We start from the raw sequence: 214,442 nt of genomic DNA on the forward strand, positions 1-214,442 counted from the left end.
CCTTTCCATTTCGTTTAAGCAAACCAAACACAATCACTTTTCCAGCAGCACCTCTTCCCCGTTTTCCCTTGCGTGTGCCACCGAAATAACTTTCATCCAGTTCAATTTCACCATCAAACACTTCGAGGGCTTCCAGCCCTAAATGATAGGCGATTATCTTACGAGTTTTGGTATAAAAGAGAGCAGCAGAATTAGGGTGAATCCCTAGTAAATCTGCTGCTGATCTGGCTGTCACTTCAAGCACAAAAAACTCGAGTAGTTTAAGTTGTATTTTCTTGCTGAATTTACAATTGGTTAGCTTCATTTTCATAGATTAAAACAACGCTAATCTAGTACAGCCCCTTATTTTTTAATAATTTAGTTCATTTCTCATATCATAAAAAAACCCTGCTAATGCAGGGTTTTTTTAAACCATTCGACTTAGTGAGCGAATTGGTTCATGGTGTTTTTGCTAGCATCACCCGCTTTAAGCGCTTGTTCGCCAGCAAAGATTTCTTTATGGTCATCACCGATGTCAGAACCAGCCATTGCTTGGTGTTTAACACATGCGATACCACCGCGGATTTCTTTACGTTGTACGCCAGCAACATAAGCCAACATACCTTCTTCACCGAAGTAACCTTTCGCAAGCTCATGTGTAGAAAGAGCAGCAGTGTGGTAAGTCGGTAGAGTGATCAAGTGATGGAACACACCCGCTTCACGTGCAGCATCAGCTTGGAAAGTACGGATTTTTTCGTCAGCATCAGCAGCTAATTCAGAGTTATCGTACTCAGCGCTCATCAACTTCGCACGGTCATAACCAGAAACATCTTTACCTTCAGCAACCCAACGATCATAAGATTGTTGACGGAAGTTTAACGTCCAGTTGAATGACGGAGAGTTGTTATAAACAAGTTTTGCATTTGGAACTTGTTTTTTGATGTCATTTACGAAACCAGCAATACCAGCAACGTCTGGAGTTGGTGTTTCGATCCAGATCATGTCTGCACCGTTTTGTAAGCTCGTTACACAGTCAAGTACAACGCGGTCATGTTGAGTGCCTTCACGGAACTGATACAAGCCAGAAGCTAAACGAGTTGGGCGGTGTAATTTACCATCACGTTTGATCAGGATTTCGTCTTCTTGAGCATCAGCGATATCAATTTCTTGAGTGTCTAAGTAGCTGATGTATTGAGAAGCCAAGTCACCTTTCTCTTTAGATACAGGGATCTTTTGAGTCAAGTCTGCGCCTTCAGAGTCAGTACGTGCAACGATTACACCTTCGTCAACACCAAGCTCAAGGAATGCATAACGTACAGCATTGATTTTCGCAAGGAAGTCTTCATGTGGAACAGTGACTTTACCAGCTTGGTGACCACATTGTTTCGCATCAGAAACTTGGTTTTCGATTTGGATTGCACAAGCACCCGCTTCGATCATTTGTTTAGTCAACAAATAAGTTGCTTCTTCGTTACCAAAACCAGCATCGATGTCGGCAATGATTGGCACAACGTGAGTTTCGAAGTTGTCGATAGACGCTTCGATTTCTTTCACTTTTGCAGAATCACCAGCCGCTTCAGCTTTTTGTAAAGCACGGAACAAATCGTTGAGTTCTTTTGCATCCGCTTGACGCAAGAATGTATAGATTTCTGCGATCAACTTAGGCACAGCAGTTTTTTCGTGCATAGATTGGTCAGGAAGTGGACCAAATTCAGAACGAAGTGCAGCAACCATCCAACCAGAAAGGTAGATATAACGTTTGTTGGTTGTACCGAAATATTTTTTGTTCGCAATCATTTTTTGTTGCGCGATGAAACCATGCCAGCAACCCAAAGATTGAGTATAGCTGCTGTTGTCAGCATCATATTCAGCCATATCTTTACGCATGATAGCAGCTGTATATTTAGCGATGTCCAAACCAGTATGGAAACGGTTTTGAACGATCATGCGAGCAGCGTCTTCAGGACGAATCGCATCCCAAGTGCCACCTAATTTATTTTTTACGGCACGTACGTGCTCAAGAGCTGATTGATATGTCATGATATATTCCTTTTTAGGATTTCATCGAAAAGATGTCATGCTGAACAGTCATGTTTATTTGACTCGACTATAATTCAGTCACTTCATCAATATGCTCACAGCTTAGTCTGAGCTAAAAAATTAATCCAATATCCTCCATTAATCTTCAGTATTTTTTAAAAAAATATATAGATTAAAGTCGTATTATAATTATATTTAAAAATATTAAGATTTTGATTTTATTAGAATAAATAAAAATCAAAGATTCATAAAACTGTTTAAACTAAATAATTTAAGCGTTTTTTAATGTCTTCGTCTGAGATCTTGCTACTCATTGAAGCATCGATAAATGTAAAAAATAGTAAAAATTTGCCAATGTGAAGGTCAATCAGGCTTGTTACAGTCGAAAGCTAAAGAATGAAAATCAGATATTCATTCAGATTTTCTAATTTGAATGAAAAGCCCATGCAATGTTTTTCATCTCTTGCTTGAATTTTTTAAAGCCTCACTATTGTTTAGGCTGAGCGAGATGAGGTGCTGTTTTTTGCAGCGTTTTTTTACACAAATAGTTTCATCTATGGCATAATCATTCGCAATTTCATAATTTTATTTTCGGTATTTTTTTTATGAATCTGGAGCGGGTAGATCTTAATCTATTAATTTATCTTGACGTGCTTCTTCGCGAAAAAAATGTCACTCGTGCAGCCGAACAATTGGGCGTTACCCAACCCGCGATGAGTAATATTTTGCGTAGACTTCGCAATTTATTTAATGATCCCCTCTTGATCCGCTCCTCAGAAGGCATGACTCCAACCGAACGTGCGCTTGAACTACAACCACGTATTCGCGATGCGCTTTCTGATCTCTCTATGATTTTGGAGCCTCGTACCGAATTTCGTCCTTATACTAGTAATCGTGTGTTTCGGATTATGACTTCCGATTATGCCGAGGCAACACTGGTTCCTCGTCTGGTCAAAGCCCTGCGTTCAGAAGCACCCAATGTTGTTTTGGATTTTCTAACCCCAAGCGATGTGTCTTATCGCGATATGGAACAGGGTAAAGTTGATCTTGCGATTAATCGATTTAATGAAATTCCGCAAAGTTTCCATCAGGTCTTAGTTTGGCGAGATAGCTTCAGCTGTTTACTCAATGATAAACATCCAGCAGCACAGCACCTCAACCTCAAAAATTATTTGGATGCACAACATATCTGGGTTTCTAAAACAGGCATGGGCGTTGGCTTTGGGATTAATCCTGATAAACAGGCAGGTCTAGGCTGGATTGATCAGGCGTTAGAACGAATTGGACAAAAACGCAAAATTTCAGTGTTTACCCGACATTATCAAATGCCAGCTTTATTGGCTCAAAATGTAGATTTAGTTGCTACCTTACCTACTCGTATGGCGCGCCTACAAGCCAATAATCCAAAATTACTCATCAAAGACCCTCCATTTTATATTCCTGAGTTTGAACTTAAGATGGCATGGTGCCCTCTATTGCATCATCATCCTGCGCATCGCTGGTTGCGCCAATTGATTTTATTTGTGGCGCGTCAGATGATTGAAGAAGAAAATCGTGAGTTTTTAACAAATAATTCGCAGTTTTCGCATTATTAAAATAAATTTTTGTTAATTTCTTCTATTTTCAAGCTTATACTTAATTTCGTACGGAGGTAGTTTCGACTACCTCGCTTTTTCTTGTTGTGTTAAAACTTTCTCATAATAACGAATGACTACAGGTGAACTGTGAGCCTCTTTCAAAACGTCGTTATCATTGCCATACTGATTATCGCGGCGGGTTTTTTATCTTTAACTGAAATCGCGCTGGCGGGGGCTCGTAAAGTAAAATTAAAAATTCTTGCGGAATCGGGCGATGAACGCGCGCAAAAAGTCCTTGATCTTCAGCATCAATCGGCTGATTTCTTTGCAGCTTCTCAAATCGGTCTCAACGCCGTCGCTATTCTTGGCGGTATTTTGGGAGAAGCTGCTTTTCGTCCATTTTTCGTCCATCTGGTCGATCGTTTCTATGATGGGCCGTGGACAGAAACGATTGGATTTGTACTTTCCTTTACCTTTGTCACTTCCCTATTTATTTTATTTGCCGATCTGATGCCAAAACGTCTGGCGATGATTGCACCCGAAAAAATTGCAGTCTCAGTCATCAATCCGATTCAGGTATTTATCAAAATTTGTAAACCTTTAGCATGGTTTATCAATGCGATTGCCAATTTGCTATTTCGTTTATTTAAAGTGAATACCACGCGTGATGATAATATTACCTTTGATGATATTTCTGCGGTGATGGAAGCAGGTGCTCAAGCGGGTGTCTTGCAAAAACAAGAGCATCATTTTATCGAAAATGTATTTGAACTTGAAGAGCGCACCGTTCCTTCAAGTATGACGACACGTGAAAATATCGTGTATTTTGCGCTTGATGAGTCCGATGAAAGTATTCGTCAAAAACTGGCAGAATATCCTTATTCCAAGTTTTTGGTGTGTAATGATAATATTGATCAGGTGATTGGGTATGTCGATGCTAAAGATATTTTGGTGCGTATTCTCAATAGCCAGTCCTTGATTCAGCTCAAAGAAAATACCATCCGTACTGTATTGACTATTCCAGATACGCTAACGCTTTCTGAGGTTTTAGACAGATTTCGTTCGACCAAAGAAAAATTTGCAGTGGTCATTAATGAATATGCCTTAGTCGTCGGGGTGATTACTTTAAGCGATATTATGATTACGGTGATGGGCGATTGGGTTACCCCGATTGAAGCAGATCAGCAGATCATTAAACGTGATAATAATTCATGGCTGATTGATGGCAGTACACCAATTGAAGACCTGAAACATGCACTCGAAATTGATGAAATGCCAGATGAAGAAAACTATGAAACGCTGGCAGGTTTTATGATGTATCAACTGCGTAAAATTCCGCGCCCTGCCGATAGTGTCGAGTTTAGTGGTTTCAAATTTGAAGTTGTCGATGTCGATCATTACAAAATTGACCAATTACTGGTCACCCGAATTTTGGAAAAACTGGAAGATCAAAGTTTAATTGAAAATTGATGATCTCGAAGCAAATGGGCGTTTTGAACTGAATCACTTTTTCGCTTTAACAAAGTGCATCGTATATTCTTTGCGCTAAAATTTAGCAGGATCTCATCGCCCTGCTTATTTTTTGAATGGCTTAATCAGATAAAACAACTTGATATATCAGCTATATTTTCAATTAATCACTTAAAAACAAATACATAAACATCACACCCTCTCAATTAGATTCTTATTTCAAGATTTGGCATTTATATTGCTTAAACATAAGTATTACTTTTTTTGTTTTTTGTAATACTAAGGCAAAATGATATGAATGCACCACTTTCCAAAAGAAAAAAATTATTCTTGGGTTTGAGCTCATTTATTCTCCCCATCCTGATCTGGTGCTGTGTCAACTATTTGCCTTTTATCTGGCATCCCCAAGTCCAAATCACTGACTCAGGAAGTGTTCCCTATTTACAAGTCGGGAGTCTGGTAGATAAACAGTTTTTTTATCAGGAGGCTCAAAATGCCGTTAATCAGCATCAACAACCGCCTCAAGGTAAACTGGTCAATCCCATCTATCTGCCTGCACCACATGAAGTTGCCAAAGCCTTAGTGACCTCTTTTACCACGCCCCCTACCCAGCCTGATAGTCCATGGTTGCATCAAAGTTTGTGGCACAGTATTAAAATCGTGTTTACCGCTTTTTTTATCTCCTCGTTGATTGGTATTCCGCTTGGTATTTTGTGCGGTTTCTCACCGTCTATTTCCAGACTGACTGAACCTTTTGTGGAGTTTTTTCGGTATTTGCCTGCGCCTGCATTTGGTGCATTGGTCGTTGCTATTTTAGGTATAAATGACGCACCCAAAATCGCGATTATCGTGATTGGTACTTTATTTCAACAAATTCTGATTATTGCCAATACCACTCGCATGGTCGATCGTGGTTTGATCGAAGCGGGCTATACCTTAGGCACTAACAAATTTAAAAGCCTGATGCATGTGGTGATTCCAGCTGCTTTGCCCGATATTTATCGTGATTTAAGAGTGTTACTGGGTTGGGCATGGACCTATTTGATTGTCTCAGAATTAATCGGTACAACCTCTGGCATTACATGGTTTATTACTCAACAAGCGCGCTATCAAAACTTTGACAATGTGTATGCAGCAATTTTGATCATTGGGGTGATTGGTTTATTAACCGATGTCATTTTAATGAAAATGGGCCAACATTTATTTAAATGGAAAACAGGAGCAAGAGCATGATGACAACTGAAAGCTTCGATGCGGATCGTTATTTTCAAGACTTGTATCAACGTCCTGTGATTCTGGAGACTCAAGATCTTTGTCAAAACTTCCAACATGGAAAAATGACAAGAACGGTGCTTGATCATATTAATTTAAAGATTCATAAACGTGAATTTGTCTGTGTGATTGGACCTTCTGGCTGTGGTAAATCAACCTTGAGCCGTATTGTTGCAGGACTAGATGATTATAGTAGTGGTGAGGTATTGGTCGATGGTGAGCGTGTCGATGGTCCTTGCCCTGAACGTGGGATGGTATTTCAGGGATATACCTTATTTCCATGGAAAACCGTAAAAGAAAATGTCATGTTCGGACCTTTGATGCGTGGTGCAAGTCAGGCTGCGGCAGAATCTGTAGCACGGGAGTGGATCAATATTATTGGTCTGGAAAAATATGAAAATCAATGTCCACATCAACTTTCTGGTGGAATGAAACAACGTGTTGCGATTGCTCGTGCCTTAGTCAATGAACCTAAAATACTGTTAATGGATGAACCTTTTGGAGCACTTGACCCATATACACGCCAGAAAATGCAACGTCATTTAATGGATTTATGGCAAAACATTGATATTACGATTTTATTTGTCACCCATGATATGGATGAAGCGATTTTATTGGCAGATCGAATTGTGGTATTGAAAGCCAACCCAGGTGAAGTCAAAGAAATCATCGAGGTGCGTTTACCCCGTCCGCGCACACCCGAGCTCATGAACACATCAGAGTTTAGGCAATTACGTGCCCATGTAGATGAATTGGTCCATGCACAGGAAGAGGAACAAGTTGATCCTGCCCTGCAACATTTACCTGAGATTCCTCGTATGACTCAAGTCAGTCAACACAAATAATTTTTACACTCTTTGGGACGACCCAAGGTGGAATAATACGTGCTGGACGACCAGCCAATGGTGATGATCATGAACGAAAGTTACGTTTTACCTATGGTTGATATTTCAAAATTAACAAGTCACAAAGCTCCAGACCGTTTGGAAGTAGCCAAAGCGCTCGATCAAGCCTGTAAAGACGTCGGTTTTTTATACATTCATGGAACGCAACTTAAACCAGAATTATTTCAACAACTGGTAAATACCGCACAAGCTTATTTTGCACAAGATGAAAATATAAAGATGCAAAATTACATTGGAAATTCCCAGAATCATAGTGGCTATGTACCCATTGGCGAAGAACAATTCAAAGCTAATACCTATGACCTTAAAGAAGCCTATGACGTCAATTATGATTATTCAGGCTTCACCGAACTGAGACCACTGGTTGGCCCAAATCAATGGCCCAACGACCTACAGTTTAAAACCCATGTTCAGAACTACTATCAACATATCAAGGATATTGGACATCAACTTTTCCATGCATTTGCTTTGGCACTCAATCTTGAAGAAGATTATTTTGATGCCCATTTAAAACACGCGCCGAGTCAATTACGTCTCATTCATTATCCTTATAATCCTGATGCATCAGATAGTGCTGGAATTGGCGCCCATACTGATTATGAATGTTTTACTTTACTTTTTCCGACCGCAGAGGGCTTACAGGTACTCAATAAAGACGCCGAATGGATGGATATTCCATTAATTGAAAATACTTTAATTATGAATATTGGCGACATGATGGAGATACTCTCCAATGGTCGTTACTTCGCAACCAAACATCGGGTTAAAAAAGTGAAAGAAGAACGCTATTCTTTTCCTTTATTTTTTTCATGTGATTACGATTACGTGATTCAGCCCGTGGTCGAAACCGATCAACCTAAATATGCGCCCTTAAAAGGAGGAGAACATTTATTTAATCAAACTGCGCAAACATTCCAATACTTAAAAAACCGCATTGAACAAGGTGATTTGGTATTGAGCAATGCCCGTCCGCTTTATTCTTTTGGCATGAATGAAACGGAGACTGATGCATGAATCTGTATGAACTGTTAAAAAAATGTCCTGTCACTCCTATTGAAAATATGCCACTTCCCCGTTATTTGATGGGTAGTTTTAGGCGTAAAAATATTAGTTTTTATAATGGTCTAAGTGATGAAAAAACCATTGTTTATTGGTTTCAATCCAAATCTTTTAGTATCGATCTACGCTTGAGTGACCCGACTCAAACGCCTGTAAGTGAACGGCAAGGCTGGGTTGGAGACACCATCTGGGATGATAAAAATGAATTACTGTCATGGAACATTCACGAAAGCTATCAACCACGTATTCAATGGCCTGAACCCGCTAAGCTATTTCCAATAGGGAATTGTATTTTAGAATTTGCACCTTCAGGCGCCTATGTTGAAGATTGGCGACAACAATCCAGCTCGGGTCTATTCTGTGGTTTAAGACTATTACAGGCAGAACATATTGCAACACAGCAGAAATTTGCAATGGACGGCGGTCTTATTATTGCAGGTGAACATTTGGCTTATGCACAATCACGTTTACCACTAATACAAAAACAGCTTGAAAATATCTCAGATTTAAATGACGCAATTGAAAATAAAAAAACAAGGGCTTCATTTGTTGAGAGCTACCGAGTGTCTATTGCACTGAATGGACCAACCATCCAGTTTTCTACTCAAAGTCATTTGGTGAATAAAGTGTTGCAACTCGATAATTTCGAGATCGATTCTGTTGGTAATATTACGCAAATAACAGAGATTGAGGGTGAAAACTATCGATTGTATTTTTCCCTCGACATCTATCACCCTGATTTTCAGTTTGATCGACAGACTACAACCACCGCATGTGCGCAACAATGGTTGCAACAAGAAAGCACTCATTTGCTAAAAAATGCCACGATCATCAAATAATAGGAGACGCTTTTGCCGTATTTATATTTATGTATTGCGATTGTGGCTGAGGTCATTGCGACCTCTGCATTAAAATCATCTCAAGGATTTACTTTTCCTTTGCCTGCATTGGTGACCGTTGTAGGCTATTGCATTGCATTATATTTTTTATCTTCAACCTTAAAATTTATTCCAGTCGGGATTGCTTATGCCATCTGGTCTGGTGCAGGAATCGTTTTAATTTCAACGATTGGCTGGGTGATATTCAAACAACATCTGGATTTGGCTGCTTTTATCGGTTTGAGTATGGTCATTGGCGGTATTATCATTATTAATGTCTTTTCTAAAAGTACCGAACTATAGGCTTCTTTCATCATTGGTTTATACCCTCTTTATTTTTCTCCCATTAGGGAGAAATAAATCGGACTGATGAAAGAAGTCTTATAAAACAAACGATTTAAAAATTTAAAAGGCGCCTCAATATCCGAAGCGTCTTTTATATTATTTCAGACTTTGTAATAGATCAGGATAAATCAACCCATCGGCATCCATTTCAGTTTTATACACGCCATTAGTCACGTTAAATTTATTGACATGGTAGGTTGAACCATAATGGAATCGAAGCCCTGTCCTTTGATAAATACTTTTTTATTGGCTTCAATATCCAGTAAATGTGTTCCCCCGACAAATTGCTCATATTGTGCTGGATCGACGCCAACACGATTTGCCATGATTTTCACTGCATCGGCATGTGTGGCTGGATCATTGATGTATTTCACGGTTTTGTCCCAGACCTGAATCATTTTTTTCCATTGTTCTTTATGCGTAGACAAATGGGTCATATTGACCGAAAGCGTATCGTAAATCAGACCAGGCTTATCTTTGGAAGTATAAATCACTTTAGAGCCCGCGACTGATTTCAAGGCCTGATTGGCAACAGGTTGCCAGACGGCAATTGCAGAAATATCAGGGCTGGCAAAGACTTGTGGCAATTCATTGGTCACAGAATTGACCAATTTAATATCGGTGAGTGGGACTTTTGCATCAGTTAAGGCCGTCGATAATAACAGGTGATCCACCAGACCTTTTTCAGTGGCAACTGATTTACCTTTTAAATCCTGAATGCTGTTGATGCCAGATTTAGCAATAATCACATCATTACCCGCAGAATAATCTGTTGCCATAATCATGATGCCTTTGGTACCGCCTGAAGCGGTCACCAAGTTATCGCCATTGGTGACGAGCACCGCATCTAACTGATTGGCCGCAAATGCGGAAAGAGAGGCAGAATAATCAAACCACTTAAATTCAACATTAAGGCCTGCTTCTTTCAGCCAGCCTTTTTCAATGGCAACTTGCCATGCCACAAACCCAGGCCAGTCACTATAGCCAATCGTTAAAGTAGGCGCTGTTGAAGTAGTCGTAGTTTTGTCATTTTCGCTTTGTGCCTGTGGTACTTTTGCCGTGTTGTCACAGCCTGTTAAAGCCAAAGCCAGCATGACAGAAAAAGAAAGAGAGCTTAGTATACGAATCATGATCTATCCCCTTTGAAAATAAGCTTAACACGTTGATGTAGAATGATTTTGAAGTGATTGAATATAAGCTCGCCATCCACCTAAGTGACTAATGTCTTTTGCAGAAGCAAGCGCATAGCCCTCACAGATAAAGCCTTTGACCCAAGTTCCATCAGCCAGTTGTACATTGCCAATTCCAAGCGGTGCAGGAACTTCTGCCACAATTTTTCCAAATAAGGCCATGGGGACTTCCCAGACTTCAACCTCAATGGACTGTCCTTGTTCGCAATATTGCAACCCTGGCTTTGGAGGCGTGGTATGACTGAGTGCAAACAGTTTGTAATGATGTGCCGTTTGAGTTTTTGTGAGTAATACAGCGTCACGTGTCGTAAGCTGAAAATTGAGTGGCATCCCTGTTAAATGCGCACCGACCACAGCCAATTTCACCGAATTTGAGGATTCAATTTGTGAGTCAGCTTGATAGCAACGATCTGTAGTACCCAACTTTAGATGGTTCTGTTGCTGCCAGATTTGCCCAAAACGCGCTAAAGCCTGATCATGCCAAGCGCTTGCAATCAAGGTGATTCCTGAAGGCAAGCCATCCGTACGAATGACATTGGGCAATGCCAACGCACTCAGATCAGCAAAATTAACAAAATTGGTATACGCCCCCATGTGACTATTTTTCAAGATCGGATCGGCTTCAACATCCGAGATGGTATAAATCGTAGGGGCTGTCGGCACCATGAGTGCATCAAAATTGGCTAAAGTTTGCTGAATATATCGTGCCATCTCAGCTCGATCATATTCATCCTGCATGACGTCTGTTGCAGAGAACTGATCTGCCTGTGCAATGATCTTTTGGATCACTGGATGTGCTTGATCGCGTTTTATTTTCTGTTCTACTGCCACGGTGCGTTCTGCCACCCATGAACGGTGATACAAGGCAGTTGCCAATTGATTGAAAACAGTAAAATCAATGCTTTCAACTTGATAACCCAAAGCCTTGATGCGTTCAATCGCGATGTCAAAAGCCTCACGGCTTAGTTCATCACCATAAAACTCAAGCTGTGCAGGAATTGCAATTTTCCCCAGTGAAAATGCAACGGGTACATTTTCAGGATGGCACCGTGTATAAGCATCGGCTTCATCAAAGCCCTGCATGGTCTGGGCAATTGTCCATGCATCATCTACCGTGAGTGCAAAAATTGAAATGACATCCAGTGTACGACAAGCAGGAATCAAACCTGTAGTTGAAAACCAGCCTTTGGTGGGTTTAAGCCCAACAATATTGTTATGTCCAGCAGGGACTCGACCAGAACCTGCGGTGTCTGTTCCTAAAGAAAATGGAACAATCCCTTTGGCAACTACTACCGATGATCCAGAACTTGAACCACCACTGATATACTCAGGATTAAAACTATTTTTAACCGCGCCATAAGGTGAACGTATACCGACCAGACCCGTCGCAAACTGATCAAGATTGGTCTTTCCAATCACAATCGCGCCTGCTGCTTTCAACTTAGCCACGACTGTTGCATCTGAATGGGCCAGATAAGCGGCTTCTTTACAGGCTGCCGTGGTATGAAAGCCCTCAACATCAATATTATCCTTTACAGCAAAAGGGATACCGTACAAAGGGAATTGCGCTGGATCTTGATTGAGGAGTAATTCGATTTGTACTTCAAGTTGCTGTTGTGAGGCGATTTCGATCCATGCGTAATCATCATTGCTGATCGACCCGACATAATCATATAAATCATCAAGTTTAAATTGCCCTTGTGCATAAGCACTTTGCCAATCTTGTAGGGTCGATAGTTGTGGCACGTTTTATCTCCTATTCGTTCTGCTGTAAAGGCGGCATGACCGCATCCATCAGTTCCAGATGCCCCTTGATCACCCCTTTTAAGGCAATAAACTGCTGACTGATCTGTTTCAGGGCGTTGCTCTTTCCCTGTAACAAAATCACTTCCAGAATTTTCTGATCATCTAATTGAATATGTAGTGAACTAATCACTTGCTCTAAAAATTGTTGTTGTAAATCACTGAGCTGGACCCGAATATTGCCTGCATCGCGACGATATAGCAGGGTTAAAGTACCGACCATCACCGAGTTTTCAGTGGTATATTGATGAATCAGGTGCCGATTAATCATATCGACGATCGCTTGTGAGCGACTTTCATAGTGCTCTTCTACGATCTTTTGATCCAATGCTTCGACTGTATTTTCAGGAACGGTAATACTGATTCGGGTTAATTTTGGTTTAGTCAAGATGGCCTCTTTTGTTCGAATGAACTTCTGGTTTCTGAGTAATGTAAAAACCCGCTCGAACGCTTAATAGCTCAACTAAAAAGATTTTCCATGCAGGTCGTACTTTTACAACTGAATGTTTTACTGACATGATATGACTCCTTTTAGTATTACCAAATTAGTATTTTGTATTACTAAAATAATGCATGAACTATGCCAATTTAAAACTTAACTGAGGATTGTTTTTATCAACAAAATTAAATATAAAATTCAAATAGTTAATAAATTTATCTTTGATCCTAAAGAAGGTGCTTTTCAGCAAAATTTAGGCCACCGATTTACTGTGTTATAAAAGTCATATCATGGTGCAAAGCAAAGGCTGTAAAATAAAAATGCTTGAAAATTGGGCAAAAAAAAGCCCTGATTTCGAATCAAGGCAAAAGTAAAACAATGAATTTAGACTACAGGTGCTAAAGTAAATAAAGCCTGACCTGTTTTTACCGTTTGACCCTTTTCAATAATAATTGACTCCACTTTCATGCGTTCTGGTGCCAAAATGGGAATCTCAATTTTCATGGCTTCAATGACTGCAAGTGTTGCCCCCTCCTCAACCACCTCTCCCATTTCACATTCAATTTTCCAGATCGAACCTGGCATATGTGATTCCACCACACAGCCGCCTTCAGGAATAGTAACAGCATCGCCATCATCAACACTTTCCAGACTTTCAGACACATATTCTGCCAGTCCTGCTTCATGCCAACGACGACGTTCCGCTTCAAAGTTCGCTTGTTGGACTGATTTAAATTCCTGAATACTACTTGCATGTTCTGTCAAAAATGCATTGTATTCCTTTAAATTCAGTACACCCTCTTCAATGCGCAATTGCAAACGACCTGCTTTAAAGTCTTCACGCATTTGCATCAATTCAGTTTCGGAAACTTCGTAAAAGCGAATCTGATCAAAAAAACGCAGCAGCCACGGCTTTCCTTGTTCAAAATTGGCATTTTGACGATAGCGACTCCACATTTGCGTGGTACGTCCGACAAACTGATAGCCTCCTGGCCCTTCCATGCCATAGACACACATATAAGCTCCACCGATCCCGACTGCATTTTCAGGCGTCCATGTCCGTGCGGGGTTATATTTGGTAGTCACCAGACGTTGTCTCGGATCAAGCGGCGTCGCGACAGGCGCCCCCAGATAGACATCCCCCAGTCCCATCACCAGATAGTGGGCGTCATACACCACATCTTTAACCGCTTGCTTGGACTCCAGACCATTAATGCGTCGAATAAACTCGATATTATCTGGACACCACGGCGCATCAGGACGGACCAATTGGGTATACTTTTCAGTAGCTAATTGAGTTTGTGAATCCTCCCATGCCAAAGGTAAATACACGGTACGTGACGGCACTTGCATATTTTCAATGTCAGGAAGTTGTGTTTCTGCTTGCTGTAATTGGTGTAACAATACCAGTTGATCTAAAACCGCAGAATCAAAATGTATTTGCAAAGAACGAATCCCTGGAGTGAGATCAATGATGCCTTGAATATTTTGATCTTTGACCCATTGCATTAAGGCATGAATACGGAAACGCAAATTTAAATCAAGGACTAAATCGCCATATTCAACCAATAAATAATGATTGCCTGCTGGTCGATAAGTGACTGCTGGTCGTGTTTCATCTCCTGCCAAACACGCCAACACCGCATCCTTCAGTGTTTCGACTTCTGCTGAAAAATCAGCCTGATAATTGATTTTTGTGATATCTGTTGCTTTAAGCATCGATTCATAAGTTTGATTCAGTCTTTGCGCCTGCGCATAACTCACAGGGACAAACTTGACTTTATCTCCTGCTCTGAGTTGGCCTAATTTCCATAGTTCAGAATGGATCACGACGGCTGGACAAACAAAACCACCCAGACTTGGACCATCCGGACCCAAAATAATTGGCATGTCACCAGTAAAGTCGATCGCTCCAATGGCATAGGCGTTGTCGTGAATATTGGATGGATGCAAACCTGCCTCACCACCATCTTCACGTGCCCATTCTGGCTGAGGGCCAATCAGACGAATCCCTGTCCGACTTGAGTTATAGTGAATTTCAAACTCATGCTGAAAAAAAGTATCAATATCTTTGCAGGTAAAGAAATCTGGTGCGCCATGTGGCCCATACATCACTGCAATTTCCCAACTGGATTGAAACGCTGGAATCTGCTCAATGGTCAATGCAGATGATTGATCTGAGCTAAACGCATGGATGGGTAACATATCACCAATCAATAAGTTACGTCCTGCATGACCACCAAACTGACCAAGCGTAAAAGTTGCCTGACTGCCCAGATATTCTGGTACAGTAAAACCACCTTTAACGCCGATGTAACTCCGACAACCTGTATTAATTTTGCCACATTTGAGAATCTGACCCTTTTTTACCAGAACAGTTTGCCACATCGCAATCGGTTGACCATCCAGAGTGACCGCCATGTCACCACCTGTAATAGCAATCTGACTATCACAATGAAATTTGAGCGTAGGCCCTTGCAAGGTACATTCCAAACCTGCGGTATTGAATGGATTATTCAATAATTGATTGGCTACATTTAAACTTAAAGGATCAATCGCACCTGATGGCGGTACACCTACATCCCAATAGCCCAAACGTCCAGTCACATCCTGTATGGCAGTTTGAATACCAGCTTGTAAAACTTCTATTTTTTGCGTGTTCCAGCTAAACGTATTTAAAAAGCGTGTGGTTTGCGTACCTGCTTTAAATACCTCACTGGCAATAATATTTTGTAAATACTCTAAATTGGTTTCAATGCCAGCTACTTCAGTATGCACCAGACTGCTTTGCATCGCCGTAATGGCCTGCTCACGATCCGCTGCGATCACAATAATTTTGGCAATCATCGGGTCATAAAACGACGATACATTTGAACCTGTTTCAACCCAAGTTTCTACTCGGGAAGTAGGATCAAATCCGACTGAGGTGAGTAAACCCGCACTTGGTTGAAAGTTTTTGATTGGATCTTCTGCATATAAACGAACTTGTATCGAATGACCTGTCGATTGCAAAGCGTGTTGAGGTGCAGTCCAGTCCCCACCGGCCAGCATCACCATCCATTCAACCAGATCGACGCCATAGACCTGTTCAGTCACGCCATGTTCAACCTGTAACCGAGTATTGACTTCCAAAAAATAAAATTCTTGGGTGTCAGTATCCATGACAAACTCAACTGTTCCAGCCGAACGATATTGAATCGATTGCATGAGTTGAATGGCAACGCTCTGAATGTATTGACGCTGTTCGTCACTTAAATGCGGTGCAGGCGTTTCCTCAATGACTTTTTGATTGCGGCGCTGAACTGAGCAATCACGCTCTCCCAATGCCAAAACTTGCCCTTTTCCATCTCCAAAAATTTGAACCTCAATATGCCGTGCATTTTCTACAAATTTTTCCAGATACAATCCTGCATCTTTGAAGTTGGCCTGTGCCAGATAAGACACAGTCGTGTAAGCATCTTTAAGTTCTGCCTCGTTCCACACCAGACGCATGCCGATGCCGCCTCCCCCTGCGGTACTTTTCAGCATCACGGGATAACTGATGCGCGCAGCTTCACTCAATGCTTCAGCTTCATCAGCCAAAAGCTGACTACCCGGCAATAGAGGTACATTGCTCTGTATGGCCAGTTCACGCGCGGTATGTTTCAGACCAAATTCACGCATTTGCTGTGAGGTTGGCCCAATAAAAGCGATGCCCTTTTGCTCACACAAATCACAAAATTGGGCATTTTCCGATAAAAACCCATAACCCGGATGGATCGCTTGTGCGCCTGTCGCCTGCGCGACTTCCAGTATTTTTTCGATATTTAAATAGCTTTGACTGGCTGGTGCAGGGCCAATACAGACCGCTTCATCCGCCAAAGTCACATGTAAGGAGTCTCGATCCGCTTCGGAATAGACTGCAACAGATTGAATACCCAATTTTTTTAAGCTACGAATCACGCGACAGGCAATTGCACCACGATTGGCAATCAGGACTTTATTAAACATATCAGACCTCTCCCGCTTCTTCGCGTACAAGCAACTGAATTTGAGTCGGGTTATAGGCATTGCATGGATTATTTAATTGCGGACAATTTGAAATCAGAACAATCAAATCCATCTCTGCTTTAATTTCCACATATTTACCTGGCGCCGAAATTCCATCGTCAAACATCAAATGGCCTTCTGGGGTCACTGGTACATTCATAAAGAAATTAATATTGGGTCCAATATGACGCACATTGAGCGCGTGTTTCAGGGCAATCGGATGCTTGGCCAGTGCATACATGAAATTATTACGGCAGCTATGCATTGGATATTTATCATGTGCATAACGCACGGTATTACTTTCACAAGAACATGCGCCGCCTAAAGTATCGTGACGACCACAGTTATCATCATGAATGGTGGCGATTGGACGTCCATGATTGGTATATAGAATCGAGCCTTTTTCCAGATAAATCTGCTTATTTTTGGCAAGCGTATCCGTGGCACTATAACGCTCATCAGGATTTTCTGCGCTAATGAACAGCGTATCCACCGCTTGATTGCCTTCCAAGTCCACAATACGAAAATACTGCCCTTTTTTAACTTCACCCATCCATGCTTCACCCGCTGGGCAAATCTCACTTAACACGGTATTTTCTAATTTTGCCAAAGCTGTCATGTCAAATTCTCCCTTATACTGAAGCTGCAAAATAGCGTGCATTGTTTTGAAATCCGCGCTGATTTTGCGGGCAGGAATCGCGGCAAATGTCTTGTTCAGCCAGAGGTCGCGCTTTAAACAATTTGAGTTCAAGATCGGCAGTTTGATAAATGTGTGACGCATCCAGACCATGCGGTGTATTTGAAAGAAAAACCAGACAATCCATCTCAAAACGTAATTCAATGACCAGTTGATGATTGTCAGTTTTTACATAGGACAATTCTCCAGCCTGATTTGGAATCACTTTGGAAAATAAATTCAAGGTGGCGGTTAAATCTTGTTGAGCCAGACCGAACTTGGTCATTTCAACCAATAAACTGTCCAGACCATTTTGATACATCTGATTACGTGCATCCTGAAAAGTCTGAATACCATAATGCTGCTCAATCTGTTCAGCTGTACTTGGACCACAAAGCACATCATTCCAGCCATGATCATCACGAACAATCGAAGCCATGACTCGCCCTAAGTCGGAATACAAGACATGTCCCTGACTCAAAAATGCGCTGTGCTGTGCTTTCAAACTGTCTGGCATATTAAAGCGTTCTAGTTTTTCTAATGCATTTACCAGGTATAACGATAAATTTGCATTGTTCCCTAATGAAGTGACTTGTAAAACCGAGCCCTTTTGTAAACGTCCTGACCAATGATGATTCGCTGGTAATCGCTCATCCCAGAGCATTTGATTATCATGATAATGTACAGTGTTCATAACAACTCCTGATCGGATTAATTCAACCAATCTCCCGGGCTTTTGTCCCTCCGTGTAGTTCTTACGAACCGTCATCTCTCGGACCAGTCATGTTGAATTGTTCAATCTTCAACATCGGAACCCTAGATCACTTTTGTATGTTGATAAACAAGAAGCAAAGCACATGCCAAATGAGTAATACTTTTTTATTATTTTGTAATACCAATATTTAAAAATGACTATTCCTTTTATAAAACAATTGATTAAATTAAAATTTTTCTACAAAGATATAGCTCTAGACCATGATTCAGATTTAAACAGCAACGAACTCACGGTGGCATGGAGAATAAAACAGATAGAAAAAATGCCTCATGAAGAGGCATCATTATGATCAAATGAACAAACTTTTAGATTACAGTATGATCTGAATTATTTGAGTAACGCATCAAGCAAAGCTTGATAATGCAACTGAATATCTTCTGACAAAATTTTGTAAGCACTATCAAATTGCACCATCGGCCAGCCTTCTTTCCAGAACGGGAAAATATTATGCAAGTCTTTGGTGACAATCGCATCTTCACGAGTAATGGCTTTTGCGATTTGTGCTAAAACCTGTGCTGTTTCGGCACCATCAATCGCCATATAATCTATACCACGTGCTTTCAAAATACGAATACGGTCTTTCTTATAACGAATTTTCTTTGCTTGTGCAGGGTTCAATCCCAATGCCAGCGTCACAGCCTCTACAAATTTTTCTTCAAAACTATGGTTTAAAGCTACAAGTGCTTGTTTATGTGCTTCTTGTCGACCCGCTTTGCCCCCATTACGGATAATCTCTTTCGCTTCAACATCAAGCTCATCTTTTTTCATTGACTGTAAAATATCTAAAATTTCGATATCCGTTAAAGATTCAGGAGATTGGTCGGTCATGGAAGTCTCTGCAAAAATGAAAGAACTATTGTCGCATAAAAGCGATGTCAAAGCAGAATTAAAACTCAATGAAAATTATCCCATTAATGCACGCTTTTTTATATCGTATTTGCATACGTTAAATGCTGATGTTCATCATTCAGAACCAAAAAGTGTGACGTTATAAAAACCGAAATGCCCTACAAAAGTGCAGAAATAGCTTTAAAAAATATAGTTTTAAAAAATAGAAAATTATTTCTTAACTTTAATCTTAACGATAGATTAATTAATTGCATTTTTTAGAAAAATCAATAAATATATCCTGTGTTCAAAGTATATGAACACTTTCATAAATAATAATTTCTTGGGCTAAGGATTGCGTACATGCTTACTTTTTTAGGTATTAGCATGATCATGTGTTTTATGTATTTGATCATGACTAAACGTCTCAGTGCTTTGGTAGCACTTATTCTCATTCCTGTTATTTTTGCTCTGATCGGTTGGGGACTTGGTTTTCATATTGAGAGCTTAAGTCATATCGAAGTGACAATGTTAGGCGAGAATATGCTGGAAGGCATCAAAAAACTCGCACCAACAGGCGTCATGCTACTTTTTGCCATTATGTATTTTGCCTTAATGATCGATTCGGGTTTATTTGACCCATCCATCAAGTGGATTTTGAAAATGGTCAAAGGCGACCCGCTTAAAATTACATTAGGTACTGTTTTTTTAACGTTAACTGTTTCTTTAGATGGTGACGGTTCCACCACTTATATGATCTGTGTCGCAGCGATGATGCCACTTTATAAGCGTATTGGCATGAATCCACTGGTGATGACCTGTCTAATGCTTCTATCGAGCGGTGTGATGAATCTTACCCCTTGGGGCGGCCCCACTGCACGTGCAGCGAGCGCTTTGCAAGTTGATGCCAGCCATGTGTTTATCCCCATGATTCCTTCGATGCTTGTAGCAATTATTTGGTTATTTTTCCTTGCTTATCTATATGGAAAGTACGAACGCAAACGCTTAGGTGTGATTAGCATTGATGATATTAGTCATGCAGACAACTTGACCATTTCAAAGGATCCTGATGCACAGCGTCCGCATTTGCGTTGGTTTAACGGCATTTTGACACTGGTACTCATGGCTGCCTTAGTCAAAGGAATTTTACCAATGCCAATTCTGTTTATGCTCGGCTTTTGTATTGCACTGGTAGTCAACTACCCATGCCTACAAATGCAGAAAAAGCGAATTGCAACTCATGCAGATAGTGTACTTGCAGTGGTCGGTGTTATTTTTGCGGCTGGGGTTTTCACAGGAATTTTAACTGGAACAGGTATGGTCGAATCCATGTCAAAACAGTTTGTGGCACTTATTCCTGCAAGTATGGGGCCATATATGGCACCCATTACAGGCGCTCTCAGCATGCCTTTAACCTTTTTTATGTCGAATGATGCTTTTTATTTTGGAGTTTTACCTATTTTGGCTGAAGCAGCGACCCAATATGGCATTGAGCCTGTGGAAATCGCACGTGCGTCGATTATTGGTCAACCGATTCATTTACTTTCTCCATTGGTGCCATCCACCTATTTACTTTGCGGTTTAGCAGCTGTTGAGTTTGCAGACCATCAAAAATTCACATTGAAATGGGCATTTATGACCTGTTGTGTTCTGATGGGAAGTGCCTTAGTTTTTGGTGTTTTTCCATTGGTCAGTATGATTTAAGTAAAAGCTTAGGCCATAAAAAAACCTCCTAAATTTAGGAGGTTTTTTTTATCAGGTCGATTACAAACGAACCAATTCCACTACCTGATTGACTACTTCTTCTACAGTCTCAGCCGTAACATCTGCATCTGACGCTTCTGTAACGGTTGTAATCACCACAATACCCGTTTCACGAAGTAAGTTGATTTGATCAGCAGTCAAATCTGATTTGGAAATCGCCACAACGCCTTGCTGAATCAGCAAGCTTTCAAGTGCTTGTGCTTTTTCAAGGATTTTCGCTGAAACACCAATCACCGCAGGTTTTTGACCCAAACGCGCTGCACGGTCTTCGGCAGTCACAGGATTGTTGCTCGCAGTCCATTCCACCGCAGCTTCAACCATACCAGCACCAACCGTTACATTGCTTAAACGGTCAATAAAGATGAAAGAACCTGTATAGCGGGAATCTTGATAACGATCAAAGACCACTGGTGCATCAAACTCGACTGTTACATCTGCAATTGCATTCAGCTCAAGCTCTTCCACTTGAGTATGCTCAAGGGTATTCACATTGACACGATAATGAATTTCAGTCACTTTGGCAGGAACAGTCTGTGTACCAATTTTGACATTGTACAGCTTACCTTTGACTAAAGGATGCTCAGTCATCCACACCACAGAGGCACGTACACTACGTGAAATCAGCGGTTGTTCACCAGCACGGACTAAAATGTTCCCACGAGAAATATCAATTTCGTCATTTAACGTCAAGGTAACGGCTTGACCTGCAATCGCCTGTTCAAGATTGCCATCAAAAGTCACAATCTCTTTGACCGTCGATTTTTTACCCGATGGCAATGCAACAATTTCATCGCCTACATTGATTTCACCGAGTGCAATTGTTCCTGCAAAACCACGGAAATCCAGATTTGGACGATTTACATATTGAACAGGGAAACGGAATTCGTGTTTATTCGATTCGCGTTTAATTTCCACAGATTCCAAAATGTTCATCAAGGTTTGACCCTTGTACCACGGCGTACTTTCCGATGGGTTAACGACATTATCGCCATTCAAAGCTGAAATTGGGACAAATAAAATATTCTCTGGACGGCGATCACCCAACTGGCTGACAAAAGCATCGTATTCAACCTGAATTTCGTTGAAACGCGTTTCAGAAAACTCAACCAAGTCCATTTTATTAATGGCAACGACGATATTTTTAATACCCAATAAGCTGGCAATAAAAGTATGACGACGGGTTTGAGTTTGAACACCATAACGGGCATCGATCAGGATAATCGCGAGGTCTGCTGTTGATGCACCAGTGGCCATGTTACGCGTATATTGCTCATGTCCCGGGGTATCAGCAATAATGAACTTACGCTTTTCTGTAGAGAAATAACGATACGCGACATCAATCGTAATGCCCTGCTCACGTTCAGCTTGTAAACCATCGACAAGTAACGCCAAATCAGGTGCTTCGCCTGTCGTACCGACTTTCTTACTGTCGCGGGTCACCGCCTGCAATTGATCTTCATAAATCAATTTTGAATCGTAAAGCAAACGCCCAATAAGGGTACTTTTACCATCATCGACATTACCACAAGTCAAAAAGCGCAATAAGTCTTTTTGCTCATGTTGTTTTAAGTACGCCAGAATGTCCTGACTAATAAGATCTGACTGATGAGACATGCTCTAACTCCACAAATTCTGAAATCTTTTCCTAAGCTCCCCTCTTTTTAAGAGGGGTTGGGGGAGATTTATTAGAAATAACCTTCCTGCTTTTTCTTTTCCATTGAGCCCGCTTCATCATGGTCAATCATACGACCCTGACGTTCAGAACTTGTGGCCAAAAGCATTTCCTGAATAATCTCAGGCAAGGTATCTGCCTCAGATTCCACCGCACCCGTTAATGGGTAACAGCCGAGCGTACGGAAACGTACTGATTTCATTTGTGGAACTTCACCTTCTTTTAAACGCATACGATCGTCATCGACCATGATCAGCGTACCACTACGCTCAACCACAGGACGAACCGCAGAGAAATAAAGAGGAACGATTTGAATATTTTCTAAATAGATATACTGCCAGATATCCAGTTCAGTCCAGTTTGACAATGGGAATACGCGGATACTTTCGCCCTTGTTTACTTTACCATTGTAAAGATTCCAAAGCTCTGGACGCTGATTTTTAGGATCCCAACGATGCTTACTATCACGGAATGAATAAACACGTTCTTTAGCACGTGATTTTTCTTCATCACGACGCGCACCACCAAAAGCCGCATCAAACTGATACTTGTCCAACGCTTGCTTTAAGCCTTGAGTTTTCATAATGTCGGTATATTTCGAGCTACCATGATCGAATGGATTAATGCCCGCGTCACGACCTTCTTTGTTCTGATGCACGATCAAATCAAAGCCATGGGTTTTAGCCATATTGTCACGAAAGGCAATCATGTCCTTAAATTTCCAGCCTGTATCCACATGTAATAAAGGAAATGGAAGTTTTGCAGGATAGAAGGCTTTCAGTGCTAGATGCAGCATCACCGCAGAATCTTTACCAATCGAGTAAAGCATCACTGGGTTTTCAAATTCGGCTGCAACTTCACGAATAATATGAATACTTTCAGCTTCAAGCTGCTTGAGATGGGTTAATCTATCTTCAGTCATGTGCATCTCCTTTCCAGTCCGTTTTAATCATTAAGCCGCCAAGTAGTTTTTCGTCACAACTTGCGCCACCATATGGAGGAACGAGTGCCATAACAACTCCAAATTGAAAATTCGACATAACTCTCCAGATTGGCCTTATGCTAGATCTGGAAATAGATATTCATTATAGTGATTTAAACAATACTTACTTTGCATGTTTTTTCATATGTATATCTGATTTAATCATATACAAAACATACAGTGTAGCCTGCATTTGACCACTACGTTGATCGTAAAAATAACGTATTATGCCGTAGCTACCCCTTTCTGCCTACCCGATTTTATTGATAAGCATATCAGCATGAGACATATTTCAATTTTTGGAACTTCTAGCGATGCTGGAAAATCCACCATGACCTTTGTGATTGCCAAAATCTTACAAGATACAGGTTTACGGGTTGCGCCCTTTAAAGCACAAAATGTCTCAAATAATGCACGGGTTTGTGATGATGGCAGTGAAATTGCGATTGCCCAGTCGTTTCAGGCTGAAGTTCTGGGTATTGCAACTTCGTATCACCTTAATCCTGTATTACTCAAATCTGGCTCAAATGGTCGTGCTTCGGTCATCGTGGAAGGCAAAGTTATTTCACAGCAGCATGTACTCGACTATTACCGCGATCTGGATCAACTCAAACCTGCGGTACAACGCTGTTTTGATTATCTGGCTGACCGTTATGATTGCGTGGTGGCAGAAGGTGCAGGCAGTCCAGTCGAACTTAACTTAATGGACAAAGATCTTTCTAATATTTTTATTGCTGAAACCTATCAAACCAAAATTATTTTAATCGCTGACATCGAAAAAGGTGGCGTATTTGCTTCAATCTGGGGAACGTATAACTTACTTCCCGCTCACCTACGTAACAACGTCATTGGTGTGATCGTCAATAAATTTTGTGGTGATTTGTCTTTATTTGATGCGGGCATCGATATTATTCAGGAACAATTTAAAATTCCAGTTTTGGGCGTTTTGCCCTATATGCCGTTTAATCTTGGGTTTGAAGACAATGCCAGTCTGCAAAATTTCGTACAGCAATCTGGTCAGCATAAAATCTCGATTGGCGTCATTGCCTATCCTTATATGAGTAATTATAACGACTTTGAACCCTTGATTGCCGATGATGAGGTTTTACTGGAATTTATTCATAGCCCGATTTCTTTAGAACGTTTTGATGTGGTGATACTTCCGGGCTCAAAATTAGTGATTCAGGATTTAAACTGGTTAAAACAAAATGGCTTATTTGAACAACTACAACAACGCACAAAAGCGATTTTTGCCATTTGCGGCGGTTATGAAATGTTATTTCAACAACTACATGATCCTCATCAGATTGAAAACCCACAACCAACCGTCGCGACAGGTCTAGGCTTGATAAATGATGATATTCACTTCGCTCAAGATAAAATTCTAAGCAAACAGTCCTATCCAATTTTTGGTATGCAGATTGAAGGATTTGAAATGCATCATGGGATAAGCTCAAAATACCCGCTGTATTTTCAAGATCAACATATTCAGGGCACGTTTATTCATCAAATCTTTGATCACAATGCGTTTCGGACGCAATACTTAGCTTCAATTTGTACTGATTATCAGGGTTTTGATTTCCAACAATATAAAACTGAGAAAATTGAAAATTTTGTCGGACAATGCCGTGATCGTTTAAACGTCAATTTAATTTTGGATGCGATTCAAGAGTAATTCGATTTTTACGTTCCAGTTCTTCTATTTATCTTTTTTTATTTTGATTCATTTTAATTTTATCTACACCACAATTTTTTGACCGTTTTTGCTTAAACTAATCTACAAAAACGGCCAAGCATTGATTCTATCAAAACATCACAAGATGATATTTTCAGTTAAATTCCTTTCAATACACGAGCTGCAAAAGTTTGAATATCTTTGTCCTGAATTGTGGTTTTGCCATGACTGATATTTTGGAATTGCTGATTAAAAATCTCGTTATATTGTTTACGTGCCTGAGCCAAATGCTCATCATAACGTTGAGTAAATTCACCCACATATTCATCCTCAGATAGGCTGAGATCTTTATTGCTATCTGTTAAGAAAAATTGTTGGTCACGATGGGTTAAATAGTCGCCTAAGGTCACATAGTTTTTATTGTTATTGGCATACATTTGAATAAACTCATGCACATTCGCTGCCATTGGCATCGACAACGGAGATTTTACTTTAAAGCCATCGTGTGTCCCTGTTGCGGTGGCTTCGTTCTTGGCATCTTCGGCAGTAATAATACCATCCTGATTTTTATCAAATTGATTAAAGGTTTTAAGGCCAATTTCCTGATATTCCTTTAAGGTAATTTTGTCGTCTTTATTGGTATTTAATACACCAAAACGAACATGTGCCTGTTTCAACGACATCTCACGGCGCTGCTTTAATACAGGCTCCAGTCTGGCTTGTTCATACTGCACATATTGTTGTTGATTCACTTGTTTTTGGGTTTTAAATAAATCTGCATAGTCAGCTGCGTAGTTTTTAACAAAGGTTGCGTTGTTTGGGTTTTTATCCTGTGGATGGTACAACGCATAAAGGCCATAAGCCTGTGCTTCGATCTGGTGATCTGGCGCGGCCATTACAAATGAGCTAAAAAGGCTGCAAGCCAAGAGCGTAAATTTAATGTGTTTCATGATGATAATGTCCTATACAATCTCTGATAATAATTAATATTTAAATTCAACACTTGCGACCACATTACGGCCTGCCTCGGCAGAACGATCACGCAACGCATTAATGCTTCCACTGGTACTAGTCGCGGTATTTAATGTGCCTACACTTGAATAATTCCAATAGGTTTTGTCAAAAATATTATTTAAAGAGACATTGAATTTCATATTTTTATTGACGTTCCAATAAGCGGACAAATCAAATACGGTATAGCCTTTCACAGGAATATAGTTTGAGTTGGTTGAATAGGTACTCACATCCTGCGATGCGGTTTTACTATCCACAGCAGTCGTTGTAAACCCAAGACCGTAGACATGCTCAGGATCATCATAAGCAAGTGTTAGACTGGCTTTTGCAGGAGTAACAGAGTTTACCCCACTCTTTTTGCCATCGTTATCTTTGGCGCGGCCTCTGGTTTTACCTGCAACCAAAGCTACACTAAAACCATCTGCATCATGAATAAAATGTTCAAGATCTACACGTGTAGAAAGCTCCCCGCCCCAAATTGCAGCTTGTGCCAGATTTTCTGCTTCATAACATAAAAACACGCCTGAAACGGTACATTCAGATGCTGGTAAAGATTTATAATCAATGAAATTATCATATTTGGTATAAAACCCAGTTAAATCCAGTTTTATCCCTTCAATCGAATCATTTCTTAGCCCTATCTCAAATGCATCACTGGTTTCTTTGTCTAAATTTGAGTTACCCGCCAAATAATATGAATTGGTAGACGTGGTCTGGAAATAACTGCCTAACTCTGTTGCACTTGGAACACGTGTACCACGAGTGTATTTGGCATAAGTATAATTGTAAGGCGTTAACTGATAACTCAGTGACAATCCTGGCGATAAATAATTAAAATCTTTAGCAGAAAAACCTGAATAATTTGAATTCTCTGGTTTAATTTCTTGGCGTTCTGCACGTAAAGACGGGGTCAATCTTAAAGCACGATCGAACACATCAAAGGTCATGCTATCTGACACATAGGCAGCGTAACGATTGACTTTAGAATCAGACAAATAACTTCCCTGATATAAAGTTGATGCGGTTGGAGCGCCATTACGCAATTCTTTACGATCACTTGAATATTTCTTTTGATCTACTAACAGACCATATTCAAAATGATGCACACCAAGATATTTTTCGGCATCGAGTTTGATGCCCGTATTTTCTTCTTTAAAGGTATTATTAACATCACGATAATAAGTCGCAGCTTTATAGCCCGTACGGGTATCATTATGTGATTCCTGATACCAAGCTTTGGCTTTCAACTGATCGAATAAACTAAAGTTACTTGGCTTAAATCGATAATCCAGACTGTATTGTTCGCGTTCAATATTCTGGTTTTGTGTACCATCTCCATAGGTGATCCCCGTATAGGTAGAACCATCCATCTTACTAATATCATTTTTCTTTTTATAATAATCCGCGGTAAAACCCAATTGATGCTGTTGATTAATGTCCCAGATGATACGACCTAAAATAGCATCAGATTTCCAGTCAGCAGGAAATTGTTTGGTATCAGAATTACCTTGAATTTCTTTACCATCACGATGCGCATAAGCAATCAATGCTTTAAGCGTATCATTTCCAACAGCACCTGTAACCGAACTTAACCACGCTTCATCTGCCGAGCTATAACCCGCTTTCGCAGTAGCAGCTACATTTTTCCCATCTATCAGATAATCTTCAGGTGATTTAGTCTTGAATGAAACACGTCCACCAATCCCGTCTGTTGAAGCACCCGTTGTACCTGATTGGATATTCACTGTTTGAAACATTTCAGGATCAATATAGTCACGTCCCGCAGCACTATTTCGCATACTTGCACCTGTCCAAGTCGCAACAGTTGAATCTGCGATATCAATACCATCAACATCTAGCCCTACCCGATTACCATCAATCCCACGAATGTTATAACTACTGGTACCTGAGCCTGCATAAAAAGCACTCGCCCCATTGGCTGCAAATGGCGCACTCACCAAAGGCAAATATTTCACAATACTGGCCATATCTGTTGCACCTGTTCGATCTAAATTATCTCGACTAATGCTCGTCACAGAAGATGGAACGTTATCTTCCTTTTCGGCATACACCGTAATAACAGAAAGCTTAGTATAGTGATTTGAATCAGCCGTTTTACTTTCTTCTGCCGCCAAGAGACTCGTGGAGACTGGCACCATCAACATGCCAAGACATACCGCTAAATAGTGCGGTTTCAATCGAATTTGCGGATTGACCTTATTTATGGACGTGAACTGATTCTGAGGACGAGACATAACCCACCAATAAATGATAAAACTAAAGATAATGATTACTATTCAATAAATTAATTTATGCAGTTTTAGTCCTGATAAATTGCAGGAGAAATAAAGAATGAATAGACTTAAATGAGAATGATAATCAAAAGTAATAATATTTGCTACAAAAAAATTACAGAAAATTGACATCCTGATTAATTTACAAGCATTTATAGATTCAATGACTTAAAAGATCGCCATAAATATTATTTGAATAATTTTCACATAAACCAAGAAAATTGACATAAAAAAAGACCATGCAGGAGCATGGTCTGTTAAATGGTGGCTATGACGGGACTTGAACCTGTGACCCCAGCATTATGAGTGCTGTGCTCTAACCAACTGAGCTACATAGCCGAAAACTGTGCGCGCATTATCCAAAGTTATCTGAGATACGTCAAGCAAATTTTTCATAAAATTAGTGAAGTGGACCTGTAAGCCGGGTTCTGTCGAGGACGATCATTCCTCTAGGCGTACAATCACTCATACGCTCAAGCGACCTACCCGAATCCAGTACGGGCCGTACCTCAGGATTCCTATTTGGTCTTGCTTCTGGTGGGGTTTACCATGCCGTGAACTGTTACCAGACACGCGGTGCGCTCTTACCGCACCCTTTCACCCTTACCTCACGAATGAGGCGGTCTACTCTCTGCTGCACTTTCCGTCGACTTTCGCCGCCCAGGCGTTACCTGGCACCCTGCCCTATGAAGCCCGGACTTTCCTCCCCTGCTTCAGTCACGAAGACCTCCACAGCAGCGACCGTCCAGTCCACTTCAGGAGCGCATAGTAGCAAAGATTTGGATTAATTGCTTGTGCTTTTTTGATCAATTAGTTTTTGATACTTTTGCAAAAGCTCCCCATGTGTTTCAACATGGTCAGGATCTTTAGGAATGCAATCAACAGGGCAAAATAACTGACATTGCGGTTCATCAAAATGTCCCACACATTCAGTACACAGATCTGGATGAATCTCGTAAATCACGTCGCCCATAAAAATTGCCTCGTTGGGGCATACGGGTTCACAGACATCGCAATTGATGCATTCATCAGTAATAATGAGTGACACTCTACCAACCTTGTTGATGTTTGCGTTCGAAGGCTTCCACCACAGCTTGCGGGACAAACTTGGCGACATCTCCTCTTAAACGCGCAATTTCACGAACTAAAGTCGATGAAATAAAGGAATATTGTTCAGACGGGGTTAAAAACACGGCTTCAAAATGTGAATCTAATTGACGGTTCATATTCGCCAATTGAAATTCGTATTCAAAATCAGATACAGCGCGTAAACCTCGTAATACTGCTGTTGCATTTTGTTCGCGAAAAAAATTGACCAGTAAGCCATCAAATCCAACAAACTCAACATTGGGTAAATGGCTTAAAGAGGCTTTGGCCAACGCCACACGCTCTTCTAAACTAAAGACAGGGTTCTTATGATGTCCAATCGCAATGGCGACCACAACTTCATCAAACATTCGTGAGGCGCGAGTGACCAAATCAATATGTCCATTGGTGATTGGGTCAAATGTACCTGGATAGATAACACGTGCTTTAGTCATCCATTTTTACTCTAGTTTATTTTCTGAGAGTTGTATTCTAGCAAATCTTGATTTCTTAGCGAAGACATCGTATCAATAAGCCACCTGATTAAAATGAAAAAACTTCACCTCTGTCACTGTTTCAGGCACAATAGCTTAACTTTGGAATTTTTAAGATTATGGCGAAAGCAGTAGTAGTGAAGAAAAATAACGGCGGCACCATTGCGCAGAATAAACGCGCGCGCCACGATTATTTTATTGAAGAAAAATTTGAAGCAGGTATTGCGCTGCTAGGTTGGGAAGTAAAATCTTTACGTGCAGGTCGCATGAGCCTGACCGAAAGTTATATTATTTTTAAAAATAGTGAAGCCTATTTGTTTGGTGCACAGATTCAACCTTTACTTTCTGCATCCACACATATCGTTCCTGAAGCAACGCGTACCCGTAAATTGTTATTGTCTCGTAGACAAATTGAACAATTGATGGGTGCAGTCAATCAAAAAGGTTATTCGTGTGTACCTTTAGCATGTTACTGGAAAGGTCATCTGGTCAAACTGGAAATTGCGTTGGTGAAAGGTAAGCAGCAACACGATAAACGTGCGACTGAAAAAGACCGTGATTGGCAGCGTGATAAAGCAAGGTTAATGCATAAATAATTTGATGTATAAACAATTAAATGAATACAAAAGCCTCTGAATTTACTTTTTGGAGGCTTTTTCTTTCTCTGCACAATTTAAACGATAGAGCACACCCGCAATATACTCCCCAAACCATATGGCAGTATCAAGATCACCTTTAGGCGGGGTAATCTCAACAGGAGCATTATCGGATTGAGTCATCAAGCCTAAACAACTTGAAAGTCGATTTAAATCTGTTTCTGTAGAACCCGTTGCCATTAATGGCAATCCAGACCAAAGCATACCGTGCTGCATCGCAAAAATATTGAGTTGTTGAAGGACTGCGAGTTTATCACCACTTAAACCACCCGAGTTAGCAAATCCAGCGGCAAGTTTGCCTTGCCAGAGTCGATTTTTCCAACGCTTAGATGTACTATCCATAAAGTTTTTAAAATCAGCCGAAACGCTTCCCATATAAGTGGGAGACCCGAAAATAATCCCGTGTGCCGCATCCAGAGCATCCCAGTCAATATGTTCAATCGACATTAAATGCACATCAATAGCTAAGGTTTTTGCACCTTGTGCAATATACGACGCAACTTTGGCAGTATGTCCATAAGGGCTATGATAAACAATACAAAGTGATTTTTTGAGCAGTGACATAAATCAATCAAACTGATAGTACTTTGAAAGTTTACCACTTTTATCGGATAAAAACGAATGTCGCCATGCGTCCTGTTTTGGCATTACGCCGATAAGAATAGTATTCATCTTGTTGACGGTAAGAGCATTGATCGCCGCCGAGTATTAACTCTATTCCATGCTGCTCCAGGATATAACGTGCAATGGCATAAAGATCCGCATAAAACTTATCATCCTGTTTGCCTTGTTCAAAAGCCATATCCAATTCTGGGTATTTTTCACAGAACGTTTTCTTGACCTCAATCCCCACCTCAAAACAGGGCTGACTAATCGCAGCACCCAGCCAAGCCCATGTCGCGCCACTTTGCATGGCTTCGATGGTATTTTCAATTATTCCACCCGCAAGACCACGCCAACCTGCATGTAAATTCGCAACTTCTGTACCATCCCGATTGCCCAAAACCACAGGCAGACAATCAGCCGTCATCATCATCAGCGCATGGCCTTTGGTCTGAGTGACTAACCCATCTCCAACCAGTGCATCAAATGTCATTTGTTCATTAACAGTGTGGCAAATGGTGCTATGGGTTTGGGTCATCCATGTGATTTTATTAACCCCATATTCGGCAAACTCATTCAGCAATATCATACGATGCTGCTGAACGCGCTCAGGATCGTCATTGACATGTAAAGCCAGATTAAATCCAGCCAAACCAGCATGAATACTTGGCAGCGCCCCAGCATGTTGAATGGTGGTCTGTCCCACATAAACACCTTGTGGTAAACCCTGCACAAAATTCATGAACTGATTCCTTTAATCTTGAATGGAGTTTTTCATAAGCCCCTTTTATTTCCTCCTTAGGAAAAAAAGAGGGCTTAAATAGTTATGAAAAAAACTTAATAAGCCGCATTGTCCTGACGCAAGACTTCAACCAAATAACTAAAATCTTCTGGCCACGGTGCTTCAAACATCATATTTTCGCGAGTACGCGGATGAACCAGACCCAGTTTGGAAGCATGTAAAGCCTGACGCTTGAAAGCACGTAAGGTAATATTTAAACGTTCACTTGCTCCCGCAGGAACACGAACTCGATTCATATAGACAGAATCGCCCACCAAACCATGGCCGATATAACTAAAATGCACCCGAATCTGATGCGTCCGCCCCGTTTCAAGTTGTGCCTGTACACGCGTAAAGTTTTGGAAACGCTCTTTGACATTATAATGCGTTACCGCATCACGCCCGCCCGGAAGGATAGCCATTTTAATACGGTCAACTGGATGACGTTTAATCGGCTCATCAATAGTCCCGCCAGCCACAATATTGCCATAAACAATTAAATCGTAAATGCGGTAAACCGATTTATCTGCAAGTTGTTTACTTAAAGAAAACTGTGCTTCGAGATTTTTGGCCACTACCAATAAACCGCTCGTATCTTTATCAATACGATGAACTAATCCTGCTCGGGCTAATTCAGCCGATTTTGGATAGTGATATAGCAAGGCATTAACCAATGTCCCTGAACTATTGCCTGCGCCGGGATGCACCACCATGCCCACAGGTTTATTAATCACTAAAATATCATCGTCTTCATAGACAATGTCCAGTGCAATATTTTCAGGCTGATTAGTGGTCTGAGCCTCAAGCTCGACATTTAAGGTCAATAACTCATTACCTTCACAGCGATATTTGGGCTTTACGATGTTACCATTTACCAACAAATGGCCATCTTTCATCCACTGTTTGAGGCGTTCTCTGGAAAAGTCGCTCCACACGCTGGCTGCGACCTGATCAATGCGTTGTCCCAGATAAATTTCATCAAGCTCCTGTTGCAACGATAAACGTGTTGCAGTTGTGTCAGAATTATGATTATCTGCATCCTCAGAATCTTCAAGTAAGAAGTCTGTTTCTGAGAGATTTGAATGAGAAGATTGTGCTGAAGTCATTTGCTCAAATTGATAAAAGTGGTTTAATAGCGCAATTGTAGCTCATTGCCCGTATATAACAGAGGAGTTTTTATGTCGCTACCAAATTATAAGATTACCATGCTTGCCCTTTCTCTTGGTGTAGCGACTGCAATGGTGGGTTGTAGCAGTAATCCAAAAAAAGAAGTAGTCGATACTGGGCCTAAGTCAAGTGAACTGGTTTATTTTGAAAAAGCGGAAAAATCACTGAGTCGCAAACAATATTCAGACGCAGCAAAGTCCTTAGAAGCAATCGATACCTATTATCCTACGGGTCAATACGCTCAACAAGCGCAACTTGATCTGCTGTACGTCAAATTTCAACAAAAAGATTATGAAGGTGCAATTGCACTTGCAGAACGTTTTATTCGCTTGAATCCACAACATCCTAATGTTGATTATGCCTACTATGTACGTGGCGTGTCCAACATGGAGCTCAATTACGATAGCTTGTTGCGCTATACCTCATTACAACAGTCACATCGCGATGTGAGCTATTTAAAACTGGCTTATCAAAATTTTGTTGACTTTATTCGTCGTTTCCCAAGTAGTGAATATGCGGTCGATGCAGCACAGCGCATGAAATATATTCAGCAAGAACTTGCTGAAAATGAAATTAATGTGGCACGTTTTAATTTAAAACGTCAGGCTTGGCTTGCGGCGGCTGAACGCGCACAATGGGTTGTTGAACATTATCCACAAACACCGCAAACCCCTGAAGCACTCGCAACTTTAGCATATGCCTATGACAAATTAGGTGATCAAGAGCTTAGTCAACAATACACCAATGTATTAAAACTAAACTACCCAGATTTAGTGAAATCTAATGGTAAAGTTGATTTGCGCGCAGCGCGTCATGAGGGAAGCTGGTGGAATCGTGCAACACTGGGTATTTTAGGTCGTGGATCGAAAACCTCAGGCGTTGAAGAAGCAACATCGGATCATCCAACTGAAAAACGCAGCCTGACCAATCGTTTGAGTTTTGGTTTACTGGATAAACCTGAACAGCATGAAGTTGCGCCTATTTCCGCACCACCGGTACAACAAACTGTTCCGAGTATCAGTGTTGTACCAGATACGGTCGCACCACAAACCAATGATGATGATGCTGCCAACTAAACTGGTTTCGTTGTACAGCAAGGCAAGTTCATCTGACTTGCCTTTTTTCATTTTGAGCGCATTGAAATCATCACCATTAGACTGCATCATGTAAAGTGGTCTCAATGACAGCAATATTTTTCGTCCAGACACGGTAATTTTATTATGGCGATTCCACAACATACGATTGATCAAATTCTGGATCGTACAGATCTGGTCGAACTGATTGGTCAGCGGGTAAAGCTTAAGAAAACTGGACGAAGCTATTCGGGCTGTTGCCCATTTCATCAGGAAAAAACCCCTTCTTTCCACGTCTATCGTGACAAAGGCTATTACCATTGCTTTGGCTGTCAGGCCAATGGCAATGCGATTCGCTTTTTAATGGATATTGATAGCCGTAATTTTATCGATGTTATGCAGGAGCTTTCTAGCAAAGCAGGAATCGAATTACCTAAAGATAATTTTGATAATAAAAAACTGTCTTATAAACGCACACCACAAAAACTTGAGCCCAAAGCGATTGCTGCACCAGAAGTCACATCACCAGCAATTACACAGCAAGACCAAGATCCCAATCAGGCTTTTGCCGACGCAGCAAATCTGGAAATGCCTGCTTATTTAGATGATCCTTTTGCACAGTTTGATAGCACCTTTTCTCCTTTTGAGGATATCCCGCAAGAAGGAAATTTATACGACTTACTTGAAAATGTAGCGCAGTTTTATGAGCGACAACTTCCTCACAGTAAAAAAGCACAGAGCTATTTTAAACAACGTGGATTAACAACTGAAACCATTCAGTTCTGGCGGTTAGGTTATGCACCTGAAGATTGGCAACATCTGGAAAAAGCCTTTCCGCAGGACATTGACGGTCTAAAAAAAGTCGGCTTAATTCGTTCCAGTGATAACGGACGGGATTTTGATTTATTGCGTGAACGGGTGATTTTCCCGATTCGTGATCAAAAGGGTCGTGTAGTGGGTTTTGGCGGCCGTGCGCTGAATGATGAAATCAAACCCAAATATATCAATTCACCAGACTCCGATATTTTCCATAAAAATCAATTACTTTATGGACTCTATGAGGGACGAAAACTCAAAGCCCATGACTGGTTGATGGTTGAAGGTTATATGGATGTCATCGCCTTACAACAATATGGCGTTTATGGTGCTGTTGCGACACTTGGCACTGCCAGTAATGCAGATCATCTCACGACCTTATTTAAGCAAAATCCGCGGATTACCATTGCTTTCGATGGAGATGCCGCAGGTCAAAAAGCGGCTCGACGCACGCTGGAAATAGCACTTCCTTTATTAAATGATGGACGTGAACTTAAATTTTTTGTGTTGCCCCATGAACACGATCCAGACTCATTGATTCGTCGTGAAGGCTTAGAAAGTTTTAATCGTCTACTGGATCAGGCTCCGTTATTGTCTGATTTCGTCTTTGCGCATTTAACAGGACAGCACGATATTTCCAGTCCAGAAGGTAAAAGTCTGGTGATGGGCGAACTGAAAGCACTTACTGAGTTATTACCCAAACATGGCTCGTTTCGCTATTTGCTTACCCAATCTTTTAGAGAAAAGTTAGGTTTAGGGCGCAAATGGACGCCACAAATCAGCCATGATGCGTCTTTGTCTTTTAATATTCAGACCAAAGATGAAGATTTTGCACTGGCGATTTTAATGCATCATCCTTATTTGTATATTCACTTTGAAGCCCTACGCGCAGTCATCGATTCCAATGAGTTGCTTGGCAAAACTTTGGCTATTTTCGATCGTATTTTTGATGAATTGCCTGATGATCAGGAATTAGCAACTTATTATGTGCTGGGCGCATGCAGTGCCTATTGCCATGAAATTGCAGACATCATGCAAAGAACCAATATCGAAAGCCTGACACAAGCTCCCGAAATTGCGGATAAACTTGCCAAAGAATATTCTTTAGGATTACAAGAGAAATATTTGAGGCAAAAATTAAAAGCACCGATTTCTCTATTGGAATCACGCAACTTGCGTCAACAGCTCAATGAACTCACCAAGCAGATTGGTCTAAGATTATTATCTTAGCTATAAATTATTTTTTAGGCTTTCGTTCTTTGGCAAACACGTCAGCCAATTCATTCTGCACCCACTCAAAATAATCAGGACTTTCATTTTGCGCCGCTTCACGCAATAAAATTGAAGTCGGATGCAGCATTTTTTGAGTTAAACGATGTGCAAAGTTTGTTAATACCTCTTCTGGATTTTGCCCTGTTTTTAAGGCTTCAAGCGCAAGTGCAAGTTCTGACTGACGTTGTGTCTCGCCATGCTCACGATACGCTTGTATGATGCTCCCTGCCTGCTGAATTTTTTGCTGTGTGACCAGTTGAGTCGCCAACTGATTGACCATCACTTCAGCTTCAACTGCTGCCTGACGACGCTGTGCCAGATTTTCATCAATCACACTTTGCAGATCATCGACACCATACAGATAAACGCCATCCAGACTTTCAACTTTCGGATCGATATCACGTGGTACAGCCAAGTCCACCATGAGCATCTGTTTGTAACGACGTTTTTTCAGCGCAGCACGGACATCTTTATAATGAATGACTTGATGCAAACTACCCGTACAACTCGACACGACATCTGCGCGATGCAAGTGATCTGCTAACTGATTAAATTCTATAATCTCGACATCAACCTGCTGAGCAATTTCCTGTGATAGATTTTCAGCACGTTCACGACTCCGATTACAAATAATAATTTTCGCAACTCCCATTTCTGCCAAATGCTTAGCCACCAGACTATTCATTTCACCAGCAGCAACCACCATCACGGTCAACTGTTCAGGATGGCTAAACACCTGCAAAGCCAGTTGCGCAACAGCATAGCCCATCGACACCGCATGACTACCCACAGCGGTCTCTGTACGAACCCGCTTGGCAGCATAAAACGCATATTCAAAAATTCGATTTAGACTAGGTGAAATGGTGTGCGCTTCTTTAGACAAATTCAGCGCACTTTTGACTTGTCCTAAGATTTGTGGCTCACCGAGCATGAGTGAATCCAGACCACTGGCCACCCGCATCAGATGTGTAACCGCTTGCGCATTTTCGTAACGATAAACATGATGAAGTAATTGTTTTACTTCAATATCATTTGATTGGGCAAGCCAGTCTAGTGCCATGTCCGCATTATCTGCGATGGCGTACACTTCTGTACGATTACAGGTCGAGACCACCACCATATCATTTAAATGGTGATGATCTCGCTGTTCGGCAAGCAAAGCACTCAATCGCTCTGCATTAAAAGCGATTTGTTCTCTCAACTCTACGGAAGCTGTTTGATGATTGACACCCAATGCAAAGAAGGACATATCAGATCATCATTTCGCTAAATTTATGCTATTGTGCAATAACGGTGTCATAAAAAGCATACTTAGATTACGGAAAAATGGATTACTAAAATTGCGTCAAATGAATTGCCGAATTAATGGTACGTCGATTAGACAATATTCTACCACATTCTTACTGTTAGGAAGCATGGCATCATCAGCGCATGTACGTGCTGTGACTGATTTTTATCCAATTCAACCCAATACAGAAGCACTTAAGCAAAGTATGATTGCTGAGTTTGCACTGGCTTATGACGACATTCCAACCGCAATCCATAACTACACCGTTTTAGCCATTAAGAGCAATTCACCCGCCATTAAACAACGGGCTTTGGATATTGCACTCGAATATAATGACATGAAAGCGGCACTGGATATTGCCACGCATTGGGTGGTACAAGAGCCAGAAGATGTTCCCGCACTGTTTTATCTGGCCCATATTGCCCTAAAAGCGCATGAATACAAGCTTGCAGCAGATACACTGGATAAAATTTTAAATATTGATCCTAATGCGGATTTGGAACAAATTGTCGCAGGCATTTCACCTGAGTCTGCTGCGGATCGTGCTGACTTACTCAATATTCTGAATTTTAGTAAAGAGAAAAATAACCCTTCGGTGTTGGCCTTAATCGCAGGATTACAAGCACAAAATGGCGAACTCGATCAGGCGCTTACGACCATTAATCGAGCATTGCGAAAACGCCCCAAAGTCACAGGTTTTATTTTAATGAAAGCCAATTTATTGATTGGCTTAAATGATCTGGAAGGCGCTCAACAGTGGTATGCAAAATCAAGCAGACGTCATAAGGATAATCTGGAGGTTCGTTTGGCTGAAGCACGTTTTTTAGTCAAAAACAATGAACCAGAACTGGCACTGGAAAAACTACAAAGCATTATTAAAGACTGGCCAGATGCAGAAGAAGCCAAATTTATTGCAGGCTTAACCAGCATCGATTTAAAACAATACGCAAAAGCCGAGCAATATCTGGTCGATTTACGCTATTCAGCCAAATATCAAAATGAAGCCTATTATTATCTGGCCGTAAATGCTGAACGCAAACAGCATTTTGAAACAGCAAAAGCCTATTATCGACTGGTCGACGGTAGCCTCTATGTCGTTTCACGTCGCAATATGATTGCCATTTTTGAAAAACAAAATAACCTAAATGATGGTTTACGCTTTCTCACCCAAGAGCGCGTCAATTACCCACAACATGCCAGTTTTTTATATCAGGCTCAGGCTGAAATTCTCAAAAAAATGGGCAATAAAAAAGCAGCCATTCGCCTATTAGATGAAGCGATCAAAAGCATTACAGATGATCCTGAACTGATCTACGCCGAAGTGCTGATGCTCGATCCGAATATGGATCGGGATAAACTTGATCGGGCATTAAAGCAATTATTACAGATTGAACCCAATAGCCCGACCTATTTAAATGCCTATGCCTATACCCTTGCCTTGCAAAATCGCCGACTGAACGAAGCCAGAGAATACGCTGAACTTGCACTGGAATATGCACCTGAACAAGCTTCAATATTGGATACGCTAGGCTATATTGCCTTTTTACAAAATGATTTTCCTGCCGCGGCTGATTCATTGGGGAAAGCATATAACTTAAGTCAGAACGTCAATATCGGAGTTCGATTTGCCAAAGCCTTGTACATGCAAGGTGATCTGGACAAATACACTCAAGTTTTACAACAGCTGAAACAAAAGCATGCAAATGATCCACAATTACAACAGCTTGATGGATTAATCTTACCGTTAAGTACCAAAAAGAGTTAATTTATGAATACGCTTTCTCAAACCTGTATTGCACTTTGTTGTTCCAGCGCGTTGTTTTTAACAGGTTGTCAGCATTTTACTCAACCCCAACTGCCAAAGAGCACTCAAGAAAGCGAAAATCAATTTAACCTGCAAGGTAAAATTGGCGTACGCACACCGCAACAATCAGGAAGTGCTTTTTTTACGTGGGCACAACAACAGCAAAACTTTGATATCGAATTAACTGGCATTTTGGGAATGGGTAAAACTCAAATTCAGGGAAAAAATGGCAAGGTTACCCTGAATAGTGCAAAAACAGGACTTATTACAGCATCCTCTCCAGAAGAATTACTCGAACGTGCAACAGGATGGCAAGCTCCGATTACCCACATTATTAGTTGGGTACAAGCCAGACCTGCAACCACGCAGGCTCAAACCACTCAAGATAGCAATGCTCGAATAAACCATATCCAAGAAGATGGCTGGAATGTTGATCTCAGCTATGATGCAGAACAAAAATTACCGAATAAACTTATTTTAAAGCAGACACTTGAAGATAATAAAGAAAACCGTATTACAATGGTCATTCAAAATCGTTAAGTCAAGTGAAGATAATGATTCGGGTTCCCTCTCCTGCGAAACTTAATTTGTTTTTGCATATCACAGGTCGTCGCGCAGATGGCTATCATGAATTGCAAAGCATTTTTGAGTTGATTGATTTATATGACTGGATGAACTTTTATCCAAATGATGATTCAGCCATAGAAATCGCAGGGCTTGAACAAGTCGATCTGAAAAATAATTTAATTTATCGTGCCGCAGAAATATTAAAACCTTATGCCCAAAAATTATGCGGCCTAAAGATTGAAATCGAGAAAAATATCCCGATGGGTGCAGGCTTAGGCGGAGGTTCATCCAACGCTGCCACTACCCTTATTGTGCTCAATCAACTCTGGCAATGTGGTCTCAATATTCAGCAACTGGCAGAGCTTGGATTACAGTTGGGCTCTGACGTTCCTGTGTTTGTGCATGGTCAAAATGCATGGGCAGAAGGTGTCGGTGAACATTTATCATTCATAGACTTAGCTCAAAAACAATACATCATTTTAAAACCTGACTGTTTTATCAGCACTCAATTACTTTTTTCGCAAAAAACATTGACAAGAGATTCCAAGCCTACTACATTTTGCGCCTATCAGTTAAAGCCATCCAGCTTTGGAAATAACTTTGAGCCTATTGCTAGAAGTCTATATCCACAGGTTGATGAAGCGATGCATTATTTAGATCAATTTGGTCAGGCAAAGCTTACAGGAACAGGTGCTTGTGTTTTTACTGAGATCAATGCTGAAATGAATATTGTTGAAATTGTTGAAAATGCGCCATGTAAAGCTTATGTGGTGAATAGTTTAAAACAATCTCCACTCTATGATTTTCAACTTTGAAGATAGGGGCGTCGCCAAGTGGTAAGGCACCGGGTTTTGATCTCGGCATCCGTTGGTTCGAATCCAGCCGCCCCTGCCAATCACATCTGAGATTTCTGTATTAGGGGCGTCGCCAAGTGGTAAGGCACCGGGTTTTGATCTCGGCATCCGTTGGTTCGAATCCAGCCGCCCCTGCCATTACAGATTTCACATTAGGGGCGTCGCCAAGTGGTAAGGCACCGGGTTTTGATCTCGGCATCCGTTGGTTCGAATCCAGCCGCCCCTGCCATTTACATCATGAAAGTCAGACTGGTTTTTACTTTGTTTTTTGTTGAATTTTCTTGACATAAACAGGTAAAAATATTAAAGTTCTGCCGCATTAGGGGCGTCGCCAAGTGGTAAGGCACCGGGTTTTGATCTCGGCATCCGTTGGTTCGAATCCAGCCGCCCCTGCCATATAACAGATTGTTCCTTAAACTACCCGTTAGAAAAATGAAATATTTTTCTTTTGCGCTCGGGCAAAGCATTGCTTTACCCCTTTGGAAAATCATGCTTTTTTCCCTTGCGCTCGGGTGAAGCGTTGCTTCACGTAATCCTCGCTCAGGTGCTTCATGCCCAATCTTGTCGTTTTTAGTGGAACTGCTCATCCACAATTTGCTCAAAAAGTCGTTAGTCATTTGCACATCCCTCTGGGAGCCGCTGCTGTAGGTAAATTTTCTGATGGTGAAATCACTGTCGAAATTACTGAGAATGTGCGTGGCAAAGACGTTTTCATTGTTCAGCCTACCTGTGCACCCACCAACGATAACCTGATGGAAATTCTGGTGATGGCTGATGCCTTGCGTCGTGCCAGTGCGGGACGTATTACGGCTGTGATTCCATATTTTGGTTATGCCCGTCAAGACCGTCGTCCACGTTCAACGCGTGTACCTATTACTGCAAAAGTCGTTGCAGATATGCTGACTACAGTTGGTATTGACCGTGTGGTGATGATTGACTTACATGCTGACCAAATTCAGGGCTTCTTTGATATTCCTGTCGATAACATTTATGGTACTCCTGCATTGCTTGCTGACTTACGTCAACAACAGCATCACAACTTAATGGTCGTTTCGCCAGATGTTGGTGGTGTTGTTCGTGCTCGTGCAGTGGCCAAGCAAATGGGCGATATTGATTTAGCGATTATCGATAAACGTCGTCAAAAAGCCAATGAATCGCAAGTGATGCATTTGATTGGTGATGTAAAAGACCGTGATTGCGTCATTGTTGATGACATGGTCGATACAGCAGGTACATTGTGTAAAGCAGCCGATGCACTTAAACAATTTGGTGCGCGCCGTGTGATTGCCTATGCAACTCACCCTGTTCTTTCAGGTAAAGCGATTGAAAACCTGACTAATTCTGTGATTGATGAACTGGTTGTGACAGATACCATTCCTCTTTCTGTAGAAGCGCAGAACTTAGGCAAGATTCGTCAAGTCTCAGTTGCGGGCATGGTCGCTGAAACAATTCGTCGTATTAATAACGAAGAATCTATTAGCGCAATGTTCGATAGTTATCTATAATAGCGCAGCTTTTTTTCTAAACCCTAGCCTTGGCTGGGGTTTTCTATCACTAAACTGGTCGCAAGTTTAGTTTATTTAAACCTTAATGAGGATTTACTCATGGCAAATTTCGTATTAAACGCTCAAGCGCGTGCTGACGACAAACAAGGGAAAGGTGCGAGCCGCCGCCTTCGTCGTGAAGCATTAATTCCTGCTATCATCTATGGCGGTAATGCAGAGCCTGTAACAGTCACTTTAGAACTTCGTGAACTTGTTAAAGCGTTAGAAAACAATTCATTCTTTGAAGAAGTTGTTGAAATCAAAATTGGTGACAAAGTTGAAAACGTTAAAATCCAAGCGTTGCAACGTCATCCTGCTAAAAACACACCAATGCACGCAGACTTTAAACGCGCTTAAGTTGTGTTGAGCGTAAATTAGTGTCAAATATTTCGCTAATTGTTGGTTTGGGCAATCCCGGTGCGGAATATGCTCAAACCCGCCATAATGCAGGTTTCTGGTTTGTTGAACAACTTGCAGATCAATATGGTATTACCCTCAAAAAAGATCCAAAATTTAACGGTTATACTGGGCGTGGTACAATACAAGGACATGATGTTCGTCTATTGATTCCAACCACATTCATGAACCGCTCTGGTCAAAGTGTTGTTCCCTTTGCCAAATTCTATCAAATTGCCCCCGAATCCATTTTAATTGCTCATGACGAATTGGATATGAATCCTGGTGTCATTCGCCTAAAAAGTGGTGGTGGTCATGGTGGTCACAATGGTCTGCGTGACATTGTTCCGCATATTGGTTCAAATTTCCATCGCTTACGCATTGGTATTGGTCATCCTGGTTCGAAAGAACGTGTTTCAGGACATGTACTGGGTAAAGCCCCTAAAGATGAACAACAGTTGATGGATGATGCAATTCATCATGCATTAAGCAAAGTGAAATTGATGGTCGATGGACAAATTTCACAGGCAATGAATCAAATCAACGCCTATAAACCCAATTAATATGATTTGTCGAATATTGCTGCTTGCCATACGCATCTTTTAAGAGCAAAATGCGCATGCAAATGCCGACTCAAAAAGTCAGATTACGTTTCAACCATAAGATCATACGCTTAGGTCAACTCAGGAGACGCTAGCCATGCTATCTCGTTTATTAAAATGCAAAATTCACCGTGCAGTGGTTACGCATGCCGAACTTCACTACGAAGGTTCTTGTGCAATTGACGGCGTATTAATGGATTTAGCAGGAATTCGCGAATACGAAGAAATTCATGTCTGGAACGTCACCAACGGTAAACGTTTTGCGACTTATGCGATTCGTGGTGAAGACAATTCGGGTATTATTTCAGTCAATGGTGGCGCAGCACATCAGGCTGATGTGGGTGATCTTGTGATTATTGCAACATTTGGTGACTTTACTGAAGCCGAAGCAAATGCCCATAAACCACGTTTAGTTTATGCGAATCCAGATAACACTGTAAATCACACTGCAAACTGTATCCCAGTGCAAGTGGCTTAAAAATTAGAAATGAATAAAAAGCTCGCATTTGCGGGCTTTTTTATGCCTATTTGAAATAAGCTTTGAACCTATTGTTCTAAAAAAGTACTCGTTTTTTAGTTGAAAAAGACTATAATTATTGAACATCGCTTCAGGGCGGGGCGTAATTCCCCACCGGCGGTAAACTCAACATGAGTAAGCCCGCGAGCGCTTGGCTGTATCTGGTCAATCGCAGATTTGGTGCAAATCCAAAGCCGACGGTATAGTCCGGATGAAAGAAGACGACGTTCCACAGTAGAACATTTCTGTTCTATTGTCACGACCCTATTTCTGCATCAGTCCTGAAATGTTTAACCGTAACTTTACGAGAGCATTTCACATGTCTAGTTTAATTCAACCTGAAATTTTCTTTTCAGCTCTATCCCCTGCCGAACAACGAATTCAACAAGCCTTAGAAGATATACGTCAAGGTAAACCTGTTTTGGTGATGGACGATTTTGACCGCGAAAATGAAGCGGATCTGATCATTGCCGCAGAAACATTAAATGTAGACACCATGGCACGCATGATCCGTGATGGTTCTGGAATTGTCTGTTTTTGCTTAACGGAACAGCTTGCCGACCATTTAGACTTACCGCCAATGGTACAAAATAACTCAAGTCAGTTTCATACTGCATTTACTGTGACGATCGAAGCAGCTCAAGGCGTAACTACGGGTGTATCTGCACAGGATCGCGTCACTACAATTCATACCGCGATTAAAGATGGTGCTGTTGCTGGTGACCTCAATCGCCCTGGCCATGTATTTCCTTTACGTGCGCGTAATGGTGGCGTTTTAACACGTCGGGGGCATACTGAAGCAACTATTGATCTAGCTCGAATAGCAGGTTTAAAACCAGCAGGTGTGTTGTGTGAACTTACGAATCCAGACGGGACAATGGCAGCAGGTATTCAGGTTTTAGCTTATGCTCAAACCCATCACCTCACCGTGATTACCATTGAAGAGTTAGTTCAATATCGAATGGAACATCATCTCTAAAAATGATGAAGAGGACTGATCCCGAATCTTAAACCTTCGGGATTTCTTATTTACTGTTCCAAAAACCCAAACCATATATCGGCCATTTCTGGCTCGCTTTAATATTATTCACTAACCATGCAATCGCCACCAATGCCAGTGCACCCGTCAATACTGGAAAAATTAAGAAACTCCATGAGTAATGGACAGTTTGAGCCGTGAGTAAAATCACCAAAGGATTTGCACCCGCGGGTGGATGTACACAACGTAGTAATTGCATTAAAGCAATTGCACAGCCTACCGCCAATGCAATGCTAAGGAAATGAATCCCCAAAACTTTTAAAAAAACTAAACCAACCAATGCTGAAATGAAATGCCCAAAAATAATATTTCTTGGTTGTGCCAAAGGCGACTGTGAAACTGCATAAAGTAATACACAGGTTGCACCAAACGGCGCCATAATCCACAAATGGCCTGACCATTGTCCGAGGCATAACAACAAAGCAATACTGAGCGTTCCACCGATTAAACCTCGTAAAATATCAGCATATGCTGGTCTAGGTGCCAATTTTTCTTTGCCCATAAGAATTGAAAACATGAATGATCTCTTCGTTGATTTTGTCACGGCAACACGTTACAATCCAAATAGTACAGATCTGTACTATTTTAATCAAGAGAAAGTTGAATGTCTAAATCTGCCAATAAAATTCTAGCAACCGCGGAAGAATTGTTTAATCGCGATAGCTTTAATGCTGTTGGAGTCGATTTAATTCGGGACGAATCAGGCTGTTCTAAAACTACGATGTATACGTATTTCAAAAATAAACAACAGTTGGTCATGAACGTTTTAACAGAACGAGATCAAAGATTTAGAGAAAGCCTACAAAATTTTGTAGGTGAAGCACAGGACATTGAAGCACTTGATAAAATTTATGATTGGCATATTCAGTGGTTTCAACAAGATCATTTTAAAGGCTGTCTATTCATTCGCGCAGTGGCTGAGTCAACCAGCAAAGAAAATGAAATACATGAGATTTCTAAAGCTCATAAGCAATGGATTTATTTATTTATTTCAGCAAAAGTGCAAAATTTAAAACACGCTGATGCGATTACTGAATTATGTTATAACTTTATTGAAAGTTTAATAAGCCGTTTTTTGGTAGAAGGCTTTAATCAAGACATAGCGGATCAGAATAAGTCTCTATTGAAATTACTTATAGGTAAATTACAGTAATCATGCTCAGTCTAAGATTCTTCGACTATCGGTAGCAAATGAGTACGCATCCCATCTGCGCGTAACCACGCAAAATCATAACTGGCCTGTGCTAAAGACAGAATTCGTCTTTCAAACTCCACCCATAACGGTTTAACCTGATCAACTGTAATTGCTAGTCCACTTTCATCAGCCAGATGCTTATTTTTTTCACATAATTTCAGTGCATGATAAAGCTTACGTCCAGTTGTAGCATGTTCAAGTACACGAACACGCTTTAACTCTAGAAATTGCATCACCACGATTAAATTGGCATTGGGTAACATCGGAATCAAAATTTGATCCAATTGCAAATCCAAGCGTTTCCATATCGTCAACTGCTGTTCGGAAGTGAAGGTATTCCAACGAATAATTTCATGATTAAAACGTCGACAGCCACGACATACGTTGTCCCCGAACGTGGTCGAACAACGTCCTGCACATGGGGTTATCGTTGGAATGCGGCGATCATTACTCAAAATTTGTCTCTCTGCGTAAAGCCCCAATCAAATGGAGCTTCGTTTATTCCAGTTCATCTGCTTATACTATATCTTGTATGCAATGAAATTTTAACCACAATACTTGGTATTTTGAATAGAAATACGACAGTTATTTGATGTATATCTTCACACCGCGGATATCTCACTGTAATCAGAAAGATTTTATTATGAGCTAAATACTTTTTTTAGATTTTGAAATAATCCCTATGAAATGTATTACTTTCTCGCCTAATTCTATATTTCGCGCTAAAATACGCGCCAGAATTTTTCTCTCATCTTTTGGAGTTTTCCATGAACGCTACTGTAGAACAGCTTGCACCTGTAGAACAGCAAGCGACCACTGATTGGGTTGTTGCCGCGCTATATCAATTCAAAGAAGTCAATGATGCTGCCGATTTACAGCAACGTCTTCTGGATCTAGTCAAAACCATCAATCTGTGTGGAACTCTGATCGTTGCAAGTGAGGGAATTAACGGTACGGTTGCGGGTGATCGTCAGGCCATCGATACGATTCGTCAGTTTTTATTGAATGAAGGTTTTCAGGCGATGGAATACAAAGAGTCACTAAGCTCTGAAAAACCGTTTCGTAAAATGAAGATCAAACTTAAACAAGAAATTGTGACCTTAGGTGTTGAGGTCAAACCACGTGATTTAGTCGGCCATTATCTTGATCCCAAAGAATGGAACGAACTGATTAGCCGTGACGATGTGATATTGGTCGATACCCGCAATGACTATGAATATAAAGCGGGAACATTTAAAGGCGCGATTGATCCAAAAACTGAAACTTTTCGTGAGTTTCCAGAATACGTTAAACAAAATCTGGAACAGCACAAAGACAAAAAAATTGCCATGTTTTGTACAGGCGGGATTCGCTGTGAAAAATCAACTTCTTTACTTTTGCAAGAAGGTTTTAACGAGGTTTATCATCTCAAAGGCGGTATTTTAAAATATCTAGAAGAAACGCCTGCCGAAGAAAGCTTATGGGAAGGCGAATGTTTTGTATTCGATGGTCGAACTGCGGTGACGCATGGCGTGGAAGAAGGTCAGAATATCAAATGTCATGCCTGTGGCTGGCCTTTAACTCCTGAAGAATCAGCTTTACCAAGTTATGAACATGGCGTGTCATGCGTGTACTGTATCGACAAAACTTCTGAGAAACAAAAAGAAGGTTTCCGTATGCGTCAGTCACAAATTGCCGCCGCAAAACGTAAGCGTCTTTAAGATTTCTATGCATTCATGAATAGATTTAAGCCGAAATTCGTATTTCGGCTTTTTTATGGTTTTTACGCCATTTGCCCTAAGATAAAAAATTGTCCCGAGGCCAAAACCACTTTATCTAAAACTTGCATGCCCAAAGCATCATGGATTTTGAGGGAAATAGGATTATCCGCATCGATAAAAGCCACAATGGCATCGAATCCTTCAGCTTTTAGTTCTTTTAAGGCTTGATCATGTAAGGTTTTGGCAACGCCTTTGCCACGAAACTGATCATCGACCAAAATCGGACCATAAGCTGCATAGCGTAAATCTGCCAAAGGGGTTTCCTGCAAAATTAAAATATTGGCATGCTCTTGAATATACGCCAAAATTTCTGGTCCTTTGGATTCAATTTCACGTTGTATCACTAAGAACCCAGAGGACTGTCCATCTAGTTCAGCCACATCAATAGCTGATACATCAATCCAGTGCTGAAGCAGTTGATCAAAATGCGGATTATCTTGAACAAAGCCTGAATCCAGATCTTTTCCAACTTGGCTCAATTGTTGTTTTGAGTTGTTTTGATATAACTTAAGCATCCAGTCTTTGTCCTGTTGAATCGCTTTTCTGATTTTGATCTGTGTCATATCCCTACCTCACTTTTAATGATGGTTACAGCCAACAATTGAACTAATTCATTGTTTTTATTAAATTAAGTACAATTTATATGGCTCAATTTCACTGGTTACAAGATTAAAATTCAAGCCACATAATATGATCATGCCTTGTTACATAATTTTATCCTGTTATTGTCATGTTTCATCCTAATCGATCATTGTTTAAGTTACATGCGTGATTATGTAGGGAAATGTATAAAAAAATTTAGTCCGCTTATTTACATAAGAAAGATTTAAAAACAGCGACTTAATCTTTAATATCAATTTATTTACCAATACATATTTATGGACAATTGGATCATCCAGATCATTGAGAGTCTGGGCTATTTTGGCATCGCTTTTTTGATGTTTCTGGATAATGTTTTTCCTCCCATTCCCTCAGAAGTCATTATGCCGAGCGCGGGCTATACCGCCTCTCGTGGGCAGCTTCAGATTGTAGGGGTGATTATTGCAGGCAGTATAGGGTCGATATTGGCTGCTGCCGTTTTGTATGCCATTGGTCGTAAAATCCCAAAAACGGCACTGTTTAGATGGGTCGATCGTTACGGGCGATACTTATTTATTCAATCAAAAGATTTAGAGAAAGCGCTGAATTGGTTTGAACGGTATGGACATCGTATCGTGTTTTGGGGGCGAATGATTCCTGCGGTTCGCTCTTTAATTAGTATTCCTGCCGGCATGAGTCAAATGCCTTTTAGCAAGTTCATGCTGTATAGCAGTTTAGGTACCATTATCTGGACCACATTTTTAGCCTGCATCGGTTTTTATTTTGGTGAAAATCAAGAACTGATGTTTACGATTATGCATCGGGTAGGATATATCATTTTAGCCATTACCTTATGCTTTTGTGCATGGTGGCTCTATCGTAAATTTTATAAAATTAAACCGAGGTAACTATGCAACACGAATTTTGGCACCAGCGCTGGCAGGAAAATCGAATCGGATTTCACCAATTTATGCCAAGTCCGCTCATGGTTTCATATTTTAATGAATTAAATTTAAAGCCTAATTCACGTGTTTTTGTGCCTTTAAGTGGTAAAACACTCGATATTCGCTGGTTGCTCCAACAAGGCTATCGTGTGATTGCAGTTGAACTCAGCCAAATTGCAGTGGTTGCTTTAATTGAACAACTCAACACAGATTTTGGATTTGATTTTGAAATGTCAGAACAAAATAATTTGATTCATTATTCACATCCACAAATCGATATTTTCGTCGGTGACTTTTTTGATCTGACTCACAAACAATTGGGACAAGTCGATGCGATTTATGATCGTGCTGCGCTGATTGCCTTGCCTTATGAAATGAGACAACAATATGCACAACACCTGATTCAGATCAGTCAGGCGGCACCTCAATTTCTGATTAGTTATGAATATGATCAGGGCAGCTTTGAGGGGCCTCCATTTTCCGTTGAATCTGACGAGATTCAACAGCTTTATCATCATGTTTATGACATCAAATGTTTAACAGAACAATATGTGGATGCGCAAAAAAACAAAGGAGATCATCCTCGCAGTAAAGTCTGGTTACTTCGCACGAAAATATAAGCATAAAAAACACCTCAGTTTGAGGTGTTTTTATTATTGCTTTGCTTCACTTCGTGAAGTGAACATTTAATTAGGCGTGTGATACATCAGATACAATTCATTTAAATTATCTGGGATTTCTTCTGCCAATTCATCCATCAACTGACCATTACGACGGAAAGATTCCATTTGTGGGTCTTCTTCATCAATGCCACTAAACACCATGATTGGCAAAGTCAAATCAACTAATTGTTCTTCATATTCTGGTGCAAACCATGCTTCTTCATTTAGGAACATTGCATCGACAAAACCGACGCTCCAGTCGCCTAAACTTGAATCTACGTCTGCTTCTTCAATTTCAAAAGGAAACTCAATCCCTTCTTCATTGGCCAAGTTTTGACGAATCGAATCTAGCCAAAGTTTAATTTGTTCAATAATCGCAGTAGGAACTTTTTTCTGATTGCTTTCAAATAACTCATCTAACCAGCGATCGAACTGCGGACCAACTGCAATCGCACACAGAAAACCATGAGTGGCCGCAAAATCCAGACCATGTTCATTTTGGTCACCATCAAGATAATCACTTAATTGATCTAAATCCAAGGTACTCATTGTTTATCCAGTGTTATCAATAAATAGCGTATAGCATAACATTTTCAGTTCGCTATGCGGTGTCTGATTGTATTAGTCTTCGTCATCCAGATCATCGTCATCAAAGTCATAATCAAAGTCTTTTAACTCACGCTCTAAACGGCGTTGTGCCAAAAGATCATCAATTAAACGTCGCTTTTCCAATGACTCTTTTGCACTGATTTTGCCTGATGCTTCATCAAAACTAACATCATCATCATCACCGTAGCTATCATCTAATTCAAAATCTGTAGAAGACACTAAAACTACCTCGTAGTGAAAAAATGTGAATAGGTCTAGGCGCTATTTATCTTGCCTAATCGGGCATGTCAAGTTTTTTTTATTTTTTTCGACTTTAGCGGATTATTTGTATCTTTTTTCATCAAAAAATTTGTATATTGATAAAACTCTTGTTAACGTCTATCGATAATTCTTGATGAAAAATTTAGGATGACATAACTTGAAAAAAACAAGTCCAACCCAATATTCAAAAAATAGCTGTGAAATCAAATATATTTTTTAATTCAGATGTAAGCGATCAAATCGAAAACATTTAGAGCGAATTGTGCTATCATGCACGGTTTTTTACTGCCACAGATTCAACGAAGAGTAAGCAAAGATGAGCGATATGCATTCCCCTACTTCCCAAGTAGCGGCTCTGATTAGCCGAGGCAAAGAACAAGGTTATTTAACCTACGCTGAGGTCAACGATCATCTCCCAGACTCAATTACCGAAAGCGAACAGATTGAAGATATCATTCAGATGCTTCAGGACGTTGGTATTCCTGTGCATGAACGTGCGCCAGAATCTGATGATGCAATGTTTGGCGAATCCACTGAAGCTGCCGATGAAGTTGCAGAAGAAGAAGCGGCTGCGGTATTGGCATCGGTTGAAAGTGAGCCTGGGCGTACGACTGACCCAGTGCGTATGTACATGCGTGAGATGGGAACAGTTGAGCTCCTGACTCGTGAAGGTGAAATCAGCATTGCAAAACGTATCGAGGAAGGTATCCGCGATGTCTTGCACTCAATCGCTTACTGGCCAAATGCTGTTGAAGTTGTATTACAAGAATATAATGACTTTTTAACTGGTGAACGTCGTCTTGCCGACATTCTTTCAGGTTATCTCGATCCTGAAACCGATGAAGACATTCCAGAAGTGCTTGAAGAAGAAGCTGAACTGGAAGAAGACGAAGAATCTTCATCTAAGACCACTAAAGAGGTGAAACTGGATGATGATGACGAAGAAGAAGAATCTGAAGGTGATGATGATTCTGAAGGTGAATCTGGTCCAGACCCAGAAGTCGCGAAAGTTCGTTTTGAAGAATTAGAAGCTGCGTGGAATAATACCAAAGCGGTGATTGAACAACATGGCCGTAGCAGTGAACAAGCCAATGAAGCTTTAGAATCACTTGCATCTGTGTTTATGATGTTCAAATTTACGCCACGTCTATTTGATATTATTTCAGAAATGATCCGTGGTACACACGAACAAATCCGTGCCAACGAACGTGAAATCATGCGTTATGCGGTGCGTCGTGGTCGTATGGATCGTAATCAGTTCCGTACCAGCTTTCCTGGTCAGGAATCTAATCCTGCATGGTTCGATGAACAGATTGCAAAAGCCCCTGCTGAAATGCGTTCGTACTTAGAAAAAGTTCGTCCTGATGTCTTGGCATTCCAGCAAAAAATTGCCGATATCGAAAAAGATCTCGATCTTCATGTTCGCGAAATCAAAGATATTTCTAAACGCATGGCAGTTGGTGAAGCGAAAGCTCGTCGTGCCAAAAAAGAAATGGTGGAAGCCAACTTGCGTCTGGTGATTTCGATTGCCAAGAAATATACCAACCGTGGTTTACAATTCCTTGATTTGATTCAGGAAGGTAACATCGGCTTGATGAAAGCAGTGGATAAGTTTGAATACCGTCGTGGTTATAAGTTCTCGACTTATGCAACATGGTGGATTCGTCAGGCGATTACCCGTTCGATTGCGGATCAGGCGCGTACCATTCGTATTCCTGTCCACATGATTGAAACCATTAACAAAATCAATCGTGTATCACGTCAGTTATTACAAGAAATGGGCCGTGAACCGACACCAGAAGAATTAGGCGAACGTCTGGAAATGGACGAAGTCAAAGTTCGTAAAGTGTTGAAAATTGCCAAAGAGCCAATTTCGATGGAAACACCAATTGGTGATGATGAAGATTCGCATTTGGGTGATTTCATTGAAGACTCAAACATCACTTCACCAGTGGATGCAGCGACTTCAGAAGGCTTGAAAGAAGCCACTCGTGAAGTGCTGGAAAATCTGACTGAACGTGAAGCCAAAGTCTTAAAAATGCGTTTTGGTATTGATATGCCAACCGATCATACTTTGGAAGAAGTGGGTAAACAATTTGACGTTACCCGTGAGCGTATTCGTCAGATTGAGGCAAAAGCGCTGCGCAAATTACGTCATCCTTCACGTTCTGAGCACTTGCGTTCGTTCCTTGAAAATGACTAATTTGAATCAATGAGCAGTCACTTGAAATTTGAGTGACTGTCCCCATTTAATATTCAAATACATACAACAATGCCTGCATTTTCGCAGGCATTTCATATGGAGAATGTTATGTTAGACCGTACTCCTTCTCGCGAATTACAAGAACATCTTTGGGTTTTTCCAATGGATTATCCAATCAAATTGATTGGTAATGCGGGAGATGAGCTTCGTACTGCTGTGATTGATATCTTGCAAAAACATTTTCCAGAATTTGATGGCGATTCACTCAAAGTGCAACCATCTCGCACTGGAAAATATCACTCGATTACTGCGCAATTGCGTTTTGATGAGCTTGAGCAAGTACATGCCTTATATGCTGACTTGGCTGCATGTGAACACATTCGTACTGCACTCTAAAAACAACGCGAGAAATAAAAAAACACGCCTGTAGGCGTGTTTTTTTATGGCTGAACAGAATCTAAAATCAATGATCGGGTCTTTAATCAAATAAAAGTTGCTTCTTCAACCATCTCAACCAATTTATGAATGATTTTATAGCGCTTTTTATTCATGATTTACACACATCACATATAAATCAGTGTGATCCATGATTTTATTCATAACTAACTTCTTTATAATGAACAAGTATTTTGATTGAACATAGGGCTGACATTTGTGAATAACGTCATAATCAAACCAACTTTGACTATACGTCAATATCAAAACTTGACCCCTTATGCTGATCGTTTTCAAGAAATGAAAAACCTGACTGAACAACGGGATGAAAATACACCCGATCAACTCTGGATTTTGCAACATCCAGATGTGCTCACGCAGGGACAAGCAGGCAAGCCTGAACATATTTTAATTCCAACTGATATCCCTATAGTACAGTCCGATCGCGGTGGGCAAGTCACTTGGCATGGACCGGGTCAAATGGTAATTTATTTCATGTTTGATTTAAATCGTCTAAAATGGAATGTCCGCACACTGGTCTCCTTCGCAGAACAGTTGATGATTGACCTATTAAATAAATATAGAATCAAGGCCTATGCTAAACCTGATGCACCGGGCGTTTATGTGGATGAACGTAAAATAGGATCACTCGGATTTAAAATCCGACGTGGACGCAGCTATCATGGGTTAGCGTTAAATATTGATTGTGATTTAACTGGCTTTCAAACCATTAATCCTTGTGGTTATGCGGGGCTGGAGATGGTTCGCTTATCTGACCTTGTTCAAGATTATCCAACGCTTGAACAGCTTGCTTCAGATGTAGTTGAATATTTTAACAACACCGATTACTTTAGTGACGTAGAAGTCACCTCTGCATAATTTACTTTATTTTTTCCAAAAAACTATTTAGAGTAATTACTCTAAAACTCAAAATTAGAATGTTAAAAGGGATAAACGTGTGATTTCAAGTAAAACCGTAAAACCCGCATTGCAAATGGGCTACGTCAAACTCATGATGGATGTGATTGGACGTGGTCTCGTGATGGCAAGTCAGGTCGATCAAGAAATACAAAATGAAGTGGCGAAATTTCCAGTAGGCTTTGTTTTATCCATGAATGTATTCCCTAATGGGCCTGCATTTGTCGCGAAAGTGACTGAAGATAAAAAATTGCAACTGATTTCGCTTGAACAGGGAAAACCTGATTTGACCATTACGTTCAAGCATTTAACCCATGCTTTTATGGTATTTTCATTTCAGGAAAGTACGGCACAGGCATTTGCAAATGACCGTATGATTGCTGATGGCGATGTCTCCAGTGCAATTCGACTGGTACGCTGCCTCAATAAAATGGAATCTCTAATTTTACCAAAAGTGGTGGCATCGCTCGCCGTAAAACAATATCCAACCGAGCTTAGTTTGAAAGATAAACTCAGTGAAGCAGCCAATATTTATCTGAAAGTCGCACAGTCATACTTAAAACGGAGTGTATAAAATGGCTAAACCGTATTATGAATTTTTTTGTCCAGTTAAAGTCATTGCAGGCAGTGCTGCTTTAGAACACATTCCATTTGAACTTGCGACTTTAGGTTCAAAACGTCCGATGATCATTACTGATAAAGGCGTAAGAGCAAATAAATTACTTGAGCCGATTGAAACGGCTTTTGCATCTACTGATGCTGAAATTGGCTATATTTTTGATGATGTACCACCAGATTCAAGTCTGGAAACCGTCCGTAATGCTGCCCAGTTTTATCGTGACAACAACTGCGATGCAATTATTGCAGTCGGTGGTGGTTCAGTGATTGATACCTCAAAGGCAACTAATATTTTAGTGTCTGAGGGTGGTAACGATCTACTCAAATACTCAGGTGCGCATAACTTACCTAAACCACTCAAACCATTTTTTGTGATTCCAACCACATCAGGGACAGGTTCAGAAGTCACCATGGTTGCGGTGGTTTCAGATACGCAAAAGAATGTAAAGCTGGCATTTGCATCTTATTATCTCATGCCGCATGCCGCGATTCTTGATCCACGTATGACGCAAACTTTACCTGCACATTTAACTGCCATGACAGGTATGGATGCACTGACACATTGTGTGGAAGCTTATACTTGTTTAGCCGCCAATCCGTTAAGCGATGCCTATGCGAGTGCAGGTATTAAAAAAATTAGTGAAAACTTGTTTAATGTCATCGAAAACCCATCAGATGCACAAGGTCGTTTAGAGTTGGCACAAGCCTCAACCATGGGCGGAATTGCATTCTCTAACTCTATGGTCGGTTTAGTACATTCGCTTGGGCATGCATTAGGTGCAGTTGCACACTTACCACATGGTCTTTGCATGAACTTGTTCTTACCGTATGTGCTTGAGTACAATAAGGAAGTAAATGGCAACAAAATCGGTGAATTGTTACTGCCATTGGCGGGCGCAGATATTTATGCACAAACCCCGGCTCATCTTCGTGCTGAAAAAGCCATTGCGACTATTTTAGCCATGCGTGACCGTTTATTCATGATGACCAAATTGCCGCGTAACTTACGTGAAACAGGTAAAGTTACAGAAGCGCAACTCGATGAGATTGCAGAAAAAGCGCTCAATGATGGTTCAATTATCTATAATCCAAAAGAAGCGAGCTTTGACGATTTAAAAGCCATTTTACAAAAAGCATGGTAATTTAAAACGCATTCGCTGTTGTTACTCTAAGTAAGAGTCTGAATTCTCAAGTCATTCAGACTCTTTTCTTTTTTTATGATTTTCATTCATCATAATTTTTAGCAAATTGGCAAAAAATTTGCTAAAAAATCCACAAAGTTACTGACAAAAGGCATCGATTTAGGATAGATTGGCGCACTTTACTTTTTCATATAGGGGGGATCGTTCGTCTCAAACGATCCTTAACAGACATGACTGATCCTTGATCAACGATTATGAGGATACGCCGTTGACAACTCACACTGGGACTCAACCTGCGGCTAAACTGCAAAAAAATCTTGTGCTATGGCACATCATTATCATCGGTTTGGCATACATTCAGCCCATGACTGTATTTGATACGTTTGGTCTCGTATCACAAGATAGCCATGGACATGTACCAACGTCATATATTTTTGCTTTAATTGCAATCCTACTTACGTCCATCAGCTATGGACATATGATTAGGCGTTATCCTTCTGCTGGCTCAGCATATACCTATGCACAAAAATCCATTCATCCCAATGTCGGGTTTATGGTGGGCTGGTCATCATGGCTCGATTATTTACTCTCTCCGTTGGTCAATATTATTTTGGCCGATATTTATCTGCGTGCGCTGTTTCCAGATGTCAATAACTGGATTTGGGTCATTGGCTTAACCATCATTATGACTGTGGTCAATTTGTTTGGTGCTCGTTTTGTGGCTCGTTTTAACAGTACGATTGTTTTTATCCAGATTGGTGTCATTTTCTACTTTACGTATAAAGTCTATTTGCTGCTCACTCAGGGCATGAATGCCGATGGTAGTCTGGATCAATCACAATACCAACTCTGGAGCATCGCACCTTTCTGGAATGAGATGACATCTATTGGTGCGCTGATCACAGGTGCAACCATTCTGTGTTTCTCATTTACGGGCTTTGATGCATTGTCATCTTTGGCAGAAGAAACCAAAGACACTGAAAAAGTATTGCCTAAAGCCATTTTCCTGACTGCATTAATTGCAGGGGTGATCTTTATTATTAGCACCTATTTTATGCAGATTTACTTTCCGAGTGACCCTGCAAATTACTTCAAGAAAATTGATGAAACCCAGCCTGAAATTTTATTGGCAATTGGCGGGATCACTTTCCAAACGGTGATTCTTTATTTTGCCATTGTCACGGTGATGGCATCAGGGATTTCAGCCCATGCTGGTGTTTCACGTTTAATGTATGTGATGGGTCGTGATGGGGTCATTAACAAGAAAATCTTTGGACATATTAGTCCTAAGCTTTATACACCTACCTATAACATCATCATTGTAGGGGTGGTGGCGCTTGCGGCAGGTTTCCTTGATTTTGAACACATTGCCAATCTGATTAGCTTTGGTGCGTTAACTGCGTTTAGTTTTGTGAACTTCTCAGTGATTTCACGCTATGCATTGCGTGATGGACGTACCAAAAATATCAAAGATATTTTTAATTATATCGTCATTCCTGTACTTGGTTTTGCCAGTGTATTTATGATGTGGCTTGAAATTGATCAACTTGCACTGAAAATTGGTTTGATTTGGGCTGCGATTGGAGTCGGCTATTTAGCTTACAAAACTCGCGGATTCCGTTATCCACCTCCGCAGCACAATGAACATGAATAAATCTTAAAAATAAAGGGCTTAGATAAGCCCTTTATTTTTTATTAGAGATTGGATTCAAAAGTATTACACTGGTTTAAATCACCCGTTTTAAGTCCGACCTGAAACCAATGCATGCGTTGCTGACTTGTACCATGGGTAAAGCTGTCTGGTACCACCTGACCTGTTGCCTGTTTTTGCAAATAATCATCACCAATTTTTTGCGCGGCATCCATCGCCTCTTCAATATCACCTTGCTCTAAAAATTGGGTTCTCTGCTCATTATGATTTGCCCATATTCCGGAAAAACAATCAGCTTGTAATTCTAATCTAACCGAAAGCTGATTGCCTTGGGTACGACTACCTTGCGATTGTGCTTGTTGTACCTGAGAAGAGATTCCAAGCAGATTTTGCACATGATGACCAACTTCATGTGCTATCACATAAGCCTGTGCAAAATCGCCTGCTTGATCTTGACGGGAAAGTTCAGTTTGATTTTGCTCACCCGAGATTCCCATTTGCTGACGCATCTCTTTAAAGAAAGCGGTATCAATATAGACTTTTTGATCTGCGGGACAATAAAACGGCCCCATTGCAGCTTGAGCTGTACCACAGCCCGAACGAATCGCGCCAGAAAACATGACCAATTTGGGTGGAGTATAAGTTCCGCCTAACTGTTTAAAAATGGGCGACCATGTATCTTCGGTATCTGCCAGTACAGTTCCCACAAATTCAGAAGCTTCCTCCTGTTCAGGTGTCAGTTGTTGAGGAGCCTGATCACTGACCTGCTGTTGTTGAGTAACGCTTTTAGTCGCCTGATAAGCCATTTGTGGATCGACACCAAAAAACTTCCATGCCACGAAAGCAACGATTAAACCCAAAATACTAATACCGCCTGCTTTGGCAGCGCCGCCACCACGACGATCCTCCACATTGGTACTGATACGACGACCTTTCCAGCGCATAATTCACCTCTTATCTTTTATTATAATGATGACTTCATTCAACTCTATGAAGTTACTTTTTTAGGCCACAGCTTTTGAATTAAGCTTACAACCAATAATACGATGACACCAGCAATCATCCCCACTGCAAAATTGATCAACGTCGGGGTGATTGCACCAATAATATTACCAACGTTTGGAATCAGCTCCAGATGGTCTGTGGTATCTTCAGTAAAGTGATGTAACAATGGAATGGTATGCGCAATAATACCGCCTCCAACAAGAAACATTGCGATCGTCCCTACAATCGTTAAAGTTTTCATTAACTTCGGCGCAAATGCCAATAAACCGCGTCCAATACTTTGTTTTACATTTGATGTTTGTTGCGTCAAATAAAGTCCTAAATCATCAATTTTGACAATCATGGCAACGAAACCATATACACCCACTGTCATAATAATGGCGATGATACTCAATACCGTCACTTTAGAGATAAAAGATGCGGCTGCCACAGTCCCCAGAGAAATCACCACAATTTCAGCTGATAAGATAAAGTCAGTACGAATAGCACCTTTGATTTTTTCTTTTTCATAGGTGACTAAATCAGTTTCATCTTTCACCAATTTTTCTGCGGCTTCTTCCGCTGTCGCTGCTTTTTTATGATGTAAAGAATGCAAGACTTTTTCAACGCCTTCATAACATAAGAATAAACCACCAATCATCAGCAATGGATTAATCAACCATGGCGCAATCACACTAATGAGCAATGCCAGAGGCACCAAAATCAGTTTATTAATAAAAGAGCCTTTGGCGACGCCCCAAACCACAGGAAGCTCACTATCAGCGCGTACGCCACTGACCTGTTGAGCATTTAAAGCCAAATCATCGCCCAGTACGCCTGCTGTTTTTTTTGCTGCCATTTTACTCATGACGGCAACGTCATCCAGCACAGTGGCAATATCATCTAATAATAAAAGTAAGCTACTCGCCATTTAATTTTCCTTAAGTTTTTAGGCTTCTTTTTTATTGTGACTGACATTAAAAAAAATTATGCCGTACAATGTCGCCTATTCAATCGTTTAATGATATGTAGATTCATACTACTTTGGAATAGAGAATGAGTAATCTTGATCATCGTCCAATTATTTTGACTGGCGACCGTCCCACTGGACAGCTTCATTTAGGCCATTTTGTAGGTTCACTACGCTCACGTGTAGGTTTACAGGACAGCCATCATCAACATTTATTATTGGCAGATGCTCAAGCCTTAACAGATAATGCAGATAATCCAGATAAAGTGCGCCGTAATATCCTAGAAGTTGCACTGGACTACTTAGCAGTAGGCATCGATCCTACTAAAACCACAATTTGCGTTCAGTCCTGCTTACCGGCACTGAATGAATTGACCATGCTTTATCTGAACTTTGTGACCGTCGCACGTCTGGAGCGCAATCCAACGATCAAATCTGAAATTCAGATGCGTGGCTTTGAGCGTGATATTCCCGCTGGTTTCTTATGCTATCCAGTGGCACAAGCGGCTGATATTACCGCATTTAAAGCGACTGTAGTGCCTGTGGGTGAAGACCAGATCCCGATGATTGAACAGACCAATGAAATTGTTCGTCGCGTCAATCGTCAAATCGGTCAAGACTTATTGCCTGAATGTAAAGCCCTGCTTTCGAACATGGCACGTTTACCAGGTTTTGATGGTAAAGCCAAAATGTCTAAATCATTGGGCAATACCATTGTCTTAAATGCCTCTGATAAAGACATTAAAAAAGCCGTCAATGCCATGTATACAGACCCGAATCATCTGCGGATTGAAGATCCAGGTCAGGTTGAAGGCAATATTGTATTTACTTACCTAGATGCTTTTGATCCAAATTCAGAAGAAGTCGAAGAATTAAAAGCACATTATCGTCGCGGTGGTTTAGGTGATGGTACGGTGAAAAAGCGCCTTGAAGGAATTTTGAAAGATTTAATTAGCCCAATTCGTGAACGTCGTGAAGAATTAGCTAAAGATCCAGATTACATTATGGATGTATTACGCGATGGTACTGAAAAATGCCGGATCATTACTCAAAATACATTAGATGAAGTCAAAGATGGTTTAGGTTTATTTAAATTCTAAATTAAATCATTGTTTTATTTAAAGGCTCTTATCATTAAGAGCCTTTTTTATGAATGATTTTCTCTAAAGAAATAGCAATACATTATTTAAATGATATACAGCTCACAAAATAATCGCTTTATTAACGTGATTTAACACTACTTAACGTGAATACCAATGAATTTGGTCAGTTATAAAATTACTATAAGTCATGAAAGTTATGAATTTCCCCAATTTCATGACATTTCTCCTTAACCGAAGCTGTTTATAACAGATTCGTTGTTCTGCGTAATGATCACCCCAATCATTGCGCTTTTTTTTGTTTAAAATTTACTCTAGTAGTAAATCATATATTTCACGCATTGTCTGCTACTTATTAAAAAAAAATTAGAATTATTTATTTGAAGGCTTTTGTTATTTAAATTACCTTTAAAAAATAAATTGAATAAAATTGATAGACTTAGAATAGACTTTATAAATGATAAATGTTATCGTTTTTAAATTACTTGTGAAAAGACAGTAATAACAATAATTTAATTTCAATAAGATAAAGAGCCGCTTTATGTTGTGGGACTTGTTTACTCATCCTTCAAATTATATTTTCAGCATTAGTTTAGTTTTATGTTTTGCCATTGGAATACTTGAACTTATCTTGCTTATGATTGGAGGTTCATCTCAAGTTTTAGATCAATTTCTTCCAGAGCAGTTAAGTGATTACCAACCTGATGCCGATTTAGATGCCGATCAAGGCATCTTCTGGCAATTTTTTGACTGGCTATATCTGGGCAGAATCCCTTTATTAATCTGGTTAATTGTTTTTCTTACCACTTATTCCCTGACCGGTTTTATCATACAGGGAACATTTTATATCTTTACTGAACATTATTTTTCAGTATGGCTGATTGCCCCTGCGGTACTTTTTTTGTCAATGCCTTTTGTACGTTGGGCTTCTGCTTTAGTCAGCAAAATCATACCAAAAGATGAAACCACAGCAATTTATAGTGAAGATTTGATTGGGCAACCAGCAAAAATTATTTTAGGGATTGCCCGAGCCAATTCGCCCGCTCAAGCTAAAGTAAAAGATCAATTCGGACAAACACATTTGCTATTACGGTTGCAGCAGAGGCTGAAGTGGAAAAATTGCGCTTGAAAGCAAAGGGGGAATCTGATGCCAAAATGCTACTCGCACAGGATCAAGAAAAACAATATCAAGTAGATGCCGAAGGTACTCCGTGCAGTCAATGAAGCATCCAATGTTCTATGGACTGAACAGGTCGAAATGCAAATTCGCCTTACTTAAAGTCCAATACACATAAACAATAATAAAACGTGCAGAGATCAATCTCGATGAAAATGCGATTTAGCTTCGCATTTTCATCAAGTTAAATTGATATCAAAAACGATAACTATAACCGATAGTGTAAACCACAGGATTGACATCCAGTCGCCCAATCTTTTGCCCATCAAGTTTGACATCGCTTTCTACTTGCGCATAACGTACATCAGCAAAGACACCCCAGTTTTTAGCATCTGCTGGTTGAAAATTAAATCCGATCTGGCCTGCATAACCATAAGTGGCATCTGCTTTGAGCTTGGCATCACTTCCAATTAATTTTTCATCCCACGGAATCGCGACGGTAAGCCCTGCCCCAATATAAGGCGTAAAACGTGTGGAGTTTCTAAAATGATATTTTGCAGTCAGGGTTGGCGGTAAATGTTTAAATTTGGCGGCATCCACTCCATTTAACTGAATATCATGCTGAAATGGTGCTAAGGCAAGTAATAATTCTGCGGAAAACGGAGAATTACCAAAAAAATATTCAACTGATGGCGTCGCATTAAATTCATTACTGACATCAGCTCTGGCACCAGCCAAGACACCATTATCATGTGCAGGCGCGAGAAAACTTCCTCCTAGTTTGACTTGCCAGTTTTCGGCATGAGTCAGGGGCATTGTGCCTAGAACAATCATCGTCATAAGTAACCCTTTATATCGTTTTAAATCTATAAGCATGCTTAGCTTACCTCTATCTTTTTAAATGCTGATTTATAAGTCTTGCCAAATACATATCAGTCTAAAAATAAATGATCTCTAAGATTTATTGTTCTTTGATTCAATCATTCTAAGTGACATATTCTATTATTTGGTCTAAACACTTTAATCAGATTAGATTTTTGATAGAAATAATTAATCACAATTTATTTATCTTAAATTTTCAATTAATGAAAACATGCTAACTTTAACTGAATTACATCTATATATTTAAAAGATTCAGCTCTTGATTTAATTATTAGACTTCTTTCATCATTGTTTGAACCCTCCTTATTTTCCTATCATAGGAAGAAATAAAAAAGGTCTTATGAAAGAAGTTTATTCTATTGAATTTAAATCGTTAACTATGAAAAAATAAGTTTTAAAAGGCATTCAAGCGATCAGAATACCTTTTTATAATTAGAAATATTTAAGTATTTTATAAATCTGTGTCATATTTAATCAGATTTCCGTGTTCATCAAAATGTAGAGTCATATTCTTGGAACTTTTCATCGCATGAATATCACGTACATTTAAATTGAAACTTTGCGCAATCTGAGCTTCTGTTGCGGGTTCTGGTACACTACGTCTTTGAACATTATAAAAACGTATCCAGTTATAAGATGCCCAGATAAATAAAATTAGAATTAAAATCACAATACAGATTGCGAGCATATACAAGCTATATCGACCATTGTTGTTTAATGATAAAAACAACTGTTTGTAAATATTTTGCCCTTCAAACCACCAAAGAAAAACAGTAAAAATTGGCATAATCAGCCACATCCACAAACTCCACCCTAAAATTTGCAGTGAAAATCCAGCCCATTTATTTTTCACATATTCAGGTCGATCAATATATTGTGGAATATCCAGTGGGTTCTGATCGACATGACTATGCGAATGAATTTGATCATTTTTCATATTCTTTCTCTGCTCCAAAACCACGATCTGGACTCACCCAACGTGCTCGCTTCTGAGTTTTAAAAATCGTTTTAGGTAATGCAACGACAGTCGATAGCATGGCCAGTATCCAGAAAAAAAGTGGATACCAGATCACCCAAAAATAATTACGAAAATGTCGTCGATCATACTGACGATCAATCAACAAACTTACTAAAAACTGGATTAAACAGGTCAATCCTAAAATTACGCCATACCATTGTGGCCAAAGAGACTGAATCGCCCATTCTCCGGGTAAGCTAAAAAATAAACCGTAGAAATACAATACAAAAATACTAAACATCACATATGCCCAGACGACGCTGATTAGTGCCTCAAACGCAATCGGCCACATACGGCGTAGTCGCCATTTGAATATTTTAGGCACATAAGCAAAAATAACTTCAATCCCCCCTTGTGCCCAGCGTAGGCGTTGCTTCCATAGTCCCTTAAAAGTTTCAGGCATATAGATATAACAGAGTGCCTGCGGGACATAATGTAAGTCCCAATGATCGAACTGTAAGCGCCAAGAAACATCAATATCTTCAGTGATCATGTCGTCGCGCCAATAACCGATGCGATCCAGAGCCACTTTACGAAATCCCACAATGGCACCCGACACCGTGAATAAACGCCCGTAAGTTCGCTGCGCCCGTTTGATCAGTCCAATAATAGAAGAAAACTCACCGACTTGTATTTTAGCTAAAACACTAGAACGATTAATAATTCGTGGATTGCCTGTCACGGCACCGACCCGTGGATAAGTCGTTAAATGATGCATCATCCAAAGTACGGTATAAGGATGTAGCAAAGCATCTCCATCGATACACACCAAATATTCATACTGACTCACCATCGCGCCTGCTCTTAAAGCATGCGCCTTACCCTGATTTTCTGCCAGATGCACAACACGTAATTGCGGATGCTGTTTTTCCAGTTCATTTAATATTTCACCCGTGCGATCAGAACTACCGTCATTAATCGCAATCACTTCGAAAGTTGGATACTGACTTTGTAGGGCGTATCGAATGGTTTGTCGAACTTGCTTTTCCTCATTAAAACAAGGAATAAGAATACTACAGCCTTCCTGACTTGGGCTCGGATGATCTGGCTGATTAAATTCACGTTTAAAATAAAACCATAGCCCCCCTGCAATCCACGCCCAAGCCATAAATAACGGATATAAAAAGGCAAAACCAAACACAACATCACTGATACGGAGCTGACTCAATTCAAACATTATTTGTGCTCCGCTTTAGAATCAAGAATATAAGGATCTTTATAATTCAATGCAGAATCATTCAAGCTTAAATCAACATATAAATTTTTCTGAATTGCCTGCCCCTGATTCAATTGATAATCTTCAACACCCAGTTTTTGTATCCCTAAGCTCTTAAGCTGTTGATAGGCTTTTTTATAAACCATCCAATCTTTTTTCTGTTGTGGCGAAATATCAAAGCCCACCATTAAGCGTTGCTTTTCTAGGCTGCTTAATGGTTGACTGGCTTTCACAAAAGCCTTAAATGTATTCGGGGCATGCAATGGATCAAGCTCAACATAAATCAAATCGCTATACATTAGACCTTGTTCAAGCAATGGTTTTAATCCATTAAATTGTGAAATCTCAGGTTTTACTTTAAGCACGGTACGAAAATTGGTGCTGATATTGATCAGACCATTGGCTTTGGCTTTCACTTGCTCTTTAATTTTGAAAATCTGTTGAATATTTTGCTGGCATTGTTGATTCCAAGATTGAGTTTGCAACGCACAATCCAGATGGTTTTGTACATTGAGAATCAGACCGTCCAATGAACTATTGTTCTTGAATAAGTCCTCAGTCAAATTCGCAAGCGGAATCTGTTGTTTTGTTTCTAAATCAAGCGGTAATTCTACAAAAGCCTGTTGCCCAATCCTTGTCCTCGCTTGCCAGATCATTCGGTTAAGTACATCCTGATGATGGGGCAATAACCGCGTTGGAAAAAATGCACCGTCTATTTTTCCATCCTGATCCTGATCAACAACGACTTTAAAGATGATCGCGTTGGTCTTTAAACTTGCCAACTGTTCTAGCATTTGACCTAATTTTTTATCATCTAAAGTTCCATCAGCATTCACAAAATCAGCTGGATCGATGGCAATGAGACTTCTTCTATTTTTAGAAGGTCGTCGAATATCTTCAAGAAATCTAAGCATTTGTGCATGTAACTCTTCAGGTACTGGATTTCCCATCGCAATTGCACGTTGATACGTCTGTATCGAGCTTTCATGAACCGAAATATCTCCTAAACTAAAGGAAAGCGGTAAGCCTGCTTGTTTGGCCAACTGTTCGGTTTCTCTAGTCACTGCGCCATACGGCCAAAAGATTGCTTTGGTATTAATGCCTAGTTTTTGATCTAAAATAGTCTTTGATTTTTTTAAATCATTTAATATTCTCTGGTGATACACTTCATCCGTTTCATAACTTTGTTGTGCAGGTAAATATTGGCGGGTGATTGCAGCGGGTTCCATATTCTGTTGTGGATTTGCCAAAATCCCTTTATGTAAGTTGTCTGAATGTGAAACAAACTCGACTAAATGTGAGTTTTCCATCTCACGCATCTGTTGCCAATTCATCAAATTACCTTGACCATAAGCCTCATATGCATCGTAATTATTGCCATTGATCCAGCTTGTCACGATCGCAAAAACAGCGGGGATCTGATACTGTTTAAGTAGAGGATAAACACGGCTATAGCTACTCAATGCACCATCATCAAATGTCAACAGCACGGCTTTGTCAGGTAAGGCGACGTTGTGTTCACGTGCCTGCCAGACATCTTCAAGTCGAATTACAGTCCAGTCGGATTGTTTCAGCCATGCCAAAAATTGAGCTAAATTTTTACTACTAATTGCATAACTATCTCGATCGCCATTCACAGCAACATCATCACGCACATCATGAAAGGTCAAGGTGACAAACTGACCTTGCGTATGCAGTTCAGCATCCTCTTTGATCTCTTGTGCATATAGACCCACCGAAGGACTCAGTAATAGCAAAACCATCATTATTTTTAATTTTTTGAACATCAGAATCGTCCTTCAAAACCGAATTGGGCATATGTTTTATGTTCATTTTCTTCATCGTAAGGATGATTTGACCAACCGATGCCATAATTCATTGACCATGTTCTGGATAACTGCCAATCATGTCGATACAAAACATTAAATAAAGCTTTGGTTGAATAATCCGCTTGTGAAAATGCGCCAGTACCCACTTCAAAATGCTGGCTAAAATGACGTTCATAATTGCGCCAAGTCATCCAGTCATGAGTTAAAATCACTTCTGCACTATTGCTATAACGTGGATTAAAATAATTCACCTGAACATCTGAATTTTTATCGTACTCATTTCTCAACGTCATTCGGGTGATATGATGCGGTGCTTGATAAATTTGCTGACTAAAATAGCCCACAATTTCATGCCGATGATTGCCATCGTCAATATCGGTAAATTGATAAGCCAGACCCGCCTTTCTAGATTCATTGGCTTGCCAGAGCAACTGAGCTTTATAAGCTTTACCATCATCGCCCTGTTTAAGCGCCTGTAGCGGAATATCTGCTTGACTGTCAAAACCCAAAACATATTGCCAATGATCATTCAACCATTGTGACCAATCGAGTTGAATCCCGACATCATTGGAATGTGAACGCTGGCTTAATTGTAGATTTGCCCAGCGTCGATTATTTACCCACTCCAACCCCACACCATAGCGTTCATCTGTTAAGTCTTCGCCTTTAAATTCTGCTTTACGCTGTACGAGATCAACATAGGCACGATAATCATCGGCAAACCACGGCGAATTGATCCGTGTTTGATGTTCTCTCTCAGACGAACCCGTTAAATTTTGTAAAACTTCGGGTTGATCAGCACGGCTTCTGGAAAATGTACTTTGATGTTGTATTGAAGCATGATTACGATCTTCGAGTTCCTTTTTACTTTGTTGTACGCCAGTATCGTCTGGCGCAGTCAGAGTTAATAATTGATTTTGTTCACGCCAGTCAGCTATACGGCTGAGTGCCTGACTATTTTGCATTTGATTGACCAAAGTGCTGATGGAAACAGGCTCTATCCCATTAAATTGAGACAAGGTCGCAGATGAGGTCAGTGGTTTTTCACGCCAACGCTGTACCGTTGCTAAATTGTTTTGATAACCGATATTATTGGGTGCCTTTGCGACTAAATCTTGAAAATAGCGCTCTGCTTTGGCTTGTTCATTTCGATAGGCATAATTTAAACCTTTTAGAGCTAAATACTCAGCACGATCTTCATGGGTAGTTTTATCCACCCCTTTTGCTGCACTATAACGAAATGTAGGCAAAAGATGATCCATCTCCTGTATTAGCTTATTGGCTTCATCAAATTTTTCCTGCTCAATCAGAGCATAATACAAACCCGAATAGACACTATAATCAGGATAATTTTTTTCTTTTAATAAACTTTTATATAGATACTCTGCCTGCGCAGGCTGCCTGACTTTTAAAAATGAATCGGCAGCCGCCTGACGCACATAAGGTGGCATCTGCTCATAGGGTTGATCCAGCTTGATGAGGGTTTGAATAGCTTCGTGGTAGCGATCACGAAAATTAAGCGCATAAATATAATCGTAATAAAATAAACGCCGCAATGTCGGATCATTAGGTAACTCAGATTCATAAGCTTGCATTTGAGCAAGTACCTGATCCAATATAAGATATGACTCAGTGACCTCGCCCTGATAATTCTTCACCTTATAATATTGAATCGCGTTTTTAATTTTCTGCGAAAACTCTTGTGTTTTGACCGTATAACGAATATTAGGAATTTTTTGTTCAAGCTGATGTTGCTGGATATATTGTTCAGCACTACGAAAATCACTATTTAGTATTAAGGCGTATATATACTGTTCTTGAATATTACGACTAGGTTGAGGAGCTGCAATTGCTAAATTTGCCGCCTGTAACGCCTCTACAGGCATATTCAATAAACGATACGCATAAGCTAACTGAGCAAGCTGTTCTGCACTCAGAGACTTCGAATCAATCGACTTTAAACTAGCCTGTGCTTGCGCATTTTTTTTCGATTCAGCTTGGATAATTCCCAATAACAGCTGTATGTCATTAGAAAAATGCCGTTGATTAAATTGTTGTGCATAATATTGTGCAAGATCAAGTTGCTTTAAATCACGTAAAGCTTTGATCAAGACTAACTGACCATACTCAGGATAAGTTTGTAAATTCAAATTTTTAACTAAGCTGATCTGTTCTAACCCAAAAGCATTATTTTGATAAAGGACAATGATGTCATCTGCCAGAATCCTTTGATCATTAGGATAACGTGCTCTTAAGCTTTCTAACTTTGCAATACCCGTCTCAAGTTTGCCTTGTTTAATTTCGGCAATAATCGCTTCGCGTTGTTGATCCTGAGGCGTTATGGCAAAACTGATCGTGGTGATTGAATATAAACTTATGATCCCGATATAACGGAAACTTATTTTTTTTCTCATGAGAACAGCTTTTAAACCTACTAAACAAAAAATATGTGAAATTCGTCACATAATATGTTTTTTTAGGAGTTATTGTGGTTTTTTACCTCGTTATTTATGTTCTTTTATGTTAACCACCCCGATAATCTTATTTTAACTTTAGATTAACTTAATAATAAAAAAACCTCCTGATGACTCAGGAGGTTTTTGGGTATTTAAAATTTAAGCTAAGCTTAAGCTAAACCTTTCTCTTTCAACACTTGTAACATAGTCGAACCAAGTTCAGCAGGACTACGAGTATACGCCATGCCTGCTTTTTCAAATGCTGCAAATTTCTCTTCAGCAGTACCTTTACCACCAGAAATAATTGCACCAGCATGCCCCATACGCTTACCTTTAGGCGCAGTTACACCTGCAATATAGCCAACAACAGGCTTGGTTACATTAGACTGGATATATTCAGCAGCTTCTTCTTCTGCTGTACCACCAATTTCACCAATCATGATGATTGCATCAGTATCTGGATCGTCTTGGAATAATTTAAGTGCATCAATCTGGTTCATCCCTGGAATTGGATCTCCCCCAATACCGATACAAGTCGACTGACCTAAGCCAAGCTTCGTGGTTTGAGCAACGGCTTCATAGGTCAAGGTACCAGAACGCGAGATGATGCCGATACGACCTGGCTGATGAATATGACCAGGCATAATCCCGATTTTACATTCGCCCGGTGTAATCACACCTGGACAGTTAGGACCAACCAAACGAGTACCATTACCATTCGTTTCAAGGTAACGTTTTGCTTTCAACATATCTAGAGTTGGAACACCTTCAGTGATCACTACAATCAGACCAACACCTGAATCAACTGCTTCAACGATGGAATCTAAAACGAAAGGTGCTGGCACATAGATAACAGAAGCATCTGCGCCTGTTTCACGTACTGCATCTTTCATGGTGTTGAAAACAGGTAGATCAAGATGAGTTGTGCCACCTTTACCCGGAGTTACACCACCGACCACTTTTGTGCCGTACTCAAGCGCCTGAGCCGAATGGAAAGTACCGTTTTTACCTGTAAAACCTTGTACCAATACTTTAGTGTCTTTATTAATTAATACGCTCATGATTGATACTCCCTTAACCTTTTACCGCAGCAACAATTTTTTCTGCCGCATCAGATAAACCGTTAGCAGAAGTTAATTTCAAACCAGATTCATCAAGGATTTTTGCACCGAGTTCAGCATTGTTCCCTTCTAAACGAACAACCACTGGAACTGTTACATTGACCTCTTGAACGGCTGCAATAATTGCTTCAGCAATCATGTCACAACGTACAATACCACCGAAGATGTTAATTAAAACACCTTGCACAGAAGTATCCGCAAGAATCAATTTAAATGCTTCGATTACGCGTTCTTTGGTTGCACCACCACCTACATCTAGGAAGTTTGCAGGTTGACCACCATATAATTTGATGATGTCCATAGTTGCCATCGCAAGACCGGCACCATTGACCATACAACCAATGTTACCTTCAAGCGCAACATAGTTGAGCTCAAACTCAGAAGCTTTGAGTTCACGCTCATTTTCTTGTGACTTATCACGAGATGCCGCGATTTCAGGCAGACGGTATAATGCGTTTGAATCAATGCCAATTTTGGCATCAACCGCCAAAATATCACCATTTTCACGCACAGAAAGTGGATTGATTTCAAATAATGCAAAATCATTTTCAACAAATGCTTGATAAGCACCTGTCATTAATTTTACAAATTGATTAACTTGTTTATCTTTCAGACCTAAGGCAAACGCAACTTCACGCGCTTGAAATGGTTGTAATCCGACAAGAGGATCAACCGTTGTTTTAATGATTTTTTCTGGCGTTTCTTCAGCAACTTTCTCGATTTCTACACCGCCTTCAGTTGAAGACATGAACGTTACACGTCGAGTAGAACGGTCTACAACCGCACCCAAGTATAACTCGCGTTCAACAGGGTAGACATCTTCACAAACCAATACGCTATTTACTGGTTGGCCATTTGCATCTGTCTGATAAGTGACCAGATTTTTGCCAATCAATTCATTTGCGACTTCAGCAGCTTCTTCTTTTGACTTAACGACTTTTACGCCGCCTGCTTTACCACGACCACCAGCATGCACTTGCGCTTTAATCACGGCAAATTTACCGCCAAGCTGTTCAAATGCAGCGACTGCTTCCGCAGCGTTTGTTGCAAGAATCCCTTCCTGGACTGGTACTCCGTATTTTTTCAATAACGCTTTTGCTTGATACTCATGTAAGTTCATTTATTTACCTATTTTACTTCTGCCCTTATTAATAACAACCAATAATTAAACATCCTTCACAGTAATATTGATTGTTATGTTCTTTTTCTTATTCACAGCGATCATGACTGTGAATAATGCGAAAAGAGCGGACTAACCGCTCTTTTAAAAATTACTTACGTTTACGTTGAATCGCGTGAATGGCACGCCCATCGACTGCGAGTGCAGCTTCATGCACCACTTCAGAATATGTTGGATGACCAAAAGTCATTAACTGAAGATCTTCAACAGAAGATACAAACTCAAGTGCAATCATCCCTTGGTGAACAATATCAGAAGCACTTGGGCCAATAACATGCATACCCAGTAAACGATCTGTTTTTGCATCAGCAACAAACTTGACAAAACCAGAAGCTTCGCCAGCTGCTAAAGCACGACCATTGACTGCAAATGGGAACTGACCTGTTTTAACTTCATGGCCTTTTTCTTTAGCGGCTTCTTCAGTTAAACCAACCCAAGCAGCTTCTGGATGCGTGTAGATTACGCTAATAATCGTGTCATAGTTCACTTGTGCTGCATGACCATGAATACGCTCCACAGCCATGACGCCCTCTTCCATTGCTTTATGCGCAAGCATTGGACCGCGAACCAAGTCACCAATCGCATAAACACCTTCAACAGATGTTAAGCATTGATCATTCACTTCAACAAAACCACGATCAGTCAGTTTAATGCCAGAATCTTCTGCCAATAAACCTTCAGCATATGGCTTACGACCCACACAAACGATTAATTTATCAAACGCTTGTTGTTTGTCTTCGCCACCTTGTGAGTATTTAACAGTCACTTCACGACCATTCACTTCAGTACCAGACACTTTGGCACCAATGCGAATGTCCAGACCTTGTTTAGTCAGGATTTTTTGGAATTCTTTAGACAGCGCTTTGTCGGCCATTGGCAAGAAACTATCCAGTGCTTCAAACACGACAACTTCTGAACCTAAACGACGCCACACTGAACCTAGCTCAAGACCAATAACACCTGCACCAATCACACCCAGACGTTTAGGAACTTCTGCAAATTCAAGCGCGCCCGTTGAGTCAACAATCAAGTCTTCATCAACAGGTGCCACTGGAATATTCACAGGCACAGAACCAGATGCAAGAATGACATATTTTGGTTCTAAAATTTGAGCTTCACCTTCAAATGGTGTGAACTCAACTTTTTTACCTGCAAGTAACTTACCAGAACCTTGTAACCACTCGATGCCATTACCTTTGAGTAATTGAGCAACACCACCAGTCAAGTTATCAACAACTTTGTCTTTACGAGTTAGCATTTTCGCGATGTCGATATTCACTTCACCTGTGGTGATCCCGTGATCACCCAAATGATGCAATGTATCTTCATAATGATGAGAAGAATCAAGTAATGCTTTAGACGGAATACAACCCACGTTTAAGCAAGTACCGCCCAAAGAAGGCTTACCTTTATGAATACGTTTTTCAATACAAGCAACTTTAAAACCAAGTTGCGCAGCACGAATTGCTGCTTCATAGCCACCCGGGCCACCACCAATTACAACAAGATCAAACTGTTGAGACATTGTTATCTCCAAGTCCCAGATAGAGGATCGCTCTATCTGAGTTTTATGATTCGCAAGAAATTAAAGGTCAAGAATAAGTTTTGCTGGTTCTTCCAACAATTCTTTGATCGTTACCAAGAAACCAACTGCTTCTTTACCATCGATTAAACGGTGGTCATAAGACAAAGCAAGATACATCATTGGCAGGATTTGAACTTGACCATTGACTGCCATTGGACGTTCTTGGATCTTGTGCATACCCAAAATTGCAGTTTGTGGCGGGTTGATAATTGGCGTAGACAGTAATGAACCGAAAGTACCACCATTGGTAATGGTGAACGTACCACCTGTCATATCTTCAATCGATAGTTTGCCATCACGTGCTTTTGCAGCAAAAGCACCAATGCCATTTTCAACTTCTGCATAGTTCATACGGTCAGTATCACGTAACACTGGCACCACAAGACCACGATCAGAAGAAACGGCAACACCGATATCGTAGTAACCGTGATAAATAATATCATCGCCATCAATTGATGCATTGACTGCTGGATAACGTTTAAGCGCTTCAGTTGCTGCTTTTACGAAGAATGACATAAAGCCAAGACGCGCACCATGACGTTTTTCAAATGCGTCTTTATATTGCTTACGCATGTCCATCACTGGTTTCATGTTGACTTCGTTAAACGTCGTTAACATTGCTGTTTCTTGAGTTGCAGACAATAGACGTTCAGCAACACGCTTACGAAGACGCGTCATTGGAACACGTTTTTCAATACGCTCACCAACCGCAACGCTTAATGGTTGTGCAGCAGGTTTAGTTTGATGATTCGCTACATCTTCTTTGGTGATACGACCGCCACGACCTGTACCTTGTACATCAGCAGGATTTACACCTGATTCAGTCAACGCCTTACGAACTGCTGGAGCTTGATCTGCAACAGGTTGTGAACGTTCAACTACAGGCGCCGCGCCCGCTTCAGTTTTAGCCGCAGCTTGTTCTACTTTCTCTTCGCTTTGAACCGCTTGAGTCGAAGATGCACCTGAAACTGCACCTTCTTCAAACTGTGCAATCACTTCATCAGAAAGAACTGTGTCGCCTTCATTTTTAACAATCGAAGTAATTTGACCATCGGCAGGAGCAACAACTTCTAAGACAACTTTGTCAGTTTCAATATCACAGATCACTTCGTCACGTGATACCGCTTCCCCTACTTTTTTATGCCATGTCGCAATTGTCCCGTCCGCAACTGACTCTGGGAATACCGGTGCTTTGATTTCGGTTGCCATTATTTAGTCTCTCCTGATTGGTCAGCCTGAATTGCAAGTGCATCATTGATGAGCTGAGCCTGTTGTTTTGCATGCAAGTAAGCTGAACCACAAGCCGGTGCAGCAGAAGCTTCACGACCTGCGTAGCTAATACGGATTTGTTTACCAGATTTTAATACATCATCATATAAACGAGGTGCGATGAATAACCATGCGCCTTGGTTCTTCGGCTCTTCTTGACACCAAACCAACTCTTTCACGTTTGGATATGCTGCCAGAATTTCCGCCAAACGTTGTTCTGGGTATGGATACAATTGTTCAATACGTACAATTGCAACATTATTCAATTCTGCTTCACGACGTTTTTCAAGCAAGTCGTAATAAACTTTACCACCACATAACACGATGCGGGTAACGTCAGATTTATTCACTTGATCGACTTCATCAATCACGGTCTGGAATGTACCAGTAGCGAGCTCATCTAAAGTTGAAGTTGCCAATTTATGACGAAGTAATGATTTTGGTGACATGACGATCATTGGCTTACGAATTGGACGAACAGCCTGACGACGTAATGCATGGAAAATTTGTGCTGGTGTTGTAGGGGTTAATACCTGCATATTTTCTTCAGCACATAACTGCAAGAAACGCTCTAAACGTGCAGAAGAATGTTCAGGACCCTGACCTTCATAACCATGTGGAAGTAGCATGGTTAAACCACACACACGCTCCCATTTGGTTTCACCAGATGCGATAAACTGGTCAATCACGACCTGCGCACAGTTAGCAAAGTCACCAAATTGCGCTTCCCAGATGATCAAACCATGTGGAATGGTGGTTGCATAACCATATTCAAATGCAAGAACCGCTTCTTCTGAAAGAAGTGAATCATAAATGGCAAAACGTGGCTGATTTTCTTTGACATGACATAATGGAATATATGTCGAACCATCTGCCTGATTATGTAATTTGGCATGACGATGCGAGAACGTACCACGGCCAACGTCTTCACCTGTAATACGAACCAGATAACCTTCATCTAGCAGCGTTGCATAAGCTAAAGTTTCAGCTGCACCCCAGTTCAGTGGCATCTCACCTGTTTGCATTTTCAAACGGTCATCAATCACTTTAGACACTTGACGTTGCATCACAAAGCCTTCAGGCAATTTACGCATGCCTTCGCCTAATTCTTTCAAGCGATTGATATCGAATGTGGTATCCCAAACATCGGTATAGTCATGACCTAAGTAAGGTTTCCAGTCCACAAACATTTTAGTGTTCGGCTCGAGTACCAATGCATTGGCAACATGATTACCTGCTTCAAGATCTGAACGATAATCTTCAACCATTTTATCTGCTTCAGCACGATCAAGAATTTTTTCCTGAACTAACTGATCCGCATACAAAGTACGTGTTGTTGCTTTCTTATTAATGACTTGATACATCAATGGCTGAGTTGCAGATGGCTCATCTGCTTCGTTGTGACCACGACGACGATAACAGAATAGATCAATCACAACATCTTTACGGAAAGTATGACGGAAGTCATGTGCCAACTGTGCAATAAATGCAACTGCTTCAGGATCATCACCATTGACATGGAAAATTGGAGATTGAACCATTTTCGCCACATCAGTACAGTATTCAGTAGAACGTGCATCACGTGGATCAGAAGTGGTGAAACCGACTTGGTTATTGATGATGATATGAACTGTACCACCCACTGTATAACCACGGGTTTGTGACATCTGGAAAGTTTCCTGATTCACACCCTGACCTGCAAACGCAGCATCACCATGAACAATGATCGGAAGTACATCATCACCACCGATGTCACGGCGACGAACTTGACGTGCGCGAACTGAACCTTCAACCACAGGTCCAACAATTTCCAAATGAGACGGGTTAAATGCCAAAGCCAAATGCACTTCACCACCCGGTGTCATGACATTTGATGAAAAACCTTGGTGATACTTCACGTCACCTGAGCCTTTTTTATGCAGCGCTTTACCTTCAAACTCACCGAAAAGTTCAGCTGGGTTTTTACCCAAAATATTCACCAGTAGATTGAGACGACCACGGTGTGGCATACCAATCACAACTTCTTTACAACTGACTGAACCTGCACGTTGGATAATTTCGTTCATCATCGGAATGAAAGATTCACCACCTTCCAAACCAAAACGTTTTGCACCCACGTATTTATTGCCGAGATATTTTTCCAGACCTTCCGCAGCAGTTAAGCGTTCTAAAAAGCCTTTTTTCTGGTCTTTGTTAAAATTAAACTGACCACGCGCCCCTTCAAGGCGTTGTTGAATCCAGCGCTTTTCTTTGGTATCCACAATGTGCATATATTCTGCACCAATGGAACCACAGTAAGCAGCTTCCATGGCATTAACCATTTCGCCCAGTGTGGCTTCTGTCTTACCAATCGCCAAGTTACCCGTATTAAACACGGTATCAAGATCAGACTTGGTTAAACCATGGGCAGCTAAGTCAAGGTCTGGCACGTCTTCGCGTTTTGCAAGACCAAGTGGATCTAGTTTAGCTTTTTGGTGACCACGGTTACGATACGCAGCAATCAGTTGTAACACACCAATTTGACGACGTTCATGTTCAGTACTTACTGTACTTTGAACCACTGGTTGAACGCGACTAGAATTACGACCAAGTAAAAGGAACTGCTCACGCACTGAACCATGAGGTTGATCACCTTTAGGGAATTTATCGAAATACTGGCGCCAATCCTCATCGACGGAGGTTGGGGAGGATAGGTACTGCTCGTAAAGCTCTTCAATATACGCTGCACTATCAGCGGAAAGTTCAGTGTCAAGACGCAATGCGTCAGCAACTTCTTGCATTTGTGGACCCATTTCCTATTGCAAAAACATTACGGGTTGCCTTTTAAGCACACCCATGATTGATAACACCAAAATTGTAAAATGGCATTAAACACCCAATTGGCACTTTGTCCAGTCGGTACGTTATTACTACATTAGATTTAACCCAATGTAATCAATGAATCATAACGCCCTTTTTGGCATCATCACTCAAGTTTATACTCGACAAAGCCGAGCAATTTTTGCAAATCATCTTGGAAAAAATAAATCATGATTTAGCTTTTCTAAAATGACTTTTTTACATAAAAATTAAGCACAATACTCAGATCCTGCCTGCAAGAGCACTGCTATTATTATGCTCTTTTTTCATATAAAGATTTGTGTCAAATCGTATCATGTTCTCAACATTCAATTGATTTTTTTGACACATACCATCTATAAATCAGCGAAATACACAGACCAATTTCTCAACTAATATATGGTGCCTTCTATTCAAAAATACAACCCTTTAGACTAAAGTCGATTCATTTTTTATAAAATAAATCGTGGCTGTTAATATTTTAACCAATCCCCATCGATGAACTAAAAACAACCTACTTTACCTCAGCATTTATGGCCTTAATCACCCCTGTTTATATAGGCACGGTACGGACTATTTTCAAGAAAAAATAAGCAGCAGCAAATGTCGATTAAGATTCAAAACCTACAACAGCAATCAAAACTTTCTAAATAAAAAAAAGCGCACATGATGCATGTACGCTTTTTTGCCCCATCAAACGAATTAACCCGCTTGATCAAGCAACATATTACGGATGTGACCAATCGCCTTGGTTGGGTTCAACCCTTTAGGACAAACAGATACACAGTTCATAATCCCTTTACAACGGAACAAACTGAACGGATCGTCAAGACGAGCCAAACGATCTTGAGTTGCTGTGTCACGCGAGTCGATAATGAAACGGTAAGCATTTAGCAATGCAGATGGCCCCAAGAATTTATCTGGGTTCCACCAGAACGATGGACATGATGTTGAACAGCATGCACAAAGAATACATTCATACAAACCATCCAAATGTTCACGCTCTTCAGGAGACTGTAAACGCTCTTTGGGTGGCGCAGGCTGATTATTAATCAAGAACGGCTGAATTTTGTCATATTGATCATAGAATTGGTTCATATCAACCACCAAATCTTTAATCACTGGCAAACCCGGTAATGGACGAATCACGATTTTTTCTGGTAAATCGTTCAAGTTCCACAAACACGCCAAACCATTTTTACCGTTGATATTGACACCATCAGAACCACAAATCCCTTCACGACAAGAACGACGGAAAGTCAATGTTTCATCCTGCACTTTGAGTGCAAGCAAAGCATCAAGCAACATACGATGCTTATCAGTCAGCTCAAGCTTATAAGTTTGCATGTACGGCGCTTTATCCTTATCAGGATCATAGCGGTAGATTTCGAATGTACGAGTACCTCTACTCATCTTTTATTCTCCTGATTAGAATGTACGTGGTGCAGGTGGAATCGAGTCAACAGTCAGCGGGCTATAACGCACTGGCTTATACTCAAGACGGTTATCTGCCGAATACCAAAGTGTATGCTTCATCCACTCATCATCACGACGACCATATGGGTAGTTTGGATGATCAGGTGGTAACTCATAGTCTACAACTGTATGCGCACCACGACACTCTTTACGTGCAGCAGCCGAAATCAAGGTTGCTTTCGCAACTTCATACAAGTTTTCAACTTCCAAAGCTTCAACACGAGCGGTGTTAAATACTTTAGATTTGTCTTTGAGATGAATATTACGAACACGTGGAGCAATCGCAAGAATTTGTTTTACACCTTCATCCAGTAACTCTTGAGTACGGAATACCGCTGCATGGTTTTGAACAATTTCACGAATCTCATCGGCAACTTCTTGTGCGTTTTCACCAGAAGTTGAGTCATCTAAATGACGGATACGTTTCAGCGTATTTTCCAGCACATTGGTAGGAAGTGGTGAGTAATCATCACCGTGATGTTTAGTCACATAATCAATGATATGTTCACCCGCAGCTTTACCAAATACCACAAGGTCAAGCAATGAGTTGGTACCTAAACGGTTTGCACCATGTACCGATACACAAGAACATTCACCAATAGCATAAAAGCCTTTTACAGGTTTTACGAAATCTGGACAGTTCGTCTCAAAAGTATATTCTTTAGTGTCGTTATTATAGTTGGTTTCCAAATGCAGATTTTCTGTTGCAACAGGAACCACAACCTGACCATGAATATTGGTCGGAATACCGCCCATTTGATAATGGATCGTTGGTACAACTGGAATCGGCTCTTTGGTGATATCCACGTTTGCGAATTTTTTACCAATCTCAAATACAGATGGTAAACGCTTCATGATGGTATCCACACCCAAATGCGTCATATCGAGTAAGATATAATCCGCTTTAGGGCCACAACCACGACCTTCTTTGATCTCTTGGTCCATAGAGCGTGAAACGAAGTCACGTGGAGCCAAATCTTTCAAGGTCGGCGCATAGCGTTCCATGAACGGTTCGCCGTCTTTATTACGAAGGATAGCACCTTCACCACGACAACCTTCAGTTAATAGTACGCCCGCACCTGCTACACCAGTAGGGTGGAATTGCCAGAATTCCATATCTTGTAATGGAATACCCGCACGTGCCGCCATACCCAAGCCATCACCTGTGTTGATGTAAGCATTGGTTGAAGCACGATAAACACGACCTGCACCGCCAGTCGCAAACAATGTCGCTTTGGCTTGGAATACTGCAACATTACCAGTTTCCTGATCATAAGCAGTCACACCCAGTACATCACCTTCTTCGTTACGAATCAGATCAAGAGCGATCCATTCTACGAAGAATTGAGTTCCCATTTTGACATTGCTTTGATAAAGCGTATGTAATAGTGCATGACCCGTACGGTCAGCAGCAGCACAAGCACGTGGAACTGGCTTGTCACCATAGTTTGCAGAGTGACCACCAAACGGACGCTGGTAAATTGTACCATCGGCGTTACGGTCAAATGGCATACCCAAGTGTTCCAATTCATAGACCACTTTTGGTGCTTCACGCGTCATAAATTCAATCGCGTCTTGGTCACCCAACCAGTCAGAACCTTTTACTGTGTCGTAAAAATGGAAATGCCAGTTATCTTCCTGCATATTACCTAACGATGCACCAATACCACCCTGAGCAGCAACGGTGTGAGAACGTGTTGGGAATACTTTAGTCAGTACGGCAACTTTTAAACCAGCTTGAGCAAGCTGATAAGCAGCACGCATACCTGAACCACCACCACCAACGATAACAGCATCGAAAGTGAGGTTTTGGATATTTGAATAATCTTCTTTAGGGGTAATCGCGCCCATGATGTCTTCCTATCAATTCGCCCAGAAAATCTGGATTCCCCAGATCACAAATACAAACACTGCAATAATCACAGCCGATGTAAGTACCAGACGTAAACCTGAAGCTGAAGGACCCATTTGACGAGTAGTTACATAGTCAGTAAATACTTGCCACATTCCAATCCACGCGTGTGCAGCCAATGATAAAATTGAAAGTAAAGACAAAATTTTCATTGGTAGGGTCATCATAAAGCCAGACCATTGTTCATAGTTAAAACCACCATGAAGCAAAATCCAGCCCAAAATCACCACGGTATAAACCGCTAACACGACTGCGCTAACACGCTGGATAAACCAATCGCGAGAACCTGAACCTGTTAAACCTGTAGCACTTTTCATTAGAACATAATCCATACGAATGCTGCGAGAATACCAATCACAGACAAGATCAATGAAATTGTAGCTGCAGTGCGACCACTTTGTAGTTCTTCAGCAAAACCAAGGTCAGCAAGTAAGTGTTTGATCCCATTAATAAAGTGGAAAATCAAACCTGCTACAAATACCCATACGATGAAACGTACGAAAAAGTTTCCGAAAACGACATTTTTAACGTATTCAAATCCTTCTGGTGAAGATAAAGATTTATCTAGGATCCATAAAAGAACGGGAATTAATAAGAATACGATCACACCAGAAAGACGGTGTAAGATTGATGCAATAGCCACGGGTGAGCGTAAGTTTACCGCTAACACCTGACCCATGGACAAATTGACAGGTCTGTTGCTTTTCACAGCGGGCATCCTGTAGGTAAAAACTCCAGCCGGAGTTTGTTGGAATTAATTCGAAGGAAAGCTGGCATTGTCAGGCAAGCAAATGCCTAAACTTAATAAACGACACCGAATTATAAATCGTCATATATCAAAATACAAACGATCACATTTGGCTTTTTTCTAAAAAAATCATTAAATAAGAATCATTCACAGATATGGCGTGAGATTTAGCAACATCAACTTATCACCTCTTTCAGCTATGTCCTTATTTTTTATAAATTAACCATAATATTTTAATTTTGGAGCTACTTTTCAGTGGTCTATAAGCGAATTAGACTAAAGATGAAATTTATTTTTTAATCAAAATCTCACTATATGATTTTTTATTCATTTTCCAATATTCAACACACTTTTTGCTTAACCTCGCCATATTTTCTTTAAAAATACAAAACTTCTTTTTCATACTTTTGACACCACAATCGTATGAGAAAGAGCGACTTATTCTGTGTATAACTTAGAAAACAAACTGTCACTGAATACAATCGAATCAGTAAAACATCTCAGTAAAACTGCTTGTCATCTCGTATTAGGACGCATTTCTTGGCAAAAGTGGCCACTCAACAAGCTATTTTTTAATCAATTAAACTTCTATTTTTTAATATCCACTTTTTTTTAGTGGTGGAATTTACACTGGTAAAAGTCCACTCAATGCAAAGCTAAGTTATCGGATTTCATTCATTTTAAGTAAAAATTGGCATTTTGTTTCAGATTAAAAAACTGCCTAGCACATAATAAATTTGCTTACAATTTACTCCTGAGGACTGATTTTTTTCTGCACCTCGTCATAAATTTGACTTATTATAGCCCGTCGAGACTGTGATTTTATTCAGTTTTTTCTGAGTAATGCACATGGAATATCTCCCTATGGATCAAGTGTTTTTCATCCATAAGTATGATTGACAAAATCACAGTAGCCTCTAATCTTATAGCAATTTTTGACCCCGTCTGATTCGCGAATGAAAAGATTAGTACTTCGAGTCAGATTAACATTCACCAGGACAGGAGATCTATTGAATGTCTGAAGCAACTGGCAAAAAAGCCGTATTACAGCTTGATGGCAAAGAAATTGAATTACCAATTTACAGCGGCACATTGGGCCCAGATGTAATCGACGTTAAAGATGTATTGGCCTCAGGTCACTTTACTTTTGATCCTGGTTTTATGGCGACTGCCTCTTGTGAATCAAAGATCACATTCATTGATGGTAACAAAGGTATTTTGTTACACCGTGGTTATCCAATTGATCAACTTGCAACGCAAACAGATTATTTGGAAACTTGCTACCTTCTTCTCAATGGTGAGCTTCCAAACCAAGAGCAAAAAGAAGATTTTGACAAAAAAGTTCGTGCCCATACGATGGTTCACGATCAAGTTAGTCGCTTCTACAATGGTTTCCGCCGTGATGCACACCCAATGGCAATCATGGTTGGTGTCGTAGGTGCTTTATCTGCGTTCTATCATAACCAGCTTGATATCGAAGATGTTAATCATCGCGAAATTACAGCAGTTCGCTTAATTGCTAAAATTCCTACTCTTGCAGCATGGAGCTACAAGTACACTGTAGGTCAACCATTTATGTATCCACGTAACGATTTAAGTTACGCTGAAAACTTCCTATACATGATGTTTGCTACTCCTGCTGATAAAGATTACAAAGTTAATCCAGTGCTTGCTAAAGCTATGGATCGTATCTTTACTTTGCATGCTGACCACGAACAAAATGCGTCTACATCTACTGTACGTTTAGCGGGTTCAACTGGTGCAAATCCATACGCATGTATCTCTGCTGGTATCTCTGCACTTTGGGGTCCTGCGCATGGTGGTGCGAACGAAGCAGTACTGAAAATGCTTGATGAAATTGGTAGCGTAGAAAACGTTGCTGAATTCATGGAAAAAGTAAAACGTAAAGAAGTGAAACTCATGGGCTTCGGTCATCGTGTTTATAAAAACTTCGATCCACGTGCTAAAGTCATGAAACAAACTTGTGACGAAGTGCTTGCTGCATTGGGTATTAACGATCCACAACTTGCACTTGCCATGGAACTTGAACGTATTGCGCTTTCTGATCCGTACTTCATCGAGCGTAACTTGTATCCAAACGTAGACTTCTATTCAGGTATCATTCTTAAAGCGATTGGTATCCCAACGACCATGTTTACGGTAATTTTTGCTCTTGCTCGTACTGTAGGTTGGATCAGCCACTGGTTAGAAATGCACAGCGCAGCTTACAAAATCGGTCGCCCTCGTCAGCTTTATACTGGCGAAACTCAGCGCGACATCAAACGTTAATTTTCAAGCGAAAAATCAACGTCAAAAAAAGACCGCTTTTGCGGTCTTTTTTATTGTTCAAAACTTAGTTATTAAATTTTAACTGATTAGAAACAATCAGGTATTACGATACATACTGCAAGAAGGCTGAGTGTTTTGCTGCAAACGGTGAATCTTTCTTTGCTCTGCTGCTTCAAAACGACAGCGCTTCAAATCATTATCCAGTTTTAAGCAAGGGACTTGTTGAGGTTTACCGTTTTCGTCAACGGCTACCATAGTAAAGTAGCAACTGTTGGTATGACGAATCGTTCTTTTTCGAATGTCTTGTGCTTCAACACGAATCCCTATTTCCATTGAGGTTCGACCCACATGATTCACACACGCCATGAAAGTGACCAACTCGCCCACATAAATTGGCTCTTTGAACGTAACTTTATCTACTGATAGAGTCACCACGTAGCTGCCTGAATAACGACTTGCACATGCATAAGCGACTTGGTCAAGCAGTTTTAAAATTGTTCCACCATGAACATTCCCTGAAAAATTTGCCATATCAGGAGTCATTAGCACTGACATTGCCAACTCGGCTTGCTCATCCGAAGCCTGAGTAATTTGATCTAATGGAGACATTTAACGGACTCTATGAAACAATAACATAAGCGTCTTATTATGATCCCTTTTTGCTAAGAAAAAAATGTTTAGAGCGGCAAATCAACGGATTATTTAATATAACTGAAAATGAGTATTATTTATAACCGACTTCTTTTCATACGTTTCTTTTATTTCTTCCCACAGTCCCAAAATAAAGAGGGTTTAAATCATTATGAAACAAGTCTAATCATTAAAGTGACTTTAAAATCTTATAATCGATTGATCCATGATCAAAACTTTTTAATTCTAAACAAAGCCTAAATAGTGCTATCAATACCAACGCTGTTTTAAAATAAAACTCAGGTCAGTATGAAAATATAACAACCTGAGTTTTACATTTTAACCCGTAACAGGAATATCTCTGATCACTCCAACAATGCCTGTAATAATCATATCAATTGCAATGGTTCCAATGAGTAAGGCAGACAACCGCCCGACAATATCTACATAACGATCGATATATTTAGCATGTTTATAGCGTAAATGATCGTGCGCAAATTTCATCAGAATTAATAGACTACAGGTAATGGCAAGAGTGAATGCGATAATCAGTGCTGCTCCACCAATCGGTAAACCGATACCAGTCACAACAGCCGCACTAATAGTCCCTGGCCCGATCATAAATGGCATAGCAATGGTACCTGCCAAATGTTCAGGCGCGCCGCGCATCTCGCCGATGGTATCCGCACCCTGAAACACATAACGATAGCCAATCACCAAAAAGATGAGTCCGCCAAAAATCTGGAAAGCCTCAAAACGTACATTGAGATATTTACTAAAGATGGTTTCGCCTCCCCATGCAAATAGCATAAATACCACGAAAGCGATCACGCACCCTTGAATCAGTGCCCTATTAAATACTTTGGCTTCCGAATTTCGGATCATGCCCACCATATAAATGCTCATCAAAAAGGGATTGAGCAAAGAAAAAAACAAGGCAAAGGAATGAATATACGGCGTTAACATTCAAGTGCTCTCCTAAGCTTTAGGATCTGGAAAAAGCGGACGATTACCGGGACTAATCCGATTAATGTGTAAGAAAGTCATGTGTCGTTCATAACGATCCAGAATGTCATTAATGACCTGTTCTTTGGTATAACCTACAAGGTCATTGCCCTGTGAACCTTCATATAAATAAGTTTCCAGACGATAATAAAACTGTTTTCCACGCTTGCCACGCTCACTAAAGTTTGGCGCGATATAGCGTACAGGCCAGATCTGATAGATAAAGTTCTGCTCTTCTTCCAGATGAATAGTGATATCCAGATGATACAACTCTGCATCTTCTTCAAGTGGAACTTCGGTAACATCGACTTGAACAGCGCGTTTCTGCAACTCTTCAGTCACCGCCAAAACCGCTGGACGACAGATTTCATTCAGCATTTTTTTGGTTTCAAATGTCCCTGGATGGTGCATAACTCGGGACAAACGTTTTTTCCAATTTAAAATATCTACGTTTCCGACGACAGGGGCAGCGTTTAAACTGGCACTGGCTTGCCGATAATCTTCAAGTCTTAAAGATTTATAAAGACCTGCCATCACCAGAAACATCACAAAACTAAACGGCAGTCCCATAATAATGGTGGCGTTTTGTAGCGCGGTAATGCCGTTGGTCATGAGCATCGCTAAAGTCAACAAACCAATCGCAACAGCCCAAAACACACTGAGCCAGCGCGGCGCATCATGATCAATATTGGTAAATTGCGTGGTAAAGTTACCTAGTACTAGCGCACCCGAATCCGCGGATGTCACATAAAATAGTAAGCCTGTAATGGTTGCAACACCTGCAATAAACGGAAACCACGGATACTGAGCCAATAAGTCATAAAAACCATGTGCTGGATTAGATAGTACCGTTTCAGCCAGTGCAATATTGCCATCGAAAATGACGTTGTGTAATGCACTATTCCCAAAAATAGATAACCAAGTGAGAGTAAATAAAAGTGGAATAATTAAGGTTCCAGACACAAACTCACGAATGGTACGACCGCGTGAAATACGTGCTAGGAATAGCCCCACAAATGGCGACCACGCCACCCACCATGCCCAGAAAAACAGTGTCCAGCTATTCATCCATTCTTTAGGTTGATTAAAAGCAAAACTTTCCAGCGCCAGACTTGGGAAACGGCTGAGATAATCCCCTACATTTTGAACAAGCGCATTGAGTAAAAATTCAGTATTGCCTAAAAACAAAATAAACAGCATCAGCCCAACCGAGACATAAATATTGATCTCAGATAAAATTCTTAAGCCTTTATTCACACCAGACGTGACCGAAATAATCGTGATAATGACCGCCACTAAAATGAGTGCCGTTTGAATCCATAAATTTTCAGGTAAATCGAATAATACGTGTAAGCCATAATTCAGCTGAACCACACCAATACCACAAGTCGTTGCGATACCAAATATCGTTCCAATCACCGCAGCGGTATCCACACTATGACCAATCGGCCCATTAATTTTTTTACCAAAAATTGGATATAAGGCAGAACGAATGGTGAGTGGTAAGTTATAGCGATAACTGAAATAGCCCAGTGCCATCCCAATGAGGGCATACATACACCAGCCTGTTAAGCCATAATGAAAGAGTGTCCAGACCATGCCCTGACGTGCAGCTTCATAGGTTTGCCCCTCTCCCACTGGCGGATGCATATAGTGCGATAATGGTTCAGCCACTGAGAAAAACATCAAATCGATACCAATGCCCGCAGAAAACAGCATGGCAGACCAACTGAGTAGACTAAACTCAGGCTTGGAATGTTTTGGACCCAATTTAATATTGCCATAACGTGAGCAGGCGATAAAAATCACAAACACCATATATAAGGTGGCAGCCAGCAGATAGTACCAGCTAAAGGTTGAACTGACCCAACCTAAAACTGCGTTTAATGCATGATTGGCAAAGTCATTAAATAAAATCGTGGTCAGTGAAAATATTAAAATAATAAGGGCAGAAACATAAAAGACCACACGATTTAAACGATCTTTTGGATGAGTCTCTTGATCATCGACTGCTCTTGGATTATCTGTTGCCATACAATCCTCAAGTAAATTTTAGAAAATTAAAAAAAGTTAAATACTCAATATCAGCGAATAGACTTAATCCATTCAAGCTTAGACCACAACAGGATGTAGGCTTGTAATAGATTCTTCAATTACGATATCGCCACCGATTGACTACATGATTGGATATCTGCATTTACAAATCCAGATATTCTATGTATAGAAAATGCAAAGGATTTTTTCGAGATGCGCAATCGAACATCGCGTTAAAGCAACATCATCGACTGCCACATATGTAAAAATAACTCTTTGCCTACTCCACATCCTGTTGCAACAATTTTACGATACAATCATAACCCTTATTGATTGAATGTTCAATCAATAAGGGTTATGATAAAAAAATGCTATCATGTTCTGTAAATGATTGATTGAAGCAAAACCTTATATTTTTAAGGACATACATGAACAAACGCCAAGTTAAACCTGAGCATGTGCGCCGTGAAGAAATTATCAACGCCGCCTATGACGTGATTTATGAAGTGGGATTATCCAACACCACCATTGCTCAAATTGCAAAAAAAGCCCAACTTTCAGTGGGGATCGTGAGTCATTATTTTGGTGATAAACAGGGTTTAATTAATGCCTGTATGTTGGAAATGCTGAATGTATTACGAGGTAAAACCGCTCAATACAAAGCAGAACTCAGCGACTCTGACCCTCAGAACATGATTAAAGCGATTATTGATTCAAACTTTGACATTAGTCAGGTCAATCAAAGAGCGATGCGCATCTGGCTAGATTTTTGGTCGGCCAGTATGCATATGCCAGAATTGGGACGATTGCAACGCATTAATGATCAACGCTTGTATTCCAATCTGAAATTTCATTTTCTGAAATTACTTCCCGAAGATCAGGCCAGTATCGCGGCTCGTGGTCTTGCCGCTTTGATTGATGGTTTATGGTTACGTGGAAGTTTAAATGGCGATACTGAATTTGATGCAACAATGGCACGTTCGATTGCTTATGACTATGTCGATACACAGCTCAAGCTGATGAAACACACAAGGCAGGAGAGACAAAATGAGTGATGTAAAACTTCATCGTTTATATATCCATGGACAATATACAGATGCAAGCAGTGGCAAAACATTTGATAGCATCAACCCTGCAACAGGTGAAGTCATTGCCACTATTCAACAAGCTTCTCAAGCAGACATTGAAGCTGCGGTTAAAAGTGCGACTCAAGGTCAAAAAATCTGGGCAGCCAAAACAGCGGTTGAACGTTCACGCATTCTGCGCCGTGCAGTCGATATTTTACGTGAACGTAATGATGAACTGGCTCATTTAGAAACACTGGATACTGGCAAAGCTTTGAGCGAAACCTCTACAGTGGATATTGTCACTGGTGCAGATGTACTTGAGTATTATGCAGGACTGGCGACTGCAATTCAGGGCGAACAGGTTCCACTACGTGAAAGCAGTTTTTTTTATACTCGCCGCGAACCTTTAGGTGTGGTTGCAGGTATTGGCGCATGGAATTACCCCATCCAAATTGCTCTTTGGAAATCCGCCCCTGCCCTTGCTGCGGGTAACGCCATGATTTTTAAACCAAGTGAAGTGACCCCGCTCACAGCCTTAAAGCTCGCAGAGATTTATACAGAAGCTGGACTGCCTGATGGTGTGTTTAATGTGGTGCAAGGTGCAGGCCGCGACATCGGACAATGGCTGACTGAGCATCCTGTCATTGAAAAAATTTCGTTTACAGGTGGTGTGGAAACAGGCAAAAAAGTCATGGCCAGTGCTGCGGGTTCCACGCTAAAAGAAGTCACCATGGAACTGGGTGGAAAGTCTCCACTGATTATTTGCGAAGATGCGAATCTTGATCGTGCTGCTGATATTGCTGTGATGGCAAATTTCTTTAGTTCAGGTCAAGTCTGTACCAATGGTACACGCGTTTTTATTCCACACAGTTTGAAGTCTGCATTTGAACAGGCAATTGTTGAACGTGTTCAACGGATTCGTATCGGTGATCCACTAAATGCAGACACCAATTTTGGCCCGTTGACCAGCTTCCCGCATATGGAAAAAGTCTTGTCTTATATTGAATCAGGCAAACAACAAGGGGCGAAATTGCTCATCGGTGGTGAACGTGCTACAGACAGTTCACTCGCCAACGGCGCTTATGTTTTACCCACTGTATTTACGGACTGTACCGATGACATGAAGATTGTACAGGAAGAAATCTTTGGTCCCGTCATGAGCATTTTGGCTTATGACACGATTGAAGAAACCATTCAACGGGCTAACAACACCAACTTTGGTTTGGCTGCGGGTGTCGTGACTCAAGATATTTCTCAGGCGCATCGCCTGATTCATCAGCTTGAAGCAGGCATTTGCTGGATCAACACATGGGGCGAATCCCCTGCTGAAATGCCTGTTGGTGGTTATAAACAATCAGGCGTCGGTCGTGAAAACGGGATTTCAACGCTCAATCATTATACCCGCACCAAGTCGATTCAAGTTGAACTGGGTGATTATCAAAGCGTGTTTTAACCCATTTTATACTCTCTGTATTTTTCTTTTATTTTCCTCAAAACATCTGCTGTCAATGCTGCTTAGGCAGCTTGACGCCTACAATATTAAGGAATAGTAATGACAACTCAATCTTACGATTACATTATTATTGGAGCTGGTTCAGCAGGCAATGTACTGGCTGCACGTTTAACTGAAGATGCCCATGTTTCGGTCTTGCTTTTAGAGGCAGGCGGACCAGATTATCGGCTAGACTTTCGTACTCAGATGCCCGCAGCATTGGCTTATCCATTACAAGGTCGCCGATACAACTGGGCGTATTTGACCGATCCTGAACCGTACATGAATAACCGTCGTATGGAATGTGGTCGTGGTAAAGGTTTGGGCGGGTCATCGCTGATCAACGGTATGTGCTATATCCGTGGTAATGCCATGGATCTTGAAGGTTGGTCAAAACTCAAAGGTTTAGAAAATTGGAGCTATGCTGACTGCCTGCCGTATTACAAAAAAGCGGAAACCCGCGATATTGGTGGCAATGACTATCATGGTGAAAATGGCCCAGTCAGTGTTGCAACACCAAAACAGGACAATAACATCTTATTTCATGCCATGGTCGAAGCAGGCGTGCAGGCGGGTTATCCTCGAACCGATGATTTAAATGGTTATCAGCAAGAAGGTTTTGGCCCGATGGATAGAACTGTGACCCCAAATGGTCGCCGCTCCAGTACCGCGCGTGGCTATCTGGATATGGCAAAAGATCGTCCAAATTTAACAATTGTGACCCATGCGACGACCAACAAAATTCTCTTTAAAGACAAACAGGCGATCGGCGTTGAGTATATTCATGGCATAAATAAAAATGACCTCAAAAAAGTCCATGCCAATAAAGAAGTGTTGTTGTGTGCAGGCGCAATTGCGTCACCACAAATCTTACAACGTTCTGGTGTCGGTCAAAGTACATTTTTAAAATCGATGGACATTCAGGTCGTCCATGATTTGCCGGGTGTTGGTGAAAACCTACAAGACCATCTGGAAATGTATTTGCAATATAAATGTAAGCAACCTGTGTCCCTTTATCCCGCCCTTAAATGGTATAACCAACCTGCCATTGGTGCGCAATGGTTATTTTTAGGAAAAGGCATAGGTGCAAGCAATCAATTTGAAGCAGGTGGTTTTATTCGCTCTTCGGATGAATTTGAATGGCCAAATATTCAATATCATTTTTTGCCTGTCGCGATCAACTACAATGGAAGTAACGCAGTTAAGGAACATGGTTTTCAAGCACATGTGGGTTCCATGCGTTCTCCATCACGTGGTCGTATCAAACTGAAATCCAAAGATCCATTTGACCATCCAAGTATTTTGTTTAACTACATGTCTACTGAACAGGACTGGCAAGAATTTCGTGCCGCTATTCGCATTACCCGTGAAATTATGCATCAGCCCGCGCTTGATCCTTATCGCGGTGAAGAAATCAGTCCAGGCAAACAATTGTCGAGTGATGCTGAGCTGGATGACTTTGTACGCAATCATGCCGAAACAGCTTACCATCCATCATGTAGCTGCAAAATGGGTGAAGATGATATGGCAGTGGTTGACCATCAAGGTCGTGTACATGGTATGCAAGGCTTACGTGTTGTTGACGCCTCGATCATGCCGCTGATCATTACAGGTAATCTAAATGCCACCACGATTATGATTGCAGAAAAAATTGCAGATCAAATTCGTGAAAGGACAGCATTGCCCCGCTCAAAAGCACCATTCTATCGTGCCACATAAATCTTGATGAGATGATCGAACATACATGTATTGCATGTATGTTCGATGCATAAAAAAACAATCTGTTTATCGAACATTTATTAGAATATGCATAAATTTTCACTTGTTTTTTTTAAGCACAGCACATTTTTTAGACGTAAACGGCAATATAATAAACACCCACAAAAAATACCAGTTTCACAACATTATGAATAAAATAAGTATTTTTATAGTATAATTTGTATTTATTGTAAAAATTTAACCATTTCAAATTAAAATTCGATTATTCATAGCTATCTCTTCTAGAATATGTATCCATTGGAATGTAGCGATCATCTACAAAATTAATGTATTTAGAATAAATAGATTAGTTACCCTCCCTCTAAACGTTAGATGCCGCTACATTCCATTTCTTTTATTTTTAAGCCTACATCCTTTTTAGTTCTCAGCATTTTAGAAGTATTAAACCCTCCGCCCTGCCTCGTTTTATTGCTCATTTTAAAAAATAAGAATACTTAAAAAGCTTTTTCTTAAAAAAATGCTGAGCTTGTATAAGCTTGGAATAGCATTTATGTCTAAAAATCAAACATCCTTTATACACAATTTACATGCATAAAATAGAACCCACATTCTGAAAAGAATATGCTTAGCACAGATATTTGCAGATCGAGGAATAAAATGAATATGACGAGAATAAACAGCATTTCGCATAAGTTTTATTCTGTAATATACCTTTTGATTATCGCCATGATTGGGATATTTTGTGCCCTAAACGCAACCTACGATGTCATGATTGGAGGTACGCCGTTTTATTTTTTTGCGGTTCTGGTGCTTGCTTTACAAAGCATATTTGCCCTTCGTGAATCTGAACGCAGCCGCAATCTTGCAGGCTTGGGTTTAATCGTTCTGGTGATGGGTCTCGTCTATAGTTATGGCTTTATGTTTTTGACTCATTTGAAAGCCATTGTACTTCTTCCATCCATTTGTTTGACTTTGTTCGGACTTCCTTCTATTTCTCAGCATCCCCAGAAGGCATATCTACTCAAAACGGTCTTATTGATCTCTCTCATTGCTTTGGCAGCCATACAGTATTATGAACTCAGCATGCTCAAAGGTTATTATGACTCGCTTCCCAATAACGGAAGCTGGCAAAAATATGGCGGTCTATGACAGGGTCATATCACCAAACTGCCATAGCCTCCTTTGATTTCAGTGGGCGCTAAAAATATTTTAACCACTTGATTTGTTTATTCGCATGTTTATAAGTTGAAAATGCGTTCACCACTGGATAAAGCAATAGCGTCAACAAAAATGTGATCAACCACAATTGACCAACGCTTGATACTGAGAAATAACCAGAAGCTGTTGTGCTACCCCACAACATGACACATACAACATATAAGAGCTTTAAAACATATAAGTGCAGCAGATAAAAGAACATAGGCACTGAACCAAATACCACCAGTATGTTAATAAAGCGTGTCTGAACTAATCTTTCAAATACAATCAGAAGAATGAGCCCGACTCCCACATTGCATAAGATAAAAAGCAATGACGGCGGATATTTGGTTAAGTTAAAAAAGCTCATTAGACTCAATGTCAATGAATCATAACTTTGCCAAGCTTCATCCCCATAGACATTTAGCAAACGAAGCAATACAAACAATACAATGCTCAACATCGCAATCAAGATCAAATAACGATCACGTTGCTGCGCATTAAATTGGGGCTGAAAAAACTGCCCTAAACAGTACCCAATTAAAATCACACCCACCCACGGTAATATGGGGTATGACGTTCTGACTCGTAACCCTTCAAATTCAATCCAGCTCCGCTCGTGCAGAATCAACCAGAGAGGTTCAAATATTGTAATATCTTTAAAACTTATTTGATCTAGCAAATTATGACCAAAAATGATCAACAACCCGACACTGAGTAAAATCTTTTTAGGTTGCCCGATACACATTGACAAGATCACCATACTCAGACCAATTGCCCAGATCACTTGTAAATAAATCACTTTTGGAGGAAAAGTGGCTGTCCATGCAAAATTAACCAAAGTTAATTCAAATAAAATTAATAACAAACCACGTTTCAATAAAAAATGACGAGTTTGTTCAATGCTCTGGGTTTTAAGCTGAAATAAAAAAGCAGACATTCCAGTGAGCATAACAAATACAGGTGCACACAAATGTGCCAAAACCCTACTCCAAAAAAGTGCAGGTTCAGTTTCGGTGACATTCATTGGATCACTGACCTGTTTATGTAAGTAAAATGTTTCACGAACATGATCTAGTAACATGATCATAATCACCAAACCGCGTAATGCATCGATAGATTGGAGACGTGGAATAATTTTTGCTTTCGACATACACGCTATATCTTCAATTTATGAAATGTTATATTATTTCACAAATTGTTTTTTGTCTTGTTTATCGAGGGGTTTATGCAGCATAAATATCGTTTGCTGTCGTCATTTATTGGCTTTTCTTTTATTTCTGGTCTTAGTTGGGCCGATTCTCCAAATAATGTTCTTTCTACCATCACCCTACAGGCCGATCAAAATCAGGAAGATGAAAAAACCACCTCTGCTGCAAGCAAATTTGCACATGATGTTTTAGATATCCCTTTTAGCCGTAGCTATCTTTCACAGGACATTTTAAAACAACAAGATAGTCAACGTATTGAAGATGCAATTCATCTGGTCAGTGGTGTATTTGCACAAAATAATTATGGCAGTGGCTTTTGGGATAATTACTCTTTTCGTGGTTTTGCAACAGATCCTAATCTTGGCGCAGCCAGTATCCGTAATGGTTTAAGTCTTAATCGAGGGTTAAGTGCACCGCGAGATATGGTCAATATTGAATCTCTGGACTTCTTAAAAGGCCCTGCCGCCGCGCTATACGGTCGTGGTGAAATGGGTGGTTTGCTTAATATCACCACAAAAAAGCCACAATGGCAGCCGCAAGGGCAACTCAACTTACGTGCCAATACCGAACAACAATATCGTGGTAGTTTTGAATATACTGCGCCACTGAATGATCAACTTGCTTATCGTTTGGCCATTGCCCATGAAGATAATCAAAGCTTTCGTGATGAGGTGAATAGTGAACGCTGGTTTTTTTCACCACAGTTAAGTTGGAAAATCTCTGATCAGACTCAACTTGATTTTGACAGTGAAATCACTCAGCAAAAAGGCACTTTTGATCGTGGTATCAGCGCCTATAAAGGCCAGATTCTGATGAGTCCAAAAACTTTTACAGGCGAACCAGACGATGGCGACATGAAATTGAATGATCAGTTTTATCAACTTCGTCTAACACACGAATTAAGTGATGAATGGAAACTCAATAGTGCATTCAGTTATAAGCAAGGATTGATGAAAGGCTTTTCAACTGAACCTAAGTCCTTTGAATCAGATGGCGAAACCTTAAATCGTCAACGTCGTTATCGTGATTATTTCACCAAAGATCTACTCGCACAGGCTGAACTTTTAGGTAAGTTGAATACAGACTGGGCGCGTCATGAGATCCTGATCAGTACTGAAGCAGGTCAATTGACTTCTGACCAATATCAGCTACGTTGTGATTATAAATATTCAGGCGCAAGATACTGTGTCAATCAGATCAATGTCTATCATCCTCAATATGGCGCGTATTTACCCAATATGGGGCTGCAAACCAATACCCGTGAACAACAGGACTATTTTGCTTTAAATCTTCAGGATCAAATGTTCTTCGATGATCAATGGAGTCTTTTAGTTGGTACACGTTTCGACCAAGTCAAACAGTCTTTAGATAATTACAAAGCCAATACTTCTACCGATAAAACCTTTCATCAAGCTTCACCTCGCGCAGGTATTAACTATAAATGGAATGAGCAGTTGTCGTTCTATACGAATTATGGACGCTCTTTCGCCATGAACAGTGGTACAGATGCCAACGGACAAGTATTTGCACCTGAAAAAGGTGAAAGTTATGAAATCGGAAGTAAATATCAGATTAATGACACATCCCTATTGAGTCTGGCATTATTTCACATGAAAAAACGCAATGTGCTCACCACCAATCCAAGCGATGCAAATTATCAGTATGCCGCAGGTGAAGCATTAAGTCGGGGCATTGAGGTAGATCTGCAAAGTCAACTCACAGATCAACTGCATTTGATGGCAAACTATACTTATACCGATGCACAGATTCATAAAGATACAACCATTGCCAAAGGAACTCCGCTCAATAATATTCCTCGCCATAGTGGTAATCTGGCATTAGATTATGTGCTTTTACAACAGGCTATAAAAAAAGCAGGTGTTGGAGCAAATGTACAGTATGTTGGGAAACGTAATGGGACGCAAAGCACAGGCTTTGAATTACCCGATTATACATTGGTCAATTTAAATGCATATTATGAACCGAATAGCCAGTTACGTTATCAATTCAATATTAACAACGTGTTTGATAAAACCTACTATGTTGAAAGTTATAGTGATCTGTGGATCCAGCCAGGTGATCCGTTAAATGCGTCACTCTCGGTACAATGGACGTTCTGATTTGATTTTGTCACCTTTTTCATTCCCAAAAGTTGTCATGTTCAGCATTTGTGTACTTTTGGGAATCACATTGACAGCCTGTAAACCCCGAGACATTACAGAGCAAAAACCACAATTAGAGACTCAATCAGTTCAAACCACACCATCACATTCTCGTCTTAGTGTTGTTGATTCTTCGGGTTATCGTGTCACGTTGAAGCATCCTGCCCAACGTGTGGTGTGTTTATTTGAGTCGAGTTGTGATGGTTTATATATGCTCAATCAGGGCAATAAAATTGTAGGAATTCCTGCGGAAATTTATCAACAGCCGATGTTATATCACGCATATTCTGTTTTAGACCCACGCATTCAGGCCAAACAGATTCAAAGCCCCTCTCAAGGCAATAATGCGACCAATATCGAAAGTCTATTAATGCTACAACCTGATTTAGTCATTATGGGTGGAGGAGAAAAACAGACCATCGCCCTTCTGCGCAAATTAGGCATAGCAGTTTATATTATGGAATCTTCGACTTATGCTCAGGTCAAAGAAGAATTATCGAACATTGCAGTTTTAACCGATGCAACGGTACGCGCAAAAACCATACTGCAATATTCAGATCAAAAAATAACAGAGATTCAGCGTAATACTGCAAAACAACCCCATCAGCAAACTATTTATTATGCATGGTCGGGCGGTCGTATTTTTTCTACATCAGGAACTCAATCGATTACCAATGATTTTATCGAATTGGCTGGCGCGAAAAATATTGTGTCGACGAAAACCAATCAACCCAACGTCAACCCAGAAACCTTGATTGAATGGAATCCTGATAATATCGTGCTTTGGAATACCGATCCGCAGCTGATTTATCAACGTCCTGAATTACAAACGCTGAAGTCTGTTCAACAGCGTAGAGTTTTTAATTTAAGTCCTGCTTTTATCTATAATCCTCATACTATCAAAATCGTGCTTACTGCACTTTATTTACATCACCATATTTATACTGAAGTGCAATCATCTGACAACATGAAAGAAACCCAATATCAAGTGCTGAGTATGTTGTATGGTTCAAAAGCAGCACAAGCCCTGAATGCCCCATGAAATTGATCACTCCCATGAAGATGATGCGTCTTGAATCCATCATCCAATTAAATCCTGTCATTCGATATACTGGCTTTATTGTTTTACCTGTGCTTTGTCTGTTTTGTTCCTTATTAATTGGGCCTAGTCATATTTTAGGTTATCAGGATTATCTGCTTTGGTTCTGGCAAAGTCTGTTTGGTGGAAGCTATCTTGCTCCTGAACAATATGCTCTGATGCAGAATATTCTTTGGAATGTACGCCTGCCCAGAATTTTACTTACCTTTATGGTTGGTGCGGCACTGGCGACCGCAGGAAATGGTTTACAAGCTTTATTTCGGAATCCACTGGTGGATTCTTATGTACTTGGTATTTCTTCTGGAGCAGCATTTGGTGCGGCACTGGCTTTGTCTTTTAACTTAAATTCACCTAATTTATTGGCGTTTATTTTTGGTATTGCTGCGGTACTTCTGACTTATTTATTTGCCTATCAAAAACAGGAACAACAAACCTCTTTGGTCATGATTATTTTGGCAGGCATGATTGTTTCAGGGCTGTTTTTGGCAGGATTAACCATCATTCAATATATTAGTGATCCGTTTAAATTACAGGCCATTGTGCAATGGACGATGGGTAATTTGCATCAGGCCAATTGGAATAAAGTACAATATGCAGTATTGCCTATTTGTATCGGACTTCTGGGCTTATTTTTAATGCGTTGGCGACTCAACTTGCTCGCTCTTGGTACAGAAGAAGCCCAAGCGGTCGGCATCAATCCAAAATGGGAACAAATCTTGCTGATTGGATTAGTCACCTTATGTACCTCTGCTTCTGTGGCTGCCGCAGGGATTATTAGTTTATATGGTTTATTTATGCCCCACATTGTGAGAATACTAGTTGGGCCTGATCATCGTGCAACCATTCCCTGTAATATGATATTGGGCGGCTGTTTTTTATTATTGATTGATAATTTCTCACGTGTTTTATTGAGCTTTGAAATCCCAATTGGAATTTTTACCATGCTGCTTGGCGCACCTTTCTTTTTGCTACTCATGAAAAGCCAGCGGATGAACTGGTCATGATCCATATTCATCAGCTTAACTTTGCTTATGGGCAAAAACAGGTGCTTAAAAATATCGATCTCACATTTGCTGAACATCGGTTTTCAGTGATCTTGGGACGAAATGGTTGTGGTAAATCGACCTTGTTTAGACTCATGGCAGGTCTGGAACCTTTACAATGTGGCAGTATTTTATATAAAAGCAAATGTTTAGATCAGTATAAAGGCAAACGTCGTGCCGAACTTTTAGGCTTTTTACCACAATTTCACAAAACCGTTTTTCCCTTTAAAGTCAAAGATGTGGTTTTGACAGGCCGTGCTGCGTTTAGTCATTTTCACCCCACCAAACAGGATGAATATCTGGTCGATCAGGCATTGGAAGAGCTAGATATCGGCCATTTAAAACATCGACCATACACCGAACTTTCTGGCGGTGAACGACAATTGGTGATGATCGCTCGCATATTAGTACAAGCACCCAAAGTGATTTTACTGGATGAGCCAACGAATCATCTGGATGTCTATTATCAGTCTTATTTGATGAAAAAATTACGTCAACTTTCTCGACAAAACTATACCGTGATTGCCATCATGCATGATCCTAATCTGGCATTTTTATTTGCAGATGAACTGTTTTTTATGCGTCAACATGAAATTATTCGACCTGAATCTCGGCAACGCCTGACGGATCCTGTCTTTTTAAAAAGTGTTTATGATGTTGAATTTCATGAGGCCATGATTCAGGACAAAACCATTGTAGTGCCAGACTATTCATGGCTTTAGGCATCGAACTTTTACAGCAAAATGACTTACATCAAGCAATTCAATTTGCGATTTATACACGCCAACTTCTTTTTCCAGAAGTCTATCAATCTGAACTGCCTCATGATCTGACTCATTTCAGCCAAACTTATCTTGAACACCCGCAAGGCGCTTGCTTCGTGGTCAAAGATAAGCACACAATTATTGGCATGGTGGCTTATCGAGCTTATAACCATCGTTTTAATTTGGACTTACCGTTGGAAGTTGTCGAGGTGGTTAAACTATTTGTACAGCCCGAATATCGCCGACAAGGTTTAGCATCGCAACTTTGCCATGCTTTATTTGAATATGCTCAACGACAAAATATTCGATATTTTTATCTGCATACTCATCCCTTTTTACCTGCGGCTGAATATTTCTGGCAAAAACAGGGATTTCAGGTCATTCATCGTGAATGGTTGGCGCATTACAATACGATTCATATGTTAAAAACCAGTAAATCAACTTAATGTTGTATGATTAATTTGAGATCATCCAGAATTTAAAAAGCCATAAAACCGCTCTTGGATTTTATGGCGACAAACGAAATAAAAGAATTAAAAACTAAAGCCAAAGTTTAAATTGACCCGATACAGCCATTTATCACTATTCAAGGAAGTTGCTGTGGTATAGCCCGTACTATTGGTCGAACCTCCAATAATGTTGGCATTTTTTCCCCAAGTATAATCTGCCCAGACCATAAACGGAGATGCAATAAACATCATGCCTGTGGTATTCATCTGTGACGCTGACCAATCTGTATGTGTTTTATCCAGATAACTAAAGTCATTATAGAATTTAATCGCTTTAAGTTTCCACATATCCTTGATTGGCAAGGTATAAGAGACATTGAGACTCGAAACAGTCCCTTCAGAAGCAATCAAATAAGAAGGTGTTAAACCATTGGTCCCCATTAAAGTCATACGATCGTCAACACCTTCTGGATTTTTGGCATCGTATTGATAGTGAATGATGGAACCCTGAATGTTCCAGCGATTAAGATTGCTATTGGCATGAAGACCTAAAGCATAATATTTTCCATCATCATCTGTGATTTTATTATGCAGTTGTGAAATAGCCCCTGATAACCCAACTTCTTGCTTGCCTAGTGTCGTATCAAACTTTTTAACCACACGGGCATTGACCTGATTTTGTTTTTCATTTTGATAGCCTTTCTGATTTGGAAAAGTATTTTTCAGATCATCATAAGAGCCGCTTTCTGGAGAATAACGCATATTGGTTTCAAGCATGTTTGGATAATAACCCAGTTTAATATCCCAATTTTTGTCATCATAATTCCAGTTCAAGCCAGGGGCAATGTTGTTGCCATAGCCTAAAAAGAACGGCAAATGATAGGTCCAGCCATTTTGCGGATAAGGATAAATGGTAAATGGTTTGTAGACGAAACCTGCCTCCAAACTATTGTGAGGATTGAGTTTATATCCTACATAGGCTTTTTCTATAGAGGTAAACTCTTGATCCTGCAATAAAAAACTTGAATTTAAATAAAAATCATCATACGTTCCCTTAAGATCAAGTCGTAGGACATCAAAATCCAACTTGCCCATTCCTCGATTGGAACTTTGTGGCCAGCTTTCATAGCGATCCTGAACGCGAATCACCCCACCCACTTTAAATGAAGCTGTACCATCTTGATTTTTCCACTCCAGTGGTGATGTCTCTGCCCAAGAGCCAGTCGAAACACCTAAACAGAAAATTGAAACACTTATTGTTGAAACTACACTTTTTTTCATCATCGCTTCCCAATATTTAGCCACGAGCTGATAGTGAAAAATAACAACTCATGTTTTATATATAAAACTTTGTTTATTTTGATTTTTACCTAAAAAAATTTGGTGATCCTATTTGAAGCGAGAGCAATCCTTAGCTCATGGCATATTATTCATCACCATTTTTAGTTGTTTACTTAGATGCCTTAGCACCTAAGTAACGCCAGATCACAATAATGCTGCTATAAGGTTTTGAAATTCAATATCCCTTAAACTTAATAGAGTTTTTTCTGTGGTGGCCCCGCAAAGTTTAACGGACCAATAGAATGCATATCGAGTTCGATGACCGCAGGGCCGTTAAAATCGATGGCTTCTTGGATCGCAGCTTTAAACTCATCTGCACTACCCACTTTCCAGCTTTTAACGCCCATCGACTCCCCCAGTTTTTGATAATCTGGGGTATGTAACTCATTAAAATACTGGCGACCACCAAAGTAGTTATTTTGAATACCGCGCATTACACCATAACCACCGTCGTTCATGATCATGAGTACCATATCGGTGTTTTCCTGCGCCATCGTTGCGATTTCACCGATACCTAGCATCAAACCACCATCACCGACCAGACCCACTACTTTTTTGTCTGGATTAGCAATACTTGAACCAATCGCATGAGCCAAACCTAAACCGATTGCCCCTGCCAATGAGTGAATATTTCGATTTGGTGCTTGTACAGGAAATAAGCGGCTGCCCCATGTACTTCCCGACATGGTAATATCGCGGACAAAAATACCATCTTCGGGTAAAGCCGCACGTAAGTGATCACAAATCAATGCGTATTGATCAAGCTGTTTACGTAGTGCATCGACCGCAGCATTTTTAGCATCAACAATAGCTTGATCATAGTCAGCATCAACTTTCGAAACACCATTAAGTTGAATCAAACTACGCGACAAAATATCTTTAGCATCCGAACAAATGAAATGACGAATTTTGTAATTACGTTGTTGTGCGACAGGATTGGCATCAATCTGAACGATATTTTCGGGGAACTGAACCGAATAAGTTTTGGTTTCGTTACTGCGTAAACGAGAACCCACCACGACCAATAAGTCAGCATTTTTTAATAGTTCTTCGACTTTAGCCGAGTTATGAAATGCGCCTAAGCTACGTGGGTGTGCATCGGGTAAAATACCGCGACCATGTGTGGAGGACACCACAGGAATACCCAAATCTGCAATCGCCTTGATTTCATCCACACTATTTAATGCACCGCCACCAATCCAAAATACTGGACGTTTAGCTTGCTTGATTTGATCAACCAATAACTGAACCTGAGTCTCATCTACCGCAGGCAGTTGCATCGCTTTCACTGGACTTAAATCCAACGGTAAATCAATTTCTGCTGCTTGCACATCGATTGGTAATTCAACACTGACAGGTCCCATTGGAACAGTTGTAGCGACACGAATCGCTTCACGAATCACGCCAATCGCGTTATCTGGACTGGTAATGCGAAATGCAGCTTTGCTCGAAGCACGTAAGAAAGTGAGTTGATCTTTGGTTTCATGAATAAAACTGGCATCACGATCCAAATATTCACGCTCCACTTGACCTGTTAAATGCAACACAGGACTGGCCGCATTCATGGCTTCGATGAGTGAACCCACAGCATTGCCTGCCCCTGCACCCGTACTGGTTAAAGCAACGCCCAAACCTTTAAATCGTGCATGTGCATCAGCCATAGTGACTGCACCCGCTTCACCTCGCGCCGCCACAAAGCGGATTTTTTCACGGCGACCCACAGCATCAGCAATCGGCAAGTTATGAATGGAGATCACGCCATAAATGCTATTTACATCATGTTCTTCTAATAAGCGAGCAATTGCTTCACCCACATTGACACGTTCAGTCATGAAAATCTTCCTCTAAATTCTGTTTAATATCCATTGAAATGGTTAAATCGTTTAAAACATCTTGGGCTTTAATGATCAGTCACACCATGCATTTGGCTGGTCGCTTAATCCCATATAAATGCTTTTTTGCTGCATATAAGACAAAATTCCCAAACGTCCTTTTTCACGACCAATACCACTGTCTTTAAAACCACCGAATGGCGCTGAAATTGAAAATTTCTTGTAGGTATTAATCCATACTGTACCCACTTCAAGCGCACGAGAAATCCGCCACGCCTTACGATAGCTTTCAGTCCAAATACCCGCCGCTAAACCAAAACAACTGTCATTGGCTTGCTGAATTAAATCTTGCTCATTGTCATATTTCATGACCACTAATACAGGGCCAAAAATTTCTTCTTGGCATACTTTTGCCTGATTTTTCAATCCAGTAATAATGGTCGGCAAATAAAAACTACCTTTGGCAAATTCACCTGTTGTCAATGCTTCGCCACCTGTCAAAACTTCCCCACCTTCTTGCTTGGCGAGTTGTACATAACGATCGACAGACTGTAAATGCGCCTGATTGATCAGAGACCCCATATGAACATCTTTTTGTTCAGGATGCCCAACCCGTAAGCCTTTGGTAACTTCCACCAGACGTGTGAGGAACTGATCGTAAATACTGCTATGAATAAACAAACGAGAACCTGCAATACACGCTTGTCCCGCAGAACTAAAAATGCCGTATGCAATCCCTTTTGCAGCAAGCTCTATATCCGCATCTGGGAGTACAATCGTTGGCGACTTACCACCTAACTCTAAAGATGTGGTAATCAGTTTATCTGCTGCAATGTGTGCCAAATGGCGTCCTGTTGTGGTTCCACCTGTAAAAGAGATCTTCCGAACTAATGGATGCTTCACAATGGCATCACCGACGACCGAACCTTTCCCCACTAAGACGCTCAATAGGCTTTTAGGTAAACCCGCTTCTTCAAAAATCTTTGCTAATTCCAGTGCAATCAGTGAAGTGGCTTCAGCAGGTTTTAAAATCACCGCATTTCCACCTGCCAAAGCAGGAGCCAGTTTTTGTACTTCACTGGCAATGGGTGAATTCCATGGAGTAATCGCAGCCACGACACCGACAGGTTCATGCACACTGAAGGTCATAAAATCTGGCGCACGTTGAGTGGTCAATTCATCATTGAGTGTTTCACAGGCAGCCGCCACATAACGGGCTGTCGCAGCCGCGCTTAAGACTAAACCACGAGTTTCTGCCAAAGGCTTACCATTATCACGGGTTTGTAATTGAGATAACGCATCCACTCGTGCTTCAATAATATCCGCGACTTTATATAAAATTTTGGCGCGTTCATGTGGCATACGATTACGCCATTCAGGTGCGCGCCAAGCCTGATCTGCTTTAACAATCGCTTCTTCAATATCTTCAGGACTTGCTGTAGAAATTTCGGCATTTACTGAATTGTCTGCTGGAAATGTACTTTGAATCACATGACCGCGACCCAAACGCCATTCACCCGCAATATAAAGTTCCTTAACCATGATAATAATCCTTGTTAAATCTGAATGGCTTCAACACTATTGCGACAAGCACGAATCACGCTAAGTGCCGCCAATGTTGATGTTTTAGGGTTAGATGCAAGCGGAACACCGACCATTTCAATCGTCATTTGCCCAAAACGACCTTCGGCAACAATGGTATGTTTGTTCTGGGTCGTTTCAGGATCCACGGTCAGCTCTACGATGGTGTGATCCATGCCTACACCCGCCAGCGCGATAGTGGCGGCTACATTGGCATTGGCAGGAAAATTCAACGCGGCTTCGCGTGCTGTCCCGCGGTAAAACACGGTGGCTTTTTGTACTTGATCCAAATCAATCAATTGCTCGGCATAACTACCACGCCAACTGTTGGGACTTTTACAACCTTTATAAGTGACTTTTTCAAGTCCACCTTCTTTTGCAGCGGCAATACCATCTATGCCTGCAATTGCCCCTGCCAATAGGTGTAAGTGCGCGCCATTTTGTTCCGCCGTTTGCTGAAGTTCGGTAAAAAATTCGCTATCTGCCAAAGTACCCACAGAGATCAAACCAATGGTCCAACCATTTTCCAGTACTTTTTTGGCATGTTCTTTTACTGCAGCCTGACCCGCAACTTCAATCACATAATCTGGTGTGCCATTGCATTGATTGACATCGGAAATAACCTGAATGTTGGTATCGACTTTTTGCTTGACGTTTTCAACACTACGTTCAGGCACAACAATCCATTTCAATTCAAGATCATGTGGCAAATGTGCATATACTTCCGAGGCCATTGCGCCAAAACCAATCATCATCAATTGTTTCATTGCATTCACCTTATAAATGTTTGTTAAAACCACCAGACACATCAATGGTCGAGCCTGTGGTATAAGAAGCAAGCGGTGAGGCTAAAAACACCAATGCACGAGCTGGTTCTTCGGGTTTACCTAAACGCGCCATTGGAATTCCACGTTTTTTTGCGATATTCGCAGTCCAGTCTTGCCATGATTGATTTGGATCTGAACGTGTTTCATAGCGGCGTTTCCACTGTGCCGATTCGACCATGCCTAATAAAATTGAATTAACACGAACGTTGTATTGAATAAATTCATGTGCCAGTGAATGAGTCAGATTCAGCAAAGCTGCACGTGCTGATGAAGTCGCGATCATGTGCGGTTCAGGTTGCAAAGCCAGTAATGAGTTCACATTGGTCACTGAACCAATATTCGAGCTTTTTAAATCATCTAAAAAGGCACGAATGGGATGTAAGACACTAAAATATTTCAGTTCAATTTCTTTCATCCAATCTTCATCTTGCGTATTTTCAAAAGTAGAAACTCGTCCTTGACCTGCGTTGTTAATCAACATATCGACATTGCCCAAATGCTGTTTCACGGTTTGAGCAAAGTTTTTGACATCTTCTTTATCCAGTACATTGCAAACCTGTGTAAAAACATGGGCATGTGGATATTTTTCTAAAATATAAAGCTTTGATTCTACAAGACGCTGTTCATCTCTCCCGCACCACGCTACTTTCGCGCCTTCTGCGACTAAAATCTCAACCGCAGCTAATCCGATGCCAGAAGAGCCACCTGTGACAACCGCTACTTTTCCTTCTACTTGGAAGCTCATATATTCTCTCTCGTTTCAATGCTGCTGTGCAGACACAATAATGTCGTTAAAAATTGTAGGTTGATCGACATAGCTCAAATGTCCTGCTTCACCAATTTCAATATAGTTTTGGCACTGGATTTCCTTTGCCAAAGCTGCAATGGCTTGCGGCGGTGTAATACTGTCGTTCAGTCCTGAAACCATCACGCATGGCACCGCCAAATCTGTTAAATAATTACGAATTTCATCGTGAGCCAACAAATAAGAAGCTTGAGTAAAACCTCCCAAATTCAGGTTTTGCATGACCTGTCCAATCAGTTCAAGCGTTTGAGGTTTCTTCAAATAAGTTAAATGTGGTCCACGACTTTGCGCTAAACCCTGATTTCCAAGTTCTGCCAGCATTTTTGGTCTTTTGTTATAAACTTCGGCTTGTTGTTCAACGGGATAACGCTGATAACCCTGTGCAACATTAGCAATAACCAATGTTTCAACATAATCTGGATAACGTCGCGCAAAGGCACATGCTTGTAATGCACCCAGTGAATGCCCAACAACAATTGCTTTTTTAATGTGTAAACATTCAAATAAATCTGCCAAACGCTGTGCATAATCTTCAGCATTAGGCTGCAAAGTGGTTAAGGCATCGGACGAACCATAACCTGGTGCGTCCCATGCAATGATATGAAAATGATGATTTAAATCTTGCAGTTGGTTGACCCACGAACCCGCGCCAGAACTAATGCCATGCAGTAGCACCAGATAATGCTCTCCAGTGCCTGCTTCACGATAACTTTGTTTGTGTCCATCGATCTCGACAGATTTCACTGGAAATTGTTGTAGAGTTTCAACAAGTGTCATCATCATTTTCCTTTAAGGCCACAATCAGAGTTCAAACCTCTTTTTGCAACTCAGATTCAATCCATTTAGTTACGTTTAATTTGAGAAAGTGGATGCTCAGGTGGATAGTTTGGAATGGTTGGTTTACCTGTTCCTAACATCACACACATCAAGGCATCTTCTTGACCAGGATTAAATAATCCACGATAGATTCCAGGTGGAATTGAAATCAGATCACGTTCTTTTAAACGAGTACTGAACTTTTCACCGTTATGCTCAATGAACAAATCAATTTCACCACGCAACATAAAGAACACTTCTTCAACATCATGGTGAATATGCAAAGGCCCTTCACACTGTGGCGGTAAAACCATCGTAGAAAACGTAAAGTTTTCAGCAGGAACAGTGTTGTTATCATTGGAAACACCTGTTGCACCTGTGCCCATGTAGCGCATTTGGGCACGGCGATATTTCGGATCATAATCTGCCTGAAATTTCAGTGCGTTAAAGTCATATTTGCGAGTTTCAAAACGTGCAATACGGGTGTTTAACCATTCTTCTAAGCTCGCACCTTCGGGTTGCGTCCATGATTCAAATTGTTGAGTGCTCATGTCTTACTCCTGATTAAAATGAAAACTGTAATTAGTAACGTTTGAGTAATGGTGTAAGGAAAAAGGAACCCACGATAGCCACCACTGCCAAGAACGTGATTCCCAAATTAAAGCTGCCCGTTTGCATCACAATCATGCCAATCAATACTGGCGCAATCGCACTGGCAAAGTTTGCTAAACCATTAAAAATACCGCCTGCTGTCGCCCCGACATCTGCTGTAGTGACACGCGCCAACAAAGCAAATACCGCAGCCACACCGAAACCCCATGCCATTGAGCTGATCGACATGGCCAAAATAATAAGAAGCGGATTGGTCATTAACACCATGACGTACAATGAGATACCTGCGACCAGTAAGCCACCAAACACCTGTACTGCGCGTTTACCAAGCTTGTCGGAGAATACAGCCCCAACCACCTCACCCACGAGCATGGCAATAAACGGTAAGCTTGAATAAAAACCGAACTCTTTTAAGTTAAAGCCTTTGTCCTGAATCAGATAAGATGGCACCCAACTGTTTAGGCCCCAGAGATAAGTCATTAAAGCGATATTGAAAATACAGACCAGCCAGAACGCGCTGTTTTGTAATAACAATTTAGTATTACGAAGATGACCCTTAAAATTGATACGTTTGCTTGAATCTTCGATCTCAATAGTTTTGCGTAGTTCTAAGTTACGCAGTCCAACCACCACAAAGACCAAGACCAATAAAGTCATTGCAGCCATCACAAAGAAAGTGGTATGCCAGTCGTGTTTAGCCAAGACAGCCGCAGTGATCGGAAATCCTAAAAAGGCACCAATCGGTGTACCCAATAAAAACATGGTAGAGGCACGTGCTTGCTGACGATCTGTGTAGGTTTGTTTCACAATCGCATACGCCAATGCAAATAATGGCCCTTCAGCTATGCCCAATAAAACACGTAGGAACAGCATACTGCCATAATGGGTAGTAAAGCCCATGATCAACATCAGAACGCCCCATGAGGCCACGCTCCAGAACAACATTTTCTTGGGATTGAAAATATCCCCTAGAAAACTCAGGAATATAGATGAAAAACCATATGCCAGTAGAAAACTGGTCATTAACCAGCCCAACTTGGCTTTATCCTGTGCAATTCCCATCGCATCCTGAAAATGTGGATCTGAGAACAAAACTGCAATACTAATCTTGTCAAAAAATGCCAGTACGACACAGGCCATTAGGACAAATGCGGGTATCCAGTGTTTGAATCCTTTTTTTCATCTACATCATTTAACATGCAAGCGTTCCTTCGATCTGGCTAAAGATCTAAAATGATTGTTCTGGCTAGAGGTCTGAAAGCGTTATTAGGGTTTTAGCTTCATGACATTAAATTCAGGATCGGTTAATTGTTCTGGGTTCAACACTGTACCGCTTTGAATCCAGCGTTTGGCCAGTTTGACGAGCTTGGAATCGTTGACCGCGATCATATTGATCAGACGGCTTTGTTCATCCAAATATAAATAGCTAACTTGTGTAGGACTGCTTTGACGGATGACCAATTTCGGGTTTAACTGGGGTTGATAAGTCCCTAAAATCTGGATATTAAAGTGATACTGATCAGACCATAACCACGGAATATCGACATATTCAGTAGCGACACCCAACATGGATTTTGCCGCAGCAATCGCTTGATTTTGTGCATTTGCCCAAGATTGGATGCAGTAACCTAAAACAGGGTGAATGGCAACATCACCTGCTGCATAGATGTCAGCATCAGAAGTTTGACCATAACAATTGACCACGATGCCATCTTTCACATCAAGACCTGCATCTACACCCAATTCTTTGGCAATCTCGGCACCTGCACCCACCACTACACAATCAAAAACCTGTGCAGTCTGCGGATGATTCAGTACTTGAATGGTTTGATCTGAACTTTCAATCAGGTGCAAATTTTTACTGTCCAGATGAATTTGCGTCCCTTGTTGTTCATGGATCTCTTTTAAGAAAGCTGAAACTTCAGGACTCACACTACGACCACATAAGCGATCAGCATATTCAAAAACATGTACTGCCTTGCCTTGCTTACGTGCTGTTGCAGCAATTTCAAGCCCGATCCAACCGCCACCAATAATTGCAATAGAATTTGCATGTTCAAGTAAATCTGCCAAACGTTCGCAATCTTGAACGTCACGCAAAGTTACGACATTTGAAATTTCTTTCCACGTATTCACAGGTACACGTGCCCGACTACCTGTTGCAATTAATAATTTGTCATAAGGTAAAATCTTGCCGCTTTCCAAAATGACCTGTTTGTGATTGCGATCAATTTGTGTGGCTAGATCAGGCTTGTGCCATTGCACTGAAAAAGCATCGATTTGTTCAGGAGAAAACAGATTTAAGCTGTCATAACTGGCTTCTTTGGAAAGCACTTGTTTAGAAAGCGGTGGACGTTCATAGAAAATCTGATGTTCATTGGACACCACATGAATTTCACCACGATACCCTTCCTGACGCAAAGTACTGACCGCCCAACCTGCTGCCTGACCTGCTCCAACCACGACGATTTTTTCCATGAGCCTATCTCCTTCTACCTAAACCTTGACCTTGAATGGGTTTAACCTGACGACGAGTATCATGATCTAGACCACCCTCAATCGCCCATTCGGTAAACAGTTCCAAACGATGCTCTTCAACACGCGGCTGCCACTCTTCAGTCAAATAGTCATCATTGGTGTAATATTCAAATGCACCACCTAGAGGTGAGTTGACATACCAGAAATAAGCAGAGGAAATAGGATGACGACCTGGCCCAATAAAAGTTGACCAGTCGGAACGATTCATATTCAAACCACCGCCAATCACTTCGTGAATATCACGCACCACAAAAGCGACATGATTCAGACCTGCTGGTTTATTCGGGATAGAAAGCAAGAATAAATCATGATGGAAACCCTCTGCGCGGCAACGCAGGAAAGCACCACGATTTAAATAGGCATCTGATAAATGAAAGCCTAATTTTTCTTTATAAAAATTTTCTGTTGCAGCTAAATCTGGCGTAAAGAACACAACATGACCAATTGCTATTGGTTCACCTTTTTCATAAACAGGACTAGCTGCATTGACACGTTGGATATTGCCGTACTGATTAATACCTTCTGTTTTTTGTTCAGGTACATCTTTGGTAATCGAATGTTGAAAAACAATGGTCATGCCATTTGGATCTCGACACTGCACCTGTGTTGCACTTTGTACAAAGCCTTCTACATCTTTTAAATTTTCAGCAAATTGGATTAAATCCTGATCATTGTCTACACCCCACGTCACTTCACGAAGGGTTGAACCACTTTCAATCGCAGCAGGTAACCGTGAATCTGCGATATCAAATAAATAAATCTTGCTGCCATTTTGGGTTTGAAACAGTTCAGTATCTTCAATATCTGTTGTTTGTTTTGACAAACCAAAATCAGATAAAAACTTGATTGCTTCAGCTTTGTCTTCAACCCCAAACTTTAAAACTTCGATTCCTGTAATCATGTTATTTGCTCCTAATTAAAGACAAAACCACCGTTGACTGGGATATTCTGCCCTGTGACAAAAGATGCCAAATCAGAAAGTAGATACAAAGCTGTGCCATTTAAATCTTGTGGATGTTGCTGACGCTGAATCGCTCGACCTGTAACATAAAGGTCATGACGTTCTTGTGGGACATACTCTGTTGCTTCAACTAAGGTCAATCCTGGAGAAATAGTATTGACACAAATGTTAAACTCACCCAGTTCACGCGCCATAGAACGCGTCATTGAAATAATCGCCCCTTTACTGGCCACATAAGCCATGAGTTTAGGTGCTCCCCAAAGCGCAGTATCAGAAGCGACATTGATAATTTTGGCCGCACCTGACTGTTTCAAATACGGAACACAGGCCTGAACCATCAACCACGTGCCTTTGACATTGACTGTCATCACTCGATCCCACAGATCAGGATCGTATTGCATTAAATCCTTGCCGCCCACACCAGTTGCGAGTGCTGCGCAATTCACCAGACCATCCAGACCATTCAGTTTATCTGCTGCAAATTGAACAGCTGACCGAATCGATTCAGGTTGAGACAAATCCAGCCCAACAGCGTGAACACCCAAGCCCTGTTGTTGTAACTGCTTTGCCTCTTGCTCAACCAGTTCGGTCAGAATGTCCGCCATGACAACGGTTGCACCCGCTTTGGCAATCGCCTGAGCAAAGCCCAGACCTAAGCCACGCGCTGCTCCTGTTACCATGATTTTTTTACCTTGCAGTAATATGTGAATGGTCATAGCCACAATCCTTATGGTGTTTCAGTCAAAGATGAAGTATCTAGCACTGCAATTTTTTTCAATTGCTTCTCTGCTTCTTTTTTCATTAAACGACGCAGACGAGATAGACCAACATCATGTTGATAAAGAAACTCTTTAGAACGTGCATTTGGTGCCAAATTTTCCAGAATAATTCGATCCTGCTCCAACACATCCCAGTGCAATTTTTCTAAATGATTGCGGTATAAGAAGCGCCAAACATTGCGTTGCCAACCACTGACTTTACGGCAACACCAGAAGAATACGCGGGTATTGTTAACGTCAATTGGTGTCGCAAAACCGACAATCCAAAACACACCACCTGGACCAAATTCTTTACGATACGGAATAGAAAGACGTAACCAACTTGCCCCAGTATTGCCATATTCTACCCAGTCAAAATTGACACCCGTTTGACCTTCTTTTTCAAAAATAAATCCATTTTCAGTACTACGGTGTTTCATTTCCGCAGTGCGCTCACCCTCTGCCATGGAGTGCGAAGTACAGTGTAAATAGGTGCCATGCATCGGATCCATCACATTATCGATGGCGTATTGATGATTCACTTTCCAGTCGGCCTGACATAAAAATGAACTCCATTCTGTACTGGCTAACTGCTCAGGAAATTCAAGTTCAGCAGGCGGTTCATTTGCATCAATACCAAACCAAATAAAAATGGCATCATGCTTTTCAATGATTGGGTAGCTTTTTACACACTCACTGCCTTTCATTGGACAGTCATGTACAGCAGGTACATCGACCACCACACCATCACCACCAACTTCAACACCGTGATACCAGCATGCCACGCGATTGCCCAAGTTCCAGCCTAATGATAAACGTGCGCCACGATGTGGACAGCGGTCTTCAAGCGCATGCAGTTGACCATCCTGATCACGCCAAACCACAATATTTTCGCCTAAACGTGTGATTCCGACTGGATTGGCATTGACTTCCCAACTGGCGAGAACTGGATACCATTGATCACGTAAACCTAAATCGAGATATTCTTCAGTACTTGGAGCTTGTTGATAAATTGCATTCATTATTGTCTTCCCTGAACTTAGTAACCCAAACGCTGCATTTCTTCTGTAAAGCTCTGCATGGTCCAGACTTCACCTGACTCACGACGAAAACCCTGTTGGTTTAATGCGTTGACCAAATCATTCAATTCAGTAATACCTGCTCCAAAAGCTCGTATTAAATGCTGAACAAAGTCCTGTTCGTAGATGGTCGGCACTTTGTAGCGAGTCTGCCAGACCAAATGTTCAACTTGCCCAGGAATCTGAATATTATTAATGCCAGCATCCCTAGAAGGTGTCGCATTGATCCAGTTTTCCAGTTTTTCATTAAATTGTTTCATGGTGAATTCCTTCTATCCATTACAGTTGAATCTGTATGTCTTGACCTTCCACACGTACTGGATAAGTACATAGGTCACGACATCCTGGACCACTCATGAGCGAACCCGTCTGGATATCAAAAATAGCTTCATGCAATGGACATTCAACGGTCTGATCCTCGATAAATCCTTCTGTCAATAATGCAAAAGCATGTGGACAGACATTTTCGATCGCAAAATAATTTTCATCGATGACAAATACACCTATTTTTTTGTCATTGACTTCTACTGCCTTTGGTTCGTCTTCCGAGACATCATCAATGCCACAAACTGAAATCCAACTCAACGTTTGAGCCCTCGATACTGTTTTATATATAAAACTTTATTTGATTTTCAAAACATTTACAAAAAATAATCCTCATTTGCTTTTTGTGTCAATAAATTAAAATCAATATATTTCAAATATTTAATAAATTATTAATATTTTATTACGTTTTATTAGAAAAATTTAGTTTTATATATAAACATTGTTTTATACATCCGATATCATTACAATAGTTCTAAAATAAAGCAGTGTGCACCAAATATTACCCTTTTCTTTTTTAGGAATTTTTATCGAATGAGCTTAGTCATTGAAGAAGATGTACAAGAAGCTGAAATCACAAAAAACGATGACCGTTATTTGGTTCCAGGCCTTGTCAGAGGTTTAGCAATCTTACAGGCGTTTAATCAGGAAGCTCAGGAAATGACCATTTCTGAAATTGCTGAAATTCTGGATGTGAACCGTTCTAGTGCATTTCGTCTGATTTATACCCTAGAATCCTGCGGATATTTACGTAAAGCTTCACAGAAAACTTATGCTTTAGATTCAAAAGTCATGGAGCTTGGTTTTAACAGTTTATCTAAACTTTCTTTACTGGATTTATCAACGCCACTAATGAAAGAACTACGTGATCAAACCAAAATCGCAGTTCATCTTTCAATCTTGGAAGGGACTCATATTGTATTTGTAAATAACATTCAATCGAGTGGACCTTTTACCAGTACGATTAATTTGGGTACGCGCTGGCCCGCGCATGCGACTGTGATTGGTCAGCTCCTCTTATCCAATTTACCTGAGACTGAAATTCGTCAGCGTTACCGTAAATTTAACGAATGGGATACTTTCTCCGATCTTACTCCCAAAAATCTAAAAGAATTGCTACTACGTTTAAACTATGTCAAAACACAATCATCCATGGTGAGTTGGGGACATTACAATAACGATATGGCAGCCTGTGCAGCACCTATTTATCGTCAATCTTCCAAAGATATGGTCGCTGTACTATCGGTCAGTTGTCCGATCACCACCTATGATGAACAGACCTTTAAACACATCATTGCAAATCAAGTTATTGATACTGCAAATAAAATCTCTAAATTTATTTATTAAAATAATAGGCAAAGGATTGCCATTTATAAAAATATTCTGTTATTGCTTAAAAATATTTTAAAACACTGCCTAAGCCCTTCCATTGTAAGAGTTTTTATAAAGTTGACTTTCATCCAAATCAGCATCATTATAAATTTCGCTTCATATAAGAAACTGTACTTTAAATATAAATACTTATTTCAATATAAGTATTTCATCGGACAAAGTAGTGCGTTCAGGTATAGCGATTGAAGATGCAGTGCTTATTAATCCAATTTGCTAGATGCAAAGAACAAACAACTTTAAAAATTTTTGAAAAACAACCTCAACAATGAACCACACAAATTTAACTGGTTTCGCATGGTAAACAATGGATGAAACAATAGAGAAATACCGACTAGATCTATAACTACGTTGCATGGAATCCCTCCATTGCAAACCGTGTATGATACATCCTTAAAAAAACAAGCTCACTGTTAGATGAGCTTGTTTTTTTTCATTCAATTAAAAAACCAATGTAAATCAATTAAAATTTAAATGTATAATCCACATTCAAACGAGTTTCATTGGTTGAATGAAATACCATATTCGTAGGCATATCATTACGATAATGAGAAAAACGAGCTCGTAGCCCAAGTCCTTTTAACTTTCCTTCTGGAATGCGATAGCCTAAATCGAATTCGAGTGAGTCCTCCTTAAAACGCTGATCCCCATAACTCAGTAAATCAATATTCTCGCCTTTGGCATAACGCGTCATAAAGCGCAGACCATTTAAAGAAACATCTCCCATCCGTGCATCTTTAAAATCATATTCATAACGAATCGAATAGACTTTTTCATCTTTATTGGAATAATCTGAACTCATAAAATCCAGAACGACTGGACTTTCTGTACCTGATAAAAATGGTAGTCCTGTTGAACCAAAAGCCTGCATATAACCCAAAGAAACAGTGTGATTTTGATAGTTCAAACCAAACAAAGCGCTCAAATGTTGATTGTCAACATTACCAACTTTACGTGACTCCGTATCTTCACTGTTAAAAAAACGCACATCACTTAGAAAATTTAATTGATCATTCAGTGCTTGTTTGCCATTAAATCCGAAAAACTGCTGCTGATAAATATTTTGAAGTTCTGCCTGATAAGCACGTATCCGATAGTTCTTAAACTGATAGGCTCCGCCGATGCTATAGAAATGATCCGTTGTTGCAGCCTTGTCAAAACGATGATTAATATTATCAATACCCACATCGGTATAACGTGTTGAATCACGCTGGCGTACCTCATCAACATAAAAGCCTTCCAACTGTAAATTTGGAATTTCAGTCGATAGTAAACGAACACCACGATACGTTTGTGGAAAAAGCCTTGCAGGGGACGAAAAAATAGTGGGCAGTAAAGGAACCAGATCCCCCACAAACAATTCATTTTGGCGATATTTTGCTTTTGCAGTAACCCCTATTTTTCCATAATAATCATCACGTGTATTATCGGAATTTACCTGCAATAAACCACTTCGTGCGTAATCATCAGCATGGTGACCAAGCAGGTTAAAACCTGCCATTGCCAGTACATCAACCCCCAAGCCAACGGTGCCTTCGGTATAGCCCGATTGCCCTTTAAAAATCAGGCCTTGTGCCCAATCACGTGCAGCAGTATAGGGATACGGGTCTTTTTTATAATCCCGATCGAAATAAAAGTTTCGAAGTGTGATCTCAGCTTTGCTATCTGCAATGAATTCGGCATGAGTACATGGGGCAAATAATGGGCACAAGCAAATCCCCACCCATAATGATGTCTTTGTCATTTTCAATCTCTACAATTTAATTTTTATGAGGTTAAGCTAATGTTTTTATGGAATAAGATTGAGCCTTTTGCTGGCGATAAAATGCCTTACCCAAACTTAGAATCAGAAAGATTGCAAGAATAAAAACAATGCCGTAATACGCATATAAAGTTGCAGGAGCTACGCCCTGATCCAGAAAAATTCCCGCAATGGTTGGAGATAAAATGGCACCCATACGACCAAAACCAATCGCATAACCCACTCCGCGACTACGAATACCTGCGTCATAAATGGTTGGAGAAATTGAATATAAACCAGCGACACAACCATTAATCAGTGTCCCAAGTAATAGGCCCACAATAAGTGCAATACTGACTTGAGAATAGACTGCGACAAATAAGAAAATACAGACAGCAGTCAATCCTAAAAATAAGCTTAAGGCATAGAAAATTTTCATACGAGATGCGAGCAAACCAATAATCGCTGCACCAAAAATTCCACCAATACTAATTAGAATACCCGTACTCACACTTTGATCTGGCGACATCCCCATTGAAATTAGGATTTTAGGTGTCCAGCTCATCACAAAATAAAAACCAAACATCACCATAAAAAAAGCGCCCCATAAACAAAAAGTTTGAAACCCAAGTTGACCCTGAAATAGCTTGGTAATTTCTCCGCCTTTATTTTTATGACTTTTTTCATAGTGTGGTAAAACTAACAACGTCGATAAACCCATCCGCTGCATGACCGCATTTACCTTTTCTAATGCCTGTTTTGGTTTTTTTGCAAATAAATAATCAATTGATTCAGGTAATAGCCATAGGCTCACCAACAGCATAAAAATCGTGGTCAAACCCCCTGCCATAAAAATTGAACGCCAACCCAAATGCTCAATTAAAACAAGTGATAAAATTCCTCCTAATGTTGCGCCTATTCCATAGCCCGTTGACATCAAACTGACGGCTAGACTTCTCCAACGAGTATTCGCATATTCACTGGCCAATACATTACTGCTTGCCAGAATCCCCCCTACGCCAATACCTGTAATGAAACGAAGCGCTGCCAGCAAGCTATGACTATGTACAAATGCACACGCGATCATGCTTAATCCCGCAATCACCAAACAGATTAAAATCAATAATCGACGGCCAATTCTATCGGCAAGTGGAGCTAAAAAGATGGAGCCTGCTGCCATACCAAACAAGCCAGAGCTCAACAACAATCCAATTTGCGCACCTGAAAGTGACCACTCAGCGGCAACTGATGGCGCAGTAAATGCCATAACCATGACATCAAAGCCATCGATAATATTAAGACAAAGACAAATCGTAATGACAAACCACTGATAGCGGCTCATTTGATTTTGATTAATTTCACCTAGAACATCTCTTTCCATTTGCATATCTCTCGATATGGACAAGATATACACGCGACATTCTGTAATGAGATGCTGGGTGATTATGCATATCCGTATCCATAATTGCCTAGAAGGAATAATTTGATTACAAAAATAGAATTCATCTATTTTTGGAGCATCCTGCTCAATATGCATACAGATACATTACTGGATCCATAAAATCAATTTTTTAAGATATTTTTTGTGCGATCATCGTAACAATCCAATCCCCCACAAGCGATAAATAAACATAAAATATTATTAAATATATAAAAATAAAGTTTAAAAATTTTATTTCATTTAAATTCTAAAAAAAGCACAAAGTGGAGAAAAACAGTTTTAAAATTATTTTCATAAAAAATAAATTTTATTTAATTACAATAATATAAATAATAAAAATTGAATAAGTCTATATTTCACCACTTGACGGCAATTTTCAAACCCAATAAATTGGATCCAATAAGTGATAAGGAGTCGTCACACATGTTTATAAAAAATGCTTGGTATGTTGCCTGCCGTCCTGAGGATATTCAGGATAAGCCTCTTGGTCGTACCATTTGTGGAGAAAAAATTGTTTTCTATCGAGGCAAAGAAAATAAAGTCGCTGCGGTTGAGGATTTCTGTCCACATCGGGGTGCGCCCTTATCTTTAGGTTATGTCGAAGATGGCAATCTGGTTTGCGGCTATCATGGTCTGGTCATGGGCTGCGAAGGTAAAACCATCTCTATGCCAGCACAACGCGTAGCAGGTTTCCCTTGTAATAAATCTTACGCTGTCGTAGAAAAATTTGGATTTATCTGGGTTTGGCCAGGTGAAAAAACTTTAGCCAATGAAGCTGATTTGCCTGTATTAGAATGGGCAGATCATCCAGAGTGGAGCTATGGCGGTGGCTTATTTCATATTCAATGTGACTATCGCCTCATGATTGATAATCTCATGGATCTTACCCATGAAACCTATGTACATTCGAGCAGTATTGGTCAAAAGGAAATTGACGAAGCGTTGCCCGTTACTAAAGTCGATGGTGATCATGTCATTACCGAACGTTATATGGAGAATGTATCTGCCCCTCCATTTTGGCAAATGGCACTGCGTGGCAACCAGTTAGCAGATGATGTAGCAGTAGACCGTTGGCAGCGCTGTCATTTTTTTGCGCCAAGTAATGTTCATATCGAAGTAGGCGTCGCACATGCAGGTCACGGTGGCTATCATGCAGCCAAAGACAAAAAAGTATCATCGATTGTGGTGGATTTTATTACGCCTGAAACCGAAACATCGCATTGGTATTTCTGGGGAATGGCTCGTAACTTCCAACCAGAGAATGTCGAGCTGACCGAGCAGATCCGCGAAGGACAAGGTAAGATTTTTACTGAAGATTTGGAAATGCTGGAACAACAGCAACAAAATATTTTACGCAATCCTCAACGTCAGTTGCTGATGCTGAATATAGATGCAGGCGGGGTACAGTCACGTAAAATTATTGATCGCTTGCTTGCCAAAGAAAATCCACCATCTCATGAAAGCCAAAACCGAAAATTTCCCAATATTCGCGTGATTTAAGGAGTACAGCACATGGATGTGATCATCAATAAAATCCACCAACTCACCTCAAACATTCGTGCATTTGAGTTAATTTCAGCTAATCATACCGCTTTGCCTGTATTTGAAGCGGGTGCGCATATCGATGTTCATCTTAAAAATGGACTGATACGGCAGTATTCTCTCTCCAATTGTTGCAGTGAAAATCATCGTTATGTGATTGGCGTTTTACATGATGAACATTCACGTGGTGGGTCACGTTGCATCCATACCGAATATCGAGAAGGTGATCGACTGAGCATTGGTGAACCGCGCAATTTATTTAAAATCCACCCTGAAACTCAGCAAGCTGTTTTATTTGCAGGTGGCATTGGTATTACGCCTATTATTTCGATGGCCTATCGTCTGAGACAACAACACATTCCTTTTGAATTACATTATTTTGTACGTTGCCATGAAATGATCGCCTTTTATGGCAACTTGACTGAGCATTTCCCAAATCAAATCCATTTTCATATTCAGGATCAGCCAGAAACTCAATGTAATATGCAAGATGTTCTAAAAGAGGTTTCAACACAACGACATTTATATGTCTGTGGTCCAACGGGTTTTATGCAATTTGTGATGGATTCAGCCGAGCAGGCAGGTTGGTCAAGTGAGCAATTGCATCAGGAACATTTTGTCGCACAGCAGTTAGATCAAAGTGAAAATGAGGCATTTACTATTGAAGTGCTTGGCTCAGATCGTAAAATCAAAGTTCATCCACATCAAACTGCCACTCAGGCTTTACTGGAAAATGGTTTTGAAGTGCCAATATCATGCGAACAGGGTGTTTGTGGAACCTGTATCACCCGTGTAGTGGCAGGGACACCTGATCATCGCGATGTATTTATGACCGATGATGAGCATTCTCTCAATAACCAATTTACCCCCTGCTGTTCACGCGCCAAATCAAAAACACTGGTGATTGATCTGGCTTAAAACTTTGCTGTTTTTATCCTATACATTTCATCAAGCCTATGTGTAGGAGTTTTTTCAAAGTCATGTTGATAAGATATGTTTGACTGTTTCGCCTAACATCACGACAGCACTATGTTCTCGCATCAAACTTTCAGCACGTCCTGCCTGACGTTGAACTAAAGCATCATAGATAGAACAATGCTGTAAATGAGCATAATGTAGACGGCGATATTCCGATAGCGCACGAGATTGGTCATAGGTCAATGCTTGTGCAGAGGCCATCGGCAATTGATTATTTTTCGCCAAAGCCTGTGTTAAAGCGATATTCCCTGCCCCCTGAATAACCGTATCGTGAAAAATAACATTCCAGTGATGATAGCTTTCCAATTCTTCGTCACCAAATTCAGTTTTGCCCTCAAATAACTTTTCAGTTTGTTCAATACAGTGACTTAAGGTTTTTTTCTGTTCCTCGGTTATTCCCTTTTCTGCCAATGTTTTTGCAGCCAAGCCTTCAAGCACCCCACGGACTTGTAAGGCATCCCGTATAAGGTCATCCGAAATTTCACGCACGATATAACCACGGGTTGGATTTTTAATGAGGAGTCCTTCCTGCTCAAGCAAGCGAAAAGCCATTCTCACAGGCTGCCGAGAGACCCCAAGCATTTCAGCCGTTGGAATTTCCGCAATACGGCTGCCACCTTCGAGTTCACCTGCAATAATCATTTTTCTGAGTTTAATTAAAACTTGTTGCCCCGAAGACATAACAGACACTTGCAATGGAAAATCTCAATCGATGCTAACAAGATCGATATGTTGATGACAATGCTTTTCTTATTGTTTAGCCTCAAAAAACAAATGAAAAAAGCAGCTTAATGGGCTACTTTTTTTCATTCGCTACGATCAATCAATATTTGCCAGAGAAATTGGCACTGATCCGCTGCGCCAGATAATCCTTTGCAGTAATGTCAGGATATTTGCCTTGAGGACTTTGAATCAATACATCCTCATTAGCTTGACAGAAAAAAGCCAAACTATAACGTGCACCTTGATATTCATGATCCGCTGGATTTTTTACACGATGGAAATTGGATGGTAAAACGTCATCACTCCAACGCATCAACATATCACCAATATTACACGTGATTAAATCTTCACGTGGCTCGATCGAAGTCCATGCACGATTTTCCATTTCCTTGCCTGGGCAAACCTGTAATCCCCCTTGTCCTTTTTGTTGGAATAATAAAGTTAGGCAGTCAAAATCGGTATGTGCACCTGCACGCCACAAACCGAGTTCATCTTTAAGCGCAGGATCGACAGCAAAATAATGCAACATGCGTAAGGTGCTTTGATAGGTTTCTTTAGATGGATCATGCGCCAAAGTAAAGAAATCTTCAGAAAAGCCCATTTTATAGGCAAAACAAGACAGAATTTTCATGCCTACCGACCAACATTGGCTTTCAAAATTCAATACTTGCGCTTTAAAATCTGGCAATTCTTGTTGGGTCGGCCATAAGTTGCTCATGCGGGGACGCGTGATTTGATAAGATTCTTTTTGATCTGGCGTTTTAGTAGATGGACGAATTTGTGCCTTGCTTTCCCAACCTGCATTACGGTTTAGGGGAAATTGTGCTTTAACTTCGCGTGGCAAAGCAAAAAATTGTTCTGCCAAACCAAATGCCTGCTGAATCTCTTTTTGCGGAATGCCGTGATTGGCAACTTGAAAAAAACCAATCTCAACCGCTGCATTCCAGAGTTGATCGGCAATTTCATATTTGCGATTTTCAAAATCACTGAGGTCGATAATCCGTACTTCACGTTGGGTTTCAGTTCCCATCACGCCCATCACGGATTCTTTTTTTAATTCTTCTAGAGAAAATTCGGTATTGGTATTTAAACTGTTCATGCTTGTCACTCACATTAAAAAAGGAACTTTAATGATGTGACTCAATGTCATGAAAATGGGTCGAACATTCAATTGAGCCACGCTAAACAACATCATTATTTCGCAAGGAAAATACATGTCGCTTAGAGCAATGACCCACATAATGAATAAATCAATATGTTGACAGCTTATACTCTAATCAAAATTAAGCAATGATTATGCCAGATTAAAAATTATTTTTAAATTTTCTATTTTTCCAAATCCTTAGAATATTTGATACTCCGTTATTGAGCACTTTCTTAAAAAGAGAGCACATAAAAATGCTCCGTTTTAGCGCAATTAATGCACCATTATGGATAATTTAGCTGATAAAATCTTAACTTTTAGTTTCTTAAAATCAATGTAAATCATGACAAATACATTTTAGATATATACACAACTCATTGTTGTTGTTTTAAATTTCCCGCAAATTATGCCTTATACTGCGCAAAAATTAGGATCACATAGAATAAGAATAGATTTTTTCTAAAAACTTTAGTCATTATTAGGATGCTATCTTCAGCTTAAGAAATATTCTAGGCATAGACTATAAGCAATATTTACGTAATCCAGCTGATGGCAGCTTGTATCAAGCCAGAATCAATAGATTGATTCACAATGTTATCTTAAAGATTAAGCAAAAGTTTTTATGTTAGACAGTAAGCTCTTTTTAAAGTTGCATTTAAGCCCTCTTCCATCGAGAGAAGGACATCGTTGAATATTTCGTCATATTTCAAAATGAAAATCAGGCATTAAGGACTGGATTTAGTGTCTGAAACAACAGCAGTATAGAGCTTTCCATTATGCTTTAATAATCCAAAAACAATCATTTTATCAGCAGCAGCTCTTGCAGTTACACCAAGCATGAAAAACTTTAGCAATTTTAATTGGCTATTTGCAATTCAAGGTTGAGAGTTGTTAATTTGATTTTTTACTTATATGCTTATTTTTTCATGCCATGATTGTAGGTATTATATAGATAATATACTCCACAAGCCTTTGAAAATGAAACTTGCAGATGTGCCATTTTATATTGATATGATTTGCCAAGACCTTAGTTATGATGACTTTATGGAATACCATCAAGGGTTATTTGAAGGCATCTGTAATGATGAAGAAATATCTAAAAAATTTTCCACAATTACAAACTCACACCAAAAATTCATTGAAGTATTAAAAAACAATGAAGATTTTTGGGAATTTTTTGATGTCGGTTGCGCGAAGTGGGCTAGTAGTTTGGTTGTTATGGCTCATAGTCAATGTGATGATGTGCGAATGAGAGCGGCTAAAAATAACAAGTTAATTGCACATGATTTAATGAATGATAAAAGTCCTGATGTTCGGGCTTCCTGTATATATGCTTCAACAAAGATTTCAGATGTACTTTTAAACGATACACATCACTATGTTCGTGCTGTAGTTGCTGTGAAAAGTGAAGAATATGGTTTGAAATTAATGAATGATTCTTCTGACTTTGTACGAGAGTGGTGTGCAAAATGGGAGGTGTGTGCTAGACAGTATGTAAATGACAAAAGTTTAAAAGTTAGATGGAATGCGCTGTATCAGCATAAAAATCTAGCTGAACTCTTTATCAACGATGAATCGGCTGATATTAAATTATTGTGTTTTCATATAGACAAATCTTTTGCATCAAAACTAAAAACTGACCTAGACTCTAAAATTCGCAAAAACGTGTTGGTTGAACTACCTGAAATGGCTGAATACTTCTTAAATGATGAAAGCGAAGATATTAGAAACTTAGCACTTAACAAGTTAAATTCAACCAAGTAATGCAAATAGCCTTTTAATTGAATTTTCTTATTTAATTTACAATTGGTTAGCTTCATTTTCCTAGATTAGCACATCGCGAATCTAGTACAGCCCTTAAAAAATTAATATTCTACGCTCAGCATTACATGACAAAGGTTTTTTAAATCCTTATATATGCTGTTCTTGCTGAGATTCTTCTGATCGTTGAATAGTTTCACGAATATTTACTAATGCAATTTCAATATCACGAATAGACTTGGCATTGCCACCACTCAGGGCTTGTCGCCATTTACGTGCACCTGGAAGATTTTGAAATAAACCTAAAATATGTCGAGTAATAATCGAAAGAGGCGCGCCTTCGGCTAAACGTTTTTCGATATAAGGCATCATCTGTTGCATGATGTTAAATCGATCTGGCATGTCTAAGTTCCAGAATTGTCCAAACTCCGCAAGTAAATAAGGATTATGATAGGCTTCACGACCAATCATGACGCCATCTACATGTTGCAGGTGTTGTTGTGTTTCCTCAAAGGTCTTGATGCCACCGTTAATTTCAATGGTCAAATTTGGACGTTCACGTTTTAAACGATAGACATCTTCATAGCGTAACGGAGGAACTTCACGATTTTCCTTCGGTGATAAACCCTGCAAAATCGCGATGCGAGCATGTACCACAAAATGAGTACAACCAGTTGCAGCAACAGTATCTACAAAATGCAGCATTTCTTCATAGGACTGCATATCATCTATCCCAATTCGATGTTTGACTGTTACAGGGATAGAAACAGCTTTTTGCATTTGGTCAATACATTCAGCAACAAGGTTGGGTTCAGCCATTAGACATGCGCCAATTTTATTGTTTTGGACACGATCGCTTGGACAGCCAACATTTAGATTGACTTCGTTATAGCCCCAATCTTCGGCCATTTTTGTGCAGGTTGCTAAATCTTGAGGGTTTGAACCACCGAGTTGTAAGACCAATGGATGCTCTTGTGAATTAAAATCTAAGTGGCGTTTAGCATCGCCATGAATAATCGCACCTGTCGTTACCATTTCGGTATACAGCACAATATTGGGATTAAATAGTCGTGCAAAAAAACGATAGTCTCGGGTTGTCCAATCCATCATCGGGGCAATGCTGATTCTTAAATCTTTAGTATTTTCAATTTTTTCTGATTTAATCATTAAAAATCATCCATATAAGTTGATGTTGATACTAAATTATTTGCAACCATCGAGGCCTAATTTGCACCGTTTCGATTAAAATCTATACCATCTTTGAGCCACAAAGGCGCAAATTTTATGGTGTAAATTTTGCGGGTACTATACCACAATGAAAACTTAAGGATGGAACAATGCGTTATCGTGTGGAGATCAGAATTAATAAAAAGGATTTCCTGTATTTAAAGAAAGTCAGACATTTTTTACCAAGCGTTTGACTGGCTTTTAAATCGATAAGCATGAAGCAGAAATTGATAAAATCCAGAAATTTTATTTGAGTCAACCAAATTCGATGGGGATAAGATGGATAAATTAACCCATTTTTAACCCACAGAAAGCAAAAATGTAGTCAAACTATGTCGAATTGCATCGGACAAACAACCAAATAAAAAAGCCTTTAAGTATTGAACTTAAAGACTTTTTTATATTTCATCGGATTGCTCCGAATCGAATTTTGGTGGAGGTGGCGGGAGTTGAACCCGCGTCCGCCAGCACTACACTCGAGAATACTACATGCTTAGATATCGTCTATTGTTTTAACACCAAGTGACCCGACGAACAGGGTACAAGTTGCGATCCTCTAAGTTTGGTATAAAGTCCCGAGGCTTGACTCTATACGGACTTGTGTGCGTGCGCTACAGTCGGGTTCCTAAACCACAAGTATTCTAGGAAGCGGACAAGCTGCCCTTAGGCAGCTAGAGCGTAAGTTTCGTCGTTTGCGACTATTAAAATGCAAATTTTATTTACGAGAGAAAATGCGCTCTCGGCATGCATCTATGAGCTTCATCACCAGCGTCGAAGCCAATAACACCCCCAGATGAGTTCATACATCATAACACAGGCGGCAAAAATTGCTATGCAATTTATAACCAACTAGATTCTACTGATGTATTTAACATGATAATTGAGATAATATTTTATTTTTCAAGTCTATCTATAACAAATATGAGCTATTTACTTGCACTCGATCAGGGAACGACTTCTAGCCGCGCGATTATTTTTGATGAACAGGGACATGTTCATGCAACCGCTCAACGCGAAACAAAAATAAGAACCCCGCATTCAGGTTGGGTCGAACAAGATGCCGATGAAATCTGGTCAAGTCAGATAGCAGTGGTACAGCAGGCTTTAGCCTCTGCACATGTCTTGGCAAAGGATATTAAAGCGCTAGGACTGACCAATCAGCGTGAAACGACGGTGGTATGGGATAAATGTACTGGCAAAGCACTAGCACCTGCAATTATTTGGCAGGATCGTCGTGCGGCAGACTGGTGCAGTGGCCTAATCCAGCAAAAATTGCAGGATAAAGTCCATCATAAAACAGGACTGAGAATCGACCCCTACTTTAGCGCAGGCAAATTGGTCTGGCTGCTTGAAAATGTAGACGGACTAAGAACACTCGCGGAGCAAGGGCGTGTTGCTTTTGGAACGATCGATAGTTGGTTGATCTGGAATCTAACTCAAGGTGCAGAACATGTCATTGAAGTCAGTAATGCTTCAAGAACCATGCTCATGAATCTTCAGACTCAAAGCTGGGATGAAGAGTTGCTCGAATTGTTTCATATCCCGGCTTCGGTTCTTCCAACCATTATTTCATCTGATGCTTATATAGCTGATACAGCACCGGGGTTACTGGGTAGCACCATTCCGATCGCGGGTGTTTTAGGTGATCAGCAAGCCGCCCTATTTGGACAGTCATGCTTTGAAATAGGTACAGCAAAAAATACCTATGGAACAGGATGCTTCATGCTGTTTAATACTGGCGAGGAATTACAATTTAGTCAAAATCAACTGCTGACCACACTGGCATGGCAATGTCAGAATCAAACCCGCTATGCGCTTGAAGGGAGTGTATTTATGGCTGGCGCAATTGTACAGTGGTTACGTGATGGTTTGGGCATTATTCAGAGCAGTGTTCAGGTTGAACAATTGGCCAATCAGGTCAAAAGCAGTGAGGGTGTAGTATTAGTTCCCGCTTTCACGGGCTTGGGTGCACCACACTGGGACAGTGAAGCACGTGCGTTATTGTGCGGGATGTCACGGGGAACCAATAAAGCACATATCGCGCGGGCGGCGCTTGAATCGATTGCTTTTCAAGTGTCGGATGTGCTTTGTGCCATGCAGTCAGATTTATCCCAACCTTTAAAAGAATTACGAGTCGATGGTGGAGCAAGTCAGAATGATATGCTGATGCAATTTCAGGCAGATATTCTCAACGTCCCTGTATTACGGCCTAAAATGCTTGAATCAACGGCTTGGGGGGCGGCCGCGATGGCAGGTCTAAAATCTGGCATTTTTTCAAATCTCAACGAAATCGCTGAGTCTTGGCAACTTGATCGTGCCTTTGAACCGCAAATGAACGAAGATGAACGTTCTCACCATCTTAAACGATGGCATCATGCGTTAAAACGTGCCAAATCAGATTTATATTGATCGTAAATTTTTATCGATTATTTCTATTTATCAAATTAGTGTCGCTTTCAATATATTTATGTGTGAGCTTTCATTATTACTTTTTAATTCAGAACTAAATCCAGTAAAAATTGATTTATTTAAATTCTTTTTTACCAAATTTTAGCCAAATGACACTAAAGTAATACCATGATAAATTTATATTTTTTTATAAATGTTTCAGACTTGTGAAATATTATTACATTCCTTAAAACAGTTTTTAAGGTTCAGGCGATAGCATCATTCCGCCAAGCAAATACATTGTTATTGATATGTGTAAATAATGTAAGAACGAGTTTGAACGATGATTTATGACGGACAAGTAGCAGATAGTTATCAAACACAGAATGCACCGCAAGTGACTGTGACTGAAAACAGGGAAAGATCAGCACCGTTTTCTTTTGGGTCGGATGGTTCACGTAGCCAGATCGATATCCACAAATTCGTTGCTAAATTAAAAAGTATCAGTGGTAACTACAGCACAGCAAAATGTGCCAAAAGTGTTCGTATCGCTTTGCAATCTGCGGGTGCTAAGATCGTCAGCCACCCTATTGCTGCTTCTGACTGGGGCGATACTTTAACCAAAATTGGTTATCGACAAATTCAACCTGAGTTTGATCATCCTCAAAAGGGTGACATTTATATTATTAAACGCACCCCAAATCATGTGTATGGACATATTGCGGGTTACAGCGGTAGTCAGTGGATTTCTGATTTTAAACAGCAAAGCTACGATGTATATAAAGATAATAATGTCACATATACCTATTATCGCCCGTTGTAAGCTTTAAATAGTATATTGATGATGAACGAAGCTTATTTAGGCTTCGTTTTTTTCATGTCTAATTTTTTCAAAACTTCAGCCGCTGCAATCATGCCAAAGCTGGAAGTCACCATTACCGATGAACCATAGCCGCCACAGCGTAAACCCGCACTCGCGCATAGATTGTTTTGTAAGGTAGGTTGTTCGAGCGAATAAATACAGGTCATCCCGAATTTTTCTTTTGGCTTTTTACAAATTCCTTTAGCACGTAATTGACTGCGTAATTTTGCCAACATCGGATCTTGCTCAGTTTTGGACAGATCAGCCACTCGAATTTTAAGCGGATCAATTTTTCCACCTGCCCCGCCTGAAACCACGAGCGCAATTTTATTAAAACGACAGTAAAGCATCAAAGCCAGTTTAGCTTTGACGTCATCAATACAATCTAAAACCACATCAGGTTTTGAGGAAAGTATTTCAGCAACATTGTCAGTTGAAAGAAAATCATCGATCACATTGACCTTGATCCGCGGGTTAATCTGACGACAGCGTTCCGCCATCACTTCGGCTTTTTCCTGCCCCAAAGTTGAAGATAGCGCAGGCAACTGACGATTAATATTGGATGCAGCTAGTACATCCATATCTACCAGTGTCAATTCGCCAATCCCTGTACGTGCAAGTGCTTCCACAGCCCAACTTCCAACACCGCCAATTCCAATCACCATAACATGACTTTTTTCATAATGAGTAAACGCATCATCACCATATATCTTGGCAACGCCTGCAAAACGGCGGTCATATTCATCGGCTTGGAGTTCAGTCATTACATCTTCTTTCAGGAATTTTTCAGCATGCTATTTTACTGGGTTTAATTTGAGAATGTTAGTGCCTGAATTTGACAACCGCCGTCTTGCCGTGAAGAAGGCGGTTAAAGGAACTGAGTTATTTTTATGCTGCAATCAAATTGCGCAATACATAATGCAAAATACCGCCTGCCTTAAAGTATTCGACTTCATTTAGAGTATCAATACGGCATAACACTTTAAACTGATCGGTTGAGCCATCTTCACGTTTCACCGTGATACCCAGTGTTTGATGGGGTTGAATATCATCCGAAAGTCCAGAAATCGACAACTGTTCTTTACCTGTAAGATTCAATGCTTGTCGATTTTGTCCATCGACAAACTGAAGTGGCAGCACGCCCATACCCACCAGATTTGAACGGTGAATACGCTCAAAACTTTCTGCAATGACTGCTTTTACACCCAAAAGATTGGTGCCTTTTGCCGCCCAGTCACGTGATGAGCCTGTACCATACTCTTTACCTGCAACAATGACCAATGGCGTTTGATCTTCTTTATATCGCATGGCTGCATCATAAATCGCCAATTTTTCACCTGTTGGAATATAAATGGTATTACCACCCTCTTCACCACCAAGCATTTCATTTTTAATACGGATATTGGCAAATGTACCCCGCATCATCACTTCATGATTACCACGACGCGAACCATAAGAGTTAAAGTCTTTAGGCTCAATTCCATGTTCCTGTAAGTAACGTCCCGCTGGGCTGTCCTTTTTGATATTTCCCGCAGGAGAAATATGATCGGTGGTAACTGAATCGCCCAATACGGCTAAAATTCGTGCTGAATCAATATTGGTGATGGATTCTGGCGGCTGATCGATACCCTCAAAGAACGGTGGATGACGAATATACGTCGAATCATCTTCCCACTCATAGGTTTTACTTTGTGGAATTTGGATCGATTTCCAACTCTCGTCGCCCTCAAATACAGCCGCGTATTCCTTATGGAACATATCCGTATTCACTTTCTGCAAAACTTCTGCAATTTCAGCACTGCTCGGCCAGATATCTTTTAAATAAATATCCTCGCCATTTTTGCCCTGCCCAATCGGTTCAGAAGTTAAATCTTTACGAATGGTTCCCGCCAATCCATAAGCCACAACTAAGGGAGGAGAAGCTAACCAATTGGTTTTCACCAAAGGATGTACACGACCTTCAAAGTTACGGTTGCCAGACAAGACAGATGCGACATTTAAGTCATATTTCTGAATCGCGGCCTCAATCGGATCTGGTAATGGACCAGAGTTACCAATACACGTAGTACACCCATAACCCACAAGGTTATAACCTAATTCATCCAGATATGGGGTCACACCCGCAGCAGCCAAATAATCAGTGACGACCTTAGAACCCGGAGCCAGAGAGCTTTTTACCCACGGTTTACGTTGTAAACCTTTTTCAATGGCTTTTTTGGCGAGTAAACCTGCGGCCAACATCACACTTGGATTCGATGTATTGGTACACGATGTAATCGCTGAAATCACCACATCACCATGATGCAGCTCATAACGTTCGCCATCAATCACACAATGGGCTGTTTCAGGTTCAAAATTGGCTTGCTGCGCATCAACCGCTGTTCCACCACCGCCTTCATTTTCTAAACGCTCTTTTTCAGGCTTTGTTGGCTTTAAAGTCAAATCCATGACAGCTTGAAACGTTTCAGGTACTTTGGCCAATATCACACGATCCTGTGGACGTTTTGGCCCTGCCAAACTGGCCTCAACCGTTGCCATATCTAGTGTTAAAGTATCAGTAAAGACAGGTTCATCATCTGCATTACGCCACAAACCCTGTTCTTTGCTATAGGCTTCGACCAACCCAATACGATCAGCTTTACGTCCTGTTAAACGCATATAGTCCAGTGTAATATCATCTATCGGGAAAAAACCACATGTCGCACCATATTCAGGTGCCATATTGGCAATCGTTGCCCGATCTGCTAATGGTAAGTCCGCTAGACCATCGCCATAAAACTCCACAAATTTACCCACGACGCCTTTTTGACGAAGCATTTGGGTAATTGTCAGCACTAAATCTGTCGCGGTAATCCCTTCTTTTAATTTTCCTGTCAGTTTAAATCCGATTACTTCTGGAATCAGCATCGAAATCGGTTGACCTAACATCGCAGCTTCAGCCTCGATCCCACCGACGCCCCAGCCCAATACGCCCAAGCCATTGATCATGGTGGTATGTGAATCCGTTCCGACCAAAGTGTCGGGAAAAGCAAAGGTTTGCCCCTGTTCTTCACCCGTCCAAACCGCTTGAGCCAGATATTCCAGATTGACCTGATGGCAAATCCCTGTTCCGGGTGGCACTACACTAAAGTTATTAAATGCAGACTGTCCCCAACGTAAGAACTGATAACGCTCACCATTACGCTGCATTTCAATTTCGACATTTTCTTCAAAGGCATGATCATTGGCAAAATGATCAACCATCACCGAATGGTCAATCACCAGATCAACAGGAGAAAGTGGATTAATTTTTTCAGGATCTCCACCCGCTTTGGCCATAGCAGCACGCATTGCAGCCAAATCGACCACCGCAGGCACGCCTGTAAAATCCTGCATTAGCACACGTGCAGGACGATATTGAATTTCCTGATCCGATGTTTTGGTTTTTTGCCAATCGACTAAGGCATGGATATGCGCAGCGCTTACCGTCTGATCATCTTCAAAGCGTAACAAATTTTCTAATAATACTTTTAAGGATTTGGGAAGCTTGTGAATATCACCGAGCTTCGGGGCTGCTTGTTGCAAGCTAAAAATCTGATATTGAGCTGAACCGACATTGAGTGTTTTTAAAGCATTAAAACTATTGATTTTGCTATAGCTGGCCATGCGGCTATCCTCCGGTTTGGCTATGTTCTTTTAAAGTTTCATTGGCTTCTTTTAATGTATGCCACTTTTAAAATTAGAATGTTTTCTTTTGGTTATACTTTTGAATGTACTTGTTTTTTATTGCGTTAGTTGAAGTGCGTTCAATGAATTTTCCCATACTTTTTGGGCAACAGTTGCTTCATCGATGGCTAAACTTGCCGCTAAACCCTGTAATACATAAGGCAAATTCACAGGCGTATTTCGGGTTCGATGTTCGGTCGATTGTTGGCAACACAATGGCGTCATATCGGGACAATCGGTTTCCAGAACCAAATGTTCAAGTCCAACTTCTGCAACGACACGATGCAGTTTTTTCGCATTTGGATTGGTAATTTGCCCAGTAATACCCAACTTAAAGCCAAGCTGAATAAAAGCTTTGGCTTCTTCGATGCCACCACTAAAAGCATGTGCGATACCGCCCAACTTAAAGTGTTGCTGTTTTAAAATCTGTAACACATCTGCATGTGCTTTACGAATATGCAATAACACAGGTTTGTTAAACTGCGTTGCTAAATTCAGTTGATCCGCGAAATATTGTTTTTGTTTCAGATAAAGTTCTGGCTGTTTATGCTGTGGCAAAAAAGTATCAAGTCCGATTTCCCCGACAGCAATACAAGACTCTTGTTTTAAAATTTGTTCCAATCGCTCCAAATGATCTGGTGCATGCTGCTCAATATAAAAAGGATGCAGCCCTGGAGCCAAATAGCTGATAGGGGCATGCTGTAACTGATTTAATTCATGTTGAATACGAATCAAATCTGCAAATCTGGACTCGCTAAAGCCAATTAAAATCAGTCTTTCAACACCAACAGCTTTGGCTTGTTGTGCCAGTTCCTTCCGATCAGGATCAAAATCTGACACATCAAAATGCGTATGCGTATCAAATAGTGAAAAATGCATCCCTTAACTCTGTGGCTTATGATGCTGTGCATTCACCACAGGCTCAGAAGCTGCCTGAGTATGTGGTAAATATTCAGCTTTTAAAATACCGTTGAGTTGATCATAAGGAATCACCAAACGTGGTAAGCCTGCTGAATAAGGCCCAATTTCATATTCACCATATTGTAAAATTAAACCTTGCTCGCCTAATAAGAAATTATCTGAAAGCTTAAACTTCCAAGCTTGTTCATAGTCATTAACATTATCCGCAAGTTTAGAGTCCATCACCCATGCTTTAAAAGCATCATGTGCTTTAGCTTCCAGTGCCTTTCTCTGATTGGGCAAGAGCAAATCATTCAGTTGAATTTGCTTTTGTTGCTTCAAATCAAAGTTGTAATACTGCTGTGCCGAAGAACCATGCGCACCACCTAAATAGCTACTGGTGTTTAAAACCACAGTCGCGATCGGTTCTTGAGATTTTAAAATCGAGGGTTTAATCATGATATTAATCTGATGATTGGCACTCAACGCTTTTAATTCTTTATCCATCTCGACAAAAGATTGAACATAGGGCTCAACTTGTTTCTGCATTTTTTGCTGGTCAGATACAGGTTCTGAACTCGCAGCAACATCATCTGATTTCGATGGATTCGTTGCAGGTGTTGAAGCCGCCTGCTCTTTTTGATTAATCTCTGAAATATCCAAAATTTGTTTTAAGTTCTTTAAAATTTCCCGATCCATGATTTGATCAATAAAAGGGAAATTACTCTGTAAACGTTCAACCACAAACTGAGGACAGTTCTTGCCTGAACAATCTGGCAAATTCACAGCTAATCGTACAGATGACCCTTCAAGTGCCAACACTTGTGGTTGCACTTCAGAAGCTGCATTTTGCTTCTGGTCAGTATCTTCAGGTTTAGACTTGGGCTGACAAGCAGTGAGCAATAAAGCACAGACCGCAACTGTCAAACTAAGTTTTGCAGTAGATTGTTTTCTTTGTGGAGCTGGAAACAGCGAATATTTAGATTGCAACATTTGTCATTGCCTAACAAAAAATAATTTTCAATTCATGCTAATGTAACTTGATCATGCTTGACCAGTATTGTGTAAATTTCAATACAGATTAAAACATTTTGTGATAAATCTCAGGCTGTAACAATGTTTTAGTTTGCGCTGTTGATAAATAAATATCAAATTGACCCGCTCGTTTGCTAATTTGATTGGCACGATAGTGCAGTCCAATTCCTTCGCTATCAAAAAACCAGTCCGCCTGTCCCCAATATAATTTTTTCGGCGCTTCGGCCTGTACTTCAGCCGATTGTTGCTTCAACCATTTTTGATAATGATCCTGAACAATTTGATTCATGTTACTTTGTTGATTCTTCTGTAAAATATCTAAAATATTGACTTCTTTTTGCAGTTTGCGATTGGCCACAAAGAAATAATAACGATCCTTGACGATGACCTCTTCCTGTTTTGAGTTTAAAGCCACTTGCAAGAGTACATATTCATTGCGCTGCGAAGCGACTCGCGTGGTGATATGGAGCTCATAAGCCTGATTTTTAGAATACTGATCCTGCCAATTATCGGATTTAGCAACATAGGCATTAATGGCTTTTTGCAAATTAATTTTCTGATTTTGACCGATTTGCGCCTGTACCACATACGCCAGCTTTTGCTCAACCCAGCTATTGAGCCAACTGTCTTTGGTTTGAATACTTTGTATATCAATATCAATACAGTTTTTCTTTTCACAAAAAGGCAACGCATATTTGGCTTTGCTTTCCTGAATATCCAAATAAGGTAAAATCTCTGCTTTATCATGTGAATTAGCCGACTTTTCCTGCTCAGCTTTCTGATCATGATCGCTTTTTGTGCAAGCAGCCAGCATGGACAATATCCCGATTAAACCCACCATCAAGAACTGTTTTGTCATCTGCATGATGCTTTCCCACATTGATCAAAGCGTCTACTTTAAAATAAAAAACAGCTTCCCGAAAGAAGCTGCTGCATGCAATTTAGTGTTCGCGTGTACTGCGGAACTCAATATCAGGCCAGCGTTCCTGCATAATTTGCAAATTAACACGACTCGGTGCCAGATAAGTCAGATGACCACCACCATCTAGCGACAATTGATCATGGGCTTTTTTCTTGAAGTCATTCATTTTTTTATCATCATCACAGTAGATCCAGCGCACGGTATTAATGTTGACTGGCTCATAAATACAATCGACTTTGTATTCTTCTTTTAAGCGATACGCGACGACATCAAACTGAAGTACCCCCACCGCACCGACGATCAAATCATTGCTATTTTGTGGCATAAACACTTGGGTTGCCCCTTCTTCCGACAACTCTTTTAAACCTTTCTGTAGTTGTTTGGATTTGAGAGGATCACGCAAACGGACACGACGGAACATTTCGGGGGCGAAATGTGGAATTCCAGTAAAATGTAGCTTTTCACCACTGGTAAAGGTATCCCCAATCTGAATCGTGCCGTGATTGTGTAAACCGATAATATCACCTGGCCAAGCTTCTTCCAGATGCTCACGCTCACCTGCAAGGAAGGTCAATGCATCTGAAATACGCACATCTTTTCCAATACGCACGTGATTCATCTTTAAACCTTTTTCATATTTACCTGAACAAATACGCATAAAGGCAATACGGTCACGATGTTTCGGATCCATATTGGCCTGAATTTTAAAAACAAAACCACTAAAGCCTTCTTCCGTCGCTTCAACGGTACGTTCCTGCGTGGGATGTGCTTTCGGCTCTGGCGCCCATTGAATAAAAGCATCAAGTACATGATCAACGGCAAAGTTACCCAAAGCTGTACCAAAAAGTACAGGCGTTTGTTTACCTTGCAGGAACAAATCACGATCTAAAGGTTCATTGGCCATTTGCACCAGTTCTAACGACTCTTCAAATGAAGCCCAAGCCAATTCACCGACTTTTTCACGAATATCAGCATGATCATAACCATCACGCACTTCGATATCGGTAATGGTTGAACCAAAACCTGCCTTATAGACATATAATTTATCTTCAAGAATATTATAAACACCCGCAAAGTCGCGTCCCATGCCTAAAGGCCATGTAATAGGAACACAGCGAATATTCAAAACATTTTCGATTTCATCCAGAAGTTCTAAAGGCTCTCGAATTTCTCGGTCCATTTTGTTGACGAAAGAAATGATCGGTGTATCACGCATACGACACACTTCCATCAATTTAATGGTTCGTTCCTCGACCCCTTTTGCACCATCAATCACCATCAATGCCGAGTCTACTGCGGTTAGAGTACGGTAGGTATCTTCGGAAAAGTCTTCATGTCCCGGCGTATCGAGTAGGTTAATGGTATGTTGTTTATAGGGGAACTGCATCACTGACGTGGTAATCGAAATCCCGCGTTCTTTTTCCATTTCCATCCAGTCAGATGTCGCTGCACGGTCAGATTTACGGCTTTTTACCATACCTGCAACCTGAATGGCTTTACCCCATAACAGTAATTTTTCTGTCATGGTCGTTTTACCCGCATCGGGATGCGAAATGATGGCAAAGGTTCTACGCGCACTCACTTCTTGCGCTAACTGATCTTTAAACATGTATAAATCTTCATATTGAACATCGTTGCGGTAAACACGATTTGTTACCTAGATGTAAGAAAACTAAAATTGGCGCAATTGTAGCAGAAATAGCAAAAGGATAAATCGCCACATCCGTTTCTGTGGATGAAATCTGTTTTATCCACAAGCTATCTTCGGCAGTCAGCGCCTAAATACCAAAACTGTTTATTGTTTATTGCTTTCTTACATCGGATGTATCCAATACAAATTTCAATGATGATATCTGGTATTTAGCAAAGTTGAAAATCTGTTCTCGACCTTGCTTACTTTTTTTGAAGAAAAAATGAATTATTTCGTCTATTTTCGAATCAATGATTCCGCTAAGATTTAGCACGAATAATCATGTTGGTCGCTGTAGCATGCGCATATAATTTACCGTTTTCGCCACGTAAATAGCCTTCTGAAATCACCAGATTTTTGCCCATATTAATCACCTTGCCTTCAGCGATCAGCTTTTGATTAAATGGCATCGGACGACACATTTTAATAGCTAGATCTGTCGTGCCATACGCCTCTCCTGCCGCCAAAACAGTATGTGTAGCACAACCTGTCACTGAGTCAAGTACTGTGGCAGCAAACCCACCATGCACACCACCTAAAGGATTGGTATGTCGTTCATCCGCAATCGCTTCAAATACAATTCGCCCATGTTCAACTTCAACTGGTTGCATCGGCATGGTTTTCGCAATACCAGGTGCGGGAAATAAGCCTTGAGCAAAGGCCTGCATTATTTCCAATCCTGTCATTTTTTTTAAATCCATGATTCATTCTCTCCTGTGCTACCTTTTTTAAATACTTAGATAATTAAAATCGTATAAATCCTGCTGTATTAAAATGAGCATTCGTCCTTAACATCAGCAGATATCAATACTATACACAATCAAGTTCCAAAAAAGAACTTAATATATAAAAAAATTACTGAACTATCCAAATTATTAAAAAAATTAAATATCAATAATTTATAAAAAAAATTTAAGCAAATTGGTGATTTTCTTTATATATAGCAAGACGATCTACTGAAACAGGCGTACCCAATAGATAACCTTGTAGCTGATGGCAACCTAAACGACTTAAAATTTCGGCTTGTTGAGGAGTTTCCACGCCTTCGGCTGTGACACATAATCCTAATTTTGTTGCTAGCTGAATAATACTTTCCAGAATAATTTTTTCTTTCGAACCTGATTCAAGGTTCACAATAAAACCACGATCAATCTTAAGCTCATCTACAGGTAAATCTTTTAAATAAAGAAAACTAGAATGACCTGTACCAAAGTCATCAATGGCGATACGAATACCCAAATCACGTAAACGTTCAAAAGTGCGAATACTCATATCAATATGACGCATCGCAGTTGATTCAGTAATTTCGATAATTAAATGATTAGGTTGAATATTATATTTTTCTATTAAACTTTCAAGAGTTGAAAATAATTTTTTGTTTTCAAATTGAATTGCAGAAAGATTAACGGCAATCGGATAAAAAGGAATATTATTATGAACCCATTCCTGAATCTGCTTACAGGCCTCTTCAAGCGCCCAATAGCCCATTGGAACAATCAAACCCGTTTTTTCCGCCCCATCAATAAACATATGGGGAGTGAGTAATCCCAATGTTGGATGTTGCCAGCGAATTAAAGCTTCAACCCCACAAATTTTTTGATGAATGGTAAACTTCGGCTGGTAAAATAATACAAATTGTTGCTCATCTACAGCCTTATACAAATCATTGATTAATTTAGACTGACTTTTTGCCTCATCCTGTACGCTGGAATAACTAAACAATGTACTGGTATTACGTCCTTGCTCTTTAGAAATCAACATGGCCGCATCAGCATTAATTAATAAATCTTGTAAATTTGCGCCATGTTCAGGATACATTGCGATCCCCACACTGGCCGATACATTAATTTCTTTGCCAATAATGAGATAGGTTTCCTGAACCTGCTGCAAAATATCTTCAGCTTTTTCCATAGCTTCTGCAATAGTCGAGTTTTCAATGATCAGTAAAAACTCATCCCCCCCTATTCTCAAAAACTTACTTCGTTCATTTAAATGGCGGTAAACACGATTCGCCATCTGAATCAATAACTGGTCTCCTACATGATGACCAAAAGCATCATTGACTGACTTAAAGCGATCCAAATCTAAATATAAAAAAGCAATATTCTGCTCACGTAAACGGTGTTCTGCAAAAATGACTTGCGCATAATCAACTAAAAATAAACGATTGGGTAATTTGGTTAGATTATCTTTGGTTGCTAGACCTGCAAGTTCTTTATTTAATTGTGAAAGTGCATGATTACGCTCCTCCAGCCTGAGTTCTAGAACAGCAACACAAAAACCAGCAACCAAAATCAGGCTAGTCACAAACAGGATAGTAAATAAGAGCAGTCCCTGACCTGCTTCATAAACCATCATGACATGATTATTATGAGTCGAAATGAATGTAGTCGCAGCCATACCCGTATAATGCATCCCCACAATACTGAGCGCCATTGTCACCGCTATTGCTAGTTTTAACCCAGATTTTCGTCCAATTGCACTTTTATATTTGAAAATGAGAAAAAAAGCCAAACCTGAACCACTAATCGCAATGAGTACTGAAAATACAACAATCAAAGGATCATAGACCAGATGATGATTTTCGATCACCAAGCCCATCATACCCGTATAATGCATCCCTGAAATTCCCAAACCCATGAGAACAGAGCCAATCACAAGACGAGGCAAAGGTAAAGTTGGACGTGACGTTAACCAAAGTGCGAACAGTGAAGCTACTGCTGCAATCAGGTAGGACAATATGGTTAAGCCTAGATCGAAAGAATAGCCTTCAGGTAAATGACAGGCAAACATCCCAACAAAATGCATCGACCAAATAGCAAAGCCTAAAATAAGACTACTGGAAATTAGAATCCATTTTTCAAAATGCTTGTAGGTGTCTTTAAAAATTAATTGTTCTGTAGAAATGGCTACATAGCACACGATGACAGCGACTAGAACTGAACCGAGTACAAAGGTATAGTCATAATCAACATGTACCATACAAAATTTCCATGGTTATTAGATACTTGTTTTTATTTTGAAAGCTAAATAAACAGCCCTCTCCCTGCTCACCTTTACCTTCTTAACATCAAGTTTTTGATGTCATTAAACAATACCACTATCACTGTGAAGGTCAAGTTTTTTTTACCTTAAAAATCAACAGAATAAAAACACAAATTTGATGGGTTTTATGAATTAAATCACGGGTTTCCAACAACCCTGTGATAAAGAAAAACCCTGCAATTTGCAGGGTTTTTCAGAAACTCAACTCAAATTAGTTCTTTTCTTTGTCTACGATTTTATTCGCTTGAATCCAAGGTACGAAAAAAGATGGAAGCACTGCTTTCATCTTTTTGAGGCACGTAACAATAAACATAAAAGACCCACTCAAATAAAGTGGGTCTTGGCATTCAAATTAATTGATTCGAGAAATTAGTTCTTCTCTTTATCAACAATTTTGTTTGCTTGGATCCAAGGCATCATCGCACGAAGTTTATTACCCGTTACTTCGATACCATGAGCAGCATTTTGACGACGACGTGCAGTCATAGAAGGATAGTTCAACGCACCTTCCTGAATGAACATTTTCGCGTATTCACCAGACTGGATACGTTTCAAAGCATTACGCATTGCTTCACGTGATTGATCATTGATGACTTCAACACCCGTTACATACTCACCATATTCAGCGTTGTTAGACACCGAGTAGTTCATGTCTGCGATACCACCTTCGAACATCAAATCCACGATCAATTTAAGTTCGTGTAAGCATTCGAAGTAAGCCATTTCTGGAGAATAACCCGCTTCTACCAAAGTTTCGAAGCCCATTTTCACCAATTCAACCGCACCACCACAAAGAACCGCTTGCTCACCGAACAAGTCAGTTTCAGTTTCTTCACGGAAAGAAGTTTCGATGATACCCGTACGACCACCACCTACGCCTGAAGCGTAAGAAAGCGCCACATTACGTGCATTACCAGAAGCATCTTGATGGATTGCAATTAGATCTGGCACACCAGAACCACGTTGGAATTCTGAACGTACAGTGTGACCTGGTGCTTTAGGCGCAACCATGATGACATCCAAGTCTTTACGTGGAACAACTTGGTTATAAAGAACAGAGAAACCATGAGCAAATGCTAAAGTCGCACCCTCTTTGATATTCGGCTCAATTACATCACGATAAAGTTGTGACTGGAATTCATCTGGGGTCAAGATCATGACTAAGTCAGCTTGAGCAACTGCTGCTGGAACTTCAGAAACTTTCAAGCCTGCATTTTCAGCTTTTTTCCAAGAAGTAGAACCCGCACGTAAACCCACGGTGACATCAACGCCAGAATCTTTAAGGTTAAGCGCGTGTGCATGACCTTGTGAACCATAGCCAATAATGGCTACTTTTTTGCCTTGGATGATAGATAAATCACAGTCTTTATCGTAAAAAATTTGCATCTGTTGTCTCCATGAAAACTTTAAAATATGTTGAGTATTTCCCCCTCACCCTAACCCTCTCAAGGAGAGGGCACTTCTTCTCCCTCTGGGAGAAGGTTGGGATGAGGGTTTTTAAAAACTTAAATTGTTAAAACCTTTTCGCCACGTGCGATACCAGATACACCTGAACGAACCACTTCCAAGATCGTATTTTCTGCAAGTGCATCGATAAAGCCATCAAGCTTATCGGTAGTCCCTGCAATCTGAATGGTATAAGTCGTTGGCGTTACATCGACGATTTGTGCACGAAAAATGTCCGCAGTGCGTTTAATCTCAGCACGAGCTGCACCTAAGGCTTTCACCTTGATCAACATCAATTCACGCTCAATATGAGCACCTTCTGAAAGATCAACGACTTTCACCACTTCAACCAGTTTATTCAGTTGTTTGGTAATTTGCTCAATCTTGTGATCATCACCATACGTGGTCAAGGTCAAACGAGATAAAGTTTCATCTTCAGTTGGCGCAACATTCAATGTTTCAATGTTATAGCCGCGTTGACTAAACAAACCAACTAGACGAGAAAGCGCACCAGCTTCGTTTTCAACGAGTACAGAAATAATATGTCTCATTAGGTACGCTCCCCTTTTCCTAACCACATGTCTTGCATAGACTGACCTGCGATTAACATTGGATAAACATGCTCAGTACGATCAACCATGACATTAATGAACACACATTTATCATTAATGGCCATCGCTTCAGCCAACTTGGACTCAAGTTCATCTGCATGCTCAATGGTAATGCCAACATGACCATACGCTTCCATCAACTTGGCAAAATCAGGTAATGATTCAACATAAGAACTTGAATGACGACCTTCGTAATTCATGTCCTGCCATTGTTTAACCATCCCTAGGGCGCGGTTATTCAGGCATAAAATTTTGACATTTAATCCATATTGCTTACAGGTTGATAATTCCTGAATACACATTTGAATCGATGCTTCACCCGTGATACACACTACTTGCTGATCTGGGAAGGCAAGTTTTGCAGCCATTGCGTAAGGTAAACCAACACCCATGGTGCCCAAACCGCCTGAGTTGATCCATTGACGTGGACGCTTGTATTTATAATACAACGCACCAAACATCTGATGCTGACCAACGTCAGAAGTAATAATCGCTTCACTATTGGTAACACGATCCAATGCTTCAACCACTTGTTGTGGTTTCATCACACCATTTTGACCCGCTTCATAGCGTAAGCCATGAACTTTACGCCACTCATTAATCTGAGACCACCAAGCAGCAATATCTTCTGAATTTGGCTTCGACACATTCATTTGCTTAAGCTGCGCTAACATTTCCTGAAGCACAGGTTCAACAGCACCAACGATAGGAATATGCGCCATAATCGTCTTGGAAATGGTTGCTGGGTCAATATCAATATGAATGACTTTGGCATTTTGACAGAATTTGGCAGGATTATTGGTGACACGGTCATCAAAACGCGCACCAATCGCCAAAATCACATCGGCATTATGCATCGCCATGTTGGCTTCATAAGTCCCGTGCATCCCTAACATGCCCACAAATTGTGGATCATCGCCTGGAAACGCCCCCAAACCCATTAGGGTATTGGTCACTGGATAACCGAGCAAATGCGCAAGCTCAGTCAATAATGCAGATGCATTGCCCTGAACCACACCACCACCCGTATAAATCATAGGGCGCTTTGCAGAAAGCAACTCATCAATGGCTTTACGAATTTGTCCTGAATGTCCACGTGAAGGTGGTTGATACGAACGCATCTTCACTTTTTCAGGATATTCATAGGCAAATTTTTCAGCAGGATTAGTGGCATCCTTTGGAATATCGACCACAACTGGCCCCGGACGACCACTTGAAGCAATATAAAATGCTTTTTTAATAATGGCAGGAATTTCACTGGCATGACGCACTTGGAAACTGTGCTTTACGATTGGACGAGAAATACCGACCATATCTGTTTCCTGAAATGCATCTTCTCCAATTAAATGGCTGGCAACCTGACCAGACAAAATCACCATCGGGATTGAGTCCATGTAAGCTGTAGCAATTGGAGTGACAGTATTGGTTGCGCCTGGACCTGAAGTGACCAGCACCACACCCGTCTTACCAGTTACGCGAGAGTAAGCATCGGCCATATGACCTGCGGCTTGTTCATGGCGTACAAGGTAATGATTAATTTTGTCTTGTTGAAAAAGCGCGTCATAAATATGTAAAACTGCGCCGCCTGGATATCCAAAAACGTGTTCAACGCCCTCATCCGCAAGTGCGCGAACGAGCATTTCACCACCAGATAAAAGTTCCAACGTGATTCACCCTAGTCTTTTGCACCATTTATGGGAGACATAAATAGTGTGTCATTCATTTACTTTCTGCACTGTTATAGCACACATACTTCCAAGTTTTTGCTGTAATAGGAAAAATTTCTAAACTGATCACCGTATAAGTTGTCTCAGCTTCATTAAAGAACTGTTGGGATAAACAGGTCTTGAGCAAAATCACCCTCTCGGCTAGAGAGAATGTCCATTACATACCATGACATTATTCGAAGGGTGATCGAATAAAGGCATATAAAACTAAAGCGAACATTTTTTATGTTTCAACTATTAAAGTCAAGGCGAAATGCTCGCTTTTTGCCGTTTATTTTTTGTGTGTATATTTTTTAAACCAGATTACTTGAAGCTTAATCGATTTATTTACACCATTTATCGCAATTCCTCTTTTCATTTTTGTTCATTTACCGCAATTTAAAGCGTATGATTTACAATCAGCATTACTCAACTTTATTGACGTTTTTTTCGTTATAAAATCAGATTGTTATTAATGGACATTTAGGCTATGAGCAAATATATAGTGTATCGTTCTAAGGTATTTTTTTTAGCACAAAGCGCGCTAATGGCTAGTCTGATGCTATTTGCCACTCAGAATCATGCTGAACAATATTACAAATGGGTGGATAGCAAAGGTTCGACGCACTACACCACCACGCCGCCACCCAAAGGTTCAAAAAAACAAGGACAAGTTAAAACTTATGGGCATACTTCACGCCCTACACAAAATAATCCAGCTCATCCAGAGCAAACTCAGCCAAATACAGAAAATGGCAATAAAAATCAGTCATCAACACCTGCGCCTAACACACCTCAGGTAATGCCAAAATCTGAACAAACCGCACCAAGCGCTGCTCCAGCGACAAATCGTGCAGTTTAAATACCCTCACTCAAATCAAAAATAAATCTCAGGTCTGGATAGATTCCAGATCTGTTTTTTATATTGTGTATAAAATCCCTTGTACAACATGCGCTTTTTTTTTGATTTTGCGCTATGCTGTGCAGCAATATTTTTTAACTTTACATTGTTGTCCTTAATACGTTTATGACTACTCACATTGACCCCGAATATCAAGCAAGTGCTATCGAAGCTCAAGTTCAACAAGACTGGGAAGCTCGCAAGGCATTTAAAGTTGCAGACACTGTTGAAGGTAAACATCGCTACATCCTGTCGATGTTCCCCTACCCAAGTGGCAAACTGCATATGGGGCATGTGCGTAATTATACCATTGGTGATGTGATCAGCCGTTTTCATCGTTTAAAAGGTGAAACAGTATTACAACCGATGGGTTGGGATGCTTTTGGCTTACCTGCTGAAAATGCAGCCATTGCGCATCAGGTTGCCCCTGCCAAATGGACCTTTGAAAACATCGCCTATATGCGTGACCAATTAAAAAAATTGGGCTTGTCTGTGGATTGGGATCGTGAATTTGCAACCTGTACCCCTGAATATTATCACTGGGAACAATGGTTATTTGTTCAGCTTTATAAGAAAGGCTTGATTTATCGTAAGCTTTCAACCGTAAACTGGGATCCCGTTGACCAGACTGTACTTGCCAATGAGCAAGTTGAAAATGGTCGTGGCTGGCGCTCAGGAGCACTGGTCGAAAAGCGTGATATTCCAATGTATTACTTCCGCATCACTGACTATGCGCAAGAGTTATTAGACGATTTAGATACATTAAAAGATGGTTGGCCTCAACAAGTCTTGACCATGCAGCGCAACTGGATTGGTCGTTCTACTGGGATGGACATTACTTTTCCATCGGCGAACACCGAAGTCTACGCCGATGGCATAACCGTTTACACCACCCGTGCAGATACTTTGATGGGTGTGACTTATGTTGCGGTTGCAGCAGAACATCCAATGGCACTAAAAGCAGCAGCGCTCCAATCAGAAGCAGGCGATTCTACACTTGCTGCATTTATTGAAGAATGTCGTATGGGTTCAGTCGCAGAAGCGGATTTAGCCACGGCTGAAAAGAAAGGTATGGCAACAGGTTTATCTGTTAAGCACCCAGTGACAGGCGAAGACCTTCCTGTCTGGATTGCCAACTATGTGTTGATGTCTTATGGCTCAGGCGCGGTCATGGCAGTTCCTGCACATGACGAACGTGATTTCGAATTTGCCAATAAATTTAACTTGCCTATCACCCAAGTGATTGATGCCAAAGGTGCTGACGATGCAGAATATTCTGTAACTGAATGGCAAGAATGGTACGGCTCTAAAGATGGCAAACTGGTGAATTCAGGTGAGTTTGATGGTTTAGATTTTCAAGCGGCATTTGATGCTTTCCTTGCAAAATTAGAGCCACAAGGACTTGCCAATGCCAAAGTTCAATTCCGTTTACGTGACTGGGGTGTTTCTCGTCAGCGTTATTGGGGTTGCCCAATTCCAATGATCAACTGCGAAAAATGCGGTCAAGTACCTGTTCCAGAAGATCAATTGCCCGTGGTATTGCCAACCGATGTGGTTCCAGATGGCTCGGGTAATCCACTCAATAAAATGCCTGAGTTTTATCAAACCACTTGCCCAAGCTGTGGTGGCGAAGCTCGTCGTGAAACAGACACTTTAGATACTTTTGTTGAGTCATCTTGGTATTACGCACGTTATGCATCTCCAGACTTCACTGGTGGTATGGTCAAACCGGAAGCTGCGCAAAGCTGGCTACCTGTCAATCAATATATCGGTGGTGTGGAACACGCGATTTTGCATTTGCTTTATGCACGTTTCTTCCATAAATTGATGCGTGATGAAGGTGTAGTACAAGGTAACGAACCATTTACCAACTTGCTGACTCAAGGCATGGTGTTAGCAGATACCTTCTATCGTGAAGCAGAAAACGGCAAGAAAACTTGGTTTAACCCTGCCGATATCCTTTTAGAAAAAGATGAAAAAGGTCGTATCCTGTCTGCGAAATATTCAGGTGATGGTCAGGATGTCGTGATCGGTGGACAAGAAAAAATGTCCAAATCGAAAAACAACGGCATTGACCCACAAGCGATCATTGATCAATACGGCGCAGATACCGCGCGCGTGTTTATGATGTTTGCCGCGCCACCTGATCAATCTCTAGAATGGTCAGATGCAGGTGTGGAAGGCGCAAACCGTTTCTTGAAACGTGTATGGCGTTTGGCTGCTGGCTTCCTAGAACAAGGCAACCCAGCAACGACGATTGATACTGCTAATCTATCTCAATATGCTCAGGATTTACGTCGTAAAACCCATGAAACCATTCAAAAAGTAGGTGATGACATTGAACGTCGTCATGCCTTCAATACCGCTATTGCCGCATTGATGGAATTACTTAATGCCAGCAATAAGTTTGAAGCAAAAGATGACAATGATATCGCTGTATTACTTGAAGCGATCACGACACTCCTAACCTTGCTTGCTCCATTTGCACCGCATTTAAGTCAGACTTTATTGAGCCAGTTTGGTGTTGATTTAGTTCAGGTCACATTCCCTGTGGTTGATGAGTCTGCATTGACCCGCAATACTCAAACTATTGTGGTACAGGTCAATGGTAAGCTTCGTGGCAAGTTAGAAGTCTCTATTGATGCATCGAAAGATGAATTATTGGCATTGGCTAAAGCATTGCCTGAGGTTCAACAATTCTTAACGGGTCCAACCAAGAAAGAAATTGTTGTACCGAATAAATTGGTCAATTTAGTGGTTTAATTTCCTGCTTAAATCCCCTTTGCTTTTAAGAGAGGGTTAGGGAGAGGTCATTCCCCCTCATCTTAACCTTCTCTCTAAGGGAGAAGGAACTTGAGTAGAATAAACAAAACCCAAACAAAGCCCGTTGTCATTCAATGGGCTTTGAATCTAAAATGTTGTGAATTTTAAAAAATTAATGATTCCAAGTATTTTGGAATCCCATGAGGACAAAGCATGCATTTAGTTCAACGTGTTGCAGCAGTTGTATTAACTTTAGGTCTAAGTGCAGGCTTGGCGGGCTGTGGTGGTTTTCATTTAAAAGGAACTAATCCAACTGCCGCACCATTGGCTTATCAAAGGCTCAATCTTGCTTTGCCTAAAAATACCGACGAATTGGAAAAACAGCTGAGTGTTTATTTGGCTGCCAGTGGTGTTCAACTGAGTAATGCCAACGATGCCTATACGCTGCGTGTGCTTGATTATACACCGCGTCGTCAACTCCTTAATGGAAAACTCACCGAAGTTTTATTACGCTTAACTGTCACTTTTCAGATCGAAGATCACCAAGGCAATCCGATTACTGCGCCACGCACTTTAACCGCAGCGCGTAGTTATCAATATGATTTAGCGACGGTTAACACGGAAAATCAGGAAGAGACTTATCTGGATCGTATTGTGATTGATGATATTGCTCAGCAGATTGCGCGTCAGATTTCTGCCAACCGTTTACCGAAAGTCACGCCACAGAGTACATCTAACTAAATGTATCTTTGTGTTGATCGATCATGAAACTGGACTATTTACAAGCCTTAAAACGCGCAGCAGAAGCGCGTGGCGCATGGATTTTGCACGGACAAGAACCTTTGCTTGAGCAAAATTTATTGGATCATTTTCGTAAAAGCTGGCAGCAACAAAACATTGAACGCCAGCGTTATGACATCAGCAGTGTCAATGACTGGAAAAACGTTTTTAATGCATTAAATAGTCTTTCTTTATTTTCACAGCAACTTGCCATTGAAGTACATGGCAACATCAAACCTGATGCCAATGGACTCAAACAGCTCAAAAGTTATTTACAACATAATGAGTCCAATCTCTTACTGATTGTTTTACCGAAACAAGATAGTTCAAGCTTAAAGTCGGCATTTTTTCAAACGGTTGAAGCCAATGGTGTGGTGGTTGCTTTAACAGCTACCTACCCTCAAGATCGTCAGCGTATTTTAACAATTGAAGCTGAGAAATTAGGAATTCAACTGGATTCAGATGCCTGGGCATGGCTCATGCAGCATCATGAGCATAATTTATTAGCCGCAAAAAATAGTTTAATGCGGGTAAATGATACATTTCCTGAGCATTCTCTGATCCAAATTGAACAGCTTTATGCCTGTTTACAAGATCAATCTCGCTATACTACTTATGATTTAAGTGATGCTTTACTTGAAGGCAATCTGGCACAATCCATTAAAATTTTTCAGTATCTAGTTGCTTCTGGCGAACCACATAGTTTGATCTTGTGGACACTCAGTAAAGAAATGCGGCTCTTAATGCAGTTATTTGAACAACCGCAAAATGCCTTACAATTGGGAATTTGGAAAACCAAAGTTTCTCTCTATCAACAAGCATTACGCCGTTTACATCCACAACAATTTTTAAACTGGCCTAGCTTGTTATTAAAAGTCGATGCGTCTATCAAAGGTATGTCTAAAGAAAATCCAGAACATTTGATTCAGCAAGGGATTGCGGAACTCTGTGGAAAAACCTTGTTTCTCGTTTAAGACTATTCTGCACTATTGCATTAAATCAATAAAAATATTCACGTTTTATCCTTAATTCACTTTTATACTAGTGCCAAATTACGTCGAACTCCAGATATTGCTATGCCAAAAATAAAAGCCTCTAAAATGATCATTGCGGTGGTGTGCGTCGCGATTATTGCTGCACTCGCATGGACTTTTTTCAAACCAAAACAGCAACAGCCGCAGTATATTACTGAAACAGTTTCACGCGGTGATCTGGAAAATACTGTACTGGCGACAGGTACACTCGATGCCACGCGCCTAATTAGTGTCGGTGCGCAGGTGTCTGGTCAGGTCAAAAAAATGTATGTGCAATTGGGAGATGAAGTCAAACAAGGGCAACTTATTGCACAAATTGATTCGACTACTCAGGAAAATAGTTTAAAAACTGCCGATGCCAATATCAAAAATTTAGAAGCACAGCGCTTACAGCAACAAGCGAACCTGAATGAAAAGCAACTGGAATATCGTCGACAACAACAAATGTATGCACAGGATGCCACCTCAAAAGCCGAGTTAGAATCAGCTGAAGCTGCTTATAAAACAGCGCAGGCACAAATTAAAGCACTCGATGCCCAGATTGAATCGGCTAAAGTGACTCGTTCCACAGCTCAGACCAATATTGGTTATACCCGAATTGTTGCACCAACAGATGGTACAGTGGTTGCGATCGTGACCGAAGAAGGTCAAACCGTAAACGCCAATCAGTCTGCACCAACCATTGTTAAAATTGCCAAACTGCAAAATATGACCATCAAGGCACAAGTCAGTGAAGCAGACATTATGAAAGTGGAAAAAGGTCAGCAGGTTTATTTCACGACATTGGGCGATGATAAAAAACGTTATGCAACCTTACGTCAGATTGAACCCGCGCCAGACTCTATTTCGAGTGAATCGAGCAATTCATCGAGTTCTTCAAGCTCAACCAGTAGCAGTGCCATTTACTATAATGCTTTATTTGATGTACCCAATGAAGATGGTAAATTGCGTATTGATATGACAGCTCAGGTTTATATCGTACTGGATTCAGTGAAAAATGCTTTATTGGTGCCTTCTTCTGCATTATCCAGTCGACCAGCAGGCGCACAGAATCGTACAGCCCGCACTCAAACTGCGGGAGCTTCAACACCAAATGCAGAACATAAACAACGTGATAAAGACAAAAATACTCCAAGTTTTGAACGGCTGAATTTAAACGCGGAACAGAAACAGGCAGTTGCAGAGGGTAAAGCCAGCTTAAGTGTGGTTCGTATTTTACAAGCAGATGGTTCTGCTCAACCGAAACAAGTGTTGATTGGTATTAATAACCGTGTCAATGCTCAAGTCCTTGCAGGCTTAAAACAAGGTGATCAGGTCATTATTGCCGATAGCGCTGATACTTCAGCCGCTTCTGCCAATAGTGGTAATCGTCGTCGTGGACCTATGGGAATGTAAGCATGACTCAACAAGCTTTGCTTGAAGTCAGCAATCTGGTACGTGAGTTCCCTGCTGGCGATAGCACCGTTCAAATTTTAAAAGACATTAACCTTACGATTTATGAAGGTGAATTAGTTGCCATTGTCGGTCAATCAGGCTCTGGCAAATCAACCTTAATGAATATTTTAGGTTGTCTGGATCGACCAACCAGTGGTAGCTATAAAGTCAGTGGACAGGAAACAGGAAAACTCGAACCTGATGATCTGGCAAAGTTACGCCGTGAATATTTTGGATTTATTTTCCAGCGCTACCATCTACTGGGCGATTTAACGGCTGAGGGTAATGTCGAAGTGCCTGCCGTGTATGCAGGTGTCAATCCTACAGAACGAAAACAACGTGCCACCGCTTTACTCACAGAACTGGGCTTAGGCAGTAAAACCCAAAATCGTCCAAGTCAATTATCTGGTGGTCAACAGCAACGGGTTTCTATTGCTCGCGCCTTGATGAATGGTGGTGATGTCATCCTTGCCGATGAACCCACTGGTGCGCTTGATTCACATAGCGGTGTTGAAGTGATGCGGATTTTACGCGAACTCAATGCGGCGGGTCATACTGTCATTATTGTCACCCATGACATGCAAATCGCCAAAAATGCCACACGAATTATTGAAATCAGTGATGGTGAAATTGTTGCGGATCGAGCCAACGTACCTGAGTATGAAACTGAATTAAATTCTGATCCAGATGCCGCTCCTGCGCTTGCCAATAAACAAGCCAAAGGCAAAAGTGTTTCGGCCTTACGTTCTGCGCTAGATCGACTTTCAGAAGCATTCCAAATGGCATTATTGTCCATGAATGCCCATCGTATGCGTACTTTTTTGACCATGCTCGGCATTATCATCGGGATCGCATCCGTGGTCACAGTGGTTGCTCTGGGCAACGGTTCGCAAAAGCAAATCCTGGAAAATATTAGCAGTTTGGGCACCAATACCATTACTGTGTTTCAGGGGCGCGGTTTTGGTGATAACTCTAAAACAGCTAATTTTAAAACACTGGTTCCCGCCGATGCAGAGGCCTTGGCGACACAGCCTTATGTGAGTGCGGTCACGCCGATGGTCAGCACCTCAAAGACCATTCGTTATCAGGAAAATGAAGCCAATGCGACCATTAATGGTGTGGGTAATGACTATTTTGATGTAAAAGGCTTAACCTTTAAAGATGGGCAAAGCTTTGATGGACGTAGTGTGCGTGATCGTACGCAAGATGTTGTGATTGATACCAATACCCAAAAACAATTTTTTGCCGATGGCAGCAATCCGATTGGGCAAGTGGTGTTACTTGGAAGTGTACCTGCACGTATTATTGGAATTGTAGAACCGCAAACCAGTGCAATGGGCTCAGATGATACGCTAAACGTGTATATGCCCTACACCACAGTCATGAGTCGTATGTTAGGTCAAGCCAATGTGCGTAATATCATTGTGCGGATTAATGATCAATATTCCACCAGTGCTGCGGAAAATGCCATTGTGAACTTATTGACCTTAAGACATGGTCAACAAGATATTTTCACCATGAACAGTGATAGTATCCGCCAAACCATTGAAAAAACTACCAGCACCATGACCTTGCTTGTGTCTGCGATTGCCGTGATTTCACTGGTGGTCGGAGGAATCGGCGTGATGAATATTATGCTGGTATCCGTGACAGAGCGTACTCAGGAAATCGGAGTTCGTATGGCAGTTGGTGCGCGACAAAGTGATATTTTGCAACAGTTTTTAATTGAAGCAATTTTGGTGTGTTTAATTGGCGGTGTACTCGGTGTGCTGTTGTCACTGGGTTTAGGACAACTGATTAATAAAGTCGCCGCAGGAAACTTTGCTGTTGCCTATTCGACCACCTCGATTATTGCAGCATTTGTATGTTCTACCCTCATTGGTGTGGTTTTTGGATTTTTACCAGCAAAGAATGCCGCAAAACTCGACCCTGTTGCAGCGTTGGCACGAGAATAATAGGAAGCATTATGTCATTATCTAAATTAACCCCGTTATGTGCTCTCATCATTGCTTCATCTACCCTTGTTGGTTGTGCTGCTGTTGTTAAAACGCCATATCAGACACCAAGCGTGCAAACGCCACAACAGTTCCAATATGATCAAACTGCTAAAAATACAACTTTTGACCGTTATGCAGATCATTGGTGGACATTGTTTGGTGATCCACAATTGAATCAACTGGTCGATCAAGTCATTGCTAAAAACACGGACTTGGCTGTTGCTGGAATTGCAATCCAACAGGCGCGTTTAAAAGCCGGTTTAGCAGCCGATCAACAAGGCCCACGCGTCAGTTCAGGGGTTTCTGCCGGACATAGAATTGATCTCAACTCGGGTGATGACAGCTCACAAGGTTTATCTTTAAGTGCAGGTGTCAGCTATGAACTAGATCTATTTGGTAAATTGGCACGTCAGACGGAAGCATCAAAATGGGAAGCTTTAGCCACTGAACAAGATTTACAGGCGACTGCCCAAACTTTGATTGGAACAACCGCAAAACTCTACTGGCAACTGGCTTATCTGAATGAAAGCCTAGCAACGGCGAAACAAAGTCTGGCAACTTCTGAGAAACTGTATAGTTTAGTGAATAGCCAATATAAAGCTGGCGCTGTTTCAGGTTTAGATCTGACTCAAGCCGAGCAATCGGTACAAAGTCAAAAAGCCAATTTAAGTCAAATCCAGCAAAGTCTGGTCGAAACGCGTACTGCCATCGCTGTGTTACTTCATATTCCTGTACAACAGTTAAATTTACAGGAACCACAACGTCTGCCTCAAGTCAGCTTACCGCAGATTGCAGCAGGATTACCCGCGGATATATTATCGCGCCGCCCTGATTTAAGGGCATCAGAACTACACCTACGCGAAAGTTTAGCAAACAAAGATGCCACCACTGCGAGTTATTATCCCTCTATCAATTTAACTGGAAATCTGGGTTCGAGTAGTACCTCTTTGACGGAGTTAATCAAAAACCCTGCCCTGACTTTAGGTGCTAGTTTGAGCTTACCTTTTTTGCAATATAATGATATGAAAAAGAATATTGCAATTAGTCAGTTGGATTATGAAAAAGCCATTATTCAATATCGTCAGACTTTGTATCAGGCATTTGCCGATGTTGAAAATTCTCTTTCGGCACGTACTGAGTTAAATCAACAAGTCCAATTACAACAACGTAATCTGGAACTGGCTGAAAAAGCCGAGCGTTTAACCGATGTACGTTATCGCAATGGTGCTGTGGCGTTGAAAAACTTACTGGATCAACAAGAAACGACACGTGCAGCGAGATTAAGTTTAGTCAATACCAAACAGAATCAATACAATGCTTATGTCACTTTGATGCAAGCATTGGGTGGTTCGCCGATATCACAATTACCTTGATGTCAAAAGCCACTTCGGTGGCTTATTTTTTCTGATCAATTAATCTTCTGGATAGGAATCTTAATCTTTTAGCTTATTAAGATATTTCATTGCACTCATCTGAACAACCTCATCCGTTAAAAATTCATTATAAAAAATCCTTTTCTTTTGAATATTCAAAACCTGATTTTTCAAATATTTGTTCGGATAATTCACCAAAAATTTCATCGGATTTTTGGAAACTAAATTAGATCACCTTAATCAATTTGCGATCTTTGCTATGATCGGCAGCTTATACATACAAAAAAAATCGAGTGAATGACTCAACTCGATTTTTTATTAAAACTTTAGACATTAAATTTTAATGTCTTAAAATCTTTTAATATTTAACGCTATAACTCAGACCGTAAGTACGACCTTGAGCAGGTAGACTTGAAATCGCTCCATAAACAGGTACAACGGCTTGGCTATACACCGTTTTGTAATCTGTATTCCAGACATTATAAACACCAAAGCCCAATGTTCCTGGCCCAACTTTAGCATTTGCGATTACATCCATCACTGCATAGCCTTTAACTTTGGCCGCTGCATTTGGCTGAACATTGGCATCATAAACGGCTTGAAGTGAGTCTTTATAAGCCTTGTCGGTGCCTTTGATTGCAAGGGTTTGGACTCTTAAACTATTGCCATTACCATCTTGCCACTCACCAAAAACTGTTCCTTTAATGGGTGAAATTTGTAAAGCATTCAGCTCACGCCATTGTCCGCTGGCATCCTTAAATTCACCACGGGTATAACCTAATGTACCGCCGATGCTAAATTGCTCGAGTACAGGAACACTGACATTAGCTTCCGCACCATAAATACGTTGATCTGTATCTGCGACATTGACACTACGGTCAGATTTAAACTGAACCACTTTATCAGAGGTATTATAAAAACCCGTTACGCCTAAATTCAGGCCTTCATCGCCCTGTAAACGCCAGCCCAACTCATAACTGTTGACCTTAATCGGCTCAACATTGCTAGATTGCACTACAAATCCTGCCTGCACATCACGCAATACGCGCTGCATATCAGGTAAACTGAAACCTTGTGAAAAATTGGCAAAAATCTGCTGTTGGTCAGTCAATTTAAATACTGGGCCAATGTTAAATAGCGTAGCATTGTGCTTGACTGAACCTGCCGCAATGACTGCTGGATTATAACTTTGACCTGCTGATGCACGGTCATCAGCAATGAGCAATTCTGTCGTCGGTGAAAAAGCATCACTGTCACTCTTAATATGCTGATAGCGAATCCCCGCTTGCACATTTAAACGATCAGTTAATGTGTAATCCCCCTGCAAAAAAGCACCCAGATTTTCAACGGTTACTTCTGGCCCATAAGCAATATTGGTTCCTGTGGATTTGATATTTAAACCATTACTGGCAATGAATGTATTTAAGTTATAACGATCTGCTTCCTGACTGCCTTCTTCGTGATCATAATCAACCCCGTAAGTCAGTTTTAAATTACGGTTCGCCACATTTAGATTGGATTCCATCGCGGCACGAACACCTGCCACTTTGGACTCATTTTCAGATTGGAGAACTGCATAAACAGGTGCTGCACGGGTATACGCTGCGGCAAATGGGTAGAAACGCGCTTTTTCATTTCGATAGTAGGTTTCAATATTTAATATCTGACCGAATAAATTTTCATTACGGTATTGTGCATTAACCCCATAACGTTCTGTAAATGGCTGATCATCTAGTTGTAAACCTTTCACCGCTTTAAGTGATGGCTTGGCACCAAACAACACCGCCACATTTTTCCCGTAATCTGGGCCATAGTCACTGTCTTGTTCATCATTATAATACTGAGCACCGACACTCAAGGATTGCTGATCCGTCAATTTAAAAGTCATACGTCCATTGACATCAATGGTTTCAGTGTCTGAACGATCTGTTTGTGCAGGTTCAGGCGCAATACGGTCGCCATGACTGTCCTGTATTTCACCGCGCTTGGTATAAGTTGCACCTAAAAACCCGCTGAGTGCCCCCTGATTAAAAGACATACTCTGCATGGCTTCATAGGCTAAAGCATCATGATTAAAATCATTGCCAGAAGTCACGCCTAGTTTGGTTTCAAAGCTTAAAGGCTTGTCACTGCCACGTTTGGTAATGATATTAATAATACCGCCTGTCGCTCCAGATCCATAAATACTGGTTGCACCTGAAACCACTTCGACACGTTCAATCATATCTGGACTGATACTGTTAAACTGGCGTGACAAATCACGCGAACCAGTTTGTGGTACACCATCAATCATGACCAGAATCTGGCGGCCACGCATGGTTTGTCCATAGTTACTGGTGGTTCCACTACTCGCGCCCAATGACGGAATCAGTTGCGCCAAAATATCTGCAATTTTCCGACCCGCCGCGGCTTGTTGCTGAATTTGAGCTTGATCAATCGATTGCACTGTCCCCGCGATTTCAGCAATACTTTGTGCTGAACGTGTTGCAGTGGTGACGATTGGTGCTAACTGTTTGGTGGTCTGTACAGACTGCTGTGTATCCCCCGATACTTGTGTATCAGCATAAAGCTGACCGCTTACAGCAAGACTTAATACAGTAATAGATGTAGCAAATGAACGATGTTTCATGATAATCCCTAAATAAGAGTGGGGTTCGTTTTTGATTTTCTAACAATCATCTGAGACAAAATGACACTTAAAACTGAAGCAATGGCAAGCACGATATAAAAATTGCCATACCCCAATCCTTTGGCTAAAAAGCCAGAAAAAGCACCTCCTAAGAAATAAACCAGCAACTCAAAACACACCAGAATGGTAAAGTCAGTACCCGCCTGTTGTTTTGAACTGTTCTGCATGAAATACGCATAGAGAGCCGTCATGGCGATATAACGAATCGCCAAAATGACAATCACAAATAAACCCAATAAGCCGTGCCAGACGTCAAACCAACTGAGTAAAATAGCGATGCCAATGACGGCATAGACAAAAGTTCTTAACCAACCCGCCCAGATCAAAAGTTGGGTTGCTGCCAATTTTTTGAGTAAAAATGCCGCCGTTACCGCAGCCAATAATCCGACTAATGCGCCAAATACCGACATCAACACCCCGATTTCAGTCAAAGACCATTGCTGATCTATCAGCATAGGATTGAGCATGGCCATGGCAGGTGCTTCAACAAAGCGATAACATAGGATTAGTAGCAAGGCCCAACGAATTTCTGGGCGTTTAAAGGCATTTTTTAAACTTGGCGGTTGTTTGAATGTCGTCTGCTGTGGACGTTCTTTAATTTGCGATATGGCCAACATCGTGAGCGCGGTTAATACCGCCAAAGTCAGCAAGGCAGCTTGCCAGCCATAATGTTGATAGAGCCATAAGGTTGCAGCACCACCAATCATACTGCCTAAAGCCACGCCGATACTTTGTGCCATACTGCCCAAACGATATTCAGACTCAGCTAATGTCTCGACGGTATAACCATCAATCGCAATGTCCTGAGTGGCAGCAAAAGTAGAAATCCACAAACCTATAATTACAAAGATCCAGATCCCATAATTAAACTGAGTCATCGCGAGCATGATCACTCCTGCAACTAATGCCAGTTGCGTAAACAACAGCCATGTTTTACGTTTGCCCAGTTTTTTCAGATAAAAACGATCCAGTACGGGTGCCCAGAAAAATTTAAAAGCCCACGGAATATAGAGCAGTGACAACATGCCAATCCAACGTAGATCAACCCCTTGATGTCGCAAAATGGCAGGCAATGCCACATTGTAAAAATACAATGGTAAAGCATGCGCTAGATATAAAATGACAATTACGCCCAGTCCCAATGCCGAGACTGCTGTGATTTGTTTTTGGTTTGTTATGTGATTTGCGTCTTGCATAATGACCTCTGCACGGCCCAATCCAGTGCATCTGTTTTAGATAAACTTACAAAATAAGGCACTTGCCAAGCCTGCTGTAAAGCTGGTGTATCCAGACGAATACGATCATCTTCATCCTGTGCAATACGAGCCAATCCCAAACAATATTGGAAAAAAAGTGACTTATAGCTTTTGTACCAACGTGACTGAATTTCCCGATAATCCTCGGGAAATTCAGTCTGTGGTAAGGTTTGCATAATGAGGACAAAAGCACGTCCCTGATCCAGAAAAACCTGTATCTGCGACAGCCAATCTTCAAATTCCTGACTCGACACCTGACCTGAAAACTGCATATCAAGAATCTGGATATAATGACTACTTAAGCTCATGAGCTATATTCTGCCGCTAGATTTTGTTTCTTAACTGATTGCGAGCGAATCAGATCATCTTCAAATTTGTTATAAAATTTATCGCGATAGCAGTAATACAGCATTGCTGTTTTTTCAGCCATTGGAATCAAGCGCTGCGCTTCATAGCATAGTTCTTCTACAACCGCCGCATAGGGTTTAACGGTATGATCAGGTTCACCCACGATCTTGATCGATTGAGCATGTTCAAAAATATAAAAACTTAATAATCGAATGGTCGGACGTAAATATCCTTTACCAAAAGCTGATTTTTCACCAAACAGCAAATGCCAACCCAAATCATGCTCGTGACCATCATAATAGCGCCCCAAACGATCACGCTTGCCTTCATAAATTTCGGTATAACCGACATCTTGCCCATCAATGCCAACAATTAATAAGCGTTGATGATCATCAGCCAGCATTTTGTCAAAATAAACCTGTAGCTCTAATTCAGTTTTGTTGAGTTGCCATTGTGGAATCACATGCGGTTCATGCATCCATTTATGTAGTAGGGCTATATCCTGTGGATATTGCACCTGACGCAAATAATATTGAGTGCCTTCTTCAAAATATTCATAATAATCAGGAAGCTGACTTGAAATCGTATTCATTTTTATCTCATCACTAGGCAATTTGAATGTCTTTAGATTCGGTTTGGAGCTGACGCTTCCAGTCTGCTAATGTTTTTTCACTGACAGGATTTGGAATAGGATCAAGAAAAACAGGAACAGGACGTTCTGCTTCATCGTTATAACTTGTGGTAAATAAGCGCACCCGATTAAGACAAATTTTTTCGAACTCAGGACGCAGCATGGCGAACTTTTCAATTCTTTCTGATAATTCTGGATGTGATTGATGCAAATCCAGAATACTGTTTTGGATGGTTTGCCAGAAATCCAGCTCGCTATATTCTGAAAAATCCTCTAAAAACACATTACAGATATAGCGGTAATGCACCATGAATAAGCCAGTAAAGATAAAATGGCTCAGCTCTAATGCACTGTGACGTAATAAAATATTCCCTTCTTCAGGTAAAGCATTAAGCTCAGGGAAATCTTCATCAACCAAATTCACATCATCAATAAAATCTTTAAGAACTAAAGCTTTGGGCACACCATTTTCATGTACCAACATGGTATTTTCGCCATGTGGTGAAAATGCCAATCCATAACGATAAAGACAGATCAGAAGCGGCGTCAAACACACCTTTGCGAACTGCGCCAACCAGTCTAGCGGCTTTAACTGAGATGCTTCGATTAAAGTCTGAAGGACGGAACGGCCAGATAAATCGCGGTGCAATAATGCGGCTTGTGACAATACTTGCTGATCGGAAGAAATATACGGATCAATACTTTCTCGCCATAAACAGCCAAACAATTCTTTAAACTGATATGGCACGCCATCTATACGATCGAAACATGGCTGATGAATGGTTAAAGTCGCAACTTCTCCCAAAAACACCACTCCACTTGCTTGCAAGTCTGAATCATTCGCTAAAATACTTTTAAGCCAACCTGTCACAGCAGGTGCAGCCAAATTTCGTTTTGAAGGTAAGCCTCGATAAACTGCCGTATTAAAAATACTGACGGGAAGCTTAATATAATGCCGTTTCGGGTTAGAAATATTACATAGAGTTCTAATCGATTGCATCGGTACAAAACTGTCTGAGCTGATATCCAGTTCAACGATTTTTTGATCGACAATTTCATTGGCATAAGTTGCCACTAACCATTGATGCCATTGCCATGCATGTACAGGAATGAGGTAATAATCTTCGACACTCAAACCCTTTTCAGATAGTTTTTGCGCGAAGTGTTGTAGCTCTTTGGCATCAAATTCATGCTGATAGAGTTCTGCTGCACTCCAGTTTGAGCTAAAACGATAATTGGCCAGATCACGATGCACTGCCAGCCACAACACTTTCACTTCAGGCGACAATTCAGGTGCAGCATTGAGATAGTCATCATAGCCAAAGCCCATACGGCCTTTACTCATGATGAGCCACGGATGTCCACGTAACATTCCTTCAATTCGATGATGCGATTCCGTTAAAATAGCTTCGCTATTTAAGCGTTTTTCATCGAAAAGATGTGCTTCTGCCAACCAAGTATTATTCATTTCCTTGATCAGATAAGCTTGGGTAAATGGTTTAACCTGAGTCGCTTGCGCTGCTGCAACGATAAACTCATGTAAATTCCATGCTGCTTGATGATTGAGCTGAGTTAAATCACGAACAGATCCTGACTGAATATTCCAGTGACCTAATAAATAGCGATAACCATTAAATTGATAAGTTCGGTCTGCCAACTGTAATTGATACAATCCATTGCCTAATGATTCAACGTCGATAATTTCTTCATATAAAAATTCAGCAATCGCCATTTCAATTAAACGCTGTCCAGCCGCTCTCCATTGCTGCTGGTTAATTTGTAACTGTGCAAAACTCATAGGGATTTCTCGTACTGAAAAACATGGGACAAGACTTGTTTCAGCTTGGATTTATTTCTTTGAAGATGCAGCAGATGGTTTGTGGGACGACGATATTGACTCACCTCCACTCCTCTGTGATCTGATTTGTCCTGACAAGTCTCAACCATGTTTGTGACAGAATGGGTAAATTGAATATTTGGATTTTGACTCAAATCGAAATGTTGGAACGTTTGCGGCTGATCACCTAACTCATACAGAGTCTGCTGAACCAGTTGATTGGCAATCACTGCCGAACGATAAGCGCCCAACCCTAAGTCTGGCGTACCCACACCATGACTATGCATTTCCTGATTTTGCACAAAAATATTTCCGCAGGCTGAATGTACAAGCTGATAATCCTGAGTAATCTTCCAGCGATGTTTCGAATCTCGTTCAATCAGCGGCGAGATTTTTTCCATAAAACTTAACTGGGGGGTACGATAACCTGTAGCTGCAATCACATGATCAGCATCTAAGTAAAACGCCTGCTGCGTGGTCTTATGTACAAAATGCAAACGGATTTGTCCATTTGTTAAAGATATCGCATCGATTAACTCGCAACTATTATGCAAATGAGTCGCAAAAGGCTGTGCAGAAATGCTGCGCTGATAGAGTTTGTGATAAATCTCACGAATGGTTTTGGCACTAATGCCTTTATAAAGCAGAGCTTGTTGAGCCAATTGACTGCTCTTCACTTTTTCATCAAGTTGATAAAAATGTTGCAGATAATCTGGACTAAAATGCTCCAGACCCAACGGTGCATATTCCATCGGGAAAAAACCACTGGAACGGGTAAACCAATGCAATTCAATATTTTGATCTGGCCAATTATTTTGCAGCTCAAATAAATCCAGAAATACTTCAGCCGCAGACTGTCCAGATCCTAAAACAACGACATTTCCATTTAAATCAGCTTTATTTTTAAACAGATAGTGCGCCGAGTGTAAGCATTGTTCAGGACGAATTTCTGCAATAGCTGATAAGCAAGCGGGTAAATGAGGAACATGACCCGTGCCAATCACAAGTTGTTTACAGCGATAATGCTGCTTAACACCCTGCTGCTCAACAGTGACCTGAAAACCAGAAGCTAAGGCTTCAATGCCCACGACTTTAGACTGATATTGAATGTGATCGAGTTGCGCCGCAACCCACTGGCAATATTGATTATATTCTCGTCTTGGAATATGCGACTGTTCAAGAAAATAAAATTTATATAGCCGTTGCTGATGTTTTAAATAATTTAAAAAGCTATAAGGACTGGTAGGATCAACCATCGACACCAAATCTGCCATGAACGGCACTTGCAACATGGTGTTAGGTAGTTGCATACCTGCATGCCAGTCAAACTGATCTTTTTGCTCAAAAAATAAATAGTTCAGTTTGGTTTTGTCTTGCAGCAAACTGGCTAAACTTAAATTAAAAGGGCCTAAACCAATACCAATAAAATCAAGCATAGAGTAAATCCTCTTGTTTGATCATCAGTGGATTCGGTAGTTCAACATACACAGATTGATGCTCAACAGGTGCAATCAACTCATCCAGTTCATGCAACCGAGTCAGCAAATTGCCCTTATAAGGCAGGCTGTCTTTGTACAACAAACCTTTTAACAATGAACTTTGCGGATATTGCGCTAATAATGCGATTAAGGTTTTTTGCAGATATTCGAGTAAATCATCTTCAGACACATAGCCCGTCGCAGCAATCGCATTCATCAACCCAAACAAGGTATTGCCAAAGAAATAATAACTGAAACGTTCATCCACAAAGCTTTGTGGTCCAACTGCATGCGCTTTTTCATTGAGTTCGGGAAACTGGTGAAGTACTTTCTCGGCCAATTCCTCGATATAATAAAAACCCTGATTATCACGTAACCAGATATTTTTGGGCTTAAAGTTCTCAAGTTCCACCAAAACATTTTGCTGATGTGACTCAAAAGCCATGCCATATTCATGGTAGAGATACATCAATGGTTTTAGGCTAATTTCTAGAAAGTCATGAAACCAATTCATTGCAATTTGTTGATGGGTAAATGACGGATGCTGCTGACTGATTTTGTCAAATAAAGCATTAAAACGATTCAGCGGTTTAGTGGGATGATCCTGACACAACGAGGCGATACAGGTAATCTGATCATTGCGGTTAAAAGGCTGCTCTCTAAAAATACAAATACTTTCATTAATGATTTCATCATCCAGTCGTAGCGCAATCCATGCAGGATCATTCACCGCTTTAAGGGTGGGACAATGTTTCAGTATTTGTTTACCTAAAACGCTATGCCATAACCGATGTGTCAATTCCCCCCGATGACATTCTTTAGCCAGATTGATCCGAATTGAATTGGTAATCATCACTGACAATGAGGGTTTAAGCATCCACGGCGATGAAAAACTGGCCAGTGTTCGCACGGAAGTGGTTGGATAAAAATCGACCCCTTGTAAGCCAAGATCAATCAATCTCGTTTTTTGCTTCAGCTGACCGTACCATTTCTTACTTTGCAAATAACGGGCTTGCCACGGATGTAAAGGCAATAATTTATAATGCGGGTAGTTTTCTAAAAGACGTCCATCCGCTTCAGACGTGTGCCATTTCAAATAATCTTTAAGCTGATTAGAAATGAGTTGCCCTTCTGCACTCCCTTCGGCAATCGAATCTGGATGAACCAACCAGAAATGAAGTGGCGTTTTCCCTTGATATTCAGGCGAAAATTTATGCCAATCTTCATGAATAAAACCTGTACGGCTTTTCGGTGCTGGATGCATACTGTGTCCCAACAACAAAGCTTGTTCAGACTCGATAAAATTTTGTTCTGCATCAATTAAAGCATCTAAGTTCTGTGATCGATGGTTTAAAAACTGCTGCAAGGCATCACGACTTTGTATCCATCGCTCAATGAGTGATGCCGCATCTAATTTATTGGTTTCATTTAAAATTAATTCTTCCAATAAAATGGTGGCAATCGCCACCATACTTAAATCACGAAATTGATGATTGATCCATAACTTTGGCAGTGCGGCCAGACGATGTCGACCCACTCGACTAACATAAGATAAAGCAACCAGTACTTGAGCATTTAAGCTTTCAACTGGAATTACAAGTAAGGTCAAGCCTTGGCTAAACACTTGTTGGAGAGAGTTTTGTTGAAAGTTTTCGAGTAAATGCCCTTTACCAGTTTCCTGCGTATAAGCATTGACGAGATGTTGCATCGCCAAACGATTGGCAAGCTCTTTCATCGGAAGATCCTCTAAGATAGAGTAAAGTAAGTGATTTTTGACGAATCACTGACATTAGCTTTTGATTTTTCTTAAACAGCACACTGCTTAAAGGCAGTAAAAACAAAATAATGATAATAATTAACATTTATATTTGCAATTTATTGAATTTTTATTATAATTTGGTAAATTTCATATAAGCATTTGATATTTTTATCTATTATTAATTTTATGAGTCAACGATTATTTGACATTTCTCATGATATAAAACTATTAAATTTTGACTCGGGATTGGGATTCTTGATTAAAATTCCATACAAAAACAAGGGATTAAATTTTTTGAAAAAATTAGAAGCATGATTAAGTTCTTCATATATTTCCATAAAATTCATTACATGCACGAGTTTGAGTGAATATGAGTGGTTGGTATTTATTGATAGCTTAGATTCGAAGCCTATAAAAACCTATAAAAATATAAAAACCATAATCAGTTCTGCTCTTGGCTAGACATATTCAGCATACACCGATCGATCACGGCAAAGAATTACAGTTTTTCTGCACCAATTGCTCATCCGATCATTCAATTTAAGCCTATGAATTAGTCAAGTTTTAGAACATTCATAATGAATCATGAAAGCTATCCAATTAAAAACTTGTCAAAATGACAGGTTTTTACCGCAATATCTGCAATCTCTGGAACAATCCCTGAATCACGGTCAGAACGATAAATTGCACTGTATTTAATGAGGGGTAATCTTGGCGTGAAATTTAAAATTCTTAATTTGTCGCTATTAATTAAATGTTCTAAAGGCTTTAATGGCAAATAAGTAATGCCCATTCCTGAAATGGTCAGACCTAATTGCGCCATTAAACTATTACAAATAATATTTTTATTTAAAGTAATTTTTTGCGATAAAAAATAACGCTCATAAATCAAGCCTGTACCCGAAGTTGCGCCTTGAACAAAAAATGAAAATTTCTCGCGACTGGCTTGTTCAAAATCAATATTTTTATTTTTTGGAATGAGTTTTGGTGAACACATCCAGACATTTTCCACACTTTTAAGGGGAAGTGATTTTAATCGAACATCATCATACATATCAGGCGCAATAATAATATCGAGCTGGTCATTAATAATATTTTCAAATAAGACCCGACTGACTTCAACGGTCGGCTCAATATGTACTCTTGGATAAATTTGTCGGATCTTTTCAATAAAATCTGGTAGCCATGTCATGGCGGTTAATTCAGTGACCCCTAAACGCAAACGACTGATCAACACTTTTTTATCGCTGACTTTTTCGAGCATGGCATCGCGGCGTTCCAAAATTTCCTGACAATAAATCAGAAGCTCCCTGCCCTGTTCAGTGAGTTTGGCATTACGATTACTTCGGTCAAAAATTTCGATATCAAATGAGCTTTCAAGCTCATGGATACGTTTTGAAATCGCAGACTGTGACATGTGCAATTTATCTGCTGCCGCTTCAAAACCACCTAACTTACAAATCCAAGTCAGTGCTTCCATTTGTTTAAACGTGATCATATTGATTTCCTTCTGGATGAGATCAACATAAATCCTTTAATCACGGATAGCAAATAGCCAGAACTTAATGGACAAGTTTTAATATGAATAAGACACTGTTTTTATTTACAAAAAAATATTTAAAAAAATTAAACATGAAAAAAAGTGTTTTAAAAATATAGATAAATATCGCTAAAAATATTATTTAAGCATTGCTAGTATCAGCTCAAGAGGAAAAATCATCTTCAATGGATTTTGAGAATTAGAGGATACCACCATGTCATTACCCGGCAGTATGATTCACCCCGCAGCAACGCCACTGACTCAGCAAGAACGTCAACAATTTGTTGATGTCGTGACGCCTCATCTCAGCGACAACATGAACCGAAATGTCGGTATTCATGGTCTACAACGCTTTAATAAAACAGGGAAACTGATCGGAACTGCACTCACCGTAAAAGTCCGTGGCGGAGATAACCTATTGGTATATAAAGCCATGACCATGTTGCAAGACGGTCATGTTTTGGTGATTGATGCTCAAGGCGATGAAAATAACGCGATTATTGGCGAACTGATCAAATTAGACTGCATCCGTCGTGGCTGTGTTGGTTTTGTGATTGACGGCGCAATTCGTGATGTTGCCAGTTTTGAAAATACACCATGTTATGCCCGTTCGATTACTCATCGCGGCCCATTTAAAACAGGCCCAGGTGAAATTAATGTACCTGTTATTGTCGGTGGTCAAATTGTTAATCCCGGTGACATCATCGTCGGCGATGAAGATGGTGTGGTGTCTTTCCCTTATGCACATAAAGATGAATTACTTGCCTTAGCCGCCAAACATGCAGACAAGGAAAATAAAGTCAAAGAAATGATCGCATCGGGCGTTGAGAATCAGTCGTGGTACATGGATCTGCTTCGTGAAAAGGGATATCTCTGATGAATGCTATGAATTTTATCTCCCAGCGCTTACAGATGATCAAGCCATCACCAAGTATTGCTGCCAATGATCTGGTCAATAAATTACGCGCAGAAGGTAAAGATATTATTAACTTTACCATTGGTGAACCTGATTTCGATACGCCTGAGCACATTATGCAAGCAGCGATTGAAGCGATGCGTAAAGGTGATACCCATTATACCAACGCAGCAGGTACAGTCGCAGTACGTCAGGCAATTAGTGAAAAACTGAAACGCGATAACCAGCTTGATTACAGCATAAATGAGATCGTATGTGGCAGTGGTGGTAAGCCGCTTATTTTTCATGCTTTTGCAGCAACGCTAGATGTACAGGATGAAGTGATTATTCATGCACCTTACTGGGTATCTTATCCTGATTTGGCTACCTTGAATGACGCGACGCCCGTGGTGATTGAAGGACGTCAGGACAATGGTTTTAAGCTTACAGCCGAAGATCTTGCACCAGCCATTACCGAAAAAACCCGTTGGGTGGTGTTGAATTATCCAAACAACCCAACAGGTGCAGTGTATTCCAAACAGGAACTTGAAGCTTTAGCAGAACTGCTGAGAAAGTATCCTCATGTCCTGATTATGCTGGATGAAATTTATGAATTTTTCGTTTATGACGATTATCAGCATATTTCACTGGCTCAAATTGCACCTGATTTAAAAGATCGTATTTTGATTATTAATGGTGCTTCAAAAGGTTATGCCATGACAGGCTGGCGTATAGGTTACGCCGCTGGGCCAGAATGGTTAATCAAAGCCATGACCAAACTGATCTCACAAACTACGACTTGCCCAAGCTCGGTCAGCCAAGCTGCCGCAGTAGCTGCATTTGTGGGTGATCAACAGCCCATTTATGACATGCTGGAAATCTATAAAACACGTCGTCAGCGTGTGGTCGAGTTGCTTCAACAAATTTCTGGTTTTGATTTTGAACCGCCGCAAGGTGCATTTTATGTCTTTGCCAATGTTGCAGGTCTGATTGGTAAAGCCACACCTCAAGGGCAAGTGATCCAGTCTGATGCCGATGTCGTTGAATATTTACTGCGCGAAGGCGGTGTCGCAACGGTCAGTGGTCAGGCTTATGGCATGTCCCCATTTATTCGTCTTTCTTTTGCAAGCTCAATCGAAGTGATTGAAGAAGGATGTCAACGGATCAAGAATGCGGTTGCAAAACTCGCTTAATCGTATTCTTTATTATTAACGATGTTGAGAGCATAACCACGATGTCAAACTAATCGAGCCGATGCAGGTATGGAGAGGCCGTCACGGATGACAGCGCAACACTTTATGCTCTCACCCCTACTCCTTTTGGGGTGAATGATGAACAAGAAACCAAAAATTTCATTAGTCTGGCAAATCATGATCGGTTTGGTCTTGGGTATTTTAGTGGGTTTTTACCTCAATACTCATCCTTCCGATAATAAATGGTTAATCGAACAAGTCTTCCAACCGATGGGTGATATTTTCATTAAACTGATGAAAATGATCGTGATCCCGATCGTCTTTTCATGTCTGGTCGTGGGTATTGCTGGGCATTCCGATGGCAAATCCATGGGACGCATGGGCGCTAAAACCATTTTTTATTTCCTGTGTGTGACCACAACAGCGATTATCATTGGTCTAGTGGTTGGAAATGTCGTAAAACCGGGTGCAGGGGCTGACCTTTCATCGATGGTTGCAGCGCATGTGAATACCTTACCGACCACCGAAACCAAGCATGGTCTAGGTCATGTTATTTTAAATATCATCCCAGACAATATTGTCGATGCCATGGCAAAAGGGAGCTTGCTTCCTGTGATTTTCTTTGCTGTGATGTTTGGTTTAGGCGTCGCGTCTTTACCCCACGAGAAAAAAGACATTGTGGTTTCTTTCTTCTCGTCTGTATCAGAAGCCATGTTTAAAGTGACACATATGATTATGGCGTATTCTCCAATTGGTATTTTTGGGATGATCGCAGTCACCGTGACCAATTTCGGCATGGAATCCATGTTGCCTCTGCTTAAATTGATTGGCACAACTTATGTCACTGCAATTTTATTTGTTGTCATTGTCTTTGGTCTGATTGCTCGATTCATCGGAATCAATATTTTCCAGCTGATTCGCTTTATGAAAGCGGAACTAGTGCTGGCCTTTTCAAGTGCAAGTTCGACCACAGTATTGCCGCAAGTGATCCAAAAGACTGAACGTTTTGGTTCTGACCGCGGTATTTCAAGCTTTGTGGTTCCAACGGGTTATTCATTTAATCTTGACGGTGCATCACTCTTCCTTGGTTTGGGGACGCTGTTTATTGCCCAGATTTACGGCATTCATTTGTCGCTTGCAGATCAGATCATGCTGGTGGTGACGATGGTCATTACCTCTAAAGGTGCAGCAGGCGTACCGGGTTTTATGTTTGTGATTTTATCGGCGACTTTATCTAGTGCAGGGATTCCACTCGAAGGTATTGCCTTTATCGCAGGGGTTTATCGTCTGATGGATATGCCAAATACAGCTCTAAATGTCTTGGGTAACACGCTAGCACCGTTAGTAATTTCTAAATGGGAAGGTAAATTCAGCGAAGAGCGTCATCAACAAGCCTTACTCAGCATGAAACATTCAAATCCTTCTGTTGCTCAGCCTACTTCGGAATCTTGAGGTAATCCCCATGCAAAATTTATCTTATGTCGATGAAAACGAAGGTCAAGCTTGGCTCAACTTTCTGGAACAACTGGATCGTGTAGAGCCATATCTGGGCGATCTCAAAGAAAATCTGGATCATTTACGTCGTCCCAAACGTTCATTGATCGTGAATATTCCAGTCAAAATGGATGATGGTACGGTTCGTCATTTTGAAGGTTTCCGTGTTCAACACAGTATTACTCGTGGTCCGGGTAAAGGCGGGGTTCGTTTTCATCCTGATGTGAATCTGAACGAAGTGATGGCACTGGCAGGCTGGATGACTATTAAATGTGCAGCGTTAAATTTACCCTTTGGCGGTGCTAAAGGTGGCGTTCGGGTTGATCCGACGACGTTGTCTAAAAACGAGCTGGAGCGTTTAACCCGTCGCTATACTACGGAAATCAATTTGATTATTGGACCGCAAAAAGATATTCCTGCACCAGATGTGGGTACGACACCCCAAGTGATGGCATGGATGATGGATACTTATTCCATGAATGCAGGTTCTACTGTGACTGGGGTGGTGACAGGTAAACCAGTACATTTGGGTGGTTCACTTGGTCGTTCCAAAGCCACTGGGCGTGGTGTATTTGTCACAGGACTGGAAGCCGCACAAAAAATTGGTTTAGACATTGCGCATGCAACGGTCTGCGTACAAGGCTTTGGTAATGTTGGCGCTGAAGCAGCCTTACTGTTCCATGAGTCTGGTGCCAAAGTGATTGCGGTACAAGATCACACCGCAACACTATATCATCCTGAAGGCATTAACATTCCAGACTTATTGGCTTATCAGAGACAACAAGGTGCCATTAAAGGCTTTGATATGGTTCATGATATCGACAAAAATGAACTCTGGAATATTGAAGCCGATATCTTTATTCCTGCTGCACTCGAAGGTGTCATTAGCAAAGAAATCGCACAGAAACTTCAAACCAAGCTGATTCTGGAAGGCGCCAATGGCCCCACCGATCCAGCCGCAGATGATGTATTAAATGAACGTGGCATTGTGATTGTTCCAGATGTCATTTGTAATGCGGGTGGTGTGACCGTCAGTTATTTTGAATGGGTTCAGGATTTAGCCAGTTACTTCTGGACGGAAGATGAAATTAATCATCGTATGGACGTAATTATGCGTAAAGCCATTCATGATGTCTGGGATCGTGCACAACATGCCAATTGTTCACTTCGAACAGCCGCGTATATCGTTGCCTGTGAACGAATTTTACTGGCGCGTCGTGATCGGGGTTTAATTATCTAGGCAATTTGTAGACCATTTTAAAGCTTGGAAGCATCTCTATAGATATTAAAGATGCTTCGTTCAATCTTATCGAGATGATCTAAGAACTGATCTTTTAATGAAATATCTAATAAATACAATAACATTTAAATGAAAATAAAGTCCGAGTTATAGCTAAAGTTTATTCGGCCTTCTTTAATCTGTATTTTGATTGCGCAAAGATTTGAACTTAACTCATCTCCCTATCTGCACTGACCTAAATAACGGCTAGATAAAATTATGAAATAAAACGGTCAATGCCATCTTATCCTTTGGCAGCATGAGTTAGATGATAGTGGCTACTTATTTAAGTGGTCTAAAAGGGACTTAAGCATCTAGCACTAAATTAAACTATTTCTAAAGATTTTAAGCATCATTGGAGGTGATTATTTTTTAATCAAATGTAAGAGTTTTCCTACATTTTCTGTAAGAAATATCTTATTTTTTTGTCAGCTTATTCATTTTAAACTTCTTGTTATCGTTGTTCATCTCAATGTTTTATCACGCATAAACATGAGAAAATATCATGCTGGGAGATAGACTATGTTTCGCAATAGAAATACAGATGAGGTTCTAAATCAAATTTATGATTTTATAAAAGAACGACCAAATTTTTCTAAAAAAGCCCAATGTGAAAAAATTATCGATTTTTTTAGAGAAATACATGAAGAAAATGATGTTGCGTTTGAATATGAAAAACCACATCGAATTATTGGAAACTTTGGTTTTCCTCTGATCGTCTCGATTCACGATGCGCCCGATTATAATGATAAGCAGCGTTTCATTGACTGGGTTTTAGCACGAATCTAACTCTCCAGCTTTGAGTCCGCTCTCGATACTGTATTATGCAATGCTCTGATCAAGTCTATATACAGGCTGTTTAATTTCTTATCTATTTGATTTAAATTCACTTTTTATCTAAACAACCAAAAGGATTTTAAGATCATTTTGTTGATTTCAGGATGACTCAAAAAAGTTTCTTAAATATTTTCAAAAACTTAACAAAATAAAATTTAAGTCGATGATTTTTATAAATATTAATTTTTAAAAAACTAATGCTATTTATATAAAATTGTGTATAATTTCGCCAAATAAACCCTCGCTTGATTGTAGAAATTTTCTATGACTTAAGTGAGGGTTTTTACATGGATGGCTTATCTGGAAGGGATAATATCGAGTCTTAGATTGGCGGCTTTAGCATGATCTTTTTTTCCAGAGCAGCACGCGCTGATGCTCAAATTCAACTTGTAGCTCAACGTCTTTCAACACGTCTTGCTTTCTTTTCACTCGGTTTTGCAACAGCAGCTTGGGCTCCTTTGATTCCATTTGCACAACAGCGTTTGCATTTAAATCACGCAGACTTTGGTCTATTACTGCTATGTAGTGGTTTAGGTGCGATTTTGGCCATGCCCATCACTGGCTTATTAATTTATCGTATAGGCTGTAAAGTGCTGATCAGTGCTGCCCTGCTGATGCTCTTACTATCATTACCTGCTTTAGCATTGGGTAGTACCGCGCTAAGTATGGCGGTAATTTTATTCTTTTTCGGAACTGCGGCAGGTAGCTTGGGTGTGACGGTCAATTTCCAAGCGGTTTTTGTAGAAAAGAATTCAGATAAACCCATGATGTCAGGTTTTCATGGCATGTGCAGCTTAGGCGGCTTGCTAGGCGTCATGAGCATGACAGTTTTATTGGCAATCGGCGTTTCACCTGTGATCAGTGTTTTTATGATTGGTCTGGTTCTGGTCGCGATGAGCTTCGTAAGTGTTCCTTATGCATTAGCAGTCATGCCCAAAGAGGATCCACTCAATGAAAAGTCTAACGAAGATTTATCAGTCAGCAACACAAAAAAGCGCCCGAGCCTTTTAATCCTGATTATCGGGGTGATTTGCTTTATTAGCTTTTTATCTGAAGGTTCAGCAATGGACTGGAGCGGCATTTATCTGACGCATAATTTTGGTCTGAATGCTGCTTATGCAGGACTGGGTTATACCTGTTTTGCTATCGCCATGACTGCGGGCCGTTTAATGGGTCAACAAGCACTTCAGTTATTGGGTGAATCCAAGCTGATTCAGTATAGTGTGATTTGTGCATTTGTTGGATTGATGAGTATCATACTGGCACCGCAATGGCTATTTGTTCTGATCGGCTATGCTTTACTCGGCTTAGGTTCGGCCAATATTGTACCTGTGATGTTTTCACGCGTTGGACGACAAAATAGCATGCAAAAAGCGGCTGCTTTATCATGTGTATCGACCATTGCCTATACAGGATCATTAACTGGACCTGCCCTGATTGGTATTATTGGAGAATATATAGGTCTTCAATTAGTCTTTGCATGTCTGGCGGGTTTAATTCTTTCAATTTTGGCACTGAATCACTTTAGTCAAATCAAGGCTCAAAAATAGTTTGTATCAATAATAAAGTCTTTGGTTATTACTACAAAGACTTTATTTTTACTCTAAGCATTGTGATGAATCTCAGTTCGAATGTTGATATTGTTTATTGTTTAGATCCGGTATGACGATGATGCGTCAGGATAAAACAAAACCGAAGAAAGAATATTTTCATACTCAAAATTATGTAAGTATTGAGTACATTCAAGGTCATTCAGAAAATCTTGACACCAGTCATTAATATCATAAATGCTGAGTCCATGAATTAGTTTCTGGTAGCGACTTTTTCGCTCTGCCAATGGCATATTGAGTGCTGTTTCCAGTGAGGTCGACATGGCTTCACGGTCTGTTGGGTCAACAACCAGAGCATCGGTCATTTGTTCTGCCGCTCCAGCAAATTTTGATAAAATCAACACGCCTGGATTTTGTGGATCTTGTGCAGCAATATATTCTTTTGCGACCAAATTCATCCCATCTTTAAGTGAACTAATCCAGCAGATATCTGCATCACGATAAAACTGCATCAGTTGATTGTGTGCTTTTGATTCATAACTACATACAATCGGATACCAGTCTTCTCGCTTAAATTCGTTGTTGATAATATCCATTTTTAATTTAAATCGTTCAAATAGACGTTTATAGGTGGCGACATCAAGGCGACAAGGACACGCGATTTGTAAATGTTGAATCTGCCCACGCCGTTCAGGATGTTGCTCTAAGTAATGAGCAAAACTATTAAACCTCTCGAATAAGCCTTTAGAGTAGTCAATACGATCAACTCCAATAATGGTTTTCATCGCCGAGTGTGTAGTGTGTGGCTCTGAGCAAGCATTTGCTAAATCTGCAACCGATTTTTGGATCCCTTTAACATCGACCCCAATCGGATAATGTTGAATCGAAACCAAGCGCTGATTCAGACTTAAACTATTTTTTTGAATTTTTTGTGCTTTCAATAATTGCGTACATACTTGTAGACAATTCTTTTGATCTTGCTGGGTCTGTAATCCAACTAAATTATAATGGCATATATCCTGAAGTAGCGTATTGGCAACGGGTAACTTTTTCCACAGTTCAAGCGCTGGAAATGGAATATGTAAAAAGAAACCGATTTTATTTTGCATGCCCAATTCACGACAATGACGTGCAACACTTAAGAAATGATAGTCTTGCACCCAAATCAAGTCATCTGGCGCAGCAAATTCACTTATTTTTTTTGCAAATAAAGCATTCACTTGTTGATAGATTTGATACTCATCATGTTGATAATCAATCAGATCAGCGCGGTCATGCATCATTGGCCACAAGCTATTATTGGCAAAACCACAGTAATAATCCTGATATTGTTTCTGAGTTAGCGGACAGGTGATATAGGTAATTTTTGATTTGTATAAAATATCAAAGCGTTGATTGGTCTGTTGTTCAACTTTCTCGCCATTCCAGCCTACCCATATACCGCCGACTTTACTCAAAGCATCCTGCATAGCAACGGCTAAGCCGCCTGCTACACATTTTTCAGATTGAGGTAAACTGACACGATTCGATAAGATAATAAGTCTAGACATGTTCTTCTCCATATTTTTCTAAATGTTTAGGAATGGCGGTATCACGCAGTCGTTCTAAAAAACCCCTTAAAAAGAAATTGACCTGATCAATATTTTTAAATCGATATGTCGCATTTGTTGCACCCTCCCCCACCTTGATGGTTACGCCTTTCATTTGATTAACGTAGCTAAAACCATCTTCATCGGTTCGATCATCGCCAATGAAAATAGCTAAATGATTTTGCAGATTGAGTAAGTGTGAGATTTCAGCGATGGCTTGACCTTTATCAATATCATTCCAAACTAATTCATAGACATATTTGCCTTTGATCAATCGAAGCTGATCATGCTGATGTTGTAGTCGCTGCATGATCAGACTAGCAATCTGTTGTAGTTCAGGGCATTTTCGATAATGTAGCGCGATCGCATGTTGTTTATTTTCAATAGTAAATTCTGGATAACGTTGAGTGTCCTTATTTAAAATAGTCTCAAGCGCTTGAAATAATTCACTTTGAGAATGCTTAGAAAATTGATTTTGATCATTGAGATAAATCAATAAACCATGCAAGGCTGCAATAGGTAGATCGATTGCTCCAAACATGTGCTTGGCAGATGACAAATCTCGCCCTGTGACCGCAGCCACAGTAAGATGTTGTTGAATATGTTGGATTAAATCCAGTATGTCTTTTGAAATAAAACAACTTGATGGATCAATTTGAAACTCTGCTAAAGTTCCATCAATATCTAAAAATAATGCCATTGATTTATTTTGAGAAAAAATATCATTTACCACATCCTCACAGCGATCATAATGTGAAGAAGCTAATATGCTATTTTCATTTTGAATATTTATGTTCATGTGTTCATCGTTATAATAGGAAAGCTTTTAATTAGATTGAGTTAAAAATGATCAAAAATAAAGCAAAATTACTTAAACACCTCAACAATCCGCTTAGGATTTACTTAAGTTGATTTGAATGATACAAACTCATGATTTGTTACATAGACTGAATAAATCTCTTATTAAAAAAACAAGCCGAATAATTTTTTTATTTTCATTATTTTACAAAGGTGAAAAGATTTAAATATGTCATAAAGTCTATAAACTCAAAAAATAAATCAATATGTTAAAGTGTCTTTATCTTAAGAACTAGATACACAATCCTACTTAGCTTACATGATCCATATCATCTATTCATAAAAACTAAACATTAGAAACAAGAGTGATGTTTTTATAAGAACCCCAATATAGGCATGCTAACCACTCACTTATTTGATAAAGAGAATTTTAAAATGACGTACTACGAAAAAATTAATGATCTCATTAAAAATATAAGAACGGTCATCTTCACCTTTAGCAATACTGAAGGACATTTACACGGGGCACCTATGACCACCCAAAATCGCGAATTTAATGGTCAAGTATGGTTCATTGGTTCCAAGAAATCTGAATTATGTCAAAGCATTCAGACAGATTCTCAAGTAAACCTTGCCTATGTGACCTCTTCAAACCATTATGTTTCTATTCATGGCACAGCAAACCTTGTTGATGATCAAAGCATTTTAGATGAACTCTGGTCTCCTGCTTATGAGGCTTTCTTTGAAAATGGAAAATAGGATCCCGACGTACAATTAATTCAGATAAATGCGCATGGAGCTCAGTATTGGGAAAGTGCAGGAACGATTGTAACTTTATATAAATTAACTAAAGCTGCAATTTCAGGAGAAAAGCAAGAATTAGGAACCAGCGATACTGTGAGACTTTAAAACAGCGTATTGTAATTTCTGTATGACTATCATTATTAATGGTATTGATACATCTCAAGCAAATAGTCGTCATGATGAACATCCAGATCATCCATCAAAGATGTAAATCATGATTCAATGAACTGCTTGAGTTATACATGGAGCATTCTTGCTTCATGTATAACTCAAAATAAATTATTATAATTTTTATTTTAAACTCAAACATCTTATCTTAATAAAAAATTTAAATTCAACCAACTTCCATTATGATTCTCTACCCTAGCTATATTTTAATATTTAATAGTTAATAGTTACTTATATTACTTTAATTTTATATTATAAATTTTTTATTCATTCTTTTTTATTTCTTCGTATAGGAGAAAAAATAAAGAGAATTTAAACAATTATAAAAAAATCGATTCATTATTACAAATCCAAGAACACTTCGAACTAAAAATGAATTAGATCACAACATTATAATGATGGTCATTCAATCTGTGCATGGTGATGTGCATCAGCTTTGTAAAATTTCCACAAATTTTAAAACTATAACTATACAGAGCATCCATTTTTATAGCCCCAGATTTGTTAATATTAATTAATACCAGCTACAAATCATCTAAATAATTCTCTAGGGAGCATCATCTATGGAGAATCATCGCGTCATTCTTCAAGATGAAGATAAAAATCAACATCAAATCATTCGTGTGAAAGATGTCACTTTCAATACTCAAACCCTTATGAATACTCATCATTGGTTATGGGTTTATGCTGAAAGCTATGAATTTTTTCCATTTGAATCATGGGAACAGCTTAATCACGCTAAAGTCAGTGAAACGATTTCTCTTCAGGGAAAACGATTCAAAGTCATCAAAATCTTAAAAACTAAAAAGCCAAAGTTCTCTTAGTCAAAGAAAACAACAAATCAGTTCACCGACATTTTTCTATAGATTTAGATCGTTAGTCATGCATCATTTTTTAATCCATAGCTTACAACAGTGTAATCCATAGCTTACAAATGTTCATTTACTGATCAGTCATTTTAATTTTTAATATATTTATCAATAGGATATGAATTAATATTTTAAAGAATTTCATTTTTATCATTTATTTTAATTTAATTGATATATCTCATTAATTATTTGAATTATAACAAATTACCCAAAAATATTATTTAGTCAATCTAATTAATCAAATCAATTTATTAAATTATAATTAATTTTAAGAATTCGCCAATTTTTGAAAAACAGACTACTATGAGATACGTCACTCCCACTCCTCTAAATTTAATCTCTATTTATTAATAAGATATAAATTTTATTGACTCTTTATTGCTCATTTTTAGTTGAAATGTGACGTAAGTTATTTAAGGAATGTGCAATTATGAAAATTCAGTTATGTTATGCGAGTACTCGCAATCTACAATCAGAAGATCTATTACAAGATCTGAATGATATTTTGACCATAGCTCGTGATTTTAATAGTCGTCATGATATTTGCGGCGTGCTTTACTATGCTGATGGCTCTTTTTTTCAATGCTTGCAAGGTGAAAAAGAGGTCGTCGAAGCATTATTTGCTAACATCTGTAAAGATGAACGCCATTGTGAAATTATTTCATTTGAAATTATGGAGATTGAGGAAACTAAGTTTAAAGATTGGTCGATGAAATATGTGCAACGTAATTCTGAGATTAATAAATTTTTTAAGAAAATGAACTTTAAAATGTTTTCTCCATCCGCACTTGATGACAAAACACTTCCTGTTTTTTTAAATCATCTTTATGATGCTGACCAAGCCCAAATTAAGCAACGAGTCGGCATGAATAATCGTGGTGTAAATAAATATATTTAGTATTATATTAGACTTCTTTCATTGCTCCCTTTATTTCTTCCTATGAAAGAAAAATAAAGTGGCTTTAAACAATGATGAAAGAAGTCTATTTCGTCTATATGAATAGTGCTAACAGGCTTCAATCTAAACCAGCCTGTTAGCATTATTAAAAACGTTCTGATCAAAAAAATTAAATATTAACATTTTAATGAATCAATTCATCGCGATATAATTTATACCAAATAAATAATAGTACTATCTTGAAATTTATAACAGATATTCCCAAATGACATAGCCAATAGCAAAACCTAAAAAGGCATATAACGTAATGATAAAGAAGACAAAACTTGCCTTATTTTTTTGCTTTAAAAATTGCATATCATTAACCTCAATGATGATCGACCTGACTTAAACTCACAACAACAAATCAAAATAAAACATTAAAAATAAAACACTTAATAAATAATTACTGATGTTCAACCACTGCCTGCTTTTGTTGCTGGGATGGCATATATTCAGGTTCATGGCTCACAGCAAAATAAAATAATACTAAGAACATACAACCTAGAAAAATACTAATTCCTACGACCACAAATGGAAATTTTGATTGATCCTTTGACATAAGATCAGACTCCTCAATATTTAAAAAATAAAATTAAATCGAAGAACTTTCTAAACGCTTCAGCATATTTACATTTTGAATTTGCGTTTGAATATATTCGGCATAGACTGAAATTTTTTCAAAAATATGTTCCGAATAAAACATATCTTCTATCAAATGATGTGCCTGTTTTGCGCTAAAACCATGCGTCAACATGATTAATGGTACATTTATTTCAGAGAAATCATGGCAAAGCTTTTGATGCAAATCATCTTTTCTTTTAAACAGTAATTTTTTCTGATCGATTTGATTCGATCTAAAAGCAGTATCTCCAGCCTGTTGTTTAATGACAAATATTTTGACTTTTAAAAAGTGACTCATTTGATTTAAGATTTCTAAATCAATTTTTAAGTACGTTAAAATAAATATTTTTGACGTATCTGAACGACATATTGCCTGAATCAATTTTAAAAATACAAAATCTAAATCATTATCATATTCAAAAATATCCAGATACAGATTTAAGGACTCCAATGCCCGATCAATCTGAATTTGAGTGTGATGATGAACTTGATAAAATGGTGACAGCAGATCGCGAATCATGGGAGTAAAAGGCGTTGAATAAATAGTTTTTTTATTTAAATTCGCCAAGATGAAGGGTGAAAAAACATAAGCCACATTCATATCATCCTGTTTAATCGCAGACTGGATCATATAAGTCAAATCTACAGGCGCCATACTTCTTAATACTTTGGCACGTAGGATTGTTGCTTCGAGATTAACATATTGATTTAAAATCTGTTGTTGCACATTCTGAGAAGGTGCCTGTGCAGGAAAAATCTTCAACAGTTGATTTAATTTTTCAGTTTTGAACACATCACACCTCTGTACTTCATCCCAACAGTTAATCAAATCTAAAAACGTATATCTGCTTGAGTTTTAATCTATTGTCTTTGGAAAATAGGTGAATTGTTAGATACAGATTGAACTATAAAAAATATAACAGATAGCGCCTTTTCTCTTAATCTGTTCTATTTTTATACCCGTTTTAGTCCTTTTTTGATTGAATTTACGCTAAAGTGTTATATCTCTCTTTCGATTGTGTTTTTCATTGCAATGTATAAATCTGAACAGTTGGCGCAGCATTTAAAACAATTGATTGAAAATGGGACATGGCCTGCGCAAAGCAAATTGCCCTCTTTACGTGAACAAGCTGAAATTTCTGGGTTTAGTTTGATGACCGTGATGAATGCGTATCAGGATTTAGAAGCGCAGGGTTTTATTTATTCGCGAGAAAAATCGGGTTATTTTGTTGCTGAACAGTCAAAAAACCAAACTCCTCAAGCAACACCCCTCGTTTCACTAAATCCTAAAATAGAGATCAACTCTCTTGTCTTTAAGTATTTAAAATCGATTCAATCCAAAGATATTGTGCCATTTGGTTCTGCTTTTCCAGATCATCATCTGCTGACGCCAGCAAAGCTGTTGCAAACCTTAAGTCAGATGGCACGAGATCGAAACAGTTATGATCAAACCAGTAATCTTCCACCAGGAAATCTGGCCTTGCGCAAAATGATTGCCCAGCGTTATGCCATGCAAGGAATAGCCACCGATGCAGATGATATTGTGATTACTTCGGGTGGTCTGGATGCATTGAATTTATCATTACAGGCGCTGACTCAGCCAGGTGACTATATATTATTACAACAGACCACCTTTTATGGGGCATGGCAAGCCGCAGAACGCTTAGGCTTAAAAGTGATTACGCTGCCAGAACATCCGACACATGGTTTTGACCTGCAAGCCTTTGAACAAATCATTCAACATTATCCAATTAAAGTATGCTGGTTTATGTTAAATGCCCAGAATCCGATTGGATTTACTGTGAGTGATGATCTCAAATATAAAATTGCCAAACTTTTACATCAATATCACATCCATTTAATTGAAGATGATGTCTATGAGGAACTTTATTCTGGTTTAAATAAGCCGCTTCCCATGAAATATTTTGACAGTAATAATCTAGTTTTGCATTGCTCGTCTTTTTCAAAAACCTTAGGTGCTGGTTTTCGCGTAGGCTGGGTCTATGCAGGAAAATATTCAGAGCAAATTCAGCATTTGCAACTGATGAGCACCATTTCAGCCAATACGTTGATTCAAAATGCTTTGGTTGAATTTGTATCGAGTCATCATTATGAAAAGCATTTACGCCTGTTACGTCGACGTCTGGAAAAGAACAAAAAACGCTTTACTCAATATTTAAAACAACATTTGGGACAATGCTGCGAAATTTATAGTTTTTCGGGCGGTTACTTTATTTGGATCAAGCTTCCCTTATATCTTAATAGTCTGGAGCTTTACCATCAGCTCATCACCCAACAGATTGGGGTTGCTCCTAGCGCTCTTTTTAATGTTTTAGAAAATAACCAACATGCTATTCGTTTAAATTGCTCATTTGAATGGAGTCCATCCATACAAACTGGATTAGATACGCTTATTCACTCTATTTTAAATATTCAAATCCAATCTTGATCTTTTAAATAGTTGAAACTGACCAGAGTCAGAATTTATTCAGCCGAATAAAAATAGGGAACTTAAGTTCCCTATCTTCACTTAATGAGGTGCAGGCCCTTGTAAACTGCGCTGCGGTTTTGGACTTAACCAGATGATTAATCCGGCAAAAATGAAAGCCAAAGCAAATAACAAAAATACATGATTTGCCGACATGGTAATCGCTTCTTTATCCACTAGACTAGAAATAATTCCCAATGTACTGTCTGGACTAAAACCACTCTGAATCAGCGTATTTTGGGTTTCTTCAACATGTAAGCTCGAGACCATTTCACTACGGGCAACTTTGGCATGGTCATCCCAAATGGTGACCGCAATAGAAGCACCTATTGCACCAGCTATGGTTCTTAGGAAGTTCATCAATCCCGCAGCGGATGCGATTTCTTGTGGGAGAACCGAAGCAAGTGCAATATTGGACAGAGGAATAAAGAAAAATGGCACAGCAAAGCCTTGTAATATCTGCGGCCAAGCCAAAGTCATAAAGTCTGAATCGGTAATCCAGAAGGCTCGCATAAAGGTCACAACCCCCAGCAGTAACAGACCAAAACTGGCCAAAGCACGTGGGTCATGTTTTGTTGCCAATTTAGCGACTATAGGTGACATGGTTAAGCTACCAAAACCCATGGTTGCCGTTAAATAGCCTGCCCAAGTTGCGGTATAACCGAGGTTCATTTGTAACCACTGAGGAATCAGGACAATACTGCCAAAAAACGCGCCAAAACCAAAGGACAGCGCAAGAACCGAAACTGTAAAACCTCGATGCCGAAAGATCCAGAGATTAACCACAGGCTGTTTATCGGTCATTTCCCAGATTAGAAAAACAATGAAACCAATAATGGCCGTCAGCGCAAGCATGACAATACTGGTATTATTAAACCAGTCACGTTCATGCCCCAAATCTAGCATGAGCTGTAATGCACCAATCCACAGTACTAATAGAAATAAGCCAACACTATCGATTCTTAAGCGAACGGTATCTGTTTCTGCGACAGATAGCAGTCGGATGGCTGCCATCACACAAATAATCCCAACAGGAATATTGATAAAGAAAATCCAGTGCCAAGACAAATTATCACTGATTAAACCACCTAAAATCGGACCTAGAATCGGACCTAATACGGTGGTCATTGCCCAAAGTCCCATCGCTTGAGAATGTTTTTCCTGTGGGAAAATACGCATCAGCAAAGTTTGACTGAGCGGCATCAATGGCCCGCCAGACAAGCCCTGCCCGATACGACACAACACCAACATTTCAAGGCTGGTCGAGAGTCCGCATAGAAATGAGAATACAGTAAAACCAATCAGCCCCATCACAAAGACACGAACTGTACCAAATCGGCTTGCCAGCCAACCTGTCAATGGAACACAAATGGCTTCGGCAACTGCATAGGAGGTCACCACCCATGTGCCTTGCGAAGAAGAAACTGCCAGATTTCCTGTAATATGCGGTACAGAGACATTGGCAATAGTGGTATCGAGTACCACCATAAAATTAGATAACGCGATGACAAATGCTGCAAGCAGCAAACGACCACCACTTAACTCGGCAAAAGGTGTCCGTGATGCCGCCTGATTTTGAGCACTCATAGATTACTTCTTCGAAGAAAGATCGACTTTGGCTTCCATTGACAAACCCACTCGTAATGGATGATCTGCCAACTCTTTGGGATCAAGTGCAATCCGTACAGGTAAACGCTGAACCACTTTAATCCAGTTACCTGTCGCATTTTGTGCAGGAATTAAGGCAAAAGCAGCACCCGTTCCGCCAGAGAAGCCGATCACCTTGCCATGATATTCAACATCATCACCATACAAATCTGAAGTCAGGGTTGCTGTTTGTCCCACGCGGACTTTAGCCAACTGACTTTCTTTAAAGTTAGCATCGACATACAGTTGAGAAATCGGAACAATACTCATCATCACTGTACCGGGAGCGACACGCTGACCAACCTGAATATTACGACGTGCGACTACGCCATCGACTGGCGCACGAATCACGGTACGATCCAGATCAAGCTGTGCTTGTTCAACTTTCGCCTGAGCGACCAATACATCTGGAAGCGTGTCTTCATCGGTACCTTTAATTAAGGCATCATTGGCAGCCAAATTACTCATGGCCGCTTTACGATTAGATTCAGCCTGAGATAGTCCTGCCTGAGCCACATTCAAATTGGCTTGTGCTGTATGCAATGCGCTTTGTGCAGAAGTCAGTTCTTCTTTGGAAATCGCGCCTGTCGCTGCAAGAGAAGCACGGCGATCATAATCCTGTTTGGCTTTGTCTACATCTGCCTGTGCTTTGGCAACCTGTGCTTTGGCACTATTGATTTCATCGTCACGAACGATAACTTGTGAACTTAATGAACTACTATTGGCTGAACTTTGTTGATATTGACGTTTTGCTTTTGCCAATTCAGCCTTTGCCTGCGCCAGAGCAATCGTTGCATCTCGATTGTCAATTTCAACCAGAATATTACCTTGTTTGACTTGTGCTGTATCAGTGACCAAGACTTTGGCAACCTGACCGCTCACCATAGAGGTGATTTGAGCATTTTCAGCCCCCACATAGGCATTGTCGGTACTGATCGAATGATTAAAAAATACAGCCCAAATCGCATATAAAATGGCGGCAATAATCACAATCAAGGCAAAATAACCGAGTAGTTTTTTACGTTTAGACTTCATTGCGTCATCAGAAGTTGATGCTGTCTGCTCTGTTGCCTGCACATCATCTTGAGCATTTGTCATCGGATATTCCTAATTCTGTAGGTTGAAATTTCACAATTTTCCAGTTCGATCGACCAGTCTAAGTTCTGAATCTGAACTTAATCTTAAATGAGAATAGTTTTGACAATGTTAATTTTCAAATGAAGCAAGAATAACCAAAAAAATCATAGGCTGATAATAAAAATATAACTTATCAGTTCATTTTTGCTTAAACTGAGTTTTACTAACTTTCCAAAAGAAATCGCATAAAAAAAAGCATCTCTAAAGATGCTATGTTCTCATCGATCGACTTACTTAATAGGCATAAGATGCTGTTCCAACTGCAATTATTTTGTCTTCATTATTTTTCATCGTCATTCGCATGGTACAACCTTTACGCCCCAACCGCAGGACTTCAGCTTTAGCAATAAAGTATTCTCCACGTCCAGGGGCTAGATAATCCACCCGCATATCAACCGTTGCCAAACGTGAAACTTTCTTGATGGTTTCCGCCATATTTTCAGCTTCAGTCTGTTTATACAACTCTCCCATCGCCACAATTCCGCCGATGCTATCCAACATTGTCGCAGCAACACCGCCATGTAAAATTTGAAAAGCAACATTCCCGATCAAATTTGGCAACATTTCAATATGCGCTTCTATCTCATCATTTACAACGCGCATGGTCATCGCATTATGCTTAAAAAAAGGAGAACTATTAAATGCCTGACATAACTGATTCAGAATCACGCTAATATCGATTTTTGAGCCTAATTGAATATGTCCAGTCCATGTTTTTTTCGCTTCAGTCATACGTTCCCTAATCTTCACAAATCTAAATTAAAGCCAATTCTGCTTGTACAAATGCCCTATTATGGGTCTACAATACGCCACAAGTTAATACTGAGGCTTGAGATTGTTATGACTTATACGTTCAATCGTCCTGCATTTCCAGCGACTCGCATGCGTCGAATCCGTAAAAATGATCAACTGCGGGCGATGGTCAGCGAAACTCAACTGACGCCGCATCATCTCATTTATCCAGTATTTGTACTTCCAGGACAAAATCAACGTCAAGATATTCCGAGTATGCCAAATATTCAGCGTTTATCGGCAGATTTACTCGTCAAAAAAGCAGAACACCTTTTAGAATTAGGCGTATCCAAGCTTGCCTTATTTCCTGTCACACCACAAGAGGACAAAAGTTTGACCGCCGAAGCAGCATGGCGTGAAGACGGTCTGGTGCAGGAAACATGTCGATTACTCAAAAAAGAATTACCTGAAATGGTGCTCATCACCGATGGTGCTTTAGATCCATATACCACACATGGTCAGGATGGCATTATCGATGATACTGGTTATGTCCTGAATGATGAAACCGTAGAATGTCTCGTCAAACAAGCTTTGAGTCATGCGGCTGCGGGCGCAGACGTCGTGGCGCCAAGTGACATGATGGATGGTCGTATTGCGGCGATTCGTCAGGCATTTGAACAAAATGGCTTTATTTATACCAACATCATGGCTTATTCAGCCAAATATGCCTCTAGTTTTTACGGGCCTTTCCGTGATGCGGTCGGTTCTGCCAGCAATTTAAAAGGCGGCAATAAATACAACTACCAGATGGATATTGGTAACCGTGCAGAAGCTTTGCATGAAATTGCACTGGATTTGCAAGAAGGCGCAGATATGGTGATTGTCAAACCGGGTATGCCGTATCTGGATATTGTTCGTGAAGTAAAAGATACCTTTGGCGTCCCGACCTTTTTGTATCAGGTCAGTGGCGAATATGCCATGTTGGCAGGCGCCATTCAAAATGGCTGGTTATCTGATAGCGTAATTTTAGAATCTTTACTGTGTTGTCGTCGTGCAGGTGCAGATGGAATCTGGACATATTTTGCCGAAGATGCAGCGCTTAAATTGAAAGAGATGAAATAAAATCTCCCCTAACCCCTCTTTGATAAAGAGGGGAATTTTTAAAATGGTTTAACGTTATCATGCATATTGCCATTATTGGTGCAGGAATTAGTGGTTTACTCACCGCACTGGAACTGGTTGAACAAGGTTGTCAGATTTCTATTTTTGATCAGCAACAATCAGGTCAGGCGGCTTCATGGGCGGGTGGTGGCATCCTCTCGCCGATGTATCCGTGGCGTTATCCTCAAGCCGTTAATACACTGGCGCAATATGGCAAAAGCATGTATCAAACTTGGAATGAAAAATTACTGCCGATGACAGGCATTGATTTTGAAATCCATGACACAGGTATGCTGATTTTTGATGAAGATGATTTTGATATTGGTCTGAATTATGCAGCGCATTATCAAGACCCCATGCAACAGGCTGACTATCTAGAATATGATGCGTTAGAACAAGTGAATCCGTGGATTAATCCAAAATTTCAACACGCGATTTATTTTTCGCAATTATCCAACGTGCGTAATCCACGACTTTTACAGTCTATCATCTGCTATTTAAAGCAGCATCCTCTGGTGCAATTTTTTGAACAGACTCAAATCTTCAAATTTCAGATTCAAAACCAACAAGTGCTGTCTGCGACAGATCAGCACGGCAACAAAATACAAGCGGATCAATTTGTCATTGCAACAGGGGCATGGAGTCAACATTGGCAACAACAGCTTGAGCTAAAAATTCCTGTACAGCCCGTACAAGGGCAAATGGTGCTATTTAAAACCCCAGCTCAATGGCTTCCTACCATGTGTATGAATAAGGTCATGTATCTGATTCCACGTCAGGATGGTCATATTGTTTGCGGTTCTAGTATGGCGAATTGTGGTTTTGACACGACGCCCGATGCCAAAACTCAACAGAATATTATCGATGCCTGTCTGGAAATAGTGCCTGAACTGGCTCAATTTCCCATCGTCAAACAATGGGCGGGACTACGACCAAGTTCTCCAACAGGTGTTCCCTATATTGGTGCTGTTCCTGATCTAGACAATCTATGGATGAATGTTGGTCATTTCCGTAATGGTTTATGTATGGGGCCTGCTTCTGCACAGTTGTTAGCTCAGTTAATACTAGAGCAACCCACATTAACCGACCCAGCACCATACTCTCCTGAACGCCTAAAAACAGAACAGTTGGTCATGGGCTAAACGACAAGAAGGCAAGCTTCAAGATTTATTTAGATTCAAACATTTTGGCTGCCATACGCTGGGCTTGTTTGCCATAAAACCAATAGGTAATCAGATACAAAGGAATCGCCAGCACCAAAAACATGATTAAAATGATGCTGATAAATTGTGGTTGTTGTAAATAAAGTAGAAAGTTTTGAAAGACTTCTGGGTCACGTATCGAAAATATAGTTAGCCCCAGTAAAACACCTAATAAATTATAGCCCCAGAAAATAAGGGTAAACCCCAAAGTTAATTTTTTACGCTCCTGTTGGCTTGGTGCGCGTTTTTCCTGTTTTAAAAATTGAAAAAGTACGGCGATAACCGCCACCAGATAAGGCACAGCCGTTACGATTCCACCGACACCTTGAGGTAATAGCGCCGCAATCACGCCCATGATCAGCGTCATTATGAAACATATAAGAAAAAACCATAAGTAGTAACGGCGTAAGTTGGTCATTTTCATCACAAATTGAACATTTAAAAAATTATTTTAAGTTTTTTTCAAGTTTTTTGCATTTTGTTGTCAACCTTTTTGGTTGGAGCTTCGTTATATAGAGTACAAGGTCAGCAGCAACCGAATGGTATTTGCACGGCATCCGCAAATTTTCGGTGACCTTTCATTATGACATCTCCTTTAGAGTATGTTTTGTTAGCAGCCAGACATATTTTAAAGTTTTTGACCGACGATTTATCATCACTCGAATCGTCGGTCTTTATTTTTTAAGCTTTTGTTTTATGCTTACCCTATCCCAATTATTGAGCTCTATTTTATAACAACCAAACTCAATATAGTGATGATTAAAAGGATGTTTAAGTGTCTATAAAAATTAAATTTTTATCAGTTGTATTTTTACCTTTACTCACCGCTTGCGTAGGAAATATGAATCCTACAGGTGGTAACTCATCTCCAGACTATCCCTTTTTTATTACAACTCAAGCCCAAATTGTAAAAAACATTGCTGTTCCAATAGGGACAAAGTTAGTTTATCAGGAACAACCTTTTAAACAGGGGAAACAAGATCGGCTAATGTCTGAGACAAAGCTGACTGCGATTGAATTCCCACATGACCAGACCATAATTTGGGGAGGTGTTCCTATTACCTCAATCAATAAGTTTTTTAACTCTGAAATGCATGGCTATACCGTTTATGCCGATTTTAAACGATTGCCTAACACGCAAAGAAATAGATTTAATCAACTTTGGCAGTCATGTAACGATAGCTTAGGAATTACTGTAAAAAATACAGATGATTGGTCATTTAATAAAGAAAATATTGCAGATATTGAAAGTTGCAGTGTTAATTATCAAAGATATTTTAAAAATAATCCGAAACAACAATACTTTTTGGATCAATTACATCAAGCTTTAAATCAAGTGAATGAAAGCTAAAATATCAAATTTGACATCATTATGGATGAATTGTCTTTTTTTACTCTTTCATCAAACTTAGTCTAAAAATATCATGATGCGATTGATTTTTGATGCGTTCTGAATTGCAGTTCGATTTATGTTACCTTATCCTCTAATCAAAAATAGGAATATCATCACTGATGACCGTGCGCTTTTTTCATACTTCCGACTGGCATTTGGGACATTTTTTTTATAACCATTCCCGCCATTACGAGCATGAACAATTTCTGACATGGTTACTTGAGCAAATCAAACAAAAACAACCACATGCCTTACTGATTGCTGGTGATATTTTCGATGTGATCAATCCTAGCTCACAGGCACAAAAACAACTTTATCAATTTTTAGCTGATGCACATCAACTTGCACCGCATATGCAAACTTTAATGATTGCAGGCAATCATGATTCAGGCTATCGGATTGAGCAAGTCGAGCCACTTTTAGAAAAATATAATGCCAAAACCGTCGGTGTAATTCGTTGGAATGAAGATAAAACTTTAAATTTGGATCGTTTAATTTTGCCCATTTACGATGAGCAAAAGCAGATCGTAGCATGGTGTATTGCCCTGCCATTTTTACGTTCTGCTGAAATTACAGGTTTCAATGATCAAACAACCAACAGCCAAAATGCCATTGCCTATTTGCACGAGCAGCTGATTGCAGAAGCCAAACGACGTAAAACGCACGATCAAGCGATTATTTTGATGTCACATGCCCACATGCAAGGCGGTGAAACTTCGGATTCAGAACGCCCGATTATCATTGGCAATGAAGAAGCGTTATCCACGACTTTGTTTGAAGATGGCATTGATTATGTGGCGCTGGGACATTTACACAAACCGCAAAAAGTTGGACAAACACATATTCGTTATAGTGGCTCACCTATTCCGCTTTCCTTTAGTGAAATTAATTATAAACATCAAGTGGTTGAGGTCACGTTCAATCCAGAGCAAAAAGATGATCCATATTTTCAGTTTGAGGCTTTGGAAATTCCGCGTAGCGTTCAATTGCATAAAATTCGTGGTGAACTGACTGAAGTTATGCAACAGTTAAAATCACTACCCAGTGAAGTCATTGAAAGCATTGATCAACGTGAATATGTCGATATTGAATATCATACCCTCACGCCACCTCAGCCAAATTTAAGACAACAATTTGAGGATGCCCTTCCGCCAGATCGCTATCGTCTGGTTCGGATTTCGCGCCAATATTTATCCACCGAAAATAGTGCCGAGCAGCAGCAACAGATTCATCTTGAACCGCCAACACCTGAAAAGTTATTTCAACAAATTTGGGAAAAAAAGGGATATCACGCAGATGATGAAGTTCAAAAAGACTTTATGAGTTTAGTCGCTCAAGCGCAGCAGCAACTTGAAGATCAACACCAGAGTTAAAGGATTCACGTGAAAATATTATCCATTCGACTCAAAAATCTAGCATCATTGGCAGGCGAACATTTTATTGATTTTGAAAGTGATCCCTTAGCCAGTGCAGGACTGATTGCCATTGTTGGTAAAACAGGTGCGGGCAAATCCACGATTTTAGATGCCATGTGTCTGGCTTTGTTTAATAAAATTCCTCGGCTCAAAGACAGTGATGGCAAGCTTTTAGATGTGGATGGTTCAGAACTTTTAACCAACTCCCCGCTTACGGTATTACGACGTGGGACAGCACACGGCTTTGCTGAATTGTGTTTTGTTGCACAGGATCAAAAGCATTATCTAGCCCGTTGGGAGATTAAACGCGCCCGCGAAAATGCCACGGGTAAATTACAAAGTGTACAACGCACCTTAAAATGTCTCACCGATGGCGTCGTGATTGCAGACAAAACTAAAGCGGTTGAAGTTCATATCCAACAAATTACCCAACTCAGTTTTGAACAATTCACTCGTGCAGTACTTTTGGCACAATCTGAAGTGACGGCTTTCTTAAAGGCACGCGATAATGAACGCGGTGAATTGCTCGAATATCTGACTAATTCCAGTATTTTTGCCAAGATTGGTCAGCTCGCATTTGAAAAAACCAAAGAAATTACTCAACAGCGCAAACAACTGGAAAATGTTTTAGGTCATATTGAATTACTTTCCGATGAAGAATGCGCTGAACTACGCACTCAGTTTGACAGCGCGAAACAGCAGCAGCAGAAACTTGAAACAGAAAAAGTAAAACTGGAACAAGTGCAACAATGGTTTGAACGCCGACAAAAACTTGAACATGACGTCACGCTCAAACAACAACATTATGATCAACACATCAAAGTGAATCAGGATTTAGAAGCAGACCATCAGCGTTTAAAACAGTTGAGCATGTTTTCTGAAATACGACCACATGTGTTTCAACAACAGCAGTTACTCAAACATCAGCAGCAACTTGAGCCACAAATTTCAAAGCAGCAACAACATTTTTCAAACTTGACTGCGCAATATGAACAGGAACAATCGCACTATCATCAGGCTGAAAAAGCCTTGCGACAATTTCAGGATTTTGAACAGCAGCACCAAGCTGAATTAAATCAGGTACGTAAATATGTGTTGGAACGCGACTCGATTGCAGAAAAATATAAAGAAATCCAAAGTCGTTTAAAGCATCTGGAACTTACGCAACAGCCTTTATTTAGTAAACAACAGCAATTTGAACAACAACAGCAACAGCTTAATGATCGACTGCACCAAACGGCGCTTCAATTGGATCAAAGCAAACAGTTTATGCCGCTTGATCAAGGTTTAAAGACTCATATTCAGCAACTTAGTCAATTTATTCAACATTATCAAAAAATTGAACATAGCATTGGCGATATTGCAGCAGCTCAGCAACAATTGCAGCTTGATGAAAAGACCGTTAAGGATTTAATTGAACGCTTTGGCGATGTTCAGCAAATTGAAGATCAACTGCAACAGCAACAATTACTCAAAGACCAGCAACTAGAACGATTGAATCAACTTGAAAGTGTTCAACATAAACTCCAATTATTTATTCAGTTTAAACAAGAACTTGTTCAGCTTCAAGCAGAATTAGAAAACACCAGTCAAACCCAGAAAAAGCTTGAAACACAAACTGAAGCGACGCAACAACGTTATCAACATGCGAAAACTGAACGTGAACAACTGCAACAGGTGTTACAACAGCAACGTTTATTGCATAGCGAAAATATCGAACATTTGCGCACTCAGTTAAAATCAGGCGAAGCTTGTATTGTCTGTGGAAGCATTGACCATCCTTATCGTGATGATGAAAGTTTAGTCTCCAAAGCCTTATATGAATTACATCAACAACAAGAACAACAAGCTAACCAAAATGAACAACAGCATTTCAATGAATGGCAAACCGCACAGCAACAACTCAACCAAATACAGGCACGGTTTAAGGAATTAAATAGTAATTGTGTTCGTAATCAGGAAAAATTTAACGAACAACAACACGTATTAATTCAAGAAAATCAACAACTCGATATATCGTTAAATTTAACGGAAGCGCCTTCTGAATTAACAGCCCAATTGCAATTGGTTATTGAAAAAAATTTAGTCAACAAACAAAAGATTGAACAAGACCTTCAGCAATTAAAACAGGCACAAAAACAACAGCAAACCTTACAACAGAGAATCCAGAATACTCAATACCAACTCCAAACCATTCAACAATTACAACAACAAGTTCAGCATATTGTGCAATGTTTAACTGATCAGGAGCAGCAACACTGGTTAAAGCATAGCTTAACGCTTGCCGAAAAAATCCTGCATCGCTTGCAGGAGCGTGTCCAACAGCTTAAAACAAGTGAAGAATTGCAACAACAGTCTGATCAACTACAGCAACAACTTAAACAATTGATTGCTGAGATTGGGTATAACAACAAACAGTTGGCTGAGCTAAAGCAGCAACTAGAACATGTAAGACAACAAGGTCTACAAAATAGTGAAAATGCGACTCATCTCGTTGAACAGATGACAGGTAAGACCCGTGTAAAAGCCAATGAATGGCTCACACAACATGAGCAGCAACGTCACGATTTACAAAAAAATTATCAACAACTCAAACAGGGCTTTGAGCAATTACGACTGACTTTTGATCAGCAAAAAAGTGAATTAGATCGCCTCAATGCACATTTGGAGCAAAATCAAAAAGATTTAACGCAATGTCAGAGTCAAATTGAACAATGGTTAAATCTTCATACCGCATTTAAGCAACAACAATTTGCAGAATTGCTGGCCATTTCAACCTCGGAAGAACAGCAACTTCGTATGGTCTTGCAGCAGGCTGAACGTCAACTCAATGAAGCACATTCAGCACTGAAAACGATACAGGAACAACTTGCAGAACATCTGCAATCGCAACCCGAAATAGCTCTCGGACAGCTTAAAACACAGCTTCAGGATACTCTGAGTCAGTTACAAAGCACTGGTGAGCAACGTGATCAATATAAAGTTAAATTAGAGTTACATCAGCAGAATCTAGCCAAGCAGCAACAATATGCCGATCAGATTCAACTGATCCAACATCAAGAACATCGCTGGAATAAAATTTCGAGCTTAATGGGTGATAGAGACGGTAAAAAGTTTCGTGATTTGGCACAGCAGTACAATCTGGATATTTTACTGGAATATGCCAATCAACAACTCGCCATGCTATCACAGCGCTATACCTTAAAACGTTTGGAGAACTCACTCAGTCTTGCCATTATCGATCATGATATGGATGGTGAAATCCGTTCTGTCGCGTCGCTCTCTGGCGGTGAATCATTCCTGACTGCACTTGCGATTTCACTTGCCATTGCCAATATGGCTTCTGGTTCAATGAAAATCGAATCTTTATTTATTGATGAAGGCTTTGGCACACTGGATGCATCTTCTTTGCATATGGTCATGAATGCGCTTGATCAATTACAAAGTCAGGGGCGTAAAGTGGTTTTAATCTCGCATATTCAAGAAATGCATGAACGCATTCCTGTACAAATACAGGTTCAGCCAATCGGTTCTGGTTCGAGTCGAATTGAAGTGGTGGGATGATCTTTCCATTGTGTAAGCATCTTCCAAACTTTACATATCCCCTACTATTTGCTTGTGAATCATTCATTGTGAAAGAAAAAGAATTTGGTAACTTAAAAATGATTCTGATTAAAAACAAAAATGGTCAAAGCAAGAAATTTTTTGTTTTTAGGTGGAGATAAAAAATTTAATTTGGGCTAAAAAATGCATACATTATCAATAAACTGTCAGCTTCATTATCGCGTCATAAATGTAACCCAATTTATTTTTCAATTGCAGATCGCAGAGCATCCTTGGCAAACGATCATCGATGAGTCATTTCAGCTAAAGCCCGACCTGACCTTTGAACAATATCATCGTGATAATGCTTTAAATCGACTTATCCGTGTGTACGCGCCAGAAGGTGATTTAATTGTCCACTATAATGCAGAAGTTCAAACTGATATTCCTGAACGTGACACGACTTTAAAAGAATGTGAAATTAAAGATTTACCTTCGGATACATTATTTTATCTTGCTCCAAGCCGTTTTTGTGAGTCCGATTTGATCGGTATAATGGTAAACAATACTTTTGCTGATTTGCCAAAAGGATATACACGTGTACAAGCAATTTGTGACTGGATTTATAATAATATTCTATACCAATCAGGCTCATCAGACAGTACGACCACAGCACGTGATATTTTAGTTAATCGCGCTGGGGTATGTCGTGATTTTGCTCATCTAGGCATTGCGATTTGCCGTGCGCTGAATATTCCTGCACGATTTGTATTTGGTTATATGCCTTTTTATGAAGCTCAGCCTGATTTCCATGCAATTTTTGAAGTTTATCTTGAAAATCAGTGGGTGCTTTTTGATGCCACACGTATGGGGCCAATTGATCAGTTTGTTCGCATAGGTACTGGACTCGATGCCAAAGATGTTCCATTTGCAACGGTTTATGGGGAGATTGAACTCATTTCTATGAGTCCTTTGATTGAGCGTGTTGGAGCATAATCTTAATTACGTTCATGATATATCGATTAGTTGTCTAAGGTTTTTTAATTTTTCAAGTGAGGGAAAAATATTCCCCTCATCTTGTATTGATCTCCAATATTTACGCCAAGCTTAAAACCACACCTGAAAACACCAGACAATAAATCCCAAACAAATACCAGCGACCATGCTCTAGCCATGCAGAGAGCCATTTAAGCGCCAGTAAACCTGTTAGAAAGCTAAAGACCATGCCAAACAAGCTTGGCAATAACAAACTCCCTATTGCCAAATGAGAGGCTCCCACACTTGCCTGTTGCGCATGAACCAAACGCAATAATTCTTTTGCGATCACAGCAGGCGTTAATACCACAGCCAAGGCAAAACTAAACTCTTCGGCTTTTTGACGAGATATGCCTAAAAATAACGCTGTGGAAATCGTTGCACCTGAGCGAGAAAAACCTCGAAACGGTAAACATAAAGCTTGCACTGCCCCAATCACAACAGCACTGGATAAACCGATATCACCTTGTTGTCCGCGATCAAAACGTGAAGATAGAATAATTAAAACCCCTGCCGCAGCTAAAGCTGCTGCCATCAATTTGGAGTTACTAAATAAATGTTCAATCTCAAAGTTACTGGCTCCGCCAAAAAATACATGTTTAATTAAAGCTTGCAATAACAGCCCTAACACACCCGTAATTGCGGTTGCGATTAAAACATAGAAGAAACGCTGTTTGAAATCATTCCAGTTTGAGAAATAAGTTTTTTTCCATGACCGCCAAAAATACACGATTACGGCAAACATTGTTCCTGTATGTAGCATCACCAATAAAAAAGTCATCTGTGGTGCAGAAGGGTCAAAACCCATGATTTTTTCTGCCAAAATCACATGTGCAGAACTGGAAACAGGCAAAAGTTCAGCTAAGCCCTGAATCACTGCCAAAATAAATACATGGAAAAGGTTCATTTATATTCTCGTAAAAGCCCGTGATGCTTATATACGTTCGAGCCATTAAAACTAGATTAAAAAGCTCAATCGAATTAAACAAACACCACGCTCATCATCCGAATAAATGAATTTATTCCTTTAAAAGTTGTCTTACTTCATTTTTAAATTTTATTTTGAATAATCCCGTGCGCCAAAAAGAGCCGTACCAATACGGACGATGGTCGCTCCAGCCGCAATTGCAGCATCCAGATCACCAGACATTCCCATACTTAAAGTATCCCAGTCCTGTGGCTGCGCATGTTGAGGCTTTACCTGTTCAAATAATTCTTTGGCATCGATGAAAGCCTGAGAATGATCTGGCGCAGGAATCACCATAATTCCGCGTAGACGAATATGAGGCAATTGACTAATTTGTGCGACCAGTTCAGCCACCTCATCGGGTTGGCAACCATCTTTTGAGTCTTGCACATCAATATTGACTTGAATGCATAAATTTAAGGGTGGCTGCGTATCTAAACGCTGGCTGGATAAACGCTCGGCAATGATTAAACGATCTACGCCATGTACCCAATCAAACTTTTCCGCCAGTTGCTTAGTTTTATTACGCTGCACATGTCCAATAAAATGCCATTCAATATCGAGATCTTTTAATTCTTCAATTTTATCCAGCGCTTCCTGTAAATAATTTTCTCCGAAACACTGCTGGCCTAACTGATACATTTCACGCAACGACTGACTTGGATGAGTTTTAGATACCGCCAATAAACGTACCGTAGCAGGGTCACGCCGAGCACAATCACAGGCATTTTTGATTTGATTCAGGACCTGATTTCGTGCTTGTTGAAACTGATTCATTGACAGGGTTCTCATTTCAGTTATTTTTTTTGCTTAACCTTACTTTGAAGTGTTGGTAAGCGATTCGGAAACGCTTATTATTCTACAAAATAACGATACTTACTCATTATATTAGGGGAAATCATGGATATCACAGAATTACTCGCCTTTTCGGTTAAAAACGGTGCATCAGATTTACATCTTTCCGCAGGAATGCCACCGATGATTCGTGTCGATGGTGAGGTTCGTCGTATTAATCTACCTGCACTGGAACACAAAGAAGTTCATCGTCTTGTTTATGACATTATGAATGATAAACAACGTCGTGACTTTGAAGAACAGCTAGAAACTGACTTTTCCTTTGAAGTTCCAAACATTGCGCGTTTTCGTGTCAATGCCTTTAACCAAAATCGTGGTGCAGGTGCTGTGTTCCGTACCATTCCGTCTAAAGTTCTCACCATGGATGATTTGGGTTTAGGACAAATCTTTAAGGATATTTGTGATTATCCACGTGGTATTGTACTGGTTACAGGCCCAACGGGTTCGGGTAAATCAACCACGCTTGCCGCGATGCTAGATTATATTAATGACAATCGCTATGACCATATTTTAACCGTAGAAGATCCGATCGAATTTGTACATCAATCCAAAAAGTGCCTGATTAACCAACGTGAAGTACATCGTGATACTCATGGCTTTAATGAAGCACTACGTTCAGCACTACGTGAAGACCCTGATATTATCCTTGTCGGTGAGATGCGTGACCTTGAAACCATTCGTTTGGCTTTGACCGCCGCAGAAACGGGTCACTTGGTATTTGGTACATTGCATACCACATCTGCTGCAAAAACCATTGACCGTGTAATTGACGTATTCCCTGCTGAAGAAAAAGATATGGTTCGTGCCATGCTATCTGAATTTTTAAAAGCCGTTATTTCTCAAACATTATTGAAGAAAAATGGCGGTGGCCGTGTGGCAGCGCATGAGATCATGATCGGGATACCTGCGATCCGTAACTTAATCCGTGAAAATAAAGTCGCGCAAATGTACTCTGCTATTCAGACAGGTGCTAACTATGGAATGACCACGCTAGATCAAAGCCTCAAAACATTGGTTTCAAAAGGCGTGATCAGTCCACAAACTGCGCGAACAGCTGCCAAATCACCCGAATCCTTCCTATAAGCCACAAAAATAAAGGAATGACCAGATATGGATTTTAATGATCTTCTCAATCTGATGATTGAACAACAAGCATCAGACCTGTTTGTCACCGCAGGTGTGGAACCTTCGATGAAAATTAATGGTCAGATTGTCCCAGTGTCTAAGACTAAGCTGAATGCCGAGGTCGTTGGACAACTGATTCAGTCCATTATGTCTGATAAGCAACGCAAGGAATTTGACGAGAGCAGAGAGTGTAACTTTGCGATTGTAAATCGGGAAAAAACCGCACGTTTTCGTGTCAGTGCATTTCAGCAGCGTGATATGCCAGGTATGGTGCTGCGTCGCATTGAAACGATTATCCCTACAATGGATGAATTACGCTTACCGCCCATTCTTAAAGATCTGGCCATGACCAAACGTGGCATTATTATCTTTGTTGGGGCAACAGGTACGGGTAAATCGACTTCATTGGCATCCATGATTGGTTATCGAAATCAGAATTCCAAAGGTCATATCATCACGGTTGAAGATCCAATCGAGTTCATTCATGAACACGCTGGTTGTATTGTGACTCAACGTGAAGTCGGTATTGATACTGACTCTTTCGATATAGCCCTCAAAAACACACTACGACAAGCCCCTGATGTGATTTTGATTGGTGAGATTCGTTCACGTGAGGTCATGGACTATGCCATTGCCTTTGCTGAAACGGGACATCTGGTCTTAGCGACATTACACGCCAACAACGCCAACCAAGCATTGGATCGTATTATTCATTTCTTTGAAAGTGATCGCCATAATCAGCTCTATATGGACCTCTCGCTCAATCTAAAAGCCATGGTGGCACAGCAATTGATTCCAACACCAGATGGCAATTCACGTCGTGCTGCGATTGAAATTCTGATCAATACACCATTACTTGCTGACTATATTCGTAAAGGTGAAATTCATGAAATCAAAGATTTAATGAAACGTTCACGTGAACTCGGCATGCAAACCTTTGATCAGGCTTTATTTGATCTTTATAAAGCAGGTCAAATTACCTATAAAGATGCCTTAAAACATGCTGACTCGCCAAACGATCTACGCCTCAGCATCAAACTTTCAGAGGAAGGTGCAGAACAACTATTAAATGCCAGTCGCAACATTACTTTTGATGGTCAATAAACCATCTAAAAATTGATGCGATTAAAAAAGAAAGCCGAAGCTTCCTTTTTTAATTTGTTGTATTTATGTGATTTTATTGCTTTTTACGATAGGCTTCCTGACATTCAGGTGCATCACAATAACCATATAAATTTAAAGAATGGCCTGTTAAGGTAAAGCCATGCTTTTCAGCAACGGTATGTTGCTCATGTTCAATGATTTCATTTGTAAATTCAACGACTTTACCGCAATTTAAACATACCAGATGATCATGGTGATCTTCTTGCATAATCTCAAAAACAGAATGATTGTTTTCAAAATGATGTCGCTGAATAATCCCTGCGGCTTCAAATTGTGTTAATACACGGTAAACTGTAGCTAAACCGACATCTTCACCTTGCTCAAGCAAAGTCTTATAAATATCTTCTGCGCTCAAATGGTGCTGTTTTGAATTTTCTAATAATTCCAAAATCTTAATTCGTGGCAGGGTGACTTTGAGTCCAGCTTTACGTAAATCTTGATTGGAAATCGGCATAAAAAAAGGTCTCTCAACAAATTTAAAGTTGGAATAGGCAATCGTAGTTAGATGCAGTATGATCTATCCCTAAGTCAAATGCATCATAATTTATTGGGATAGTGTAGCAAAATGCAAAAACTTATGTTGGCGTTATTCGTCACTTCACTGCTTGCTGGTTGTTCAACTTTAGGTGTCTACAAAGTTGACATCCCTCAGGGAACTCCATTAACTAAAGCCCAAGCATCAAAAGTTCAAGTGGGTATGAATTTTCAACAAGTTCGCTTTTTGCTCGGTAGTCCAACCGTTACAGATCCTCTAAATCCACTACGCTGGGACTATATCTACAACTATATTCCAGGCACTTATGCTAAAAAAGCAAAAATTCCTGCTGCACATGGTCAGCATTTAAAAATTTACTTTGACGAATCAGGGATCGTCAAAAGTATCGAAGGCTTGGATACTATTCCAGAAACACAGCCTGGTTTACCAGCTTCTAAAGAAGCCATCCTAACAGCCCCACCACTATAATGATTTTTCAATAAAAAGATACCCCTCGCTTGAGGGGTTCTTTCTATGAGTCAGATTGTTTAAAACGATTACCACGCTGAAAACGTCCCACTGGATTTTTCTGGGCACGCTTACGCCGAATATCTTGAGGATGAATCATCAGAGACCGATAAATCTCCACACGGTCACCAGCTTTTAACGGCGTATCCAACGTAATTTTGACACCAAAAATACCCAATTTTAGAGGTTCTGCAATCTCAATTTGTTGCCTAATCTGACTGAGTTCAATCGCTTGAATTGCAGTCATCCCCTGAGTAAATGGGACAGCAATTAAAAACTGCTGATTGACCGCCGCATACGCCACCCAGACCTGAGCATGGCTCATGAGAACAATGGTCCAATGATCGCCAGCATTGCCAGAATAATCGATAAAGGTAGAACAATGCGGACTGCGATCCGCCATAGATTATAAAAAAGCTCATTACTAAAGTTCATCGATTTGCGCAAATGGCTAATTTTCATAATCCAACCTGCAAAGATTGAATAAATCAAACAAATCAATAATCCCCACTGCATAAGCAAGATATTAAACTCAAACTGCATATTAGGGATCAGCCAGATCAATGTAGCGATCAGTAAGATCACCCATTGCATCAACACTGATAACTGACGCTGTTGTAGTTGCTCTCGGGCCAGTTGAAATAACAAAGCGGCTGCAATAACGCCTGCAATAGCCAGTGTTGTATCAGAAAAATTTTGTTGTGCTGAGTAAAACCCGAAAGCAATCACGGCAACAAACTGAGCGATCCAAATCGGAAAAGCAGTTTTACTCGCTTCTGATGTATTTTGAATCTGAATCAAGCTATTTTGCCAGTATAGCCCCATGCCTAAACCTGTGGCCACCAACGCCAAAACTGTGGCATTACCCCATTCTTTAAACTCAATGGGTGTCCAGTGCCAGCTAGTGGTTGGCTGCGCCAAAAATAGTGAGCTGATCAATGAAATGATGACCCCTAAGACCATCAGAATCAGTAAAATCTGGCGTGGAATAAACGACAAAGCAAATGCAATAATCGCTAAACCAACAAATAGAATCTGCGAGCTAAAACCAAGTCCCACAGCCACAGATGCAGCCATTCCCAAATGGGCTAAAATTGCACCTGCCAAAAAAGGAATAAATACAACGGCGAGCCACCCCACAATTCGCCATTTTTGTGAAGCATCCGCATCACGGGTTAAACTGGATAATGCATTCAAAGCGGTTGTTTTTGAGCGCTTCGCCAGTGCAATTTCCAGATAGCAAAGAGGAAGTGCCAAAATTACCATAGTCCCTAACCAAAGCAACCAGAAATCCAGTTGACGGTCGATCTGAATCCCCACAGCCGATGCTAATGCTGCAATCATAATAAAAGTAAAGCAAAACGCCATAAGTGGTGATAACCACCGCGCGAAAGCTGAATCCTGCATCATTCATTCCTAATATGAAGTCTGGAGATATTTTGCCTTTGTCGAGTATGAAAATCAAAGTTTGCAAATAAAAAATGCAAACCATCTATTTCTAGATGATTTGCAGCGCTGAGTCTTGTTGTTATTTTCTTTTATTGAAGCTTGCCGATTCGTGACTTTTATTTATGAAAAGAAACGTGCAAACCACCCCTTGCCTTTTTTCTGTTCTTTTTCCTTAATAATACCCATCATGTTTTCTTTCACTGCACCGACATAATCAGCATCATCGTGTTGGATATGATTAATCAACCATTTTGATAGCACTTCATAAAGTTCTTCCTCAACATCATGACCCATTTCAAAACGTTCACGATAGTGCTCAATTTTTTTAATAAATAAATCATGCACACGTTTATGAGGAACTCGATATTTATAATTTGCCTCTTCCTGTAAACTTTCTTCAAAGGCGAAATGCGATTGAGTATAATCAATCAAGTTTAATAGCACATCTTTGACTTGAGCTCTGTCATGTGTTTTTCTGACTTCTTCTAGCTCATTAATATATTCAAGAATACGTTGATGCTGATCATCAATGACTTCAATGCCAGTATTATATTCAGAAAGCCATCTCATATCACACCTCTGCTGTCTAAAACATTTATTAGATATCAATATAATATCTGTTATTTTTTTAAATAAAAATGAAGCAAATTGGTCGGGATTATAATAAGCATCAAAAAATAGGCTTAATTATCTGATTTGCATAAAATTTCAGCCTAAAAACAAAGCAAAAAAGTAAGATATTTTTTAACCAATTTCTAGGTTTATTATTAACAAAAAAAGAAAAATAAATAAAAAATGCAGAATATACATAAAATTTATCTTTATAGACAAAAATAGCAAATTATTTTAAATATATGGTTACATTATTTTTAAGACCATCATCAATCCTTAAATTTAAATGAAATCTAATATTGGTCTGCACGAGTGATTCGTTTAAGTTCAGGATTTTTTAGTTCCCGCTCTAAACGTTCAACATGTGTTTGAGCATGTTTTAGTGGTTTTCCATCCTGAAATAAAATCATTTCTCCAGCTTGATAAGACGTCCACTGTTCATTTTGAGTGAGCGGCTCAGTGGTGATCACGGCAACACGATCATGGGGGGTAGTGACTTGACTGAAATCCACTTCCACATCCAGATCAATCAGCCGTGCAGCTTTAAAAGGATACTCACGAACCAGCCAATGCAACTTGGTTGTCGCATAGCTAAACAATGCCTGACCATTGGACAAGCAATAATTGAAGGTTCCAAACTCAGCAACTTTGGGTGAAATTTGTTCAAGAACAGCAAAGACTTGTAGCACACTCGGTTCGGTATAACCAAAATGCTCAACCAACTGGTCTAGCAAATAGCAAAATGCGCGCTCACTATCCGTATTGCCAATGGGAGTGAAACGCCCTGTTAACGGTGGATCAAAATGATGTAAATCTCCATTATGTGCAAAAATCCACTGTCTGCCCCACAGTTCACGAATAAAAGGATGCGAGTTTTCTAGGGTAATCTTGCCTTGTGTTGCTTTACGAATATGGGCGATGACATTACGTGATTTGATTGGATAGTTACGCACCAGTTCTGCAATGGGCGATTCAACCGCAGATTGATTATCGACAAATAAACGGCAAGCTTTATCTTCAAAAAATGCAATCCCGAAACCATCGGAATGATCAGAGGTAATCCCCGCGCGTTGCGAAAAACCTTTAAAAGAAAAGGTAATATCGGTCGGAGTGGCACAATTCATTCCAAGTAGTTGGCACATAGCATGTCAAATCAAAGCAAGAGGCTTAGCTGTATTGTGCATCAGTGGCAAAAGGCTTGCAAATCTGAATATATAGAGCCTAATACAAAATTAACGATAAATTCTATTTATGGACACGTTTACTTAAGACAAAAGACTTTGCAACCTGATTGACTTCCAAGAAAACAAAGTAATCCAGACAATTAAAAGTTTCATCGTAGAACGCTTGACGCGATAATTTAGATTGCATGTCCAGATACATTTTAAATAATTTGGGCATGCGCTCATCTTGTGGAAAACTAAATTCAGGGCGCGGGATCTCAAAATGATTTTTTGAGGCAATACCGATGGTCTGCTGTGAATCTAAACGCTGAATTTGCTGATGTGTGTGATAAGCGCGCGCCAAATTATCTTGCAAATGAATACTGACACAGCCCATCAAATATTTGGCACGCATCGACCAAAGTACCTTGGGCACCAGATTCAGCCAGAGTATCGATAACGCTTTACCTGAACGAAACCGTGGATGTACACAGGTACGACCTATTTCAAGTACATTGGGTAAATGTGAAAGTTGCGGAACAATTTCAAACTCACTCGCACTATAACTTTGTGATATTTCTTGGCCCTGAAAAAGTTTAAGGCGGGTATATGCCACGATCTCGCCTGTCCATTTTTCTCTTAATACCGCATGTTCGCAGCCAAAATCATAAATATCTTGATCCAGTCCATCTTCGAAGCTTACACCAAATTGTTGACTAAATTGAACTGCACGAAATCGTTGTACTTCTTGTAATTCTTTGAGGTTATCCACCCAGTCAAAGCGAAACTGAGTTTGATTGGTTTTTTGACGAGTTAAAGGCAGACTAAAATTTTGGCGATAGTGATTGAGTTTTTCTAGCATAATGTCACCCTGTTTTTATCATTATGCTTACACTAGGATAAGATCATGACAGGAAAATGACGTTTTATACCCAATAAAAAAGTCATCCGAAGATGACTTTATAAAACACAATACAAAAATTTAATGCGTAACTTTATGTGCAAGTCGGTTGGTAATCAATGTCCCGACACCATGATCTGTAAAGATTTCCAGTAACGTTGCATGCGGTACACGACCATCGACAATATGCGCACTCACCACGCCACCTTTCACCGCATCAAGGGCACAGCCGACCTTAGGAATCATACCGCCATAAATCACACCGGTTTCGATTAAACGATCGACTTCCTGTGTGCTTAAGCCAGTCAGCAGATTTTTATTTTCATCCAGTACACCCGTGATGTTGGTGAGCAAAATCAGTTTTTCAGCGCCTAAGGCTTCAGCGACTTTACCTGCGACCAAATCTGCATTGATATTGTAAGTATTTCCCTCTTCATCGACACCTAAAGGTGCGATCACAGGAATGAAATCACTTTGGGTAAACATTTCCAACACATCGGTTTTTACCCCAACCACTTCACCGACCATGCCCAGATCAATATGCTGCACCTGACCTTGCTCATCTTGTTTTTCCATGAGCAATTTACGTGCACGCAACAAGTTGCCATCCTTACCTGTTAAACCAATGGCACGGCCACCGTGTTTATTGATCAGGTTGACAATGGATTTGTTGACACTCCCACCAAGCACCATTTCCACAACTTCCATGGTCGCTTCATCGGTAACACGCATTCCATCAATACGGTCAGACTCCTGCCCCAAACGTTTGAGGAGCGAATCAACTTGTGGACCACCACCATGTACTACGATTGGATTTAAACCCACAGTTTTTAATAACACAATATCGCGTGCAAATGAGCTTTCCAGTTCAGGATCGGTCATTGCATTGCCACCATATTTCACAACTAGCGTTTTACCCGAAAAACGTTGAATGTACGGCAAAGCTTCGGTCAATATTTTCGCTTTGTCGATGCCAGTATGCTGATGTGGCATTCGCCTCTCCTTAATGGATGTTTGAAATATCTTGCGCTATTTTAGGATATTTATCCTGCAACATGCGAACAAACTGATGTCGAATCTGTGCCAATTGCAATGGACTGCCCGCATCAAACCTGACAGTAAAGTATTCGCCCGTGTTGGATGCTCGAATAATGCCAAAACCATCGTCAAAATCAAGTCGTATCCCATCTATTTTGCTGAGTTGTGCTTTAGATTGATAACTACAACTTTCAATATCCTGCAACACAATTTTGGGTTCCGAACGATGAGTGCTAATGTAAGTATCTTCCGTACAATAACGCTCTGGGAAAGCAGACACCAGCTGAGACAGTGTTTGCTTAGGGAACTGACTTAAATATTCCAGTACCCGCAGTGCAGCATATACACCATCATCATAACCAAAACCACGACCATCGTTGAATACATAATGCCCTGCGTACTCTCCACCAAAAACCGCTTTTCCCTGAGATTGGGATAAATAACGTCGCAGAAAACTACTGCCTGTGCGGATCATGGTTGCAATGCCGCCTAAGTCATTAACAGTTTGTGTCACCATACTGGAGCACTTAACATCAAAAACAATTTCAGCTTGCGGATGCTGCTCTAGGCACATTTGTGCGAATAGAGAAATCAAACGATCCGCGGTAATAATATGTGCCTGTTCATCCATGATGACTAAGCGATCACCATCTCCATCTAGCGCAATCCCAATATCCGCTTGATGATTAAGCACTGCGTGTTGTAATTTTTCCAAATGAATCGCCTGAGAAGGATCAGGCGCGTGATCTGGAAACTCACCATTGGCTTCACAACGCAAAGCAATGACATCACAACCCAATCCATTCAGCACCATTTCAGCACAGCGTCCTGCTGAACCATGCAAACCATCTAAAACCACCTTGAAAGGTCGTTTTAGATGAATATCTTCAAGTAAACCCTGTTGATACATTAAACAGTATTCGGTTTTGATTTGATGGCTTAATCCTCGAATACGAGGAACATCTAATGCTTGAATATGATAATGGGCGGCTGCATTGCCAACCGCTTCAATCTGTGCAGGTGTTGGAGGTTCACCGTTTAAAATCCATTTAATTCCATTGTCAGACTTTGGATTATGGCTTGCCGTCACCATCACCCCATTGCCATGGGTCTGACGCGCCATGAAATACATCATCGGGCTTGAACAACAGCCTAAATCTATAACGTCTAAACCCTGCTTTTCAAAGATGGTTGCTAATATTGCAGCATATTGTGGACTACTCAGCCGTGCATCATAACCAATCACGACTTTGCTTTGACCTGCCAAGCTATACTGATCTGCCAAAGCATAAGCAATGGCAGCCACCACTTGCGGTGTAAACGCCGTAAGCTTGCCGCGAATATCGTAAGCACGAAAAATATGTAGGGGAAAATTAAACATCGCATCCATAGGCATCTTCTTTTAATTCAAGGCCTACTTATTAAAAGTAAAAACAGTATTGCTTATGATATAGGCAGTAGGCAGCATTCTTGTCAGTCATTCAGACAGATTAAGTGTGATGTTTTAATCTAATTTTTTGAAACATTCAATACAAAAAAAGAAACGCCTGTTTAAACAGGCGCTTGAATTATTGCTTACCCGTATGGCCAAAGCCACCCGCACCACGATCGGTGGCAACAAACTCATCTACTTGTTCAAATTCAGCCTGAACCACAGGCACTAAAACATATTGTGCCAAACGTTCACCTGGCTCTAAAGTAAAGCTCTGCTGACCACGATTCCAGACTGAAACCATCAGTTCGCCTTGATAATCTGAGTCAATTAATCCCACCAGATTCCCCAAGACAATACCATGCTTATGACCCAAGCCTGAACGTGGCAAAATAAGACCTGCAAAAGCGCTATCGTGAATATAAATCGCCATGCCTGTTTTAACTAACACAGTTTGACCTGGTTCAATTTGAATCGCTTCATCAACACAGGCACGTAAGTCCAGACCTGCTGAACCTGTGGTTGCATACGAAGGAAGCGGCCATTCATTGCCCAGACGCTGGTCTAAAATTTTTACTTGGACTTTCATTATATTTCCTAATCGTTCAATCAATTATTTCTTTAATAAGGCTTTTAAATTCGCTAGATATTGCTGTGCCTGCTCTTTCGGATCCACATTACCCGCCAATTTCTTTTTGCGTCCTAACCACTCTAGTTCGTCTTGTGGCAATTCATCCAGAAAACGGCTTGGTGTCATCTGTTTCATTTGTCCGCCATTTTTACGCTGTTCTGCCAAGGTCAAGGTTAAGCCCTGACGTGCGCGAGTAATGCCCACATACATCAAACGGCGTTCTTCTTCGATAGTTTCAGCGGCAATCGAGTTTTTGTGCGGCAATAATTCTTCTTCAAGTCCCATAATATAAACAAATGGAAATTCAAGACCTTTTGCTGCATGTAAGGTTAGAAGATTGACTTTATCGGTGTCTTCTTCTTCTTGCTGCTGCTCCAGCATATCCAGTAGAACCAGTTTACGAATCACGCTTTCAATATTTTTTTCATCGACATCTTCAGTGCGATTCAGTAAGCCTTGAATACTGCTAAATAAGTTTTCAATATTATCGAGCTTGGTTTTTTCCTGCGCAGGGGTAGCCGCAGTTTCACGGATATAATCAATATAACCCGCTTCATTCATCATCTGGCGAACCTTTGGCACGGGTTCATCGTCATCCATCAGTTCACGTGTAAAATTGCTGATAAAATCGGAAAATTCATGTAATTGTGTTGCAGCTTTTTTCGGAATGACCATAGTGAGGCGCTGATCGGATGCCGCACCCAACAAAGACAAATGATTTTCCTGTGAAAAAAGACCCAACTTTTCTAGTGTGACAGGCCCAATAGCACGTTTTGGAGTATTAATAATGCGTAAAAATGCGCTGTCATCTTCTGGGTTAATAATCAGACGCAAATAGCTCATCACATCCTTAATTTCTGCCCGTGCGAAGAATGACTGTCCACCCGAGAGCTTATACGGAATCTGCATTTGACGCAGTTGCGTTTCTAATACCCTTGCTTGAAAATTACCGCGATACAACACCGCATAATCTTTCCAGTTTTTGCCATTCATCAGCTTATGGGTCATTAAATCTTTGACCACACGCTCAGCTTCATCATCATCATTACGGCAAGTAATAATCCGAATCACTTCGCCATGCCCTTTATCGCTCCACAATTTTTTATCAAAAATATGCGGATTGTTTTCAATCACAGCGTTGGCTGCTTTTAAAATTCGACTAGTTGAACGATAATTTTGTTCAAGCTTAATGACTTTTAGATTGGGAAAATCTTCTTTGAGCAATGCCATATTTTCAGGTTTTGCGCCACGCCATGCGTAAATGGATTGGTCATCGTCACCCACCGCAGTGAACTGTCCCATGACCCCAACCAGTAATTTCACCAAAATATACTGGGCGGTGTTAGTGTCCTGATATTCGTCCACCAAAAGATAACGGGTACGGTTTTGCCATTTATCACGGACTTCAGCATTTTCCTGCAAAAGACGTGTGGGTAATACAATCAGATCATCAAAATCAACCGCGTTATAAGCCCGTAAATTACGCTCATAAAGCTGATACAGATGAGCAAACTGGACATCTTCTACCGTTTCACAAGTCGAATGAGCTTGTTCAGGAACAATCAGATCATTTTTCCAGTCTGAGATTTTTTTCATCGCTTTGGCAATCAGTTCTTTGCTTTCAGCTCCAGAAAGATTGTCACGCTGCATTAAATCCATCAGGATGCGTTTACAGTCATCAGCATCCAAAATCGAAAAATTATTTTTAAGTGGCGTATGTTTCAGTTCCAGACGCAATAAATTCAAACCAAAGGTATGAAAGGTTGAAACTGAAAGACCTTTTCCTTCCTCACGAGAAAGCAACTTCCCGACGCGTTCTTTCATTTCACGCGCAGCTTTATTGGTAAAGGTCATTGCAGTAATGCGATGTGCAGGAATACGACAATTTTTCACCAGATAAGCAATTTTCTGGGTAATCACCGAGGTTTTACCTGAACCAGCCCCTGCAAGCACTAACAAGGGTCCTTGAGTATATTTCATGGCTTCAAGTTGCTTGTCATTGAGATGACTTGCTGCTGACATAGGTTTTCCTCTTAAGAATCCGAGCATGATTATAGACATCTAATCAGCAGATGCCTAATCGATTCACATGGATTTTACTCATAAAAAAACCACCCGAAGGTGGTTTTTAGAAACTAAGCGACTAAGATTGACGCTCATAGATGCTAATTTCAACACGACGGTTTTGTTCACGACCATCCGCAGTCGCATTTGATGCAATCGGATTCGCTGAACCGTAACCTTGTGCATTAATACGAGCAGATGAAACACCTTGACCACTTAAATAGTTCGCAACTGATTGAGCACGAGCCTGAGACAATGGAATATTGATCGAATCGTTACCTGTGCTATCTGTATAACCTGTCACGAGGATCGCACTCTTGTTATCTTCTGCAAGTGTTTGTGCTACTTTGTTCAAAGTCGAATAGAAATTTGGTTTGATGTTTGATTTGTTAGTATCAAAAGTAATGTTACCAGGCATGACCAATCCAACCGAACCATCTGGATTACGATTGACTTCGACACCAGTACCCGCCATTTGTTGACGTAATTTTTTCTCTTTTTGGTCAAGATACAAACCACTTGCACCACCTAACACGGCACCAATCGCGGCTGCACGGTTATTTTGACGGCTAGAGTTCGCATTTGATTTAGAAATACCGTAGCCCGCTGCTGCACCAGTCAATGTACCTAAAGCAGCTTTGTCATATTCAACGCCACCCAGATTTTGTCCTGTTGATTGGCAACCAGAAAGTGCCACTGCTGCCCCAACCACTGTCGTAATTAATAGTGCACGCATTGCATGCCTCCTCGTTTGTGTCTTTGTTGTCTGTAAAAATAATGATAGAAAAAAGCCACTTAGACCATTGATTTTTTGTTAACAATACGCTGTTTTTTTACATTTTGTAATACTTTAAGTATCTTTCGTTTAAATCTTCACTACATTTATCCATTGTTGCACTGTTTAACTTTTTAAATCGGTGTACAACGTCTATATTGTGCTCAGATTTTTACAAGTTGGACGTGATTCATCATCAGGATTTAGATTATGTCAAAACAACCCCAAAAACAGTCGATGCTTAAAAAAATTACCCGAGGCATGACCGTGGGCAGTGTCATTACAGGCAGTACTTTTTTGCATGGCCCTCCAGTATTGGCACTGGGTTTAACCAAATTATTCAAACAATCTCGCAAAGTCGATGAAACCACCATCCAGATTACCAATAACTGGCTGGGAATCAATAATTGGTTGATCGATCAGGTATTGCCACATTTACAATGGGATATCACGATTGATCCACAGCTTGAAGTGAGTATGCAGGGTCGTTATCTCATGATGTGTAACCATCAAAGTTGGGTGGATACTACAGTCAATCAATACTTTGGCGTTAGTCGTATGCCTCTGACCCGATTTTTCACCAAATGGGAACTGATTTTTATTCCTTTTGTCGGTCAAGCCTTTAAGATTTTAGGCTTTCCGATGATGAAGCGTCATAGCAAAGAGCAAATTGCCAAAAATCCAGAACTCAAAACTCGCGATATGCTAGAGGCTCGTAAAGCGTGTGAGCAACTTTTGTCTCAACCCTTTACCTTGCTCAATTATTTGGAAGGCACTCGCTTTACACAAGCCAAACACGATCAGCAAAACTCACCTTATCAAAATTTGCTGAAACCCAAAGCTGGCGGCTTGGCTCTTGCCTTAAATATTTTGGGCGATCAAATTGATGCATTAGTCGACATGACTATTGTTTATCCAGATGGACCACCCGAATATAGTGATTTCTGGCTTGGCGATGTATCTCGTATTGCAGTGAATTTGCGTAAAATCGAGATTCCAGATTGGGTCTTGGGGGGTAATTATGAAGAAGATGAAGATTATCGCAAACGCTTTCAAGATTGGGTTGATCAGCTTTGGACTGAAAAAGATCAGTTGATTGATCAAATGAAAGCCCAATATCCTACGCAGGCATCTTAATCATTTAAAATCATTAAAATTGACAGGCATTATGCAGAACAGTTCCAGAGAAAAATCTAAATATCATCATGTCGATCCGACCAGTTTATCGTTCAAGGTATTTCTGATGTATGACATCTTTATGGTGTTTATTATTATTTTTAATTTGTTCTGCCTATGTGCCAATTTCTTTTTAATGAGCAGTATTGGTACTTGGTTTTTCGATCATATCCATCTACCACAAGTGCTTGAGTTTTATCGGACACATTTGCATCCATGGGTGATTACCACAGAAGCATGGTTTATTGGGTTTTTAATTATTGAATTACTGGTCCGTTGGGCAATTGCAATTATCAATAAACACCATTCTCGCTGGTTCTTTTTTCCGTTTATTCATTGGTACGAAATTTTAGCTATTATTCCACATTTACGTTTTTTAAGATTATTTCGTGCAGGGATTATTGCCTATCGACTGCATGAACTGGGCTATAAGATCATCCCTGAGAACTGGTCCAATCAAGGGCTGTTTTATTATCACGTGGTCATGGAAGAACTTTCTGATCGTGTGGTTTTAACGGTGATTCATGGTATTAAACGTGAACTTGAAACCAGTTCTACACATAAACGGATTATTCATGAATTGGTGGATCATCATCGTCAACTATTTGCAGTCACGATCGCTGAATTATTGCAAGAAAGTCTAGCCACAGAACTTCGGGCACAGCAGGATCAAATTTCCAAAGGAGTTGGGCAAATTGTCAATCAAGCCATTGAGGATACACCAGAGTTAACTCAGTTATTACGTTTGATTCCAATCGTTGGCGGTCGAATTGAACAGCAGATTCAAAGTATCGGGCAACGTTTGGGTGAAAATATCACCTCAGGCTTGATTCAACCCTTTGCAACAGGTTCAGAACGTGCAATCAATCCCAACTATGAGCTCATTGCACAGCGCATAAGCGAAATAAATATTGATAACAAACACTTGGAAGAATTGGTCGAATCTGTGGTATTTGAAAGTCTGGAAGCCATTCGCCAGCAAGTCAAAGTCAAACAATGGCAGCAAATTTTAAACGATCATGATCGTGTTGAAGAATCGAGTTAAAGATTAGTCACTTCAACAATTTTTTTTGACCAATAGCTAGAGAAATCATTAAATTTGATCTAGGATTTGGACTATTTACAACATTACCTCGGCGTAACAGCTCGTCAGAGGTTCTTAAGGAATAATTATGGCTGATATACGGATTACAGGCAGAATGGTCAACTTTACCCGGTTGACCTTAGATACAAATGATCATGATGCCATCCGCCAGCAATTAGCAAATACACTGAGTGAAGGTGCTTATCAAGGCACTTTGGTGATTATTGACAGTACGGTTGAACAGGAACTCATTGCGTTAATTCAGCTTTTGATCAGTCTGGGCTTACAACCTATGGCTGTGATTGATGGGATTTTGGGTGATGAAGCGCGCGCCATTCAATTTCCAGTGCTTCCTGCTGATCAGCCTTTACAACGAATTAAACCCTCACGTGAAGAAGTGGTATTGGTTGAAGACGTTAAAGCCGATACATTAAACTCCGAAACAAAAACAACACCAACAAAAACAGCGATTGCGCACAAGACCTCTTACCATGATGAAATTTTGCGAACAGGACAAAGTCTGGTACAGGATCATGGTGACATTATTTTAAATGCCAGTATGAATAGCAGTTCCGAAGTCATTGCATCGGGAAATATTCATATTTATGGCAATGTTCGTGGTAGAGTCATCGCAGGTGCAGGTGGAAACTCCGCAGCACGTATTTTTTGTCATTCATTAGAAGCTGAATTGGTCTCTATTGCAGGAACTTACTGTGTAGCGGATGATATTCCCAAAGATGTGCTCAAAAAAGCGGTACATATTTATTTAAATGACAAGCAAGAACTTGTATTTCAGGCTTTGGAATTTTAAGGTATAAATTAAACACCAATAAAAGCCCTTTTCTAAAGGGCTATGACCATAACAGGAGTGGATTCGGTGGCCAAAATTGTTGTCGTAACATCAGGCAAAGGTGGTGTAGGTAAAACTACAACGAGTGCATCTTTTGCAACAGGTTTAGCCCAACGTGGTCATAAAACTGTTGTGATTGATTTTGACGTGGGCTTACGTAACCTCGATTTGATCATGGGATGTGAACGTCGCGTGGTATATGACTTTGTCAATGTCATTAACAATGAAGCCCGTTTACAACAGGCCCTTATTCGCGATAAAGATATTGAAAATTTGTATATTCTGCCTGCTTCACAAACACGTGATAAAGACGCTTTAAGTGACGAAGGCGTTGCTCGTGTTATTGATGAATTATCACAGGAATTTGATTACATTATTTGTGACTCACCTGCTGGAATTGAACGCGGTGCGATTTTAGCGATGTATCATGCAGATGAGGCTATTATTGTCACCAATCCTGAGATTTCATCTGTTCGTGACTCAGATCGTATTATTGGAATGCTCGATAGTAAAACCAAGAAAGTAGAACAAAACGAAGGACGGATACGTAAACACTTATGTATTACCCGTTTTAATCCAGAACGTGCCGATCGTCAGGAAATGTTGACGATTGACGATATATCCAAAGACATTTTACGAATTCCAACTTTAGGTGTAATTCCAGAATGTCCAATCGTTTTACAGGCATCCAATGAAGGTAAGCCTGTGATTTTGTATAGCGACTCTAAATCAGGTCAGGCTTACGATGATCTGGTGGCACGTTTTCTAGGAGAAGAACGTCCATATCGTTACATTACAGTACAGCCGAAAAGCTGGTTGGCGCGGTTATTTGGAGCATAACTATGGCAGGATTTTGGAGTAAACTTTTTAGCGGTGATGACAAACCATCAAGTGCACAAACAGCCAAAGATCGTTTAAAAGTCATTGTCGCTTCCGAGCAGGGTTTAGGTCGTCGTTTGAGTCAAGACAAAATTGACCAGATGAAAAAGGAAATCATGCAAGTTGTAAATCGTTATGTACGCGGTGTCGATGAAGGTCATATTCAGATGCAGGTACGTTCTGAGGCCAATATTGAAATGCTGGAAATGAATATCAACTTACCCGAAGAGCGATAAGCGGTTTTATTGATATTTAAATTATAAAATTCTTATTAGCGCTTTTCGGCAAATAAGGGCAAAATGTGAGGCTCGCAAGGCGCGAAGCTATGCTTCGAGTCAAAACATTTTGCCCTTAATTATTTTAAGACTGAGGAACGTGTAATGGCATTATCACAGCCAGCAACTTTCAATGAAGAATGGTCAGACGAGCGTGTTTTTGCCTATCTTAATCAACTTCCACCCGAAGGTGTGAACGCTGACTTTCACGTGTTATACCATGCCTTCAAACACATGCGTCCAAACGATTATGAACGCTTATTGACTCAGTTTGTTGCAGATGGTCGTGATGTCAATGCCACTAATCCTCAAGGCCAACGTATTCATGATGTGATTGCTGAATTTCCGCGTCAGCGTGAACCATTCTTAGAAGTTTTGGCAAAATTTGCCTAATTCAAATTGGCTTTGTTGCATAAATAAATTTCATCCCCATACATGTTAGATGAATACAGAATCAAAAAGCCGATACAAAACAACGAACTGGTCTGAGTACAATCAGGCTTTACGTCAACGGGGTGCTTTCACCATTTGGTTTGATCCCCAAATGCAATGGTCTGCAACACCTACTGGAAAAAAAGGACGTCAACCTACCTAC

At 40.2% G+C, this 214,442-nt stretch carries 183 protein-coding genes, 5 tRNA genes, 2 other RNA genes, 5 pseudogenes and 2 riboswitches; of the genes and pseudogenes, 87 read left to right on the forward strand and 108 right to left on the reverse strand.

The window, feature by feature from the left end; genetic code table 11:
- Together J500_RS04805 and J500_RS04810 are read right to left on the reverse strand one after the other, a co-directional pair.
- Positions 1–304: transposase (locus J500_RS04805; protein ID WP_034698237.1), on the reverse strand; the 304-nt coding region annotated here is incomplete at its 3' end.
- 116 nt (positions 305–420) lie between these two features.
- Positions 421–2,019: an isocitrate lyase gene (locus tag J500_RS04810; protein WP_004990558.1), complete on the reverse strand. Its 1,599-nt coding sequence runs from the start codon at positions 2,017–2,019 to the stop codon at positions 421–423.
- A 605-nt stretch (positions 2,020–2,624) separates the two neighbouring features.
- Between J500_RS04810 and J500_RS04815 the strand changes: the two genes are divergently transcribed.
- From J500_RS04815 to J500_RS04845, 7 genes are all read left to right on the forward strand, one after another.
- Complete coding sequence (locus J500_RS04815; protein ID WP_004990560.1) at positions 2,625–3,614, forward strand: LysR family transcriptional regulator; 990 nt, start codon at positions 2,625–2,627, stop codon at positions 3,612–3,614.
- A gap of 129 nt (positions 3,615–3,743) precedes the next feature.
- Complete coding sequence (locus tag J500_RS04820; protein ID WP_004990563.1) at positions 3,744–5,066, forward strand: hemolysin family protein; 1,323 nt, start codon at positions 3,744–3,746, stop codon at positions 5,064–5,066.
- A 294-nt stretch (positions 5,067–5,360) separates the two neighbouring features.
- Positions 5,361–6,299, forward strand: a complete 939-nt coding sequence (locus J500_RS04825; RefSeq protein WP_004996344.1) for an ABC transporter permease — start codon at positions 5,361–5,363, stop codon at positions 6,297–6,299.
- On the forward strand, positions 6,299–7,183 hold the full coding sequence (locus J500_RS04830) for an ABC transporter ATP-binding protein (protein ID WP_034698651.1): 885 nt from the start codon (positions 6,299–6,301) through the stop codon (positions 7,181–7,183). The genes J500_RS04825 and J500_RS04830 overlap by 1 nt, the downstream gene beginning before the upstream one ends.
- 57 nt (positions 7,184–7,240) lie before the next feature.
- A complete protein-coding gene (locus tag J500_RS04835) occupies positions 7,241–8,257 on the forward strand; it encodes an isopenicillin N synthase family dioxygenase (protein WP_004996342.1) in 1,017 nt (338 codons plus the stop codon).
- Positions 8,254–9,141, forward strand: a complete 888-nt coding sequence (locus J500_RS04840) for a hypothetical protein (RefSeq protein WP_004996341.1) — start codon at positions 8,254–8,256, stop codon at positions 9,139–9,141. Before J500_RS04835 ends, J500_RS04840 begins: the two co-directional genes overlap by 4 nt.
- Positions 9,142–9,153: 12 nt before the next feature.
- Entirely contained in the window at positions 9,154–9,483 is a 330-nt protein-coding gene (locus J500_RS04845) for an SMR family transporter (protein WP_004996340.1), read from the forward strand.
- A gap of 138 nt (positions 9,484–9,621) precedes the next feature.
- On the opposite strand, the pseudogene J500_RS04850 reads toward J500_RS04845, so the two are convergent.
- The 7 genes and pseudogenes from J500_RS04850 to J500_RS04880 all read right to left on the reverse strand — a co-directional run bounded on the left by J500_RS04850 (position 9,622) and on the right by J500_RS04880 (position 19,265).
- Positions 9,622–10,655 (reverse strand): annotated as a pseudogene (locus tag J500_RS04850) (ABC transporter substrate-binding protein).
- A gap of 24 nt (positions 10,656–10,679) precedes the next feature.
- The gene (atzF, locus tag J500_RS04855; RefSeq protein WP_034698537.1) at positions 10,680–12,461 is read right to left on the reverse strand and encodes an allophanate hydrolase; all 1,782 of its coding nucleotides are present in this window, start codon (positions 12,459–12,461) and stop codon (positions 10,680–10,682) included.
- Positions 12,462–12,471: 10 nt separating this feature from the next.
- Positions 12,472–12,909, reverse strand: coding sequence for a CopG family ribbon-helix-helix protein (locus J500_RS04860; RefSeq protein ID WP_171063815.1), 438 nt, complete (start codon positions 12,907–12,909; stop codon positions 12,472–12,474).
- A 432-nt stretch (positions 12,910–13,341) separates the two neighbouring features.
- On the reverse strand, positions 13,342–16,947 hold the full coding sequence (gene uca / locus J500_RS04865; protein ID WP_004996333.1) for an urea carboxylase: 3,606 nt from the start codon (positions 16,945–16,947) through the stop codon (positions 13,342–13,344).
- A 1-nt stretch (position 16,948) separates the two neighbouring features.
- Positions 16,949–17,605: an urea amidolyase associated protein UAAP2 gene (locus J500_RS04870; protein WP_004996330.1), complete on the reverse strand. Its 657-nt coding sequence runs from the start codon at positions 17,603–17,605 to the stop codon at positions 16,949–16,951.
- Between the two features lie 13 nt (positions 17,606–17,618).
- Positions 17,619–18,356 (reverse strand): urea amidolyase associated protein UAAP1, encoded by a 738-nt coding sequence (locus J500_RS04875; protein ID WP_004996329.1) that lies wholly within the window; start codon positions 18,354–18,356, stop codon positions 17,619–17,621.
- Positions 18,357–18,385: 29 nt separating this feature from the next.
- Positions 18,386–18,493: riboswitch (guanidine-I (ykkC/yxkD leader) on the reverse strand.
- Positions 18,494–18,764: 271 nt separating this feature from the next.
- Entirely contained in the window at positions 18,765–19,265 is a 501-nt protein-coding gene (locus J500_RS04880; RefSeq protein WP_034698540.1) for a hypothetical protein, read from the reverse strand.
- Here J500_RS04880 and J500_RS17365 point away from each other — a divergent pair.
- A complete protein-coding gene (locus tag J500_RS17365) occupies positions 19,264–19,431 on the forward strand; it encodes a hypothetical protein (RefSeq protein ID WP_155118755.1) in 168 nt (55 codons plus the stop codon). The two genes, J500_RS04880 and J500_RS17365, sit on opposite strands and share 2 nt — an antisense overlap.
- Positions 19,432–19,628: 197 nt before the next feature.
- On the forward strand, positions 19,629–20,969 hold the full coding sequence (locus tag J500_RS04885) for a CitMHS family transporter (protein ID WP_004996328.1): 1,341 nt from the start codon (positions 19,629–19,631) through the stop codon (positions 20,967–20,969).
- Between the two features lie 60 nt (positions 20,970–21,029).
- Here the strand turns inward: J500_RS04885 and cysN are convergent, their stop codons facing one another.
- Together cysN and cysD are read right to left on the reverse strand one after the other, a co-directional pair.
- On the reverse strand, positions 21,030–22,643 hold the full coding sequence (cysN, locus tag J500_RS04890) for a sulfate adenylyltransferase subunit CysN (protein ID WP_004996327.1): 1,614 nt from the start codon (positions 22,641–22,643) through the stop codon (positions 21,030–21,032).
- 71 nt (positions 22,644–22,714) lie between these two features.
- The gene (gene cysD / locus J500_RS04895) at positions 22,715–23,623 is read right to left on the reverse strand and encodes a sulfate adenylyltransferase subunit CysD (RefSeq protein WP_004996326.1); all 909 of its coding nucleotides are present in this window, start codon (positions 23,621–23,623) and stop codon (positions 22,715–22,717) included.
- A 340-nt stretch (positions 23,624–23,963) separates the two neighbouring features.
- On the opposite strand from cysD, the gene J500_RS04900 reads away from it, so the two are divergent.
- The gene (locus tag J500_RS04900) at positions 23,964–25,358 is read left to right on the forward strand and encodes a cobyric acid synthase (RefSeq protein ID WP_034698552.1); all 1,395 of its coding nucleotides are present in this window, start codon (positions 23,964–23,966) and stop codon (positions 25,356–25,358) included.
- Positions 25,359–25,516: 158 nt separating this feature from the next.
- Here the strand turns inward: J500_RS04900 and J500_RS04905 are convergent, their stop codons facing one another.
- The 6 genes from J500_RS04905 to coaD all read right to left on the reverse strand — a co-directional run bounded on the left by J500_RS04905 (position 25,517) and on the right by coaD (position 30,207).
- On the reverse strand, positions 25,517–26,308 hold the full coding sequence (locus J500_RS04905) for a hypothetical protein (RefSeq protein ID WP_004996321.1): 792 nt from the start codon (positions 26,306–26,308) through the stop codon (positions 25,517–25,519).
- Positions 26,309–26,341: 33 nt separating this feature from the next.
- Complete coding sequence (locus tag J500_RS04910; RefSeq protein ID WP_004996319.1) at positions 26,342–28,627, reverse strand: TonB-dependent hemoglobin/transferrin/lactoferrin family receptor; 2,286 nt, start codon at positions 28,625–28,627, stop codon at positions 26,342–26,344.
- Between the two features lie 301 nt (positions 28,628–28,928).
- Positions 28,929–29,005, reverse strand: a tRNA-Met gene (locus J500_RS04915).
- Between the two features lie 62 nt (positions 29,006–29,067).
- Positions 29,068–29,423: RNase P RNA component class A (gene rnpB, locus J500_RS16900), an RNA gene on the reverse strand.
- Positions 29,424–29,450: 27 nt separating this feature from the next.
- Positions 29,451–29,714 carry a YfhL family 4Fe-4S dicluster ferredoxin gene (locus J500_RS04920; protein WP_010588836.1) on the reverse strand — a complete coding sequence of 88 codons (264 nt, stop codon included), beginning with the start codon at positions 29,712–29,714 and terminating at the stop codon, positions 29,451–29,453.
- A gap of 1 nt (position 29,715) precedes the next feature.
- Positions 29,716–30,207 (reverse strand): pantetheine-phosphate adenylyltransferase, encoded by a 492-nt coding sequence (gene coaD, locus J500_RS04925; RefSeq protein ID WP_004990612.1) that lies wholly within the window; start codon positions 30,205–30,207, stop codon positions 29,716–29,718.
- Between the two features lie 158 nt (positions 30,208–30,365).
- On the opposite strand from coaD, the gene smpB reads away from it, so the two are divergent.
- The gene (gene smpB / locus J500_RS04930) at positions 30,366–30,842 is read left to right on the forward strand and encodes an SsrA-binding protein SmpB (RefSeq protein ID WP_004990613.1); all 477 of its coding nucleotides are present in this window, start codon (positions 30,366–30,368) and stop codon (positions 30,840–30,842) included.
- Positions 30,843–30,884: 42 nt separating this feature from the next.
- Here smpB and J500_RS04935 read toward each other — a convergent pair whose 3' ends face one another.
- The 3 genes from J500_RS04935 to rluD form a co-directional block, all read right to left on the reverse strand.
- Positions 30,885–31,466, reverse strand: a complete 582-nt coding sequence (locus J500_RS04935; RefSeq protein WP_004996317.1) for a flavodoxin family protein — start codon at positions 31,464–31,466, stop codon at positions 30,885–30,887.
- A 40-nt stretch (positions 31,467–31,506) separates the two neighbouring features.
- Positions 31,507–32,247, reverse strand: coding sequence for a peptidoglycan editing factor PgeF (pgeF, locus tag J500_RS04940; RefSeq protein ID WP_004996315.1), 741 nt, complete (start codon positions 32,245–32,247; stop codon positions 31,507–31,509).
- A gap of 95 nt (positions 32,248–32,342) precedes the next feature.
- Entirely contained in the window at positions 32,343–33,392 is a 1,050-nt protein-coding gene (rluD, locus tag J500_RS04945; protein WP_004996314.1) for a 23S rRNA pseudouridine(1911/1915/1917) synthase RluD, read from the reverse strand.
- Between the two features lie 72 nt (positions 33,393–33,464).
- Here rluD and J500_RS04950 point away from each other — a divergent pair, with 72 nt between their 5' ends.
- Complete coding sequence (locus J500_RS04950) at positions 33,465–34,529, forward strand: outer membrane protein assembly factor BamD (RefSeq protein ID WP_004996313.1); 1,065 nt, start codon at positions 33,465–33,467, stop codon at positions 34,527–34,529.
- 144 nt (positions 34,530–34,673) lie between these two features.
- Complete coding sequence (locus J500_RS04955; protein WP_004996311.1) at positions 34,674–36,572, forward strand: DNA primase; 1,899 nt, start codon at positions 34,674–34,676, stop codon at positions 36,570–36,572.
- 7 nt (positions 36,573–36,579) lie between these two features.
- On the opposite strand, the gene hemA is transcribed toward J500_RS04955, so the two are convergent.
- Complete coding sequence (hemA, locus tag J500_RS04960; protein WP_004996310.1) at positions 36,580–37,863, reverse strand: glutamyl-tRNA reductase; 1,284 nt, start codon at positions 37,861–37,863, stop codon at positions 36,580–36,582.
- 100 nt (positions 37,864–37,963) lie between these two features.
- On the opposite strand from hemA, the gene J500_RS04965 reads away from it, so the two are divergent.
- From J500_RS04965 to ribB, 12 genes are all read left to right on the forward strand, one after another.
- The gene (locus J500_RS04965; RefSeq protein ID WP_080633170.1) at positions 37,964–39,667 is read left to right on the forward strand and encodes a tetratricopeptide repeat protein; all 1,704 of its coding nucleotides are present in this window, start codon (positions 37,964–37,966) and stop codon (positions 39,665–39,667) included.
- A 3-nt stretch (positions 39,668–39,670) separates the two neighbouring features.
- Positions 39,671–40,246, forward strand: a complete 576-nt coding sequence (gene lolB, locus J500_RS04970; RefSeq protein ID WP_004996306.1) for a lipoprotein insertase outer membrane protein LolB — start codon at positions 39,671–39,673, stop codon at positions 40,244–40,246.
- Positions 40,247–40,260: 14 nt separating this feature from the next.
- On the forward strand, positions 40,261–41,088 hold the full coding sequence (ispE, locus tag J500_RS04975; protein ID WP_004996305.1) for a 4-(cytidine 5'-diphospho)-2-C-methyl-D-erythritol kinase: 828 nt from the start codon (positions 40,261–40,263) through the stop codon (positions 41,086–41,088).
- 4 nt (positions 41,089–41,092) lie between these two features.
- Positions 41,093–41,167 (forward strand) — tRNA-Gln (locus tag J500_RS04980).
- A 23-nt stretch (positions 41,168–41,190) separates the two neighbouring features.
- Positions 41,191–41,265 (forward strand) — tRNA-Gln (locus J500_RS04985).
- Positions 41,266–41,281: 16 nt separating this feature from the next.
- Positions 41,282–41,356 (forward strand) — tRNA-Gln (locus J500_RS04990).
- Positions 41,357–41,448: 92 nt separating this feature from the next.
- Positions 41,449–41,523, forward strand: a tRNA-Gln gene (locus tag J500_RS04995).
- A 155-nt stretch (positions 41,524–41,678) separates the two neighbouring features.
- Positions 41,679–42,632, forward strand: coding sequence for a ribose-phosphate pyrophosphokinase (locus J500_RS05000; RefSeq protein ID WP_004990629.1), 954 nt, complete (start codon positions 41,679–41,681; stop codon positions 42,630–42,632).
- A 99-nt stretch (positions 42,633–42,731) separates the two neighbouring features.
- Positions 42,732–43,028 carry a 50S ribosomal protein L25 gene (gene rplY / locus J500_RS05005; RefSeq protein ID WP_004990631.1) on the forward strand — a complete coding sequence of 99 codons (297 nt, stop codon included), beginning with the start codon at positions 42,732–42,734 and terminating at the stop codon, positions 43,026–43,028.
- A gap of 20 nt (positions 43,029–43,048) precedes the next feature.
- A complete protein-coding gene (pth, locus tag J500_RS05010) occupies positions 43,049–43,630 on the forward strand; it encodes an aminoacyl-tRNA hydrolase (RefSeq protein WP_004996304.1) in 582 nt (193 codons plus the stop codon).
- 136 nt (positions 43,631–43,766) lie between these two features.
- Entirely contained in the window at positions 43,767–44,147 is a 381-nt protein-coding gene (panD, locus tag J500_RS05015) for an aspartate 1-decarboxylase (RefSeq protein ID WP_004990637.1), read from the forward strand.
- Positions 44,148–44,270: 123 nt separating this feature from the next.
- Positions 44,271–44,413, forward strand: a riboswitch (FMN riboswitch).
- A 92-nt stretch (positions 44,414–44,505) separates the two neighbouring features.
- Positions 44,506–45,165 carry a 3,4-dihydroxy-2-butanone-4-phosphate synthase gene (gene ribB / locus J500_RS05020; protein ID WP_004996303.1) on the forward strand — a complete coding sequence of 220 codons (660 nt, stop codon included), beginning with the start codon at positions 44,506–44,508 and terminating at the stop codon, positions 45,163–45,165.
- A 46-nt stretch (positions 45,166–45,211) separates the two neighbouring features.
- On the opposite strand, the gene J500_RS05025 is transcribed toward ribB, so the two are convergent.
- Positions 45,212–45,742 (reverse strand): HPP family protein, encoded by a 531-nt coding sequence (locus J500_RS05025; protein WP_004996302.1) that lies wholly within the window; start codon positions 45,740–45,742, stop codon positions 45,212–45,214.
- Between the two features lie 87 nt (positions 45,743–45,829).
- On the opposite strand from J500_RS05025, the gene J500_RS05030 reads away from it, so the two are divergent.
- Complete coding sequence (locus J500_RS05030; protein WP_004996301.1) at positions 45,830–46,378, forward strand: TetR/AcrR family transcriptional regulator; 549 nt, start codon at positions 45,830–45,832, stop codon at positions 46,376–46,378.
- 11 nt (positions 46,379–46,389) lie between these two features.
- Here J500_RS05030 and J500_RS05035 read toward each other — a convergent pair whose 3' ends face one another.
- A complete protein-coding gene (locus J500_RS05035) occupies positions 46,390–46,875 on the reverse strand; it encodes a DUF1289 domain-containing protein (RefSeq protein ID WP_004996300.1) in 486 nt (161 codons plus the stop codon).
- Between the two features lie 312 nt (positions 46,876–47,187).
- On the opposite strand from J500_RS05035, the gene J500_RS05040 reads away from it, so the two are divergent.
- Positions 47,188–48,120 carry a rhodanese-related sulfurtransferase gene (locus tag J500_RS05040; protein ID WP_004996296.1) on the forward strand — a complete coding sequence of 311 codons (933 nt, stop codon included), beginning with the start codon at positions 47,188–47,190 and terminating at the stop codon, positions 48,118–48,120.
- Positions 48,121–48,182: 62 nt separating this feature from the next.
- On the opposite strand, the gene J500_RS05045 is transcribed toward J500_RS05040, so the two are convergent.
- On the reverse strand, positions 48,183–48,743 hold the full coding sequence (locus tag J500_RS05045) for a GNAT family N-acetyltransferase (protein WP_004996293.1): 561 nt from the start codon (positions 48,741–48,743) through the stop codon (positions 48,183–48,185).
- Between the two features lie 315 nt (positions 48,744–49,058).
- Between J500_RS05045 and J500_RS05050 the strand changes: the two genes are divergently transcribed.
- On the forward strand, positions 49,059–49,667 hold the full coding sequence (locus J500_RS05050) for a DedA family protein (protein WP_004996291.1): 609 nt from the start codon (positions 49,059–49,061) through the stop codon (positions 49,665–49,667).
- 2 nt (positions 49,668–49,669) lie between these two features.
- Positions 49,670–50,323, forward strand: coding sequence for a thiopurine S-methyltransferase (gene tmpT / locus J500_RS05055; protein WP_004996288.1), 654 nt, complete (start codon positions 49,670–49,672; stop codon positions 50,321–50,323).
- A gap of 66 nt (positions 50,324–50,389) precedes the next feature.
- Here tmpT and J500_RS05060 read toward each other — a convergent pair whose 3' ends face one another.
- Together J500_RS05060 and J500_RS05065 are read right to left on the reverse strand one after the other, a co-directional pair.
- On the reverse strand, positions 50,390–50,914 hold the full coding sequence (locus tag J500_RS05060; protein ID WP_004996286.1) for a YecA family protein: 525 nt from the start codon (positions 50,912–50,914) through the stop codon (positions 50,390–50,392).
- A 72-nt stretch (positions 50,915–50,986) separates the two neighbouring features.
- Positions 50,987–51,193: a PA3496 family putative envelope integrity protein gene (locus J500_RS05065; RefSeq protein WP_004990657.1), complete on the reverse strand. Its 207-nt coding sequence runs from the start codon at positions 51,191–51,193 to the stop codon at positions 50,987–50,989.
- A gap of 358 nt (positions 51,194–51,551) precedes the next feature.
- Between J500_RS05065 and rpoD the strand changes: the two genes are divergently transcribed.
- From rpoD to J500_RS05095, 6 genes are all read left to right on the forward strand, one after another.
- Complete coding sequence (gene rpoD / locus J500_RS05070; RefSeq protein ID WP_004990659.1) at positions 51,552–53,438, forward strand: RNA polymerase sigma factor RpoD; 1,887 nt, start codon at positions 51,552–51,554, stop codon at positions 53,436–53,438.
- A 108-nt stretch (positions 53,439–53,546) separates the two neighbouring features.
- On the forward strand, positions 53,547–53,834 hold the full coding sequence (locus tag J500_RS05075; protein WP_004990660.1) for a YbeD family protein: 288 nt from the start codon (positions 53,547–53,549) through the stop codon (positions 53,832–53,834).
- Between the two features lie 258 nt (positions 53,835–54,092).
- Complete coding sequence (gene lipB, locus J500_RS05080) at positions 54,093–54,752, forward strand: lipoyl(octanoyl) transferase LipB (protein WP_004996282.1); 660 nt, start codon at positions 54,093–54,095, stop codon at positions 54,750–54,752.
- A 79-nt stretch (positions 54,753–54,831) separates the two neighbouring features.
- Positions 54,832–55,365, forward strand: coding sequence for a hypothetical protein (locus tag J500_RS05085; protein WP_004996280.1), 534 nt, complete (start codon positions 54,832–54,834; stop codon positions 55,363–55,365).
- A 1-nt stretch (position 55,366) separates the two neighbouring features.
- The gene (locus J500_RS05090; RefSeq protein WP_004996278.1) at positions 55,367–56,551 is read left to right on the forward strand and encodes an iron-containing alcohol dehydrogenase; all 1,185 of its coding nucleotides are present in this window, start codon (positions 55,367–55,369) and stop codon (positions 56,549–56,551) included.
- Between the two features lie 268 nt (positions 56,552–56,819).
- The gene (locus J500_RS05095; RefSeq protein ID WP_004990667.1) at positions 56,820–58,205 is read left to right on the forward strand and encodes an APC family permease; all 1,386 of its coding nucleotides are present in this window, start codon (positions 56,820–56,822) and stop codon (positions 58,203–58,205) included.
- Positions 58,206–58,246: 41 nt separating this feature from the next.
- On the opposite strand, the gene J500_RS05100 is transcribed toward J500_RS05095, so the two are convergent.
- A complete protein-coding gene (locus tag J500_RS05100; protein WP_004996276.1) occupies positions 58,247–59,146 on the reverse strand; it encodes a neutral zinc metallopeptidase in 900 nt (299 codons plus the stop codon).
- A 44-nt stretch (positions 59,147–59,190) separates the two neighbouring features.
- Positions 59,191–60,117 (reverse strand): DUF808 domain-containing protein, encoded by a 927-nt coding sequence (locus J500_RS05105; protein ID WP_004996274.1) that lies wholly within the window; start codon positions 60,115–60,117, stop codon positions 59,191–59,193.
- 125 nt (positions 60,118–60,242) lie between these two features.
- Between J500_RS05105 and trpS the strand changes: the two genes are divergently transcribed.
- From trpS to J500_RS17070, 3 genes and pseudogenes are all read left to right on the forward strand, one after another.
- Entirely contained in the window at positions 60,243–61,256 is a 1,014-nt protein-coding gene (gene trpS, locus J500_RS05110; protein WP_004996271.1) for a tryptophan--tRNA ligase, read from the forward strand.
- A gap of 541 nt (positions 61,257–61,797) precedes the next feature.
- Positions 61,798–62,385 carry a YqiJ family protein gene (locus tag J500_RS05115; protein ID WP_004996270.1) on the forward strand — a complete coding sequence of 196 codons (588 nt, stop codon included), beginning with the start codon at positions 61,798–61,800 and terminating at the stop codon, positions 62,383–62,385.
- A pseudogene (locus J500_RS17070) lies at positions 62,346–62,529 on the forward strand (flotillin domain-containing protein); the annotation flags it as partial. The gene J500_RS05115 and the pseudogene J500_RS17070, both read left to right, overlap by 40 nt.
- 99 nt (positions 62,530–62,628) lie before the next feature.
- Here J500_RS17070 and J500_RS05120 read toward each other — a convergent pair.
- The 14 genes from J500_RS05120 to sdhC all read right to left on the reverse strand — a co-directional run bounded on the left by J500_RS05120 (position 62,629) and on the right by sdhC (position 81,873).
- The gene (locus J500_RS05120; protein WP_004996269.1) at positions 62,629–63,249 is read right to left on the reverse strand and encodes an OmpW/AlkL family protein; all 621 of its coding nucleotides are present in this window, start codon (positions 63,247–63,249) and stop codon (positions 62,629–62,631) included.
- Positions 63,250–63,706: 457 nt separating this feature from the next.
- Positions 63,707–64,192, reverse strand: a complete 486-nt coding sequence (gene pgaD / locus J500_RS05125; RefSeq protein ID WP_004996267.1) for a poly-beta-1,6-N-acetyl-D-glucosamine biosynthesis protein PgaD — start codon at positions 64,190–64,192, stop codon at positions 63,707–63,709.
- Positions 64,182–65,450 carry a poly-beta-1,6-N-acetyl-D-glucosamine synthase gene (pgaC, locus tag J500_RS05130; protein ID WP_004996265.1) on the reverse strand — a complete coding sequence of 423 codons (1,269 nt, stop codon included), beginning with the start codon at positions 65,448–65,450 and terminating at the stop codon, positions 64,182–64,184. The genes pgaD and pgaC overlap by 11 nt, the downstream gene beginning before the upstream one ends.
- Positions 65,450–67,276, reverse strand: coding sequence for a poly-beta-1,6-N-acetyl-D-glucosamine N-deacetylase PgaB (gene pgaB, locus J500_RS05135; RefSeq protein WP_004996262.1), 1,827 nt, complete (start codon positions 67,274–67,276; stop codon positions 65,450–65,452). The genes pgaC and pgaB overlap by 1 nt, the downstream gene beginning before the upstream one ends.
- The gene (gene pgaA / locus J500_RS05140) at positions 67,276–69,732 is read right to left on the reverse strand and encodes a poly-beta-1,6 N-acetyl-D-glucosamine export porin PgaA (protein ID WP_034698562.1); all 2,457 of its coding nucleotides are present in this window, start codon (positions 69,730–69,732) and stop codon (positions 67,276–67,278) included. The genes pgaB and pgaA overlap by 1 nt, the downstream gene beginning before the upstream one ends.
- A gap of 212 nt (positions 69,733–69,944) precedes the next feature.
- On the reverse strand, positions 69,945–70,835 hold the full coding sequence (gene sucD, locus J500_RS05145; protein ID WP_004990694.1) for a succinate--CoA ligase subunit alpha: 891 nt from the start codon (positions 70,833–70,835) through the stop codon (positions 69,945–69,947).
- 13 nt (positions 70,836–70,848) lie between these two features.
- Positions 70,849–72,015, reverse strand: coding sequence for an ADP-forming succinate--CoA ligase subunit beta (sucC, locus tag J500_RS05150; protein WP_005003015.1), 1,167 nt, complete (start codon positions 72,013–72,015; stop codon positions 70,849–70,851).
- Positions 72,016–72,166: 151 nt separating this feature from the next.
- Positions 72,167–73,600 (reverse strand): dihydrolipoyl dehydrogenase, encoded by a 1,434-nt coding sequence (lpdA, locus tag J500_RS05155; protein WP_005003013.1) that lies wholly within the window; start codon positions 73,598–73,600, stop codon positions 72,167–72,169.
- A 60-nt stretch (positions 73,601–73,660) separates the two neighbouring features.
- Positions 73,661–74,869, reverse strand: a complete 1,209-nt coding sequence (gene odhB / locus J500_RS05160) for a 2-oxoglutarate dehydrogenase complex dihydrolipoyllysine-residue succinyltransferase (protein ID WP_004996252.1) — start codon at positions 74,867–74,869, stop codon at positions 73,661–73,663.
- On the reverse strand, positions 74,869–77,709 hold the full coding sequence (locus J500_RS05165; protein WP_005003011.1) for a 2-oxoglutarate dehydrogenase E1 component: 2,841 nt from the start codon (positions 77,707–77,709) through the stop codon (positions 74,869–74,871). Before J500_RS05165 ends, odhB begins: the two co-directional genes overlap by 1 nt.
- A gap of 760 nt (positions 77,710–78,469) precedes the next feature.
- Positions 78,470–79,180: a succinate dehydrogenase iron-sulfur subunit gene (locus J500_RS05170; RefSeq protein ID WP_004990705.1), complete on the reverse strand. Its 711-nt coding sequence runs from the start codon at positions 79,178–79,180 to the stop codon at positions 78,470–78,472.
- 15 nt (positions 79,181–79,195) lie between these two features.
- Entirely contained in the window at positions 79,196–81,094 is a 1,899-nt protein-coding gene (locus tag J500_RS05175; RefSeq protein WP_034698567.1) for an FAD-dependent oxidoreductase, read from the reverse strand.
- Between the two features lie 12 nt (positions 81,095–81,106).
- The gene (gene sdhD / locus J500_RS05180) at positions 81,107–81,472 is read right to left on the reverse strand and encodes a succinate dehydrogenase, hydrophobic membrane anchor protein (protein ID WP_004996249.1); all 366 of its coding nucleotides are present in this window, start codon (positions 81,470–81,472) and stop codon (positions 81,107–81,109) included.
- Positions 81,472–81,873, reverse strand: coding sequence for a succinate dehydrogenase, cytochrome b556 subunit (gene sdhC / locus J500_RS05185; RefSeq protein WP_010588832.1), 402 nt, complete (start codon positions 81,871–81,873; stop codon positions 81,472–81,474). Before sdhC ends, sdhD begins: the two co-directional genes overlap by 1 nt.
- A 1,044-nt stretch (positions 81,874–82,917) precedes the next feature.
- On the opposite strand from sdhC, the gene gltA reads away from it, so the two are divergent.
- On the forward strand, positions 82,918–84,192 hold the full coding sequence (gene gltA, locus J500_RS05190) for a citrate synthase (RefSeq protein WP_004990720.1): 1,275 nt from the start codon (positions 82,918–82,920) through the stop codon (positions 84,190–84,192).
- Between the two features lie 96 nt (positions 84,193–84,288).
- On the opposite strand, the gene J500_RS05195 is transcribed toward gltA, so the two are convergent.
- The 3 genes from J500_RS05195 to J500_RS05205 form a co-directional block, all read right to left on the reverse strand.
- Positions 84,289–84,801: an acyl-CoA thioesterase gene (locus J500_RS05195; protein ID WP_004990728.1), complete on the reverse strand. Its 513-nt coding sequence runs from the start codon at positions 84,799–84,801 to the stop codon at positions 84,289–84,291.
- Between the two features lie 360 nt (positions 84,802–85,161).
- Complete coding sequence (locus J500_RS05200; RefSeq protein WP_004996247.1) at positions 85,162–85,788, reverse strand: MarC family protein; 627 nt, start codon at positions 85,786–85,788, stop codon at positions 85,162–85,164.
- A gap of 12 nt (positions 85,789–85,800) precedes the next feature.
- Positions 85,801–87,861, reverse strand: coding sequence for a choline transporter (locus J500_RS05205; RefSeq protein ID WP_004996245.1), 2,061 nt, complete (start codon positions 87,859–87,861; stop codon positions 85,801–85,803).
- A gap of 428 nt (positions 87,862–88,289) precedes the next feature.
- Here J500_RS05205 and betI point away from each other — a divergent pair, with 428 nt between their 5' ends.
- The 4 genes from betI (at position 88,290) to J500_RS05225 (ending at position 93,288) form a co-directional block, all read left to right on the forward strand.
- The gene (gene betI, locus J500_RS05210; protein WP_004996243.1) at positions 88,290–88,916 is read left to right on the forward strand and encodes a transcriptional regulator BetI; all 627 of its coding nucleotides are present in this window, start codon (positions 88,290–88,292) and stop codon (positions 88,914–88,916) included.
- Complete coding sequence (betB, locus tag J500_RS05215; RefSeq protein ID WP_004996242.1) at positions 88,909–90,381, forward strand: betaine-aldehyde dehydrogenase; 1,473 nt, start codon at positions 88,909–88,911, stop codon at positions 90,379–90,381. The genes betI and betB overlap by 8 nt, the downstream gene beginning before the upstream one ends.
- A gap of 99 nt (positions 90,382–90,480) precedes the next feature.
- Positions 90,481–92,139: a choline dehydrogenase gene (gene betA / locus J500_RS05220; RefSeq protein ID WP_004996240.1), complete on the forward strand. Its 1,659-nt coding sequence runs from the start codon at positions 90,481–90,483 to the stop codon at positions 92,137–92,139.
- 657 nt (positions 92,140–92,796) lie between these two features.
- Entirely contained in the window at positions 92,797–93,288 is a 492-nt protein-coding gene (locus tag J500_RS05225; RefSeq protein ID WP_004996239.1) for a hypothetical protein, read from the forward strand.
- 49 nt (positions 93,289–93,337) lie between these two features.
- On the opposite strand, the gene J500_RS05230 is transcribed toward J500_RS05225, so the two are convergent.
- Positions 93,338–94,489, reverse strand: coding sequence for a DUF1624 domain-containing protein (locus J500_RS05230; RefSeq protein ID WP_034698574.1), 1,152 nt, complete (start codon positions 94,487–94,489; stop codon positions 93,338–93,340).
- 75 nt (positions 94,490–94,564) lie between these two features.
- Between J500_RS05230 and J500_RS05235 the strand changes: the two genes are divergently transcribed.
- Genes J500_RS05235 through J500_RS05255 form a run of 5 tightly spaced genes read left to right on the forward strand, consistent with a single transcriptional unit; the run spans position 94,565 to position 100,061 of the window.
- Positions 94,565–96,667, forward strand: coding sequence for a TonB-dependent siderophore receptor (locus J500_RS05235; RefSeq protein WP_004996236.1), 2,103 nt, complete (start codon positions 94,565–94,567; stop codon positions 96,665–96,667).
- Complete coding sequence (locus J500_RS05240; protein WP_004996234.1) at positions 96,636–97,751, forward strand: ABC transporter substrate-binding protein; 1,116 nt, start codon at positions 96,636–96,638, stop codon at positions 97,749–97,751. The genes J500_RS05235 and J500_RS05240 overlap by 32 nt, the downstream gene beginning before the upstream one ends.
- 23 nt (positions 97,752–97,774) lie before the next feature.
- Positions 97,775–98,812, forward strand: a complete 1,038-nt coding sequence (locus tag J500_RS05245; protein WP_052024128.1) for a FecCD family ABC transporter permease — start codon at positions 97,775–97,777, stop codon at positions 98,810–98,812.
- Positions 98,809–99,573, forward strand: coding sequence for an ABC transporter ATP-binding protein (locus tag J500_RS05250; protein WP_034698577.1), 765 nt, complete (start codon positions 98,809–98,811; stop codon positions 99,571–99,573). Before J500_RS05245 ends, J500_RS05250 begins: the two co-directional genes overlap by 4 nt.
- Entirely contained in the window at positions 99,564–100,061 is a 498-nt protein-coding gene (locus J500_RS05255) for a GNAT family N-acetyltransferase (RefSeq protein ID WP_034698580.1), read from the forward strand. Before J500_RS05250 ends, J500_RS05255 begins: the two co-directional genes overlap by 10 nt.
- Before the next feature lie 87 nt (positions 100,062–100,148).
- Here J500_RS05255 and J500_RS05260 read toward each other — a convergent pair whose 3' ends face one another.
- The 14 genes from J500_RS05260 to J500_RS05325 all read right to left on the reverse strand — a co-directional run bounded on the left by J500_RS05260 (position 100,149) and on the right by J500_RS05325 (position 113,799).
- Complete coding sequence (locus J500_RS05260) at positions 100,149–101,345, reverse strand: hypothetical protein (protein WP_034698657.1); 1,197 nt, start codon at positions 101,343–101,345, stop codon at positions 100,149–100,151.
- 251 nt (positions 101,346–101,596) lie between these two features.
- Positions 101,597–103,237 carry a thiamine pyrophosphate-binding protein gene (locus tag J500_RS05265; RefSeq protein WP_034698582.1) on the reverse strand — a complete coding sequence of 547 codons (1,641 nt, stop codon included), beginning with the start codon at positions 103,235–103,237 and terminating at the stop codon, positions 101,597–101,599.
- 75 nt (positions 103,238–103,312) lie between these two features.
- Positions 103,313–104,779, reverse strand: coding sequence for an aldehyde dehydrogenase (locus tag J500_RS05270; RefSeq protein ID WP_034698584.1), 1,467 nt, complete (start codon positions 104,777–104,779; stop codon positions 103,313–103,315).
- Between the two features lie 14 nt (positions 104,780–104,793).
- Positions 104,794–105,585: an aspartate dehydrogenase gene (locus J500_RS05275; protein ID WP_034698661.1), complete on the reverse strand. Its 792-nt coding sequence runs from the start codon at positions 105,583–105,585 to the stop codon at positions 104,794–104,796.
- Between the two features lie 10 nt (positions 105,586–105,595).
- Positions 105,596–106,390, reverse strand: a complete 795-nt coding sequence (locus tag J500_RS05280) for an SDR family oxidoreductase (RefSeq protein ID WP_004996210.1) — start codon at positions 106,388–106,390, stop codon at positions 105,596–105,598.
- 15 nt (positions 106,391–106,405) lie between these two features.
- Positions 106,406–107,230, reverse strand: a complete 825-nt coding sequence (locus J500_RS05285) for an alpha/beta fold hydrolase (RefSeq protein WP_004996208.1) — start codon at positions 107,228–107,230, stop codon at positions 106,406–106,408.
- Between the two features lie 62 nt (positions 107,231–107,292).
- Positions 107,293–107,817 carry a cupin domain-containing protein gene (locus J500_RS05290; RefSeq protein WP_004990771.1) on the reverse strand — a complete coding sequence of 175 codons (525 nt, stop codon included), beginning with the start codon at positions 107,815–107,817 and terminating at the stop codon, positions 107,293–107,295.
- Positions 107,818–107,848: 31 nt separating this feature from the next.
- Complete coding sequence (locus J500_RS05295; RefSeq protein ID WP_052024127.1) at positions 107,849–109,018, reverse strand: MFS transporter; 1,170 nt, start codon at positions 109,016–109,018, stop codon at positions 107,849–107,851.
- A gap of 126 nt (positions 109,019–109,144) precedes the next feature.
- Positions 109,145–110,356: an NAD(P)/FAD-dependent oxidoreductase gene (locus J500_RS05300; RefSeq protein ID WP_034698586.1), complete on the reverse strand. Its 1,212-nt coding sequence runs from the start codon at positions 110,354–110,356 to the stop codon at positions 109,145–109,147.
- A gap of 4 nt (positions 110,357–110,360) precedes the next feature.
- Complete coding sequence (locus J500_RS05305) at positions 110,361–111,317, reverse strand: VOC family protein (RefSeq protein ID WP_034698589.1); 957 nt, start codon at positions 111,315–111,317, stop codon at positions 110,361–110,363.
- Positions 111,318–111,328: 11 nt separating this feature from the next.
- Entirely contained in the window at positions 111,329–112,093 is a 765-nt protein-coding gene (locus tag J500_RS05310; protein ID WP_034698592.1) for an SDR family oxidoreductase, read from the reverse strand.
- 11 nt (positions 112,094–112,104) lie between these two features.
- Entirely contained in the window at positions 112,105–113,157 is a 1,053-nt protein-coding gene (locus tag J500_RS05315) for an aromatic ring-hydroxylating oxygenase subunit alpha (protein WP_034698593.1), read from the reverse strand.
- A gap of 17 nt (positions 113,158–113,174) precedes the next feature.
- Positions 113,175–113,474, reverse strand: a complete 300-nt coding sequence (locus J500_RS05320; RefSeq protein ID WP_034698594.1) for a recombinase-like helix-turn-helix domain-containing protein — start codon at positions 113,472–113,474, stop codon at positions 113,175–113,177.
- A 19-nt stretch (positions 113,475–113,493) separates the two neighbouring features.
- Positions 113,494–113,799, reverse strand: a complete 306-nt coding sequence (locus tag J500_RS05325) for a non-heme iron oxygenase ferredoxin subunit (protein WP_004990784.1) — start codon at positions 113,797–113,799, stop codon at positions 113,494–113,496.
- Positions 113,800–114,072: 273 nt separating this feature from the next.
- On the opposite strand from J500_RS05325, the gene J500_RS05330 reads away from it, so the two are divergent.
- Complete coding sequence (locus J500_RS05330; RefSeq protein ID WP_005002954.1) at positions 114,073–114,885, forward strand: IclR family transcriptional regulator; 813 nt, start codon at positions 114,073–114,075, stop codon at positions 114,883–114,885.
- A 505-nt stretch (positions 114,886–115,390) separates the two neighbouring features.
- Here J500_RS05330 and J500_RS05335 read toward each other — a convergent pair.
- Both J500_RS05335 and J500_RS05340 read right to left on the reverse strand, forming a co-directional pair.
- Complete coding sequence (locus tag J500_RS05335; RefSeq protein WP_034698595.1) at positions 115,391–116,671, reverse strand: OprD family outer membrane porin; 1,281 nt, start codon at positions 116,669–116,671, stop codon at positions 115,391–115,393.
- A 31-nt stretch (positions 116,672–116,702) separates the two neighbouring features.
- Positions 116,703–118,049 carry an MFS transporter gene (locus J500_RS05340; RefSeq protein WP_034698596.1) on the reverse strand — a complete coding sequence of 449 codons (1,347 nt, stop codon included), beginning with the start codon at positions 118,047–118,049 and terminating at the stop codon, positions 116,703–116,705.
- A gap of 483 nt (positions 118,050–118,532) precedes the next feature.
- Between J500_RS05340 and J500_RS05345 the strand changes: the two genes are divergently transcribed.
- Both J500_RS05345 and J500_RS05350 read left to right on the forward strand, forming a co-directional pair.
- Positions 118,533–119,609 carry an aromatic ring-hydroxylating oxygenase subunit alpha gene (locus J500_RS05345; RefSeq protein WP_034698597.1) on the forward strand — a complete coding sequence of 359 codons (1,077 nt, stop codon included), beginning with the start codon at positions 118,533–118,535 and terminating at the stop codon, positions 119,607–119,609.
- 12 nt (positions 119,610–119,621) lie between these two features.
- The gene (locus tag J500_RS05350) at positions 119,622–120,569 is read left to right on the forward strand and encodes a PDR/VanB family oxidoreductase (RefSeq protein ID WP_034698599.1); all 948 of its coding nucleotides are present in this window, start codon (positions 119,622–119,624) and stop codon (positions 120,567–120,569) included.
- 60 nt (positions 120,570–120,629) lie between these two features.
- Here the strand turns inward: J500_RS05350 and J500_RS05355 are convergent, their stop codons facing one another.
- The 3 genes and pseudogenes from J500_RS05355 to J500_RS17875 all read right to left on the reverse strand — a co-directional run.
- On the reverse strand, positions 120,630–121,310 hold the full coding sequence (locus J500_RS05355; RefSeq protein ID WP_034698601.1) for a GntR family transcriptional regulator: 681 nt from the start codon (positions 121,308–121,310) through the stop codon (positions 120,630–120,632).
- A gap of 142 nt (positions 121,311–121,452) precedes the next feature.
- A complete protein-coding gene (locus J500_RS05360) occupies positions 121,453–122,451 on the reverse strand; it encodes an isopenicillin N synthase family dioxygenase (protein ID WP_034698603.1) in 999 nt (332 codons plus the stop codon).
- Positions 122,452–123,227: 776 nt separating this feature from the next.
- Positions 123,228–123,329: pseudogene (locus tag J500_RS17875) on the reverse strand (IS1595 family transposase); the annotation flags it as partial.
- A 145-nt stretch (positions 123,330–123,474) separates the two neighbouring features.
- Between J500_RS17875 and J500_RS05365 the strand changes: the two are divergent.
- Positions 123,475–124,260: a HEAT repeat domain-containing protein gene (locus J500_RS05365; protein WP_004996173.1), complete on the forward strand. Its 786-nt coding sequence runs from the start codon at positions 123,475–123,477 to the stop codon at positions 124,258–124,260.
- A 147-nt stretch (positions 124,261–124,407) separates the two neighbouring features.
- Here the strand turns inward: J500_RS05365 and dusA are convergent, their stop codons facing one another.
- Both dusA and ssrA read right to left on the reverse strand, forming a co-directional pair.
- Positions 124,408–125,424: a tRNA dihydrouridine(20/20a) synthase DusA gene (gene dusA, locus J500_RS05370; protein WP_004996170.1), complete on the reverse strand. Its 1,017-nt coding sequence runs from the start codon at positions 125,422–125,424 to the stop codon at positions 124,408–124,410.
- A gap of 491 nt (positions 125,425–125,915) precedes the next feature.
- Positions 125,916–126,275: a transfer-messenger RNA gene (gene ssrA, locus J500_RS16975) on the reverse strand.
- A 130-nt stretch (positions 126,276–126,405) separates the two neighbouring features.
- On the opposite strand from ssrA, the gene glpK reads away from it, so the two are divergent.
- Together glpK and J500_RS05380 are read left to right on the forward strand one after the other, a co-directional pair.
- Entirely contained in the window at positions 126,406–127,893 is a 1,488-nt protein-coding gene (gene glpK, locus J500_RS05375; RefSeq protein WP_034698605.1) for a glycerol kinase GlpK, read from the forward strand.
- 322 nt (positions 127,894–128,215) lie between these two features.
- Complete coding sequence (locus J500_RS05380) at positions 128,216–128,695, forward strand: hypothetical protein (protein WP_004996081.1); 480 nt, start codon at positions 128,216–128,218, stop codon at positions 128,693–128,695.
- Positions 128,696–128,727: 32 nt separating this feature from the next.
- On the opposite strand, the gene J500_RS05385 is transcribed toward J500_RS05380, so the two are convergent.
- The 11 genes from J500_RS05385 to J500_RS05435 all read right to left on the reverse strand — a co-directional run bounded on the left by J500_RS05385 (position 128,728) and on the right by J500_RS05435 (position 143,752).
- Positions 128,728–129,498 carry a ThiF family adenylyltransferase gene (locus tag J500_RS05385; RefSeq protein ID WP_004996079.1) on the reverse strand — a complete coding sequence of 257 codons (771 nt, stop codon included), beginning with the start codon at positions 129,496–129,498 and terminating at the stop codon, positions 128,728–128,730.
- Between the two features lie 124 nt (positions 129,499–129,622).
- Positions 129,623–132,379: an aconitate hydratase AcnA gene (gene acnA / locus J500_RS05390; RefSeq protein WP_004996076.1), complete on the reverse strand. Its 2,757-nt coding sequence runs from the start codon at positions 132,377–132,379 to the stop codon at positions 129,623–129,625.
- A 117-nt stretch (positions 132,380–132,496) separates the two neighbouring features.
- Positions 132,497–133,318, reverse strand: coding sequence for a TatD family hydrolase (locus tag J500_RS05395; RefSeq protein ID WP_004996072.1), 822 nt, complete (start codon positions 133,316–133,318; stop codon positions 132,497–132,499).
- A 3-nt stretch (positions 133,319–133,321) separates the two neighbouring features.
- On the reverse strand, positions 133,322–134,332 hold the full coding sequence (locus J500_RS05400; RefSeq protein ID WP_004996070.1) for an RsiV family protein: 1,011 nt from the start codon (positions 134,330–134,332) through the stop codon (positions 133,322–133,324).
- A gap of 88 nt (positions 134,333–134,420) precedes the next feature.
- Entirely contained in the window at positions 134,421–135,239 is an 819-nt protein-coding gene (locus tag J500_RS05405) for a hypothetical protein (protein WP_004996068.1), read from the reverse strand.
- 76 nt (positions 135,240–135,315) lie between these two features.
- A complete protein-coding gene (locus J500_RS05410) occupies positions 135,316–136,905 on the reverse strand; it encodes a peptide chain release factor 3 (protein WP_004996066.1) in 1,590 nt (529 codons plus the stop codon).
- Positions 136,906–137,246: 341 nt separating this feature from the next.
- Complete coding sequence (locus tag J500_RS05415; protein WP_004996063.1) at positions 137,247–137,687, reverse strand: PaaI family thioesterase; 441 nt, start codon at positions 137,685–137,687, stop codon at positions 137,247–137,249.
- A gap of 211 nt (positions 137,688–137,898) precedes the next feature.
- Positions 137,899–139,968 (reverse strand): EAL domain-containing protein, encoded by a 2,070-nt coding sequence (locus J500_RS05420; protein ID WP_034698607.1) that lies wholly within the window; start codon positions 139,966–139,968, stop codon positions 137,899–137,901.
- 432 nt (positions 139,969–140,400) lie between these two features.
- Complete coding sequence (gene ilvC, locus J500_RS05425) at positions 140,401–141,417, reverse strand: ketol-acid reductoisomerase (protein ID WP_004990871.1); 1,017 nt, start codon at positions 141,415–141,417, stop codon at positions 140,401–140,403.
- Between the two features lie 119 nt (positions 141,418–141,536).
- On the reverse strand, positions 141,537–142,028 hold the full coding sequence (ilvN, locus tag J500_RS05430) for an acetolactate synthase small subunit (protein WP_004990873.1): 492 nt from the start codon (positions 142,026–142,028) through the stop codon (positions 141,537–141,539).
- Positions 142,028–143,752: an acetolactate synthase 3 large subunit gene (locus J500_RS05435; protein WP_005002924.1), complete on the reverse strand. Its 1,725-nt coding sequence runs from the start codon at positions 143,750–143,752 to the stop codon at positions 142,028–142,030. Before J500_RS05435 ends, ilvN begins: the two co-directional genes overlap by 1 nt.
- A gap of 532 nt (positions 143,753–144,284) precedes the next feature.
- Here J500_RS05435 and J500_RS05440 point away from each other — a divergent pair.
- The 7 genes from J500_RS05440 (at position 144,285) to J500_RS05470 (ending at position 154,076) form a co-directional block, all read left to right on the forward strand.
- Entirely contained in the window at positions 144,285–144,656 is a 372-nt protein-coding gene (locus J500_RS05440) for a DUF4124 domain-containing protein (RefSeq protein WP_004996056.1), read from the forward strand.
- A gap of 165 nt (positions 144,657–144,821) precedes the next feature.
- Entirely contained in the window at positions 144,822–147,458 is a 2,637-nt protein-coding gene (gene leuS / locus J500_RS05445) for a leucine--tRNA ligase (RefSeq protein ID WP_004996053.1), read from the forward strand.
- A 213-nt stretch (positions 147,459–147,671) separates the two neighbouring features.
- On the forward strand, positions 147,672–148,199 hold the full coding sequence (gene lptE, locus J500_RS05450) for an LPS assembly lipoprotein LptE (protein ID WP_004990882.1): 528 nt from the start codon (positions 147,672–147,674) through the stop codon (positions 148,197–148,199).
- A gap of 23 nt (positions 148,200–148,222) precedes the next feature.
- Positions 148,223–149,212, forward strand: coding sequence for a DNA polymerase III subunit delta (gene holA, locus J500_RS05455; protein ID WP_004996050.1), 990 nt, complete (start codon positions 148,223–148,225; stop codon positions 149,210–149,212).
- A 102-nt stretch (positions 149,213–149,314) separates the two neighbouring features.
- Positions 149,315–150,667, forward strand: coding sequence for a MacA family efflux pump subunit (locus tag J500_RS05460; RefSeq protein WP_004996047.1), 1,353 nt, complete (start codon positions 149,315–149,317; stop codon positions 150,665–150,667).
- A 2-nt stretch (positions 150,668–150,669) separates the two neighbouring features.
- Positions 150,670–152,661 carry a MacB family efflux pump subunit gene (locus J500_RS05465; RefSeq protein WP_004996045.1) on the forward strand — a complete coding sequence of 664 codons (1,992 nt, stop codon included), beginning with the start codon at positions 150,670–150,672 and terminating at the stop codon, positions 152,659–152,661.
- 11 nt (positions 152,662–152,672) lie between these two features.
- Positions 152,673–154,076 (forward strand): efflux transporter outer membrane subunit, encoded by a 1,404-nt coding sequence (locus tag J500_RS05470; protein WP_004996044.1) that lies wholly within the window; start codon positions 152,673–152,675, stop codon positions 154,074–154,076.
- A gap of 358 nt (positions 154,077–154,434) precedes the next feature.
- On the opposite strand, the gene J500_RS05475 is transcribed toward J500_RS05470, so the two are convergent.
- The 8 genes from J500_RS05475 to J500_RS05510 form a co-directional block, all read right to left on the reverse strand.
- Positions 154,435–156,705: a TonB-dependent receptor gene (locus J500_RS05475; RefSeq protein ID WP_004996043.1), complete on the reverse strand. Its 2,271-nt coding sequence runs from the start codon at positions 156,703–156,705 to the stop codon at positions 154,435–154,437.
- An 8-nt stretch (positions 156,706–156,713) separates the two neighbouring features.
- The gene (locus J500_RS05480) at positions 156,714–157,961 is read right to left on the reverse strand and encodes an MFS transporter (RefSeq protein WP_004990894.1); all 1,248 of its coding nucleotides are present in this window, start codon (positions 157,959–157,961) and stop codon (positions 156,714–156,716) included.
- Entirely contained in the window at positions 157,940–158,329 is a 390-nt protein-coding gene (locus J500_RS05485) for a hypothetical protein (RefSeq protein ID WP_004990895.1), read from the reverse strand. The genes J500_RS05480 and J500_RS05485 overlap by 22 nt, the downstream gene beginning before the upstream one ends.
- Complete coding sequence (locus J500_RS05490) at positions 158,326–158,961, reverse strand: GNAT family N-acetyltransferase (RefSeq protein WP_004990898.1); 636 nt, start codon at positions 158,959–158,961, stop codon at positions 158,326–158,328. Before J500_RS05490 ends, J500_RS05485 begins: the two co-directional genes overlap by 4 nt.
- A 13-nt stretch (positions 158,962–158,974) precedes the next feature.
- Entirely contained in the window at positions 158,975–160,798 is a 1,824-nt protein-coding gene (locus tag J500_RS05495; RefSeq protein ID WP_004990900.1) for an IucA/IucC family protein, read from the reverse strand.
- On the reverse strand, positions 160,795–162,273 hold the full coding sequence (locus J500_RS05500; protein WP_004996040.1) for a lysine N(6)-hydroxylase/L-ornithine N(5)-oxygenase family protein: 1,479 nt from the start codon (positions 162,271–162,273) through the stop codon (positions 160,795–160,797). Before J500_RS05500 ends, J500_RS05495 begins: the two co-directional genes overlap by 4 nt.
- Complete coding sequence (locus J500_RS05505; RefSeq protein WP_004996038.1) at positions 162,266–164,050, reverse strand: IucA/IucC family protein; 1,785 nt, start codon at positions 164,048–164,050, stop codon at positions 162,266–162,268. The genes J500_RS05500 and J500_RS05505 overlap by 8 nt, the downstream gene beginning before the upstream one ends.
- A 616-nt stretch (positions 164,051–164,666) precedes the next feature.
- On the reverse strand, positions 164,667–165,572 hold the full coding sequence (locus J500_RS05510) for a LysR family transcriptional regulator (RefSeq protein ID WP_034698611.1): 906 nt from the start codon (positions 165,570–165,572) through the stop codon (positions 164,667–164,669).
- A gap of 256 nt (positions 165,573–165,828) precedes the next feature.
- Between J500_RS05510 and J500_RS05515 the strand changes: the two genes are divergently transcribed.
- The 6 genes from J500_RS05515 to J500_RS05540 all read left to right on the forward strand — a co-directional run bounded on the left by J500_RS05515 (position 165,829) and on the right by J500_RS05540 (position 172,862).
- The gene (locus tag J500_RS05515; RefSeq protein ID WP_004990910.1) at positions 165,829–166,491 is read left to right on the forward strand and encodes an RraA family protein; all 663 of its coding nucleotides are present in this window, start codon (positions 165,829–165,831) and stop codon (positions 166,489–166,491) included.
- Positions 166,491–167,702 carry a pyridoxal phosphate-dependent aminotransferase gene (locus tag J500_RS05520; RefSeq protein WP_004996032.1) on the forward strand — a complete coding sequence of 404 codons (1,212 nt, stop codon included), beginning with the start codon at positions 166,491–166,493 and terminating at the stop codon, positions 167,700–167,702. The genes J500_RS05515 and J500_RS05520 overlap by 1 nt, the downstream gene beginning before the upstream one ends.
- A gap of 138 nt (positions 167,703–167,840) precedes the next feature.
- Positions 167,841–169,154, forward strand: a complete 1,314-nt coding sequence (locus J500_RS05525; protein ID WP_227613797.1) for a cation:dicarboxylate symporter family transporter — start codon at positions 167,841–167,843, stop codon at positions 169,152–169,154.
- A 10-nt stretch (positions 169,155–169,164) separates the two neighbouring features.
- Positions 169,165–170,436 carry a Glu/Leu/Phe/Val family dehydrogenase gene (locus J500_RS05530; RefSeq protein ID WP_004996026.1) on the forward strand — a complete coding sequence of 424 codons (1,272 nt, stop codon included), beginning with the start codon at positions 169,165–169,167 and terminating at the stop codon, positions 170,434–170,436.
- A gap of 561 nt (positions 170,437–170,997) precedes the next feature.
- On the forward strand, positions 170,998–171,264 hold the full coding sequence (locus J500_RS05535; RefSeq protein ID WP_004990919.1) for a hypothetical protein: 267 nt from the start codon (positions 170,998–171,000) through the stop codon (positions 171,262–171,264).
- Positions 171,265–171,653: 389 nt separating this feature from the next.
- A complete protein-coding gene (locus J500_RS05540) occupies positions 171,654–172,862 on the forward strand; it encodes an MFS transporter (protein WP_004996024.1) in 1,209 nt (402 codons plus the stop codon).
- A 101-nt stretch (positions 172,863–172,963) separates the two neighbouring features.
- On the opposite strand, the gene J500_RS05545 is transcribed toward J500_RS05540, so the two are convergent.
- Both J500_RS05545 and otsB read right to left on the reverse strand, forming a co-directional pair.
- Positions 172,964–174,412 (reverse strand): trehalose-6-phosphate synthase, encoded by a 1,449-nt coding sequence (locus J500_RS05545; RefSeq protein ID WP_004996021.1) that lies wholly within the window; start codon positions 174,410–174,412, stop codon positions 172,964–172,966.
- Positions 174,405–175,250 carry a trehalose-phosphatase gene (otsB, locus tag J500_RS05550; protein WP_004996018.1) on the reverse strand — a complete coding sequence of 282 codons (846 nt, stop codon included), beginning with the start codon at positions 175,248–175,250 and terminating at the stop codon, positions 174,405–174,407. The genes J500_RS05545 and otsB overlap by 8 nt, the downstream gene beginning before the upstream one ends.
- Before the next feature lie 434 nt (positions 175,251–175,684).
- Here otsB and J500_RS05555 point away from each other — a divergent pair.
- The 3 genes and pseudogenes from J500_RS05555 (at position 175,685) to J500_RS05565 (ending at position 177,988) form a co-directional block, all read left to right on the forward strand.
- Positions 175,685–176,158: pseudogene (locus tag J500_RS05555) on the forward strand (pyridoxamine 5'-phosphate oxidase family protein).
- A 626-nt stretch (positions 176,159–176,784) separates the two neighbouring features.
- Positions 176,785–177,045: a hypothetical protein gene (locus tag J500_RS05560; protein WP_004996012.1), complete on the forward strand. Its 261-nt coding sequence runs from the start codon at positions 176,785–176,787 to the stop codon at positions 177,043–177,045.
- Between the two features lie 475 nt (positions 177,046–177,520).
- Positions 177,521–177,988: a BLUF domain-containing protein gene (locus tag J500_RS05565; protein WP_004990933.1), complete on the forward strand. Its 468-nt coding sequence runs from the start codon at positions 177,521–177,523 to the stop codon at positions 177,986–177,988.
- 246 nt (positions 177,989–178,234) lie between these two features.
- Here J500_RS05565 and J500_RS17505 read toward each other — a convergent pair whose 3' ends face one another.
- From J500_RS17505 to J500_RS05570, 3 genes are all read right to left on the reverse strand, one after another.
- Positions 178,235–178,345 carry a hypothetical protein gene (locus tag J500_RS17505; RefSeq protein ID WP_004990935.1) on the reverse strand — a complete coding sequence of 37 codons (111 nt, stop codon included), beginning with the start codon at positions 178,343–178,345 and terminating at the stop codon, positions 178,235–178,237.
- Positions 178,346–178,433: 88 nt separating this feature from the next.
- Complete coding sequence (locus J500_RS17510) at positions 178,434–178,589, reverse strand: hypothetical protein (RefSeq protein ID WP_004990946.1); 156 nt, start codon at positions 178,587–178,589, stop codon at positions 178,434–178,436.
- A 33-nt stretch (positions 178,590–178,622) separates the two neighbouring features.
- Positions 178,623–179,444 (reverse strand): hypothetical protein, encoded by an 822-nt coding sequence (locus J500_RS05570; RefSeq protein WP_004996010.1) that lies wholly within the window; start codon positions 179,442–179,444, stop codon positions 178,623–178,625.
- 240 nt (positions 179,445–179,684) lie between these two features.
- Here J500_RS05570 and J500_RS05575 point away from each other — a divergent pair, with 240 nt between their 5' ends.
- On the forward strand, positions 179,685–181,100 hold the full coding sequence (locus J500_RS05575) for a PLP-dependent aminotransferase family protein (protein ID WP_004996008.1): 1,416 nt from the start codon (positions 179,685–179,687) through the stop codon (positions 181,098–181,100).
- 81 nt (positions 181,101–181,181) lie between these two features.
- Here the strand turns inward: J500_RS05575 and J500_RS05580 are convergent, their stop codons facing one another.
- The 3 genes from J500_RS05580 to J500_RS05590 form a co-directional block, all read right to left on the reverse strand.
- The gene (locus tag J500_RS05580) at positions 181,182–182,726 is read right to left on the reverse strand and encodes a DHA2 family efflux MFS transporter permease subunit (protein ID WP_004996005.1); all 1,545 of its coding nucleotides are present in this window, start codon (positions 182,724–182,726) and stop codon (positions 181,182–181,184) included.
- 3 nt (positions 182,727–182,729) lie between these two features.
- Positions 182,730–183,884, reverse strand: a complete 1,155-nt coding sequence (locus tag J500_RS05585; RefSeq protein WP_004996004.1) for an HlyD family efflux transporter periplasmic adaptor subunit — start codon at positions 183,882–183,884, stop codon at positions 182,730–182,732.
- A gap of 273 nt (positions 183,885–184,157) precedes the next feature.
- Positions 184,158–184,655, reverse strand: coding sequence for a thioesterase family protein (locus J500_RS05590; protein ID WP_004996002.1), 498 nt, complete (start codon positions 184,653–184,655; stop codon positions 184,158–184,160).
- Between the two features lie 108 nt (positions 184,656–184,763).
- Between J500_RS05590 and hemB the strand changes: the two genes are divergently transcribed.
- Together hemB and thiO are read left to right on the forward strand one after the other, a co-directional pair.
- On the forward strand, positions 184,764–185,777 hold the full coding sequence (gene hemB, locus J500_RS05595; RefSeq protein ID WP_004996001.1) for a porphobilinogen synthase: 1,014 nt from the start codon (positions 184,764–184,766) through the stop codon (positions 185,775–185,777).
- A 59-nt stretch (positions 185,778–185,836) separates the two neighbouring features.
- Positions 185,837–186,958: a glycine oxidase ThiO gene (thiO, locus tag J500_RS05600; RefSeq protein ID WP_004995999.1), complete on the forward strand. Its 1,122-nt coding sequence runs from the start codon at positions 185,837–185,839 to the stop codon at positions 186,956–186,958.
- Between the two features lie 25 nt (positions 186,959–186,983).
- Here the strand turns inward: thiO and J500_RS05605 are convergent, their stop codons facing one another.
- Positions 186,984–187,436, reverse strand: a complete 453-nt coding sequence (locus J500_RS05605) for an ABZJ_00895 family protein (RefSeq protein ID WP_068791234.1) — start codon at positions 187,434–187,436, stop codon at positions 186,984–186,986.
- A 357-nt stretch (positions 187,437–187,793) separates the two neighbouring features.
- On the opposite strand from J500_RS05605, the gene J500_RS05610 reads away from it, so the two are divergent.
- The 4 genes from J500_RS05610 (at position 187,794) to J500_RS05625 (ending at position 194,365) form a co-directional block, all read left to right on the forward strand.
- Complete coding sequence (locus J500_RS05610) at positions 187,794–188,369, forward strand: hypothetical protein (protein WP_004995995.1); 576 nt, start codon at positions 187,794–187,796, stop codon at positions 188,367–188,369.
- Between the two features lie 149 nt (positions 188,370–188,518).
- Positions 188,519–189,784, forward strand: coding sequence for an exonuclease SbcCD subunit D (locus J500_RS05615; RefSeq protein WP_171071572.1), 1,266 nt, complete (start codon positions 188,519–188,521; stop codon positions 189,782–189,784).
- 9 nt (positions 189,785–189,793) lie between these two features.
- Positions 189,794–193,390: an AAA family ATPase gene (locus tag J500_RS05620; protein ID WP_034698618.1), complete on the forward strand. Its 3,597-nt coding sequence runs from the start codon at positions 189,794–189,796 to the stop codon at positions 193,388–193,390.
- A gap of 183 nt (positions 193,391–193,573) precedes the next feature.
- A complete protein-coding gene (locus tag J500_RS05625) occupies positions 193,574–194,365 on the forward strand; it encodes a transglutaminase-like domain-containing protein (protein WP_034698621.1) in 792 nt (263 codons plus the stop codon).
- 100 nt (positions 194,366–194,465) lie between these two features.
- On the opposite strand, the gene J500_RS05630 is transcribed toward J500_RS05625, so the two are convergent.
- Both J500_RS05630 and J500_RS05635 read right to left on the reverse strand, forming a co-directional pair.
- Complete coding sequence (locus J500_RS05630) at positions 194,466–195,311, reverse strand: undecaprenyl-diphosphate phosphatase (RefSeq protein ID WP_004995986.1); 846 nt, start codon at positions 195,309–195,311, stop codon at positions 194,466–194,468.
- A gap of 150 nt (positions 195,312–195,461) precedes the next feature.
- Positions 195,462–196,148, reverse strand: a complete 687-nt coding sequence (locus tag J500_RS05635; RefSeq protein ID WP_004995984.1) for a YggS family pyridoxal phosphate-dependent enzyme — start codon at positions 196,146–196,148, stop codon at positions 195,462–195,464.
- 123 nt (positions 196,149–196,271) lie between these two features.
- Here J500_RS05635 and J500_RS05640 point away from each other — a divergent pair, with 123 nt between their 5' ends.
- Together J500_RS05640 and J500_RS05645 are read left to right on the forward strand one after the other, a co-directional pair.
- Positions 196,272–197,309: a type IV pilus twitching motility protein PilT gene (locus J500_RS05640; RefSeq protein WP_034698626.1), complete on the forward strand. Its 1,038-nt coding sequence runs from the start codon at positions 196,272–196,274 to the stop codon at positions 197,307–197,309.
- Positions 197,310–197,336: 27 nt separating this feature from the next.
- The gene (locus J500_RS05645) at positions 197,337–198,455 is read left to right on the forward strand and encodes a PilT/PilU family type 4a pilus ATPase (RefSeq protein WP_004995983.1); all 1,119 of its coding nucleotides are present in this window, start codon (positions 197,337–197,339) and stop codon (positions 198,453–198,455) included.
- Between the two features lie 73 nt (positions 198,456–198,528).
- Here the strand turns inward: J500_RS05645 and fur are convergent, their stop codons facing one another.
- A complete protein-coding gene (fur, locus tag J500_RS05650; protein WP_004990998.1) occupies positions 198,529–198,969 on the reverse strand; it encodes a ferric iron uptake transcriptional regulator in 441 nt (146 codons plus the stop codon).
- A 111-nt stretch (positions 198,970–199,080) separates the two neighbouring features.
- On the opposite strand from fur, the gene J500_RS05655 reads away from it, so the two are divergent.
- A complete protein-coding gene (locus tag J500_RS05655) occupies positions 199,081–199,479 on the forward strand; it encodes an outer membrane protein assembly factor BamE (protein WP_004991001.1) in 399 nt (132 codons plus the stop codon).
- 43 nt (positions 199,480–199,522) lie between these two features.
- On the opposite strand, the gene J500_RS05660 is transcribed toward J500_RS05655, so the two are convergent.
- From J500_RS05660 to J500_RS05705, 10 genes are all read right to left on the reverse strand, one after another.
- Complete coding sequence (locus J500_RS05660) at positions 199,523–199,843, reverse strand: RnfH family protein (RefSeq protein ID WP_034698629.1); 321 nt, start codon at positions 199,841–199,843, stop codon at positions 199,523–199,525.
- Positions 199,840–200,925 carry a membrane protein gene (locus J500_RS05665; protein ID WP_034698632.1) on the reverse strand — a complete coding sequence of 362 codons (1,086 nt, stop codon included), beginning with the start codon at positions 200,923–200,925 and terminating at the stop codon, positions 199,840–199,842. The genes J500_RS05660 and J500_RS05665 overlap by 4 nt, the downstream gene beginning before the upstream one ends.
- Positions 200,926–201,087: 162 nt before the next feature.
- Positions 201,088–201,537: a bacteriohemerythrin gene (locus J500_RS05670; RefSeq protein WP_004991008.1), complete on the reverse strand. Its 450-nt coding sequence runs from the start codon at positions 201,535–201,537 to the stop codon at positions 201,088–201,090.
- Positions 201,538–201,872: 335 nt separating this feature from the next.
- The gene (locus J500_RS05675) at positions 201,873–202,721 is read right to left on the reverse strand and encodes a class II glutamine amidotransferase (RefSeq protein ID WP_034698636.1); all 849 of its coding nucleotides are present in this window, start codon (positions 202,719–202,721) and stop codon (positions 201,873–201,875) included.
- Positions 202,722–202,824: 103 nt separating this feature from the next.
- The gene (locus tag J500_RS05680; protein ID WP_034698639.1) at positions 202,825–203,604 is read right to left on the reverse strand and encodes a GNAT family N-acetyltransferase; all 780 of its coding nucleotides are present in this window, start codon (positions 203,602–203,604) and stop codon (positions 202,825–202,827) included.
- A 120-nt stretch (positions 203,605–203,724) separates the two neighbouring features.
- Positions 203,725–204,636, reverse strand: a complete 912-nt coding sequence (gene argB / locus J500_RS05685; RefSeq protein WP_004991011.1) for an acetylglutamate kinase — start codon at positions 204,634–204,636, stop codon at positions 203,725–203,727.
- Positions 204,637–204,646: 10 nt separating this feature from the next.
- A complete protein-coding gene (locus J500_RS05690; RefSeq protein WP_004995975.1) occupies positions 204,647–206,071 on the reverse strand; it encodes a phosphomannomutase/phosphoglucomutase in 1,425 nt (474 codons plus the stop codon).
- 178 nt (positions 206,072–206,249) lie between these two features.
- Positions 206,250–206,702 carry a dUTP diphosphatase gene (gene dut / locus J500_RS05695; RefSeq protein WP_004995972.1) on the reverse strand — a complete coding sequence of 151 codons (453 nt, stop codon included), beginning with the start codon at positions 206,700–206,702 and terminating at the stop codon, positions 206,250–206,252.
- A 24-nt stretch (positions 206,703–206,726) separates the two neighbouring features.
- Complete coding sequence (locus J500_RS05700; RefSeq protein ID WP_004995963.1) at positions 206,727–208,766, reverse strand: UvrD-helicase domain-containing protein; 2,040 nt, start codon at positions 208,764–208,766, stop codon at positions 206,727–206,729.
- Positions 208,767–208,887: 121 nt separating this feature from the next.
- Positions 208,888–209,544: an OmpA family protein gene (locus tag J500_RS05705; RefSeq protein ID WP_005002823.1), complete on the reverse strand. Its 657-nt coding sequence runs from the start codon at positions 209,542–209,544 to the stop codon at positions 208,888–208,890.
- A 249-nt stretch (positions 209,545–209,793) separates the two neighbouring features.
- Here J500_RS05705 and J500_RS05710 point away from each other — a divergent pair, with 249 nt between their 5' ends.
- From J500_RS05710 to J500_RS17080, 7 genes and pseudogenes are all read left to right on the forward strand, one after another.
- Complete coding sequence (locus J500_RS05710) at positions 209,794–210,720, forward strand: acyltransferase (RefSeq protein WP_034698642.1); 927 nt, start codon at positions 209,794–209,796, stop codon at positions 210,718–210,720.
- A 31-nt stretch (positions 210,721–210,751) separates the two neighbouring features.
- Positions 210,752–211,804, forward strand: coding sequence for a hypothetical protein (locus J500_RS05715; RefSeq protein ID WP_034698645.1), 1,053 nt, complete (start codon positions 210,752–210,754; stop codon positions 211,802–211,804).
- A 127-nt stretch (positions 211,805–211,931) separates the two neighbouring features.
- Positions 211,932–212,654 carry a septum site-determining protein MinC gene (gene minC, locus J500_RS05720; RefSeq protein WP_034698648.1) on the forward strand — a complete coding sequence of 241 codons (723 nt, stop codon included), beginning with the start codon at positions 211,932–211,934 and terminating at the stop codon, positions 212,652–212,654.
- A gap of 66 nt (positions 212,655–212,720) precedes the next feature.
- Positions 212,721–213,533 (forward strand): septum site-determining protein MinD, encoded by an 813-nt coding sequence (gene minD / locus J500_RS05725; RefSeq protein WP_004991021.1) that lies wholly within the window; start codon positions 212,721–212,723, stop codon positions 213,531–213,533.
- Between the two features lie 2 nt (positions 213,534–213,535).
- On the forward strand, positions 213,536–213,808 hold the full coding sequence (gene minE, locus J500_RS05730; RefSeq protein ID WP_005002814.1) for a cell division topological specificity factor MinE: 273 nt from the start codon (positions 213,536–213,538) through the stop codon (positions 213,806–213,808).
- A gap of 144 nt (positions 213,809–213,952) precedes the next feature.
- Complete coding sequence (locus J500_RS05735) at positions 213,953–214,240, forward strand: PA4642 family protein (protein ID WP_004995952.1); 288 nt, start codon at positions 213,953–213,955, stop codon at positions 214,238–214,240.
- 49 nt (positions 214,241–214,289) lie between these two features.
- Positions 214,290–214,442: pseudogene (locus J500_RS17080) on the forward strand (IS5/IS1182 family transposase); the annotation flags it as partial.

The sequence above is a fragment of the Acinetobacter sp. 479375 genome (assembly GCF_000581715.1).
GTDB classification, from domain to species: Bacteria; Pseudomonadota; Gammaproteobacteria; order Pseudomonadales; family Moraxellaceae; genus Acinetobacter; species Acinetobacter ursingii.

Bases quoted from the DNA above. Each gene is read 5' to 3' on its own strand.
- rplY (WP_004990631.1), top strand. From the start codon at position 42,732: ATGGCAAATTTCGTATTAAACGCTCAAGCGCGTGCTGACGACAAACAA.
- J500_RS05250 (WP_034698577.1), top strand. From the start codon at position 98,809: ATGATCCATATTCATCAGCTTAACTTTGCTTATGGGCAAAAACAGGTG.
- J500_RS05350 (WP_034698599.1), top strand. From the start codon at position 119,622: ATGGATGTGATCATCAATAAAATCCACCAACTCACCTCAAACATTCGT.
- J500_RS05545 (WP_004996021.1), bottom strand. From the start codon at position 174,412: ATGTCTAGACTTATTATCTTATCGAATCGTGTCAGTTTACCTCAATCT.
- ilvC (WP_004990871.1), bottom strand. From the start codon at position 141,417: ATGCAAATTTTTTACGATAAAGACTGTGATTTATCTATCATCCAAGGC.
- dut (WP_004995972.1), bottom strand. From the start codon at position 206,702: ATGAAAGTCCAAGTAAAAATTTTAGACCAGCGTCTGGGCAATGAATGG.
- J500_RS05380 (WP_004996081.1), top strand. From the start codon at position 128,216: ATGATTTATGACGGACAAGTAGCAGATAGTTATCAAACACAGAATGCA.
- minE (WP_005002814.1), top strand. From the start codon at position 213,536: ATGGCAGGATTTTGGAGTAAACTTTTTAGCGGTGATGACAAACCATCA.
- J500_RS05295 (WP_052024127.1), bottom strand. From the start codon at position 109,018: ATGGCCTGTGTCGTACTGGCATTTTTTGACAAGATTAGTATTGCAGTT.
- J500_RS05360 (WP_034698603.1), bottom strand. From the start codon at position 122,451: ATGAACAGTTTAAATACCAATACCGAATTTTCTCTAGAAGAATTAAAA.
- argB (WP_004991011.1), bottom strand. From the start codon at position 204,636: ATGCCACATCAGCATACTGGCATCGACAAAGCGAAAATATTGACCGAA.
- J500_RS05265 (WP_034698582.1), bottom strand. From the start codon at position 103,237: ATGACTGAACGTGTCAATGTGGGTGAAGCAATTGCTCGCTTATTAGAA.
- J500_RS05665 (WP_034698632.1), bottom strand. From the start codon at position 200,925: ATGCAGGATTCAGCTTTCGCGCGGTGGTTATCACCACTTATGGCGTTT.
- tmpT (WP_004996288.1), top strand. From the start codon at position 49,670: ATGCAACACGAATTTTGGCACCAGCGCTGGCAGGAAAATCGAATCGGA.
- J500_RS05205 (WP_004996245.1), bottom strand. From the start codon at position 87,861: ATGGCAACAGATAATCCAAGAGCAGTCGATGATCAAGAGACTCATCCA.
- gltA (WP_004990720.1), top strand. From the start codon at position 82,918: ATGTCTGAAGCAACTGGCAAAAAAGCCGTATTACAGCTTGATGGCAAA.
- J500_RS05405 (WP_004996068.1), bottom strand. From the start codon at position 135,239: ATGCAGATGACAAAACAGTTCTTGATGGTGGGTTTAATCGGGATATTG.
- J500_RS05625 (WP_034698621.1), top strand. From the start codon at position 193,574: ATGCATACATTATCAATAAACTGTCAGCTTCATTATCGCGTCATAAAT.
- J500_RS05365 (WP_004996173.1), top strand. From the start codon at position 123,475: ATGAAACTTGCAGATGTGCCATTTTATATTGATATGATTTGCCAAGAC.
- J500_RS05060 (WP_004996286.1), bottom strand. From the start codon at position 50,914: ATGAGTACCTTGGATTTAGATCAATTAAGTGATTATCTTGATGGTGAC.
- pgaC (WP_004996265.1), bottom strand. From the start codon at position 65,450: ATGTTTGAATTGAGTCAGCTCCGTATCAGTGATGTTGTGTTTGGTTTT.
- dusA (WP_004996170.1), bottom strand. From the start codon at position 125,424: ATGATTAAATCAGAAAAAATTGAAAATACTAAAGATTTAAGAATCAGC.
- J500_RS05540 (WP_004996024.1), top strand. From the start codon at position 171,654: ATGATCTTTTTTTCCAGAGCAGCACGCGCTGATGCTCAAATTCAACTT.
- J500_RS05635 (WP_004995984.1), bottom strand. From the start codon at position 196,148: ATGAATCAGTTTCAACAAGCACGAAATCAGGTCCTGAATCAAATCAAA.
- J500_RS05485 (WP_004990895.1), bottom strand. From the start codon at position 158,329: ATGAGCTTAAGTAGTCATTATATCCAGATTCTTGATATGCAGTTTTCA.
- J500_RS05470 (WP_004996044.1), top strand. From the start codon at position 152,673: ATGTCATTATCTAAATTAACCCCGTTATGTGCTCTCATCATTGCTTCA.
- J500_RS04900 (WP_034698552.1), top strand. From the start codon at position 23,964: ATGAGACATATTTCAATTTTTGGAACTTCTAGCGATGCTGGAAAATCC.
- J500_RS04950 (WP_004996313.1), top strand. From the start codon at position 33,465: ATGTCGCTACCAAATTATAAGATTACCATGCTTGCCCTTTCTCTTGGT.
- rluD (WP_004996314.1), bottom strand. From the start codon at position 33,392: ATGACTTCAGCACAATCTTCTCATTCAAATCTCTCAGAAACAGACTTC.
- J500_RS05310 (WP_034698592.1), bottom strand. From the start codon at position 112,093: ATGACCATTCACATATTACTGCAAGGTAAAAAAATCATGGTAACAGGA.
- J500_RS05690 (WP_004995975.1), bottom strand. From the start codon at position 206,071: ATGGATGCGATGTTTAATTTTCCCCTACATATTTTTCGTGCTTACGAT.
- J500_RS05285 (WP_004996208.1), bottom strand. From the start codon at position 107,230: ATGATGACACTTGTTGAAACTCTACAACAATTTCCAGTGAAATCTGTC.
- sdhC (WP_010588832.1), bottom strand. From the start codon at position 81,873: ATGCCCGCTGTGAAAAGCAACAGACCTGTCAATTTGTCCATGGGTCAG.
- J500_RS04905 (WP_004996321.1), bottom strand. From the start codon at position 26,308: ATGAAACACATTAAATTTACGCTCTTGGCTTGCAGCCTTTTTAGCTCA.
- minC (WP_034698648.1), top strand. From the start codon at position 211,932: ATGGCTGATATACGGATTACAGGCAGAATGGTCAACTTTACCCGGTTG.
- lpdA (WP_005003013.1), bottom strand. From the start codon at position 73,600: ATGTCTCAACAGTTTGATCTTGTTGTAATTGGTGGTGGCCCGGGTGGC.
- betB (WP_004996242.1), top strand. From the start codon at position 88,909: ATGAGTGATGTAAAACTTCATCGTTTATATATCCATGGACAATATACA.
- cysN (WP_004996327.1), bottom strand. From the start codon at position 22,643: ATGTCTCATCAGTCAGATCTTATTAGTCAGGACATTCTGGCGTACTTA.
- J500_RS05235 (WP_004996236.1), top strand. From the start codon at position 94,565: ATGCAGCATAAATATCGTTTGCTGTCGTCATTTATTGGCTTTTCTTTT.
- J500_RS05385 (WP_004996079.1), bottom strand. From the start codon at position 129,498: ATGACTGAACTCCAAGCCGATGAATATGACCGCCGTTTTGCAGGCGTT.
- J500_RS05420 (WP_034698607.1), bottom strand. From the start codon at position 139,968: ATGGTACATGTTGATTATGACTATACCTTTGTACTCGGTTCAGTTCTA.
- J500_RS05260 (WP_034698657.1), bottom strand. From the start codon at position 101,345: ATGAAAAAAAGTGTAGTTTCAACAATAAGTGTTTCAATTTTCTGTTTA.
- J500_RS05300 (WP_034698586.1), bottom strand. From the start codon at position 110,356: ATGGAAAAAATCGTCGTGGTTGGAGCAGGTCAGGCAGCAGGTTGGGCG.
- lolB (WP_004996306.1), top strand. From the start codon at position 39,671: ATGAATACGCTTTCTCAAACCTGTATTGCACTTTGTTGTTCCAGCGCG.
- J500_RS05605 (WP_068791234.1), bottom strand. From the start codon at position 187,436: ATGACCAACTTACGCCGTTACTACTTATGGTTTTTTCTTATATGTTTC.
- J500_RS05705 (WP_005002823.1), bottom strand. From the start codon at position 209,544: ATGCGTGCACTATTAATTACGACAGTGGTTGGGGCAGCAGTGGCACTT.
- J500_RS05460 (WP_004996047.1), top strand. From the start codon at position 149,315: ATGCCAAAAATAAAAGCCTCTAAAATGATCATTGCGGTGGTGTGCGTC.
- J500_RS04825 (WP_004996344.1), top strand. From the start codon at position 5,361: ATGAATGCACCACTTTCCAAAAGAAAAAAATTATTCTTGGGTTTGAGC.
- J500_RS04870 (WP_004996330.1), bottom strand. From the start codon at position 17,605: ATGACAGCTTTGGCAAAATTAGAAAATACCGTGTTAAGTGAGATTTGC.
- J500_RS04965 (WP_080633170.1), top strand. From the start codon at position 37,964: ATGAATTGCCGAATTAATGGTACGTCGATTAGACAATATTCTACCACA.
- J500_RS04840 (WP_004996341.1), top strand. From the start codon at position 8,254: ATGAATCTGTATGAACTGTTAAAAAAATGTCCTGTCACTCCTATTGAA.
- panD (WP_004990637.1), top strand. From the start codon at position 43,767: ATGCTATCTCGTTTATTAAAATGCAAAATTCACCGTGCAGTGGTTACG.
- J500_RS05175 (WP_034698567.1), bottom strand. From the start codon at position 81,094: ATGGGCGCGATTACCCCTAAAGAAGATTATTCAAATATCCAAAACCTC.
- J500_RS04875 (WP_004996329.1), bottom strand. From the start codon at position 18,356: ATGAACACTGTACATTATCATGATAATCAAATGCTCTGGGATGAGCGA.
- J500_RS05305 (WP_034698589.1), bottom strand. From the start codon at position 111,317: ATGATTACAGGAATCGAAGTTTTAAAGTTTGGGGTTGAAGACAAAGCT.
- J500_RS05535 (WP_004990919.1), top strand. From the start codon at position 170,998: ATGTTTCGCAATAGAAATACAGATGAGGTTCTAAATCAAATTTATGAT.
- trpS (WP_004996271.1), top strand. From the start codon at position 60,243: ATGAGTAATCTTGATCATCGTCCAATTATTTTGACTGGCGACCGTCCC.
- J500_RS05240 (WP_004996234.1), top strand. From the start codon at position 96,636: ATGCGTCACTCTCGGTACAATGGACGTTCTGATTTGATTTTGTCACCT.
- J500_RS05090 (WP_004996278.1), top strand. From the start codon at position 55,367: ATGGCTAAACCGTATTATGAATTTTTTTGTCCAGTTAAAGTCATTGCA.
- pgaA (WP_034698562.1), bottom strand. From the start codon at position 69,732: ATGAGAAAAAAAATAAGTTTCCGTTATATCGGGATCATAAGTTTATAT.
- J500_RS17510 (WP_004990946.1), bottom strand. From the start codon at position 178,589: ATGTCAAAGGATCAATCAAAATTTCCATTTGTGGTCGTAGGAATTAGT.
- J500_RS05400 (WP_004996070.1), bottom strand. From the start codon at position 134,332: ATGTTGCAATCTAAATATTCGCTGTTTCCAGCTCCACAAAGAAAACAA.
- J500_RS05735 (WP_004995952.1), top strand. From the start codon at position 213,953: ATGGCATTATCACAGCCAGCAACTTTCAATGAAGAATGGTCAGACGAG.
- coaD (WP_004990612.1), bottom strand. From the start codon at position 30,207: ATGACTAAAGCACGTGTTATCTATCCAGGTACATTTGACCCAATCACC.
- J500_RS05320 (WP_034698594.1), bottom strand. From the start codon at position 113,474: ATGAAACAATTTAATGAAAAACTGGAAAACTGGATCAATGCGACACCT.
- J500_RS05480 (WP_004990894.1), bottom strand. From the start codon at position 157,961: ATGCAAGACGCAAATCACATAACAAACCAAAAACAAATCACAGCAGTC.
- hemA (WP_004996310.1), bottom strand. From the start codon at position 37,863: ATGTCCTTCTTTGCATTGGGTGTCAATCATCAAACAGCTTCCGTAGAG.
- J500_RS05675 (WP_034698636.1), bottom strand. From the start codon at position 202,721: ATGTGCCAACTACTTGGAATGAATTGTGCCACTCCGACCGATATTACC.
- J500_RS17365 (WP_155118755.1), top strand. From the start codon at position 19,264: ATGGAAGTCTCTGCAAAAATGAAAGAACTATTGTCGCATAAAAGCGAT.
- smpB (WP_004990613.1), top strand. From the start codon at position 30,366: ATGGCGAAAGCAGTAGTAGTGAAGAAAAATAACGGCGGCACCATTGCG.
- J500_RS05560 (WP_004996012.1), top strand. From the start codon at position 176,785: ATGGAGAATCATCGCGTCATTCTTCAAGATGAAGATAAAAATCAACAT.
- J500_RS05670 (WP_004991008.1), bottom strand. From the start codon at position 201,537: ATGAGATGGCTTTCTGAATATAATACTGGCATTGAAGTCATTGATGAT.
- J500_RS05275 (WP_034698661.1), bottom strand. From the start codon at position 105,585: ATGAAACAATTGATGATGATTGGTTTTGGCGCAATGGCCTCGGAAGTA.
- J500_RS05165 (WP_005003011.1), bottom strand. From the start codon at position 77,709: ATGCAAGAAGTTGCTGACGCATTGCGTCTTGACACTGAACTTTCCGCT.
- pgaD (WP_004996267.1), bottom strand. From the start codon at position 64,192: ATGAAAAATGATCAAATTCATTCGCATAGTCATGTCGATCAGAACCCA.
- ilvN (WP_004990873.1), bottom strand. From the start codon at position 142,028: ATGAGACATATTATTTCTGTACTCGTTGAAAACGAAGCTGGTGCGCTT.
- J500_RS05030 (WP_004996301.1), top strand. From the start codon at position 45,830: ATGTCTAAATCTGCCAATAAAATTCTAGCAACCGCGGAAGAATTGTTT.
- pgaB (WP_004996262.1), bottom strand. From the start codon at position 67,276: ATGTTCAAAAAATTAAAAATAATGATGGTTTTGCTATTACTGAGTCCT.
- J500_RS05040 (WP_004996296.1), top strand. From the start codon at position 47,188: ATGAACGCTACTGTAGAACAGCTTGCACCTGTAGAACAGCAAGCGACC.
- J500_RS05115 (WP_004996270.1), top strand. From the start codon at position 61,798: ATGTTGTGGGACTTGTTTACTCATCCTTCAAATTATATTTTCAGCATT.
- J500_RS05520 (WP_004996032.1), top strand. From the start codon at position 166,491: ATGAATGCTATGAATTTTATCTCCCAGCGCTTACAGATGATCAAGCCA.
- J500_RS05000 (WP_004990629.1), top strand. From the start codon at position 41,679: ATGCCCAATCTTGTCGTTTTTAGTGGAACTGCTCATCCACAATTTGCT.
- J500_RS05345 (WP_034698597.1), top strand. From the start codon at position 118,533: ATGTTTATAAAAAATGCTTGGTATGTTGCCTGCCGTCCTGAGGATATT.
- J500_RS05465 (WP_004996045.1), top strand. From the start codon at position 150,670: ATGACTCAACAAGCTTTGCTTGAAGTCAGCAATCTGGTACGTGAGTTC.
- J500_RS05290 (WP_004990771.1), bottom strand. From the start codon at position 107,817: ATGAGCACTCAACAATTTGAATCATGGACGCAACCCGAAGGTGCGAGC.
- J500_RS05530 (WP_004996026.1), top strand. From the start codon at position 169,165: ATGCAAAATTTATCTTATGTCGATGAAAACGAAGGTCAAGCTTGGCTC.
- ispE (WP_004996305.1), top strand. From the start codon at position 40,261: ATGATTCGGGTTCCCTCTCCTGCGAAACTTAATTTGTTTTTGCATATC.
- J500_RS05245 (WP_052024128.1), top strand. From the start codon at position 97,775: ATGCGTCTTGAATCCATCATCCAATTAAATCCTGTCATTCGATATACT.
- J500_RS05515 (WP_004990910.1), top strand. From the start codon at position 165,829: ATGTCATTACCCGGCAGTATGATTCACCCCGCAGCAACGCCACTGACT.
- ribB (WP_004996303.1), top strand. From the start codon at position 44,506: ATGTCTAGTTTAATTCAACCTGAAATTTTCTTTTCAGCTCTATCCCCT.
- J500_RS05025 (WP_004996302.1), bottom strand. From the start codon at position 45,742: ATGTTTTCAATTCTTATGGGCAAAGAAAAATTGGCACCTAGACCAGCA.
- J500_RS05335 (WP_034698595.1), bottom strand. From the start codon at position 116,671: ATGACAAAGACATCATTATGGGTGGGGATTTGCTTGTGCCCATTATTT.
- J500_RS04810 (WP_004990558.1), bottom strand. From the start codon at position 2,019: ATGACATATCAATCAGCTCTTGAGCACGTACGTGCCGTAAAAAATAAA.
- J500_RS05330 (WP_005002954.1), top strand. From the start codon at position 114,073: ATGAGCTTAGTCATTGAAGAAGATGTACAAGAAGCTGAAATCACAAAA.
- J500_RS05050 (WP_004996291.1), top strand. From the start codon at position 49,059: ATGGACAATTGGATCATCCAGATCATTGAGAGTCTGGGCTATTTTGGC.
- otsB (WP_004996018.1), bottom strand. From the start codon at position 175,250: ATGAACATAAATATTCAAAATGAAAATAGCATATTAGCTTCTTCACAT.
- J500_RS05660 (WP_034698629.1), bottom strand. From the start codon at position 199,843: ATGAGCCATGCTCAGGTCTGGGTGGCGTATGCGGCGGTCAATCAGCAG.
- J500_RS05500 (WP_004996040.1), bottom strand. From the start codon at position 162,273: ATGCTTGATTTTATTGGTATTGGTTTAGGCCCTTTTAATTTAAGTTTA.
- betI (WP_004996243.1), top strand. From the start codon at position 88,290: ATGAACAAACGCCAAGTTAAACCTGAGCATGTGCGCCGTGAAGAAATT.
- J500_RS05340 (WP_034698596.1), bottom strand. From the start codon at position 118,049: ATGGAAAGAGATGTTCTAGGTGAAATTAATCAAAATCAAATGAGCCGC.
- J500_RS05475 (WP_004996043.1), bottom strand. From the start codon at position 156,705: ATGAAACATCGTTCATTTGCTACATCTATTACTGTATTAAGTCTTGCT.
- J500_RS05270 (WP_034698584.1), bottom strand. From the start codon at position 104,779: ATGGTTAAGGAACTTTATATTGCGGGTGAATGGCGTTTGGGTCGCGGT.
- odhB (WP_004996252.1), bottom strand. From the start codon at position 74,869: ATGGCAACCGAAATCAAAGCACCGGTATTCCCAGAGTCAGTTGCGGAC.
- J500_RS05645 (WP_004995983.1), top strand. From the start codon at position 197,337: ATGGATTTTAATGATCTTCTCAATCTGATGATTGAACAACAAGCATCA.
- sucC (WP_005003015.1), bottom strand. From the start codon at position 72,015: ATGAACTTACATGAGTATCAAGCAAAAGCGTTATTGAAAAAATACGGA.
- J500_RS05655 (WP_004991001.1), top strand. From the start codon at position 199,081: ATGCAAAAACTTATGTTGGCGTTATTCGTCACTTCACTGCTTGCTGGT.
- J500_RS04935 (WP_004996317.1), bottom strand. From the start codon at position 31,466: ATGTCACTGCTCAAAAAATCACTTTGTATTGTTTATCATAGCCCTTAT.
- J500_RS05415 (WP_004996063.1), bottom strand. From the start codon at position 137,687: ATGGATTTAAAAAAAATGACAGGATTGGAAATAATGCAGGCCTTTGCT.
- J500_RS04910 (WP_004996319.1), bottom strand. From the start codon at position 28,627: ATGTCTCGTCCTCAGAATCAGTTCACGTCCATAAATAAGGTCAATCCG.
- J500_RS05395 (WP_004996072.1), bottom strand. From the start codon at position 133,318: ATGCATTTTTCACTATTTGATACGCATACGCATTTTGATGTGTCAGAT.
- J500_RS05700 (WP_004995963.1), bottom strand. From the start codon at position 208,766: ATGTCAGCAGCAAGTCATCTCAATGACAAGCAACTTGAAGCCATGAAA.
- J500_RS05195 (WP_004990728.1), bottom strand. From the start codon at position 84,801: ATGTCTCCATTAGATCAAATTACTCAGGCTTCGGATGAGCAAGCCGAG.
- J500_RS05440 (WP_004996056.1), top strand. From the start codon at position 144,285: ATGAGCAAATATATAGTGTATCGTTCTAAGGTATTTTTTTTAGCACAA.
- acnA (WP_004996076.1), bottom strand. From the start codon at position 132,379: ATGGCCAGCTATAGCAAAATCAATAGTTTTAATGCTTTAAAAACACTC.
- pgeF (WP_004996315.1), bottom strand. From the start codon at position 32,247: ATGAATTTTGTGCAGGGTTTACCACAAGGTGTTTATGTGGGACAGACC.
- J500_RS05225 (WP_004996239.1), top strand. From the start codon at position 92,797: ATGAATATGACGAGAATAAACAGCATTTCGCATAAGTTTTATTCTGTA.
- J500_RS05410 (WP_004996066.1), bottom strand. From the start codon at position 136,905: ATGTTTAAAGATCAGTTAGCGCAAGAAGTGAGTGCGCGTAGAACCTTT.
- hemB (WP_004996001.1), top strand. From the start codon at position 184,764: ATGACTTATACGTTCAATCGTCCTGCATTTCCAGCGACTCGCATGCGT.
- sdhD (WP_004996249.1), bottom strand. From the start codon at position 81,472: ATGAAAAGTGCTACAGGTTTAACAGGTTCAGGTTCTCGCGATTGGTTT.
- uca (WP_004996333.1), bottom strand. From the start codon at position 16,947: ATGTTTAATAAAGTCCTGATTGCCAATCGTGGTGCAATTGCCTGTCGC.
- J500_RS05120 (WP_004996269.1), bottom strand. From the start codon at position 63,249: ATGCTTATAGATTTAAAACGATATAAAGGGTTACTTATGACGATGATT.
- leuS (WP_004996053.1), top strand. From the start codon at position 144,822: ATGACTACTCACATTGACCCCGAATATCAAGCAAGTGCTATCGAAGCT.
- J500_RS05495 (WP_004990900.1), bottom strand. From the start codon at position 160,798: ATGAGTTTTGCACAGTTACAAATTAACCAGCAGCAATGGAGAGCGGCT.
- fur (WP_004990998.1), bottom strand. From the start codon at position 198,969: ATGCCGATTTCCAATCAAGATTTACGTAAAGCTGGACTCAAAGTCACC.
- glpK (WP_034698605.1), top strand. From the start codon at position 126,406: ATGAGCTATTTACTTGCACTCGATCAGGGAACGACTTCTAGCCGCGCG.
- J500_RS05715 (WP_034698645.1), top strand. From the start codon at position 210,752: ATGCAGAACAGTTCCAGAGAAAAATCTAAATATCATCATGTCGATCCG.
- J500_RS05640 (WP_034698626.1), top strand. From the start codon at position 196,272: ATGGATATCACAGAATTACTCGCCTTTTCGGTTAAAAACGGTGCATCA.
- J500_RS04885 (WP_004996328.1), top strand. From the start codon at position 19,629: ATGCTTACTTTTTTAGGTATTAGCATGATCATGTGTTTTATGTATTTG.
- J500_RS05490 (WP_004990898.1), bottom strand. From the start codon at position 158,961: ATGAATACGATTTCAAGTCAGCTTCCTGATTATTATGAATATTTTGAA.
- J500_RS05045 (WP_004996293.1), bottom strand. From the start codon at position 48,743: ATGACACAGATCAAAATCAGAAAAGCGATTCAACAGGACAAAGACTGG.
- J500_RS05585 (WP_004996004.1), bottom strand. From the start codon at position 183,884: ATGACAAATGCTCAAGATGATGTGCAGGCAACAGAGCAGACAGCATCA.
- J500_RS05510 (WP_034698611.1), bottom strand. From the start codon at position 165,572: ATGATCACGTTTAAACAAATGGAAGCACTGACTTGGATTTGTAAGTTA.
- J500_RS05075 (WP_004990660.1), top strand. From the start codon at position 53,547: ATGTTAGACCGTACTCCTTCTCGCGAATTACAAGAACATCTTTGGGTT.
- J500_RS04830 (WP_034698651.1), top strand. From the start codon at position 6,299: ATGACAACTGAAAGCTTCGATGCGGATCGTTATTTTCAAGACTTGTAT.
- J500_RS05315 (WP_034698593.1), bottom strand. From the start codon at position 113,157: ATGAATGCAATTTATCAACAAGCTCCAAGTACTGAAGAATATCTCGAT.
- J500_RS05255 (WP_034698580.1), top strand. From the start codon at position 99,564: ATGGCTTTAGGCATCGAACTTTTACAGCAAAATGACTTACATCAAGCA.
- J500_RS04835 (WP_004996342.1), top strand. From the start codon at position 7,241: ATGGTGATGATCATGAACGAAAGTTACGTTTTACCTATGGTTGATATT.
- betA (WP_004996240.1), top strand. From the start codon at position 90,481: ATGACAACTCAATCTTACGATTACATTATTATTGGAGCTGGTTCAGCA.
- J500_RS05230 (WP_034698574.1), bottom strand. From the start codon at position 94,489: ATGTCGAAAGCAAAAATTATTCCACGTCTCCAATCTATCGATGCATTA.
- thiO (WP_004995999.1), top strand. From the start codon at position 185,837: ATGCATATTGCCATTATTGGTGCAGGAATTAGTGGTTTACTCACCGCA.
- J500_RS05565 (WP_004990933.1), top strand. From the start codon at position 177,521: ATGAAAATTCAGTTATGTTATGCGAGTACTCGCAATCTACAATCAGAA.
- J500_RS05580 (WP_004996005.1), bottom strand. From the start codon at position 182,726: ATGAGTGCTCAAAATCAGGCGGCATCACGGACACCTTTTGCCGAGTTA.
- J500_RS05170 (WP_004990705.1), bottom strand. From the start codon at position 79,180: ATGAGTAGAGGTACTCGTACATTCGAAATCTACCGCTATGATCCTGAT.
- J500_RS04815 (WP_004990560.1), top strand. From the start codon at position 2,625: ATGAATCTGGAGCGGGTAGATCTTAATCTATTAATTTATCTTGACGTG.
- J500_RS05105 (WP_004996274.1), bottom strand. From the start codon at position 60,117: ATGGCGAGTAGCTTACTTTTATTATTAGATGATATTGCCACTGTGCTG.
- J500_RS05680 (WP_034698639.1), bottom strand. From the start codon at position 203,604: ATGCTAGAAAAACTCAATCACTATCGCCAAAATTTTAGTCTGCCTTTA.
- J500_RS05100 (WP_004996276.1), bottom strand. From the start codon at position 59,146: ATGCGCTGGAAAGGTCGTCGTATCAGTACCAATGTGGAGGATCGTCGT.
- lptE (WP_004990882.1), top strand. From the start codon at position 147,672: ATGCATTTAGTTCAACGTGTTGCAGCAGTTGTATTAACTTTAGGTCTA.
- J500_RS05505 (WP_004996038.1), bottom strand. From the start codon at position 164,050: ATGAAAGAGCTTGCCAATCGTTTGGCGATGCAACATCTCGTCAATGCT.
- J500_RS05575 (WP_004996008.1), top strand. From the start codon at position 179,685: ATGTATAAATCTGAACAGTTGGCGCAGCATTTAAAACAATTGATTGAA.
- J500_RS05710 (WP_034698642.1), top strand. From the start codon at position 209,794: ATGTCAAAACAACCCCAAAAACAGTCGATGCTTAAAAAAATTACCCGA.
- J500_RS04880 (WP_034698540.1), bottom strand. From the start codon at position 19,265: ATGACCGACCAATCTCCTGAATCTTTAACGGATATCGAAATTTTAGAT.
- J500_RS05280 (WP_004996210.1), bottom strand. From the start codon at position 106,390: ATGAGCTTCCAAGTAGAAGGAAAAGTAGCGGTTGTCACAGGTGGCTCT.
- J500_RS04955 (WP_004996311.1), top strand. From the start codon at position 34,674: ATGGCGATTCCACAACATACGATTGATCAAATTCTGGATCGTACAGAT.
- J500_RS05525 (WP_227613797.1), top strand. From the start codon at position 167,841: ATGAACAAGAAACCAAAAATTTCATTAGTCTGGCAAATCATGATCGGT.
- J500_RS05355 (WP_034698601.1), bottom strand. From the start codon at position 121,310: ATGTCTTCGGGGCAACAAGTTTTAATTAAACTCAGAAAAATGATTATT.
- sucD (WP_004990694.1), bottom strand. From the start codon at position 70,835: ATGAGCGTATTAATTAATAAAGACACTAAAGTATTGGTACAAGGTTTT.
- J500_RS05630 (WP_004995986.1), bottom strand. From the start codon at position 195,311: ATGAACCTTTTCCATGTATTTATTTTGGCAGTGATTCAGGGCTTAGCT.
- rpoD (WP_004990659.1), top strand. From the start codon at position 51,552: ATGAGCGATATGCATTCCCCTACTTCCCAAGTAGCGGCTCTGATTAGC.
- J500_RS05590 (WP_004996002.1), bottom strand. From the start codon at position 184,655: ATGACTGAAGCGAAAAAAACATGGACTGGACATATTCAATTAGGCTCA.
- J500_RS17505 (WP_004990935.1), bottom strand. From the start codon at position 178,345: ATGCAATTTTTAAAGCAAAAAAATAAGGCAAGTTTTGTCTTCTTTATC.
- holA (WP_004996050.1), top strand. From the start codon at position 148,223: ATGAAACTGGACTATTTACAAGCCTTAAAACGCGCAGCAGAAGCGCGT.
- cysD (WP_004996326.1), bottom strand. From the start codon at position 23,623: ATGACTGAAGATAGATTAACCCATCTCAAGCAGCTTGAAGCTGAAAGT.
- J500_RS05200 (WP_004996247.1), bottom strand. From the start codon at position 85,788: ATGTTAACGCCGTATATTCATTCCTTTGCCTTGTTTTTTTCTTTGCTC.